Annotated in this window: 209 protein-coding genes, 1 tRNA gene, 1 pseudogene and 1 riboswitch (1 of these 212 running past the window's edge); of the genes and pseudogenes, 116 read left to right on the top strand and 95 right to left on the bottom strand. The window is 67.2% G+C overall.

Features of this window, described 5'->3' with window-relative positions:
* Positions 1–1884, top strand: the 3' portion of a protein-coding gene (locus AC1DGI_RS10455) for a vWA domain-containing protein (RefSeq protein WP_476898745.1). Its footprint begins 120 nt before the window's first position; the window shows 1884 of its 2004 coding nt (coding positions 121–2004); the start codon falls outside the window, past its left edge; its stop codon occupies positions 1882–1884.
* Between the two features lie 37 nt (positions 1885–1921).
* On the opposite strand, the gene AC1DGI_RS10450 is transcribed toward AC1DGI_RS10455, so the two are convergent.
* From AC1DGI_RS10450 to AC1DGI_RS10435, 4 genes are all read right to left on the bottom strand, one after another.
* On the bottom strand, positions 1922–2473 hold the full coding sequence (locus AC1DGI_RS10450) for a dihydrofolate reductase family protein (protein ID WP_476898744.1): 552 nt from the start codon (positions 2471–2473) through the stop codon (positions 1922–1924).
* A 110-nt stretch (positions 2474–2583) separates the two neighbouring features.
* The gene (locus AC1DGI_RS10445) at positions 2584–3051 is read right to left on the bottom strand and encodes a hypothetical protein (protein ID WP_476898743.1); all 468 of its coding nucleotides are present in this window, start codon (positions 3049–3051) and stop codon (positions 2584–2586) included.
* 593 nt (positions 3052–3644) lie between these two features.
* On the bottom strand, positions 3645–4460 hold the full coding sequence (locus AC1DGI_RS10440) for a class I SAM-dependent methyltransferase (RefSeq protein WP_476898742.1): 816 nt from the start codon (positions 4458–4460) through the stop codon (positions 3645–3647).
* An 81-nt stretch (positions 4461–4541) separates the two neighbouring features.
* Positions 4542–5042, bottom strand: a complete 501-nt coding sequence (locus tag AC1DGI_RS10435; RefSeq protein WP_441401421.1) for a MarR family winged helix-turn-helix transcriptional regulator — start codon at positions 5040–5042, stop codon at positions 4542–4544.
* Positions 5043–5269: 227 nt separating this feature from the next.
* Here AC1DGI_RS10435 and AC1DGI_RS10430 point away from each other — a divergent pair, with 227 nt between their 5' ends.
* Positions 5270–7483, top strand: a complete 2214-nt coding sequence (locus AC1DGI_RS10430) for an MMPL family transporter (protein ID WP_476898741.1) — start codon at positions 5270–5272, stop codon at positions 7481–7483.
* Between the two features lie 40 nt (positions 7484–7523).
* On the opposite strand, the gene AC1DGI_RS10425 is transcribed toward AC1DGI_RS10430, so the two are convergent.
* Positions 7524–8456 carry an NAD-dependent epimerase/dehydratase family protein gene (locus AC1DGI_RS10425; RefSeq protein ID WP_476898740.1) on the bottom strand — a complete coding sequence of 311 codons (933 nt, stop codon included), beginning with the start codon at positions 8454–8456 and terminating at the stop codon, positions 7524–7526.
* Positions 8457–8577: 121 nt separating this feature from the next.
* Here AC1DGI_RS10425 and AC1DGI_RS10420 point away from each other — a divergent pair, with 121 nt between their 5' ends.
* The 8 genes from AC1DGI_RS10420 to AC1DGI_RS10385 all read left to right on the top strand — a co-directional run bounded on the left by AC1DGI_RS10420 (position 8578) and on the right by AC1DGI_RS10385 (position 17503).
* The gene (locus tag AC1DGI_RS10420; protein WP_476898739.1) at positions 8578–9318 is read left to right on the top strand and encodes a TetR/AcrR family transcriptional regulator; all 741 of its coding nucleotides are present in this window, start codon (positions 8578–8580) and stop codon (positions 9316–9318) included.
* A gap of 115 nt (positions 9319–9433) precedes the next feature.
* The gene (locus tag AC1DGI_RS10415; RefSeq protein ID WP_476898738.1) at positions 9434–9913 is read left to right on the top strand and encodes a hypothetical protein; all 480 of its coding nucleotides are present in this window, start codon (positions 9434–9436) and stop codon (positions 9911–9913) included.
* Between the two features lie 332 nt (positions 9914–10245).
* Positions 10246–12105: a molecular chaperone DnaK gene (gene dnaK / locus AC1DGI_RS10410; RefSeq protein ID WP_476898737.1), complete on the top strand. Its 1860-nt coding sequence runs from the start codon at positions 10246–10248 to the stop codon at positions 12103–12105.
* 2 nt (positions 12106–12107) lie between these two features.
* Positions 12108–12791 carry a nucleotide exchange factor GrpE gene (locus AC1DGI_RS10405; protein WP_476898736.1) on the top strand — a complete coding sequence of 228 codons (684 nt, stop codon included), beginning with the start codon at positions 12108–12110 and terminating at the stop codon, positions 12789–12791.
* A gap of 178 nt (positions 12792–12969) precedes the next feature.
* Entirely contained in the window at positions 12970–13950 is a 981-nt protein-coding gene (locus tag AC1DGI_RS10400) for a DnaJ C-terminal domain-containing protein (RefSeq protein WP_441400071.1), read from the top strand.
* A 10-nt stretch (positions 13951–13960) separates the two neighbouring features.
* Complete coding sequence (locus tag AC1DGI_RS10395) at positions 13961–14386, top strand: heat shock protein transcriptional repressor HspR (protein ID WP_441400073.1); 426 nt, start codon at positions 13961–13963, stop codon at positions 14384–14386.
* Between the two features lie 156 nt (positions 14387–14542).
* Entirely contained in the window at positions 14543–16810 is a 2268-nt protein-coding gene (gene betT, locus AC1DGI_RS10390) for a choline BCCT transporter BetT (protein ID WP_476898735.1), read from the top strand.
* Positions 16811–17104: 294 nt separating this feature from the next.
* Positions 17105–17503 carry a hypothetical protein gene (locus AC1DGI_RS10385; protein WP_476898734.1) on the top strand — a complete coding sequence of 133 codons (399 nt, stop codon included), beginning with the start codon at positions 17105–17107 and terminating at the stop codon, positions 17501–17503.
* Positions 17504–17558: 55 nt separating this feature from the next.
* Here the strand turns inward: AC1DGI_RS10385 and AC1DGI_RS10380 are convergent, their stop codons facing one another.
* The 4 genes from AC1DGI_RS10380 to AC1DGI_RS10365 form a co-directional block, all read right to left on the bottom strand.
* Positions 17559–19067: an APC family permease gene (locus AC1DGI_RS10380; protein WP_476898733.1), complete on the bottom strand. Its 1509-nt coding sequence runs from the start codon at positions 19065–19067 to the stop codon at positions 17559–17561.
* A 200-nt stretch (positions 19068–19267) separates the two neighbouring features.
* Positions 19268–20677 carry an aldehyde dehydrogenase family protein gene (locus AC1DGI_RS10375; protein WP_476898732.1) on the bottom strand — a complete coding sequence of 470 codons (1410 nt, stop codon included), beginning with the start codon at positions 20675–20677 and terminating at the stop codon, positions 19268–19270.
* Positions 20678–20831: 154 nt separating this feature from the next.
* Positions 20832–21812, bottom strand: coding sequence for an AraC-like ligand-binding domain-containing protein (locus AC1DGI_RS10370; RefSeq protein WP_476898731.1), 981 nt, complete (start codon positions 21810–21812; stop codon positions 20832–20834).
* 112 nt (positions 21813–21924) lie between these two features.
* Positions 21925–22527: a TetR/AcrR family transcriptional regulator gene (locus AC1DGI_RS10365; protein ID WP_476898730.1), complete on the bottom strand. Its 603-nt coding sequence runs from the start codon at positions 22525–22527 to the stop codon at positions 21925–21927.
* Positions 22528–22647: 120 nt separating this feature from the next.
* On the opposite strand from AC1DGI_RS10365, the gene AC1DGI_RS10360 reads away from it, so the two are divergent.
* Together AC1DGI_RS10360 and AC1DGI_RS10355 are read left to right on the top strand one after the other, a co-directional pair.
* Positions 22648–24600 carry a primary-amine oxidase gene (locus AC1DGI_RS10360; protein ID WP_476898729.1) on the top strand — a complete coding sequence of 651 codons (1953 nt, stop codon included), beginning with the start codon at positions 22648–22650 and terminating at the stop codon, positions 24598–24600.
* 9 nt (positions 24601–24609) lie between these two features.
* On the top strand, positions 24610–25077 hold the full coding sequence (locus AC1DGI_RS10355) for a hypothetical protein (RefSeq protein ID WP_476898728.1): 468 nt from the start codon (positions 24610–24612) through the stop codon (positions 25075–25077).
* A 33-nt stretch (positions 25078–25110) separates the two neighbouring features.
* On the opposite strand, the gene AC1DGI_RS10350 is transcribed toward AC1DGI_RS10355, so the two are convergent.
* On the bottom strand, positions 25111–28500 hold the full coding sequence (locus AC1DGI_RS10350; RefSeq protein WP_476898727.1) for a DEAD/DEAH box helicase: 3390 nt from the start codon (positions 28498–28500) through the stop codon (positions 25111–25113).
* A gap of 163 nt (positions 28501–28663) precedes the next feature.
* Between AC1DGI_RS10350 and AC1DGI_RS10345 the strand changes: the two genes are divergently transcribed.
* Entirely contained in the window at positions 28664–29575 is a 912-nt protein-coding gene (locus tag AC1DGI_RS10345) for a DMP19 family protein (protein WP_476898726.1), read from the top strand.
* Here AC1DGI_RS10345 and AC1DGI_RS10340 read toward each other — a convergent pair.
* The gene (locus AC1DGI_RS10340) at positions 29572–30138 is read right to left on the bottom strand and encodes a COG4315 family predicted lipoprotein (RefSeq protein ID WP_476898725.1); all 567 of its coding nucleotides are present in this window, start codon (positions 30136–30138) and stop codon (positions 29572–29574) included. The two genes, AC1DGI_RS10345 and AC1DGI_RS10340, sit on opposite strands and share 4 nt — an antisense overlap.
* Before the next feature lie 152 nt (positions 30139–30290).
* Between AC1DGI_RS10340 and AC1DGI_RS10335 the strand changes: the two genes are divergently transcribed.
* Together AC1DGI_RS10335 and AC1DGI_RS10330 are read left to right on the top strand one after the other, a co-directional pair.
* Positions 30291–30791 (top strand): sigma-70 family RNA polymerase sigma factor, encoded by a 501-nt coding sequence (locus AC1DGI_RS10335; protein WP_476898724.1) that lies wholly within the window; start codon positions 30291–30293, stop codon positions 30789–30791.
* Positions 30788–31447: an anti-sigma factor family protein gene (locus AC1DGI_RS10330; protein WP_476898723.1), complete on the top strand. Its 660-nt coding sequence runs from the start codon at positions 30788–30790 to the stop codon at positions 31445–31447. The genes AC1DGI_RS10335 and AC1DGI_RS10330 overlap by 4 nt, the downstream gene beginning before the upstream one ends.
* Before the next feature lie 41 nt (positions 31448–31488).
* Here AC1DGI_RS10330 and AC1DGI_RS10325 read toward each other — a convergent pair whose 3' ends face one another.
* Both AC1DGI_RS10325 and trmB read right to left on the bottom strand, forming a co-directional pair.
* Complete coding sequence (locus tag AC1DGI_RS10325; protein ID WP_441401440.1) at positions 31489–32307, bottom strand: DUF1206 domain-containing protein; 819 nt, start codon at positions 32305–32307, stop codon at positions 31489–31491.
* Positions 32303–33274, bottom strand: a complete 972-nt coding sequence (trmB, locus tag AC1DGI_RS10320; RefSeq protein ID WP_476898722.1) for a tRNA (guanosine(46)-N7)-methyltransferase TrmB — start codon at positions 33272–33274, stop codon at positions 32303–32305. The genes AC1DGI_RS10325 and trmB overlap by 5 nt, the downstream gene beginning before the upstream one ends.
* Before the next feature lie 74 nt (positions 33275–33348).
* On the opposite strand from trmB, the gene AC1DGI_RS10315 reads away from it, so the two are divergent.
* The gene (locus AC1DGI_RS10315) at positions 33349–34635 is read left to right on the top strand and encodes an MFS transporter (protein ID WP_476898760.1); all 1287 of its coding nucleotides are present in this window, start codon (positions 33349–33351) and stop codon (positions 34633–34635) included.
* Positions 34636–34770: 135 nt separating this feature from the next.
* On the opposite strand, the gene AC1DGI_RS10310 is transcribed toward AC1DGI_RS10315, so the two are convergent.
* Positions 34771–36060 (bottom strand): MFS transporter, encoded by a 1290-nt coding sequence (locus AC1DGI_RS10310; protein WP_476898721.1) that lies wholly within the window; start codon positions 36058–36060, stop codon positions 34771–34773.
* Between the two features lie 22 nt (positions 36061–36082).
* Positions 36083–37342, bottom strand: a complete 1260-nt coding sequence (locus AC1DGI_RS10305) for a M20 metallopeptidase family protein (RefSeq protein WP_476898720.1) — start codon at positions 37340–37342, stop codon at positions 36083–36085.
* 154 nt (positions 37343–37496) lie between these two features.
* Between AC1DGI_RS10305 and AC1DGI_RS10300 the strand changes: the two genes are divergently transcribed.
* The 3 genes from AC1DGI_RS10300 (at position 37497) to AC1DGI_RS10290 (ending at position 42258) form a co-directional block, all read left to right on the top strand.
* Complete coding sequence (locus tag AC1DGI_RS10300) at positions 37497–38528, top strand: Lrp/AsnC family transcriptional regulator (RefSeq protein WP_476898719.1); 1032 nt, start codon at positions 37497–37499, stop codon at positions 38526–38528.
* Between the two features lie 6 nt (positions 38529–38534).
* Positions 38535–40079: an MFS transporter gene (locus tag AC1DGI_RS10295; protein WP_476898718.1), complete on the top strand. Its 1545-nt coding sequence runs from the start codon at positions 38535–38537 to the stop codon at positions 40077–40079.
* A gap of 286 nt (positions 40080–40365) precedes the next feature.
* Complete coding sequence (locus AC1DGI_RS10290) at positions 40366–42258, top strand: DEAD/DEAH box helicase (RefSeq protein WP_476898717.1); 1893 nt, start codon at positions 40366–40368, stop codon at positions 42256–42258.
* Positions 42259–42348: 90 nt separating this feature from the next.
* On the opposite strand, the gene AC1DGI_RS10285 is transcribed toward AC1DGI_RS10290, so the two are convergent.
* The 5 genes and pseudogenes from AC1DGI_RS10285 to AC1DGI_RS10265 all read right to left on the bottom strand — a co-directional run.
* Complete coding sequence (locus tag AC1DGI_RS10285) at positions 42349–42999, bottom strand: MBL fold metallo-hydrolase (protein WP_441403026.1); 651 nt, start codon at positions 42997–42999, stop codon at positions 42349–42351.
* Positions 43000–43019: 20 nt separating this feature from the next.
* Positions 43020–44030, bottom strand: coding sequence for an aldo/keto reductase (locus tag AC1DGI_RS10280; RefSeq protein WP_476898716.1), 1011 nt, complete (start codon positions 44028–44030; stop codon positions 43020–43022).
* Between the two features lie 168 nt (positions 44031–44198).
* A complete protein-coding gene (locus tag AC1DGI_RS10275; RefSeq protein ID WP_476898715.1) occupies positions 44199–44588 on the bottom strand; it encodes a DMT family transporter in 390 nt (129 codons plus the stop codon).
* A gap of 2 nt (positions 44589–44590) precedes the next feature.
* Complete coding sequence (locus AC1DGI_RS10270) at positions 44591–44914, bottom strand: DMT family transporter (RefSeq protein ID WP_441403028.1); 324 nt, start codon at positions 44912–44914, stop codon at positions 44591–44593.
* A 9-nt stretch (positions 44915–44923) separates the two neighbouring features.
* A riboswitch (guanidine-III (ykkC-III) riboswitch) is annotated at positions 44924–44989 on the bottom strand.
* 185 nt (positions 44990–45174) lie between these two features.
* Positions 45175–45765, bottom strand: a pseudogene (locus AC1DGI_RS10265) (HutD/Ves family protein); the annotation flags it as partial.
* A 90-nt stretch (positions 45766–45855) separates the two neighbouring features.
* Here AC1DGI_RS10265 and AC1DGI_RS10260 point away from each other — a divergent pair.
* From AC1DGI_RS10260 to AC1DGI_RS10245, 4 genes are all read left to right on the top strand, one after another.
* Positions 45856–46455 carry a phosphoribosylanthranilate isomerase gene (locus AC1DGI_RS10260; RefSeq protein WP_476898714.1) on the top strand — a complete coding sequence of 200 codons (600 nt, stop codon included), beginning with the start codon at positions 45856–45858 and terminating at the stop codon, positions 46453–46455.
* A 113-nt stretch (positions 46456–46568) separates the two neighbouring features.
* Positions 46569–47114 carry a YceI family protein gene (locus AC1DGI_RS10255; protein ID WP_476898713.1) on the top strand — a complete coding sequence of 182 codons (546 nt, stop codon included), beginning with the start codon at positions 46569–46571 and terminating at the stop codon, positions 47112–47114.
* 155 nt (positions 47115–47269) lie between these two features.
* Positions 47270–47671: a YccF domain-containing protein gene (locus AC1DGI_RS10250; RefSeq protein ID WP_476898712.1), complete on the top strand. Its 402-nt coding sequence runs from the start codon at positions 47270–47272 to the stop codon at positions 47669–47671.
* 43 nt (positions 47672–47714) lie between these two features.
* Positions 47715–48203 (top strand): SRPBCC family protein, encoded by a 489-nt coding sequence (locus tag AC1DGI_RS10245; protein WP_476898711.1) that lies wholly within the window; start codon positions 47715–47717, stop codon positions 48201–48203.
* 77 nt (positions 48204–48280) lie between these two features.
* Here AC1DGI_RS10245 and AC1DGI_RS10240 read toward each other — a convergent pair whose 3' ends face one another.
* A complete protein-coding gene (locus tag AC1DGI_RS10240) occupies positions 48281–49150 on the bottom strand; it encodes a DUF4031 domain-containing protein (RefSeq protein WP_476898710.1) in 870 nt (289 codons plus the stop codon).
* Between the two features lie 104 nt (positions 49151–49254).
* On the opposite strand from AC1DGI_RS10240, the gene AC1DGI_RS10235 reads away from it, so the two are divergent.
* The 5 genes from AC1DGI_RS10235 to AC1DGI_RS10215 all read left to right on the top strand — a co-directional run bounded on the left by AC1DGI_RS10235 (position 49255) and on the right by AC1DGI_RS10215 (position 53646).
* A complete protein-coding gene (locus tag AC1DGI_RS10235) occupies positions 49255–49665 on the top strand; it encodes a TOBE domain-containing protein (protein WP_441403386.1) in 411 nt (136 codons plus the stop codon).
* Entirely contained in the window at positions 49662–50483 is an 822-nt protein-coding gene (modA, locus tag AC1DGI_RS10230) for a molybdate ABC transporter substrate-binding protein (RefSeq protein ID WP_476898709.1), read from the top strand. Before AC1DGI_RS10235 ends, modA begins: the two co-directional genes overlap by 4 nt.
* Positions 50461–51375: an ABC transporter permease gene (locus tag AC1DGI_RS10225; RefSeq protein WP_441399933.1), complete on the top strand. Its 915-nt coding sequence runs from the start codon at positions 50461–50463 to the stop codon at positions 51373–51375. Before modA ends, AC1DGI_RS10225 begins: the two co-directional genes overlap by 23 nt.
* Positions 51372–52421, top strand: coding sequence for a sulfate/molybdate ABC transporter ATP-binding protein (locus AC1DGI_RS10220; protein WP_476898708.1), 1050 nt, complete (start codon positions 51372–51374; stop codon positions 52419–52421). The genes AC1DGI_RS10225 and AC1DGI_RS10220 overlap by 4 nt, the downstream gene beginning before the upstream one ends.
* A gap of 142 nt (positions 52422–52563) precedes the next feature.
* Entirely contained in the window at positions 52564–53646 is a 1083-nt protein-coding gene (locus tag AC1DGI_RS10215) for an SDR family oxidoreductase (protein WP_441399935.1), read from the top strand.
* Positions 53647–53688: 42 nt separating this feature from the next.
* On the opposite strand, the gene AC1DGI_RS10210 is transcribed toward AC1DGI_RS10215, so the two are convergent.
* Entirely contained in the window at positions 53689–54192 is a 504-nt protein-coding gene (locus AC1DGI_RS10210) for a carboxymuconolactone decarboxylase family protein (protein WP_441399941.1), read from the bottom strand.
* Between the two features lie 755 nt (positions 54193–54947).
* Between AC1DGI_RS10210 and clpB the strand changes: the two genes are divergently transcribed.
* Positions 54948–57605, top strand: a complete 2658-nt coding sequence (gene clpB, locus AC1DGI_RS10205) for an ATP-dependent chaperone ClpB (protein ID WP_476898707.1) — start codon at positions 54948–54950, stop codon at positions 57603–57605.
* A gap of 90 nt (positions 57606–57695) precedes the next feature.
* Here clpB and AC1DGI_RS10200 read toward each other — a convergent pair whose 3' ends face one another.
* From AC1DGI_RS10200 to AC1DGI_RS10190, 3 genes are all read right to left on the bottom strand, one after another.
* Positions 57696–59012 (bottom strand): ABC transporter permease, encoded by a 1317-nt coding sequence (locus AC1DGI_RS10200; RefSeq protein ID WP_441399937.1) that lies wholly within the window; start codon positions 59010–59012, stop codon positions 57696–57698.
* A 5-nt stretch (positions 59013–59017) separates the two neighbouring features.
* Positions 59018–59950, bottom strand: coding sequence for an ABC transporter ATP-binding protein (locus AC1DGI_RS10195; RefSeq protein ID WP_476898706.1), 933 nt, complete (start codon positions 59948–59950; stop codon positions 59018–59020).
* Between the two features lie 121 nt (positions 59951–60071).
* Positions 60072–61187: a hypothetical protein gene (locus AC1DGI_RS10190; RefSeq protein WP_476898705.1), complete on the bottom strand. Its 1116-nt coding sequence runs from the start codon at positions 61185–61187 to the stop codon at positions 60072–60074.
* Positions 61188–61491: 304 nt separating this feature from the next.
* Here AC1DGI_RS10190 and AC1DGI_RS10185 point away from each other — a divergent pair, with 304 nt between their 5' ends.
* Together AC1DGI_RS10185 and AC1DGI_RS10180 are read left to right on the top strand one after the other, a co-directional pair.
* Complete coding sequence (locus tag AC1DGI_RS10185; RefSeq protein WP_441399942.1) at positions 61492–61725, top strand: DUF3073 domain-containing protein; 234 nt, start codon at positions 61492–61494, stop codon at positions 61723–61725.
* A 413-nt stretch (positions 61726–62138) separates the two neighbouring features.
* On the top strand, positions 62139–62918 hold the full coding sequence (locus AC1DGI_RS10180; protein ID WP_476898704.1) for a VOC family protein: 780 nt from the start codon (positions 62139–62141) through the stop codon (positions 62916–62918).
* A 133-nt stretch (positions 62919–63051) separates the two neighbouring features.
* On the opposite strand, the gene purM is transcribed toward AC1DGI_RS10180, so the two are convergent.
* The 3 genes from purM to AC1DGI_RS10165 form a co-directional block, all read right to left on the bottom strand.
* A complete protein-coding gene (purM, locus tag AC1DGI_RS10175; protein WP_476898703.1) occupies positions 63052–64212 on the bottom strand; it encodes a phosphoribosylformylglycinamidine cyclo-ligase in 1161 nt (386 codons plus the stop codon).
* The gene (gene purF, locus AC1DGI_RS10170; protein WP_441401857.1) at positions 64209–65924 is read right to left on the bottom strand and encodes an amidophosphoribosyltransferase; all 1716 of its coding nucleotides are present in this window, start codon (positions 65922–65924) and stop codon (positions 64209–64211) included. The genes purM and purF overlap by 4 nt, the downstream gene beginning before the upstream one ends.
* Before the next feature lie 62 nt (positions 65925–65986).
* Positions 65987–66313: a hypothetical protein gene (locus tag AC1DGI_RS10165; protein ID WP_441401856.1), complete on the bottom strand. Its 327-nt coding sequence runs from the start codon at positions 66311–66313 to the stop codon at positions 65987–65989.
* A 181-nt stretch (positions 66314–66494) separates the two neighbouring features.
* Here AC1DGI_RS10165 and AC1DGI_RS10160 point away from each other — a divergent pair, with 181 nt between their 5' ends.
* Positions 66495–67343: a class I SAM-dependent methyltransferase gene (locus tag AC1DGI_RS10160; protein ID WP_476898702.1), complete on the top strand. Its 849-nt coding sequence runs from the start codon at positions 66495–66497 to the stop codon at positions 67341–67343.
* Positions 67344–67429: 86 nt separating this feature from the next.
* Here the strand turns inward: AC1DGI_RS10160 and AC1DGI_RS10155 are convergent, their stop codons facing one another.
* From AC1DGI_RS10155 to AC1DGI_RS10145, 3 genes are all read right to left on the bottom strand, one after another.
* Positions 67430–67864, bottom strand: a complete 435-nt coding sequence (locus AC1DGI_RS10155) for a DUF6855 family protein (protein ID WP_441401854.1) — start codon at positions 67862–67864, stop codon at positions 67430–67432.
* A gap of 78 nt (positions 67865–67942) precedes the next feature.
* Positions 67943–68422 carry a thioredoxin-dependent thiol peroxidase gene (gene bcp, locus AC1DGI_RS10150; protein WP_476898701.1) on the bottom strand — a complete coding sequence of 160 codons (480 nt, stop codon included), beginning with the start codon at positions 68420–68422 and terminating at the stop codon, positions 67943–67945.
* A gap of 112 nt (positions 68423–68534) precedes the next feature.
* Positions 68535–69329 (bottom strand): hydroxypyruvate isomerase family protein, encoded by a 795-nt coding sequence (locus tag AC1DGI_RS10145; protein WP_476898700.1) that lies wholly within the window; start codon positions 69327–69329, stop codon positions 68535–68537.
* A gap of 110 nt (positions 69330–69439) precedes the next feature.
* On the opposite strand from AC1DGI_RS10145, the gene AC1DGI_RS10140 reads away from it, so the two are divergent.
* Positions 69440–70375 carry a serine hydrolase gene (locus AC1DGI_RS10140; RefSeq protein ID WP_476898699.1) on the top strand — a complete coding sequence of 312 codons (936 nt, stop codon included), beginning with the start codon at positions 69440–69442 and terminating at the stop codon, positions 70373–70375.
* On the opposite strand, the gene AC1DGI_RS10135 is transcribed toward AC1DGI_RS10140, so the two are convergent.
* Positions 70372–70932, bottom strand: coding sequence for a DUF488 domain-containing protein (locus AC1DGI_RS10135; RefSeq protein WP_441399798.1), 561 nt, complete (start codon positions 70930–70932; stop codon positions 70372–70374). The genes AC1DGI_RS10140 and AC1DGI_RS10135 overlap by 4 nt on opposite strands.
* An 89-nt stretch (positions 70933–71021) precedes the next feature.
* Between AC1DGI_RS10135 and AC1DGI_RS10130 the strand changes: the two genes are divergently transcribed.
* Positions 71022–71708 carry a uracil-DNA glycosylase gene (locus AC1DGI_RS10130; RefSeq protein ID WP_476898698.1) on the top strand — a complete coding sequence of 229 codons (687 nt, stop codon included), beginning with the start codon at positions 71022–71024 and terminating at the stop codon, positions 71706–71708.
* Here AC1DGI_RS10130 and AC1DGI_RS10125 read toward each other — a convergent pair.
* The 10 genes from AC1DGI_RS10125 to AC1DGI_RS10080 form a co-directional block, all read right to left on the bottom strand.
* Positions 71626–72732: a phosphotransferase gene (locus AC1DGI_RS10125; RefSeq protein ID WP_476898697.1), complete on the bottom strand. Its 1107-nt coding sequence runs from the start codon at positions 72730–72732 to the stop codon at positions 71626–71628. The two genes, AC1DGI_RS10130 and AC1DGI_RS10125, sit on opposite strands and share 83 nt — an antisense overlap.
* Positions 72729–73838, bottom strand: coding sequence for a phosphotransferase (locus AC1DGI_RS10120; protein WP_476898696.1), 1110 nt, complete (start codon positions 73836–73838; stop codon positions 72729–72731). Before AC1DGI_RS10120 ends, AC1DGI_RS10125 begins: the two co-directional genes overlap by 4 nt.
* Complete coding sequence (locus tag AC1DGI_RS10115) at positions 73835–75103, bottom strand: phosphotransferase family protein (protein WP_476898695.1); 1269 nt, start codon at positions 75101–75103, stop codon at positions 73835–73837. The genes AC1DGI_RS10120 and AC1DGI_RS10115 overlap by 4 nt, the downstream gene beginning before the upstream one ends.
* Entirely contained in the window at positions 75100–76884 is a 1785-nt protein-coding gene (locus tag AC1DGI_RS10110; RefSeq protein ID WP_441399803.1) for an ABC transporter ATP-binding protein, read from the bottom strand. The genes AC1DGI_RS10115 and AC1DGI_RS10110 overlap by 4 nt, the downstream gene beginning before the upstream one ends.
* A 140-nt stretch (positions 76885–77024) precedes the next feature.
* A complete protein-coding gene (locus tag AC1DGI_RS10105) occupies positions 77025–78197 on the bottom strand; it encodes a glycosyltransferase family 4 protein (RefSeq protein WP_476898694.1) in 1173 nt (390 codons plus the stop codon).
* A complete protein-coding gene (locus tag AC1DGI_RS10100) occupies positions 78197–79417 on the bottom strand; it encodes a glycosyltransferase (protein WP_476898693.1) in 1221 nt (406 codons plus the stop codon). The genes AC1DGI_RS10105 and AC1DGI_RS10100 overlap by 1 nt, the downstream gene beginning before the upstream one ends.
* Positions 79404–80618, bottom strand: a complete 1215-nt coding sequence (locus AC1DGI_RS10095) for a glycosyltransferase family protein (protein WP_476898692.1) — start codon at positions 80616–80618, stop codon at positions 79404–79406. The genes AC1DGI_RS10100 and AC1DGI_RS10095 overlap by 14 nt, the downstream gene beginning before the upstream one ends.
* A 149-nt stretch (positions 80619–80767) precedes the next feature.
* Entirely contained in the window at positions 80768–82249 is a 1482-nt protein-coding gene (locus tag AC1DGI_RS10090; protein WP_476898691.1) for a sensor histidine kinase, read from the bottom strand.
* Positions 82246–82926 (bottom strand): response regulator transcription factor, encoded by a 681-nt coding sequence (locus tag AC1DGI_RS10085; protein WP_441399808.1) that lies wholly within the window; start codon positions 82924–82926, stop codon positions 82246–82248. Before AC1DGI_RS10085 ends, AC1DGI_RS10090 begins: the two co-directional genes overlap by 4 nt.
* A gap of 197 nt (positions 82927–83123) precedes the next feature.
* The gene (locus AC1DGI_RS10080; RefSeq protein ID WP_476898690.1) at positions 83124–84032 is read right to left on the bottom strand and encodes a serine hydrolase; all 909 of its coding nucleotides are present in this window, start codon (positions 84030–84032) and stop codon (positions 83124–83126) included.
* 175 nt (positions 84033–84207) lie between these two features.
* On the opposite strand from AC1DGI_RS10080, the gene AC1DGI_RS10075 reads away from it, so the two are divergent.
* The gene (locus AC1DGI_RS10075) at positions 84208–85128 is read left to right on the top strand and encodes a 2-hydroxyacid dehydrogenase (RefSeq protein WP_476898689.1); all 921 of its coding nucleotides are present in this window, start codon (positions 84208–84210) and stop codon (positions 85126–85128) included.
* 42 nt (positions 85129–85170) lie between these two features.
* Here AC1DGI_RS10075 and AC1DGI_RS10070 read toward each other — a convergent pair whose 3' ends face one another.
* The 3 genes from AC1DGI_RS10070 to AC1DGI_RS10060 form a co-directional block, all read right to left on the bottom strand.
* Positions 85171–85536 carry a VOC family protein gene (locus tag AC1DGI_RS10070; RefSeq protein WP_476898688.1) on the bottom strand — a complete coding sequence of 122 codons (366 nt, stop codon included), beginning with the start codon at positions 85534–85536 and terminating at the stop codon, positions 85171–85173.
* 123 nt (positions 85537–85659) lie between these two features.
* Positions 85660–86343 carry a haloacid dehalogenase type II gene (locus tag AC1DGI_RS10065; RefSeq protein ID WP_476898687.1) on the bottom strand — a complete coding sequence of 228 codons (684 nt, stop codon included), beginning with the start codon at positions 86341–86343 and terminating at the stop codon, positions 85660–85662.
* A complete protein-coding gene (locus AC1DGI_RS10060; protein ID WP_476898686.1) occupies positions 86340–87284 on the bottom strand; it encodes a LysR family transcriptional regulator in 945 nt (314 codons plus the stop codon). The genes AC1DGI_RS10065 and AC1DGI_RS10060 overlap by 4 nt, the downstream gene beginning before the upstream one ends.
* A 116-nt stretch (positions 87285–87400) precedes the next feature.
* Between AC1DGI_RS10060 and AC1DGI_RS10055 the strand changes: the two genes are divergently transcribed.
* Positions 87401–88558: a PrpF domain-containing protein gene (locus tag AC1DGI_RS10055; RefSeq protein WP_476898685.1), complete on the top strand. Its 1158-nt coding sequence runs from the start codon at positions 87401–87403 to the stop codon at positions 88556–88558.
* Positions 88559–88617: 59 nt separating this feature from the next.
* Positions 88618–90009 (top strand): C4-dicarboxylate transporter DctA, encoded by a 1392-nt coding sequence (gene dctA / locus AC1DGI_RS10050; protein WP_476898684.1) that lies wholly within the window; start codon positions 88618–88620, stop codon positions 90007–90009.
* A gap of 100 nt (positions 90010–90109) precedes the next feature.
* Here the strand turns inward: dctA and AC1DGI_RS10045 are convergent, their stop codons facing one another.
* Complete coding sequence (locus AC1DGI_RS10045; RefSeq protein ID WP_476898683.1) at positions 90110–91009, bottom strand: hypothetical protein; 900 nt, start codon at positions 91007–91009, stop codon at positions 90110–90112.
* Positions 91010–91258: 249 nt separating this feature from the next.
* Here AC1DGI_RS10045 and AC1DGI_RS10040 point away from each other — a divergent pair, with 249 nt between their 5' ends.
* From AC1DGI_RS10040 to AC1DGI_RS10030, 3 genes are all read left to right on the top strand, one after another.
* On the top strand, positions 91259–92263 hold the full coding sequence (locus AC1DGI_RS10040; protein ID WP_476898682.1) for an alcohol dehydrogenase: 1005 nt from the start codon (positions 91259–91261) through the stop codon (positions 92261–92263).
* A gap of 239 nt (positions 92264–92502) precedes the next feature.
* Positions 92503–94239 (top strand): ABC transporter ATP-binding protein, encoded by a 1737-nt coding sequence (locus AC1DGI_RS10035; RefSeq protein WP_476898681.1) that lies wholly within the window; start codon positions 92503–92505, stop codon positions 94237–94239.
* On the top strand, positions 94236–96329 hold the full coding sequence (locus AC1DGI_RS10030; RefSeq protein WP_476898680.1) for an ABC transporter ATP-binding protein: 2094 nt from the start codon (positions 94236–94238) through the stop codon (positions 96327–96329). Before AC1DGI_RS10035 ends, AC1DGI_RS10030 begins: the two co-directional genes overlap by 4 nt.
* A 403-nt stretch (positions 96330–96732) precedes the next feature.
* Here the strand turns inward: AC1DGI_RS10030 and AC1DGI_RS10025 are convergent, their stop codons facing one another.
* Complete coding sequence (locus AC1DGI_RS10025) at positions 96733–97371, bottom strand: GntR family transcriptional regulator (protein WP_476898679.1); 639 nt, start codon at positions 97369–97371, stop codon at positions 96733–96735.
* Positions 97372–97526: 155 nt separating this feature from the next.
* Here AC1DGI_RS10025 and AC1DGI_RS10020 point away from each other — a divergent pair, with 155 nt between their 5' ends.
* Complete coding sequence (locus AC1DGI_RS10020) at positions 97527–98258, top strand: alpha/beta fold hydrolase (RefSeq protein ID WP_441399671.1); 732 nt, start codon at positions 97527–97529, stop codon at positions 98256–98258.
* A gap of 32 nt (positions 98259–98290) precedes the next feature.
* Here AC1DGI_RS10020 and tcuA read toward each other — a convergent pair whose 3' ends face one another.
* From tcuA to AC1DGI_RS10005, 3 genes are all read right to left on the bottom strand, one after another.
* A complete protein-coding gene (tcuA, locus tag AC1DGI_RS10015; RefSeq protein WP_441399670.1) occupies positions 98291–99757 on the bottom strand; it encodes an FAD-dependent tricarballylate dehydrogenase TcuA in 1467 nt (488 codons plus the stop codon).
* A gap of 182 nt (positions 99758–99939) precedes the next feature.
* Positions 99940–100362 carry a universal stress protein gene (locus tag AC1DGI_RS10010; protein ID WP_476898678.1) on the bottom strand — a complete coding sequence of 141 codons (423 nt, stop codon included), beginning with the start codon at positions 100360–100362 and terminating at the stop codon, positions 99940–99942.
* 76 nt (positions 100363–100438) lie between these two features.
* Positions 100439–101098 (bottom strand): GntR family transcriptional regulator, encoded by a 660-nt coding sequence (locus AC1DGI_RS10005; protein WP_476898677.1) that lies wholly within the window; start codon positions 101096–101098, stop codon positions 100439–100441.
* Positions 101099–101411: 313 nt separating this feature from the next.
* On the opposite strand from AC1DGI_RS10005, the gene AC1DGI_RS10000 reads away from it, so the two are divergent.
* The 4 genes from AC1DGI_RS10000 to AC1DGI_RS09985 are packed head-to-tail and all read left to right on the top strand — an operon-like array spanning position 101412 to position 106594.
* Positions 101412–102530 (top strand): PrpF domain-containing protein, encoded by a 1119-nt coding sequence (locus AC1DGI_RS10000; protein ID WP_476898676.1) that lies wholly within the window; start codon positions 101412–101414, stop codon positions 102528–102530.
* A gap of 38 nt (positions 102531–102568) precedes the next feature.
* Positions 102569–103666: an ABC transporter ATP-binding protein gene (locus tag AC1DGI_RS09995; protein WP_476898675.1), complete on the top strand. Its 1098-nt coding sequence runs from the start codon at positions 102569–102571 to the stop codon at positions 103664–103666.
* Positions 103663–105441 carry an ABC transporter permease gene (locus tag AC1DGI_RS09990; protein WP_476898674.1) on the top strand — a complete coding sequence of 593 codons (1779 nt, stop codon included), beginning with the start codon at positions 103663–103665 and terminating at the stop codon, positions 105439–105441. The genes AC1DGI_RS09995 and AC1DGI_RS09990 overlap by 4 nt, the downstream gene beginning before the upstream one ends.
* A 37-nt stretch (positions 105442–105478) precedes the next feature.
* Positions 105479–106594: an ABC transporter substrate-binding protein gene (locus AC1DGI_RS09985; RefSeq protein ID WP_476898673.1), complete on the top strand. Its 1116-nt coding sequence runs from the start codon at positions 105479–105481 to the stop codon at positions 106592–106594.
* A gap of 247 nt (positions 106595–106841) precedes the next feature.
* Here AC1DGI_RS09985 and AC1DGI_RS09980 read toward each other — a convergent pair whose 3' ends face one another.
* Positions 106842–107897, bottom strand: a complete 1056-nt coding sequence (locus tag AC1DGI_RS09980) for an NAD(P)/FAD-dependent oxidoreductase (RefSeq protein WP_476898672.1) — start codon at positions 107895–107897, stop codon at positions 106842–106844.
* A 123-nt stretch (positions 107898–108020) separates the two neighbouring features.
* Here AC1DGI_RS09980 and AC1DGI_RS09975 point away from each other — a divergent pair, with 123 nt between their 5' ends.
* From AC1DGI_RS09975 to AC1DGI_RS09910, 14 genes are all read left to right on the top strand, one after another.
* Positions 108021–108605 (top strand): helix-turn-helix domain-containing protein, encoded by a 585-nt coding sequence (locus tag AC1DGI_RS09975; RefSeq protein ID WP_476898671.1) that lies wholly within the window; start codon positions 108021–108023, stop codon positions 108603–108605.
* A gap of 426 nt (positions 108606–109031) precedes the next feature.
* Positions 109032–109973, top strand: coding sequence for a 3-carboxyethylcatechol 2,3-dioxygenase (locus AC1DGI_RS09970; protein WP_476898670.1), 942 nt, complete (start codon positions 109032–109034; stop codon positions 109971–109973).
* Positions 109970–110830 carry an alpha/beta fold hydrolase gene (locus AC1DGI_RS09965; protein ID WP_476898669.1) on the top strand — a complete coding sequence of 287 codons (861 nt, stop codon included), beginning with the start codon at positions 109970–109972 and terminating at the stop codon, positions 110828–110830. The genes AC1DGI_RS09970 and AC1DGI_RS09965 overlap by 4 nt, the downstream gene beginning before the upstream one ends.
* 5 nt (positions 110831–110835) lie before the next feature.
* Positions 110836–111630 carry a 2-keto-4-pentenoate hydratase gene (locus AC1DGI_RS09960; RefSeq protein WP_476898668.1) on the top strand — a complete coding sequence of 265 codons (795 nt, stop codon included), beginning with the start codon at positions 110836–110838 and terminating at the stop codon, positions 111628–111630.
* The gene (locus AC1DGI_RS09955; protein WP_441399659.1) at positions 111623–112075 is read left to right on the top strand and encodes a nuclear transport factor 2 family protein; all 453 of its coding nucleotides are present in this window, start codon (positions 111623–111625) and stop codon (positions 112073–112075) included. Before AC1DGI_RS09960 ends, AC1DGI_RS09955 begins: the two co-directional genes overlap by 8 nt.
* On the top strand, positions 112072–112824 hold the full coding sequence (locus AC1DGI_RS09950; RefSeq protein WP_441399658.1) for an HpcH/HpaI aldolase family protein: 753 nt from the start codon (positions 112072–112074) through the stop codon (positions 112822–112824). Before AC1DGI_RS09955 ends, AC1DGI_RS09950 begins: the two co-directional genes overlap by 4 nt.
* Positions 112821–114464: a bifunctional 3-(3-hydroxy-phenyl)propionate/3-hydroxycinnamic acid hydroxylase gene (locus AC1DGI_RS09945; protein ID WP_476898667.1), complete on the top strand. Its 1644-nt coding sequence runs from the start codon at positions 112821–112823 to the stop codon at positions 114462–114464. The genes AC1DGI_RS09950 and AC1DGI_RS09945 overlap by 4 nt, the downstream gene beginning before the upstream one ends.
* Positions 114465–114588: 124 nt before the next feature.
* Positions 114589–115584 carry an ABC transporter substrate-binding protein gene (locus tag AC1DGI_RS09940; RefSeq protein WP_476898666.1) on the top strand — a complete coding sequence of 332 codons (996 nt, stop codon included), beginning with the start codon at positions 114589–114591 and terminating at the stop codon, positions 115582–115584.
* Positions 115585–115690: 106 nt separating this feature from the next.
* Positions 115691–116515, top strand: coding sequence for an ABC transporter permease (locus tag AC1DGI_RS09935; RefSeq protein ID WP_441402072.1), 825 nt, complete (start codon positions 115691–115693; stop codon positions 116513–116515).
* Positions 116512–117285 carry an ABC transporter permease gene (locus AC1DGI_RS09930; RefSeq protein WP_441402071.1) on the top strand — a complete coding sequence of 258 codons (774 nt, stop codon included), beginning with the start codon at positions 116512–116514 and terminating at the stop codon, positions 117283–117285. The genes AC1DGI_RS09935 and AC1DGI_RS09930 overlap by 4 nt, the downstream gene beginning before the upstream one ends.
* Positions 117275–118111, top strand: a complete 837-nt coding sequence (locus AC1DGI_RS09925; RefSeq protein ID WP_476898665.1) for an ABC transporter ATP-binding protein — start codon at positions 117275–117277, stop codon at positions 118109–118111. Before AC1DGI_RS09930 ends, AC1DGI_RS09925 begins: the two co-directional genes overlap by 11 nt.
* Complete coding sequence (locus AC1DGI_RS09920; RefSeq protein WP_441402069.1) at positions 118108–118803, top strand: TetR/AcrR family transcriptional regulator; 696 nt, start codon at positions 118108–118110, stop codon at positions 118801–118803. Before AC1DGI_RS09925 ends, AC1DGI_RS09920 begins: the two co-directional genes overlap by 4 nt.
* Positions 118800–119513 (top strand): SDR family oxidoreductase, encoded by a 714-nt coding sequence (locus AC1DGI_RS09915; protein ID WP_441402068.1) that lies wholly within the window; start codon positions 118800–118802, stop codon positions 119511–119513. Before AC1DGI_RS09920 ends, AC1DGI_RS09915 begins: the two co-directional genes overlap by 4 nt.
* A 29-nt stretch (positions 119514–119542) precedes the next feature.
* A complete protein-coding gene (locus AC1DGI_RS09910; RefSeq protein ID WP_476898664.1) occupies positions 119543–120418 on the top strand; it encodes a VOC family protein in 876 nt (291 codons plus the stop codon).
* A 17-nt stretch (positions 120419–120435) separates the two neighbouring features.
* Here AC1DGI_RS09910 and AC1DGI_RS09905 read toward each other — a convergent pair whose 3' ends face one another.
* Positions 120436–121140, bottom strand: a complete 705-nt coding sequence (locus AC1DGI_RS09905) for a GntR family transcriptional regulator (protein ID WP_441402066.1) — start codon at positions 121138–121140, stop codon at positions 120436–120438.
* 130 nt (positions 121141–121270) lie between these two features.
* Between AC1DGI_RS09905 and AC1DGI_RS09900 the strand changes: the two genes are divergently transcribed.
* The 6 genes from AC1DGI_RS09900 (at position 121271) to pntB (ending at position 130567) form a co-directional block, all read left to right on the top strand.
* The gene (locus AC1DGI_RS09900) at positions 121271–122113 is read left to right on the top strand and encodes a fumarylacetoacetate hydrolase family protein (protein ID WP_476898663.1); all 843 of its coding nucleotides are present in this window, start codon (positions 121271–121273) and stop codon (positions 122111–122113) included.
* Between the two features lie 2 nt (positions 122114–122115).
* Entirely contained in the window at positions 122116–123729 is a 1614-nt protein-coding gene (locus AC1DGI_RS09895) for an FAD-dependent monooxygenase (protein ID WP_476898662.1), read from the top strand.
* 19 nt (positions 123730–123748) lie between these two features.
* Positions 123749–125731, top strand: a complete 1983-nt coding sequence (locus AC1DGI_RS09890; RefSeq protein WP_476898661.1) for a flavin-containing monooxygenase — start codon at positions 123749–123751, stop codon at positions 125729–125731.
* 5 nt (positions 125732–125736) lie between these two features.
* Positions 125737–127158 carry a carboxylesterase family protein gene (locus tag AC1DGI_RS09885; RefSeq protein ID WP_476898759.1) on the top strand — a complete coding sequence of 474 codons (1422 nt, stop codon included), beginning with the start codon at positions 125737–125739 and terminating at the stop codon, positions 127156–127158.
* Positions 127159–127535: 377 nt separating this feature from the next.
* Positions 127536–129095, top strand: a complete 1560-nt coding sequence (locus AC1DGI_RS09880) for a Re/Si-specific NAD(P)(+) transhydrogenase subunit alpha (RefSeq protein WP_476898660.1) — start codon at positions 127536–127538, stop codon at positions 129093–129095.
* Positions 129092–130567 (top strand): Re/Si-specific NAD(P)(+) transhydrogenase subunit beta, encoded by a 1476-nt coding sequence (pntB, locus tag AC1DGI_RS09875; RefSeq protein WP_476898659.1) that lies wholly within the window; start codon positions 129092–129094, stop codon positions 130565–130567. The genes AC1DGI_RS09880 and pntB overlap by 4 nt, the downstream gene beginning before the upstream one ends.
* Before the next feature lie 199 nt (positions 130568–130766).
* On the opposite strand, the gene AC1DGI_RS09870 is transcribed toward pntB, so the two are convergent.
* The 7 genes from AC1DGI_RS09870 to AC1DGI_RS09840 form a co-directional block, all read right to left on the bottom strand.
* Positions 130767–131027 carry a hypothetical protein gene (locus AC1DGI_RS09870; RefSeq protein ID WP_441399519.1) on the bottom strand — a complete coding sequence of 87 codons (261 nt, stop codon included), beginning with the start codon at positions 131025–131027 and terminating at the stop codon, positions 130767–130769.
* A gap of 147 nt (positions 131028–131174) precedes the next feature.
* On the bottom strand, positions 131175–131738 hold the full coding sequence (locus AC1DGI_RS09865; RefSeq protein ID WP_476898658.1) for a hypothetical protein: 564 nt from the start codon (positions 131736–131738) through the stop codon (positions 131175–131177).
* 223 nt (positions 131739–131961) lie between these two features.
* Positions 131962–132921, bottom strand: coding sequence for a cytochrome b/b6 domain-containing protein (locus tag AC1DGI_RS09860; protein WP_476898657.1), 960 nt, complete (start codon positions 132919–132921; stop codon positions 131962–131964).
* Positions 132922–133526: 605 nt separating this feature from the next.
* Positions 133527–134510, bottom strand: a complete 984-nt coding sequence (locus AC1DGI_RS09855) for an electron transfer flavoprotein subunit alpha/FixB family protein (protein WP_476898656.1) — start codon at positions 134508–134510, stop codon at positions 133527–133529.
* 11 nt (positions 134511–134521) lie between these two features.
* Positions 134522–135298, bottom strand: coding sequence for an electron transfer flavoprotein subunit beta/FixA family protein (locus tag AC1DGI_RS09850; RefSeq protein WP_441399514.1), 777 nt, complete (start codon positions 135296–135298; stop codon positions 134522–134524).
* A 195-nt stretch (positions 135299–135493) separates the two neighbouring features.
* Positions 135494–136066 (bottom strand): MOSC domain-containing protein, encoded by a 573-nt coding sequence (locus AC1DGI_RS09845; protein WP_476898655.1) that lies wholly within the window; start codon positions 136064–136066, stop codon positions 135494–135496.
* A gap of 75 nt (positions 136067–136141) precedes the next feature.
* Positions 136142–137155, bottom strand: coding sequence for an NAD(P)-dependent alcohol dehydrogenase (locus AC1DGI_RS09840; RefSeq protein ID WP_476898654.1), 1014 nt, complete (start codon positions 137153–137155; stop codon positions 136142–136144).
* A gap of 92 nt (positions 137156–137247) precedes the next feature.
* Here AC1DGI_RS09840 and AC1DGI_RS09835 point away from each other — a divergent pair, with 92 nt between their 5' ends.
* Positions 137248–137916: a TetR/AcrR family transcriptional regulator gene (locus tag AC1DGI_RS09835; protein ID WP_441399509.1), complete on the top strand. Its 669-nt coding sequence runs from the start codon at positions 137248–137250 to the stop codon at positions 137914–137916.
* Between the two features lie 129 nt (positions 137917–138045).
* On the opposite strand, the gene AC1DGI_RS09830 is transcribed toward AC1DGI_RS09835, so the two are convergent.
* Positions 138046–138651, bottom strand: coding sequence for a PadR family transcriptional regulator (locus AC1DGI_RS09830; protein ID WP_441399507.1), 606 nt, complete (start codon positions 138649–138651; stop codon positions 138046–138048).
* A 493-nt stretch (positions 138652–139144) separates the two neighbouring features.
* Here AC1DGI_RS09830 and AC1DGI_RS09825 point away from each other — a divergent pair, with 493 nt between their 5' ends.
* The 4 genes from AC1DGI_RS09825 (at position 139145) to AC1DGI_RS09810 (ending at position 141959) form a co-directional block, all read left to right on the top strand.
* Positions 139145–139420, top strand: a complete 276-nt coding sequence (locus AC1DGI_RS09825) for a hypothetical protein (protein ID WP_476898653.1) — start codon at positions 139145–139147, stop codon at positions 139418–139420.
* Positions 139421–139562: 142 nt separating this feature from the next.
* Entirely contained in the window at positions 139563–139907 is a 345-nt protein-coding gene (locus AC1DGI_RS09820) for a DUF3846 domain-containing protein (RefSeq protein ID WP_441399505.1), read from the top strand.
* A gap of 262 nt (positions 139908–140169) precedes the next feature.
* Complete coding sequence (locus tag AC1DGI_RS09815) at positions 140170–140985, top strand: alpha/beta fold hydrolase (protein ID WP_476898652.1); 816 nt, start codon at positions 140170–140172, stop codon at positions 140983–140985.
* Entirely contained in the window at positions 140982–141959 is a 978-nt protein-coding gene (locus AC1DGI_RS09810; protein WP_476898651.1) for a diguanylate cyclase, read from the top strand. Before AC1DGI_RS09815 ends, AC1DGI_RS09810 begins: the two co-directional genes overlap by 4 nt.
* A gap of 95 nt (positions 141960–142054) precedes the next feature.
* On the opposite strand, the gene AC1DGI_RS09805 is transcribed toward AC1DGI_RS09810, so the two are convergent.
* Both AC1DGI_RS09805 and AC1DGI_RS09800 read right to left on the bottom strand, forming a co-directional pair.
* Entirely contained in the window at positions 142055–142258 is a 204-nt protein-coding gene (locus AC1DGI_RS09805; protein ID WP_476898650.1) for a hypothetical protein, read from the bottom strand.
* Between the two features lie 218 nt (positions 142259–142476).
* Positions 142477–143451 carry a LysR family transcriptional regulator gene (locus tag AC1DGI_RS09800; RefSeq protein WP_476898649.1) on the bottom strand — a complete coding sequence of 325 codons (975 nt, stop codon included), beginning with the start codon at positions 143449–143451 and terminating at the stop codon, positions 142477–142479.
* A gap of 174 nt (positions 143452–143625) precedes the next feature.
* Between AC1DGI_RS09800 and AC1DGI_RS09795 the strand changes: the two genes are divergently transcribed.
* Both AC1DGI_RS09795 and AC1DGI_RS09790 read left to right on the top strand, forming a co-directional pair.
* On the top strand, positions 143626–143814 hold the full coding sequence (locus AC1DGI_RS09795; RefSeq protein WP_441399498.1) for a ferredoxin: 189 nt from the start codon (positions 143626–143628) through the stop codon (positions 143812–143814).
* A gap of 2 nt (positions 143815–143816) precedes the next feature.
* Positions 143817–145004, top strand: a complete 1188-nt coding sequence (locus tag AC1DGI_RS09790) for an NAD(P)/FAD-dependent oxidoreductase (RefSeq protein ID WP_476898648.1) — start codon at positions 143817–143819, stop codon at positions 145002–145004.
* A gap of 27 nt (positions 145005–145031) precedes the next feature.
* Here AC1DGI_RS09790 and AC1DGI_RS09785 read toward each other — a convergent pair whose 3' ends face one another.
* Both AC1DGI_RS09785 and AC1DGI_RS09780 read right to left on the bottom strand, forming a co-directional pair.
* On the bottom strand, positions 145032–145886 hold the full coding sequence (locus tag AC1DGI_RS09785; protein WP_476898647.1) for an aldo/keto reductase: 855 nt from the start codon (positions 145884–145886) through the stop codon (positions 145032–145034).
* A 21-nt stretch (positions 145887–145907) separates the two neighbouring features.
* Positions 145908–146738, bottom strand: coding sequence for an oxidoreductase (locus AC1DGI_RS09780; protein ID WP_476898646.1), 831 nt, complete (start codon positions 146736–146738; stop codon positions 145908–145910).
* A 172-nt stretch (positions 146739–146910) separates the two neighbouring features.
* On the opposite strand from AC1DGI_RS09780, the gene AC1DGI_RS09775 reads away from it, so the two are divergent.
* Positions 146911–147660, top strand: a complete 750-nt coding sequence (locus AC1DGI_RS09775) for an ABC transporter permease (RefSeq protein ID WP_476898645.1) — start codon at positions 146911–146913, stop codon at positions 147658–147660.
* Here the strand turns inward: AC1DGI_RS09775 and AC1DGI_RS09770 are convergent.
* From AC1DGI_RS09770 to AC1DGI_RS09745, 6 genes are all read right to left on the bottom strand, one after another.
* A complete protein-coding gene (locus tag AC1DGI_RS09770) occupies positions 147596–149428 on the bottom strand; it encodes a putative bifunctional diguanylate cyclase/phosphodiesterase (RefSeq protein ID WP_476898644.1) in 1833 nt (610 codons plus the stop codon). The genes AC1DGI_RS09775 and AC1DGI_RS09770 overlap by 65 nt on opposite strands.
* Before the next feature lie 68 nt (positions 149429–149496).
* A complete protein-coding gene (locus AC1DGI_RS09765) occupies positions 149497–150198 on the bottom strand; it encodes a polysaccharide deacetylase family protein (RefSeq protein ID WP_476898643.1) in 702 nt (233 codons plus the stop codon).
* A 393-nt stretch (positions 150199–150591) separates the two neighbouring features.
* Complete coding sequence (locus AC1DGI_RS09760; protein WP_441399487.1) at positions 150592–150783, bottom strand: three-helix bundle dimerization domain-containing protein; 192 nt, start codon at positions 150781–150783, stop codon at positions 150592–150594.
* Positions 150784–150947: 164 nt separating this feature from the next.
* Positions 150948–152702, bottom strand: a complete 1755-nt coding sequence (locus tag AC1DGI_RS09755) for a phospholipase C (protein WP_476898642.1) — start codon at positions 152700–152702, stop codon at positions 150948–150950.
* A 117-nt stretch (positions 152703–152819) separates the two neighbouring features.
* On the bottom strand, positions 152820–153848 hold the full coding sequence (locus AC1DGI_RS09750; protein WP_476898641.1) for a DUF6454 family protein: 1029 nt from the start codon (positions 153846–153848) through the stop codon (positions 152820–152822).
* Between the two features lie 168 nt (positions 153849–154016).
* Complete coding sequence (locus AC1DGI_RS09745) at positions 154017–155537, bottom strand: chitinase (protein WP_476898640.1); 1521 nt, start codon at positions 155535–155537, stop codon at positions 154017–154019.
* 245 nt (positions 155538–155782) lie between these two features.
* On the opposite strand from AC1DGI_RS09745, the gene AC1DGI_RS09740 reads away from it, so the two are divergent.
* From AC1DGI_RS09740 to AC1DGI_RS09695, 10 genes are all read left to right on the top strand, one after another.
* Positions 155783–158104: a glycosyltransferase family 2 protein gene (locus AC1DGI_RS09740; protein ID WP_476898639.1), complete on the top strand. Its 2322-nt coding sequence runs from the start codon at positions 155783–155785 to the stop codon at positions 158102–158104.
* Positions 158101–158541 (top strand): DUF7793 family protein, encoded by a 441-nt coding sequence (locus AC1DGI_RS09735; RefSeq protein ID WP_476898638.1) that lies wholly within the window; start codon positions 158101–158103, stop codon positions 158539–158541. Before AC1DGI_RS09740 ends, AC1DGI_RS09735 begins: the two co-directional genes overlap by 4 nt.
* 64 nt (positions 158542–158605) lie before the next feature.
* Positions 158606–160555 (top strand): ATP-binding protein, encoded by a 1950-nt coding sequence (locus AC1DGI_RS09730; RefSeq protein WP_476898637.1) that lies wholly within the window; start codon positions 158606–158608, stop codon positions 160553–160555.
* Between the two features lie 121 nt (positions 160556–160676).
* Positions 160677–161741 carry a permease gene (locus AC1DGI_RS09725; RefSeq protein ID WP_476898636.1) on the top strand — a complete coding sequence of 355 codons (1065 nt, stop codon included), beginning with the start codon at positions 160677–160679 and terminating at the stop codon, positions 161739–161741.
* Between the two features lie 25 nt (positions 161742–161766).
* The gene (locus tag AC1DGI_RS09720; RefSeq protein ID WP_476898635.1) at positions 161767–162495 is read left to right on the top strand and encodes a TIGR03943 family putative permease subunit; all 729 of its coding nucleotides are present in this window, start codon (positions 161767–161769) and stop codon (positions 162493–162495) included.
* Entirely contained in the window at positions 162485–163840 is a 1356-nt protein-coding gene (locus tag AC1DGI_RS09715; RefSeq protein ID WP_476898634.1) for a hypothetical protein, read from the top strand. The genes AC1DGI_RS09720 and AC1DGI_RS09715 overlap by 11 nt, the downstream gene beginning before the upstream one ends.
* A 120-nt stretch (positions 163841–163960) precedes the next feature.
* Complete coding sequence (locus AC1DGI_RS09710) at positions 163961–164314, top strand: ArsR/SmtB family transcription factor (RefSeq protein ID WP_441401646.1); 354 nt, start codon at positions 163961–163963, stop codon at positions 164312–164314.
* A gap of 46 nt (positions 164315–164360) precedes the next feature.
* Positions 164361–164858, top strand: a complete 498-nt coding sequence (locus AC1DGI_RS09705) for an SRPBCC family protein (protein ID WP_441401648.1) — start codon at positions 164361–164363, stop codon at positions 164856–164858.
* A 206-nt stretch (positions 164859–165064) separates the two neighbouring features.
* Positions 165065–166753 (top strand): long-chain-fatty-acid--CoA ligase, encoded by a 1689-nt coding sequence (locus AC1DGI_RS09700; RefSeq protein ID WP_476898633.1) that lies wholly within the window; start codon positions 165065–165067, stop codon positions 166751–166753.
* A 2-nt stretch (positions 166754–166755) separates the two neighbouring features.
* Positions 166756–167667 (top strand): MBL fold metallo-hydrolase, encoded by a 912-nt coding sequence (locus tag AC1DGI_RS09695; RefSeq protein ID WP_476898632.1) that lies wholly within the window; start codon positions 166756–166758, stop codon positions 167665–167667.
* 81 nt (positions 167668–167748) lie between these two features.
* On the opposite strand, the gene AC1DGI_RS09690 is transcribed toward AC1DGI_RS09695, so the two are convergent.
* Positions 167749–167913 carry a hypothetical protein gene (locus AC1DGI_RS09690; RefSeq protein ID WP_476898631.1) on the bottom strand — a complete coding sequence of 55 codons (165 nt, stop codon included), beginning with the start codon at positions 167911–167913 and terminating at the stop codon, positions 167749–167751.
* 271 nt (positions 167914–168184) lie between these two features.
* On the opposite strand from AC1DGI_RS09690, the gene AC1DGI_RS09685 reads away from it, so the two are divergent.
* Positions 168185–168781 (top strand): DnaJ family domain-containing protein, encoded by a 597-nt coding sequence (locus AC1DGI_RS09685; RefSeq protein ID WP_476898630.1) that lies wholly within the window; start codon positions 168185–168187, stop codon positions 168779–168781.
* Between the two features lie 10 nt (positions 168782–168791).
* Here AC1DGI_RS09685 and arfB read toward each other — a convergent pair whose 3' ends face one another.
* A complete protein-coding gene (gene arfB / locus AC1DGI_RS09680; RefSeq protein WP_476898629.1) occupies positions 168792–169214 on the bottom strand; it encodes an alternative ribosome rescue aminoacyl-tRNA hydrolase ArfB in 423 nt (140 codons plus the stop codon).
* 163 nt (positions 169215–169377) lie between these two features.
* Here arfB and AC1DGI_RS09675 point away from each other — a divergent pair, with 163 nt between their 5' ends.
* Entirely contained in the window at positions 169378–169596 is a 219-nt protein-coding gene (locus AC1DGI_RS09675; RefSeq protein ID WP_476898628.1) for a hypothetical protein, read from the top strand.
* An 89-nt stretch (positions 169597–169685) separates the two neighbouring features.
* Here AC1DGI_RS09675 and AC1DGI_RS09670 read toward each other — a convergent pair whose 3' ends face one another.
* The 3 genes from AC1DGI_RS09670 to AC1DGI_RS09660 are packed head-to-tail and all read right to left on the bottom strand — an operon-like array spanning position 169686 to position 172602.
* A complete protein-coding gene (locus AC1DGI_RS09670) occupies positions 169686–170327 on the bottom strand; it encodes an NADPH-dependent F420 reductase (RefSeq protein WP_476898627.1) in 642 nt (213 codons plus the stop codon).
* A 48-nt stretch (positions 170328–170375) separates the two neighbouring features.
* A complete protein-coding gene (locus AC1DGI_RS09665) occupies positions 170376–170693 on the bottom strand; it encodes a DUF6221 family protein (protein ID WP_441401583.1) in 318 nt (105 codons plus the stop codon).
* A 34-nt stretch (positions 170694–170727) separates the two neighbouring features.
* Positions 170728–172602 (bottom strand): Na+/H+ antiporter, encoded by a 1875-nt coding sequence (locus tag AC1DGI_RS09660; protein WP_441401584.1) that lies wholly within the window; start codon positions 172600–172602, stop codon positions 170728–170730.
* Positions 172603–172816: 214 nt separating this feature from the next.
* On the opposite strand from AC1DGI_RS09660, the gene AC1DGI_RS09655 reads away from it, so the two are divergent.
* On the top strand, positions 172817–173857 hold the full coding sequence (locus tag AC1DGI_RS09655) for an LLM class flavin-dependent oxidoreductase (protein WP_476898626.1): 1041 nt from the start codon (positions 172817–172819) through the stop codon (positions 173855–173857).
* Positions 173858–174052: 195 nt separating this feature from the next.
* On the opposite strand, the gene AC1DGI_RS09650 is transcribed toward AC1DGI_RS09655, so the two are convergent.
* Both AC1DGI_RS09650 and AC1DGI_RS09645 read right to left on the bottom strand, forming a co-directional pair.
* Positions 174053–175507: a S8 family peptidase gene (locus tag AC1DGI_RS09650; RefSeq protein WP_476898625.1), complete on the bottom strand. Its 1455-nt coding sequence runs from the start codon at positions 175505–175507 to the stop codon at positions 174053–174055.
* 178 nt (positions 175508–175685) lie between these two features.
* The gene (locus tag AC1DGI_RS09645) at positions 175686–175937 is read right to left on the bottom strand and encodes a DUF2630 family protein (RefSeq protein WP_441401810.1); all 252 of its coding nucleotides are present in this window, start codon (positions 175935–175937) and stop codon (positions 175686–175688) included.
* A 284-nt stretch (positions 175938–176221) separates the two neighbouring features.
* Between AC1DGI_RS09645 and AC1DGI_RS09640 the strand changes: the two genes are divergently transcribed.
* Positions 176222–176788, top strand: a complete 567-nt coding sequence (locus AC1DGI_RS09640; RefSeq protein WP_441401811.1) for a type 1 glutamine amidotransferase domain-containing protein — start codon at positions 176222–176224, stop codon at positions 176786–176788.
* A 133-nt stretch (positions 176789–176921) separates the two neighbouring features.
* Positions 176922–177335 carry a VOC family protein gene (locus AC1DGI_RS09635; protein ID WP_476898624.1) on the top strand — a complete coding sequence of 138 codons (414 nt, stop codon included), beginning with the start codon at positions 176922–176924 and terminating at the stop codon, positions 177333–177335.
* Positions 177336–177483: 148 nt separating this feature from the next.
* Here the strand turns inward: AC1DGI_RS09635 and AC1DGI_RS09630 are convergent, their stop codons facing one another.
* Complete coding sequence (locus AC1DGI_RS09630; protein WP_476898623.1) at positions 177484–177750, bottom strand: hypothetical protein; 267 nt, start codon at positions 177748–177750, stop codon at positions 177484–177486.
* 280 nt (positions 177751–178030) lie between these two features.
* On the opposite strand from AC1DGI_RS09630, the gene AC1DGI_RS09625 reads away from it, so the two are divergent.
* On the top strand, positions 178031–178828 hold the full coding sequence (locus AC1DGI_RS09625) for an alpha/beta fold hydrolase (RefSeq protein ID WP_476898622.1): 798 nt from the start codon (positions 178031–178033) through the stop codon (positions 178826–178828).
* A complete protein-coding gene (locus tag AC1DGI_RS09620) occupies positions 178825–179532 on the top strand; it encodes an esterase/lipase family protein (RefSeq protein ID WP_441401815.1) in 708 nt (235 codons plus the stop codon). The genes AC1DGI_RS09625 and AC1DGI_RS09620 overlap by 4 nt, the downstream gene beginning before the upstream one ends.
* On the opposite strand, the gene AC1DGI_RS09615 is transcribed toward AC1DGI_RS09620, so the two are convergent.
* A complete protein-coding gene (locus tag AC1DGI_RS09615) occupies positions 179529–180263 on the bottom strand; it encodes a GAF and ANTAR domain-containing protein (protein WP_441401816.1) in 735 nt (244 codons plus the stop codon). The two genes, AC1DGI_RS09620 and AC1DGI_RS09615, sit on opposite strands and share 4 nt — an antisense overlap.
* Before the next feature lie 294 nt (positions 180264–180557).
* On the opposite strand from AC1DGI_RS09615, the gene mgtA reads away from it, so the two are divergent.
* Both mgtA and AC1DGI_RS09605 read left to right on the top strand, forming a co-directional pair.
* The gene (gene mgtA, locus AC1DGI_RS09610) at positions 180558–183305 is read left to right on the top strand and encodes a magnesium-translocating P-type ATPase (RefSeq protein ID WP_476898621.1); all 2748 of its coding nucleotides are present in this window, start codon (positions 180558–180560) and stop codon (positions 183303–183305) included.
* Positions 183306–183405: 100 nt separating this feature from the next.
* Positions 183406–184728 (top strand): phosphoribosyltransferase family protein, encoded by a 1323-nt coding sequence (locus AC1DGI_RS09605; protein WP_476898620.1) that lies wholly within the window; start codon positions 183406–183408, stop codon positions 184726–184728.
* A 106-nt stretch (positions 184729–184834) separates the two neighbouring features.
* Here the strand turns inward: AC1DGI_RS09605 and AC1DGI_RS09600 are convergent, their stop codons facing one another.
* A complete protein-coding gene (locus tag AC1DGI_RS09600) occupies positions 184835–185299 on the bottom strand; it encodes a universal stress protein (RefSeq protein WP_441401456.1) in 465 nt (154 codons plus the stop codon).
* 147 nt (positions 185300–185446) lie between these two features.
* Here AC1DGI_RS09600 and AC1DGI_RS09595 point away from each other — a divergent pair, with 147 nt between their 5' ends.
* Positions 185447–186319 carry an NAD-dependent epimerase/dehydratase family protein gene (locus tag AC1DGI_RS09595; RefSeq protein ID WP_476898619.1) on the top strand — a complete coding sequence of 291 codons (873 nt, stop codon included), beginning with the start codon at positions 185447–185449 and terminating at the stop codon, positions 186317–186319.
* An 83-nt stretch (positions 186320–186402) separates the two neighbouring features.
* On the opposite strand, the gene AC1DGI_RS09590 is transcribed toward AC1DGI_RS09595, so the two are convergent.
* Positions 186403–187140 carry a FadR/GntR family transcriptional regulator gene (locus AC1DGI_RS09590; protein WP_441401452.1) on the bottom strand — a complete coding sequence of 246 codons (738 nt, stop codon included), beginning with the start codon at positions 187138–187140 and terminating at the stop codon, positions 186403–186405.
* 134 nt (positions 187141–187274) lie between these two features.
* Between AC1DGI_RS09590 and AC1DGI_RS09585 the strand changes: the two genes are divergently transcribed.
* The 7 genes from AC1DGI_RS09585 to manD all read left to right on the top strand — a co-directional run bounded on the left by AC1DGI_RS09585 (position 187275) and on the right by manD (position 194655).
* Entirely contained in the window at positions 187275–188570 is a 1296-nt protein-coding gene (locus tag AC1DGI_RS09585) for an ABC transporter substrate-binding protein (RefSeq protein ID WP_441401450.1), read from the top strand.
* 107 nt (positions 188571–188677) lie between these two features.
* Positions 188678–189667: a carbohydrate ABC transporter permease gene (locus AC1DGI_RS09580; RefSeq protein ID WP_476898618.1), complete on the top strand. Its 990-nt coding sequence runs from the start codon at positions 188678–188680 to the stop codon at positions 189665–189667.
* On the top strand, positions 189664–190548 hold the full coding sequence (locus AC1DGI_RS09575) for a carbohydrate ABC transporter permease (protein ID WP_441403250.1): 885 nt from the start codon (positions 189664–189666) through the stop codon (positions 190546–190548). Before AC1DGI_RS09580 ends, AC1DGI_RS09575 begins: the two co-directional genes overlap by 4 nt.
* 7 nt (positions 190549–190555) lie before the next feature.
* A complete protein-coding gene (gene dgoD, locus AC1DGI_RS09570) occupies positions 190556–191704 on the top strand; it encodes a galactonate dehydratase (RefSeq protein WP_354235108.1) in 1149 nt (382 codons plus the stop codon).
* Positions 191705–191709: 5 nt separating this feature from the next.
* Complete coding sequence (locus AC1DGI_RS09565; protein WP_476898617.1) at positions 191710–192384, top strand: bifunctional 4-hydroxy-2-oxoglutarate aldolase/2-dehydro-3-deoxy-phosphogluconate aldolase; 675 nt, start codon at positions 191710–191712, stop codon at positions 192382–192384.
* Complete coding sequence (locus AC1DGI_RS09560; RefSeq protein ID WP_441403054.1) at positions 192381–193367, top strand: sugar kinase; 987 nt, start codon at positions 192381–192383, stop codon at positions 193365–193367. The genes AC1DGI_RS09565 and AC1DGI_RS09560 overlap by 4 nt, the downstream gene beginning before the upstream one ends.
* A gap of 58 nt (positions 193368–193425) precedes the next feature.
* The gene (manD, locus tag AC1DGI_RS09555) at positions 193426–194655 is read left to right on the top strand and encodes a D-mannonate dehydratase ManD (RefSeq protein ID WP_476898616.1); all 1230 of its coding nucleotides are present in this window, start codon (positions 193426–193428) and stop codon (positions 194653–194655) included.
* A gap of 141 nt (positions 194656–194796) precedes the next feature.
* Here manD and AC1DGI_RS09550 read toward each other — a convergent pair whose 3' ends face one another.
* On the bottom strand, positions 194797–195006 hold the full coding sequence (locus tag AC1DGI_RS09550) for a hypothetical protein (protein ID WP_476898615.1): 210 nt from the start codon (positions 195004–195006) through the stop codon (positions 194797–194799).
* A 223-nt stretch (positions 195007–195229) separates the two neighbouring features.
* Between AC1DGI_RS09550 and AC1DGI_RS09545 the strand changes: the two genes are divergently transcribed.
* Entirely contained in the window at positions 195230–196012 is a 783-nt protein-coding gene (locus AC1DGI_RS09545) for a phosphatase PAP2 family protein (RefSeq protein ID WP_441402312.1), read from the top strand.
* 66 nt (positions 196013–196078) lie between these two features.
* On the opposite strand, the gene AC1DGI_RS09540 is transcribed toward AC1DGI_RS09545, so the two are convergent.
* Positions 196079–196366: a MerR family transcriptional regulator gene (locus AC1DGI_RS09540; protein WP_441402307.1), complete on the bottom strand. Its 288-nt coding sequence runs from the start codon at positions 196364–196366 to the stop codon at positions 196079–196081.
* Between the two features lie 235 nt (positions 196367–196601).
* Here AC1DGI_RS09540 and AC1DGI_RS09535 point away from each other — a divergent pair, with 235 nt between their 5' ends.
* The 4 genes from AC1DGI_RS09535 to AC1DGI_RS09520 all read left to right on the top strand — a co-directional run bounded on the left by AC1DGI_RS09535 (position 196602) and on the right by AC1DGI_RS09520 (position 199607).
* A complete protein-coding gene (locus AC1DGI_RS09535; RefSeq protein ID WP_441402313.1) occupies positions 196602–197027 on the top strand; it encodes an Hsp20/alpha crystallin family protein in 426 nt (141 codons plus the stop codon).
* Positions 197028–197146: 119 nt separating this feature from the next.
* Positions 197147–197491, top strand: a complete 345-nt coding sequence (locus AC1DGI_RS09530) for a J domain-containing protein (protein WP_441402308.1) — start codon at positions 197147–197149, stop codon at positions 197489–197491.
* 61 nt (positions 197492–197552) lie between these two features.
* Complete coding sequence (locus AC1DGI_RS09525) at positions 197553–197942, top strand: hypothetical protein (protein WP_441402309.1); 390 nt, start codon at positions 197553–197555, stop codon at positions 197940–197942.
* 78 nt (positions 197943–198020) lie between these two features.
* Entirely contained in the window at positions 198021–199607 is a 1587-nt protein-coding gene (locus AC1DGI_RS09520) for a GH1 family beta-glucosidase (RefSeq protein ID WP_476898614.1), read from the top strand.
* On the opposite strand, the gene AC1DGI_RS09515 is transcribed toward AC1DGI_RS09520, so the two are convergent.
* Positions 199604–200686 carry an App1 family protein gene (locus tag AC1DGI_RS09515; RefSeq protein WP_476898613.1) on the bottom strand — a complete coding sequence of 361 codons (1083 nt, stop codon included), beginning with the start codon at positions 200684–200686 and terminating at the stop codon, positions 199604–199606. The genes AC1DGI_RS09520 and AC1DGI_RS09515 overlap by 4 nt on opposite strands.
* Before the next feature lie 50 nt (positions 200687–200736).
* On the bottom strand, positions 200737–201516 hold the full coding sequence (locus tag AC1DGI_RS09510; protein ID WP_476898612.1) for a DUF72 domain-containing protein: 780 nt from the start codon (positions 201514–201516) through the stop codon (positions 200737–200739).
* Between the two features lie 119 nt (positions 201517–201635).
* On the opposite strand from AC1DGI_RS09510, the gene AC1DGI_RS09505 reads away from it, so the two are divergent.
* From AC1DGI_RS09505 to AC1DGI_RS09490, 4 genes are all read left to right on the top strand, one after another.
* Positions 201636–203399 carry a glycoside hydrolase family 15 protein gene (locus tag AC1DGI_RS09505; RefSeq protein WP_476898611.1) on the top strand — a complete coding sequence of 588 codons (1764 nt, stop codon included), beginning with the start codon at positions 201636–201638 and terminating at the stop codon, positions 203397–203399.
* Between the two features lie 127 nt (positions 203400–203526).
* Positions 203527–203829, top strand: a complete 303-nt coding sequence (locus tag AC1DGI_RS09500; protein ID WP_476898610.1) for a YegP family protein — start codon at positions 203527–203529, stop codon at positions 203827–203829.
* On the top strand, positions 203816–204532 hold the full coding sequence (locus tag AC1DGI_RS09495) for an HAD family hydrolase (protein ID WP_476898609.1): 717 nt from the start codon (positions 203816–203818) through the stop codon (positions 204530–204532). Before AC1DGI_RS09500 ends, AC1DGI_RS09495 begins: the two co-directional genes overlap by 14 nt.
* A 70-nt stretch (positions 204533–204602) precedes the next feature.
* Entirely contained in the window at positions 204603–205778 is a 1176-nt protein-coding gene (locus AC1DGI_RS09490; RefSeq protein WP_476898608.1) for a zinc-dependent alcohol dehydrogenase, read from the top strand.
* 18 nt (positions 205779–205796) lie between these two features.
* Here AC1DGI_RS09490 and AC1DGI_RS09485 read toward each other — a convergent pair whose 3' ends face one another.
* Entirely contained in the window at positions 205797–206726 is a 930-nt protein-coding gene (locus tag AC1DGI_RS09485; RefSeq protein ID WP_476898607.1) for a CHAD domain-containing protein, read from the bottom strand.
* A gap of 169 nt (positions 206727–206895) precedes the next feature.
* Between AC1DGI_RS09485 and AC1DGI_RS09480 the strand changes: the two genes are divergently transcribed.
* A complete protein-coding gene (locus AC1DGI_RS09480; RefSeq protein ID WP_476898606.1) occupies positions 206896–207657 on the top strand; it encodes an SDR family oxidoreductase in 762 nt (253 codons plus the stop codon).
* A gap of 34 nt (positions 207658–207691) precedes the next feature.
* On the opposite strand, the gene AC1DGI_RS09475 is transcribed toward AC1DGI_RS09480, so the two are convergent.
* The 3 genes from AC1DGI_RS09475 to AC1DGI_RS09465 are packed head-to-tail and all read right to left on the bottom strand — an operon-like array spanning position 207692 to position 210806.
* On the bottom strand, positions 207692–208135 hold the full coding sequence (locus tag AC1DGI_RS09475; protein WP_476898605.1) for a sterol carrier family protein: 444 nt from the start codon (positions 208133–208135) through the stop codon (positions 207692–207694).
* 4 nt (positions 208136–208139) lie between these two features.
* Positions 208140–209156 (bottom strand): asparaginase, encoded by a 1017-nt coding sequence (locus AC1DGI_RS09470; RefSeq protein ID WP_441400917.1) that lies wholly within the window; start codon positions 209154–209156, stop codon positions 208140–208142.
* Positions 209157–209192: 36 nt separating this feature from the next.
* A complete protein-coding gene (locus AC1DGI_RS09465) occupies positions 209193–210806 on the bottom strand; it encodes a molybdopterin-dependent oxidoreductase (protein ID WP_476898604.1) in 1614 nt (537 codons plus the stop codon).
* Positions 210807–211033: 227 nt separating this feature from the next.
* Between AC1DGI_RS09465 and purD the strand changes: the two genes are divergently transcribed.
* Positions 211034–212362, top strand: coding sequence for a phosphoribosylamine--glycine ligase (gene purD / locus AC1DGI_RS09460; RefSeq protein WP_441400915.1), 1329 nt, complete (start codon positions 211034–211036; stop codon positions 212360–212362).
* Positions 212363–212364: 2 nt separating this feature from the next.
* On the top strand, positions 212365–213312 hold the full coding sequence (locus AC1DGI_RS09455) for a phosphoribosylaminoimidazolesuccinocarboxamide synthase (protein ID WP_476898603.1): 948 nt from the start codon (positions 212365–212367) through the stop codon (positions 213310–213312).
* 21 nt (positions 213313–213333) lie between these two features.
* On the opposite strand, the gene AC1DGI_RS09450 is transcribed toward AC1DGI_RS09455, so the two are convergent.
* On the bottom strand, positions 213334–214599 hold the full coding sequence (locus tag AC1DGI_RS09450; protein ID WP_441400912.1) for a helix-turn-helix domain-containing protein: 1266 nt from the start codon (positions 214597–214599) through the stop codon (positions 213334–213336).
* A 143-nt stretch (positions 214600–214742) separates the two neighbouring features.
* Between AC1DGI_RS09450 and AC1DGI_RS09445 the strand changes: the two genes are divergently transcribed.
* The gene (locus AC1DGI_RS09445) at positions 214743–214988 is read left to right on the top strand and encodes a hypothetical protein (RefSeq protein ID WP_441400910.1); all 246 of its coding nucleotides are present in this window, start codon (positions 214743–214745) and stop codon (positions 214986–214988) included.
* A gap of 204 nt (positions 214989–215192) precedes the next feature.
* Here AC1DGI_RS09445 and AC1DGI_RS09440 read toward each other — a convergent pair.
* The 5 genes from AC1DGI_RS09440 to AC1DGI_RS09420 form a co-directional block, all read right to left on the bottom strand.
* Positions 215193–215269: transfer RNA gene (locus AC1DGI_RS09440), tRNA-Pro, on the bottom strand.
* Positions 215270–215343: 74 nt separating this feature from the next.
* Entirely contained in the window at positions 215344–217176 is a 1833-nt protein-coding gene (locus AC1DGI_RS09435; RefSeq protein WP_476898602.1) for an ABC transporter ATP-binding protein, read from the bottom strand.
* Entirely contained in the window at positions 217173–218990 is a 1818-nt protein-coding gene (locus tag AC1DGI_RS09430) for an ABC transporter ATP-binding protein (RefSeq protein ID WP_476898601.1), read from the bottom strand. Before AC1DGI_RS09430 ends, AC1DGI_RS09435 begins: the two co-directional genes overlap by 4 nt.
* 350 nt (positions 218991–219340) lie before the next feature.
* On the bottom strand, positions 219341–220288 hold the full coding sequence (locus AC1DGI_RS09425; protein ID WP_476898600.1) for a metallophosphoesterase: 948 nt from the start codon (positions 220286–220288) through the stop codon (positions 219341–219343).
* Between the two features lie 3 nt (positions 220289–220291).
* Complete coding sequence (locus AC1DGI_RS09420) at positions 220292–222655, bottom strand: transglycosylase domain-containing protein (RefSeq protein ID WP_476898599.1); 2364 nt, start codon at positions 222653–222655, stop codon at positions 220292–220294.
* A 37-nt stretch (positions 222656–222692) separates the two neighbouring features.
* Here AC1DGI_RS09420 and AC1DGI_RS09415 point away from each other — a divergent pair, with 37 nt between their 5' ends.
* The 3 genes from AC1DGI_RS09415 to AC1DGI_RS09405 are packed head-to-tail and all read left to right on the top strand — an operon-like array spanning position 222693 to position 224370.
* The gene (locus AC1DGI_RS09415; protein ID WP_175321496.1) at positions 222693–222848 is read left to right on the top strand and encodes a DUF4177 domain-containing protein; all 156 of its coding nucleotides are present in this window, start codon (positions 222693–222695) and stop codon (positions 222846–222848) included.
* Positions 222849–222850: 2 nt separating this feature from the next.
* A complete protein-coding gene (locus AC1DGI_RS09410; protein WP_476898598.1) occupies positions 222851–223441 on the top strand; it encodes a RidA family protein in 591 nt (196 codons plus the stop codon).
* Positions 223442–223458: 17 nt separating this feature from the next.
* Positions 223459–224370 carry an NUDIX hydrolase gene (locus tag AC1DGI_RS09405; protein WP_441399694.1) on the top strand — a complete coding sequence of 304 codons (912 nt, stop codon included), beginning with the start codon at positions 223459–223461 and terminating at the stop codon, positions 224368–224370.
* The last annotated feature ends 617 nt before the right edge of the window (positions 224371–224987 follow it).

Below are 224987 nucleotides of genomic sequence, written 5' to 3'. Positions count from 1 at the left end.
TCGCCCCGCAGTGCCCTGCAGGAATTCCTGCGGCGCGGTGGCCGGAACCGGGAAGGGCTCGACGACCTCGCCGGCCGGGTCCAGCAGCGCCGGCGTGAACTGCTGGACCGCCACCGGTTGGACGGCACCCTGGACGAGGTCCGGAAACTGCTCGACACCGCGGTGCTGGAGGAGCGCAAGCAGCTGGCCCGCGACGCCATGATGGACAACGCCGACCGCGACTTCCGGGAGCTGCAGCTGCAGAACCTGCCGCCGTCCACGGCCGCAGCTGTCAACGAACTCGCGTCCTACGATTGGCAGTCCACCACAGCCCGGGAAGCCTATGACCGGATCAAGGAGTTGCTCGGGCGGGAGGTCCTGGACCAACGGTTCGCCGGCATGAAGCAGGCCCTTGAGGGCGCCACCGACGAGGACCGCGCCGCTGTGAGCGAGATGCTGGGCGACCTCAACGAGCTGCTGGACAAGCACCGGCGCGGCGAGGACACCGACGCGGATTTCCAGGACTTCATGGCCCGGCACGGACAATTCTTTCCGGAGAACCCCCAGTCCGTCGAGGAGTTGATCGACGCCTTGGCCCAGCGCGCGGCAGCGGCCCAGCGCTTGCTGCAGTCCATGTCCCGGGAGCAGCGCGAGGAGCTGATGAGCCTGTCCGCCCAGGCATTCGGCTCGCCGGAACTCATGGCCCAGCTCGACCAACTCGACTCAAGCCTGCGCGCCCTGCGCCCGGGCGAGGACTGGACCGGTTCCGAACGCTTCGAGGGCCAGGAGGGGCTGGGCCTGGGCGACGGCACCGGCGTGCTTCAAGACCTTGCCGAGCTCGACGAGCTCGCCGAACAGCTCTCCCAGTCCTACAACGGATCGCGCCTGGACGATCTGGATCTGGACGCCCTGGCCCGCCAGCTAGGGCAGAATGCCGCCGTGACGGCCCGCGCCCTCGCCGAGATCGAGCGGGCCATGCAGGACGGAGGCCTCCTGCGCCGCGGCGCCGACGGCGATCTCCGCTTGTCACCGCAGGCCATGCGGCGGCTCGGCAGAACGCTGTTGCGGGACACCGCCAAGCAATTGTCCGGCCGCCAGGGGCCACGGGAGACCCGCGTCGCCGGCGCCGCCGGCGAGCAGACCGGCTCCAGCCGCCAGTGGCAGTTCGGGGACGCCGAGCCGTGGGACGTCACCCGCACCATCACCAATGCGATCAGCCGCACGGTCGCCGACGGCGGCGATCCGGGCCGCGGGCTGCGCCTCGCCGTTGACGATATCGAGGTGACGGAAACAGAGGCACGCACCCAGGCCGCCGTCGTCCTCCTGGTCGATGTGTCGTTCTCGATGGCAGCCGAGGGCCGGTGGGTGCCGATGAAACGCACCGCGCTCGCCTTGCACCACCTCGTGTCCACCCGTTTCCGCGGCGACCGGCTGCAGCTGATCACGTTCGGCCGCTACGCGCAGACCATGGACATTGGCGAGCTCACCGCCCTGCCGGCGCGGCAGGAGCAAGGGACCAACCTGCAGCACGGTCTGCTGCTGGCCAACCGCTTCTTCCGCCGGCACCCGACGATGCAGCCAGTCCTGCTCGTAGTGACCGACGGCGAACCCACCGCACACCTGTTGCCCGACGGCGAGTCCTGGTTCTCCTGGCCGCCGGACCCGGAAACCATCCGCGTCACGGTCGCCGAGCTCGACCGGCTGGGGCGGGCCGGCACGCAGGCCACCGTCTTCCGGCTCGGCCATGACCCGGGCCTCGAGCAGTTCGTCCAGCGCGTGGTCCGCCGGGTCGGCGGCCGAGTCGTCGCGCCCGAGACCGGGGACCTGGGTGCCGCCGTGGTGGGGGAGTACCTGCGCGCGCACTTCCGTGGAAGGCGTTACGACGACGCCGACTGGGCCTCCTAGGCGGCGTGACGACGACACAGGGTCAGGGACGCGCTTGTCAGCCGGCGCGGAGCCCGTAGCTCAGGATCATGTTGCCCTTGCTGGTCTGCTGGGATGACTGAAGTTCCAGGCGGGTGAGCGGGTCGCCGTCGGCGAAGAGCCTGCGGCCGGTGCCCGCGACCACGGGATGGACGATCAGCATCAGGCTGTCGAGCAGCCCGGCGAACAACAGTTGGCGGACCAGCGAGATGCTGCTGAAGACGCCGATTTCGCCCCCGTCGCCGTCCTTCAGGCCCGCGACGAAGTCTTCCAGCGGCCCGACGATCAGCTGCGAATTTTGCCAAGCCAGCTCGCCGGTGAGGGTCCGGGACGCCACGAATTTGGGCAGCGGGTTGATGAAGCCGCCGAAATCCGCGTCGGCCTCTGCGTTGGGCCAGTACTCCGCCCACTGCTGGTAGCCGACGCGGCCCAAAAGCCCGGCGTCGATCCGGCCCATCATCTCGCCCATGCCCGCCCCCAGCTCCTCGTCGAAGCTGTCGAACTGCCACCGGAACGGGTCTTCCACCACGCCGTCCACGGAACTGAACAGGCCGGCCGTTACTTTGCGCATGGGTTCTCCTCGTCGCTGGGTCTTTGACTGCACCCTAGCGGCAGATCTTGAGGCAGGGAATACCCCAAACCGCGGCCAAACCGCGATCCGGGGCAGCCGCCAGCAGCGGGTCAGCCGTTGGTGGCAGCGCCTTCCGAGGCCGCATCGTGCCCTCCGCCGCCCGGACCGTCCTGGCCCTGGTCCTGCGTCCCGGTGATGTTGAAGTTCGTATCGAACAGTACGGTGGCGTGCGTGCCATCGGCCTTGGTGATGTGGGCTTCGTAGGTAGCGCCGTCGGCGTCGGTTTCCATCCGTTCGATCGTCGCGTCGGGCTGTGCGGCCTTGACGGCTGCCTGGACCTTCGCGGCGGTGTCGCCGGTGAGGATCTCCTCGGTCTTGCCGTTGGCCTGGTGCTGCCCGCCGGGAGCCCCGGTTCCGCTGCCTTCGGTTCCGTAGCCGTTGCCCGCGGTGGTCGAGCTCGACGATGTGCTGCCGGTGGTGTCGGCGGCCATCGCTGGGAGGGCTGAAGCGCCAATGGCGCCCCCGCCGACGACCGCGGCGAGCATGATGGCCGCTCTGGCCTTGTTGATTCTTGCCATGATGTGTCTCCTTTGCTGGGCCCGAATCCCGGGCCGGCCGAGCTTCGGCCTGTATCCAGCTTCGGCCGCGGAGATTTGGCACGACTTTGGTGCCACTGTGGCGGTGCTGTGAAGGCCCCGGTGCAGTCACAGGTTCGAGCCCGTCAGTCGAACGCTCTCAGCCACACTTGCCCCGCCTCGAATGCGACCAGTGGAACATGGTCCTTGGGAGGTCATCATGGCTCGGATACTGGTCGAAGTAAGAGCGCGCACGGGCCGATGATCACGTTCAGATGCTAGAAAAACGTGCCCGGACCCGTCCGGGACGCCTGCGGCTATGTGGACAAGGCCCGGTCGCTCAGTCCCCGTCGATCCTTTGCGGGCGGGAGTGGGGAGCCCGCCGTCGTCCGCGGAACGCAAACCGCGCCGGCCGTTTGCCACAGATGGCCGCTCTGGCCGTGTCAAACCGGCCATATTTGGCAAATGGTGTGGGCACGCCCGTAACAGGGGTGGCCGCGTCCGGCAGGCGGGCGACAGTACGGCTCCGGGGGCTAGGCGGTCTCGTCCTGTGTGGGCTGCCGCCAACCGCCTCGTCCTGTCCCGGCCGCCACTCCTCAGGCCCGCGCGATCACTTCGCCGTTCGGGATCAGGAACCAGCCGTCGTCCGTGGAACCCCAGCGGTGCCAGCCCGCGGAGATCCGGGCCAGGTCTGCCGCCGTGGCGAAACCGTACTCGAGGGCCTGGTCCGCGAAGGCCGAGTGCAGCACCCGCTCGCCCCAAACCCGGGCCTGCCAGCGCCGTTGCTGCGCGGTCGCGTACAACCAATTGCTGCTGGTCGGCGCGACGTCGGTGAACCCGGCTGCCTGTGCCCACGACACGAGCCGCCGCCCGGCGTCCGGCTCGGCACCGTTCCGACGCGCGATCCGCTGGTAGAGCTCCATCCATTCGTCCAGCTCCGGGACGGCGGGATACCAGCTCATGCCGTGGAAGTCGGCGTCGCGGACGGCCACGATCCCGCCGGCTTTGGCCACCCGGCGCATCTCCCGGAGCGCGGCGACCGGATCAGTGAGGTGCTGCAGCACCTGGTGCGCGTGCACGACGTCGAACGACTCGTCTTCGAAATCAAGGTCATAGATGTTGCCGGCAACAAAGCGGACGTTGGACACTCCGCGCTCGGTGGCCAGGGCGCTCGCGTGGCTGATGACATCGGGTGAGCGGTCCAGGCCGGTGACCTCGCCGGGGGCGACGAGTCCGGCGAAATCGCAGGTGATGCTGCCCGGTCCGCAGCCGACGTCGAGCACCGACACCCCCTCGGTCAGGTACGGGAGCACGAACGCGGCGGAGTTCTCCGCCGTCCGGGATGCGTGCGCGCGGACCACCGACTCGTGGTGGCCGTGGGTGTAGACGTCGTCGGGCTGCTGGGCACTCATAGGGAAACGCTACGCCGTCCGCGTCCGGAAACGCCCCAACTGACCCGCACTTGTTGCCGTTTAGAGGCCTGAAAGCGACAACTAATGGGAGTCAGTTGGGGGAGCGGCCGCTTCTTCCCCGGCCCGGACCGTCGCGTCGATCATTGCAGTCATGAACCGGGTCGCGACTTCCAGTTCCTCCGGCGTGAAGCGTTGCAGCGCCGCACCCATGTGCCGGGCGAGCGGCCGGAACATGGCGCCGCCGTCGCGGTAGGCCTTCGGGGTCATCCGGAGCTGCACCTGCCGGCGGTCCGTGCCCTGGCGTTCCCGGACCACATGGCCGGACTTGTCCAGCCGGTCGATCAGGGCCGTGGTGGCAGGCGAGCTGAGGTGCAGTTCCTTGCGGAGCACACCCGGGGTGACCACCTGGTTCTTCGCGGTGTGCTGCATGATCACGGCCAGGGCGTTGAGGTCCGTGCGGTGCATGTCGTTGCTGCCGCCGGCCGCATCCACGTAGCGGTTGGCCTCGAGGCTGAACTCCTGGAGCAGGTGGACCAACGGCGGAGGTCCTGCGGCGTCCGGGCGTCCTGAAGCTTCTGTCACGGCCGGCCTCCTCTAATGCTTGCTTTCTTCCGTCGCGGGCCGGGACATTCCCCGTCCGCTGCGCCCTCCGGAGTTTACTGCAGGGCGCGCCGGCCGGGATCCGGTCCGCGCAAGTCAGCTAAAGCTGGTTGTCTCCAAGCTGCCTATCTCCACACTTTATCTCCACAATGGAGATAGTCTATGATGGATTCAATCTTACTCTTCCGAGGCCGCACCCGAAGGACGTCATGAAACCCAACCTCAAGCACACCCCCCGTGTTCCGTTCTGGCTGCGCTGGCTGGTTCCGGTTGTGCTCGTAGTCGCCTGGCTGGCCATTGCGGGGGTCGGCGGCCCCACCTTCGGGCGCCTGAGCGAGGTCTCCTCCAACGACCAGGCGTCCTTCCTGCCGGCTAGTGCCGAGGCGACCGCGGCGCAGGACTGGCAGGCCAAGTTCCGCGACACCAAAGAGATCCCGGCCGTCATTGTGGTCGAGGGCGATTCGGCCTTCACGAAGGAACAGCTGGGCCAGGCGGCCGCGCTTAAGGGCAAGCTGGAGGCCCTGAAAGTCGGCAGCACCGTGATTGGTCCGATCCCGTCCAAGGATTCGAAGGCTGTGCAGTTCGTGGTCCCCATCGGTTCCTCCGGCGTGGTCAAGGACGTCATTAAAGAGCTCCGGACGGAGGTGGCCGCATCCGCGCCGGAGGGAATGCGGACCTTTGTTACCGGGCCTGCCGGCCTCGCCGCAGACCTCGTCAGCGCGTTCGCAGGCATCGACGGTATCCTGCTGCTCGTCGCCCTCGGGGCCGTGTTCCTGATCCTGCTGGTCGTCTACCGCTCGCTGCTGCTGCCGATTACCGTCCTCTTCACCTCGGTCTTCGCGCTCTGCGCCGCGATCCTCCTGGTCTTCGGCATGGCTAAGCTGGGCTGGATCCAGCTCAACGGACAAAGCCAGGGAATCCTCTCCATCCTGGTGATCGGCGCCGCCACGGACTACGCGCTGCTCTATGTGGCCCGCTTCCGCGAGGCCCTGACGCACACCACCAACCGCACGGCCGCCGCCCTGACGGCGTGGAAGAAGTCCTGGGAGCCCATCCTGGCTTCCGGCGCAACCGTCATCATCGCCCTGTTGTGCCTGCTGTTCTCCGACCTCAATTCCAACAAGGGACTCGGACCCGTGGCGGCAGCAGGAATTCTGTGTTCGCTCTTCGCCGCCCTGACCCTGCTGCCCGCGATGATGGCACTGCTCGGCCGGGCCGCGTTCTGGCCGTTCCGCCCCAAGCTGCTCCCGGAGACTGAGCGCGAGCCTGAACTCGTCACCGGGCTTGAGGGCCAGAAGGGCCTTTGGCGCGCCACCGGCTCGCTAGTTTCCCGCCGGCCCCGGACCGTCTGGGTCGCCTCCGTGTTGCTGCTCCTGGTTGCCTCGGCCGGCGTCCTGCAGCTCAAGGCCAACGGCGTCCCGCAGACCGACGTCATCCTCACGGCCTCCAACGCCGTCGACGGCCAGGATGCGCTGGCCCGCCACTTCGACGCCGGCTCCGGCAGCCCGGCCGTCATCGTCGCCGATGAGGCGAAGGCGCAGGACGTGCTGGCTAAAACCAAGACGAGTGACGGCGTCGGTGAGGCCTATTTGCTGGCCGAGGGCAGCGTGCCGATCGTCAGCGGCGCGCCCGGGGTCCCCGGCGCCCCGACAGCCCCGGCCGTCCGGGACGGCAAGGTGCTGATCAACGCGACGCTGAACTTCGCCGCCGACTCCAGCGAGGCCGAAAATGCGGTGGTGTCGCTCCGCCAGGAACTCAAGAAGATCGACGACGGCGCCCTGGTGGGCGGCGTGACCGCGACCGCCCTGGACACGAACACCACCGCCCAGCGGGACCTCGTCACCATCATCCCTGTGATCCTCGCGGTCATCCTCGTGATCCTGATGCTGCTGCTGCGCTCCGTGCTGGCCCCGGTCCTGCTGGTCCTCTCCGTGGTCCTTTCCTACGGCGCTGCCATGGGCGTCTCGGCCGTCGTGTTCAACCACATCTTCGGGTTCCCGGGCGCCGATGCCACCGTCCCGCTCTTCGGCTTCGTCTTCCTGGTTGCCCTCGGAGTGGACTACAACATCTTCCTGATGAGCCGGGTCCGGGAGGAATCCATCAAGCACGGCACCCGGCCCGGCATCCTGCGCGGCCTGGGCGTCACGGGCGGGGTGATCACCTCCGCCGGTGTGGTGCTCGCGGCCACCTTCGCGGCGCTGGGAGTCATCCCCATCATGTTCCTGGTGCAGCTGGCGTTCATCGTGGCCTTCGGTGTGCTGCTGGACACCATCCTGGTCCGCTCCCTGCTGGTCCCCGCCCTGGCGTACGACATCGGCCCGCGGATCTGGTGGCCGGGCAAGCTGGGGCGTCCCGAGACCGACGCCGCCGCTGCCCGTCCGGCCGCCGCGGAGCCCGAATCCGCGGAGGCAGGCGTCCGCTGACCGGAACCCCGCTCCCCGGAACCCACGACCGCAGCCGTCGTCACCGTCCCTGGTCCCCCCACCAGGCCACGGTGGCGGCGGCTGCTTCCTTGAGCGGGGTTGGCCGCAGCCCCAGGCCGGCCTGGCTGGCGGCGGAGTCCATCACGAACGGCTTCTCGAACTGGTAGAGCATCTCGGCCACCTCCCGCATACCCGGTGCGAACAAGCCAAAGGCCCGGAGTGCCCACCCCGGTACGGCGCCAACTTTGGGCTTTGCGGCGCCTGCAGCTTCAGCGAACGCCGCTGCCAGCTGCCGCTGCGTAACGGCCGGTACGGAGGGTGTGTGCCATACCTTGTTCCACAGCTCCGGCGCCTGGGCGGCGTGGATCATTGCGGCCGCCAGGTCGGGCACATAGGTGAAGGCGTGCGGCTGGTCGGCGCTGCCGATCACCCACAACTTCTTTCCAGCCAAGACCGGCCGGACCATCCGCTCGCCGCCATGTGAGGTCCTGACGCGTGGCCCAAAGAAGTCGCCCGCGACCATGGTGACGGTGTTGGTTGACGAGACTTCCCTGGCCCGGAGCAGGTCGGTACGGACCCCCCGCTTTCCGCCCTGGGCCGCTCGCGGACCCGCCTCGGTCATCGGGCGTTCCGGCTCGCTGTAGGAGTAGAGGCTTTCGGGAAAGGCGACGACGGCGCCCGCCTCTCCCGCTGCAGCCAGCACCGCCTGTTCTGCCCCGGGAAGCTCCGCCCGCCACGCGTCCGCAGTGTAGGACGAGCCGTGGATGCAGTGGAAGACGGCGGCCGCACCCGAAACGGCGGCCCGGACCAGGGCAGGGTCCTGAACGTCTGCCACGACCCGCTCCACCAGCGGATGCTCCGGGCCGCTGCCCGAGCGCGTCAGGACTCTTACGCGTTTGCCTTGCTCGGCCAACTGTTCTGCCACAGTCCAGCCAACCGGCCCTGCTCCAGTGACAACGTACAGATCGTTCATGACTTCTCCTCCAAGAGTTTTGAGAGCGCTGCTCTCCCAAGTCTGCACACCACGGCCGCCTCCAGTCAAGAGCACTGCTCGCAATTGTTGACACCGCTCTGCATTGTGCGATGCTGGACCCATGACTGACGATGGCCTCGCCGCAGGAACCGCCCCGCGCACGCCCCGGGAGCGGGCCCGTGCGCGGACCCTGGAGGACATTGTGCGCATCGGCCGGGAGCACCTGGCCCTCCATGGGGCCGCCGCACTGTCCCTGCGCGCCGTCGCCCGGGACCTCGGCGTGGTCTCTTCCGCGGTCTACCGGTACGTGGAAAGCCGCGAAGAGTTGCTGACCCTGCTGCTCGTCGACGCCTACAACGAACTGGGCGACGCCGTGGATGCCGCCGTCGCAGTCCGTCCGGAGGGTGATTTCACCGGGAGGTTCAAGGCGCTGGGGACCGCCGTCCGGAGCTGGGCGTTGGTGCAGCCAGCCAGCTACGCGCTGCTTTTCGGCAGCCCGGTGCCCGGCTACAGCGCGCCGGCGGGGCGGACCATTGGCCCCGGAACGCGGGTGGTCGTCGCCTTGATGGCCATCCTGGACGGTGCGTGGCGGGCCGGCGAGCTCTCCGAGGCGGGCCCGGGAGCCTCTGCCGTCGTGGTGACGGCACCGCTAGCGGCGGACCTGGCGAAAATCCGCGGCGAGATGGGGCTGGCCGTGCCCGATGCGGCGCTGGCGACGGGTGCGCTGGTCTGGACGTCGCTGTTTGGCGCCGTCAGTTTCGAAGTCTTTGGCCAGTACGGTGCGGACACCTTCGCGGCGGGCGACGAGCTGTTCGAGCGCCATTTGGCGGTGCTGGCGCGGCTGCTCGGGCTGCGGGCCTAGAGACGGCAACTTTCCGCGCCGCGTGTGCGCCGGACCCCTGTTGCCGCCCTGTGCCGCTCGATAGACTGCGACTGCGCCCAAGCGGGTGCCCAACGCTTGCAGGAGGGATCCAAACATGTCTGAAAACAGTGGGTTTGACCAAACGGCAGCGCAGGAACGCGGCGGTGCGACCGCGGCTTCAGCCGCAGAAAAGCAGACCGGCGAAGAGCAGCCCGCCGAAGTTCCGGGGCTGGAAGCCGACGCCGGCCAGTACGTCGAGGGCGACTACGGCGATGCTGGCGTAGCGGGGGAGAACCCGGCCGGTGCTCCCGAAGGCGGTTACGCCGAGGGGGACTACGGCAACGCCGGCGTGGCCACCGGCTCGACGATTGGCACCGAGGAGGGGGATTACCCCGAAGGCGACTACGGCCGGGCCGGCGCCACGGGTCCCGACGCCGCCGCGGGGGAGGAAGGCGAGTACCCCGAAGGTGACTACGGTGCCGCTGGCGCCGCGGGTGCCGGGCGGACCGGCCGCCGCTCTTCAGGTGCAGCCGAGGACGAGCGCGTGGGGCGGGATGGCACGGTCCGGGATGACGCCGGCCGCGACGGCCTGTAGATCCTCGGCGAAACCCTCGCCGCGAGCGGGATCCGGCCCGTTCTCGCAGAGCGAAACCTCCCGGCAATCGTCCTTGCGTTGCCCGAAAACCCGGGAATTCCGGGCTGTCGCGGCCAAGCAGGGCCCCGCCCGCCGGCCCATTCGGCGAAGTTGAGTCGCGTTGACTCAACTTTGGTTTGACATCGGAATGACGTTCTGTAAAGTTGAGTGCAGAGCGCTCAATAGGTGAGCGCGCCTCGTAATCGACGGGCTCGATCCCCGGGTATGGCCCGGTCGCCGGGCAGTCCGATGGCCGGGGCCAGCAGGTTTCCACGGAAAGAAGGAAGCAACACATGTCACGAGCAGTAGGTATTGACCTCGGAACCACGAACTCCGTCGTCTCCGTTCTCGAAGGTGGCGAGCCCACCGTCATTGCCAACGCCGAGGGTGGCCGCACCACGCCGTCGGTTGTTGCATTTTCCAAGTCAGGCGAGGTCCTGGTCGGCGAGATTGCCAAGCGCCAGGCCGTCAACAACATCGACCGCACCATCGCTTCGGTCAAGCGCCACATGGGCACCGACTGGAGCGTCGCGATCGACGACAAGAAGTACACCGCGCAGGAAATCTCCGCCCGCATCCTGATGAAGCTCAAGAACGACGCCGAATCGTACCTGGGTGAGAAGGTCACCGACGCCGTGATCACCGTCCCCGCGTACTTCAACGACGCCGAGCGCCAGGCCACCAAGGAAGCCGGCGAAATCGCGGGCCTCAAGGTCCTCCGCATCGTCAACGAGCCGACCGCGGCCGCCCTGGCCTACGGTCTGGACAAGGGCAAGGAAGACGAACTCATCCTGGTCTTCGACCTCGGTGGCGGAACGTTCGACGTCTCCCTCCTCGAAGTAGGCAAGGACGAAGACGACTTCTCCACCATCCAGGTCCGCTCCACCGCCGGTGACAACCGACTCGGCGGCGACGACTGGGACCAGCGCGTCGTGGATTACCTGCTGAACCAGCTCAAGGTCAAGGGCATCGACCTGTCCAAGGACAAGATCGCCCTGCAGCGCCTGCGTGAGGCTTCAGAGCAGGCCAAGAAGGAGCTCTCCTCCTCCTCGAGCACCAACGTCTCCCTCCAGTACCTCTCCGTCACCCCCGACGGCCCGGTCCACCTGGACGAGCAGCTGACCCGTGCCAAGTTCCAGGACCTGACCAAGGACCTGCTCGAGCGCACCAAGAAGCCGTTCCACGATGTCATCAAGGAAGCCGGCATCAAGCTGTCCGACATCGACCACATCGTGCTGGTCGGCGGTTCCACCCGCATGCCCGCCGTCTCCGAGCTGGTCAAGGAACTGGCCGGCGGCAAGGAGCCGAACAAGGGCGTCAACCCGGACGAGGTCGTCGCCGTCGGCGCCGCGCTGCAGGCCGGTGTCCTGAAGGGCGAGCGCAAGGACGTGCTGCTGATCGACGTCACCCCGCTGTCCCTGGGCATCGAGACCAAGGGCGGTGTCATGACGCACCTGATCGAGCGCAACACGGCCATCCCCACCAAGCGCAGCGAAACCTTCACCACCGCTGACGACAACCAGCCGTCCGTCGCGATCCAGGTCTTCCAGGGCGAACGCGAGTTCACCCGCGACAACAAGCCGCTGGGCACCTTCGAGCTGACCGGCATCGCGCCGGCTCCGCGCGGCGTCCCGCAGGTCGAGGTCACCTTCGACATCGACGCGAACGGCATTGTTCACGTCTCCGCGAAGGACAAGGGCACCGGCAAGGAGCAGTCGATGACCATTACGGGCGGCTCCAGCCTCTCCAAGGAGGACATCGACCGCATGGTCCGCGACGCCGAGGAGCACGCGGCAGAGGACAAGGCCCGCCGCGAGGCGACCGACACCCGCAACACTGCGGAGCAGCTCGCCTACTCCGTGGACAAGCTGATCGCCGACAACGCCGACAAGCTGCCGGAAGAGGTCAAGACCGAGGTCCAGGCCGACGTCGACGCCCTCAAGGCAGCGCTGGAAGGCACGGACGACGCCGCCGTCAAGACCGCGTTTGAGAAGCTTCAGGCTTCCCAGACCAAGCTCGGCGAGGCTATCTACGCCCAGCCCGGAGCCGCAGACGGCGCCGCCGGCGCCCAGGGTGCTCCGGCCGCCGAGCACGCGGCTTCCGACGAGGACATCGTTGACGCCGAGATCGTTGACGAAGACGAGAAGAAGTAGCCATGCCGCACCACGGTAACGAAGAAGAGCACAGCGCTTCCGGGGACCGCCGCGACGAGCAGCGGCAGGACGGCAACCGGGACGACAGCCAGAAGCCGGTGATCCACGACAACCGAAAGGTTGATCCAAAGACCGGCCAGGCACGCCACCCCGACCAGGAGCGCGCCAGCGCAGGGCAACCGGAGTCCGGGGACGCACTGTCCCAGGCCGAGGACATCCTTAACGGCGTGGACGTTCCGGCGGCCGAATCGGTGGCCCAAGGCGTCAGCGCCGGGGAGGCGGAGGAACTGAAGAACGACCTCCGCCGCCTGCAGGCCGAGTACGTCAACTACCGCAAGCGCGTCGAACGCGACCGCGCCGTGGCAGGGGAGATGGCCGTCATCGGCGTCCTGAACTCCCTGCTGCCGGTGCTGGACGACGTCGACGCCGCCCGGCAACATGGCGACCTCGCCGACGGCCCCTTCGCCGCGATCGCCGTGAAGCTGGAGAACACGCTGAAGACGTACGGTCTGGTGCGCATCGATGAGACCGGAGTGGAGTTCGATCCCACGATCCACGAGGCCCTCATCCAGCAGCCCGGCCAGGACGTCGAAACCGACACCGTCAGCCAGGTCCTCCGCTCCGGCTACCGGGCCGGCGACCGGGTGCTCCGGGCAGCGCAGGTCATCGTGGCGGTACCGGCGTAGCATCACCACCGCGCCTTCGCGGATGAGGGGGCCCCGCCCCTGCGCGTGGCGGCTATGGTCCTGCGGACCACAGCCGCCACGCTCCGGCAGGCCCGAAGCCACTCCCGGGCCCCCTCATCCGCTTCGGCGCTCAGCGGTAGTCTCGCCTTATAGTTTTGTACTTTGAAAGGAAACGCCATTGGCTAGCCAGGATTGGGTGGACAAGGACTTCTATAAGATCCTTGGTGTTGCCAAGGACGCTTCTGATGCTGATATCAAGAAGGCGTACCGGAAGCTGGCGCGGAAGCACCACCCGGATACCAACGCGGGGGACACTGCCTCGGAGAAGAAGTTCAAGGACATCTCCGAGGCCTACTCCGTACTCTCCGACGCCGATGAGCGCCAGCAGTACGACGCCATCCGGGCGATGGGCGGCGGGGCGCGCTTTGCGCCCGGCGGCGCAGGCGGAGCCGGTGGCGGCGCGGGCTTTGAGGATCTCTTCGGCGGCCTCTTCACCGGCGGCGGCGGCCGGCACTCCGGCGGCTACAGCACCTCCGGCGGCATCCCGCCCGAGTTCGCCGACCTCTTTGGCGGCGGCGGCTTTGGCGGCGGACAGTCCTTCCAGCGCGCACCCCAGAAGGGCGCCGACCGCACCGCCTCAACCAGTATTTCGTTCGCCGGATCCATCCGGGGAACCACCATCGGGCTGCGGGAGCCGGACGGCGAAGTCATCGACGTGCGCATCCCGGCCGGCATCAAAGACGGCCAAAAAGTCCGGGTCCGCGGCAAGGGCCAGTACGGTCCGGCCGGCAACGGCGACCTTATGGTCACGGTCGGCGTGAAGCCGCACGATTTCTACACCCGCGACGGCGACAACCTGCGCATCCACGTCCCGGTCACCTTCGCGGAGGCCGCCCTGGGCGCCGACATCGAGGTCCCGACGATCGACGGCGAGAAGGTCAAAGTCCGGGTTCCCGCCGGTACACCCACCGGCCGGACCCTCCGCGTCAAGGGGCGCGGCGTCAAGCACACCAAGGCCACCGGAGACCTGCTGGTAACCATCGACGTCGCCGTGCCGAAGAAGCTGAACAAGGACGCTGAAGAGGCCGTGAAGGCCTTCGCTGCGGCGACCGCCGGCGAGGATGTCCGCGACGGCCTGGCAGCCAAGGCCCGGCTCTAGGAGTCCTGCCGTGGACATCGAGTTCGACCAGCCGATTTTCGTTATCTCCGTCGCCGCGGAACTGGCGGACATGCACCCGCAGACGCTGCGCCAGTATGACCGGCTCGGCATCGTCTCGCCCAGCCGCGCCCCCGGCAAGTCCCGGCGCTACTCGCAACGGGACGTGACGAGGCTCCGCGAGGTGCAGCGGCTCTCCCAGGAGGGCGTCTCGCTGGAGGGCATCAAAAGGATCCTGCAGCTGGAAAACCAGGTTGCCGCGCTGCAGAACCGAGTGGCCGAGCTGACCGAGGAAGTCGGCCGGCGGCGGCGGCCGCTGGACTCCCGCATCTTCGCCGCCGGGGCGGCCGGCGACGTCGTCACGCTGGCCCGCGGCCAGCGGCCCCGGGCCCGGTCGCAGGCCCTCGTGGTGTGGCGCCCCGGCGCGTTGGACAAGTAGGCCGCAGGCCGGATTAGAGGCACTGGACTAGCATGAATGTGCAGGCCGTGCGCCACCGCGTGCCCCCTGTGCACGGCCGCCTTTCCTTCCGGATCGGGGCCGCCGACGTCCCCACACACTGACGCCGGCACCAACGGCCAACCGGAGGAGGACAATATGGCTGAAGAAGGAAGCGCCCGCCGTCCCGGGGACGGGCCCCCGAAAACGGTGATCCAACGGACGCTGCTCGGCGGCACGGATCGACGGAGCAACGTCCCCGACTTCGAGAACCGCCCGCCGATCTCCAGCCAGGAGCTCAGCCGGGGTCCCGCTGAACTGATCGAAGACCTCAGGCCCAAGGTTAACTGGCGCGTCTTCATCATCGCTTCGAGCATCATCATTGCCTTCTCCGTCTGGGCCATGGTGATGCCCTCCGGTGCTGCCGCGACCATGAAGACCGTGGTGGCGTGGATCGCCCAGAACGTCGGCTGGTTCTACGTGCTGACCATTACCGTGGTGATCGTGTTCGTGCTTTGGGTCGCCTTTTCCAAGGAAGGCTCAGTCCGGCTCGGCCCGGACCACTCCCGCCCGCAATACAAGCTCTTCACCTGGGTAGCCATGCTCTTCGCCGCCGGCGTGGGCATCGACATGCTCTTCTTCTCCGTCACCGGGCCCATCAGCCAGTACATCAGCCCGCCGTCGGGTCCGGGCCAGAGCCCGGCGTCGGCGCAGGATGCCGTGGTCTGGACCATGTTCCACTACGGAATCGCCGGCTGGGCCATGTATGCGCTGCTCGGCATGGCCATGGGCTATTTCGCCTACCGCTGGGGTATGCCGCTGTCCATCCGTGCGGCCCTGTATCCGCTGCTGGGCAAACGCGTTCGCGGCGGGATCGGCGACACCATCGATATCCTCACCCTGGTGGGTACGGTCTTTGGCGTGGCCACGTCCATGGGCATCGGCGTGGTGCTGCTGAATGTCGGATTCGCCCTGCTTTTCGGCCTGCAGCAGGGCCTGGGCCTGCAGATCGCACTGGTGATTGTCGCCGTCGTCATGACCATCGCGGCGTGCACCTCCGGAGTCGACAAGGGGATCCGCTGGATCTCCGAATTGAACATCTGGAGCGCGGCCGCCATGCTGCTGTACATCCTGGTCACCGGCCAGACCTCCTTCCTGCTTAACTCCCTCGTGGAGAACATTGGCCGGTTCATCTTCACCCTCCCCGACCGCACCCTGCAGACTTTCGCATACGAAGCAGGCGGCTCGCAGTGGATGGCGAGCTGGACGCTGTTCTTCTGGGCCTTCTGGATGGCCTGGGGCCCGTTCGTGGGCCTGTTCCTGGCGCGCATCTCGCGTGGCCGTACTTTGCGCGAGTTCGTCATCGCCGCGATCACCGCCCCGGTGCTGTGCGACTTCCTGATCGTGAGCATCTTCGGCAACAGCGCCATGCATGAGGTCCTCAGCGGCAATACGGAGTTCGCGCAACTCGCCATCGCCAGCCCCGAACAAGGCTGGTACGCGCTCCTGGAGATGTTCCCCGGCGCCGGCTTCCTGATCGGCCTGGGCACCCTTTCCGGCCTGCTGTTCTACCTCACGAGCGCGAACTCGGGCGCCATGGTGATGTCCAACTTTTCCTCCTCGATCCCGGACCCGTCCCAGGACGGCGCCAAGTGGCTGCGCATTTTCTGGGCGGTGCTGACCGCGCTGCTGACCATTGCCATGCTGGTGGCCGGCGGGGTGACCACCATGGAGTACGCCACCCTCATCTTCGCGCTGCCGGTGACCATCATCGCCTTCCTGGTGATGGCCTCCTTCTCCAAGGCGCTGCGGATGGAGCGGGCCGAACGCGAAGGACACGTCGTGCGCCGGCAGGCGACTGCCGCGCACGGCGGCCTCGTGCCCGAACGCAGCTGGCGGCAGCGGCTGGCGGGAATGCGCTCCTATCCGTCTAAGAAGCAGGTGGCCCAGTTCATGGAGCGGGTGGCCCAGCCGGCCCTGGCCGACGTGCTCAGGGAGTTCACCAAGCAGGGCTACCAGGCGACGCTCGACAGCGTTCCGAACGGAGAGACCGGAATCTCCAGCCACCGGCTGGTGGTCATCATCCCGGAGCACCGGAACTTCGAATATGAGGTTCAGGCCCTGGAAGCTCCGGTGCCCATGTTCGGCGGCCGGATGTCCCGCGAAACGGACGTCTACTACCGGGTGGAGGTGTTCACCCAGACCGGCTCCGAAGGTTACGACCTGATGGGGGTGACCCACCAGCAGATCATCGACGACGTCCTTGACCGCTATGAGGCGCACCTGGGCTTCCTGACCTACTCGAGCCAGCATGACTATGCCTCAGTGCTCACGCCGCCGCCCGCACCCGCCACCGGCTCCATCGCTAGGGTGGAGCCGGCGCAGGACGGGGGCCATGACGGTCCGGGCACCGAGGTGAAGGACTGACCGGTCCGGCCGCCTGGTTCGGCCGACGGCTAGTGCCGCCTGCCGAGTGCTTCGAAACGAGGAACTGAGTACACCGTTCAGCTGCCCACGTAACGGCAAGCCGGAAAGTCGAGTACCTGCCTCGCGGGACCTCGCAGTCGGCCGGACTGTTCAATTGAGGTGGCCAGGCACCCGAGCTGGCAATTCGAACAGTGGCAGATGCCAGGGGGGGCACCGCATGTTGAATCACCGAACCTTCGATCCTTCAGCGCCGGGTGCCTCGGTGCCCGGACCCGCACTGATCGCGGGCGGGCCATGAATTCCGGGCTTAGTTCCTTGGCCCTCCTGGCTGGATCACTGCCAGGCCTGGTCCTGCTGTCCCTGGGCCAGACAGTTGTGGTGGTATGCGTCTGTTTCGACATGATTCGCGCGCTCACGGTGCCGCGGTCCCACCGCCGCTACGTGGCAACCACGGTCTTTACGACCCTGGTTTGGCCTTCCATCGTCATCAGCGGAGTCTCGGCCCTGATTTATGCCGCCAGCGGGACGTGGCTGAACGTCGCGGGCGGAGTCTTCGTGATGGTCATGATGATTTTCCGCTGGCGCCACGGCGGCGATGAGGACAACTGGTGGAAGGGTAAGGGCAAGAAACTGGCCACCTGGTTCCGAAACCAGACCGCCTCCCGGACAGTGACCGCACCCGCCGCAGCCTAGTCGTTGAACAGCTCGGCCGCGCGACGGGCCAACCCGGTGGGACCGAATACCGAGGTCAAGGACTGACGAAGGTGTCGGGGGCGCCGCCAAAGCCGATGCCCCGGTAGATGTCCGGACGCTTCTTCTTCAACCGAAGTCCCCACAACAGCCCGGCAATTCCGGGCACCACCACCAGAGCCGGCAGGATCCAGGAAAGCGGCGAGAAGCCGTCCGAGCCGATCAGGACGTTGAAATTGACGACGATCAGCACGAACACCGTGCCCAGCGTCAGGGCAGCCAGGGCAGGGGCGATGACCCTGGTCCACAGGGAATACCCGGCAGCGTGCCTACGAAAGTAGCCGATGGCCGCCACCGAGATGAGGACCAGGAGCAGCACCAGACCGAAGGCCGCCGTGTTGGTCAGCCACGTGAAGAAAGTCAGGACCGGGTACATCTCGCCCAACTCGGAGCCGATACCGGCAACGGCAAACACAGCCAGCATGGCCAGGGCCAGAAAGGACTGGGTCAGCGAGCCGGCCACCGGGGCATGCCGGGTGTTGACGCGGGCAAAGCCGCGCGGCAGCACACTTTCACGACCCAGCGAAAACACGTACCGGGCCACCGCGTTGTGGAACGCGATCAGGGCGGCCAGCAAGCTCGTGATGAACAGGAGCTGCGCAATGTCGGAGACGACCACCGCGCCGTGGTTGGAGAGGAAGACGAACGCCAGGTCAGGGCCGAACTCCTGGGACATCGCCACAATCTGGCTCGGGCCCGTGCCGACGGTCATGGCCCAGCCGGAGAAGGCGTAGAAGAGTGCGATGATGCCGACGGCAATGTACGTTGCCCGGGCGATGGACCGGGTGGGATCCTTGGCCTCCTCGCTGTAGATCGCGGCGGACTCAAAGCCCATGAACGCCGCCATGCTAAACGCCAGAGCGGCCCCAACGCCGGCCGTGAACAAGTTCGACGGCGCCAGTCCGGCACCGCTGGCGCCTTCCGGACTGACGGCAAACGAGACAATGTCGAACACAATGACCGCCAAGAATTCAAGCCCCACAAGGACGCCGATAATCTTGGCCGACAGGTCGACCTTGTTGATGCCCAGCCAGCCGACAATGGCGAAGCCCACGAGCGCGGTCAGCCACCATGGGACGTTCAGCCCAAGCTTGGCATTGACAAAGGAGGCCGATGCAAAGCCGAAGAGACCGTAGATTCCGATCTGCATTGCGTTGTAGGAAATGAGCGCCACCCATGCTGCGCCCACCCCCGCGGCACGGCTGAGCCCTTGGGCAATGTAGGCGTAAAACGCCCCGGCGTTGCGGATGTGTGAACTCATGGCTGCGTAACCGACGGCAAAGAGCGCCAGGCAGACCCCGAGCACGATGAACGAGAGCGGAATGCCAACGTTTCCGGTGACGGCGAAGTTGCTGGGAATGCCGCCTGCCACCACAGTCAACGGGGCGGACGCGGCAATGATCATGAACACGAGGGCCGGCACGCCGAGCGTGCGCTTGCTCAGGCCCTCGGTGGCATCGCTGCCGGCTATGGTGCCGGTAGACGGAAGGGTTTGTTCGCGTGACATTAAAACCTCCATTGGGAGAATAACGATACGTTGAGTGTGTCAGTTGTCACAGGCCCTGGCTTGTTATTCGCGGCACCGGCATTGACTACCAGCGCACAGGATTCCACAGGGCCTACGCCGGCAAGGTCGTCCTACATGCAGACGGAGCCGCCGCCACGAATGTGGCAACGGCCCCCGTCTTACTCGCTCCGCCGGAGCCCTTAGCCGTTTATGACCTGCGGCACGCCGAGGGCTTTGAGGCCTTCGACGCCGAATTCGAGGCCGTAGCCGGATTGCTTGGCCCCGCCGAACGGGATGCGGGGGTCTACGGCGCCGTGCTTGTTGATCCAGACGGTGCCGGCCTGGATGCGGGCGGCTACTTCGCGGGCGGCATCCGGGTCGGAGGACCAGACTGAGGCGCCGAGTCCGACGTCGACCGCGTTCGCCATGGCAACAGCTTCATCCACGGTGCTGTAGCGGATGATCGGCAGGGCGGGGCCGAACTGCTCTTCGGCGACGAGCGGGTTCTCGTTGGCGATGTCAGCCACGAGAGTGGTGGGGTAGAAGTTGCCGGGTTGCTCGTCGTTCGGGTTGCCCCCAAGCAGCACCCGGGCGCCGGATTCCCTGGCGGTCTCAACGAGTCGCGCGACGATGTCGTACTGCTGCCGGTTCTGCAGCGGGCCCAGAACGTTGGCCTCGTCCAGGCCGTTGCCCATGGGCATAGCGGCGGCGACGGCGGTGAGTTCCGCGCAGACAGCCTCGTACATGGAGTCGTGGACGTAGAGGCGCTTCAGTGCGGCGCAGGTCTGCCCCGTGTTGATGAACGCGCCCCAGAACAGGCCCTCGGCGATGGCCTTGGGATCCGCGTCCGGAAGCACGATCCCGGCGTCGTTGCCGCCAAGCTCCAGGGTGAGACGCTTGACCGTATCGGCGGAGGATTTGATGATGGCCTTGCCGGTGGCCGTGGAGCCGGTGAACATGATCTTGCCGACGGCCGGGTGTTCGGCCAGGCGTGCGCCGACGTCGCGGCCGCCCGAGACCACGGACAGGAGGCCGTCGGGCAGTTCTTCGTTGATGACCGCAGCCAGTGCCAGCACCGACAGCGGCGTGTATTCGGACGGCTTGACCACGACGGCGTTGCCCATGCGCAGCGCGGGGGCGATCTGCCAGACGGTGATCATCATGGGCCAGTTCCACGGACCGATCGCGCCCACGACGCCGATGGGCCGGTAGTGCAGTTCGGCGCGCGTCTCGCCGTCGTCCACCACGGTTTCCGGTTCCAGGGCGGTGGTGGCTGCGACGCGCAGCCAGGCGGCGCAGGCGCCGACCTCGAAGCGGGCGTTCGGCCCGTTGAGGGGCTTGCCCTGTTCCCGGGAGAGCAGGCGGGCGAGTTCCTCGGCGGAGCGTTCGACGGCGTCGGCGGCCCTGAGGAGCGCGGCGGACCGGGCGTCGTGGCCTAGGGCGGCCCACGCCGGCTGCGCGGCCGTGGCGGCGGCGATGGCGTGCTCCAGGTCCTGGACGGTGTGGACAGGAGCCTGCCCGACCGCTTCGCCGGTGGCGGGGTCCGGGATGGTCCGGGTCGCACCGGACGTCGGGGTGATCGAGGTGAGAAGGGCGTCGTAGGTTTCCATGGGTTGTACTCCACATCGAGTAGTTCAGCGGACGCGGCCGGTACGGCCTGAGAGCGTTGCATCAAGCGTGCTCCGACGAGGCGCCGAGGGTCTTGTCTATCCGCGAAGAGGTGTTGTGTGCGGGCGAACGGAAGCCGGCGGCATTGCCCAGGGCTCAGGACCGGGGCATGCCGCGCCGCCAGTCGCTGGGGGATTCGCCGAAGGCGTCCCGGAAGGTACGGCTGAAGTGGGCGGCATCCACGAAGCTCCAGCGTGCGGCCACGGCCCCCACCGGCAGGCCGGCCAGCAGCGGATCCCGCAGCTCGCGGCGTGCCCCTTCCAGCCGCCGGGTCCGGATCCAGCTCGCCACGGTGGTTCCCGATTCATGGAAGACGTTGTGCAGGTGCCTTGTGGAGATGAAGTGGGCCGCCGCGATCGACGCGGGCGAGAGCAACGGATCGGCCAGATTGGCTTCGATGAATTCGCGGACGGAGGCCGCCAGGAGGACCTGCGGCCTCATCCGGTCCGGGGCCATGTCCAGTTCTGAATGCAGCATCGTGGAGACGAGATCGAGGGCGTTCGTGGCGAGGCGGGAGCCGCTGGGGCCGCTCAGCGCATCCAGGTTCTCCGCCAGGCGGGAGATGAACGGGCCGACGATCCCGGCGAGGCTTCCGTCCGCCGCCATCCGCACCGCCGAAAGCTGCGCGATGCAGTCCGCCGGCAGGGACAGCGCATCCCAGGGGAACATCACCACCATGAGCCGGGCGTTCCCCTCAAAGGCGAGCGTGTAGGGGCGGCTGGTGTCGTAGATGGAGAGGTCGCCGGGGCGCAGCAGGGCCTCGCGGTTGTCCTGGACGAGGAGTCCGGTGCCCTGCAGTTGGAGATTGAGCTTGAAGTAGCGCTGGTTGGACTGGGCAATCAGCGCCGGCGTGCGGTGGACTTCATGGCCCGTGGAGGACACTTCGACGATCGCCATGCGGTCCAGCCTGCGGGCGCGCATCCGGCCGCGGAAGTTGTCCGGATCCTTGCTTGAGGCGCTCAGCGGAACGAAGGACTCCGCGATGAGGTGCCTCCAATGCTCGAAGGAGGCTGCCGTGCTGGTGCGGATGTCCTGTCCGGCGGGACTGGACGTTGGGAGGGCTGCAACTGCGGTCATCGAGGATCCTGACGCCGTCGTATTCGGGGACTGTGTCATGGGACACATTCTCTTCAGGGTAGCGCCGCACTCCGCCGATGTCATCTTTTTTCGACGACCGGCGAAAAAAGAATTATCCGCGAGCCTGGCAGCCCAGCAGGGTCAGGAAGCCCTCCAGCTGCTCGTTCAGCCCGAGCTCCACCTGTCCTTCCGGGGCGAGCGCCGCGGCAATCTGCGCGCCGAGGAGGAAGTTGAGCAGCTGCCCGGCCAGGGCGGCGTCGTCGACGGCGGTGGTGACGGCACCGGTCCGCCGCGCCTCCGCAAGATGCCGCCGCATCGCGGCGAGCCATTGCTGCATCGAATCCCGGTGGATCCGGGCTTTGCCGGGATCGTTGATGGCTTTTTGCCAGAACGGAATGACAATCCGGGCCTCGCTGATCCGCTCCTCATCCAGGGGCAGCACCTCGACGCAGAATGCCCTCAGGGCCGCGAGTCCGGCCTGCCCGGCGGTGACCTGCGCGATGCGCTCGTTGGTGCGGTTGAAGACGTGCCCGAACGCGAAGGTCAGCAGGTCATCCTTTGTGGGAAAGTACGGCTTGAGGGCGCCGTTCGCAAAGCCGGCCTCGAGTGCGATCTCCCGCATGGTGGCGCTTTCAATGCCGAGCCGGGCGATGGTCCGCCACGTCGCATCGACGAGTTCCAGCCGCCGCTGATGGTGGTCGACAATCTTTGGCACCGTGCAGCTCCCCAAAATTTCTATGCGTCGGACTCTTGTGGCACAGCTTACATTTCCGTATTCTCTACAACTATAGAAAATAAAGTTCTGACCCGCCAGGATCACCGAACGAAGGCCGCCATGATGCCCGCACAAACTGACTCCCGTACCTCGTACAGCCCGTACAGCCTAGCCACAGATGCCGAAATCACGGCAGTCCAGGGCATCTTGCGAACCGCCGGCCTGCTGGGCGAGACCAAACGCGTCGCCTATTTGGGCCTGGTGGACCCCGCCAGGAATGCTGCGGCGGGGAACGAGGACCGCCGGTTCAGGGTCTTCCTCCACGACGTATCCGGAGGGCGCCCGGCGGACGTGACCGTCTCGGTTTCCGGCGGCGCGGTGGTTTCCGTCGTCGAACTGGACACGGCCGAGACCGGCGAGCTCCCTGTCCTGGAGGAGGAGTTCGACGTCGTCGAACAGCTCCTGGCCTCGGACGAGCGGTGGCTCAAGGCCTTGGCCGGCCGGGGTCTGGACGTCAGCAAGGTACGCGTCGCACCCCTGTCCGCCGGGGTCTTCGAGTACTCGGAGGAGAAGGGCCGCCGGATTCTGCGTGGCCTGGCCTTCGTGCAGGATTTTCCGGAGGACAGCGCCTGGGCGCACCCCGTGGACGGTCTCGTAGCGTACGTGGACGTCGTCGCCAAGACGGTGACCCAGGTGCTGGACACCGGCGCCGTTCCGGTTCCCGCCGAACACGGCAACTACACGGATCCGGAGCTCACAGGCCCGCTGCGCACCACGCAGAAACCCATCAACATCACCCAGCCGGAGGGGCCCAGCTTCACCGTCAGCGGCGGGAACCACATCGAGTGGGAAAAGTGGAGCGTCGACGTCGGGTTCGACGTCCGCGAAGGCGTGGTGCTCCACAACCTCGCGTTCCGGGACGGCGACCGGCTGCGGCCCGTCATCAACCGGGCGTCCATCGCCGAAATGGTGGTCCCGTACGGGGATCCGTCGCCGATCCGGTCCTGGCAGAACTACTTCGACACCGGCGAATACCTCGTGGGCCAGTACGCCAACTCCCTGGAACTTGGCTGCGACTGCCTCGGCGACATCACCTACCTCAGCCCCGTCATCAGCGACGTCTTCGGCAACCCGCGCGAGATCCGCAACGGCATCTGCATGCACGAGGAAGATTGGGGGATCCTGGCCAAGCACAGCGACCTCTGGACGGGCATCAACTACACCCGCCGCAACCGCCGCCTGGTGATCTCCTTCTTTACCACCATCGGCAACTACGACTACGGCTTCTACTGGTACCTCTACCTTGACGGCACCATCGAATTCGAGGCCAAGGCCACCGGCGTCGTCTTCACGAGCGCCTACCCGGAGGGCGGATCAGCCAACATCTCCCAGCTCGCCCCCGGTCTGGGCGCCCCCTACCACCAGCACCTGTTCAGTGCCCGCCTGGACATGGCGATCGACGGCTTCACCAACCGGGTCGAGGAAGAAGATGTGGTCCGGCAGGCGATCGGCGAAGGCAACGAACGCGGCAACGCCTTCTCCCGGAAACGCACGGTGATCGCCCGCGAATCCGAGGGCATCCGTGAGGCCGACGCCCGCAACGGCCGGACCTGGGTCATCTCCAACCCGGAATCACGCAACCGCCTCGGCGAGCCCGTGGCCTACAAGCTGCACGCCGAAGGGCAGCCCACCCTGCTGGCGGACCCGGAGTCCTCCATCGCCCGGCGCGCCGCCTTTGCCACCAAGGACCTCTGGGTCACCCGCTACGCGGCGGACGAGATGTACCCAACGGGCGACTTCGTGAACCAGCACGCCGGTGGAGCCGGGCTGCCGCAGTACGTGGCGCAGGACCGCGACCTGGACGGCCAGGACATCGTTCTCTGGCACACATTCGGCCTGACCCACTTCCCCCGGCCCGAGGACTGGCCCATCATGCCGGTGGACACGGCCGGCTTTAAGCTCCGGCCCGAGGGTTTCTTTGACCGCAGCCCCGTGCTGGATGTGCCCGCGAACGCTCAGCAGTCCGCCGGTTGCCATGGCGATGGCGACGCCGGCGGCCATTGCCACAGCTAGTCCGACGCCGTGAGTGTCGCCCTCAAGTCCGGCCGCGTGTCCGGCGTCGCCGGCAACGTCTTCCATTCCCGGATCTGCGCCGTCATGACGGCGGCGTCGTGCCTCGCGCACCTGTGGCTGGTCGGCGGGAACCAGCATGGGACGTGGCTGAATCTGCTCATGCTCGCCATGGTGGCGGTGTGCCTGCCGTGTGCCGTGCACATCTGGCGCCGGGGACGGGACTGCGATCCGCGCCGGGCCAGCGCCCCACACCGGGTGATGGCCTCGGCGCTGGTGATGACCGGGGTGCACGCCGTCCTGCTCCTCGGCAACCGGCCCGGCGCGGGTGGTCACACCCACCCTGGCGCCGCTGCCGCAGCGGCCGGCGCGGCGCCGTCCGGTTCCGGGGCGCTGCTGGCGGTGATTGCGCTGGAAATAACGACGGCGCTGCTCGCCGCGACGCTCCTGGCCCGGCTCCGGACCCAGCCGCGCGGCTAAATCCGGGCCGGGGACCAGGTCCGGGGCCGCGGGTCAGTCGTTGAACAGCCCGGCCAGGTCCTCCGCAGTCAGTGCCCCGCCCGAAAGCGCGTCGCCGGCCATGACGTCCGCGAACAACTGGGACTTCTTGGCCTTGAGCGCCATGACCTTCTCCTCGATGGTGTCCTTCGCGACCAGACGGTAGACCATCACGTTGCGTGACTGGCCGATCCGGTGCGTGCGGTCCACGGCCTGCGCTTCCGAGGCCGGGTTCCACCACGGGTCCAGCAGGAACACATAGTCCGCCTCTGTCAGGTTCAGGCCGAAGCCGCCGGCCTTGAGGCTGATCAGGAAGACCGGCGCCGCGCCGTCCTTGAATTCGTTGACGACGTCGGTCCGGTTGCGGGTGCTGCCGTCGAGGTAGCAGAACTCGATGTTTTCCGCGATCAGCCGCTCCCGGACCTTGCCGAGGAACCCGGTGAACTGGCTGAAGATCAGTGCGCGGTGGCCTTCCGCGACCAGGTCCTGCAACTGCTCGAACAACACGTCGAGCTTGCTTGAGCGCACCCCTGATAGGGACGGGTCGATCAGCGACGGGTCGAGGCTGAGCTGGCGTAACAGGGTCAGCGACTGGAAAATCGTGAAGCGGTTCTTGTTGACGTCCTCGATCAGGCCCAGGATCTTCTGGCGCTCGCGCTGCAAATGCGTCTGGTAGACCTTCTGGTGCCTCGGGTTCAGCACCACTTCGAGGATCTGTTCCTGCTTGGGCGGCAGGTCGTGAATGACCTGCTCCTTGGTGCGGCGCATCATGAGCGGACGGACCCGGCGCCGAAGCTTGTCCAGCTGCGCCCGGTCCCCGTTCTTCTCGACCGGCTTCTGGTAGTACTCGGCGAATCGTTTAGGGCTGGAGAAGAGCCCCGGGGCCACGATCGAGGTCAGTGCCCAGAACTCCATCAGGTTGTTCTCCAGCGGCGTGCCGGTGATCGCCAGCTTGAAGCCGGCGGGCAGCTTACGGGCGCACTGGTAGGCCTTGGACTGATGGTTCTTCACGAATTGCGCCTCGTCCAGCACCAGGGACGCCCAGGCCTGCGAGGCATAGGCCTCGTAGTCGATCCGGAACAGCGCGTAAGAGGTGATCACGACGTCGGCCCCTGCCATCGCCTCGGCCGGTACCGAACCGCTCTTGGCGAACGTCTCGGTGATCGCCCGGACCTCCAGGCCCGGCGCGAAGCGTGCGGACTCGGCCTGCCAGTTCCCCACCACGCTGGTGGGGGCTACGACCAAAAAAGGGGCCCCTCCGGGGGCGCCGCCGGCCGCGTCCTTGGCGGCGCAGATCAGCGCCAGCGCCTGGACGGTCTTGCCCAGGCCCATGTCATCGGCCAAGACCCCGCCCAGCCCGTGGCGGTAGAGGAAGCTCAGCCAGTTGAAACCTTCGAGCTGGTAGGGGCGCAGCTCGGCGTTGAGCGATGCCGGGAGCGGAAGGCCGTTGCTGCCGCCCTCCAGCAGACCGCCCACCGCTTCCCGCCAGGCAGCGGCCTGCTGGTCCACGATGCCCAGCTGGGCCAGCTCGTCCCAGAGCCCGGCTTGGAACCGGCTGATCTGCAGCGGCGCGTCCTTTCCCTGGTTGTCCTGCAGGATGCGGGCTTCGTCGATCAGGGCACGCAGTTGGTGCAGCTCGGGCAGGTCCAGGGAAAAGTAGGCGCCGCTGGGCAGCAGCATGCGGGTCTGCCCGGCGGCAAGGGCGGAGAACAAGGCCGCGAAGGAAACAGGCTGGCCCTCCAGCGTGATGACGATGCCGAGGTCGAACCAGTCCCGGCTGTCGGTGGCCTTGGTGGAGATCGCGACCACCGGCGCTTCCTCGGCCTCGCGGTAGTCGGCCATGTCGCCGGCTGTGTCCACCGAGACGTCCGGAAGGTCGCGGAGCCGGGGCAGGACCTCCTCGGTAAAGGCCAGGGTGTCCAGGCCGCTGAGCTCCGCGGACGCCGCCAGTCGCGGCGTGCCCCAGCCTCCGGTCGCTGATTCGCCGAGCTTCGGCACAACGTCCCACGGCTGGCCGACGGTCTCCAGGATGCGGGCCTCGGCGGCGTCGTCCCGGTAGCCATGGTCGCCGGGGTGCCGCCACAGGGGTTGGGCCGTGACCAGGGTGCCGGACTTGTAGTGCCACTCCCAGTGCAGCCGGACCCGGTGGTCGGCGCCGTAATTGGCGAGCACGGAGAGGGTCGGCACCGCCAGGGCGGGCAGCTCGACGGAGTCGTCGGAGGCGGTCACCCGGGCGGTCTGCTTGAGCTTGGGATAGAACCCGGTCAGGAACCGGCCCTCGTCCCGCGCCGGAATGTGCAGGGTGGTGCCGGCGGTCACGAAGGTCAGGAGTTCATCGCTCAGGCCGCCTTCCAGCGGCGCCAGGGTGATCACGGCGTCAGCCGGGGCCACGCCCGGGAGCGCGTCCGCGTCCGAGCTCACGAAAATCCCGTGGGCGGGGTGGCCGATCGTTCCGACCGAGGCCGGGTCGACCAGCGCGCCGTCCACGGTGATGCTCGGCGCGAGCGCCAGCCCGCCGTCGCCGGCCGCCTCAGCGCCGAGCCGGGTGAGGTTGAGTCCGACGGCGGCCGGCTCGCCAGCGAGCCGGACCGGTTCGTTGCCCCGCCCGTGGACCAGGGCCAGGCCGATCTTCCCGGCGTCGGCCAGCAGGCTCCACAGGTTCTTGCCGGCGTAGGTGTTCAGCCCCAGCCACGGCGCGGTGCCGGCGTGCTGGCGGTTCGCCAGCGCGGTGTGCGAGGCGAGGAACTCCTGCATCCACTCCACGTGGGCTTCGTTGCATTCGCGCCGGTAGTTCAGGTAGCTCAGGGTGTTCCAGGAAACGTCGCCCCGGATCCATTTGCCCTTGGCGCCCATGATGACGGGCCGGGCCTTCAACTGGCGCACGCTGCGCAGCGGATCCCGGCGCCCGGTGTAGGAGAAGTGCGGGGCCGGCTCCTCGAGCTCGAACTGCAACGCCAGCGGGACGCCGTTGGTGGACTTCGTAATGCCTGGCCGGGCCAGCAGCGGGCTGAGGGCCTGCTCCCAGTCGGGCAGGTCGTGCCCGGCGGCCTGGCGCGACAGCCGGGAGGATTCCGCCGGCGCGAGCAGCTGAACGCGGATTGCCGGGTTATCCTCGGCGGCAAAGAGCAGGGCGGCGACGTGCTTGCAATCCTTCCGGACCGGGCAGCTGCAGACGCCGACGGTGCAGCTCCAGCCGCCGCCCTTGCGGACCAGCTTCGCCGTCGTCGAATACGGCAGCGGCGCGCCGCCGCGGACCTTTCCCAGCATGAGACCGGTGCCGGCGTCGAAGGACATCCCGGAAACCCGGCTGCCCATGGCATAGGCCAGTCCGGCCGCCAGGGAACGGTCGTTAATCGCGGGGGTCTGTATTGCCAGTGCCGCACTCTCGTCCGGATGGGATGGCATGTGGGCACTACTTTCAGCGGTTGGTCATCTGATCCATCTTAGCCAGCCCGGCGGGGCCCGGAAACTTCGCCTGACGTTCACTTTCCGCTCAGACCGTCCGGGGCGGGGCGGCCCTACCGTGGAGGGGAACGGAGCACCGCCCGCCACCACCGTGAGGATTCCCATGAGCAGCAGCCTGACCTCGAGCCCGACCGCCACCGAACACGCCCCGGTCCTGACCCAGAAGAGCCTGCACGGCGGCAACGTGGACGTCGTGGACGCCAATGTGGACGTGGTCAACGCCATGTACGCGGAATTGCTGGACGCGGACGAAATTGCGCCGAACGCGCTGCGCAGCTACTACGTGGACTTCTACCTCACGCAGGCGCTTGGCGGCGGCTTCGCCCAGTACGTTTTCACCCTGCCGGAGCGCGAGGAGATCGACAATTACGTCCGCGAAGGACTGGCCGGGATGGGCGCCACCGCGCACCTGGACCTCTTCAACCGCAGCGTGGCAGCCTTCGATTCGCTCTCGGACGAGGAAGCCGATGCCTACCTCGACGGAGACGCCGAGCTGGGTTTCGACGACGACGCCGACGGTGCCGGGGTTAGCGAGGCCGAGGCGCCGGAGGCGGTCCGGCTGCTGGAGCAACTGGATGACGCGTTTGAGTCACTGCTGGAAACCGAAGACATCGTCGCGCTCAATGCGGCGTGGCTCCGCAGCCAGCCGGATCTGCTGGTCCTGGACGCGGATGAACTCGACCGGCACATCCACGAACGGGTGTCCCGGATCCCCAACCTGGCGGAGCGCCAGGCCGAGGCAGCCGAAGAGGAACTCCGGAGCGCCCCCGAGTTTGAACTGATCATCCGGGAACTGTGCGAGGTGGCCGGCCAGGCCCTGGTGCAGATCACCATGGGCGACCCGAACTACGACCACAACGGCGAGCGGGTCCTGGCGTGGCATTTCACCACGGACCAGGGCGAGTTCCTGATGGTGGAGGATGACGAGGAGGCCTACATGATCCACCCGGAGACACGGGAAATCGTCGCCGCCGTCGAATTCGAGTTCGACGCCGACGCCGACGACGACTTCTAGTAGCCCCCGACGGCGGCAGGCTTGAGCATGTCGCCGGCCGGGTCCACCAGATACCAGACGCCGCCGACGCCTTGGCCGGCGATGTCACCGGGGGCCTTGTCCTTGGCGAAGTGATACACCGGCATGCCGTTGATGGTCAGCTGCTTCTTTCCGTCCGGGGTCGTGATGGTGCCGAGCTTGGCGGTGACGCCCTCCGCCGCGGGTACTGCAGCGCCGGTGAGGACCGCCGGCCACGCAGCGGCGCACGCCCCGGTGCAGGCGCTCGTGCCGGCGTCCTTCTTGTCCTGGCCGAAGACGTAGACGCTCATGCCCCGGGCATCCACGATCGCCTGCCCGGCCGTGGTCGCGGCGGTCTTGAGGTCCGCGGCCTGCGCGGGCGCTGCGGAGCCGCTGGTGTCCGGTGCCGACGCCATCGGCGCGGACGAGGCGGGCGCAACGGAGGCGGAGGATTGCGACGCCGGGGGAGGGGACGCCGTCGTCGTTGTCCCGCTGCCCCCAGCGCAGCCGGAAACGACGACGGCGAGGGCAAAGGCGGACAGTGTGGCGCCGAAGTACTTACTCATTGTTGGCTCCTTGGCTGGATGCCGGCCATCTCGCTGTCCGGCTAGCTGATACGACGCCGCCGGGTGAAGAATGGTTCACAGGCGGACCGTTGAACTTTTGCGTCACCGTGTACGTCCTAGTGGGCAGCAGGACCAGGCCCAGGAGGTGCCGCATGCCACTGGATGAAGACGTGGTCGCCGCGATCTACCGCGACCACGGGACGGCCTTGCGGCGATTCGTCCTGGGTGCCTGTCACGACCCGCAGGTGGCGGACGACGTCGTACAGGAAACGGTGCTGCGAGTGTGGCAGCAGGCGCCGCAGATCACCGGCAGCCTGCGCAGCTACCTGTTCCGGACGGCCCGGAACATCATGATCGATAATTACCGCAAGGCCCAGCGACGCCCGCACGAAGCCGCGGAACGCGAAGTGGCCGACCCTGCCGGGGGCGTCGAACGGATCGATGAACTGCTCAACAGGGTCCTGATGGAGGAGGCCCTGCTGCGCCTCAGCGCCGAGCATCGGGACGTGCTGGTGGCCCTCCACTACCGCCGACTCACCGTCCGGGAGGCTTCGGTGCAGTTGAACATTCCTGCCGGCACGGTGAAGTCCCGGGCCTTTTACGCCGTCCGGGCCCTGCGGACCATCCTCGACGAAATGGGGGTGCAGCGGTGAGCGGAACAGAACTCCACCAGCTGCTCGGCGCATACCTGCTCGGTGGCCTGGAGCCGGAGGAGGCCGCGGCGTTCGACCGGCATCTGTCCGACTGCCGGGTCTGCCGGGCCGAGCTCGACGAACTCGCCAGCCTGCCCGCGCTGCTCGACGCTGTCCCGGTGACCGACGCCGTGGCTCTGACCAAACCCGCGACGCCCGCAGCGCCGGGACCGTTGCCTCGCGGGCTGCTGGCCGCACTGGCGGCGCGACGCCGCCGGGGCCGGCTGCTGTGGTCGGCGGCTGTTGCAGCGGTTGCCGCGGCCTGCCTGGCGCTTGGCGTCCTGGCCGGCCCGCTGCTGGCGCAACACGCCGGGCCGGATGCCAGCTACTCGGTTGCAGCCGCCAACGGACCGCAGTTCACCGTGAACCTCGTGAAGAAGACGTGGGGCACCGAGCTGGCCGTCGACGGAAACAGCATGCCGGTGGACGGCACCCTCTCGCTCTGGGTCAAAGGCCGCGACGGCGTGGAGGACCGGGCGTGCGCGTGGACCGCGACCCCGAGCGGCAAGGTGCGCATCACCGGTGCCACCCCGCTGCAATTGGCCAGCATCGGCAGCATCGAGATGCGCAATAGCCGGCAGCAGACCGTAGCCGTCATCACGGTTCCGCACGCGTAGCGGCGGCTCCCCGGCATCTGGTCTGACTCTGGGGCGGGCCGCTACATCCGGGCGAGTCGGGCCCGGACGGCCATGAAGATGCCGTAGCAGATCAGGCCCGCGCCGACGGCGGCCAGCATGTAGATACCCAGCGGCTGCTCGCGCAACGCCCTAAGCCCGCCATCGAGCCCGGTTGACTCCGCCGGGTCGGCTTTCACGGTGGCAATGACGATCAGCAGCCCGGTCAGCAACAGGGCCACGCCCTTGGCGGCGTACCCGGCAATCCCGGTGGCGGTAACCGCGGTGCGGGCCTGCTCGTTCGACGGCATCCGCAGGTACTTGATGAACGACTTCCTGAAACCCCGGATGGCATAGGCCACCCCGGTGACGGAGACCGCAGCGCCGACCAGGAACAGCAGGAAGGTGCCCCCGGGCGCCTTCATCAGCTGCAGCGTGAGGTCGCTCGTGGAACGGCGCTGGTCCGACTCGGCACCGATGGCAACGGACGCCAGCGTCAGCGCAAACCCGGTGTACACCACGGCCTGCAGGGCGGCCTTGAGCTTCTTGCCGACCTTCTTCTTCGTCGGCAGGTGCTCGAAATCGAAGACGGCATCGCTGGTCTGCCAGATGGCCAGGGCCACGCAGGCAGCAAAGGCGCTCCAGAGCAGGACGGGGGCGGCCGGTTGCGCGGCCAGTTCCGCGACGGCGCCGCTGAAGTCGGCCCGACCTTGCCCGCCCATGGCCAACCGGATGGCGACGAGTCCGATCAGGAAGTGCAGCACGCCGGACACCGCGAACCCGGCGCGGGCCGCGATTTCGAGCGGCTTGGAATTGGTGACGTCCTCGGCGACTTCCGCGACGTCCTTGAGTTGCTTTTTAATGGTCCGTCCTCGCGTCGTGGACCTCGTCCGCCCGGGGCTGTTCCTCGCGGCGCCGGTAGCAGAGATCGAAAATCAGCCGGCCGGCGTCGTGCGCCTTGTTCTCGAAGCTGGTCAAAATCCGCCCCTCAAACCTGGGCGCCCAGCCCCCGACGTGGTCGACACCTTCGTTGGGGCCGGTATGTTCGGTGCTGACCGGCGCGCGGCCCTCCTTCACCGGAGCGCCGCCCACCAGGGACTCCACGCCGGACTCCCAGACCTGCGTCAGCGGGCTGTCGCCGCCGCTGCGCTCGCCCTCATACATGTTCTCAAAGTCGGCCGAGCCGGCGAGGACCTCGCGGACGTGCACCGCGTAGTTGGACCAGTCGGTCGCGATCCGCCAGCGGCCGCCGGGCTTGAGCGCCCGGGCTGCGAGGTCCGCGAAGGTCGGCTGGATGAGCCGCCGCTTGTGATGCCGCGACTTGTGCCAGGGATCCGGGAAAAAGACCCACAGCTCGGTGACCGAACCCTTGGGCAGCATGGTGGCCAGCACCTCCGGGGCGTTGGCCTCCACCACCCGGACGTTGCTCAGGCCGCGGCTGTTGATCTTGATGAGGGTGTTGGCCAGGCCCGGCGTGTAAACCTCCACGGCCAAGAAGTCCGTGTCCGGATTCTGCTCGGCAGCATGGCAGACGGCGTCGCCGAGCCCTGACCCGATCTCCACGACCAACGGAGCCTTCCGGCCGAACTCCGCCTCGGCGTCGAACACGTAATCGGGGTGCACGGAGGTGTTCGCGATGTGCCGCGGGACCTCGACCGCCCACCGCTCCGCATGATCTTCCCACGCGGCCTGGCGCCGGCCCTGCAGACGGGTGCCGCGGCGCACGAAGCTGACCGGCCGCCCGCCGTAGGTGCCGAAGGACGCCTGGCTGCCGGGCGTGACCGCGCGGGGGGACTGCGGCGGGTGGGGGGATTCTGGGGCTTCACTCATCACCTCCAGAATAGTGGAGTTCGCGGGCGGCGCTGGATTGGGGACCGGCGGCGGCCTGCCACAATGGGTCCGTGATGACGCCACAAAACGTGCCGGGACCCGTCGGGACCGCCACCGGACCCACCCCGGACCCTTTCGTGGACGCCGAGATCGACGCCGTGCCGGCGACAGCGCCCACCGTCGCCGGCAGCCGCCGTGCGCTGGTGTACCTCGGAGTGTGCCTGGTGCTGATCGGGCTGAACCTCCGCACCGTCTTCTCCAGCTTCGCCGCGGTGCTGCCGGAGGTGACTGCTGACGTCGGCCTCCCCGGCTGGGCGGTGGTGGCGCTGACCACGGCGCCGGTGACGCTGCTCGGCGTGTTCGCCCCGCTCGCGCCGCGGCTGGCCCGCCGGTTCGGGGCCGAGCGGGTGCTGCTCGGCGCCATGGCGGTCCTGACGGCAGGGCTGCTGCTGCGTCCGGTGGACGCCCCCGGGGTGGGCCACCTGCCTGCGCTGCTGGCCGGCACGGCCGCCTGCGGGGCCGCGATCTCGTTCTGCAATGTCCTGCTTCCGGGCCTGGTGAAGCGCGACTTTCCGCACCGGCTGGGGCTCATGGGCGGCCTGTACACAACGGCAATTTGCGCTTCCGCGGCCCTCGGCGCGGGCTTCACCTATCCGCTGTTCAGCGCGACCGGGCAATGGACGGCGGCGCTGTGGTTCTGGGCGGTGCCCGCCGGCGTGGTGGTACTGCTGTTCCTGCCGCTGGCCGTCCGGCAGCGCCACGGACGCCAGCACGGCATCGCCGACGGCGTCAACGTCTGGCGCTCAGCCGTCGCGTGGCAGGTGACGGGGTTCATGGTGCTCCAGGCGATGATGTCCTTCAGCGTCTTCGCCTGGCTGGCGCCGATACTCCGAGAACGCGGCGTGGATGGCGGTACGGCCGGACTGATTGTCTCCGTCTCGATCGTGCTGCAGATGCTCGGTTCGCTGTTTGCGCCCGCGCTGGCCGCCCGGCTCCGGGACCAGCGCGCCATCAACGTGACGGTGGCGCTGATGACCGGGGGCGGCTTCGCGTTGAGCATCTTCGGGCCCCTGGACCTAATCTGGCTGTGGACCGGCCTGCTGGGACTGGGCCAGGGCAGCCTGACGGCGGTTGCGCTCACCATGATCATGCTGCGCACCCGTGACGGGCATACCGCCGCGCACCTGTCCGGCATGATGCAGGGGGTGGGATACGGGGTCGGTTCGGTCGGTACCCTGCTGGTCGGGCAGTTGCACCAGGGCACCGGATCCTTCGCCGCGGCGGGCCTGCTGTTCCTCACCGTCGGTTCCCTCGCCGCCGTGTTCGGCTACCGGGCGGGCAAGGACCGCTTCATCGGCTAACCCAACTGACTCGCATTTGATGTCGTTTTGAGGGGTCAAAACGACATCAAATGCGAGTCAGTTGGGGGTACGTGCCCCGTTAGGTGGGCGGGTTTGAGTAGGGGCGGGCGGGCTCGGTGGGCCGGCTCAGCGGGTTCAGAAGCTGAGGTCCTTGCCCTTCGTTTCCGGGATGGTGAAGACGAAGACGGCGGAGACGGCCAGGAGCACCACGGCATAGACGTTGAACAGCTGCGGCATCTGCATGCTGGTGCCGAGCCATTGCTGCAGGTACGGCGCGGTCCCGCCGAACAGCGCCACGCAGATGGAATAGGGAACGCCGACGCCGACGGTGCGGATGCTGGTGGGGAACAGCTCGGCGTACACGGCCGGGACGATCGCCGCGCTCGCGGCGATGAAGATCAGCATGACCGACATGCTGACAGCCAGCTGCCAGGCGGAGTCCTTGAGCAGGGCAGTCATCGGGAAGTGCAGGACGCCTGCCCCGATCGCGCCGGACCACAGCACCTTCTTGCGGCCGATGCGGTCTGCGAGCTTGCCCCAGAAGGGCAGCGCGGCGATGAACACGATGTTGCCCACCACCCCTGCCCACAGCGCTTCGCCGCGGTCGATTTTCAGGGCCGTGGTGGCGTAGCTGGGGGCAACGACACCCCAGATGTAGTAAATGACTGTCAGGCCGACTGTCAGGCCGATGACCTGCACGGCCTGCTTGCGATGCCGGACGATCTGCGGCCAGATCGGTGCCCGTTTCTCCGCCGACGCTTCACCTTCAAAGACATCAGACTCATGCAGCCGGGACCGCATGATGAGTCCGTAGAGCCCCATGACCGCGCCGATCAGGAACGGAAGGCGCCAGCCCCAGGCGTTCATTGCTTCGGTGCTCAGGGCCATGTTCAGCACTGCGCCCAGCAGGGTGCCGAACAGGATCCCCACCGTGCCGGAGGTGTAGATCAGGGTAGCCCAGAACCCCCGGTGTTCCTTGGGCGCCATTTCGGACAGGTACGTCTGCGACGACGGCAGCTCGCCGCCGTGCGCGAGGCCCTGGACCAGCCGCGCCACCAGCAGCATGAAGGACGCCCAGGCGCCCACGGCCGCGAAGGTCGGGGCGATGCCGATCATCAGGCTGCCCACGGACGCGAGCCCCACGGCCAGGGTCATGGACGCCTTCCGGCCGATCCGGTCGCCGATCCAGCCGAACAGGAAGCCGCCAAAGGGGCGGGCGACGAAGCCGACGGCGAAGATTGCCAGGGTGGAGAGCACCGCCGAGGCGGGATCCGATTTGCTGAAGAGCTGGCTGGCGATGAACGGCGTGAACGTGGCGTAGATAGCCCAGTCGTACCATTCGACGGCGTTGCCGATGCCGGTGCCGACGAGCGTCTTGCGGGTCGATGTCCGGGTAGCCGTTGGCTGGGACACGGTTGAAGTCATGGTGTTCTCCCTGGGGATCGGGCTAGGAAAGGGTGGAGGAGGCGGTGATGCCGGAGGGAAGCTTCGCCGCCGCCAGCGTGGCCAGCCGGGACATGGCGAGCTCCGCGTAGAGGGCGGCGCCGTCAGCCAGCACGCCGTCGTCGAACGTGGCGTACGGGGAGTGGTTGAACGCGGTTGCCGTGTGGTCGGCGTCCCGGGGGACGGCGCTCAGGCCGATGAACGTGCCCGGGACTTCTTCGAGGACCCTGGAGAAGTCCTCGGAGCCGCTCAGCGGGGTTGCCCAGCGGGCCAGCCGGGAGTCGCCGAACAGGCTCTCGATGACGTTTTCGGCGGTGCGGGTTTCGTCCTCGTCGGTGATGGTCAGCGGGTACTCCTGCTGGTAGTCGACGTCCACGTCCAGACCGTGCGCCGCCGCGATGCCCTTCAGCAGCCGCGGCACGGTGTCCATCATCTTCTGCCGGGATCCCTCGGAGAAGGTCCTGACCGTGGCTTCGATCCGGGCGGTTTCCGGGATGATGTTGCGCTTGGTGCCAGCCTGGAGGACCCCGACGGACAGGACGACCGGATCGAACATGTTGAACTGGCGGGTGACCATGACCTGCAGGGCGGTGACCATTTCGGCGGCCACCGTCACCGGGTCCTTGGCCGAATGCGGGGCCGAGCCGTGGCCGCCGGCGCCGAGCACGGTGACCACCAGTCCGTCGGACGAGCTGAGCATGACGCCGGGCTTGGTGCAGAACGTGCCGTGCGGTTCCAGCGCGGAAAACACGTGCATGCCGTAGGCGGCGTCAACCCGCCGGCCGGCCGCGTCCAGCACGCCTTCGCGGATCATGTGGCTGGCGCCGTCGAAACCTTCCTCGCCCGGCTGGAACATCAGGACGACGTCGCCGGCCAGCCGGTGCCGCTGTTCGGCCAGCAGCGTCGCGGCACCGGCGAGCATGGAGGTGTGCAGGTCGTGGCCGCAGGCGTGCATGGCGCCGTCGACGGTGGACGTGTACTCCACGCCGGTCTTCTCCTGTACCGGCAGGGCATCCATGTCGGCACGCAGCAGAACGGCGGGGCCGGTGTTCGCGCCGGTTCCGGGCGCCTGGCCGCGCAGCACCGCAGTGATCGACGTCGTCTCGGTGCCCAGGGTGATCTCGTAGCCGAGCCCGTCGAGTTCCTTGAGTACCTTCTCCTGCGTGCGGGGCAGCATCAGGCCGATCTCCGGTTCCCGGTGCAGTTCGTGGCGGAACCGGGCAAGGTCCGCCTGCAGTTCGCGGGCGTCTTCTGTGATGGGCACGTGTACTCCTGGGTTTGTGTGTGGCGCGGGCTGGGCCCGGCTAGGACTTCCTGCGTCTATTCTGGAGTGACCTGAACCACAGTCCGGGAAACGCCTCACAAAATGCATCCAAGGGCCCCTGATGCAGGTTTCGTGCAAAACGACGGGAAGAACAATGGAACTCAGCGAGGATGAGCTTGCGCTGATCAACGTGCTGCAGATTGCCCCGCGTCTGAGCTGGGCGGACGCTGCGGAGGTGCTGGGCGTGCACGCCACCACGCTCGCTGCCCGCTGGGAGCGGCTGCGGGCCGCGGGCATTTCCTGGGTCACCGCCCACCTGATCGGCGACCCCCATCAGATGTGCCTGGCGTTCGTCGCGGTGGATTGCGAGATGCACCGGCGCGAGGAAGTGACCGCCCGGCTTGCCGGGATGCCCGAAATCATCACCGTGGAGGAAGCGGCCAGCCACCGGGATCTGATGCTGACCGTCATCACGGCCTCGCTGGATGATTTCAGCGAGCGGGTGATCTCGCGGCTGAAGGAGATCGACGGCCTGCTCAAATACGAAACCGCGTTGTGCACGCGGCTGCACGCAAGCGGCGGTGCCTGGCGGCTCAACGTGCTGAGCCGCGCGCAGCAGGCGGCCGTGCGGGCACTGGCCGGACCCGAGGCCACCGGAGTGGCCCAGGCCGCCGCCAGGCACGAGCTGCCGGCCAGCCACCTGGCGTTGCTGCCGTTCCTGGCCCGCGACGGGCGGGCCACGGCGGCGGACATTGCCCGCGGACTGGGCAGGCATCCGGCCACCGTCCAGCGGCAGCTCAACCGCGTGCTCGCGAGCGGAATCCTGTCTTTCCGCTGCGAGGTTGCCCAGCGGTATTCGGCCTTTCCCGTGACCTGCCAATGGTTCGTTAACGTCCCCGCCGGCCGGCACGAGTCAGCAGCCGCCGAGCTGAAGACGATGCGGAACGTCCGGCTTAGCGCGTCCACCACCGGTCCGACCAATTTCGTCATCATCATGTGGCTGCAGTCCCTGGCGGACGTCATGACCATCGAGCTGGCGCTGCAGCAGAAGGTGCCGGGGATCGTCCTGGTGGAAAGCGTTGTCATGCTGACCACCGTCAAGCGCGTGGGCTGGATGCTGAACCCGGACTCAAGGGCGAGCGGCGCCGTCGTGGTCCCGGCCCAGAGCCTCGAAGCGGCTGGCTGAGTGCCCGTGCCCCACGCAGAGTCGGCCGCTGAGCCAGAGCCCGGCCAGGAACCCGCCCCGGCGGCGGGCGGCATCTTCCACCGCGACTACCTGCTGGTGACCCTGGGCGCCTGTGCGCTGGTGTTCCTCGCTGCGTTCGAATCGCTGGCGGTCACCACCATCATGCCGTTGGTCAGCCGGGAACTGAATGGTGCTGCCCTCTACGCCCTCGCGTTCGCCGGACCGCTCGCAACTGGCGTCATCGGCATGGTGGCGGCGGGCAACCGCTCGGACCGACGCGGCCCGGTGGGGCCCCTCTACGCGTCCGTGGCGGTGTTTGCCCTGGGTCTGCTGATCGCCGGAACGGCGGGGGCGATGCCGACCCTGGTGGCCGGCCGGCTGGTTCAGGGACTGGGGGGCGGGGCGATGACGGTGGCGCTCTACGTTGTGCTCGCCCGGGTCTATCCGCCCGTGCTGCATCCGAAGATCTTCGCCGCTTTTTCCGCCGCCTGGGTGATTCCCTCCTTGGTGGGTCCCTTCGCTGCCGGTCTTGTGGCACAGCTGGCCAGCTGGCATTGGGTGTTCCTCGGCGTCGTGGGACTGGTGTTGCCGGCCCTGCTGATGATCGCGCCGGCACTGCGCGGACTGCGCGGACTGCGCGGCGCTTCGCGCGGCGCTTCGCCCCGGGGCTCGAAGGAACCCCCGAAGGAACCCGGGCCGGGGGAACCGGGGGAGCCGCGGGAGGCGCGGGAAGGGCCCGCGGCCGGGGCCGGCCGGTCGCCGGGCTACGGCCGGCTGGCCTGGGCTGCGCTCGCGGCGCTCGCCGTGCTCGGCCTGAATCTCTCCGACCGGCTTCCGACCGCGGGCGGAATCGCGGCCGTAGCAGCCGTCACTGTCGCCCTCATCGCCGTCCGACCGCTGGTGCCCCGCGGAACCCTGACCGCCCGGCGCGGCCTCCCCAGTGTCATCCTGACCCGCGGCCTGGCTTCGGCCGCATTCTTTGGCGCCGAGGTCTACCTGCCGTATCTCCTGGTGGAACGCTACGTTTTCTCGCCCACCTTCGCCGGCCTGACCCTCACCGGCGGCGCCGTCGCCTGGGCTGCCGGTTCCGCGGTCCAGGGCCGGCTTGGGAACCGCCTGGATCACCGCCGCGCGGTCCGAATCGGAGCGGCCCTGGTGCTTGGCGCTATTGTCCTGGTGCTGGTGACCACGGTCCTCCACTGGCCCGCCGCCGTCGTGATCGCCGCCTGGGTCTTCGCCGGCGGTGGCATGGGGCTGATGTATGCGCGCCTGAGCGTGATGACCCTGGCCCTGTCCAACAAGCACAACGAGGGCTTCAACAGCTCGGCGATGTCCATCTCCGATTCCCTCGGCGGAGCCCTGGCACTCGCCGGCACGGGGCTCGTGTTCGCGGCCTTCACGGCCACGACGACGGCGGGCGCCGGCGTCGCGCCCTTTGCGGGGGTGTTCGCGCTCACCGCCGTGATCGGCGTCGGGAGCGTGGCGGTCGCGTCCCGGGTGTCGCGGTCGGGTGGGCCGGAAACGAGAGGGCGCCCGCAGATGATAGACTGAGGGAACTTGATGTGCAGTGATGCCCACTTTGGATTCGAATGATCAGCTTTTAGTTGATCAGCCGGATCCCTGCAGGACTCCCCGGAGTCCGGACGCAGCCGGTGGGCTTTATTCATGTGAGAGGCACATCCTGCGTCGATGAACGCGTTCTATTTGGTCCCGGCCGCCCGCAAAATGTTGCGGAAAGCCCGGTTGATCACCTGACTTTTCTTCGGCGAACCCCTGGGCCAACCGGCGCCGGGGGCCGATATCCGCACGGATACCGCCTGAAAGACCTTTGAGACACATGACTACTTTTGCTGCCCTCGGCACGCCCAAGGCCCTCGCCGACACCCTCACCGCCCAGGGGATCCTCGAACCATTCCCCATCCAGGTCAAGACCCTGCCGGACACCCTGGCCGGACGCGACGTCCTGGGCCGCGGCCGCACCGGCTCCGGCAAGACCATCGCTTTCGCCATCCCGCTTGTAGCACGACTCGCTGAGCGGGAAGCCAAGCACTTCCGCAAGCCCGGCCGCCCGATGGGCCTGGTCCTGGCACCGACCCGTGAGCTGGCCACCCAGCTGAACGCCACTATCGAACCGATGGCCACGGCCATGGGCCTGAACACGACCGTTATTTACGGCGGCATTTCCCAGGCCCGCCAGGAAAAGGCGCTGCGCGCCGGCGTCGACATCGTCATCGCCTGCCCGGGCCGCCTCGAGGACCTGATCCGCCAGCGCATCCTGACCCTCGAAGGTGTCGAGATCACCGTCCTGGACGAGGCCGACCACATGGCCGACCTCGGCTTCCTCCCCGTGGTCAAGAAGCTCATGGACATGACCCCCAGCCAGGGCCAGCGCATGCTGTTCTCCGCCACACTGGACAACGGCGTGGACAAGATCGTCCAGCGCTACCTGTCCAACCCGCTCACGCACGCCGTGGACGAATCCCAGGCCGCGGTGACCACCATGGAACACCACGTCCTCGTCGTCAACGACCAGACCGTCAAGAAGCAGCTGATCGTTGAGCTTGCCTCCGGCGCCGGCCGCCGGGTGCTCTTCCTGCGCACCAAGCACCACGCCCGCAAGCTGGCCAAGACCTTGACCGACGCCGGCATCCCCGCCGTCGACCTGCACGGCAACCTGTCGCAGAACGCCCGTGACCGCAACCTCGCCGAGTTCGCCTCCGGCGAGGTCCGCGTCCTGGTCGCCACCGACGTCGCCGCCCGCGGCGTCCACGTCGACGACGTCGAACTGGTCATCCACGTGGATCCGCCCACGGAGCACAAGGCTTACCTGCACCGCTCGGGCCGTACCGCCCGCGCCGGTTCCGACGGCACTGTGGTCACGCTGACCTTGCCGGAGCAGCAGTCCGACGTGAAGAAGCTGATGAAGGCCGCCGGCGTCGACGTCAACTTCGAGCGCGTCACCGCCAACTCGCCGCTGGTCGCCGAACTGGTGGGCGAGATGGCCGACAAGATCGATCCGCGCACCCGCGCCGCGCTGCTCGCCGCCAAAGCCAACCAGGGCGGCGGCAGCTCCACCGGTGCCAACGCCGAGCGCAAGCGCGCCCGTCGCCAGGCTGCACCCACCGCGGGTGGCCGTGGCGGCCGTGGCGGACGCGGACGTGTCGGAGCCGAGGCTCCCCGCACCGATCTTCCCCGTGCGGAGCGTCGCGCCGTGGCCTACGAAGGCCAGGCCGCTGCCCGCAACGCCGCCGAGCGCGTCATCGAACGCAACGAGGACCGGCAGGATGCCGAGCGCGCCGAGCGCCGCAGCGTCCGCGCCCGCTCAACCTCGTATGGCACCCACCGCAACGATGTTCCGGCTTCAGGCGGCCGCGCCGCGGCCGGCCGTGGTTCAGACGGACGCGCCTCGGAGGGGCGCAGCGACGCCCGGGGCGCCTCGGCTCCCCGCAGCGGCGCACCCCGCACCGGGGGTGCCCCCCGCACGGGTGGCGCAACCGGAGGCCAGCGTGGCGGCCGCCCGGCAACGGGCCAGCGTGCAGCTGCCGGGGCCAAGTCCGGTGGAACCAAGGGCGGCGCGAATTCGCCGGTCTGGTCATCCAACACCGGCGGAACTTCGGGGGGGTCCTACGCAGGCGGCGGCAACGGCCGATCCGGCGAAGGTCGTACGGCACGCAGTGGCGGACCCCGCCGGGCTTCCGCACCGGCGTCGAACGAACGTCGCAGCCGCTAATCCCCAACCGTTCCACCATCGAGTGCTCCGAAAACGCCCTTTAGAAGGTTCATAAGGGCGTTTACGGAGCGCTCGATGAGGTTTTTGGGCTTACCAGCCGCGGGCGCGCCACTCCGCCAGGTGCGGGCGTTCCGCACCCAGGGTGGTCGGTTTCCCGTGGCCCGGGTGCACCACGGTGTCATCCGGATACACGTCGAACAGCCGCTCGCTCACATCGGTGATCAGCTGGGCAAACCGTTCCGGATCCTTCTGGGTGTTGCCCACGCCGCCGGGAAACAGCGAGTCCCCGGAGAAGATGTGCGCCGGGCCGTCCGGATCTTGGTACACGAGGGCGATCGAACCCGGGGTGTGTCCGCGCAGATGGACAGCCGTCACGTCGAAGCCGTCGAAGTTGCCGACGTCCCCGTGATCCAGCAGGACATCGACCGGCACCGGAAGTTCCGGGGCATCGTCTGTCCCGGCCGCAGTTTTCACGCCGGTGGCCTCCACCAGGCCCGGCAGCGCGCGGACGTGGTCCCAGTGCTGGTGTGTGGTGGCGACCAGGGCCAGCTTCGGCGTCGCGGCGGTATCCGCGGCGGCGTCGGCGAGCAGCCCTTCGATGGCGGACAGATCGTCGGCCGCATCAATCAGGAGCTGCGCGCCGGAAGCCTTTGCCGTCAGCAGGTACACGTTGTTGTCCATCTCGCTGACCGAAATCCGGCGGATGGTGATGTCACGGAGCGAGTGAATGAGTGAGTCCATGGGCTTCAGTCTAGGACGAGCTATTCACGGCCCTGTGAGACCCAGTTCGGGTTAGCGGAGCGGGAACCGACGACGGCGTCCGCCGCGGCGTCGAGCGTCTCAAGTTGCGTCGGGGTCAGGTTAAGCGCCAGGGCGCCCAGGTTTTCATCGATCCGGGCCGCCTTGCGCGTGCCCGGGATGGGAACCACAGTCAGTCCCATCCTGCTGCCCTGGGCGAGCAGCCAGGCGAGAGCCACCTGGGCCGGCGTCGCGGTGTGTCCGGGACTGCTGAGCTCGGTGGCGACCGTCTGGACCGCGGCGACCACGGCTTGGTTGGCGTCCAGCGCGGATTCGGCGAAGCGGGGGATGTTGCGGCGGAAGTCGTTGCTGCCCAGCTTCGAGGCGTCGACAGTGCCGGTGAGGAATCCCCGGCCCAGCGGCGAGTAGGGCACAAACCCCACGCCCAGTTCGGCGGCCGCCGGAACGACGTTACGTTCCACGTCGCGGCTCCAGATGGACCATTCGCTCTGGACTGCGGCGATCGGGTGGATGCTGCTGGCCTCCCGGAGCTCCGCGGCCGTCACTTCGGACAGGCCAAGGTGCCGCACCTTGCCGGCCTGCACCAGCGCCGCCATGGCCTCCACGGTTTCCACAATCGGAACGCGGAGGTCGCGGCGGTGCATGTAGTACAGGTCAATGGTGTCGGTGCCCAGACGCTTCAGGCTCCGGTCAACGGCCTGCCGCACGTAGCCGGCGTCGCCCCGGATGTCCGAATAGCCGGTCGCCGGTGTCCCCACCAGGCCGAACTTGGTGGCCAGCTGCACCTCGCCGCGGCGGTCCTTTAGCAGCCGCGCGATCAGCTCCTCGTTGCTGCCGCCGCCGTAGATGTCCGCCGTGTCGATGAAGCTGACGCCGGCATCCACCGCATGGTGCAGGGTTGCCAGCGCCTCGGCCGGATCCACGTCCCCGTAGACGGGGGTCAGGGCCATGCCGCCAAATCCCAGCGGACTAACGTTCAAGCCGTCGCCGAGCTGGACTGTTGCTGCCGTCATTTTGGGTCTCCTATCGCTGCCGGAATGGTGCCGTCCCTGCCAAGAACTCCGGCTGGCCGGCTGCTATTCCGACTCTTCTTTCAGGGGCGCCGGGGAGGCTCTCCCCACCTTTGGATCTTGAATGGCGGGTACGACGGCGCGTCCCGGAGGACACGCCGTCGTCGTCCCTCAAAGCTGGGGAGACTCCGAGGGGGCGGCCGGCTCCCGGGCACCAAGCTCGGCGTTCGACGGCGGCAACAGCTTCAGCCCCGCCGCGCAGCCCACGATCCCGGCGATCAGCAGCAGCTTCAGCGGGCTGGCCGGTTCGACGCCGGTGCCCATCGCCCAGCCGACCGTCAGGGCAGCTCCGATCCCGACCCAGACGGCGTAGGCGGTCCCGAGTGGGATGCGCTTCACGGCAAGGCCGAGCCCGGCCAGGCTGAGCACCGCGGTGACGGCAAACACGGCGGTGGGCCAGGGCCGCGAAAATCCGTCCGATTGCCCCAAAGCGGTGGCCCAGACGGCCTCCAGCACGGCGGATACCAGCAGGATGGTCCAGGACGTTGCGACTGACTTCATGGTCACGCCACCAACTTCAGGCCGGCCACGCAGGCCGCGATTCCGGTGAGCAACAGGATCCGCGCTGTGGTGGCGCGCTCGACTTTGGCGATCATCGCGTAGCCGGAGGTCAGGACGACGCCGACCCCCACCCACACGGCATAAGCGGTTCCGGTCGGGATGGACCGCATGGCGATGGCGAGGCCGCCCGTGCTCGCCGTGACGGAAATTAGGAAGACGAGGGCCGGGACCAGCCGGCGGAGGCCCCTGGCTTGGGCGGTTCGGTGCAGCGCGGCCGCCCAAACAGCTTCGAGTGCTCCGGAGAGGACGAGGATTAACCAAGACATGACGGATCCTTTGGCCAGTCTTGTCGCGTGCCGGGTACTGAACCGTCGTCCGGAGGCCGCCGGAACGGGCCTTGCTGCCAGCCTAGCAACGCCGTCCGGGCGAGGCGAGCCGAGGCAGACAGCTGCCCGTCGCTTTCGGCCCACGTAACGCATCCACTGCTCCGAACCCGCCCTTTTGAGGGCTCATAACGGCGCTTGTGGAGCAACCGATGACGGGTCGGGGCGGCCGGGTCTCGGCTAGTCTGCGACCGGGTCGATCGCACGACCGCGAGGAAACCGCGGCCCAGGATTTCCGGTGTGCCGGTGCCTGAGCCGACGACGGCGTCGTACCGGCCGAGCGGCTCACCGCCGCCGGCGTCCGTGTCACCGCCGCCGTTACCGGCGCCGCCGCCCGCACTGACCGTGGCCTGGCCCTGCAGCAGGATGCCGAACTGGCCGGCGAACACCGGGTGGGCGCGCTTCTTCGACAGTTCGATAATGGAGGTGTAGCCCTTGAACGCGCCGGTACGCGTCAAAACGTTCAGCTCGCGGATATCCCCGGTGGGGAGGGCCCCGGCGCTGTCCGCATCGCCGGCAAACCGGAACGGCCGGTATTTCTCCAGGGGGTGCTCGGCGCCGTCCACGGTCAGGAGCAGCAGTTCGCCGTCGACCACGGTGAGTACCCGTTCCATCCCCGGGAAGCTGGGGTAGGGGCCGGCCTTGGCGACCTCCGCGATGCTGATGTGCCAGTCCCAGCCCCCGTCCTGCGGCGTGCCGGGCCGGGCGGCGTCCGGGAAGCTGGCCAGGGCGCGGGTGACCCCGCCGGTGTGCCACGGGCGGGGTTTGAGCTCGGCGAACCGGATGATCTCCATCGCTCCAGCCTAGCCGCCGGGCGTCATCTCGCCGCGGCGGGGGCGGTCTTGCTAACGTCAAAGGGACCATCAGCTGCGTAGGGAGCCGGAATGTTCGTCAAAGTGTGCGGCCTCAGCACCGCCGATGCGGTGCAGGCCGCGGTCGACGCCGGCGCCGATGCGGTCGGTTTCGTGCTGACCCGCAGCCCCCGCGAGGTTCCCCCGGCCCGGGCCCGGGAGCTGCTCGTCGGAGTGCCGGCCGGGGTGGCCGCCGTCGGCGTCTTCCGGCACGAAACGGCGGCCGACGCCGTCGCGGTGGCCCGCCAGGCAGGACTGGAGTGGGTGCAGCTGCACGGTGAACGCACGCCCGAGGACGTCCGGGCGGTACACGACGCCGGCCTGCAGATCATCAGGGCCATCACCATGGAGGCAGCGCCGGAGGAGTTCGCGGACTGGGGCGAGGATTTGCTGCTGATCGATGCGGCCGTGCCCGGATCCGGGGAGGCCTGGGATTACGGCTCGGTCCGCGCCCTGGGGTTGGAAGGGCGGCGGTGGCTGCTGGCCGGCGGCCTTGACCCGGTGAACGTGGCTCAAGCCGCCGCGGCGGCCGGCGCGTGGGGAGTGGACGCCTCCTCCGGCGTCGAACAATCCCGTGGCGTCAAGGACCTGTCCAAGATCCGGGTCTTCGTGACGGCGGCCAAGGGAGCCTGAACGGCATACCTGCCTGAGTGCCTATTGCCATGCGGGGTTCCTCGTTAGCATGCTTGTGGGGGACCTCCAATTCTCGGCGGTCCGTCCGCCATCAATGCGAAGGAGAAACGGCAATGACCCTGCCCCAAGGATTGACCCCTGGCGTCTGGACGCTGGACATGTCCCACAGCGAAATCGGCTTCAGCGTCCGCCACGCCGGGATCAGCAAAGTCCGTGGCCGCTTCAACGAAGCCTCGGCGGAGGCGCGCGTCGGAGACTCGCTGGCGGATGCCTCCCTGCATGCCACGGTCAAGACCGCCAGCTTCGACTCCGGCGACACCAACCGCGACGGCCATGTGCGCGGCCCCGACTTCTTCGACGTCGAGAACTACCCCGAGATGACCTTCCGCGCGACGTCGGTCCGGGGCGAGGGCGAGGACTACGTGCTTTCCGGCGACCTCACCATCCGCGGAACCACGAAGCCGGTTGATCTGGAAGTGGAATTTACCGGCGTCGCGGTGGATCCCTATGGCCAGACCCGTGCCGGTTTCAGCGCCGAGGCGGATATCAGCCGCAAGGAATTCGGCTTGACCTGGAACGCGGCCCTCGAAGCGGGCGGTCTGCTGGTCAGCGACAAGGTCAAGATCAGCGTCGAAGCAGCCCTGGTCAAGCAGGCCTGAGCGCAGCCGCCGGGTAGCGGCCGGGTGGCGCTGTCGACCAAATGGCCAGCCGCCACCGGCTGCCCGCGCTGCCCGCGTGGTTCCGGCCCGGCGTCAGGGGACGCTCAGGGCGAACCCCTAGTCCGGAATCGAAGCCTGCGAGAGACAATGGACGAATGAAGACTCTGCTCAACATCATCTGGTTGCTTTTCGGTGGCCTGTGGCTGGCGTTGGGGTACTTTGTGGCCGGCATCGTCTGTTGCGCCCTGATTGTCACGATTCCTTGGGGGCTCGCGTCGTTCCGCATTGCGTCCTACGCGCTGTGGCCGTTTGGCCGCACCGTGGTAGACCGTCCCGGCGGCACGGGTGTGTTCCCGCTGCTCGGCAACGTCATCTGGCTGCTCGTGGCAGGCATTTGGATCGCCATCGGCCACGTAGTCACTGCGTTCGCGATGGCGGTCACCATCATCGGCATTCCGCTGGCCATCGCCAATCTCAAACTTATCCCGGTGTCCCTGATGCCGCTGGGTAAGCAGATCGTGCCCACAGACCGGCCTTTTGCCGGCAGCTACCGCTAGCGGCCGCCCTGACGCCCCACCACTAGGAAACCGAGGCAAAGCAATGCCAGAGTCAGCCACCCCGGAGGCAGGGTCAAACAACGATGAGTTGATGCTGGTGGTGACCCGCGAGTTCCAGGTCCCCATCGCAACCGTCTGGTCTGCGTTGACCGACCCGGACCAGGCCCCGGCATGGTGGGGTCCGCGGGGTTTCCATACCCCGCGGGAGAGCGTCGACGCCGACCTCGAAGTCGGCGGCTTCTACCGCGCCTGCATGGTCCAGGACGCCACCGGGCAGGAATACTGGTGGAGCGGCATCCACACAGACATCGAACGGCCCAACCTGTTTGTCTTCACCCACGCCTGGGACAAGGGCGACGGGACCCGCGGCTTCGAGACCGAGGTGACGTTCCGACTCGAAGAGATTGACGGCGGCACCCGGATGACGTTCACGCAGGGCCCCTTTGACACGCTGGAAAACCGCGACAGCAACGGCACCGGCTGGCGGGAGTCGTTCGACCGCCTGGCGGAACATCTCCGCAAGGCCGCTTAGAGGCTCCAACTACAAAGCCCGGTTGCAGCGCCCGACCACAAAGTCCCGGCTGAAAGCCGCCGCCGGCCGTCACCGGCTCAGGCGAGCTCGCCCTGCAGGTTCCGCCGGGCCGTGTCCTGCCACAGCTCGCGGCCGCGCGGAGTGTGGAAAAGCGGATCCAGCTCCAGCAGCTGGCGGACGACGGCGGCGCGTCCGGCGGCGAAATCGGCGTCGCCGATGTGGGCGAAGTCTTCGCGGACGGCCGCGAGGTAGCGGGCGTAGGCCGAAGGTTCCCCGCCCAGGACGGAGAGGTCCGCATCGCTGAGCAGGGCCGCGGCCCCGTCGCCGGGATCCGGCCGGTGGTCCGCCGTCATCCGCACCAGCCGGGCCACCTCGTCGACCTCGTCCGGTGCCAGGCCGGCCTGCCCGAGCCGCTCCTCGGCCAGCGTTGCCGACTCCTCCTCGTCCTCGCCGGCGGTGCCGCGGTAGACGGCGTCGTGGAACCAGGCCGCGAGGAGGACCGTCCGGGGCGGCCGGGCCGGTGCGCTCAGCCGGTCCAGGGCCTCCAGCACGGCAAGCAGATGGGTCCTGCCGTGGTACTTGCGGTGCTCCTCGCCCCAACGGTCCAGCAGATCCAGGAAGAGGGCGTCGTGGCCTGGTAGGACGGCGTTCCAGCGGGTCAGCAGCGGCCGTTTGAGCGAACCGCTGCGACGCCGGGCCGGGATCCGCAGCCCGCTCGCGATCAGCTTGCGGACCAGGACCCGGCCCTCGACCGGGACGGCGCCGGCAGCCACCAGGGCGGAGAGCCGGGCTTCGGGCACGTCGTAATGGTCGCCGTCGAACGCCCGCTCCGGAATTCCCGCGGCCCGCGCAAAGGCATGCAGCTCCTCGAGCGAACTGTCGGAGATGAGGTGCGAAAAATGCGTTCCGTGGGCGGGCCAAAGCGGCGGATCGAGATAGACGGCCATGCTGGAAGTCTACGAGCCCGCCGCCGTGGCGACGACGGTACAAGAAGTTGAATTTCAGGACTTAAGGCGCGCAATCCGCCGCAGATGCGGGTTACAGTATGCGTATGCCTAGTTTTCGCGTCTCCGAAGCTGCCCGGTTCCTCGGCGTCAGCGACGACACCGTCCGGCGCTGGACGGAGAACGGAAGCCTCACGCCGCTCAAGGACGAGTCCGGCCGGCTCACCGTGGACGGGCTCGAACTCGCCACCCTGGCCAGGGAGCAGGCAAAACTGCCGGATGACCCGGCCCGGACCGGCAGCTCGGCCCGGAACCGCTTCGTCGGACTGGTCACGGCGATCACCGCCGATACCGTAATGGCCCAGGTGGAACTGCAATGCGGACCGTTCCGGGTGGTCTCCCTGATGAGCAGCGAGGCCGTCCGCGAACTCGGCCTGGAGCTCGGCTCCGTGGCCACCGCCGTCGTCAAAGCCACCACGGTGATCATCGAAACTTCCAAGGGGAAGAGCGTCCTATGAGAATCCCACGCACTCGACTCGCGCCGTTCCTTCTTACCGGCGTCGTCCTGGCCGCCGGCCTCACCGGATGCGGCACCGGTACGTCCGCCCCGGCGGGCGGCTCAACCTCCGCCGCTGCCGGCACGACGGAGGGCACTGCGCTCCCGGAAACCATCACGGTCTTCGCGGCGGCTTCCTTGAAGTCCACCTTCACCAGGCTTGCCGCTGAGTTCGAGGCCGGCCATCCGGGAACCAAGGTTGCGCTCAGCTTCGCCGGTTCCTCGGACCTCGTCACCCAACTCACCCAGGGCGCACCGGCCGACGTGTTTGCCTCCGCCGACACCAAGAACATGACCAAGCTCTCCGACGCTTCCCTGGTGGAAGGATCCCCCGCGGACTTCGCCACCAACGTGCTGACGATCGCCGTGCCCCCGGCCAACCCGGCGTCGGTCAGCTCCTTTGCGGACCTCGCCAAGCCCGGCGTGAAGGTCGTCGTCTGCGCGAGCCAGGTCCCGTGCGGGGCAGCCGCGGCGACAATCGAGAAGGAAACCCGCACCACCCTGAAGCCCGTGAGCGAGGAATCGTCCGTGACCGACGTTCTGGGCAAGGTCACGTCCGGGGAGGCCGACGCCGGGCTGGTCTACGTCACGGACGTCAAGGCGGCCGGCGGCAAGGTAAAGGAAGTGCCGTTCCCCGAGGCGGCCAAGGCCGTGAACCGGTATCCCATCGCCGCCGTGCGGACCAGCAAAAACAAGGAGCTGGCGGCGGCGTTCATTGCGGCGGTGACGGGGCCCGGGGGCCAGAAGGTCCTGGCCGATGCCGGCTTCGGCGCCCGCTAGGACACGGGTGAACCACCGAAGGGCCGGCGCCTACAGCGGGATTCCGCGCTGGGTGCTGGCCATCGCCGCGGCCGGGAGCCTGTTTGTCCTGCTTCCGCTCGCGGCCATGGTAGCCCGGGTCGACTGGCCGGACTTCATCCCCTTGGTCACCTCGGAGGCCTCACTCACGGCACTGGGGCTGAGTCTGCGGACGGCGGCGGCGAGCACTGTGCTCTGCGTCCTGCTCGGCGTTCCGCTAGCCCTGGTGCTGGCCCGGGGCGACTTTCCAGGCCAGCGGCTCCTGCGCTCCTTCGTGCTGCTGCCGCTGGTGCTACCCCCGGTGGTGGGCGGCATCGCGCTGCTCTACACCTTCGGCCGGCAAGGCCTGCTGGGCCGCAGCCTCGAAGTCGCCGGCATCCAGATCGCGTTCTCGACGACGGCGGTGGTGCTCGCCCAGACCTTCGTCGCGCTGCCGTTCCTGGTGGTGAGCCTCGAGGGCGCCCTGCGCTCCGCCGGGAGCCGCTACGAGGCCGTGGCCGCAACCCTTGGCGCCCGTCCCACCACGGTCCTGCGCCGCGTCACGGTACCGCTGGTGCTGCCGGGCCTCGCCTCCGGGGCCGTGCTCTCCTTCGCCCGCAGCCTCGGCGAATTCGGTGCCACCCTCACCTTCGCCGGCAGTCTCCAGGGGGTCACCCGCACCCTGCCGCTGGAGATCTACCTGCAGCGCGAGACCGACGCCGACGCCGCCGTCGCTCTGTCGCTGCTGCTCGTCGCGGTGGCGGTCGTCGTCGTCGGACTCAGCTTTCGGGGGCCGGCGCCTGGCGGTGGCCCGGCGGGCAGCCGCCCCGGGGCCGGCAGCCGCGCAGGCAGCGGTGCCCGCAGCGCGGCGCTCACCGGAGGGCAGGGATCATGACGTTCACGCTGGAAGCCGGGGTCGCTGCGCGGGGCGTGGAGGTTTCACTGAGCCTGGGCGCCACCGAGACCCTGGCGGTGCTCGGACCGAACGGCGCGGGGAAATCCACCCTGCTCGCCGTCGTCGCCGGCCTGCTCCGGCCCGATGCGGGTCGGGCGGAAGTAGACGGCCGGATCCTCTTCGAGCTGGGGCAGGGGCGGGGCGTCTGGACCGCCCCGCACCGCCGCGGGACCGCCCTGCTGGCCCAGGAGCCGCTCCTGTTCCCGCACCTGACCGTCCTGGAAAATGTTGCCTTTGGTCCGCGCAGTGCGGGGGTTGCCAAGGCGCAAGCGAGGGCGACGGCTAGGCACTGGCTGGCGGAGGTCGACGCATCAGAGTTGACCGGACGGCGCCCCGGGGAACTCTCCGGCGGCCAGGCCCAGCGGGTGGCGGTGGCCCGGGCGCTGGCGGCGGACCCGGAATTGCTGCTGCTGGACGAGCCGATGGCCGCCCTGGACGTCCACGCGGCGCCGCTGCTCCGGCGGCTGCTCAAGCGGGTCCTGGCTGGCCGCCGCGCGATTATCGTCACCCACGATGTCCTGGACGCCTACATGCTCGCCGACCGAGTGATCGTGATGGAGAGCGGCAGGATCACGGAAGAAGGCCCCACCCGGAAGGTGCTCCAGCGGCCCCGGAGCCGGTTTGCCGCCGGGCTGGCAGGGTTGAATCTTGTGGCCGGCACCGTCACCACGGCCGGGCTGCGGACGGCGGCGGGCCAGGAATTCGCCGGCCGGCACGAGGACCCGCCGATGCCCGGCCAGAACGGCGTGGCAGCGTTCCCGCCGTCGGCCGTCTCTGTCTTCCTTAGCGAGGCGCACGGCAGTCCGCGCAACACATTCCCGGTGACTGTCACCGATCTGGAACCGCACGGCGACCAGATCCGGGTGAGGGCGGGGGAGCTGTCCGCGGATGTCACGCCCGCCGCGTCGGCGGACCTCGGCCTCGCGCCGGGGGTGAAGGTGTATTTCGTGGTCAAAGCGGCCGCCGTGTCGGTCTACCCGGCGTAGGGGTGCGGCGGTGGACTCGGGGACGGTGGTAGCGGCGGCCGCAGGGAGGGTGGCGGCGGTAACGGCGCCGGCCCGGTAAGCGCGGGTCGGGTCCCGGCCCTAGGGTGGAGGGTGAGACCCGCCCGCAACCAGGAGGAATCACGTGCTCGACAGCTCAGCCCTTGCCCATGGACGGACCGCGCTGGTGGTGGGGGCCAGCGGCATCGCCGGCTCCGCACTGGTCGCCCTACTGGCCGAGTCGGGATGGGATGTTTTGGGCCTGTCCCGCGGCGGGGTTGAACGGCCCGGCGCGCGTCCGATCAGCGCCGATCTCAGTTCGCCGGAGAGCCTCGCAGCGGCGCTCGCAGGCGAGAGCCCGACGCATGTGTTTTTCACCGCGTGGTCGCGCCAGGACACGGAACGGGAGAACATCGAGGTCAACGCCGCGTTGCTGCGGAACTTGCTCAACGCGTTACGGGACAGGCCGGTGAAACACGTTGCGCTGATGACCGGGCTGAAACATTACCTTGGCCCGTTCGAGGCCTACGCCGCGGGCGAAATGCCGGACACGCCTTTCCACGAGGAGGAACCCCGGCTGCCGGTTGCCAACTTCTATTACGCCCAAGAGGACGAATTGTGGGCAGCGGCGGAGCGCCAGGGGTTCAGCTGGTCGGTGCACCGCGCCCACACCGTGATCGGCCACGCGGTGGGCAACGCCATGAACATGGGGCTCACCCTCGCGGTGCAGGCGTCGATCTGCAAGGAACTGAACCGGCCCTTCATCTTCCCCGGCTCGGAGACGCAGTGGAACAAACTCACGGACATGACCGACAGCGGACTGCTGGCCGAACACATGCTCTGGGCAGCCACGGCGGACGGCGCAGGCAGCCAGGCGTACAACATCGTCAACGGCGACGTCTTCCGCTGGCGCTGGATGTGGCCGCGTCTCGCCGCTTACTTTGGAGTTGAACCGATCGGTTTCGCGGACGAACCCAGGCCGCTGGAGGAGCAAATGCGGGGCATGGAAGGGGTGTGGCCGAACATGGCCGAACGGCACGGACTCGCCGAGCCGGACCTGGGGCGGGTCTCCTCGTGGTGGCACACCGACGGCGACTTGGGACGGAACATCGAGGTGCTGGCCGACGTGAGCAAGAGCCGGCTCGCGGGCTTCACCGGGTACCGCCGGACGCTGGATTCCTTCATCGGGTTGTTTGACCGGCTGAGGGCGGACCGGCTGATCCCGTGACCGGCGGCGGTCAGTGATTCCGGGCTGCCTCCGCCGGGCAGGCTACCGGGGCTGGGTGCTACGGGTCTTGTTCCGCACCGGGTGCTGGCTGACGATCGAGACGCGGTTGAAGGCGTTCATGGTGATCGCGAGCCAGCTGACCGCGGCGAACTCGGTGTCGGTAAGGTGCTTGCGCGCCTGGCGGCCTTCGTGCTCGCGGGCCGATGCATCCGAAATGTTCGTGATCACCTCAGCCAGGGCCAGGGCTGCCCGTTCCTTCTCGGTGAACAGATCCGTGTCACGCCAGGCCGGCAGCACCGACAGCCGCTGGGCTGATTCGCCGCCCTTTACGGCATCGCCCACGTGCAGATCCAGGCAGAAAGCGCAGCCGTTGATCTGCGAGATGCGCACGTTCAGCAGTTCAATCAGCGTCTGATCCAGCCCCGCCTCGGTCGCGGCTTCCTTGGCTTTCAGGCCCAAACCGTTGAGCGCGCGCCACGCCGCGGGGTGCTCTTTGTCCAGGAAAACGCTGCGGGTGCCGTGCTCTGGGGCCGAAGTCTCATTCATGCGTCCCAGATTACCGAGGTCCGGCGACATCCGCGGACTCGAAATATGACAAATCTGTCAAATATGTGACAGTCTTGTTTTGCAGCGATACTTCGATCCGGCGGCCGGTTCCTTGGGGGACCCGACCGCCGGATCGCGTCTTTATCATGGACATGCCCATTTTTGGCGCGCTCACCCCGGACATGTCCAGTGTTGCCCGGCCGCCCGTCGGGACATGCCCAGTCCAGGGTGCCGGTGTTGGACATGTGGGGACTATGTCCGTTGGTCGCGGGCAGAGGAGCGCAGGTCCATTTCTCTGCGCCGGACACCTCTGGCGCCGCCGCACCAGCTGATGGACATGTCCGAACTTTGTCCGGCGGCTGAGGTCGCGGGAGCGCATGCCCACTTTTCGGCCCGGAACAGACCAAGGTGCATGCGCAGTCCTACGTGCCGGGAATGGGCATATGGGGGCCATGTCCGGTTCCCGGACGCAGGGGAGAGCATGTCCACCGCGGCGCGGGGCCAAGGAGGAGCATCTGCCTTGGGCGGAGCGAAGGGGGAGCATGTCCATTGGGCGGCACGAGGGAGGCGCATGTCCTTGGGCTGGCGGCGCACCCCGCGCCCCGCCACGACACCCACGACCCTGACCCCCCACACCCACCGGCCCTAGACAGCAGTTTCGCCGTGGGCAAACATGGAACTAAAGGGGCCCGCATCCAAAGTTGAGCGGTCTAGACTCAACCCTGACGACAGTTTTACCCCAGAAGGAGCTCTCTTTGGACACCAAGTTCACCACCAAGAGCCAGGAGGCTCTTTCGGCTGCAGCCATGAACGCCTCGACGGCAGGCAATCCGCAGCTGGAGCCGGCCCACCTGCTCAAGGCACTGATGGACCAGCGCGAGGGGGTCGCCGTCGCACTTCTGCGCGCCACCGGCAGCGACCCGGATGCCGTCAGCGTCCAGGCGAGTTCCGCGATCAAGGCGTTGCCGTCCAGCTCGGGCAGCTCGGTGCAGCAGGCCCAGCTTTCGCGCACGGCCATGCAGGCCATCAAGAACGCGCAGAACGAGGCAGAGCGCCTTGGAGACTCCTTTGTCTCCACCGAACATCTGCTGCTGGGCCTCGCGTCCGGAAACGACGAGGTCGGCCGGCTGATGCGCGAGGCGGGCGCCCCGCACGAGGCCCTGCTCGCCGCCCTGCCCGGGGTCCGCGGTGACCGCAAGGTGGACAACGCCGACCCAGAAAACACTTTCCAGTCGCTGGAGAAGTACGGCACCGACCTGACCGCGATTGCCCGCTCCGGCAAGCTGGACCCGGTGATCGGCCGCGACGCCGAGATCCGCCGCATCATCCAGGTCCTGAGCCGTCGCACCAAGAACAACCCCGTGATCATCGGGGAACCTGGCGTCGGCAAGACCGCCGTCGTCGAAGGGCTGGCCCAGCGGATCGTCGCCGGCGACGTGCCAGAGAGCCTCCGCGGCAAGACCCTGATCGCCTTGGACTTGGCCTCGATGGTGGCCGGCGCCAAGTACCGCGGCGAGTTCGAGGAGCGGCTCAAAGCGGTGCTGGAGGAGATCAAGAGTTCCGAGGGCCAGATCGTCACCTTCATCGACGAGCTCCACACCGTGGTGGGCGCCGGTGCGTCCGGGGACAGCTCGATGGACGCCGGTAACATGCTCAAGCCCATGCTGGCCCGCGGCGAGCTCCGGCTGATCGGTGCCACCACGCTGGATGAGTACCGCGAAAACATCGAAAAGGACCCGGCTCTGGAACGCCGGTTCCAGCAGGTCTACGTCGGCGAGCCGAGCGTGGACGACACCATCGGCATCCTGCGTGGACTCAAGGAACGCTACGAGGCGCACCACAAGGTCTCCATCTCCGACTCCGCCCTGGTGGCCGCCGCGACCCTGTCCAACCGGTATATTTCCGGCCGGCAGCTTCCGGACAAGGCGATCGACCTCGTGGACGAGGCCGCGTCCCGGCTGCGGATGGAAATCGACTCCGCCCCGGAGGAAATCGACCAGTTGCGCCGTCAGGTGGACCGGCTGACCATGGAGGAACTGGCCCTGACCGGCGAGACCGACGCCGCTTCGGTGGAACGCCTCGCTGCCCTGCGTGCGGACATGGCGGACAAGAAGGAGGAGCTCGCGGCCCTGAATGCCCGCTGGGAGGCGGAGAAGGCCGGCCTGAACCGGGTCGGTGATCTGAGGGCCAAGCTTGACGAACTCCGCTCCACGGCGGACAAGGCCCAGCGCGAGGGCGACCTCGAGGCGGCCTCCAGGATACTGTACGGCGAAATTCCGGCCCTGGAACGTGAACTCAAGGCCGCGGCCGAAGCCGAGGAATCGGTGCCGGATAAGTCCGGGCAGATGGTCGCCGACCAGGTCACCGCGGACGACATTGCCGAGGTCATCTCGGCGTGGACCGGCATCCCGGCGGGTCGCATGCTGCAGGGCGAAAGCCAGAAGCTGCTGGACATGGAGCACGTCCTGGGCGAGCGGCTGATCGGCCAAACCAAGGCCGTCACCGCTGTGTCCGACGCCGTACGCCGCGCCCGCGCCGGGATCAGCGACCCCAACCGGCCCACCGGCTCCTTCCTGTTTCTGGGTCCCACCGGCGTCGGCAAGACCGAGCTGGCCAAGTCCCTCGCCGACTTCCTCTTCGACGACGAGCGTGCCATGGTCCGGATCGACATGTCCGAGTACTCGGAGAAGCACTCGGTGGCACGGCTCGTCGGTGCCCCTCCCGGCTACGTGGGCTACGAGGAGGGCGGCCAGCTGACCGAGGCGGTCCGCCGTCGTCCGTACTCCGTTCTATTGCTGGACGAGGTGGAGAAAGCCCACCCCGAAGTCTTCGACATTCTCCTGCAGGTGCTCGACGACGGCCGCCTCACCGACGGCCAGGGCCGCACCGTGGACTTCCGGAACGTGATCCTGGTGCTGACCTCCAACCTCGGCAGCCAGTTCCTCGTGGACCCGGGCCTCGATGCCGCCGCCAAGCGGTCCGCAGTCATGGCCACGGTGCATGCCTCGTTCAAGCCCGAATTCCTGAACCGGCTCGACGAGGTGGTGATCTTCGACCCGCTGACCGTCGAGGAACTCGCCGAGATCGTGGAGCTGCAGGTGAAGGAACTGGGCGAACGTCTCAAGGGCCGCCGGCTTAGCCTCGAAGTCACGGAGGGCGCCCGCGCCTGGCTGGCCGTCACCGGCTACGACCCGGCCTACGGCGCCCGGCCGCTGCGCCGCCTGGTGCAGCGGGAAATCGGCGACCGGCTGGCCAAGGCCATCCTGGCCGGCGACATTGCCGACGGCGACACGGTCCTGGTGGACACGGCTCCTGACCTGATGGAGCTCACAATGGGCGGATCGGACGCGTCCGCGCGGCCGGACGGCGGAGCCTCCACCGGCAGCGGCCTCTCGGTCCGCCGCAAGGAGTAGCCGCGAGGCATATCCGACGCAGGCGCTGAAGGGCTGTCCGCCGCATTATGCCGGCTGGCAGCCCTTGGTGCGTCCGTGCTCGCCGGTCAGCTATCGCGCGGCGGCGCCTGCCTTGCTGCGCTTGCGGAAGGTTCCGGCGATGGAGAGTTTGCCGGAGTAGTGGATGGATCCGTAGCGGAACAGGTGCGCCGCGAGCCGCAGGACGAGGAAGCCGGTGATGAACAGTTCCGCGATGATCACCGCGGATTCGACCGGGCTCAGGGTGCCGAAGGCGTTGCGGAGCAGGGCGGTGATCGGGGCGGAGAGGGGGAAGTAGGTGAAAATCTGCACGATGGGCGCGCGGGGGTCGGAGATGATCAGGCTGATGGCATAGAACGGCACGAAGATCAGCCCCATGAGCGGCCCGAAGATCGTGCCGGCTTCCTTGGTGCTGGGCATGACGGCGCCGATGGCAACGAGGACGCCGGTGAAGACGGTGAAGCCGCCCAACAGCAGCAGGGCGCCCACGATCATGGTTCCGGGTTCGAAGCTGATGGTGGACAGGTCCAGGTCCGGGATGGCGAGTTTGTCACGGAAGAAGATGAAACCGGCGACGATCGGTGCGAGGAAGACGAGGATCTGGACGAGGCCGACCATGAACAGTGCGGCGACCTTGCCGAGGATCAGGGTGGTGGGGTTCAGGGTGGTGAGGATCATCTCGGTGACCCGGTTTTCTTTCTCCTCCAGGGTGCTGCTGAGCATCTGGTTGGAGAGCAGAATGATCGAGACGTAGAAGATCACCAGGAACATCAGAGGCGGCACGGCGGAGCCGAACCCGCCGGTAAGTTGACCGTCCTTGTAGGTCTGGGTCTCGGTTTTGACGTCGCCGCTGGCCGCGGCTGTTAGCTGCGGCGAGCCGACCTTGGCCTGGGCCGAGGCAGTGAGGAGTTGCTTGGCGACGGCGTCGTACTTGTTGTTTTCGAAAATTCCCTTGTCGGCGCCGAAGGCCTTGACTGACTGCTTGGCGGGTTCGGCGGGGTACACGAAGTAGGCGTCGCTCAGGCCCTTTTTCACGTCCTGCAGGGCCTGCCCGGGATCCGAGGCCTTCTTCCCGCCCATGGCCTGTGCGATCTCCGGGACGATGAGCCCGGAGTCGTCGGTGTAGGTGAAGGACATGGAGGCTGTCTTTTGGGCGTCGGCGCTGGCTGTGGACGAGGAATTGCTCAGGTACACGAGCGCGAAGACGATCGCGATCACGACCGGGATCGCCAGGGTGGCGATCCAGAAGCCTCGCTTCTTCAGGGTGCGGATGAATTCGAACTCCACGACGGTGCCCAGGTTATGCCGGGCGAACGGTCGTTTCGGGACGGCGACCGGGGTGGCCTGGGCTGCGGGGGCGCGCTGCGGTTCCGGGGTGTGCTGTGTCATCGGGTTCAAACCCCCGCCAGTTCGTGGTGTTCGCCGTAGACCTTGATAAAGACTTCCTCCAGGGAGGTCCTCGCGGTGGTGAAAGACCGCACGGCGACACCGCCGTCGATCAGGTGCCGCAGGACCGTTGCCTCGTCCCCGCCGGGGCGCGGCGAGAGCTCGGCCCTGCCGCCGTCGTCGGTGACTACGTCATACAGCGGGGAGGAGGGCAGCGCTCCGCTGTAGGTGAGCCGGTACAGGGTGCCGCCGAATTGTTCCTGGACTTCGGCGACGGTCCCGTAGGCGCGGGCGGTGCCGTCCTTGAGCAGGATGACCCGGTCACAAAGGCGTTCCACTTCTTCCATCTGGTGCGTGACCATGATGACCGTCGCGCCGGCGAGCTTTTGTTCCTCGATGATGTCCATGAGGAGTCGTCGATTCACCGGGTCGAAGCCCTTGGTGGGTTCGTCCAGGATCAGCAGCTCGGGGTCGTTCATGATGGTCACGCCAAGCTGCACTTTTTGCTGCTGGCCCCCGGAGAGCTTGTCCAGGCGGGTCGTGGCTTTGTCGCCGAGGTCGACGCGCTCCAGGTAGCCCCGCGACCAGGCCTTCGCGTGGCCCTTGCTGAGGCCCTTGAGCCTGCCGAAGTAGACCATCACGTCCAGCACGGATTCTTTTTTGTAGAGCCCGCGTTCCTCGGGCAGGTATCCGAGGCGGGCGCCGTCGCTGGGAGCGAAGGATTTGCCGCCGATGTGCAGGGTTCCGGCGGTGGGCTGGTAGATTCCCAGCAGCGCCCGGAGCGTGGTGGTCTTGCCGCAGCCGTTGCTGCCGAGGAACCCGAAGGTTTCCCCGGCACGGACATCGAAGGAGAGGTCCTTGATGACGGTTTTGTCCCCGAAGTCCATCCGGAAGTCTTGTATGTGCACAAGCGGCTCCGCGGCCGCGTCCCCCAACCTCATGGCACCAGCCTAACCGCAGGCACGTGTTCCGGGTCTCAACGACAAGACGTGTGCGCGGCGGACGTGTTGGGCGAGCATGGGCGCGTCAGCCGGCCTGGCATTTGCCGGGCCGCGGCACGCCCTACAGCTGGGGGAGCAGCGACTCCTTGATGACGTTGCCGCCGTCCGCGACGAAGTAGCAGTCCACTCTCCGGTCGCCGGTGACCCAGCTGGAATTGCTCGGGTAGGCCAGCTTGTAGCTGAACGCGTAGTCCCCGGACTTATCGGTCAGCGCCGCGGCCTTGCAAGCGTCCAGTGCCTTCTGTTTCAGCGGATCGCGGCCCGGGTAGGCGTCGGAGGCGGCGTACGACTCGACGGCCACCAGTTGCGCCGAGTGCCCGGTGTCGCAGGCCACCACGGTGGAAGTGGGGGCATTCGCGTCGAAATCCTTGAAGCAGTCGCCGAGCCGGAAATCCATTGGGCTGACGCCTTCCAGCGGCAGCGGGCCGCGGGCGGGGGCCGAGGGGGAGGCTCCGGTGGCGGGAGCGGGTGAGGTCCCGGCCGACGGTTGCTGCGGGGCTGTCCCGAGCGATGTCAGCCCCCAGATCAGCAGGCCCAGCACCACGACGGCGGCCACTCCCACCTTTGCCAGGCCCAGCCGTTGGGCGCCGGTCCACAGGGTGCGGCCAAACTCCCGGCTGCGCGGTCCCAGCCGTGATGTCCGGAGCCGTGCCGCCTGGGCGGAAACCAGCTTGCCGAACTGGGATGCCCCCGAGGAGCCCTTGCGGTTCGGGGTCTTGGCGGTAGCCCGCGCGTCGGGCATCGCGGGCGAGCCCTGCGTGGCCCGAGGCGTCGCCCGGGTGCGGGATCTTGCGGCAGCGCGGCGGGAGGACGGAGCGCCGGGCTCTGCTTCGGCGGCGCCTGGAACAGCGCCGGGCCCCGCCTCGGCGGCGCCTGCAACGGCGAGTGGCTCCGCTTCGGGAGTGCCGGGAACAGCGAGTGGCTCCGCCTCGGGAGTGCCGGGAGCTGCGAGTGGCTCCGCTTCGGGAGTGCCGGGAACAGCTTCGGGAGTGCCGGGAACAAACGGCAGTGCCGACGTCGGCGGCGCGGACGGCCGGGGCGGGACGCGGATGGAGGCGGGCACACCAGCCGTCGGAGCCGGAACCTGACTCTCGGCGGATCCATCGGCGCGGGGAACGTAAGGCGTGCCGGAATCGCGGCGCCTGGCGTTCTCGTCGCTTACAGGCTCTTCGGTCACTCGGGAATTCACCCCTTCCGTGCAATTTGCCGGGGCCGGATGCCCGGCCCGGGGCCCCGTTTCCGGGCGCCCATCAAGAGACTCTATCGAAGAACCCCGTCGGGCCGCATGCCGAGGGCTGCCGAGCCGGGTGTGCCGGCCGCGTGCAGTGGGACGAGCGACACTGTCCACAGCGGCGGTATCGGCGAGCAGTCCCGGCCGAAAGCATGTAATCTAGGTGTACGACAAATTGACCAATCATTCCGGGGCCTCACCGATAGCCAAGGTGACCACCTCCGGTCCAAGTACAAAAGGGGGTCACGCCATGGGGCGCGGCCGTCAAAAGGCAAAAGCTACCAAGCAGGCTCGGGACATCAAGTACTACTCCCCGAACACTGACTATTCGGCCCTTCAGCGCGAGCTCACGGGCCCGGGAAGTCGTGCCACGAGCCACTTCGCTGATGAACCGGTCGAACCGGATTATTCGGCTTATGTGGATAAGTACGCGGACGATGTGGAAGAAGACGACGACGAGGTTGACACCCGTCGCATAGGTTAGTCGACACTCCTCCGGCGCTCCTTTCCAGGAAGGGAGCCGGTCATCTATTTTCAGGCCCGTCGGGCGCACCCTGTTTAGGGCGTGCCCGGCGGGCTTTTCTGCGTTTCGCCACCGGCGCGCGGCAGTTGCCGGGGTCGCGGGTCTCGGGCTACCTTGGACGAGCCGCATCCCCGCCCCCGGCGGCCCATCCCTGCGCCGAGTCCTTTCGCGCACCTGGTCTTGCCGCCTCACTCCGCCGCGTCGACGGTTCCGTGCCCACTCGACGTGTACCGGCGTCGTTCCGGCAGGGAACCGTCGGATCGGCGGGGCGGGGAGCCGCATTGCCATCGCCGATGCGCCCGGACTAGGTTGATGGTTCCGGCAGCATCCGCGCCGGGCAGTCGTGCAGCCGCAACCTCTTGGAAGGAACCACCGTGCCGATTCGTTCCGGTTTCGCTGAGGGCGAGGTCTGCTGGGCTGACCTGCAGAGCCCGGATGTGGCGGCAGCCAAGGAGTTCTATGCCGCCCTCTTCGGCTGGCGGTACGAGGAGCAGCCCACCCCCGATGGCGGCAGCTTTTCCAAGGCCTTCCTGGGCCAGGAACTCGTCACCGTCATCGCGCCGCAGAATCCGCAACAGCAACAGGCGGGGTCGCCGGGCCAATGGAACGTCTACTTCGCCGTTGACGACGCCGCAAATCTCGCCGCCGAGGTGTCGCACGCCGGAGGAGTGCTGGAGTTCGGGCCCGAAGCCGTCGCGGACACCGGCGTGATGGTCTTCTTCGCCCCGCCCGGCGGAGGGACCACCGGGGCCTGGGAGGCGGGGACCCACTTCGGTGCGGCCCGCACCGAGGAGCCGGGAGCTTTGGCCTGGGTCGAGCTGCTCACGCCCGAACCGCAGGCCGCCGTGGGCTGCTTCCAGCAGCTGTTCGGCCACGAGGTGACCGAATACCCGCAGGACGACGGCGGAACCTACACGACGCTGATGGCGGACGGCACCGAGGTGGCCGGGATCGCCACCGTGCCGCAGGCGGAGCGCAACCTCGAGCCCGGCTGGCAGCTGTATTTCGGCGTCTCCAGCGTGGCTGATGCCGTGGCGGCCGCGCGTGCCGCGGGCGCCGTCGTGCTGGCCGAACCGGAAGACGTCGAAGAGGCTGGCAGTATTGCCACGCTCAGGGACCCGCACGGCGCCGTCTTCAGCCTGCTGGAGGTTTAACCGGATCGAGTGCTCCATAAGTGCCGTTATGAGGCGGCTAAACGGCGCTTATGGAGCACTCGCCGGCAGGGTTCCCTGGCCGGCCCCGCCTTGCGAGGCGAGGGGCCGCCGGTGAGGGGCGCTCCGTGGGGGTTTAGAGGTAGGCGTTGACCATCCGGACGGCGCCGCCGTCGACGCCCTTGGCGCCCTGGACGTAGTCCGGACCGGTCTTCAGGACCGAGTCGGAGTCTTCCCCGACGGTGCCCATGATCCAGGACGGCAGGCCGCGGGCGTTCAGGTGGTTCACCGCGGCGTCGGCCGCCTCGGCGGAGGCGATGGCCACCATGCCTACGCCCACGTTGAGGGTGCGCTCCAGGTCGGCCAGCGGGACGTTTCCGAGTTCGGAGACCAGCTTGAAGATGGCCGGCAGCTCCCAGGTGGCCCGGTCCACGGTGGCCAGCAGGCCCTGCGGCAGGACCCGGGCGAGGTTGGCGGCCAGTCCGCCGCCGGTGACGTGGCTGAAGCCGTGGACGCCCTTGGAGCTGTTGACCGGGAAGGCACGGGCCAGGTCCAGGCAGTCCGCGGCGTAGACCCGGGTGGGCTCCAGGAGCTCCTCGCCCAAGGTGCGCTCAAATTCGGAGACCTCGCGGTCCAGGGCCCAGCCGGCGTGGTTGATGACGCGGCGGACCAGGGAGTAGCCGTTGGAGTGCAAGCCGGAGGAGGCCATGCCGATCACCACGTCGCCGGAGCGGACGCGGTCCGGGCCCAGCAGGGACTCCGCCTCGACCACGCCGGTGGCAGCGCCGGCCACGTCGTACTCATGCTCCCCCAGCAGCCCCGGGTGCTCGGCAGTTTCGCCGCCCACCAGGGCGGTTCCGGCAACGGAGCAGGCCGCGGCGATGCCGCGGACGATGTCCGCGATGCGTTCGGGAACAACCTTGCCGCAGGCGATGTAGTCCGTCATGTAGAGCGGCTCGGCGCCCACGACGACGATGTCGTCCACCACCATGCCGACCAGGTCGAAGCCGATGGTGTCGTGGATGTCCATGGCCTGGGCGATGGCGACCTTGGTGCCGACGCCGTCCGTGGAAGTGGCCAGCAGCGGCCGCTTGTAGGTCAACAGCTTCGAGACGTCGTAGAGGCCGGCGAAACCGCCAACCCCGCCGATCACGGAGGAGTTGTGGGTGGCCTTGACGGCGTCCTTCATGAGTTCGACGGCGCGGTCTCCCGCTTCGACGTCGACGCCGGCGGAGGCGTAGGTGATGCCGGTGTTCCGGGCGTCGTTTGTGTCAGCGGCCGGGGAAGCGGAAGTCATACTGGCTCTTTCTTGTCGGCATCAGGCTTGGCGGCGGGGACGCGGTCGGCGTCGGTGAGCAGTTCTTCGAATTCAGCGTCCGGCCCGGGATCACAGCCGGTGGCGCCGGCCTTCTCGGCCGGGTCAACGCCCGCACCGATGCCGTCAGCCGCGCCGCCGTCGGCCGCCCGTGTTCCGGATGCGACGTTCGCCGTAGCGGAAGCGGCCGCGGGCAGCCCGCCGGGCTGTCCGACAGACTGTCCGACGGAGTCGGGGCGTTCCAGCAGGTTCTTGCCCAGCTTGTCGGCGCCCGGGAGCTCGATTGGGTACTGGCCGGTGAAGCAGGCGGTGCAGAGGCGTTCGCGCGGCTGCCGGGTGGCGCCGATCATCCCGTCTTCGGAGATGTACGCGAGCGAGTCCGCGCCGATGGCCTGGGCGATCTCGTCGATCGTGGCGCCGTTGGCGATCAGCTCCGCACGGGACGCGAAGTCGATGCCGTAGAAGCACGGCCATTTCACCGGCGGGGAGGAGATCTTGATGTGTACCGAGGCGGCGCCGGCTTCCCGGAGCATCCGCACGATGGCGCGCTGGGTGTTGCCGCGGACGATCGAGTCGTCGACCACCACTACGCGCTTGCCGCGGATCACGGAGTCCAGCGCGTTGAGCTTGAGCCGGATGCCGAGCTGGCGCAGCGTCTGGGAGGGCTGGATGAAGGTCCGGCCCACGTAGGCGTTCTTGACGAAGCCGTGTGCGAACGGGATGCCGGATTCCTCGGCGTAGCCGACGGCGGCGGGGGTGCCGGACTCCGGCACCGGGATGACGATGTCCGCTTCCTGGGTGTTCTCGCGGGCCAGCTGGCGTCCCATCTCGACGCGGGATTCGTACACGGAGCGGCCGGCGATGGCGGCGTCCGGGCGGGCGAGGTAGACGTATTCGAAGACGCAGCCGGCCGGCGTCGGCTCGGCGAAGCGCTGGGACCGGACGCCCTGTTCGTCAATGGCGATGAATTCGCCGGGTTCGATCTCGCGGATGAAGCTTGCGCCGACGGTGGCGAGGGCGGACTGCTCGGAGGCGACCACCCAGCCGCGTTCCAGCCGGCCCAGGACCAGTGGGCGGATGCCGTAGGTGTCGCGGGCGGCGTAGAGGGTGCCTTCATCCATGTAGACGAAGCAGAAGCCGCCCTTGATCTTGGGCAGCAGTTCCAGGGAGGTCTGTTCGAGGGACTTGCCCTCCTCGCCCTCGAGAAGGGCGGTGACCAGGGCGGTGTCCGAGGTGTTGCCCTGCTTCATCTCGCCGGTCAGCTGGCCGCCGTTGCGGTCCATGATCATGGCCTTGAGCTCGGCGGTGTTGGTCAGGTTGCCGTTGTGCGCCAGGGCAACGGTGCCCGTGGCGGTGGCGCCGAGGGTGGGCTGGGCGTTGGCCCAATGGCTCGCCCCGGTGGTGGAGTACCGGCAGTGCCCGACGGCCAGGTGCCCGGTCAGGGTGTTCAGCGTGGTCTCGTCAAAGACCTGGGACACCAAGCCCATGTCCTTGTAGACGTTGATCCGCTTGCCGTCGCTGGTTGCTATGCCAGCCGACTCCTGACCGCGGTGCTGTAGCGCGTACAGCCCGTAATAGGTGAGTTTTGCTACCTCTTCGCCGGGAGCCCAGACCCCGAAAACGCCACAAGCGTCCTGAGGGCCTTTTTCGCCAGGGAGAAGATCATGAGAAAGTTTTCCATCGCCGCGTGCCACTGGTCGATTATCTCACGTCGTGCGCCAGGACTTTTCCGGCGGCCGGTTTGTGACCTGCCAGCCTAGGCGCGGTCTTCGCCGTCGGTCTCCGGAACTGAGTCGGGAACGGACTCGACGACGGCGCGCTCGGCGCGGCGGACGCTCAGCCGGTCCAGCACCAGCGCGACGACGGCGCCCAGGATGGCGCCGCCCGCGGCGCAGAAGATCAGGAAAAAGCCGAAGACGGCGTTGGCATCGTAGCGCTCGTCGGCGGGCAGGCCGTAGGCGATGACGGCGGCCACGACGCCGCCCAGCAGGGCGCCGGCGATCAGGAACGGCACGTACTTCGGTGCGCGCCGGACGGTGACGGCGCGGCGTTCGGGCGCAACGGGGGTGTCTTCAGAAGCCATGCCGTTAAGCGTACTGCCCCGGCGGCCGCTGTTTTTCGCACCGATTCCGGACGGCCGCGGCGCGGATCCGTGGTGCGTTCGTGCGATTCTGCCGCGGCGATCGGGAAGCCTAGCGGGAACGCGGCTAGCAGGGCAGACTTAGGGATGGGGGAGGGTGCGGTCCGGATTATAAGGACCCACCATGTCAGTCACAGCGGAAAGTATCCGTGACCAGCAGCGCATCATCTGGGACCAGTTCGCGGCGGGCTGGAAGAAATGGGATGCGGAACTGCTCGGCTGGCACCGCCCTTTCGGCGACGCCATGATTCAGGATGCCCGGCTGCTGCCCGGCTCGTCCGTGCTCGATGTCGCTGCCGGATCCGGCGAGCCGGGTCTCACAGTCGCGGAGCTGGTGCCGGAGGGCGACGTGGTCCTGTCCGACATCTCGGCCGGGATGTTGCATGTGGCGAGGGAGAAGGCCGCGGCCAGGAGCCTGCCCAATGTGAGCTTCAGCGTCTGCCCGGCCTCTGAACTTCCCTTCGATGACGCAACTTTCGACGCGGTGCTGTGCCGCTTCGGTTTCAACTTCTTCCCCGAGATGCGGCTCGCACTGCGGGAAATGGTCCGTACGGCAAAGCCCGGGGCGAGGATCAGCGCGGCCGTCTGGGGCAAGGCCGCGGCGAATCCCTGGGCCAGCCTCGTGCTGGGCACACTCGCGCAGCACACCGAGTTGCGGCAGCCGCCGGCGGGGACGCCGGGGCTGTTCCGCTGTTCCGCGCCGGGCTTCATGGCCCGGATGTTCAGGGATGCCGGTCTGGTGGACGTGGCGGAACGGACGGTCAGCACGGACCTGGTGCACGAGTCCCCGGAGGACTACTGGGAGTTCATGGAGGACATCGCTACCACGGTGGCCATGGGACTGGCGACGGCGGATAAGGAAGCCCGGTCGCTGATCCGCTCGGACGTATTCCAATTGCTGGGCCGCTACGAGCACGAGGGTGCGCTCCGGTTGCGGTCGACGGCGACGCTGGTGGCGGGCACCCGGGCTTAGTCCGATTTTGCGACCGACTTATGTCGGGTGTGCGTGCGCCTACGCCAGGCAGCCGCGGCCAGGCAGCCGCGGCCAGGCAGGCGCGGCTAGGCCGGTACGGCTGGTCCCGAGGCATCGGCAATGATGGCCCGCACGGAGTTATTGCGCTTTTCGTGCGTCAACTCCGCCAGGCCCAAAGCCTCCAGCAACGGCGGCAGGTACATGCCGAACCGGCCGCGGTACCCGTTCCGCAGTCCGTACCACCCGCCCACGGGATTCTCCGGGCTCCGTCCCCATGCCTCGACGGTTCCTTCTGCGGCCTGCTTGTTCTCGTCCGCAGCGCCCAAGGGCACCCAGTCGTCCTTTTCCATCAGCCACAGCTGAAGGTCTTCGAGGGCTCGGAGGTGGTACTTCAGCGTGGTGGAGCCGACTTGGCACACCAGGGCCGGGGGATCGGATTGCTCGTCCCGGTACATCGTGTACTCCGAAGTCCCCGGCGCTGTCTTGAGCGCCCAAGGATCCTGCTTGGTGCCAGTTGCCACTTGGTCCGCCTTTGGGTTAGGCCGCTTTCGGCGCTGCTTGCTCCGAGCCTACCCAGTGTTGCCGGGCCGGCGCGAGGGCTAGAGACCCAGTTGGTCCCTCAACGCGGCGACGTGGCCCTCGGCCTTGACCTTGTACTGCGCCAGCTTCACGTTGCCCTCGGGATCGAGAACCACGGTGGAACGGACGATCCCTTCGGTGATCTCGCCGCGGATCAGGTTCTCGCCCCAGGCACCATAGGCCAGGGCCACCGCGTGGTCCTGGTCGGACAGCAACGGGAAGGTCAGGGAGTAGTCGCCGGTGAAGTGCGCCAGCGCCTCGGGGGCGTCCGGCGAGATGCCCAGGACCTCGTAGCCGGAGCCTTGCAGCGAGGCCAGGCTGTCGCGGAAGTCGCAGGCTTCGGTGGTGCAGCCAGGGGTGGCCGCCTTCGGGTAGAAATACACGATGACGTTCTTGCCGCGGTAATCGGCGAGGGACACCGGCTTGCCTGCAGCGTCGGAAAGCGTGAAGTCGGGGGCCGGGGTTCCGGGCTGGAGCTTGACGGTGAGGTTCTGGCTCATGGGAGGTCCTTCGCGGGAGGCGGTTGGCAATCGGTCTGTGGTGCACAACACCACGGGCGGTTTCGGTATTCCGACGGCGGCGCACGGCCGCGACCAGCCGCCCAGCCGGGTCTCAGAATGCGTGGCCGCGGGCCCAGTCGAATGCTTCCTCGGCAGGGCCGGTGCACTCCAGGCTGATGGGGCCGCCGTAGCCCAGCGCACGGCTGCGGGACAGCCACTGCCGGAGCGGGAGGTTGCCGGTACCGGGGGCGCCGCGGCCGGGCGAGTCCGCAATCTGGACGTGGCCGAACGCACCGGCGTGCTGCTCGATGACCGCGCCGACGTCGTCCCCGTTCACGGACAGGTGGTAGAAATCGGCCAGGAACGCGAGGTTTTCCACGCCGGTCTCGGCCCGCACGCGGGTGATCAGGCCAAGGGCGTCGGCCGCCGTGCGCAACGGGTAGCGCGGCGCGGCGCTGACCGATTCCAGCAGCACGGTGCCGCCGATCCGTGCGACGGCGGCGGCCGCCGCGGCCAGGTTCTGGATGCCCAGCTCGTCCTGCTTCGCGGCTGACTCGCCGTCGATCCGGTTGCCGAAGAGGGCGTTGAAAGAGGTACAGCCTAGGCTGCCGCCCAGGCCCACCACTGCGTCGATGTTGTCGCGGAACTCGGCCGAGCGCCCGGGCCAGGAGACCAGGCCGCGGTCCCCGCCGGGCATGTCCCCGGCCGCGAAGTTCAGCCCGGTGAGCTGCACTCCGGCGTCGGTGATGGCCCGCTGGAAGGCCGTGGCCTCAGCGTCGGACGGGATAGCACGGTCAAAGGGCCACCAGAACTCGACGGCGTCGAACCCCGCCGCCTTGACCGCGGCCGGCCGCTCCAAGATCGGGAGCTCGGTCAGCAGGATGGAGCAGTTCACGGTGTAGCTCATGGTTTTAGTCCTTGCGGAATGCGCCACGCGGGCGGTTGATCTGGATGTTGATGGGGCTGACAGCTTTTTCACAGCCTAGGCATAACTGGCGCGGCTAGCTTGGAGCCATCATGGAAGAACACACGCCGCCTCGCGGGCCACGGCCCAATAAGAACAGGCGCTCCCACAGGGCGCGCCGCCGACTCCTGCTGGGGGCGTGTACCGCAGTCCTCGCCGTCACGTTGGCGGCCACCGTATACACCTCGGCGGAGGCCCGCTCAGCAGCGGGGCGCCCGACGACGTYGGCCGCGGCGGCGCCGCCCGCCCCGACGGCTCCAGCGGCAGCGGCAGCCCCGGCGGCTCCAGCGGCAGCGGCAGGCGTCAGTCCGGCCCTGGACGCCGAGCTGAATGGCATCATCGACGCCAACGGCGAGTACCAGATCGGTGTGTCCCTGATCGATCTGGCAGACGGCACAGAGCACGACTACGGCGTCCAGCAGGCGTTCGAGGCAGCGAGCACCGCGAAGGTCCTGGCCGCCGCGGCCTATTACCACCTGGTCGAATCGGGCGGTGCGTCCCTCAACGAGCCGATGGGGGACTGGACCGCCGGGTTCCAGCTCAAGGAGATGATCCAGGACAGCGACAACGACTCCTGGTCCCTGATCATGGACGCCGTCGGCCACCAGCAGCTCAGCGACTACGCGTCGTCGATCGGGGTCAACTACAGCCCGGAATCCAACACCCTGACTCCCGCCGAGATGGCCCGCGTCATGGCTGGGCTCTACTCGGGGAAGCTGCTCGATAAGGACGACACCGCGGAGTTGTTGTCCTACATGCAGAACACCAACTATGAATCGCTGATACCCGCGGCGGCCCCCGCCGACGTCGAGGTCTTTCACAAATACGGGCTGCTGGACGGGGAATTGCACGACGCCGGAGTCCTCGCCAAGAACGGCAGCGCCTACGCCCTCGTCATCTACACCAAAGGCGACAGCGACGCAGACATCCCTCAGCGGACCGACGTCATCCACCAGCTCACCCGGGCCGTGACCGGCGCCGTCTTCTAGGTGCCCGGCGTGCCCGGGTCGGTGGCATCCGGCTGCTCTGCCGGATACCACACCCGGTCGCCGTCGACCCGGGCGAAGGAGGTCAGGGCGTGGGGTTTGGCGGATTTCTCCGTCATGATGTCCAGCACCTCGACATCCCGGACCAAGAGCGCGTCGCCGATCAGCGAGCGGTGGCAGCGCCACGGGACGGCTTCCGCGCACATGATGGCCGCATCGTTGGTCCGGCCGTGTTCGATCAGCTGGCCGACGGCGTCGGCAAAGTCCGCGGTCTGCATGTAGTCCGCGTAGCCGCGGAACGAAGCATTCCGCCAGGCGACGTTGGGACTGTCTTTGGTGGTGTGCCGCAGGCCGCCGAGGGATTCCATCCGCCGGTAGGTGATCCCGCTGGCACGCACGCTCGCTGCCAGTTCGTCCGCGTTGAACTGCGGATTGTGCCGCGACTTCGGCACGGTCCGCACGTCGATCAGCTTCTTGATCCCGTGGGCCCTGAGCAGGCCGATGAATTCGTCGATGGGGTGAGTGGAGTGCCCCACCGTAAAGATGGTCATGTCCGTCATGTCCCCATGCTAGAGGCCCGGGGGGTGGTGCCCTCGGGCGAGTGGCCCCGGTAGTCTGGTCGGGCTACGAGCCAAGGAAGCGGCACCACATGACTTCATCCTCCATCACGGCCTTCGTCGACCGGCTCGCCGCCGTGCAAACAGGGCCCGGCTGCGCTAACTTCTTTGATCACACCGTGGCCGCGAATGGGCTCCGGCGGCGGAACCTGGCGGTCTACCTGCAGGAAATGCTGGATCGCGCACCGAAGGTGCTGCTGGTCGGCGAGGCCCCCGGGTTCAGGGGCATGAAGATCACCGGCATTCCCTTCACCAGCCGCACCATCCTCGAGCAGGGCAGTGACAGGTTCGGCCTGTTCGGGCCTGGAAAGGGGTACGTGCTGCCGGCGGACCCTGACAGTGTTGCCGCTGAACCGACGGCCACGGTGATGTGGGAGGTCCTTGCTGAGCTGGACTTCCTTCCGCTGCTCTGGAGTGCGTGTCCGTGGCATACCCACAAGCCCGGCCTGCCGCTCTCCAACCGCACGCCCACGGCCTCCGAGGCGGCCTTGGGAAGCCCGTTCTGGCAGGCCCTGGCCGAGGTGTTTGCGATCGAGACCGTGGTGGCGGTGGGGAATGTGGCACACCGCAGCCTGCAGCGGAGCGGCTTCGACGCGCCGAAAATTCGGCACCCGGCACACGGCGGCCGGTCCGGCTTCAAGCGGGGATTGCAGGAACTGCTCGACGCCGGGATGCCTCGTGCAGGAGATCCCCGGCCAAGGCGGCCCACTGGGGCCTGAAGGAGTAGAGGCAGCCGAGCCGCAGGCTGGCCGCGTTGGAGTAGGCGTCGAAGCGGGCCGGCGTGACCCGCAGTTCCTCGGCGGCGGCGATGACCTGGCAGTGCGCGGTCTGGTACCGCTCGGCGGTCAGGCGCCGTTGCCGCAGGCGCAGGCGCAGGTGGACGGCAAGGTTGGCCAGGTCGACGCCGGCTTCGGCGACCCCGGACTCGTCGAAATCCAGCAGCCCCAGGGGAGCCTCGGGCGCCGTGGCGAATATCTGCTTGTCATGGAGGTCCCCGTGGGACCAGACCAGCGGATCAGGCTCGGTGCGCACCAGCTGTTGGGCGATCTGCACCGCGGCCGCGGCCACGGCCTCCCGCTCGGCCCGCGCCGCCGGCAGGTCCTTGGCGTGCAGCAGCCAGAGGTCCACCATCCGTTGCAGATTTTCGAGTTCGACGGCGGCCGTGCGGGGTGCCAGCGCCGCCATGGACGCCCGGTGCGCGGCGGTGCCGGACAGGGACTGTTGGCGGACCCAGCAGCGGGACCATTTTTGCCAGATTTTCTCAAACTCGGCGTCGCTGGCGGCCGGGTCGCTCCCCAGCTCGAACAGGGAGCGGCCGGGGAGGGCGGTCAGGAGGAGGCAGCCGCGGGTGTAGGAAATGACGTCAGGGCTCAGGAAGTCCCCGGCCGCCAGGAATGCGTTCGTCCGGGTGTGCCGGCCCGCGGCTTCGTCGGACTGCCGGGGCCGGAAGATCTTGTAATAGCGGTCGCCGGCCCTGACCACGGCCCGCTTGTGGGCCCGGTGCACCACCACCTCGCCCAGCGGTTCCACCTGCGCCAGGGCGGGCAGGCGCCGGTCGCCGCCGTCGGGCAGCAGCTCCAGCGCTCCGGCCCGGAGATACGCGGCCCGGACGCCCGGCCGCCCGGGCGCCGCGAGCTCCAGGACGTAGTCGCCCGCGGTGGGTTCCGGCCAGGCCCGCCGGACCAGCCAGAGCTCTCCGTCCGCGTCGTGGACGGAGAGCGGGACGGGCGGGTGCCAGCTCATGTCATCAGCTCCTGGGCGCGGCGGACCGGCGGCGGCGTGACTCGTTCGTCGAGCGCGGCGAGGGCCAGGGACAAGCGCCCCGGCAACGGCGAACAGGCCAGACGCAGCCAGGCGGCGTCGGAATAGGCACGGAACCTGTCCGGACTGACCTGCAACCGGGCAGCGGCGGCCATTACCTGCCGGTGGCCCGTGAGGTAGCGGGCCGGCGCAAGGCGCTCCTGGCGCTCCAGGAACTCCAGGTGCACGTCCAAATTGGCCAGATCGAGGGCGGCCTCGGCCCGTGCCGTGTCGTCGAAGTCGAGCAACCCGAGGGCGAATCCGCCGTCGATGGCGATGATCTGCTTGTCGTGCAGGTCGCCGTGGGCCCAAACCAGCGGGTCGGGTGCGGACCCGAGCAGTTCCTCCGTCACGTACTCGGCCCAACCGCACAACGCAGCACGTGGCGAGGACGCTTCCGGCAGGTCCCCGTAGTGACGCAGCCAGCGGTCCACCCACCGCCACATATCGGCTACTTCAACCTCGGGCGAGTGGACCGGCAGCGCGGCCAAGGCGGCCAGCCCGGCGGTGTCGTGGCCGGCACCCACCTGGGAGGTCCAGGCGATCGACCAGTTCTCCCACAGCGGGGCCAGTGCTTCGTCACTGACCGTGATGCCGTCCTTCCCCAAATCACCCAGGGTTCGTCCGTGCAGGGGACTGAAAACGATGACATCCGCCGAGCTCCGCAGGACCCTGGGCGCGCTGAACGGGCCGGCTTCCAGCAGGATCTCCGTTTGTGCGCAGCGTTCGGCGGGCACAGTCGCCTCGCCGGGGCGGAAGATCTTGATGTAGCACCCGTCTGCCCGCACCACGGCGCGCGTGTGCGGCCGGTGGGCGATGATCTCGCCGTGGCGCGCTTCGGCCAGGAGGGCCGGCAGTCCGGGGTCGTCCCCGGGGACCAACTCAAAGTGCCCGGACCGGAGGTGGGCCGCCCTGACGCCGGCCGCGCCGGCCGCCGTGACCTCCAGTTTGTAGTCGCCCGGCGTCCTGTCCGGCCATGCCCGGCGGACTTGCCAGGTACGGCCGGAATCGTCCACGGCTGATTTCGGCAGCGGCGGAAGCCAGCTCATGGGACCAGCTCCGAGGCCCTGTCGAGGTGCCGGGACAGGTCAGCGGCCCAGTCAGGGCACCGGTCCCGGAACGGGTCCACACTCCCGGCGAATAGCCGCAGCGCCGTCCAGGCTTCCGCCGCTTCGGGCAGGAACCGGCCACCCGCAGCCACGTAACCCGCCAGCAGGGGTGCTGAGCGCGACGGCCCCGCGGCGGCCCCACGCCAGCGGCTCATTTCCTCGACGGCGGCGAAGGAGCCCAGATCGGCTTCCGGAACTCCCGCACGGGCACGGTCAAAGTCGATCAGGCGGACCTCGGATCCGCTGACCAGCACCTGGTCAGCGGAGAAGTCTCCATGGACGACGACGGCGGCTCCGCCGTCGGCGCGGTCAGCGTCTGCCAAACTACGGCGGATCCGGGCCGCCAGGCGTGTGGCCCGCTGTTCCAGCGCCGGGACGAGCGCCGTAACCATGGCGCTGGTTACCGCGAGTTGGCGCTCCACGAGGGCTTCGGGCCCGGCGGGGCGGCCGGGGCCGTCGTCGTCCGCCGGGATGCTGTGCAGCCGGGCGAGGGCTTCGCCCGCCCGGCGGGCACTGGCCGGGTCGTTGCTGGCCGCCAGATCCCGGTCGCCCCAGAGCGGGCTGGCGCTGGTGCCGTGGTCCCGGCAATCAGCACCGCCGAGGATGGGCAGCACAGGAACTCCGTGGTGCCGCAGACGCTGCTGGAGGCGGTGCACGCTCTCGCCGGCGGGATGGGCCGCGGTCTTGATCACGATCGGCGCATCCTCGTGCGGCTGCAGCAGGACAATACGCCGCTCGGGCTTGTAGCGCAGCACCGTGGCGCCGGCGAGGAGTCCCGTTCCGGGCCGCGGCAAGGCGCCGAGCTCTTCCAGTCCCGGTACGGAAAGCCAGCGCAGATTATCGCCCAGTGCCCAGTCGTCCTCGATCCCGCCGACGGCGATCAACGCGTCGGTGTGGGGCGGGGGAGCCCGCAGGAGGCGCAGGCCCCCGCCGCGCCGCTCGGACTTCCGGGCACGTCCGTCCAGCTTGACGTTGCCGCGCGTCGTGAGGGCCCAGCCATACTCTGCCGTGCCGTCAAGGGTGCGGCGGAAGGCAACGAGCGCCGACGTGCCCGGCTTGTACCGGACCCGGGTGATGCTGACCGGTTCCGCCAGGACTTCGGAGAGCAGATCGTCGTCGAGGACCACGGCCAGGCAGGGCAGCCGGTCGTCCCGGCCGGCGAGCGAGACGTCGGCCACGCGCAAAGGCATCCGCAAGGCAGTCACGTGGGCACCTCAACGTCCTGGAGCGCCACCCGCTGTCCGTCATCCTCCTCTGCGTGCTCCTCCGATGCCCGGGTGGTGGGCGGATCTCCCAACCACCTGCTGAACCGGCTGTCTGGGTCCTGCAGCAGCTCCAGCGGACGGCCTTCCTCGAGGATGCGCCCGTCTTCGAGCCAGATGACCCGGTCGGCAAGGCGTGCGGCGAACGCATCGTGGGTGATCGTGATGGAGGTCCGTCCGCGGGTCAGGACCTCCAAGGCATCCAGTATCGATTCCCGGGAGGCCGGATCCAACCCTGCGGTTGCCTCGTCCAGGATGACGATCGGCGCCTGCCGGAGGATGGCACGGGCGATCGCTATCCGCTGCCGCTGCCCGCCGGAGAGATCCTTGGCCGCTTCCCCCAAAACCGTGTCGTAGCCATCCGGAAGGGCACGGATAAAGTCGTCCGCCTGGGCCAGCGCGGCGGCGTGCTCGATGTCTTCATCGGAGGCGTCCAGGCGCCCAAACCGGATGTTCTCCCGCACGGTGTTTCCGAAGAGGACGGAGTCCTGGAGCAGGATTGAGACGTGGGCGCGCACCGAGGCGGTCTGAAGCTCTTTCAGGTTCTCGCCGCCCACCCGGACCGTGCCGGTGGTGGGGTCGATCATGCGCAGGATCAGGCTGGCCAGGGTTGATTTTCCGGCACCGGACGGGCCGAGGATGGCCAGGCGCTCGCCGGCCGGAATCGTCAGGTTGATCCCGTGCAGCACGGTGGTCCCCTCGCCATGGCCGGCGGAGACGTCCTCGAAGACGACATCGGGGTGGCTGCTTTCCAGCGGCCGGGCATCAGGAAGCTCGGGCAGATCCGTCTCGGCCTCGAGCAGGTCCGCCACGCGCTCGCCGGACGCCGTGGCCTGCGCGATCCGGCTGGTTTGCTTGGCAAGATCCTTCAGCGGCTTCATTCCGGTCTTCAGGTAGGTGAGGAAGACGACCAGGTCCCCGGGGCTGATCGAGTGGTCCAGCACGCGCCAGCCGCCTCCGGCCAGGACGATTGCCGTGGCGAAGCCGATCAGCACATCGGTGCGCCGTTCAAGGCCGGCGGCCAGCCGGAGTGCGGCGACGCCGGTCCCGAGTGTGGCCGCGTTGCTCTTCCGGAAGCTGGAGCTGATGGTGTCCTCAAGCCCGTAGGCCTGCACTTCACGCATGGCCCCGAGAGTCTGGGCGGCCGTGGTCGCCAAGGCTCCCTCACCTTTGCGGGATTTACCCGCTGCCTTCGTAATCGAGCCCGAACTCCGACGCGACAAGAGGGCGAAAATGCCGGCCGCCAGGAAGACGACCAGCGCCAGCATCGGGTCAAGCCACAGCATGATGACGGTCATGGCCACGAGCGTGACGGCGTTGCCCAGCATCGGCAGACCGGCGGTAACGGCGACGTCCTGCAGGCGCGAGACATCACTGACAAGCCGCTGGACGGTGTCTCCGGAGGACGCCCGCGTGTGGTGCCGCATGGACAGGCCCTGGACATGGCGGAACGTGCGGGCACGGAGGTCGGCCGCGACCCGGGAACCGACGAGAGCGAAGGAGATGGCGGACCAGTAGTTGGCGATGGCACGCAGGACGCTGATGACCACAATCGCGGCGCCGCACAGCAGCAGCGTCTGCGTGTTGGCTTCGAGGGTGGGCCCGGGCCTCTTGATGGTCGCGCCGAGCGAGCGCGTCACGGCGTCGATCACGAGTTTCACCGGCCATGGCTCCAGCAAGCGAAACAGGACGTCGGCGGCCAGGGCAGCGAATCCGATGACCATCCGCAACCGATGTTCGCGCAGATGCGGTCCGACGCACCGCAAGGTGCGGCGGAGCCCGGAGACTGGTTTGTCCCCTTGGCCGCGCCGCCTCCACCGCCACAGTCCCTGCGGGGTTCGTGTCGGTTCGTGCCTGGGCGCGGTCATGGCCAAGCCGCCTGCCGCGGGACCGGCAGTGCCGCCGTGATGCGGGAGAGGACCCCGTTCCAACTGAAGCGCTTTTCGGCCTCTTCGCGGGCCCGGCTGCCGAGACCTTCGCGCAGGGCACGATCATCCGCCACCCGGGTCAGAGCGACGGCGAGGGCCGCGGGCTGCGACGGGGGAACCAGGATGCCCGTGCGTCCGTCCTCCAGGATCGACGGTATCTGCCCCACGGAGCTCGCGATGATCGGCATCCCGGAGGCCATGTACTCATAGACCTTCAGGGGCGAAAAGTAATCGTCCCGTCCCTCTTCTTCCGCGGGGTAGGGCGCCGCGGCGGCGTCGCACTCGTGCAGCAGGGCCGGCACGTCCGCCGGCCGTACGGCCCCGGTGAACTCCGTCTCAACCCCCAGCGAGCCGGCGAGCTGTTCCAGTTCCATCCGGCCCGGGCCGTCGCCGATGATCCGCACCGTCCACCGGAGGCCCGGCTCGGGGGCGGTGGAATTCGCCAGTGCGACGGCCTGCAGCAGGTCCGGCACCCCGTGCCAGGGCTTCAGCGTTCCGACAAAGGCCACGGTGAGGTGGTCGGGGTTCTTACGGCCGGGGCGGCGCGCCGTGATGCGTTCGGTGTTGACGCCGTTCGGCGCCAAGATCGTCCGGGCGCCGGGCACCCGGGCTCGCACCCAGCGGACTACCGGCTCCGAAACGCAGGCCACGACGTCGGCGGTCCCGGCATTGCGCCGGAGGATCGTTTCGGCCTTCCTGATGTCCAGCAGTTCGCGGTACTTCTGTTGTTCCTCGATCAGCGGCGCGTTGACTTCGAGGATCGAGGGGATCTCCAGCACGCGGGCCAGCACCGAAAGCGCCGGGCTGAACAGCGAATAGCGTTCGTACACGAGGCCGCAGCCTTGCCGCAGGACCTGGTCAACCAGGGCGAGCGCGGCGTTCTCGAGTGCCTGTTCGCGGGCGGGCCCGGGGACGCTGTCCGGCTGGACTTCGACGACGTCGAGGTCGTCGAGGTCGTCGGGCCGGTCGGTTCCCAGCCGGGCGCAGTAGACCGTGACGTTGGCGCCTGCCACCCGCCAGGCCCGGACGACTTCCTGGACGTGCACGGAGGAGCCCTTGGTGCCAAAAACCGGCACCCCGGGGTCTGCGCAGATATAGGCCACGTGCATCAGGCGACCCTCAGTTCCGCGAGGGCGAGGGACCGCAACAGTTCGGCCTGCCGTCGGACATCGAAGTCCTGCTCGATCAGCGTCCGGGCGTTGCGGGTCATCGAGACACGGTCGGTGCCGGGAGAGCTCATCTTCTGGATGGCACGGGCCAGGACGTGCGAATTTGCCGGCCGCGCCAGGATCCCGGTCGAACCATTCCGGACCACTTCAGGGATTCCGGTGACTGCCGTGCTGATGCAGGGAACGCCGGCGGCCATCGCTTCCAGGAGGACCGTGGGCATCCCGTCCGCATTGCCGTCCGCCGCGACGACGCAGGGGGCAATAAAGATGTCGGACGATTCGAGCAGCTCATGGACCTGGTCCTGGGTCTGGGCTCCGATCAGCCGGACGTGGTCAGCGAGCCCGAGGCGTTCGATCGTGGCCTCGAGCTCGTCGGCCAGCACCCCGGTTCCGGCGATGCGCAGGTCCAAGCGGAAACCCTCCGCCAGGAGTTCGGCTGCGGCGGGCAGCAGATGCTGGAATCCCTTCTTCTCCACCAGGCGCCCGACGGCGGCGATCCGCACCGTGCCGCCGAGCGGGAACGGATCCCGGTACGGGAAGCGGTCCAGGTCCAGGCCGTTGCGCACCAAATGAAGCCGCGCGGTCGAAGCGGGGAAGCGCTTGCGCAGGTAGCGCAGATTGAAGCGGCTGATCGTCACGGCGTGATGGGCCTGTTCGAGTTTGATCCGGAGGTCCTCGCTGCTGACCGAGTCATGGAAGATGTCGACGGCGTGGGCGGTGAACGAGTACGGGATACCCGTGATGGCCGAAGCCAGCCGGGCGACACTCGTGGCTCCCGAGGCGAAGTGGACGTGCATGTGCCGGATGTTGCGATGTTGCAGGGCAACGGCCAGGTTGATGGCACGCACGGCGTCGTCCGACGCGGCGGCCGCGAGCTCGCCGAAATTCCTGCCCAGCGCGCCGGTCAGCCCGGCCGTGTCGGCCGCCTGAAAGCTCTCCCAGAGCTCGGACGTCTTTAGCGGCCGGCCAATGTAGGTCACCGGCGCCCGGACCCGGGCGAGTTCGGAGTGGAACCGGGGATCGTTGGGCGGCAGCAGCGAGAAGATCTCGATCCGGTCGCCGGCCGCTTCCCGGGCCAGGATCTCCGACACGATGAAAGTCTCGGAGAACCGCGGGTACATCTTGAGGACGTAGGCAGTCCCCGGCTCAGACGGCGACACGGCCGGCGCCTTCTTTAGGACTGAGTGCGGGGTCGCTGGCGTTCGGACGGAACAGCGGCTGGAGCAACTGGGCCGCCAATTGCGGAACCCGGATCAGCCCGTCGAGGATCGCCCGACGGCGATCCACCGTGGTGCCGATCCTCGCCGCGAGCCAGCAGCCGAAGATGTCGGGGGTCAGCGTGCCGATGTCCTGTTGTTCCAAATAGCCGGCGTTTGCCAGCGACGTGGCCCGGATGCGCTGTTCGGCCCGGGCTTGGGTGCGGGGCACGATCAGGGCGGGGACGTTCGTGCTCATGATCTCGCACACCGTGTTGTAGCCGCCCATCGAAACGACGGCGGCCGCGTTGCGGAGATGGTAGATGAGGTCATCCACCGTGGCGACAACCTTGACACCGGGCCCGGCCTGCTGCCGCAAATCGTTGAGCTGCTCAAAGGGCATCTCGGGGCCCGCCACGATCAGGTGTCCCAGGCCCTCCGGCACGTGGGCGGCAACCGCCACTCTGGCCAAGGCGTGGCCGTCTGAGCCGCCGCCGACCGTCGTCAGGCAGTAGGGGCCGGGCATGCAACTGGTTCCGGAGCCGGGGGGCCGTCCCTCGGCAAGGTAACCGGTGTAGCGGATGAGCTTCCGGAGGGAGAAGGGAATTTCGCCGGCCGCCACGGGATCGTGGACGGCAGGGTCGCCGTAGATCCAGATCTCATCGAACAAGGCCTTGACCAGCCGCGGTCCGCCAAAGCGGGCCCACTCGCTGAAAGCGACGTCGGGGGAATCCAGGACTTCCCGGAGCCCCAGCACCACCCGCACAGGGGCGCCCGAACGGGCATGCCGCAAGGCGGATTCCAGTTCGCGGTGCACCCCGGTCGCATGGCGGTCCACAATCACCAGATGCGGGCGGAACCCGGCCAGGACCGCTCTAAGCAGCCGTGCCCGCATGGACACAAGCTCGTGCATGGGCATCGCGAGGTTCCGGGGCAGATAGCCCTCCGGGCTTTTGCCCACGCCGGGAAGCAGTACCCAGTCCCAGCCGTCCGGCGCTTGGAACGCGGGCGCATGCGCGGTTCCGGTGATGAGGATGCCGGTGACGGGACGGCCGGTCAGTCCCGGAAGTTGATTGTTCAGGGCGTGCGCCAGCGCCAGATTCCGGCGCACATGCCCAAGGCCCACCGAATCATGTGAGTAGAGCACTATTCGCATCGGATCCATTGCGGTCCTCCAAACACACGGCCCGCAACTCAGGGGTATTCCCTGCCAGCGGTGGTTGATGTCTAGGACCAGCCTGCACCGCAAGCGTGAGGGAGGGATGAGGGGAAGATGAAGGAGTTCTCATGAAAAGCGGCACCGATGCTATCGGTTCAGAGTTTCACGCCAACGGTCTGGAGCGGGACCCGGATCATGAAGCGTGATCCCTGGCCGTAGGCTGATTCCACGGTAGCCGTGCCGCCGTGGGCTTCGGCGATAGCAGCCACGATGGCAAGGCCGAGGCCCGAGCCTTCCTCCCCGCGCCCCGGGCGGGCCCGGCCGAAACGCTCAAAGATCCGCTGCTGGTCCTTCACCTCGATGCCGGCGCCGGTGTCCCGCACCCACAGCACAAGCGTGTCAAAACCGGCCAGCGGGGTGCCGTCCGGCGCCGTCGGACCTTCGATCCTGCTGCCCAGGGCGATCGTGGAGGAGCTCCCGGTGTACTTGACGGCGTTGGCGGCCAGCTGGACGAGGGCCTGGGTGAGGCGCTGGGGGTCGGCCTCCACCACGTAGTCGGCGCTCTCATCGATCTGCCAGCGGCGGTCCGCGAGGACACGGATTTTTTCCATTACCTGTTGGAGGAATTCGGGGATCCGGATGGGCGCTTTCCTGATGAAGTCGGGGTGGCCGGCGTTGGCGAGGACCAGCAGGTCATCCACGAGTCGCTGCATCCGGTCCAGCTCTTCGAGCAGCACCTCCCTCGTGGCTATCACATCGGCGGGGTCGTCGACCGAGACGAGTTCCAGGTGTCCGCGGAGAATCGTGAGGGGGGTTCGCAGCTCGTGGCCGGCGTCGTCCAGGAACTGTTGCTGCTGCCGGGCGCCCTCATCGAGCCGTTCCAGCATGGTGTTGAAGGTCTTGGTCAGGAGCGTCACGTCGTCCTCGCCGTCGCGCACTTCCACCCGCTGGGTGAGGTCCTCGTGGCTGACCACGCGGGTGGCTTCGCGCAGGCGGCGGAGCGGATCCAGCAGACGCCCGGCCACCAGCCCGCCGATCAGGGCCGCGGCGAGCAGCGTGCCGACCGCTACGAGGGAGTACGTCTGGACGGAGGCGAGATTGTGGTCTCTTTGGTCGGAGGCGTCCCGGCCAAGCAACAGATACGTCCCGGTGCTTTGAGCCGTCGCATCCTTCACCGGCAGGACGACGGTTCTGAGCGGACGGCCGCCGGCGTTGAACTCGTCGAAGACTGCGGCTGCGGGGTTAGGGAGCTGGGTTGCGGCGGGTCGCACGGCTTGGTCCAAGAGAGGCTCATCGGGATTCCCTTCTTTGATCCACTCAATGCGCCCGTCAACGATTGCGGCCATGACTTCGTTGCTGCGGGGTGCGATGTCCTCGGCCGAGTCGCGGAGCTTGTTGCTGTACGAATCGCTGCTGGCATCGTTGTTGGTCTCAACCAGTTTGACCAGTGAATTGCCCTTGTCCAGGATTGCCTGGTCAACCCGGGCGTCGGAGTCCTGGAACTGGACAATGAAGGCGATCAGTCCCGCACTCACCAGCCCGGCGAGCATCATGCCCAGCATGGCGGCCACCACCCGGAAACGCACCGAATGGAACTTCGCGCTCCAGCCGGACGGGTCCAAGTCCGGGGACGTCACGATTCCCCTTCCCTGGCCAGCCGGTATCCGGCACCGCGTGTCGTGACGATGTGGTCCGCGCCGATCTTTTGCCGTAACTGGCGCACGTAGACGTCCACCACGTTGGATGTCCCGTCAAAGTCGTAGCCCCACACATGGCTCAGAAGTTGTTGCCGGCTCAGGACCTGCCCGGGATGGAGCAGGAACATCTCGACCAGCGCGAACTCGCGGGCGGACAGTTCGACCGTCCTGTCCCCGACGCTTACGGTGCGGGTGTGGAGGTTCAGTTCCAGGATGCCGTAGCGGATGATGTGGTCCGCAGGAGGGTCGTTGTTTTCGCCCGGGCGGACGCGGCGCCTGATCCGGGCCACGAGTTCTTCGAAGCGGAACGGCTTGGTCATGTAGTCGTCGGCGCCGCCGTCCAAGCCGGCGACGGTGTCCGCGGCGGAGCTCCGGGCGGTGAGGATGATGACCGGAAGATCCACCCCGTTCTTGCGCAGCGCGGTCAGCACGGTGAAGCCGTCGAGGCGGGGGAGCCCGACGTCGAGGAGCAGGAGGTCGAACTGGCCGCTGGAGGCGTAGTCCACGGCCGTGACACCGTCGGTCACAACGGTCGGAGCGAAGCCGGCGGCCCGCAGGCCCTTTTCGATGAACCGGGAGATGCGTTCTTCGTCTTCGGCGATGAGTATGCGGATCACATCGACCCCTGCATGAGCTGGGAGCAAAGTCAGGAGCCCCAGCAGCCCCGATCGGCCCGAAGGACGGGCATAGCGCGGGCATTGCTAAGTGTCCGTGCGCGAAGTTCCGGCATCCGCGATTGGCGTTGGACCCGGTGTTCTCCATGTTGCCCCTGTAGCGGGGTCCGCGCCACCCCTCGCGCCAAGCTTTCGGAGTGTTACCGCCGGAACAAGGCCCCGGTGACCGCCGTCGTCACCTGGTGGATCACGCCGATCCGGTCCGGGCTGTCCGCGTCCTCCTCACCCCAGGTGTAAATCGCCACCGCGTAGGCGGCATCACCGGAGCGCAGGACCGCGGCGTCGTGGACGTAGCCCTGCACCACCCCGTACTTGTGGTTCACCGTGATGCCCTGCGGCACGGCCGCGGGGATCAGTTCATCGTCGTTGGTGTCCTGCATGTAGCCCAGCAGCTCGTCGGTGTGCTCCGGGCTAAGCAGCTGCCCGGCGTAGAGCTGCTTGAGCAGCAGTGCCATCGCGGCCGGGGTCAGAAGGTTCTCTTCCGGGTCGTAGCTGATGCCGATCGACGCCGCGTACTCGATCAGCCGCGGGTAGCCGATGTCCTGCATCAGCAGCAGCCAGGAATCATCGCTGCTGGTGTTGACCATGGCCTTGAGCTGGAACGCGGCATCGAAACTTCCCAGCTCCGCGTCCAGCGACTTCTCGCCGCTTTCCACCAGATGGTAGTAAGCGGCGGCGGTGATGATCTTGGCCGTGCTGGCAGCCTTGTACTCGGCGACGTCGCCGTACGCCTGCGGCTCCCCGCCGCGCGTGTCCTGGACGACGACGCCGATCCGGTAGTCGGGGTTCTCGGCCAGGATCCGCCGCATTTCGGCGGCGAGGTCGACGACGGCGGGCGGCGCACCGGCGGCGCTGCGGACCGGAAGCGGTTGCAGCTGGCTGTGCAGGGTGGCCCAGAAATCCGTCTTGGGGTCCGGCCCGGTGCGCAGGGCGCCGGCCGTGACCGCCGCGGCCAGCAGCAGCGTGGTGGTTGCCCCCACCGCCAGCAACCGGCGTCGGGCCGTCACGCGGGCGCTCGCCGCCGGAGTCCGGGGGCCGGGGGTGTTCATAGGGACCTTCCAGATTAAGCCGCCAGATCGGGCAGGGCGGGGATCCCTTGAATCTAGGCCCGGGCACGGGGCAAGTCCACGCCCCACGCGGGGCCGCTCCGGTCTGTGCGCAAACTCCCAGCCGCCTGGGAGGCCCGTTGCCGCCGTCGTCCGGCCCGCCGGTTAGGCTGGCAGCATGCCGAGGAAAATATCTGTCAGCCTGCCGGACGCGACCCTGCGGGAGTACCTCACGCCGCACCCGGACGTCACCATGCTCGAGTGGGACCTCTCCGGGGAGCCGCCGCAGCCGTCCATCGACATCGTGGTCCCGCCGTACATGGGCAGCAAGGAGGTCCTGCGCGCGCTGGACGCCGTGGAGACCGGGCTGGTGCAGAGCCAGTCGATCGGCTACGACGGTATCGAGGAGGTCCTGCCAGCAGGGCGGGTGTACGCCAACGCCTCCACCGTCCACGAAACCGCCACCGCCGAGCTGACAGTGGCCCTGATCCTGGCCAGCCAGCGCGAGCTTCCGCGGGTGCTGCAGAACCAGCGGGAGCGCCGCTGGGAGAGCCGTCCCACCGCCAGCCTCGCGGACCAGCGCGTGCTGATCGTCGGCTACGGCGGCGTCGGCAAGGCCATCGAGGACCGGCTGCTGCCGTTCGAAACCACCGTCACGCGGGTGGCGAGCCGGGAGCGCACCGACCAGCGCGGCCACGTGCACGGCATCGACGAGCTGCACAGCCTGCTGCCGGAGCACGACATCGTGGTGGTGGTGGTGCCGCTCAGCGACTCCACCCGGCACCTCGTCGACGACGCGTTCCTCGCGGCCATGCCCGACGGCGCGCTGCTGGTCAATGTGGCCAGGGGACCGGTCGCGGACACCGACGCCTTGGTCCGGCACACTGCTTCCGGGCGGATCCGCGCCGCCCTGGACGTCACCGACCCGGAGCCCCTGCCGCAGGACCACCCGCTGTGGGGAGCCCCCGGCGTCATCATCAGCCCGCACGTCGGCGGGGCCAGCTCGGCGATGCGCCCGCGGATGGGGCGGCTGCTGCAGCGGCAGATCGACCTCATGCTGGCCGGTGAACCGCCGGTCAACGTGGTGCTGGGCGCGTAGGTGCCGGGCCCCGGGACGCAGGGCTTAGCCGGGGCGCGGGGCTTAATTGCCGCGCCCGGCGGTGTCCACCACGCAGAACCGGTTGCCTTCGGGATCGGCCAAGATCACGTAATCTGCGTCCGCCGGCCTCTTGCTCCACTCGATCCGGGTGGCGCCCAGGGCCAGCAGCCGGTGTACTTCGGCGTGTTGGTCCTCTGTATACAGGTCCAGGTGCAGGCGGGGCGGGATTTGGACCGTCGCGGGAAGCTGGTCCAGGGAGATGCACGTGCCGGCACCGCCGGGCGGCTGCAGAATGACGAAGCCGTCTTCCGGTTCGTGCCGCCGCTCATAGCCCAGCGCGGCCTGCCAGAAACTCATCTGGCGTTCGAGGTCGTCCACCCTGATCACGATCGAGCCGATGCTCAGCATTAGGCCAAACTACACCTTGGCTTCGGCCGGCAGTGTTGTTCCGGGTAATGCCAGTGCCTCCCTCGGGTTCCCGCCAGCTGGGCGGCGACCCAGCGTGCCGGCGCCGAAGTGGCGTCGCTCCCGTCAGTTCGTTGAGGCCAAGGCCGCCGGAAGCTCCGTCAGGGCCGTGACGGTGACGTTCGGGGCCTCGAAGTGGTCCGGGTAGCTGCCGCCGGTCCTGTTCAGCCACGCCGTTTGCAGGCCCGCGCGGGCGGCGCCGTGGATATCCCAGGGATGGACTGCCACCAGCATCATCCGTGCCGGGTCCACGCCTGACGCGGTGGCGGCATACTCGTAAGACGCCCGGGCCGGTTTCCAGGCGGGGGCGTCTTCGACCGAAAGCAACGCCTCGAACGATTCCCTGATCCCGGCGTCATCCAGCAGTTTCGCCGCGATCCGGGCCGAGCCGTTACTCAGCGTGACCAGGCGGAAGCCCGCGGCGGCGAGGCCGTGGATCCCGCCGGGGACATCCGGGTGCACGCCGAGTTCGCTCATGCCGCCCATGACGTGTTCCACCGCGGAATCCAGCGGGCGGTCCAGCTCGATGCCGGCGAACAGTTGCCGGAGCACCGTGGCACCGATCTCAGCGAAGCCCCGGCTGTCCCCGCTGGCCGTCAGCGCAAAACCGTCCCGCAGCAGGGAGGCAAACCAGAGCTTGGCCAGTTCCGGTGGGGCTCCCACCTCCGCGAAGCGGGCGCCCATCGGCGACATGTCGGACAGGGTCTCGTTGACGTCGAAGACAATCACGGAAATCGGTGCGGTGGTCATGGGGTCTCCTCTGGTGCCGGTGTATCCGTTATACGCCCTGCAGCCCGCCGCTTTGCCGTAGAGCGGAACACCGCCGCGGCCTGCTGGGCCGCCGGGCTGAGCCGGCGGTTGGCCAGCTGGGCCAGGAGGATCCGTCGTTTCGGTGCGCCGGCGAGGGGGACGGCGACGACGTCGGGCCGCAGCGCGCTGAGGGCCAGTTGCGGCGCCAGGGCGATGCCGATGCCCGCCGCGACCATCCCTTGGGTCTCCTGGTAATCGTTGGCGTCGAAGGCGATGCGGGGTTCGAAGCCGGCCTCGCGGCAGACCCGGCGGAGCACGTCCGCCACGGGGTGCTCGTCGCGGACAATCCATTCCTGCTCTCGCAGCGATTCGATCCGCACCGACTTTTTCCCGGCCAGCGGGTGGTCGCGCTGTACGAGCAGCATGGTGGGGTCGTTCATCAGCGGGACCAGGGACAAGTCCTCGTCCGCGATCTCCTGCCAGGGGTAGTCCCAGAGCAGGGTCAGTTCGACGTCGCGGCGGCGCAGCGCCTCCAGCAGCCCCTCGCGCCGGGCGCTGATCACCGTCACCGCCACATCCGGATGCCGGGCCCGGAACGCCAGCACCACATCCGGCATCAGCGAGGCTCCCACGGTGGGGAAGGTGCCCATCCGCAGCTGGCCCCGGCGAAGCCCGGCGAACTCGTCCATCTCCGCCCGGGCCGCCTCGATGGTCCGGTCGATGCTGTCCGCGTAGCCCACCAGGGCCAGCCCTGCCTCTGTCAGCACCACCCCGCGCGGCTGGCGGTCCACCAGGGACACGCCCACCTCGCGTTCGAGCTTCGCGATCTGCTGCGAGACCGCCGACGTCGTGAAGGACAGCGCCGCCGCGGCGGACGTCAGCGAGCCCGAGCGGTGCACCTCGCGGAGCAGGTGGAGCCGGTGAAGATCAAGCTTTGCCATCCTCTGACTTTAGCAAAAGTGAAGGGGTGTGGAATTTATCGTGATTGTGCTGAAGTCTCGACTGCCGGATCGTAGATGGGGAAGCGCAGGGATGCGCGACGAACCATCTGCACCACATGAAGGAGAACACCGTGGGACTGCGAGGCCACTGGTATCGGGGCGGGACCAGCAAATGCTGGTTGTTTGACGCGGAAGACGTCGCCCCGTTCGCAACCAACCGGGAAGAAATCCGTGAACTGCTCGCCGACGCTTTCGGCGCGGCGGACGCACGGCAGCTCGACGGCGTGGGCGGCGGAACCTCCACCACGTCCAAGGCCGCCGTCGTCTGGGCCACCCCCGGAACCGACGCGGACCTGGAGTACCTGTTCGCCCAAGTGGGGATCGGTGATGGGACGGTGGAGCTGGGCTCCAACTGCGGCAACTGCGCCACCGCTATTGCCCTCTTCGCCGTGCAGACGGGCATCGTTCCCGCCGCAGACGGCCTCACCCGGGTTCGGATGCGCAACCTCAACACCGGCGCCGTGCTCAGCGGCACCGTCCCCACCCCGGGCGGCACCGTGCCGAAGTTCGGGCTGGCCCGGGTTCCGGGCAGTACCGCCGTCGGCGTCCCCGTCAGCCTGTCCTTCCACGGGCCCTGGGGCCGCAGCACCGGGGCCGTCCTGCCCACCAACAACCCGGCCGACAGCATCAACCTCGGCGCCCGGACCGTGGCGGCGACGCTGGTGGACGCCGGCGCCCCCGCGGTCCTGATCCCGGCTGCCGAGGCCGGCGTCGACCTCTCCGACATGACCGGCAACCTGTCCGAGGAGCTCGGCACGCTGGTCGCGGCCCGGGCCGCGGCCGGGCTGATGATGGGGCTGCGGCAACCCGAGGACCCGCCGCAGAACGCGGTGCCGAAGGTCGGCGTCGTCGCGGGCCCCGGCGACTACACCGCCGCGGACGGCGCTCTCGTCCCAGCGGAATCCCACGACCTGCGGGTCCGCATGCTCTCCATGCTGGCGCCGCACCCGGCTATCGGCCTCACCTCCGCGGTGGCCGTTTCCCTGGCCGCCGCCTTGCCGGGATCCGTTCTGGCCGGGCTGCTCCGGCCGGCCGCGAACCTCACCCCCGGCGCCCCCCGCCTGCTGCGCATCGGTACCCCGGCCGGCGTGGTCACCACCGAAGTTGTCGCCGGGGACGACGGCTCCGTCACCGAGGTCGCTCTGCACCGCGCGGCCCGGCACCTCGCGACGGCCGATATCGACGTCGCCAGGACCTCCGGCATCTCCGCCTAGCACCCGTACCTGTTGCCCTGTCATCATAAGAGGGCCGCATTCAGCAAGGAAGTTGTTCAATGAAGATCAAATCCATCCTCGGGCATCTCTACGTCCAGGTCCTCATCGGCGTCGCCCTCGGCGTCCTGGTGGGCTCGCTCTGGCCGGACCTCGGCGCCGGACTCAAGCCCATCGGCGACGGCTTCGTCAAGCTGGTGAAGTTCATGATCGCACCGATCGYCTTCTGCACGATCGTCGGGGGCATCACCTCCCTGACGGACACCAAGCAGGTCCGGCCCACCCTGCTCCGCTCCCTCGGCCTGTTCTACGCGCTGACCGCGGTGGCACTGGCACTGGGCCTCGCCGCGGTGATGATCATCCAACCCGGCGCCGGCATGCACATCGACCCGGCGCACCTGGACTCCTCGGTGGCCGCGAAGTACACCAGCCAGCTGCCCAGCAGCAATCCCGTGGACTTCTTCCTGAACATCATCCCGACGACTTTCGTGGGCGCCTTCGCCGACGGTGAGGTGCTGCCCGTCCTGGTCATCGCGATGCTCTGCGGCTTCGCTTTCAGCAAGCTCGGCGCCCCCGGCCAGGTGGCACTGACCGTGGTGAACAGCTTCAACAAGATGCTCTTCGTTGTCTTCGGCTACATCATGAAGGTCGCCCCGCTGGGTGCCTTCGGCGCCATGGCCTTCACCGTCGGCAAGTACGGCGCGCACTCCATCGGCAACCTGGGCATGCTGATCCTGGCCTTCTACGCCGCCTGCATCGTCTTCGTCGTCGTCGGCCTGGGCCTCCTCGCCCGGATCACCGGCTTCAGCCTCTGGCAGACCCTGCGCTACTTCAAGGACGAGTTCTTCATCGTCCTGGCCACCTCCTCCAGCGAGCCGGTGCTGCCGCGGCTGCTCTCGAAGCTGGAGCGGATCGGCTGCGACCGTAGCGTCGTGGGCCTGGTGGTCCCCACCGGCTACAGCTTCAACCTCTCCGGCACGGCCATCTACCTGACCCTCGCCTCGATGTTCATAGCCCAGGCGTGCGACATCCACCTCAGCTGGGGCCAGATCCTGCTCATGCTCGGCATGATGCTCCTGACCTCCAAGGGCGCCGCCGGCGTGACCGGCAGCGGCTTCGTGGCCCTGGTGGCAACGCTGACCGTCATGCCCACCCTGCCGGTGGCCGGCGTGGCCCTGATCGTCGGTATCGACCGCTTCATGAGCGAGGCCCGCGCCCTGACCAGCACGGTCTGCAACATCGTCTCCTGCGTGGCCGTGGCCAAGTGGCAGAACTCGCTGGACACCGTGACGCTGCACCGTGAGCTCAAGGCCGGGTTCGTTCCCACCGAGGCCGACGGAGATGCGGCCGACGCCGGGCAGGGGACCGGGCACCCGGCGGACGGGAACGTGACGGCCGACGCCGGACACCCGGCGGAGCCGGTCAAGGCACCCCAGCCGGCACTCGTCCACTAGGCCCCCCAACCGCCCAAATTCGGGAAGGATTTAAGACAAAGGGCGGGTCCTCCGGTTTTCACCGGAGGACCCGCCCTTTTCGTGGTTCTGTTCGTGGACTTTACTTGACGGCGACGAATGCCTTGTCGGCCAGCATTCCGGGGCGAACTGCCAGAACGCCTTGGGCCGCGGTGGCGGAGGGAACTTCAATTGCCTTGTTGCCGGTGGCGGTGGCGCCCTTGTAGAGGGTGCTCATCGTATCGATCGGCTCCGGTGCCGTGACGATCTTGCTAAGCCCGTCGATGGTCTTGCCGTCCGGAGTCACATATTCAATGGAGACGAACGCGGGCATCTGGCCGTTGGCGTCGCTGCCGAGATAGGTGGCCGAGTAATTCACGAGGATGTACTCGGAGCCAGCAGCCGGAGCCTTGTTGTAGGAGTTGGCGGCCAGGACGGCATCGGTGGCGTCGAGCTTCACGGAGTTGACGACGACCTTCCAGTCCTTCGCCTCCACAGCGGAGCCGATCGGGTTCGGGTTCTCGCGGGTCCCTGCCTTGGCGCCCCCGTTAGCCGCCGGAGCGGCGTTAGCGGAAGCTGCGCCGGAGGGCTGGACGACCTTCGTCTCTCCGCCGCCGACAGCATTGCTGAGCGAGGTGGCGACGACGGAGGTGAAGACCACGACGCCGACGATCGTGCCCACTACCGAGATGATGAGAGCGGCGATACCCATCCCCTTGGCCTTGTCTTTGAAGAACAAGGAAACAATGGCAAGGATGAAGGCAATCGGAAGCAGAATCCAACCGATAATCAATGCGCCGGGGATGCAAGCAAAAATAAATCCGACGATCGCCGCAATAAGGGCAATCAGTCCGACGACATTCCTCGGTTTCTTTGCCTTTGAAGGCTGCTGTACAGGTGCTGCGGGCGGCGCCCCGTGTCCGGCTTGCGCGGTGGACGGCGGCTGCGGTTCGTGGGGCGCGGTCTGCTGTGAGCCCACCCCAGAGAGCTCTGAATTTGTCATAGCTCAAATATTTCAGAGGGGTATGACAACCAACGTTTCCCGACACAGATGAAGTGATAACGAATTGGCACTCAAATTCCACCCTGCCCACGCCCAGCCTCCGGTCGTAAACTGACGGACGGGCCTCGGTGATTGCGGTGCTGACCGGTTCCCTACGCCGGCCGGCACCGCTGCCGTCGGCCCCCCATGACTGAACGGCCCGGCCGTCCCCACCCGGGCCGCCATCGAGAACTATGGAAAGGCACCCCCATGAAAGCCATCCAGTTTGCAGCACCCGGCGCCTCCTTCGAGACCGTCGAGCGCGATATCCCCGAGGTTCCCCGCGGCCACGTCCTGGTCAAGGTCCACGCCAGCGGCATCTGCCACTCCGACGCCATGGCCGCCGGCGGCTTCGCTTCTTCCTATCCCCGCATCCCCGGCCACGAGGTCGCCGGCACGGTCGAGTCCGTGGGCGAGGGCGTCTCCCAGTGGGAGGCCGGCCAGCGGGTGGGCGTGGGCTGGTTCGGCGGCGCCTGCTTCGAGTGCGACTCCTGCCGCCGCGGTGATTTCATCACCTGTTCGGTGGGCAAGACCACCGGCCTGAGCGCCGACGGCGGCTACGCCGAGTACCTGGTGGCCCCCGCCGATGCCCTTGCCGCTATTCCGGAGGGGCTGAGCTTCGAGGAGGCCGCGCCGCTGATGTGTGCCGGCGTCACCACCTTCAACGGCCTGCGGCACAGCGGAGCCCGCGCGGGCGACGTCGTCGCCGTCCTGGGCCTGGGCGGCCTCGGCCACTTGGGCGTGCAGTTCGCCGCCAAGATGGGCTTCGAGGTCGTGGCGATCGCCCGCGGCTCGGAGAAGGAACCGTTCGCCAAGGAGCTCGGCGCGCACCACTACATCGACAGCACCACGGCCGACGTCGCCGAGGAACTGAAGAAGCTCGGCGGTGCCAAGGTGGTCCTCGCCACCGTCACGGACGCCAAGGCGATGTCCGGCACCGTCGGCGGCCTGGCACCGCGGGGCCGCCTGGTGGTCCTGGGCGTCCCGCACGAATCCCTCGAGGTCAGCGCGGCCAGCCTGGTGATGGGCAGCAGCTCGGTCAACGGCCACGCCTCCGGCACCGCGAAGGACTCCGAGGACACCCTCCGCTTCTCGGCCCTCACCGGCGTCCGGCCGATGATCGAGACCTACCCGCTGGAGAAAGCGGCCGAGGGCTTCGACCACATGATGTCCGGCAAGGCACGCTTCCGCGTGGTCCTGACCACCGCCGCCTAAACGCGACGGGTTAAGCCGCCACAAACTCGCGATGAGTGCGTGCCGCGAGGCAGTACATGGCGCCTGCATCCTCCGGGGCGCGGGCGCCTTTCCGTGGCCAGGGTCGCCGCAGAACCGCCCTGCTGCTTCGCCCTGAGAGGAACCCGGTCCACGCCCAGCATCCGGACGTAAACTGACCTCCGAACCACCGCGCGTGCAGTGTGCGTTAACAAGGTGAGAACCAGGAAAGTGGAGACCGGATGCTCTGGAAACTGCTCGTCGAATACCTGAGGCCGCAGCGCCGGCTGCTGCTCGCCGTCGTCGTCTTCCAGCTGGCGGCGTCTATCGCCTCGCTGTACCTGCCCACCCTGAACGCGGACATCATCGACCAGGGTGTGGCGCGGGGGGACACCGACTACATCATGCGCACCGGCGGGATGATGCTGATGATCACGCTGCTGCAGATCGCCTGCACCATCGCCGCCGTCTACTTCGGCGCGAAGGCCGCCATGGCGCTGGGCCGGGACGTGCGCGGGGCGATCTTCACCCGGGTGGCGGAATTCTCCGAGCAGGAAGTCACCCGGTTCGGCGCGCCCAGCCTGATCACCCGCTCCACCAACGACGTCCAGCAGGTCCAGCAACTGGTGCTGATGTCCGCGACGCTGATGGTCACCGCGCCCATGCTCAGCATCGGCGGTGTCATCATGGCCATCCGGCAGGACGTGCAGTTGTCCTGGCTGATCGCGGTCAGCGTCCCGGTGCTGCTGCTGGCCGTGGGCCTGATCGTCACCCGGATGGTGCCGCTGTTCCGCTTGATGCAGACCCGTATCGACACGGTCAACCGAGTGCTGCGCGAACAACTCACCGGCATCCGAGTGGTCCGCGCGTTCGTCCGCGAGGACATCGAGACCGAGCGCTTCGGCCACGCCAACGCGGACGTCACGGACACCGCGCTGCGCGCCGGGCGGCTGATGGCGCTCGCGTTCCCCACCGTGATGCTGGTCCTGAACGTCTCCTCCGTGGCCGTGATCTGGTTTGGCGCCTACCGGATCGAGGACGGGTCCATGCAGGTGGGCACCATGATCGCGTTCCTGAGCTACCTGATGCAGATCCTGATGTCCGTCATGATGGCCACGTTCATGGCGATCATGATCCCGCGCGCCGCCGTCTCCGCGGATCGGATCGGGCAGGTGCTGGGCACCGAATCCAGCGTCCGGCCTCCCGCGCAACCGGTCAGCCTGTCCGGCGCCGCCCGCGGCGAGCTGGAGATGCTCGACGTCGGCTTCGCCTACCCGGGGGCCGAGGCGCCGGTCCTCTCCGACGTCAGCTTCACCGCCCGCGCGGGGCAGACGACGGCGATCATCGGCTCCACCGGGTCCGGCAAGACCACCCTGGTGAACCTGATGCCCCGGCTCTTCGACGCCACCTCCGGCGCGGTGCTGATCGACGGCGTGGACGTGCGCGAACTGCACCCAGACCTGCTCTGGGGGCACATCGGCCTGGTCCCGCAGAAGCCCTACCTGTTCTCCGGCACGGTCCGCAGCAACCTGCTCTACGGCAAGCCCGACGCCACCGAGGACGAACTCTGGCAGGCGCTCGCCATCGCCCAGGCGGAGGACTTCGTCCGCGAGATGGAGGGCGGCCTGGACGCGGCCATCTCGCAGGGCGGCACCAACGTCTCCGGCGGCCAGCGGCAGCGGATCGCGATCGCCCGGGCGCTGGTGAAACGGCCCGAACTGTACATCTTTGACGACTCGTTCTCCTCGCTGGACACCGCCACGGACGCCCGGCTGCGGCAGGCGCTCAAGCAGCACACCGCCGGCGCCACCTTGGTGATCATCGCCCAGCGGGTCTCCAGCATCGCGGACGCCGATCAGATCCTGGTGCTCGACGACGGCAGGATCGTCGCGCACGGCACGCACGAGGAGCTGCTGGAGACCTCGGAGACGTACAACGAGATTGTGAACTCCCAGCTCGCGGCGGAGGAGGCGGTATGAGCAAGGTCGAATCGCAGACGCCTACGGCGGGCGGGGCTGGCTCCGGCGGAGCATCCGGTGGCGGGGGAGCCTCCAGTCCCGGAGGCCCTGGTGCGGGTGGCGGGGCGGCGCCGGCTTCACCCGGTACCGGCAAGGAAGCCCCGCTGCGGATTCCCCGCCCGGCCGGCGGCCCCGGCCGCGGCGGCCCGTTCGCCGGGATGAACGTCCCGGCGGAGAAGGCGATGAACTTCTGGCCGTCCGCGAAGCGGCTGCTGGGCGAACTTCGCCCCGAGCGGCTCTGGCTGACGCTGGTACTGCTCCTCGCCGTCGTGAGCGTGACGTTCTCCGTGATCGGCCCGCGGCTGCTGGGCGAGGGCACCAACCTGATCTTCGCCGGCGTCGTCTCCAAGCAGCTGCCCGCGGGGGTGAGCAAGGCGCAGCTGATCGCGCAGCTGCGCGCCGCGGGGGAGAACCAAAAGGCTGACATGCTCGGCGCCATGAACCTGACGCCCGGCACCGGAATCGACTTCACAGCCCTGTCCTCGGTGCTGCTGTGGGCGCTGGCGCTGTACGTGCTGGCGTCGGCGTTTATGTGGATGCAGGCATATATCCTCAACGGTGTGGTGCAGCGGACCGTGTACCGGCTCCGCGAGCGGATCGAGGCGAAGATCAACCGTCTGCCGCTGCGCTACTTCGACACCGTGCAGCGCGGCGAGCTGCTCAGCCGCGTCACCAACGACGTGGACAACATCTCCCAAAGCCTGCAGCAGTCCATCAGCCAGGCGGTGACCTCGCTGCTGACCGTGGCCGGGGTGCTGGTGATGATGGTGATCCTCTCGCCCACGCTGGCGATCATCGCGCTGGTGACCATTCCGCTGACCCTGGTGACGACGGCGCTGATCGCCAAGCGCTCGCAGAAGCTGTTCGTGGCGCAGTGGAAGAACACCGGCGAGCTGAACGGGCAGATCGAGGAAACGTACACCGGGCACGCGCTGGTGAAGGTCTTCGGCCGGCAGCGCGAGGTGGAGGAGACGTTCCGGCAGAAGAACGCCGAGCTGTACCAGGCGAGCTTCGGCGCGCAGTTCATTTCCGGGCTGATCATGCCGGCCATGACGTTCATCGGGAACCTGGTCTATGTGGGGATCGCCGTGGTGGGCGGCCTACAGGTGGCGTCCGGGGCGATGCAGCTGGGAGACGTGCAGGCCTTCATCCAGTACTCGCGGCAGTTCACCCAGCCGCTGGCCCAGCTGGGCTCGATGGCGAACCTGCTGCAGTCCGGCGTGGCGTCGGCGGAGCGGGTGTTCGAGCTGCTGGACACCGAGGAGCAGCTGACCGACCCGGATGCGCCGGTCAAGCCCGAATCGACGCGCGGGCGGCTGGTGTTCGAGGACGTGTCCTTCGCGTACTCGCCGGACAAGCCGCTGATCTCCGACCTGTCGCTGGTGGCCGAACCGGGACAGACGGTGGCGATCGTGGGGCCCACCGGGGCGGGCAAGACCACGCTGGTGAACCTGATGATGCGCTTCTACGAGCTCGACGCCGGCCGGATCACCCTGGACGGGGTGGACGTGGCGCTGATGTCCCGGCATGAGCTGCGCTCGCGGATGGGCATGGTGCTGCAGGACACCTGGCTGTTCGGCGGGACCATCAGGGACAACATCGCCTACGGCCGGCCTTCGGCCACCGAGGCGGAGATCCTGGAGGCGGCGAAGGCGACCTACGTGGACCGGTTTGTCCGGTCCCTGCCGCAGGGTTACGACACGGTGCTCGACGACGAGGGCGGCAACGTCTCGGCGGGGGAGAAGCAGCTGCTCACCATCGCCCGCGCGTTCCTGGCCCGGCCGTCCGTGCTGATCCTGGATGAGGCAACATCCTCGGTGGACACCCGCACCGAGGTGCTGGTGCAGAAGGCGATGAGCGCCCTGCGCTCCGACCGGACCTCTTTCGTCATCGCCCACCGGCTGTCCACCATCCGCGACGCCGACCTCATCCTGGTGATGGAGGCCGGCCAGATCGTGGAGCAGGGGAACCATGCGGAGCTGTTGGCCGCGGACGGGGCGTACGCGGCGCTGTACGCGGCGCAGTTCGCGGCGCCTGTGGCGGAGGTTTAGCCGTGGGGGGGGTAACAGACCGGAGGCGATGCAATGGGGACCAGTATCGATCTTGCGTCGTGTCCGGAGAGCAGTCGACGTCTGTAACCCATGACTCCGTCAGGATTGTTGCCGAGGAGACAGGCCAGAGCTTCGATAACCGGTTACGGACTCCTACTAGCCGCCAACACCGTTCCAATCTGGCCTGTCCGCCTGTCCCCCGTGAGCCAAGAGCTGCTCATCCAAGCGGGGCTCCGAGGATAATCGTGCACCTTCGGGCACTGGCCTCACTCGGGCAGAGGCAGGGGGTCGGGCACCCAACGCCGACCCAGATGTAGGCCACGGCGGACTTGAGCGTGGCCGCGTGGAGCTGATAAGGCCGCCCGTTGTTTCGGTCGTCCCTTGGAGCGTGCGCGCGTCGCCTCTACAACCGCTGCGGGTCCTCGGCGTACATCTGCAGTCGGATTTCCAGGGCTTCGGTCATGTGGCGGGCGGCGATGTCGCCGGCCGTCGGCGCGTCGCCGGCCTCGATTGCCGCAACCAGGGCGTCATAGTCTGCCAGGACCGCGTCCCAACGGCCCGGGTGGGTCAGGGTGGTTAGCGTGTAGCGGCGGACCTGCTGGTCCAGGCCGGTCAGGAGCCGCATCAGCGACGGGCTGTGGGCCGCGGACCAGATCAGGCCGTGGAACTCTCGGTTCGCCTCGGCCAGCGCCGGCCCGTCGGCCGGATCCAGCGCGCGCATGCTCTGGTACTTGGCCCGCAGCAGCCGGACGTCCAGGTCCGTCCGGTTCCGCGCCGCCTTGGCCGCCGCGGCTTCCTCGAGCACAATCCGGGATTCGTAAATGTCCACGATTTCCTCGGCCGTGTGCGTCCGGACCGCCAGGATCTTCCCGCGCCGCTCCAGAAGGCCGTCCTGCTCCAGCCGCTGCAGCGCCTCCCGGACCGGCGTGCGCGAGGCGCCGTACCGCTCCGTCAGCTTGACCTCGGTGAGGGTCTCCTCCGGGGACACCGCCGAACTCAGGATGTCCTCCCGCAGGCGGCTGTAGACCGACTTGTCCAACATGGCGCACGCTCCTCACCGGGACCCCGGACCGGCCGCACTGCGGCAACGTCAGAGGGTTCCCCTTGCCTATAGCAGTATACATTTGCATTCAATCGCGGTGCGGCTGACCGGACGGACTGCCGCCCCCGAACGCCCACCCCACATGAGGAGCGCAAATGGCAGCCGACGTCCTACCGGTCCACGGAAGCATGCTCGGCGCCTGGTGCTGGGGCGCGACCATCGCGGAACTGGCCGCCCTGGGCACCAAGGCAGCCGCCTTCGACCTCCCGGGACACGGCGACGACGGCACCCCGAGGGACACGGTGACCGTGGCCGACTACGTAGCCGCCGTCGTCGATCGGCTGGACGCCGCCCCGGAACCCGTGGTCCTCGCCGGGCACAGCATGGCCGGGTACCCGATCGCCGCCGCGGCCCTGCAGCCCCCGGACAAGGTCCGGCACCTTGTCTACTTCAGCGCCCAGGCCCGCAAACCCGGCCAGTCCTGGGCGGACACCCTGGACCCCGCCATCCGCGAGACCTACGAACGGGAAGCCGCGGAGCGCGGGGACGGCAGCTACGTGGTGCCCGCCGAGGTGGTTGCCTCGCGCTGGCTCTCCTCGCTGGTCCCGGGGGATCCCGAAGTCCAGGCGATCCGCTCCCGCCTCACCCCGCAGCCCGCCGGGCCGCTCTTCGAACCGTGGACCTTGCCCGCCGGCGCCCTGGACGGCATCTCCGTGACCTACATCTGGCCGGAAGACGACCGGCAGAACACCGAACGACGGATGCGGATGTCCCTCTCCAACCTGCCGCCCACCACCCGGCTAGTGACCATGAGCGGGGACCATTGCGCCATGCTGACCGACCCCGCTGGTACCGCCGCCGCCCTCCACGCCGTCGTCGCCGGGTAACGAAGCGCACGGAGGCGGGAGCCGAAAAGGACTTAGGCGATGGACCCGGCCCGCCGGCCGAACACCGCCCCGGCCGCGAGCCCGCTGCCGCCCGGGTAGTTGCCGCTGAAGAGCCCGCCGAGGGCCTCGCCGCAGGCCAGCAGGCCCGGGATGGGCGCGCCGCCCTGGTCCAGTACGCGTCCGTAAGTGTCCGTCTTCAGCCCGCCGAACGTAAACGTCACCCCGCAGGTGACGGGGAAGGCGTAGAAGGGGGCCGTCTCCAGCGCCAGCGCCCAATTGCTCTTGGGCGGCTCCACGGCGGCCGCGCGGCCGTCCTTGACGTTCGGGTCGAACGCCCGGCCGGTATCGATGCCGGCGTTGAACTCGGACACCGTGCGTTCCAGCCCCGCCGGGTCGATGCCCGCGCGCTCGGCCAGAGTGGCCAGGTCATCGGCTTCGATCACCGAGACGCCGGGCATCTCGTACTCCTCGGCGCGGAGCATGGGCCGGGTGGTGGCGTCGAAGAACTGGTACGCCACCGCGCCGGGCTGCTGCAGGATGTCCCGGCCGTAGCGGGCATAGGTGTAATTGCGGAAGTCCGCGCCCTCGTCCACGAAACGCTCGCCCGCCTGGTTCACCACGATGCCCAGCGGGTAGCCGCCGCGGGTCAGTTGGTTGGTCAGCTCAAAATTGCTTTCATTCTCGGCGAAGCAGGCATCCCAGGCGACGCTGTGGCAGGTGGACCAGTCGCCGCCCTGCGCCGCCCCCGCCTCGAGGGCGGCGAGGATCATCTCTCCCGTGTTGCCCGGGGTGCCGCGGACCTTCGCGTTTTGCCAGCCCTCGCCCAGGTAGCGGCGCCGCATCTCGGGATTGGCCTCGAAGCCCCCGGAGGCGAGGATGACGGAACCGGCGCGCACCTCACCCTCTACGCCGTCGCCGTCGCGGAACCGCGCGCCCACGACGCGCGAATCCTCTGCGATCAGGCCCGTCACGGCCTGGCCGTAGCGGACGCCGACGCCGGCGCGCTCGGCCGCCGCGGCGTGGTCCTCCATCAGGCCCTTGCCGCCGCCGACGTTGCCGACATGCAGGCCGCCCCAGAACAGGAACGAGCCGTCCGGCCGGCTGTAGGCCTGGCGTTCGTACATCAGCCGGTACTTCAGCCCCTGCCGCTGTAGCCAGCGCAGGGTTCGGTGGCTCTCTTCCACCAGCACCCGGGACAGCTCCGGATCGTTGCGTCCGCCGGAGACCTTCTCCAGGTCCGCAAGGTAGTCCTCCTGCGTGTAGGGCGGGACCTCCGTTTTCGCGTGGCGTTCGTCGGGTTCGACGACGTCGGCCAGGTCTTCCAGCCCGCCGTGTGGGATACGGGTGGCGCCCGCCGTGTAGTAGCTGTTGCCGCCGGCGCGGTCCTTCTTCGCCTTCTCCAGCAGCAGCACCGAGCGGCCGTTCTCGGCCGCGGCCAATGCTGCTGTGAAACCGGCGTTGCCGCCGCCTACCACCAGAACGTCGACGTTCTCAATCATTGTTTTAGCTCCTGTCTATGTATGGATACGAATGTATACAACAGAATGCAACGTGGCAAGAGGATCCCGCAACATGACGCCCGGGCGGCATTAGAGTGTGCCGAAACGCAGCAGGGAGCCCGACCGTATCCGGTCGGGCTCCCTGCCGATCCCGTCGCGCCGCCGCTATGGGCGCGCTGTGGTCAGTTGGTTTTTGCGATGAAGACGTCGCACGGTGCGTTGTGGGCGACCGTGTTGGCCACGCTGCCCAAAACCCTTCCCAGGCCCTGCATCCGGCGGTTTCCCACGACGATGACCTTGGCTTCGAGGCGTTCGGCCTCGCTGATGAGGACCTCGTGGGGCTTCCCGTGCGCGACGGTGTACGTGGTGGAGACGCCCGATGCGCCGAGCAGCAATGCCACCCGCTGCGCCACCTTCGTCGCCTGCTCGGAGTCGGAGACGGTCCAGTCCTCGCCCGCGATTTCCACCACTTCGGTCTTGTCGCTCGCGTACGCGGTGACGACATTGAGGGTTGCGCCCATGGCCGAGGCCAGGTCCGCGGCGGTACGCGCGGCCCGCATGGCTGTTTCTGATCCGTCGACGCCGACGATGACGATGCCTGACACTGGTCGAACTCCTTTTTTTGGTCACTCATGGCGGTGCTCCCGGATGCCCCGCCGGCACCGGGTGACCTGCAGGGGTTTACGGCGCAGGGATCTCCTGTGCGTCGATGTACATTTCGATACGGATGTTCTTGGCAACTTCCAGGTGGGCACTGGCGATCTTGCCGGCCCGCTCTGCGTCGCGGTCGCGGATGGCGGCCACCAGTTCCTCGTGTTCCTTCAGCACCTGGTTCCAGCGGGACGGCGTGGCCAGGGTGGTGCCGGGGTAGCGGATGAAGTGGACCAGGATGCGGTCCAGCAGATCCAGGAGCGCCGCGCTGTGGCTCGCCGCCCAGATGCGCTCGTGGAAAGTGCGGTTCACGGCGGCCAGCTGGGCCGCGGGGGCCTCCTCGAACTTCAGGTCCACCATGCTCTGGTGGGCGCGTTCGATCAGCATCAGGTCCATGTCCGTGTGGCGCAGGGCAGCCGTCTTGGCGGCGGCCTCCTCAAGGAAGGAGCGCACCTCGTAAAGGTCCAGCATCTCCTCGGGCCGGTACTCCCGGACCTGCATGCGGGAGCCGATCCGTTCGACGAGGCCCTCGGTTTCCAGGCGGCGCAGGGCCTCCCGGATGGGAGTGCGAGACACGCTGTACTTCTTGGCGAGCGCGTTCTCCACCAGCTGGGCCTTCGGGGGGAACTCCTGGGCAATGATCGCGTTGCGAATCATCAGGTATGGACTCATGAGCGCCGGATTGCTCATCGCTGGACTCCTCCTTGTGGCAGCAGCTGCTGTGAACATCAGGCGGTCCTGATTGAACTCACCATACAGTCGATGACCATTTTAACACACGGTATACAGCTGGCTTTTTTCGTGAACACATTGCCGATGCCCCGGCGAGGCGCCCGTCACATTCGGGTAACGGGTGTGTGCCAACACACATTTTTGTTGCTCGCTTCCTACAAACGGTATACATTCTATCGAAAGCGAGGACGGTTTCTAAAAACTGTACCGAAACTGCTTCAAAAATCGACCGGTACCAACGACGGTACGCAGGCACCATTGAGGAGACACCATGACCAGCCCCACCGGCACGGTCCAACTGGGGGAATCGGACTCCCCACGAACGTCAGTCATTCAGGTCCCGGCCGCCCTGGTCCGCGGCGGGACCAGCAAATGCTGGATCTTCCGCCAGAGCGACCTGCCGGCGGACACCGCGGACATCGAACGCCTGCTGATCCGTACCTTCGGCTCCCCGGACCTCCGCCAGATCGACGGCGTCGGCGGCGCGTCCTCCACCACCAGCAAGGCGATCATCGTGGACGACCTCGGCTCGGCGGACGGCGTGGTGAACTACCGCTTCGCGCAGGTGGCCATCGACAAGCCCTCCGTGGAGTGGGACAGCAACTGCGGCAACTGCGCCACCGGCCTGGGCCTGTACACGCTGCACGCCCGGCTCGTCCCCCCGGCCGACGGCGTCTCCCGCGTCACGATCGTCAACACGGTCACCGGGCTGAGCCTGGTCTGCGAGGTCCCCACCCCCGGCGGCGAGGTCCCCACCTACGGCTCGCGGCAGATCCCGGGCCAGTACTACCCGGGCGTCCCGGTGGACATCATCTTCGAGAGCAGCAGCTGGACCAGCTTCGAGACGGAGCTGCCCACCGGCAGCCCCGTCGACGAGGTCACCGTGCAGGGACGCACCTTCCACGCAACCCTGATCGACGCCGGGGCCCCTGCCGCGATTTTCGATCCTCGCGACTTCGGTTTCACCGGCCTGGAAAGCGCGGAGGACCTGGAGGAGCTGGTGGCCCTGGCTCCTGCGCTGCGGGCCGCGGCCGCAAAGACCATGGGAATCCCCAGCCACCTGACGTCCATTCCCAAGGTAGGCATCGTTGGTCCGCCGCCCGCCGGTGAAACCGGGGTCTCGGCGCGGATGATCTCCATGGGCGCCCTCCACCCGGCCATCGGCCTCACCAGCGCCGTCGCCATCGCCGCCGCCTCCGGGCGGCCTGGCTCCGTTGTCGCCAACGCCGCGGTGGCCCAGCCGGGCCAGGCCGGCGAAAACACTCTGGCAATCCACCTTCTGAACGGCGCGACCAGGACGGCCCTGGACGCAGCGGTTCCCAGTAAGGTCGCCTTCCAGCGGTCCGCCAGGGTCATCAGCGAAGGAACAGTGCTCGTCCCCGGCGACTGACCGGGCGGCAGGCTTCTAACCATTCACAAGGACGTGTCATGAAAATCAGCATCCAGAATTTGCAGCTTAAGTACGGCGATTTCGTCGCGATTGAGAACCTCAACCTAGACATTGGCGACGGCGAGGCCCTGGTTCTCCTGGGCCAGTCCGGCTGCGGCAAGACCAGCACCATGCGCTGCCTCGCCGGCCTGGAGGAGCCCAGCTCCGGCCGGATCATCATCGACGACGTCGTGGTGTTCGATTCGGAAAAGGGCATCAACCTGCCGCCGAACAAGCGCAACGTCGGCATGGTGTTCCAGTCTTACGCCGTCTGGCCGCACATGACGGTCTTCCAGAACGTCGCGTACTCCCTGAAGCTGCAGCGCCTCTCCAAGGCCGAAACCCAGGACCGGGTGATGGAGGTCCTCACCATGGTGGGCCTGGAGAAGTTCGCCGACCGCGGCGCCAGCCTACTCAGCGGCGGCCAGATGCAGCGCGTGGCCCTGGCCCGCAGCCTGGTGATGCGACCCAGTGTGCTGATGTTGGACGAGCCGCTGTCCAACCTGGATGCCCGGCTCCGTGACCGGCTCCGCGTGGAGCTCCGCGAAATCCAGCTGCGCCTGGGCCTGACCTGCGTCTACGTCACCCACGACCAGCACGAGGCCTTCGCCCTGGCGGACCGGATCGCGCTGCTGCAGGGCGGCAAGATCGTCCAGATCGGCGGCCCGCGCGAGATGTACGAAACCCCCGCCAGCGCCTCGATCGCCCACTTCCTGGGCGTCTCCAACGTGATGGACTGCGAGTCCGTGCCCGCTTCGGACGGATCATCTTCCGCCAAGGTGGCCGGACACGACGTCACCGTCCACTCCTCCCAGCGCGTCGCCCCGGCGTCACAGCAGCTGAAGGTCTGCATGCGCGCCGAAGACCTCCAGATCAGCTCACGGCCGGCGACGGCGGCCAACGCCTGGAAGGGCAAGGTCATGGTGGCCGGCTTCCAGGGCAACGACGTCCGTTACGCCGTCGAGCTCGACGGCGGCCTGGAGCTGGACGCTCTCGGCACCATCAAGCGCGGCGAACAGCACCAGGTGGGCGACTCCGTGTGGGTCAGCATCGATCCCGCCCAGGTCCAGATCCTCCCGGCGGAGGTGCTGGTATGAGCCTGAAGACCCCGCTGGCGAATCCCGCCGTCGCCGCCAGCCCGGTCCGCACCGCATCCCGCGGGACCAAGTCCCTCGGGAACCTGCGCAAGAACACCCCCGCCATGATCATCATCGCGATCCTGGCCGTCCTGGTGCTCCTGCCGCTGGCCCTGGTGCTGCTCGCGGCGTTCTCCGACGCCGTTCCCCGGCCCGGCAACATCTCCCTGGGCGGTCTGACGCTGGACAACCTGATGCTCCTGGCCAGCCCCGAAGCCCTCGGGGCACTGGGCAACTCGCTCATGGTCGGTGCCGGTTCCGCCGTCGTGGCGCTGGTGATCGGCGCGTTCCTGGCCTTCGTCTGTGCCCGTACCGATGCGCCGCTGCGCAAGTTCATCTTCTTCATCGGGATGGCCCCGATGTTCATCCCCGCCCTGGTGGGTGCCCTGGCCTGGTCACTGCTGTCCTCCCCGAGCGCCGGGTATCTGAACATCCTGCTCCGCGACCTCGGCATCGACTTCATCATCAACATCTACAGCCTGCCCGGGCTGGTCTTCGTGCTCGGGATCTTCTACGCCCCGTACGCGTTCCTGCTGATGCACAGCTCGCTGTCCATGATGAACGCGGACCTCGAAGAGGCCGCCACGGTCCACGGCGCCACCCTGAAGACCATGCTCCGCACGGTCACGCTGCCGCTGGCGCTGCCCGCCGTGCTGGGCTCCGCCATCCTGGTCTTCGCCCTGACCATGGAGAACTTCCCGGTGGCCCAGGTGATCGGCAACCCGGCCGGCATCGACACCCTGCCCACCTACATCTACCGCCTGATGAGCGCGACGCCGGCCAAGAGCAATCAGGCCGCCAGCATCGCGATAGTCCTGACGGCCGCCCTGCTGATCATCACCGTGATCCAGCAACGCATCATCAACAAGCGCAAGTTCACCACCGTCACCGGCAAGGGCAACCGGCCCCGCCAGGTCCCGCTGCGGAAGCTGCGCTGGCCGTTCACCATCCTCGCCCTGGCGTACTTCGCCGTCGCCGTCGTCCTTCCGATGCTGGCGCTACTGGCGGCGTCCATGCAGGCCACCCCGTTCGTGGCCTCCATCTCCCAGCTCTTCGAGACCGGGGCGATGAGCTTCGCCAAGCTCGCGGACGTGCTGGGCTCGCACGACTTCCAGCTGGCCCTGCGCAACAGTGTGATGGTGGCCGTCCTGGCCGCGATCGCCGGCACCACGCTGAGTTTCATCGCCTCCTACGTCCGCTACCGGACCAAGTCGCGCCTCGGCCAGCTGATCGAACTGATCGCCATGACACCGCTGGCAGTTCCCGCGATCGTCATGGGCATCGGCCTGCTGTGGACCTGGCTGCTGCTGCCGGTCCCGGTCTACGGCACGCTCGCGATCCTGGCGATCGCCTGCGTGGCGGTCTTCCTGCCGCAGGGCTACCGGGGCATCTCGGCGTCAATGCTGCAAATGGACCAGGACCTGGAGGACAGCGCCGTGATGCTCGGCGCGCGGCGGGCCCAGGCGATCGTCTCCGTCACGCTGCCGCTGATGCGCGTGGGCATCACGTCCTCGTTCCTGCTGTTCCTGATGCTCTCCATGCGTGAACTCAGCGCCTCCATCTTCCTGTTCACCTCCAACACCCGGATCCTCTCGATCCTGGTGTTCGACAACTTCGACAACGGGCAGAGCCAGGCGGCCGCGGCCGTCAGCGTCCTGTACATCGTCGTGATCGCGGTGCTGGCGGTGATCGCCCAGAAGGTGGGCGCCGACCGCAAGCTCGTCAGCTCCAAGTAACGCTTCCCACACCAATCCATTTGAAAGGGTCTAAACAATGAAGTTAGCGTCCAAAATCCCCCTGCTCGGCCTCGGTGTCGTCCTCTCCCTGAGCATGGCCGCCTGCGGCGGCGCCGCCGCGGGCAACAGCGTTGTCACCGGCACGGCAGAGGTGAAGACCGACGACGGGCTGGTGATCAACGGGGAAAACATCGCGGACAAGGCCACCTATGACAAGGCCAAGACCCAGACCCTGAGCCTGTACTCCGGCTACACCGAGTCCTCCGAGAGCGCCCTGGTGGCCGCCTTCACCAAGGACACCGGCATCAAGGTCAACGTGGTGCGCCTGACGCCGAACAAGCTGGCCGAGCGCGTCCAGTCCGAGCAGGGCGCCGGCAAGCTGGGCGCCGACGTTATCCGCACCTCCGACTACCGGATCGCCAAGACCCTGGAGGACGCGAAAGTCTGGAAGGCCTACGACGTGCCGGGCGCCTCGCAGTTCAAGGACGTCTCGGTCGACGGCGGCCAGTTCACCCGCATGTTCAACTCCGTCTACACGCTGGGCTACAACACCCAGCTGGTCAAGGAAGCTGACGCCCCGAAGTCCTGGGCCGACGCCGTCAGCGGCAAATGGCAAGGCAAGCTGGGTATCGTCCAGGGCGGCTCCGGCGGCAGCACCGCCTCCCTGAGCCGGTTCATGGAATCGAAGATGGGGGCCGACTACTTCGCGAAGTACGCCGCGCAGAAGCCCACCATCTATGACTCCCTGGGCGCGGAGGCGACCGCCCTGGCCCGCGGCGAGGTGGCGGTGGGAACCGTGACCATCAGCGGCACGAACATTTCCGCCGTGCAGGACAAGGCCCCGGTGAAGTTCATCGTCCCGGACGAAGGACTCGTGGCCTACGACTACTACCTGGGCATGGCAGGCTCCGCCACGAACGTTGAGGCGGCCAAGGTGTTCATGAACTACAACCTGTCCAAGCAGGGCCAGAAGGTTTTCGCACAGCTGGGCGAATACCCAGCCCGCACCGACGTTGAGCCGCCCACCATCATGGGCATCAAGCTGCCGGCCGCGGACTCCGGAAAGGTCTACCGCATGGCCAACACCGATGCGATCAGCTTCGGCAAAGACGACCTGACCAAGTGGAACAAGGTGTTCGGCTACAGCAAGTAACCCGCAGGCTGCCCGGGTCCTCAGAGGCCCGGGGCAACGAACCGCAGCGGGGCGGCGAATGATGGTCACCGGGATCATCGCCTATTCGCAACGTGCGCCGCCCCGCTGCACCAACCCGGTCCCTGGGCGTCCGGCCCAAGCCCCGTAACTAATCTCCATGAACTCCCAGCGCCGGTGCTGCAGGACACGTGGCTGTTCGGCGGGTGGACCGGCGTCCGGTGGGGGCCGTGATCCATGCTCATCATCCTTACACCGTGGACGCGGGGCCCATACCGGCGGCTGACCGCCCGCTCTCGAGGCCGTGCCGTCGGTCACCGAGAACGATCTTGGCGGCGGCTGCTTCGGAGGCGGCCGAGAATGGCCCGAAGCGCCCTTCGACGGCCCACCGGGTTTCCTCTTCGATGAGATCGGTGTTGATCCCGGCGCCGGCCATGACACCCTCAGCGGCCGCGGTGATCACCTGAGCCATCAGATTGGACACATTGCCCGCCGCATACACGCCGCGGACGGCCGTCGCCCCCATCGCGTCCGTCTCAATGAACCGACCTGCGCCCGACGGGTGCGGTTGGGAACTCAACCCGAGGGATTCCAGGAGCGCGGGCCGAGCCTCCATCCGTGTTCCCACGGCGAGGGCCTGGACGTCGAACGACGAGCCCTCGCGCAGCGTAACCCCCGTGAGGACGCCGTCGGCAGCCTCAACAGAAGCCACGGCGCCGTCAACAACCCTGACGGACCGGGCGGCGAGCTTCTCCCGCTCCTCGTCGGCGGGTTCCACGGCATCGTTGAGGAAAAGAGTGATGTCCGGGGACCACTGCCGAAACAACAAGGCCTGATGAACGGACAGCGGGCCCGTGCCCAGCACGCCAATCCGTTGCCCGCGGATTTCCCAACCATGGCAGTAGGGGCAGTGCACCACGCCTTTTCCCCATTGTTCCCGCAGCCCGTCGACCGGAGGCAGTTCGTCCGTCAGGCCGGTGGTGACCAGGAGGCGCCGGCCGGAGAACCGGCGGCCATCTCCGAGAATCACGTCGAACCCGTCGGGGGTTCGCAGGGCCGAAACGGCTTCGCCGTCGATCACGGTGGCTCCGTAGGAGAGCACTTCGCTGCGTCCTGCGGCCAGGAGATCCCGGGGGTTCACGCCGTCCCTGGAAAGAAACCCGTGCACAGCGGCCGCGGGTGCGTTGCGCGGAGTGCCGGAATCGATGACCAACACCGAGCGCAGCGCCCGGCCCAGTGTCGTGGCCGCGCTGAGCCCGGCCGCGCCGCCGCCTACGATCACAACGTCATACCGTGTGGTGTCCATACTGACCTTGTCCTTCGTCGCGTCCTGAGAGTTCGCCGCCAGCGTCCCTTGGCGGTTAATCCAGCTTGTATCGCATGATCGATTTTTGACAAACAAGATTGCTGTTATGGCAAACTCGGAGACATGACAACTGATCTTGACGATGTCCTTGGGGCGGTCGGACCCCGGCTCCGGGCGCTCCGTACGGATCGGAACCTCACCCTCGGAGATGTGGCTTCCGCCTCCGGAGTATCGGTCAGCACTCTGTCGCGACTGGAATCCGGCCAGCGCAGGCCAAACCTCGAAATCCTGCTGCCGCTCGCGAGGCTGTACGGGGTTCCGCTCGATGACCTGGTCGGCGCGCCGCCCACCGGGGATCCGAGAATCCACCTGCAGCCCATCACGCATGCCGGAATGACGGCTCTTCCGCTCACGCGCCGCCCCGGCGGCCTGCAGGCCTTCAAGATGGTGCTCGACGGCGAGGCGCGCGGGGCGGAGCCCGACCCGCGCGTTCACGAAGGCTACGAATGGCTCTATATCCTCAACGGACGGCTACGTCTGGTGCTGGGCGAGAAGGACTTTGAACTCCGCCCTGGCGAAGCCGCGGAATTCGACACCCGCACCCCGCACTGGTTCGCCAGCGCTGACGGCAAGCCCGTCGAGTTCATCAGTCTCTTTGGACAGCAGGGCGAGCGGATGCACGTGCGGGCGCGGCCCAAGACCTCATAGCCGCAGAGGCCCGACGGGCGTGGCCCCTGACAGGGCGCTGAAGCAAGGCCGCCCCCGAGGTGCCTAGGGCTCGACGAGCCTCAGCATTGTTTCCGGACGGACGCCGCCGAACTTCATCGCCTCGGCTGCCTCCGGCGACTCCATAATTCGCTGGAACTCGTCCACATAAACCGTCGAGGCTCCAGTCCGGGCCTGTCGCCGTCCGTGCCTTCCAAGATCCTGTCGTTACGTGTGCCCCGCCAGAGCGGGTTGAGATCCAGGCCGCTGGTATCTGCGGTGATCTCGATCTGGTCCAGGATGTACCGGGCGGCGAGCTCCTCGGCCACGCAACTGGGACAGAAATCTGGGAAAAAGGGTTGACACATGGAATCTAGAATCTAGACTCTAGGGAAGCGTCCAAAGGAGGCCGCTGCAGAGAGGATTTCGATGTCACTTGCACTTGCCGCGCTGTCACATGCTCCGTCGTTTGGAAACGTTGACCCGGGCGGGACGATTTTTGCGGAGATCAACGAAGCGATTGCCGACGTACGGTCCTTCGTCGAGGACTTCAACCCGGACGTCACCGTTATCTTCGGCCCCGATCACTTCAACGGCGTCTTGTACTCGATGATGCCTCCGTTCGCTATCGGTGCGCAGGCAGTCGGCGTGGGGGACTACGGGACGTCGGAAGGTCCGCTCCCGGTCGAATCGGAAGTGGCACGTGAACTGCACGCGCTGACCATCGCGCAGGGAATCGATATCGCCCGTTCGGAACGGTTGGAGGTCGATCACGGCGTGATGCAGCCGCTGGAGTTCCTCTTCGGTGCGGGATTCACCCGTCCGTTCGTGCCTGTTTTCGTAAACGCGCTTGGCAAACCCCTCACTCCCATGTCTCGTATTCGGATGATGGGTGAAGCCATAGGCCGGGCGGCCCAGCAGCTGGACAAGCGCGTGCTCCTGGTGGCCTCGGGCGGCTTGTCGCATAACCCCCCGATCCCGGTGTATGACGGTTCGCCTGAGCCGATTCAGCAACGCCTCGTTTCCTATGCGCCGTCGAAGGCGGACCGGGCGGCCCGCGAGGGCAAGATCATTGAGGGCATCCAGGCCATTGCCGATGGCCGCGCCTCGAGTGCACCGCTCAACACTGAATGGGACCAGAAGCTGCTCGAGGTCTTCCGTTCGGGATCCCTGACCGACGTCGACAGCTGGGATAACGAGGAGTTCATCGCCGAAGGCGGCAGCGCCGCCCACGAGATGCGGTCCTGGATTGCAGCCTTCAGTGCCCTGTCCACCGTGGGCGACTACAACATGGTGGTCGACCGGTACTGGCCCGTCCGGACCTGGGGCGCAGGGTTCGGCATCACAGCGGCCATCCCCAACGCAGTATGAGCCAGAAGACAATGTGGGAGCAGATCGCGGATCTGCCCCACACCCTTGAATATGTGCAGGTGGGGGAGTGGAACACCCGCGTCCTGTCCGTCGGTGCGGGGGAGCAGACGCTGGTCCTCCTCAACGGCACCAGCGGCCACATCGAAGCGTGGACCCACAACATACGGGTTCTGGCCCAGACATACCGGGTCATCGGATACGACTATCCGGGGCACGGCTATTCAACGCTCGCCGACGCCGACCTGGAAATCCCGGACTACGAGGCACACCTGCTCGAGCTCCTCGACGTACTCGGACTCGATCGGGTGCACCTCATCGGGGAGTCCCTGGGCGGATGGATAGCGATCAAGTTCGCTGCGCACCACCCCGAGAGACTGCGAAGCGTCGTCCTCAGCGCACCCGGCGGGCGAATGATCAGCAACAGTTCGATGGCGCGGGTGAGTCCCGTGAGCCGGAAGGCTGTCGAGGAGCCCACGTACGGAAACGTCTTGGCCCGACTCCAAGTGGTCATTCACGATCCTGACCAGATCACCGATGAGCTCGTCGAGGTCCGTCGGTCCATCTATGGGCGCCCAGGCTTCATCAAGTCAATGGAGCACATCATGGCGCTCCAAGTGCCCGATATCCGTGCGCGAAACCAGGTCACCAAGGAAGATTATGCGGCCATCCCCGTACCGGCATTGCTCGTGTGGACCGACCACGAGCCAACCGGTGGCGTAGCGACGGGCGAGTCTCTGGCCGCAGCAATACCGGACGGTGAATTCGTGCTGATTCGCAACGCCGCCCACTGGCCGCAGTGGGAGGATCCCACCAGCTTCAACGACAAAACACTCGACTTCCTCCGCAGAAAGGCCTGAAGCAGATGTCGGACATCCTCACGGAGATCGCTGGAGATCTCTACAACGCGCGCACACTGCGCACCCCTATCGAGTTCGTCCGCCACCGCCTGCCGGACAACGACAAGGACGCGGCCTACCGCATTTCCGAGCTCGTGACCCAGCGTCGGGAAGCCGCAGAAGGCCGCTATCGCGTCGGCCGCAAGGTGGGCCTGACCAACCCGATCGTGCAGCAGCGCGCCGGGGTGGACGAGCCCGACTACGGAATCATCCTCGACAACATGACGTTTGAGTCGCCGATTGAGAGGCCGGCGTCAGCGTACTTCCACCCGAAGATCGAAGCCGAGATTGCCTTCGTCCTGAAGTCCGACATCCTGGATTCGGACCTGGCCGCAGTCGAAGCCGCCATCGATTACGTCACGACGGCCATGGAGCTGGTGGACAACCGCTACTTCAGCTACAAGATGGGCATCGTCGACACGATCGCAGACAACGCAGCCTGCGAGGGCATTGTCACCGGCCAGGTTCGTGTCCCCTATGGCGAAATCGACCTCAAGCAGGTCGAAATGGTCCTGTACCGGGGAGAGGAAGAACTGACGCGCGGCGTCGGCGCGAACGTCATGGGCGATCCCGTCAACGCGATCCAGTGGCTGGCCGAAACCTCCCTGCGGATCGGCAAGCCCCTCCGGGCGGGCGAGATCCTGCTCTCCGGGTCCATCGGGCTGATCATTGACTGGGATCCCAACGTGACGTACACCGCCCAGTATTCACACGGGCTGGGAAGCGTTGTTGCCTATCTGACGGAGGCCGTCGATGCGTGAGCTCACAGTCGAAACGCGCGTGGCCATCGAGCAGCTCATCTCGGAACTGTTGTGGAGGCTCGACCATGGAAAAGCTGACACCACGTGGGAGCTGTACACGCAAGACGCAGTCTCAACCGGACCACTCGGGAACATGGATGGCCAGGACGCAATCAAAGCCTGGGGCCAACGTCGCGCCAAGATTACGGGCGTCGTTGGACGACACATCATTGGTGGCATTCGGCTGGCGTGGGTGGGTGAAGAGCTCCACGGTTGGACGCAGTACATGACGTTCCGGGATTCGTCGGAGAACCCGTTGATGCCCGCCAGCGTAGGCGAATTCCGCGAGGTCTACCGGCAAGTCGACGGGGACTGGAAGATCGCACGGCGCGAGATCGCGCCCATCTTCGGTGGGCTGAATGCCGCCGCACATGCGAAGCGGCTCGCAGAAAGCACAGCCGAATGAAGTGGGACAGCCGCGGCGGGCAGTCGCCGGCCCTCTTGCACCAGGCGATTCCGTCCCTGTCGGTGACGGAGTGGGCTCTGGCTGCAGGCTACGACGGCGTCGTTGTTGACCTCCAGCATGGCGAGGTCGGATTGGAGGAGGCGTGCACAATGTTGCGCGCTGCGCCCCGGGATTCGGCGTACACCTATGCCAGGGTGGGGGGCCTGGATCCGGCCCCCATCCTGCGGCTGCTCGACAGCGGTGCACGCGGGATCATCGCCCCGACCATCGAGTCCGGGGAACAAGCGCGCATGCTCGTAGAAGCAACCAAGTATCCGGGGGTGGGGAACCGGAGCCTCGGCCCGAGCCGCCCCAACCTGTACCCGGGCCAGCCCTACACCGAGGCGGGAAACCGCGCGGTGTCCACGATCGCCCAGATCGAAACGGTTGCGGGCGTCGAACACGCGGAAAGTATCATCACCACTCCCGGGCTCGACTCGATCTATATCGGACCGGCGGATCTGGCAGTCTCCTACGGACTTCCGGGGAGGGGGGACTGGGAGGACGGTCCAGTGCGCGACGCCATCGTGCACTTGTCCAAGTTGACCAGGGCGCACGGCGTCACGCTTGGCATCTACTCGGGCTCAAGCGCCTACGCAGCTGACCTATTGGACCGGGAGCTCGTCGATTACCTTGGCCTCGGCATCGACCTTATCTTCCTGAGCCGCGCGGCCCAGGACTCCATCAAGACCCTGAGGGGTACAAAATGAGCGACCGCAAGGACGTTATTATCATCGGAGCGGGCCCGGTCGGATTGACGCTCGCCAACCTCCTTGGACAGTTCGGCGTGAGCACAGTGGTCTTGGAAGGCCGTGACGAACTCATCGACTACCCCCGCGCCGTGGGCATCGATGACGAGGCCCTGCGGACCATGCAGACCATCGGACTGGTGGACAAGGTGCTTCCGCACACCGTCCCGGATCAGAAGATCCGAATCGTCAACGGAGACCGCAAAATACTTGCGGAGATCAATCCCACAACCCGCGAGTTTGGCTGGCCCCGCAGAAATGGCTTTATCCAGCCCCTTGTCGATAAAGCACTCCTGGAAGGTCTCGCCCGCTACCCGCACGTCGAAGTGCGCTTCGGCAGCCAAGTGAGCGCCTTTGCCTCAGATTCCGACGGCGTGACGGCTACATTCCTCACTGCGTCGGGCGAAGGACAGGTGACCGGCAGCTACGTCGTCGGCTGCGACGGCGGGCGGTCCTTGACCAGGCAACACCTTGGGCTGGCATTCGAGGGCGAAACGCGGTCGACCCGCGGACTGGTCATCGACGTCGCCAATGACCCCATCGGCACCCCGCATGCGGTCTTTGGCGGCGATCCAAAGCGTGGGTACGCGACACTTAGCCTGCCGCATGGAATCCGCCGCTGGGAATTCACGCTATTCGAAGGTGAATCTGAAGAACTCGCCGAGGACGATGCGTTCGTCTTCTCCCTCCTTGCCGCGCACGTGCCCGATCCCGCTGGCTTGAACATCATCCGCCGTCGGGTTTACGCCCATCACGCCCGTGTGGCCGAGAAGTTCCGCGTAGGACGATTCCTGCTGGCCGGCGATGCTGCCCACGTCATGCCGGTGGTTGCTGGCCAGGGTTGGAACTCCGGCATCCGGGACGCGCTGAACCTGGGGTGGAAACTAGCTGCCGTGGTTCAGGGGAAGGCCAGCGCCAAGCTGCTCGATTCCTATGAAGGTGAGCGGCGTGAACACGTCAAGGCCATGGTGGCGTTGTCGTTGAATATGGCGAACCTCGTCACAGACCACAACAGGCTGCGCACGGCGGTGCGTGACATGGCAGCGGCAGTTGTAGACAAGCTGCCGAAGGCCCGTGCCCGGCTCAACAGCCAGGGCTACAAACCGATGCCCAAATACGACCACGGCATCGTGGTTCCGTCCGAGCTCCCCACGTGGAAGGCGTTGCCTGATCGGGCGGATGCCCCCCGCGCAGTGGGCACGTTGTTCCCGCAGCCCACGGTGCGGAATGAGGAGGGCTGTTCGGTCCTCTTGGACGACGCCACCGGCCAGGGATGGCGGGTCATCGTATGGAACAACGATCCACGGGCCTTCGTCGGCGACGCTGAGGCTGAGACGTTGGCAGGGCTCGGCGGAACCCTTGTGCACGCCGTGCCGGCCACGCAGTTGGCGTGGGCGAAGGCTGCGGCAGCGCCTGGGGTTCGAGTGGTTGGCGACGAAAGCGGACTCTTGAAGGCCTGGTTTGACGAGAGGCCCTTCTCCGCGATCGTTGTGCGACCCGATCATGTGGTGGCCGCCGAGTGCATCGCCCAGGAACTGAACGGCGTTCTAAAGAAAGTATTCAGCGTGGCCGACGTCACATTGGCTTTTCAAAACGCATAATAAGGTTACGAACGCATAATTCATTGACAAGCGCATAATCAATAAATACTGTTGCTGCAACTCGTCTGTACAGGCGGTAGGCGGGAAGGCCCGCGCAGCGTTCACTCAAGGGAGAGCGAATCTTATGAACATCAAGAAAACCCGTGCAGCGGCCGTTGGTGCCGTGGCTCTAGCACTGACACTTAGTGGTTGTGCGTCCGGATCTGTTGACGGAAGCGGCTCCACGGCGGCCGCCAGTGGCTCCGCCGGGCTCACCAAAGTCACCTACGGACTGTTTCCGTCCAGCACCGTCGCGGCACTACAAGTTGCCATCGACAAGGGCTACTTCAAGAAGCAGGGCATCGATCTCAAATTGGTCGTTGGCGCGGGCAGCAGTGCGGCACAGTTGCCCGCGCTCGCAACCGGGGAGCTCGACTTCATGCTGGCCAGCCCGGTCACAGCCCTGACGGCAACCACGCAGGGCCTCGATGTCCGCATCGTTGATGGTGTTACCCAGAACGATCCCAAGACCGTGGAAGACTCGACCGCCGTCGTTGTCGGTGCCTCATCGAGCATCAAGAGCGCCCGCGATCTCGAAGGCAAGAAGGTCTCGGTCAACGCACTGGGCAGCATTGGAGAAATCGGCATCCGTGAAGCCGTGGCCAAGGATGGCGGGGATCCGAAGAAGGTGACGTTCGTCCAGCTGTCATTCCCCGAGGTTGCAGCCCAGATCGAAGCTGGCCAGATTGACGCAGGGATGGCGGGTTCGCCCTTCATGCAGCAGGTAGTGGCCAAGGGCGGCCGGGTGGTCAGCGACTTCATCCATGACACAGGCCTGGGCGCGAATGAACTCGTGACGATCTCCAGTGGCAAACTCGTCGACAGCGACACTGCCTTGGTCAAGCGGTTCACTGCGGCCATGAAAGACGCTTTGCCGTTCCTGACTGAGAACAATGATCTGGTCCGCGCGGCAATGCCTGCTTCGCTCGGCACCGATCCGGCCGCAGCGGCGAAAGTAAAACTCTCCATCTACAACGCGGACGTTTCGAAAGAGACCATCCAGTTGTTCGCGGATTTGCTCGTCAAATACGGCGTCGTGAGCACCAAGCCAGACGTTGACAAGGTGATCTGGAAGCCGTAACCCCGCGGTCGGGGCCGCTCGTCGGCCCCGACCCCATATCGATCGCAACAACTGAGAGCAGAACAAAACCGTGGAAACGCAAACTCCAACCCTGAGCAGCGTGGCTGTGAGCACCGTGCCTACGCGGGAGCACAGAGTGCGTCGTGCTGCCCGGTGGACTGCTGTCGGGCCCTACGTCCTGGGTGTCGCCGGCATCCTCGCCGCACTCATCGTCTGGGAACTCTACTCAGTCTTTGGCCCGATCAGTCAGCACCACCTGCCACCGCCGTCGGTGGTGCTTCCAACCTTCTTTACCAACCTGACCTTCACCCAATTTTGGATGACCATGGGGCAGACGATGTGGGCCTGGTTCCTTGGGCTCGGCATCGCCACACTCGGTGGTGTCGCAGTTGGCCTGCTCATCGGATCCAGCGAGTTCCTGCGGTCTGCGACGCACACTTCTATCGAGTTCCTCCGCCCCATCCCGGCCGTGGGAATGATCCCATTGGCTGCACTGCTGTTCGGACCGAGGATCGGCGCCGAGCTCATGATCGTCGTTTACGGTTGCTTCTGGATCATCATGATCCAGGTCCTGTACGGCATTACCGATATCGACAAAGTGGCAAATGACACAGTTCACACCATGCGGATGACGTGGCTGCAGCGGGTCCGCCACCTCGTATTACCCACGCTTTTGCCGTATCTGATGACCGGTATTCGGATCGCGGCCACAGTCGCCCTTATCCTCGCTATCAGTTCCGAGCTCATCGTCGGCACCCCGGGTATCGGCCGGGCAGTCGCGCAGGCCCAACTCAACGACAACCCGCCAGCCATGATTGCCCTTATCCTTACATCCGGCGTGCTCGGCATACTGGTCAACCTGATATTCCGCTTCATTGAGCGCAAAGTGCTTTTCTGGCACACCTCAGTCCGTTCGGAGGTGGCGGCATGATCGTCCTCAAACGCATAGGTATGTGGTTCGGCCTGCCGGCCATCCTCATCGCCATCTGGTGGGCGACCACAGCCCAGGGAGTGAACTTCTTCGTCCCCAAACCGGACAAGATGGCCAGCACTTTTGCCAAAGTGTGGTTCAGCGAAAAGTTCTTCACGGACGTTCTCCCCAGTATTGGGCGACTGTCCATCAGCCTCCTGATCTCACTGGTGCTCGGGGTGGTCCTCGGAATTGCGATTGGGCTGTCACGCAACTTGCGCTGGCTTCTCGAGCCACTGCTCGAATTCGTCAGGGCGGTACCCTCAACGATCCTCATTCCGGTTCTGCTGCTGCTGATCGGTATCAATGACACGATGAAGGTCGCCGTCATCGTCCTCGGCTGCCTCTGGCCCATCCTGTTGAATACTGTGGAAGGTGTGCGGTCCCTTGATGAAGTCCTGAAGAATACCGCCCGTGTCTACGGCCTTCGTGGGTTCGACCGCATCCGCTACCTCGTTCTGCCAGGCGCCTCACCGCTCATCATGGCCGGCATCCGGCACAGCCTCGCGGTCGGCCTCATCCTCTTGGTTGTCTCGGAGATGTTCGCTTCGACCGACGGCATTGGCTATTCGATTATTAACTTTCAAAACCGCGTCGCGATCCCGGAAATGTGGAGCGGTATCGTTCTCCTGGGAATCATCGGAGTGCTGCTGTCGGTAGCTTTCCAAGCGATCCAGAAGCGCGTTTTGGGATGGTACTACGGTCTAAAGGAGGCCTCGAATGACGGCTAACAAGTCGGAAGTCCGACTCAGTGTCCAGCAGCTGCGCAAGCTCTATGGTGTAGGCAGCCGCAACGAAGTGGAGGCCGTGCGGTCCCTCACCTTCGATCTGCATGCCGGCGAGTTCGCCTGCTTGGTGGGGCCGTCCGGTTCGGGGAAAACGACGCTGCTGAAATGCATCGCCGGACTCCTGGAGCCCACATCCGGCGAGGTGGAGCTCGACGGCCGGCGGGTTGCCGGCCCTGCCGAGGGCATGGCGGTGGTCTTTCAGGAGTACAGCCGCAGCCTGTTTCCTTGGCTTAGCGTTGAAGACAACGTCGAGCTGCCGCTGAAGACCTCCGGCGTGCCCAAGGCTGAACGCAAGGAGCGCGTCAGTGAGGCGCTCGAGGCCGTCAGTCTCTCCCACGCAACCAAGAGCTACCCGTGGCAGCTCTCCGGTGGCATGCAGCAGCGCGTGGCAATTGCCCGTGCTGTCGCCTCCAACCCCAGCGTGCTTCTCATGGATGAGCCCTTCGCAGCAGTCGACGCGCAAACCCGCGGAGAGCTCGAAGACCTCGTCCGCGACGTCTGGAAGCGCCTCAATATGACAATTCTCTTTGTGACCCACGATATCGACGAGTCCGTCTACCTGGCGGAGCGAGTGCTGGTGCTCTCGAGTTCGCCGACCATCATCCAGGCCGACCTGCACATCGATCTACCGGACGTACGCAGCCAAGCTGACACCAGATCGCTGCACCGCTTCGGCGAACTGCGCCATCAGGTCTACGAGGAAGTTCAGTTCGCCAAGATCAACCCGGGTGGCGAGCGGGCGGCAGCCCGCGAGGAGCTGCGCTCATGAGTCCCCGGGCAGGCGCTGACGCCAGCACTAATGGAGCAGTCAAGCCGGAAACGGGCAAACGTCGCCGCGTCCACCATTCCACCCCGGAAAATGAACGCGCCATCCTTGAGGCGGTGCTGCAGCTCGCTGTCACCGAGGGCTATGAGGGTACAACGATGGCTGAGGTCGCCCGGGTAGCCCATCTGCCGATCGGATCCGTCTACTGGCACTTTGAAAACAAAGAAGGCTTGTTCGCCGCGCTGATCGACTACTGCTTCGAAAACTGGAAGACGCGTCACCGGGGACCGGAAAACAGGGTCATTCTCCGCACGAGCATCGCCGGATCCGCGGCTAATTCCGCCGACCCGGCGAACGCGCAGGAAGCATTCTGGATCATTGGACTGCTCTTTGCGCTGGAGAAGCGACTGGCGGGGAACGCTGCACGCCAAAAATACCTGGAAGTGCGCGAGGAGATGTACGAACTCATGGTCGAGGCTGTCACCCCGGGTATCCCCGCCGCAGCCTTACGCGTGAAACCAGACCTCGCCCGAAAAGTCGTCATGCTTGGCCGCGCCCTGACGGACGGTTTTTACATTTCGGCATCCGCGGGGGACAAGATCGACTTTGCCGAGGCGGCGGAGCTGTCTGCGCTGGCCATGGATAAGCTCGTCCAGCACTACGCCAGCCTTGGGGCCGCGGAGGATCAACCATGAGCGGTTCGGACCGGGTAGCCCTGGTGGTTGGAGGCGGCCGCGGCATTGCCGCCGCCGCTGTCCGCGCACTAGCCGGCGATGGGTACCGTATTGCCGCGCTTTCGCCTTCCGGGAGCGCAATGGACCTTGCCCGCAGCCTGGGCGGGGTTGGAACCAAGGGTTCCAACCGGTCCGTGGCGGACCTGGAAGCAGTCACGGACTTGGCGCTGACCACGTACGGACGCATCGACGTCGTGGTTAACAGTTCCGGACATGCTGCCAGAAAGCCTGTGCTGGAGATCAGCGACGACGAGTGGGCAGAGGGCTACGAGATGTACCTTCTCAACGTCATCCGAATGAGCCGGATCGTGACCCCTCACATGGTTGCCGCAGGAGGTGGGGCGATCGTCAACGTCTCCACGAGTTCCCCCTTCGAGCCCAACCCGAACTACCCGGTCTCAGGCACGTTCCGTGCGGCGCTGGGTACTTTCACCAAGTTGTACTCCGACGAGTACGGGCCATCCGGGATCCGGATGAACAACGTTCTTCCGGGCTTCACCAAAGAGGATCCGGGCACTGTACCGGCGGAATGGACCACCCGAATACCTTTGCGCAGGGCTGCCAGCACGAAAGAAGTGGCCCGCGTCATTCGGTTTCTCGCCAGCGAAGAAGCCAGCTACATCACAGGCCAGAACATCCGAGTGGATGGCGGCGCGTCCCGCTCCGTTTAGGGGCCGACGCTGAAAGAAAGGTTTTAGCTATGTCACTTGGTGTGATTACCGAAATGGGATATCTCGCAATGCGGACCCGTGACTACGATGAGTCGCTCGAGTTGGCGACTGACGTCCTCGGTCTGCGCATGACACACAACGACGACGACAGGGCCTATTTGTCCGCTGCGGACCGTCACCACGAGCTCGTCTACGTGAAGAGCGAGGAGGACGGCATTGACCATATTGGCCTTGTCGCCGACAGCCCCGAGGGTTTGGAGATCATCCGGAAGCGCCTCGAGGCCAGAGGGTTTCCGATCCTCACGCGCAGTCCCCTCGAACGGGAGATCGGTGAGGGCTTCGCCGTCCTGGGCCCCGAGGGATACGTCTACCACGTCTATGTCGGCATGAAGACGTTCCGGCACGGCCCGGCAGCCTTTGGCCCGGACCGCTACGGCCACATCAACATCCACCCCCAGAATCCCACAGCCATGAGGGACTTTCTGGTGCAGTTCTTCGGCTTCAAGGTCTCCGACGTCATCGGCAAGGACTTCGCCTACTTCCTGCGCTGCAACCCCGACCACCATGGAATCGCGCTCATCAAAGGACGCGGCACACTGCATCACCACGCGTGGCAGACGCAGTCCGTGGCCGACCTTGGACGACTCGCCGACCGCTTGTTTGCCCGGGACCGTCGTCTGATCTGGGGACCTGTACGTCACGGCGCAGGCCACAACATCGCCGCATACTACGTCGAGCCCAACGGCACTGTAGTAGAGCTATACACAGACCTTGAGCAGATCCACGAGATTGATCGTCCTCCAATTGAGTGGAGCCAGGACGACCGGACGTGGTTCAACCGGTGGGGCGTCTACAACGGCGAAGATTTCCGCTCACATGGGGTCTTCCCGGTCTCCGTGGGCTAGCTGCCGCCGTGCCGTTCCTACCCCTGGGACGGCGCGGCTTCTGCGGCGGCACGGAATTCAGCGTCTTCAATGATGTCGATGGTCCGCATGTAGTGCTCACGCAGTAGTTTGGTGGCCGTCGGCGCATCCCGCACCATGGTCGCCTCGAGGATCGCGCGGTGCTCGGCCTCGATGTCCCGTGATTGCGCGCGCTGATCCGGGGCGGTCCACAGCCGGTATAGGGCGGTGGCTTCACCCAAAGTTGCAGCGAAGTCCTGCAACAGTGGGACAGAGCACGGCTCAAGCAATTTTGCATGGAACGCCTGGTGGGCGAGGAACCATTCGGACGTGATGTGGTTAGGATCTTCAGTCCCTCGGCGTGGGGTCCGTTCCAGCCGATGATGGACAGCGAGGAGGTCGGACTCCCACGTGACGTCGCCTCGCTCGATGGCCAGTGTCAGACCGTATTCTTCCACCCGACAGCGGAGCTCGCCCAGACCACGCAACTCTTCCAGGGTGTATTCCGCGATGAAAAAGCCCCGGTTGGGGCGGAACTGGAGGAGTTTTTCGCCGGCCAATCGCACCATGGCCTCGCGGACCACTGTGGAGCTGGCGTTGTATCGCTTGGTCAGTTCGCCAATCTGCAAGTTGGTACCGGGGGCCCATTGTGCAGCGAAGATATCGGCCCGCAGCATGTCGCGGACCCCCACGCTAATCGTCTCTGCATTCGCTTGTCGTGCCATGGATTAAGACTACACATACGCACTGATCATTCGAAAGTGCGTTATTGACTGCGGAATGCATTCTGCATACAGTTCAAGCAACACCAAGATTCCCCGACGGCGGATGTCGTCGGCCCCAGAAAGGATTTACATGCGCTACGCGAGTTACCTCACCCCGGCAGGACAGCCCACCTGGGGGCTGGAGATCGACGGCCAGCTGTTCGATCTGGGTCCCAGCGGCGTCAATGTTTCTCCTTCGCTTCAGTCGGCGATTGTGGACGACCTGCTTGCCACGGCACCGGAATCCGACGGTGCGCCGGTTCAGCCTGTGGAAGGAACCCAGTTCCTCCCTCTCCTGGCTGCGCCCGGCAAGGTGATCTGCATCGGTGTCAACTACCGCAGCCACCGTGAAGAGACGGGGCGGGCAGATGTTGGAAAGCCGACGGTGTTCGCACGTTTCTCCGACACGCTTGCCGCGCATGGAGCCGACTTGCCGATTCCCAGCGAGAGCGACATGTATGACTACGAGGGCGAGGTCGCATTGGTCGTGGGAGCTCCCGCGGACCACGTCCGCCCGGAGGATGCGCTCAAGGTCGTCGCCGGCTACGCCGCTTTTAATGATTTCAGTGCCCGTGACTGGCAGCGCCACACCGGACAGTGGACTCCCGGGAAGAACTTTCCGCTGAGTGGCGCCTTTGGCCCCTACTTCATGACCGCCGAGGAAGTCGGTGATGTCACCGAACTCGTCGTTGAGACGAGGGTCAATGGAGAAGTCCGGCAGCGCGCGGCGGTTGCGGACCTTATCTTCGACATCCCCGCGATCCTCGAATACGTGACGGCATTCACCCCGCTGTCCCCTGGTGACGTCATTGTGACCGGCACCCCCGGAGGCGTGGGGCTGTTCATGGAGCCGCCGACGTTCCTCGCCCCCGGCGACGTCGTCGAGGTTGAGGTCGGCAAGCTCGGTACTCTGCGCAACGTTCTCGTCGCCTAAAGATGCGCAAAGGTAATGCCATGGATCACTTCGATGTCGCGGTTGTCGGCGCCGGTCCGGTGGGACTGACTGCGGCGCTGCTGCTCGCCGACGGCGGCGCCCGTGTCGCGCTGCTCGACGCCGCCAACGCGCCGATGGACCTGCCACGGGCCATCAGCATCGCCGACGAAACCTTTCGGACCATGGACCGTTTGGGCCTTGCCGATGCGCTGAAGGAGGAGTCATTGCTCGGCACCGGGAGCCGTTACTTCGGACTGAACGACAGGCCACTTGCCTCGTCGAAACCGGCTCCTTCCCGCATCGGACACCCGGCCAAGTCACAGTTCGACCAGCCCGTGCTGGAAGACCTCCTCTGGACAAAAGCAAGCAATGACGAGCGCATCGCATTTCTCACAGGTGCTCAAGTCAACGCGATCGCCCAGGATAAAGACGGGGTCACCGTCGGTTTTCAATCCGACGACGGCAACGGAGCCGTGGCTGCCTCATGGCTTATCGGTGCTGACGGCGGCCGCAGTTTCGTCCGTGAAGCCCTGGGCATTGACCTGGTGGGGTCAACTCAGGAGGAACGCTGGGTAGTCATCGACCTGCTCAATGTGCCTGAGGCCCGCGAGCCCTACGCCGAGTTCCACGGCAACGGGACGCGTCCCTACGTTCTGGTACCCGGGATCAAAGGGCGTCTGCGCCTGGAGTTCATGCTTTTCGACCACGAAAGCGCGGACGAGATGACGGCACCGGCGCAAATTCTTGAGCTGTCCCGACCTTTCCATCCGCGAATCGGGACAGAGGATGTCAGGCGCGCCGTCGTCTACGTCGCCCACCAGCGCATCGCACGTACCTACCGCTCCGGCCGCTCCTTCCTGATCGGTGACGCCGCGCACCTCATGCCGCCCTTCTCAGGGCAGGGGCTGAACGCCGGGCTGCGCGACGCACTCAATCTCAGCTGGAAGCTGTTGGAAGTGCTCCGCGGCGCAGGCACGGACCGCCTCCTGTCCACCTACGAATCCGAACGCCGCACCCATGCAGCGAAAATGGTGAAGGTGTCACGCCGGACCGGGGCCGTTGTTATGGCTGTGGGCGCACTGAAGACCAACGTCCGGGACATCGCCTTCCGCACGGTCAGCCTCATTCCCGCGGTTCACCGGTATCTGGGATCCATGCGTTTCATCTCACCACCCGATTACCGCAACGGCGTGGCCATCAAGGCGGGACGGGATATCGACCGCCGGTTGGCGGCATCGGTCGGTTTCGCACTGAGCCAGCCGTCGGTGACCGGCCCGGACGGCGGGACGATGCCGCTCGATACTCATCTCGGCGACGGCTGGTCCCTCTTGACCCTGGAAGCAGAAAGCGCGTCACCGCAGAGGCCGGATCCATTCTGGGCCTTGCTCGGCGCCCGACGGCTTGTATTGGCAGGCACACCCGTTTCGCCGGCTGAGCAATACAGTTTTCCGCTGCTCCTCGACGCTGGACGGTTGCTCGCAGTCCCACGCCTGACGAAACCTCACACCCTGGTGGTTCGTCCGGATCGCTACGTCGCGGCAGTGTTCACCGACGACAGCGAACAGTCAGTCATCCAAAGTCTGCGCTCGTACGTCGATCCACGCTCGCGGCGATAACAATTTCAAGGAGAACGGAATGCCCAGCATGCAGGAATCGCGGTCCGAAACCGCACGGTTCGATGACCTCTATTGGGAACCTGGCGCGGAGCCCATTGTCGAGGACGACGCCTTTCTGGCGGAGATCATCGCGCAATCGGAACTTCCCGTGCTGCTCGTCGCGATCGCGGCGGCGCTCGGCGATACGTCGTCACTGAGTAGCGACCTACAACCTCCGCTGAGCCCGGTGGACACCCAACCCCATCCGCACGGTGGCATGTCCGCCGATCAGCAGGAAGGCGCAAAGGCAGTGGCGTTGGCCGGGTTGCGCGAGCTCCGGGACAATGGGATCACCGCGGTTGATCTGCTCCCGGATGAGACCGTCACTGATCTCCTGCGTTTCCTCACCGCGGGGCGTGAGCATTGGTACGATTCGCTGAAGCATGAGCTTGACCTCGCAGCGGACAAAGGTGGGGCCCCTCAATGGCATTTCGAGGACGTCGCTGATGGTCGCGAGTTCCCCGTGCTCATCGTCGGGGCAGGGATCGCCGGGATCGCTGCGGCACACAGGTATAAGCAAGCCGGGGTGCCCTTTATCGTCGTCGAAGACGCTCCAATGCTGGGTGGGACGTGGGCTAAGAACTCTTATCCTGGTGTCCGGCTCGACACCCCGACTTTCGGGTATTCGTACTCGTTCGCGCAGCGAGGCGACTGGCCCCACCAGTTCGCGAAGGGAGGGGACGTTCTCGACTACGTCCGCGACGTCGCCGAGCGCGCGGGAATCGTTGAGAATATCGAGTTCTCCACCCGGCTGAACCGGCTGCGCTGGGACGAGGGGGCCCGCAGGTGGGAGGCCACCACCCGGGATGCCGCCGGGAAAGAGCAGACCCGGAGCTTTGCGGCTGTCGTGAGCGCTCTCGGTCAGTTGGACCGCCCCAACATCCCTCATTTCGAGGGCGTCGACCAGTACCGCGGTGTGACCATGCACTCGCAGGAGTGGTCACACGAGGCGGACTATGCGGGAAAGCGCGTAGCCGTTATCGGCACAGGTGCCAGCGCTTACCAGATTGTGCCGGCACTGGCAGACGACGTTGAGAAACTGGTGCTGTTCCAGCGCACCGCACCCTGGATGCTGCCGGCACCGAACTATCACGACCGCGTCACCGACGCCTTCACCTGGCTGCGACGCAAGGTCCCGCACTATGCACAGTGGAACCGCCTATGGGCGACGGTTCAGGGCATCCCCGGCCGCTTGCACACCGTGACGGCAGAGGAAGGCTGGGAGGGAGCACCACTGAGCGTCTCCCGCAAGAACCAAGAGGTCCGCGACGTGCTGACCGGGCTCCTCGCAGCTCAATTCGCGGAACGCCCGGACCTACTGGCTCATGCCGTTCCCAACTACCCTCCGGGCGCAAAGCGGATGCTCCGTGACAACGGGGTGTGGGCCGCCGCCCTCAAATCCCCGCACACGACAGTTGTGACAGCGGGTATCGAGCGATTCACCGAGCGCGGCATAGTCGACGGTCATGGCGTTGAGCATGAAGTCGACATCGTCGTCTTCGCGACCGGCTTCAAGCCGTCGGATTACCTCGATGAGGTGGAGGTCATCGGTCGCGACGGTGTGGAGATTCACGACTTCTGGAAGGGCGACGCGCGCGCATACAACGGCATCACGGTGCCCGGCTTCCCCAACTTCTTCCTCATCTACGGCCCTAACGTCGGAGGTGTCGTCGCCGGGAGCCTGCACTTCATGATTGAACGTGCCGTCGAGTTCTCCCTCAAGTCTGTTTACGAGATCCTGCACAGGGGTGCCGCCGCCATCGACGTGAGGCCCGCGGCCTTGGACCGCTTTGTTGACTGGATCGACGCTGGCAACCGCCGGATGGCGTGGGGGCAGCCGTATGTGCACACGTGGTATCAGAACGCGCACGGCCGTGTTTCGCAAGTCTGGCCCTATACGAACGTGGAGTATTGGCAGATTACCGAGGCGGTCAGCGAGGGCGATCACGAGTTTATTCCGTGAACACCATGCTCGTGATTCCTACCCCGCGGTGGGCCGTGCGCGCCCATCTTCACGCAGGAGTGATCGACGCGCGGGGAGTGCGCTACGGGACTCCGAGGACTGATCCCCGGTTCGGTGAGATCGACGCGATTTCGTCAGGCGAAGTACAGACGCCGCCGATAGCCTTCCCACAGACGCCGGGTGTGCTCGACAACCTGCTGGGGCCCGCCCTCAGTGAGCTTGTGCAGCAGGAAGATGCGTTCACGCTTCGGGTCCAGGCGCCGGCGGGTGCCGACGGACTTCCCGTCGTGTTCTTCATTCCCGGCGGCGGCTTCACGACCGGCTCGGGCGAAAGCCGGTGGTACGAGTCGACAACCTTCGTGCGTGACGCGCGCATCGTCCTCGTCACGGTGAACTACCGGCTCGGCGTGTCGGGGCACTTCGGTCCGATCGGGGACCCGGCAGAGTCGACCAAGCCCGTCCGCGATCTCCAGGCCGCTTTGGAGTGGGTGCGGGAGAACATCAGCGCCTTTGGCGGGGATCCCGGGAGCATAACGATCGCGGGAGATTCTGCGGGGGCGTGGTACGCCTACGCGCTCAGTACCGACCCCCGCATGCGCGGTTTGGCCGCGCGGACGCTGCTGATCAGCATGCCTCGGTTGGCGCCGCTGCCCGTGGACACCTGGCTTCGGCATCGGGCGGCGATCATCGACGCCGTGGGCTCAGAGACGGCTCTGCTGAGCGCGCCGGTCGGGGCGCTACTTGCAGCGCAGGGAAGCGCCCGGGCCGGCCTCCAGGCTTTTCCCTACATGCCCGCTGAATCACAGGAAACGCCGAGCGACCTGGCACGTTACGCTTCCTCCGCCCAGAGAATCCATACCGACGCTGTCCTTCTCATTACGACAGCCGAGGAGTCTGCCGGCTTCCTTCGTAGCCAGCCGCGCGCGGATTACTCGAAGGCAGACGTGGACCGGTTTATCGATCGGACCTTTACCGATCCCGCAGCAGCGGCGGCCCGTCTCGAAAGCTGTGGCGATGATCCTGACGCCTACTTACGAATAGTGCGCGCGGCCACGTTGGCGCACTTTCGCATACCCGCACTTGAGATCGCAGCCCACGCACCCGTCCCCGCGCAAGTCGTCCGGCTGGATCACCGCAGCAAGCTCGAGGCAGCCTACGCGCCACACTGCTTCGTTTTGCCGTTCATCTTCGGCGACACCGCCCAATGGCACGATGCCCCAATGCTCGAAGGCGCTTCGATGTCAGAATCGGCGCGGGTAACCGTCGCCATGCGAAAGCTGGTCACTGACTTCGTGTACAGGGGAGTGGCGAAGCCCGACCGATTCGACTGTCTTGCTCCACAAACACTCAGCCTTGACGCTGAAGGTATTCGCCTAGAGCCAGCGCTCGAAGCCGGGTTGAGCGTGCGCGACGCTGACAGCAAATAGGCCCATCGGTGGGAGCGGGGTCCTGAAATCGTAAAGCTTTCCCGATCAACCATAACGGACAGCCGACAAGGCAGGGCGGTGAAAGCCGCAACGAGATTGAGGATCCCTAAATATGCATGCAGAGACAGATTGTCTCGTCGTTACCATTCACGCTCGAAGAGAATTGGATGCCGCCTTGGACAGGGCTGTCGATCTCTTGAAGCCCGCAGCCATCCTCAGGCAGGCCGGTATCTCGGTCACGCGGCTGGCCCCTGGCCGCTACGAGGTGTGTCTCACGGGCGACGTCCCGCCGGGCGTAACGATGGAAAGCTGGGGCACATTCCGCAGACAGACAGACATACGATCAGGCCACGCACGCTACTAGGAGGACGAGCAAAATGACACGAATTGGGATCGTGGCCGAATTAGGCCACGAAACAAGGGTGGCAGCGACGCCCACGACTGTGAAGCAATTGTTGGGGTTGGGCTACGAGGTTGTGGTTGAGAAGGGTGCGGGGGAGTCTGCGTCGTTTCGTGATGAGGCGTATGCCGAGGCGGGTGCCGTTATTGTTGGGGCCGATGATGCGTGGGGCAGTGAGGTGGTGCTGCGGGTTAACCCGCCCACGGAGGAGGAGATTGGACGTCTGGCTGACGGGGCGACGCTGATCGGGTCGTTGAGCCCGGGGCTGCGTCCGGAGCTGGTGGAGGCGCTGGCTGCGCGTCCGATCACCGCCCTTGCCCTGGATGCGGTGCCGCGCATTTCGCGGGCGCAGTCGATGGATGTGCTCAGCTCGATGGCGAACATTGCCGGCTACCGGGCCGTGATTGAGGCTGCGCATGAATTCGGCAGGTTTTTCACGGGCCAGGTGACTGCCGCGGGCAAGGTCCCGCCGGCGAAGGTCCTGGTCGCCGGTGCCGGCGTGGCGGGTCTGGCGGCGATCGGGGCGGCGAGCAGCCTCGGCGCGATCGTGCGTGCCACGGACCCGCGGCCCGAGGTGGCCGACCAGGTGAAGTCCATCGGCGGGACCTACCTCAAGGTTGAGGTCGCCGAGCAGATGCAGTCCTCGGACGGCTACGCGAAGGCCACGTCCGAGGCATACAACGCTCGGGCGGCAGAAATGTACACGGAGCAGGCACGGGACGTGGACATCATCATCACCACCGCCCTGATCCCGGGGCGTCCGGCGCCGAAGCTGCTCACGGCCGAGGACGTGGCAGGTATGAGGGCCGGCAGCGTGATCGTTGACATGGCCGCAGGGCAGGGCGGGAACGTGGAAGGCTCGGTCGCCGGGGAACGCGTGGTGACCGATAACGGTGTGGTGATCCTGGGTTACACGGACCTTCCGGCCCGGTTGCCGGCCCAGGCGTCCCAGCTGTACGGGACGAATATGCTGAACCTGCTCAAGCTCCTGACCAAGGACAAGGACGGGGTCCTGCGGATCGACTTTGATGACGTGGTGCAGCGCTCGGTGACGGTGGTCCGGGACGGAGAGAAGACCTGGCCGCCACCCCCGGTCCAGGTCTCCGCTGCACCGGTAGGGAAGACGGAAACCGGGACGGCGGTCGAAAGCACTGCGCCAAAGAAGAAGCAAGGCCTCAGCGCCGCAGTTAAGGCCGGGATCTTTGCCACGGGCATCGCAGTCTTGTTCTGGATCAACGCGGTGGCCCCGGCGCCGCTGCCGCAGCACTTCACGGTGCTCATGCTCTCGATCGTGGTCGGTTTCTACGTCATCGGCAAAGTCCACCACGCCCTCCACACCCCGCTGATGTCTGTCACCAACGCCATCTCCGGGATCATCGTCGTCGGTGCGCTGCTGCAGGTCACTTCCGAGAACCCCGTGATGCAGGTCCTGGCCGCGGTCTCGGTGCTGCTGGCCAGCATTAACATCTTCGGCGGGTTCGCTGTGACCCGGCGGATGCTCGCGATGTTCTCCCGCGGTGAGAAGACACGTTCATGAGCGAGGTACCCGAAGCAGCAGCCCGAATCGTATCGAGGAGCTTTACCGTGTCTGAAATCGTCTCCGGTCCGTTGACCGCAGAATCCATCGCGGGGGCGGCCTACATCGTCGCGGCCCTGCTGTTCATCCTCAGCCTTGCCGGTTTGAGCAGGCATGAGAAAGCCCGGTCCGGGGTCATCTACGGCATCACCGGCATGGTCATCGCCCTCGCCGCGACCATCTGGCTGACCCTGCAGGGCGCCTGGGGCACCGGCCACGGCCTGACCGGGCTGGCCCTGCTCGCAGGTGCGGTCCTGGTCGGCGGAGCCATCGGGCTCTGGCGTGCCCGCGTCGTGGAAATGACCGGCATGCCGGAGCTGATTGCGCTGCTGCACAGCTTCGTTGGCCTCGCCGCGGTGCTGGTGGGCTGGAACGGGCACCTCGAGGTCCCGGCCCTGTCCGCTGACCTGATGGCCGTCCACCACGCCGAGGTCTTCATCGGCGTGTTCATCGGTGCGGTGACCTTCACCGGCTCGATCGTGGCATTCCTGAAACTCTCGGCCCGGATGAAGTCCTCACCCCTGACGCTGCCGGGCAAGAACGCGATCAACCTCGGCGCCCTTGCGGCATTCATTGCCCTGACCGTCTGGTACGTCAACGATTCGCAGCTGTGGCTGCTCATCATTGTCACTGTCCTCGCCCTCGGGCTGGGCTGGCATCTGGTGGCCTCCATCGGAGGCGGCGACATGCCCGTGGTCGTGTCCATGCTCAACAGCTACTCCGGCTGGGCCGCCGCCGCCGCGGGGTTCCTGCTGAACAACGATCTATTGATCATCACCGGCGCACTGGTGGGCTCCTCGGGTGCCTACCTGTCCTACATCATGTGCAAGGCCATGAACCGGTCCTTCATCTCCGTGATCGCCGGAGGGTTCGGCGTCGCAGCACCCTCCGGGGCGGACACCGAGTACGGCGAGCACCGCGAAATCACGGCCCAGGCCACCGCGGAAATGCTGTCCAACGCGACCAGCGTTGTCATCACCCCCGGCTACGGCATGGCCGTGGCCCAGGCCCAGTATCCCGTCGCTGAACTGGCGCACCAGCTCCGCGAACGCGGCGTGAATGTCCGGTTCGGCATACACCCCGTCGCCGGCAGGTTGCCCGGTCACATGAACGTGCTGCTCGCCGAAGCCAAAGTCCCCTACGACATTGTCCTGGAAATGGACGAAATCAATGAGGACCTCGGTGGCACCTCCGTGGTCCTGGTCATCGGGGCCAACGACACCGTGAACCCCTCAGCCGCAGAGGACCCGTCCAGCCCCATCGCCGGCATGCCCGTCCTCCGGGTCTGGGAAGCGGACAACGTCGTGGTGTTCAAGCGCTCCATGGCCGCAGGCTACGCCGGAGTGCGAAACCCTTTGTTCTTCCGGGAGAACTCCCAAATGCTTTTCGGCGACGCCAAACAACGCGTCGAAGACATCCTCCGCGCCTTTTAACGACTAAATGCCCTGGAGAGGGGCGGAGCCTGAAGCACCGATGAACGGCACTGAATCAATGCCGCTCATCGGTGCTTTTTGGCTTTCTCGGCCGACCCATCGGGGCCTTACTGGCCGGTTAAAACTTTCTGGTGGAAGGCCGCATAGTCCTCATAGGCGAGCAGGTCATAGAGCCTGTCTCTGGTTTGCACGGGAGTGCCTAGGGCTCGACGAGCATCAGCATTGTTTCCGGACGGACGCCGTCGAACTTCATCGCCTCGGCTGCCTCTGGCGACTCCATAATTCGCTGGAACGTGTCCATGTCGGGGACTTGGACAATCAAGCCCACCCGGTTGCTCTTTGCCGGGTCGGAGAAGGGTCGAACCGTGATGCCCAGAGGCCCGAAGACTTCTTCCCGTTTGGGTGAACTGAGCCAGTGTTCGACGTCGTTGACTTCATGGAAGATCAATAGTGTTGGCATCGCTTGCCTCTGCTTTCCGGGACTGTGCCAGGAGCCGGGCTGGTCAAGGGGCCGCGTCGGGACATCCTGATCACGCTGAACGTACCACGGCCCCGAATGCAGCGGTAGCGGCGAAACTAACAGTCCGGCCCCTCGGAGCGAGCTTGCTCAGGACACGGCGAAGAGGGCCAGCGCAAGGCCTGCGGCGACAAGGGCCTCACGGCCGCCGTTCAGGAAAGACACCGCCTTTTGGCCCGATTTGGCGCGGAGCGTGAAGGTGGCCAGCAGCCATCCGACCGTGGCGAAGGCCATCGCCACGGCGGCCAAAAGGTCAACCAGCAGCACACCGAGTTCATGGCCGGGTACGCCCGTCGCCGAGCCCGCGTTGCGGGCGGCTTCGAACACGACCCAGCCCCCAATGACGGCAAGGACGGCGTGATACGCGGAAATACCGGGACCACCGACGACGGCGGGCGTCGGCGTCGTCAGTTGGAACACCGTGCGCCCTGCAAACCAGAGGAACACCGCTCCGAGGACCATCGTCAACGGCAACTGCCAGGCGGGTGCCCAGCCCAGTTCCGCCGCCATGACCGTCCCGGTTATCAGGACAGCTCCGGCAGCACCCGCGCTGCCGGCGACTGTTTTGGTCCGGATTACCGATACAAGGCTAAGGACGGCAACGGCGGCGAAAATCAGCACAAGCGCGGTCACTACAAAGGTGCTGCGGAACATCAGGAAATACCTCTCGGAAAGCAACGTTCCCACCAACGGTAGGCCGGGATATCGCCGCGGATGTGGCGTTCGCGTCGGCCCGTGTCCGGGCCGAGTCGTCACCGCACCGGACACGAGGGTACACAACCAATGTGAGTGCTTCCCGGGGACGCCCTGTGCGCCCGCTGTAAAGCGCTCCCGCGAGTATTGATAAGCCCGCCTCCGGGCTCCCGGATGATGTGGCCTAGCGGCTGCTCACCGGGCCGAACAGCTTGGCGATGGGCGCGAGCACGAGCGGGCGGGCCGCGTACCACCCGGCCACTGTGACGGCGATGGCGGCCGCGAAGAGCCAGAACCCCACCCAGTTGACCACGTCGGTGCCGCCGAACATGTGGTTCAAGTTGCGCAACGCACCGGTCGCGAACACCAGGAACACGTGGACCAGGATGAACAGCACGAAGAACAGCATGGTGGGGAAGTGAACGGCGCGCGCAGCTTCCACCGGGTAGGCCTTGTTCAGCGCCTTGGCGTTCTTCGGCCAGAACTCGCTCATGCGCGCACCCGTGACGGCCGCGAGCGGGGCCGCGATGAACACCACGAGGAAGTACATGAGTTGCTGCAGGCTGTTGTAGTTCACCCAGCCGGTCTCCACGGGCCAGTCGAGGGTCATGTACTGCAGGAGCGCGGAGAGCGCGTTGGGGAACACTTCCCAGCTGGTCGGGACGATCCGCACCCAGCGGCCGGAGGCAAACAGCAGCACCGCAAAGATGAGGCCGTTGGCCAGCCACAAGATGTCGAGCGACTGGTGCAGCCACAGGTTGATGCTGATCTTCTTGCCGCCGCGCTTCGGCGTCCAGAACGCCGGCGGCTTCTGCTGGGTGCGCACCTGGTAGCCGGAGCGGATGATGAGCACCATCAGGAAGATGTTGAAGAAGTGCGCCCACTGCGCCCACCACGGGAATCCGGCCTCGGCCGTCGCGGGCAGGCTGTATTCGCCGGGGTAGCGCTTGAGGAACTCCGGCACGCCCGGCAGCGTCGTCACACCGCGCGCGGCGAGCACCAGAATCCCGGCGGCGGCCACGGCGCCGACCGCGAGGAGCGCGACCAGCTTGACCCACTGGCCCAGCGTTCGCGAACCGTAGAGCTTCGCCTCGGCTGCGGCCTTCGCCGGTTTGTCTGCAGGGACCGCCTTTGGGACAGGCACCGCCGGAGCCACGACGGCGGCAGGCGCCGCGGGAGCCGCACTCACCAGGGCCGGTGCTTCAGGCGCGGCGACAGCGGGAGCCGCAGGTTCGGCAGTCACCGTAGCCGGTGCCGCAGCGACAGCCATCGCAGCAACTGCAGGCGCGAATCCTTCGGGCGGCCACGGTTCACCACCGGGGACACGGGGGAGACCGCGACGAAGCGCGGTGGTTCCCGCCGTCGTCGTCGTGGGTGCTGTTTCCGAAGTCGCTGCGGACGGCGTCGCCGCCGGCACTGTCTTCTCATCAGCTTCTGCGGTCGGCGCGGGCGCGACGGCGGCAGCGGGAGATGTAGCTGAGACCGAAACCTCGCCCGCCGGAGGCCAAGGCTCGCCGCCCGGAACACGCGGCAGGCCACGGCGAAGCTGCCGCGACACCCCGGCGTCGGACTTAACGACAGGGACCGGAGCGGACGCCGCCGTCGTAGCCGGCACCGTTTCCTGAAGGGCAGCCTCTGCCGCCTCAACCGGAACAATACGCGCGGGTGCCTGACCAGCCGGAGGCCAGGGGTCACCGCCTTCGACGCGCGGCAGGCCCCGGCGGATGGGCCCAGACTGAGTTGCCATCGCTACTTCTTCCGGGCCTCAAGGGCGCTGATCAGCTGCGGTACAACCTTGAAGAGGTCGCCCACCACGCCAAAGTCGGCGATCTCGAAGATCGGCGCATCCCCGTCCTTGTTGATGGCGACGATTGTCTTCGCGGTCTGCATGCCCGCCCGGTGCTGAATCGCGCCGGAAATGCCCAGCGCGATATAGAGCTGCGACGACACGGAAACCCCGGTCTGACCCACCTGGGCCGTCTGCGGGATGTAGCCGGCATCCACCGCGGCACGCGAGGCGCCGACGGCGGCACCGAGGGTGTCGGCGAGCTGTCCGACGAGGGCGAACTGTTCCTCGGAGCCGAGACCGCGGCCACCCGCGACGACCTTCGCGGCACCGCGCAGCTCCGGCCTGGTGGTGGCGATTACCGCCTCATCGAAGGAGTCGATCCGCGCGGCAGGCTTCCCGGAGGGCGGCACTGCCAGGGTTTCCGATGTCCCCGGCTGGGCAGCGGCCCGCGCTTCGATGGAGCCCTGGCGGACCGTGATGACCGGCGCCCCGAACGTGGCCGTTGACGTTACGTCGTAGGCGCCGCCGTAGACGGAATGGTGTGCGACGACGCCCTCGTCATCGCGGGACACCCCGACGGCGTCGGCGGAAACCGCGGCCCGCGAACGGGCGGCGTAGCGGCCGGCGAGGTCCCGCCCGTTCAGCGAATGCGAGATCAGGATGGCGTCCGGCTGCACCTGATCCACGGCCGCGGCAAGTGCGTCAACGCTCGGCACGCCGAGCGCGGCGGGATCCGGGGTCTCGGCGACCAGGACGCGCGCGGCACCGAGGGCCGCGGCCTCCGCTGCGGCGGCGCTTCCGGTGCCGGGTGCGGCAAGTACCAAGGCGACCGGGGTGCCGACCGCTGCGGCAGCGCCGAGGAGTCCGGCCGCCGCCTTCTCGAGTTCACCGGAAGCCAGGCTTTCCACGACGACGAGGATGGCGTCCGGAGGGAAATCAGTCATGTCGTTCTTCCTTACGCCAGTCGGTTTTCGATCAGGAACTCGGCGAGCTTCTCGCCGGCATCACCCTCGTCAATGATCTTGACGCCCGCCGCGCGCGGTGGCTTCTCGGCAACGGCCAGCATGATCGAACGTGCCGCGTCCGGGCTGTCCGCGGTGACCCCGAGGTCCGCGAGGGTCAGCACCTCCAGCGGCTTCTTCTTAGCGGCCATGATTCCCTTGAAGTTGGGGAAGCGCGGCCCGGGAAGCGCCTCGGTAATAGAAATCACCGCGGGCAGGGTCGCCGAAACCTGCTGCACTCCGGAGTCAAGGGGCCGGGTGCCGGACACCGCGCCGTCGATGATCTCCACGGCGCTGAGGCCGGTGGCCAGGGGCACGTCAAGCAGTTCGGCCAGCATCGCGGGCATCATGCCGCCGGACCCGTCGGTGGAGACGTTGCCGGTGATCACGAGGTCAAACCCCATGCGGCGGATCGCGGCTGCGAGGGTATCGGCGGTCAGTCCAAGATCCGCACCCCGGAGCGCCTCGTCGCAGATGTGGGTGGCGCTTCCCGCGCCCATCGCGAGCCCCTTGCGGATGGTCGCGGTCGCGCCCTCGGGAGCGAGGGAGAGGACTGCGACGTCGGTGCCCTCGTTCTTGTCGGCGTACTTCAGGGCCAGTTCCAAGGCCCGCTCGCCGATCTCATCGATGACTGTCTCGCTGGCTTCCCGGTCGGCGAGGCCTGTTTCGAGGTTCAGTTTGCGGTCCCCGTAGGTGTCGGGGACTTCCTTGACTAGGACGATAATCTTCATCGATGGCTCTTCCTGTGGCGGGCGCGTCTCAGTCGAGGAGACATGCCGAATCTCCATAGAGTCTACGAAAGTGCGGCGCCGCTTGGGGGACAGGGCCCGTGTCGTGCACTGGGCGCCCTTTCTGACACACGTTCGACGGCGCCTGACCGGCCGAGACTGCCGTTGAACAGGTTGGCCGGCGGCCGCACCGTTCGGCTAGGGCAGCAGCGACGGGCGCAGCAGGACCGCGTCGGCCGCCCGATCCGGGTCGAGCGGCACGGGGCTGATCAGGACTGCCGGACCGCGGTGCAGGACGCCGTCGGAAAGCACGCGGCAGCGCACGCCGCCGCGCCCGCGCATGGCCTTATGGGCGCCCGGGGCGAGCATCTCATTCATCCAGGCACAGGGATGGGCGGGCCGCCCGGCTTTGAGGTGGACCAGACCGCCGCCGGATTCCAGCGCGAAGTCGTGCCCCAGTAGGGGCGCCAGCTGGGCTCCCCGGATCACGACGTTGCGCCGCGTCAGGAGCGGGTCAAGCGGTGCCGTCCCCAGCTCGGCGGCGATGGCTTCCAGGGCCTCCGCCGCGAAGACGGTGACGGCGGCGTCCATGTGCGCGGCCTTGCCGAAGAACCGGTCGCCGACGATGCCCTTGCCGGCAACCAGCTCCGCCTGCTCGGCATCAGTGGTGGGAACGTCGGCCGCACCCTCGCGGGCCCGGCCGAAGTAGGCGTGGGCCGGCGACACGAGAAGGTGCAGGATCTCGACGTCGTACCTGTAACTAGCCGTCATGCTTCAACGCTAGCCTGCGCCGAGACCCGAATACATCGGCCGTGCATCGGAACCCGTGCGGCCCGCTTGGGGCCGTCAGATGGTGAGTGCTACCTTGCCGCGCACCTGACCGCTCTCCAGGAAGCGGATTGCGTCTTCCGCCTCAGCCAGCGTGAAGGACCGGTGCAAGGCCGGGACCACTGTGCCCGCCTCGAGGAACGGGGCAAGGTCTTGCAAATCGGCGGCCCGGACGAGGCCGAGGAACATGGTCAGCCGCTGGCTGATGAACGGTGACAGCGCCATGGCACCCAGCTGGCGGTGCAGACCCCCGGTCAGCTTCCCGCCCTCCTCACCGCCGGTGATGACGGCAGTTCCTGCAGGGGTCAGGGCGCGGCGCAGGCGTGAGATCCGCGGGTTTCCCGCAATGTCAAGGATGAGGTCGAAAGGCCCAGCGGCGGCGAAATCCTCGCGCGTGTAGTCGATGACGTTGTCCGCGCCGAGGGCGCGGACAAAATCGACCTTTTCCGTTCTGCAAACCCCGGTGACCTGCGCGCCATAGCCTTTGGCCAGCTGGACCGCGTAGCTGCCGACGCCGCCGGCGGCACCGGTGACCAGTACCTTCTGTCCCTCCCGGATCTTCCCCGCGCGTAGTCCCTGAAGAGCGGTCACTGCGGACACCGGCACCACTGCGGCCTGCTCGAAGGAGAGGGCCGGGGGTTTAGGCGCCAGTTTGGCCTCGGATGCAAGGGCGTATTCGGCGTAGGAACCGCGGCCGCTGCCGTACACCGCGTCACCAACGGCGAACCGCGTGACTTCGGGACCGACGGCCTCCACGGTCCCTGCGAGATCCAGGCCCAGTACCGCGCCCCTTGGTTTCCGCAAACCGAAGGCAACGCGGCCCAGGTACGGCAGGCCGGTCATGATGTGCCAGACACCGCGGTCGACGCCGGCCGCCCGGACACGGACGAGCACATCGTCGCCTTTGACTTCGGGACGCGGCACCTGCTCCAGGCGCAGTACCTCCGGCCCCCCATAGCTTTCCCGAACAACTGCGCGCATGTGGTCCATGGTCCTGGTGCCGGCTACTTCAGGGCTTTCCTGGGTTGTCATATCGTTCTCCTTCCGGAAGTGCAGGGTTTTAGTACGGTGTACGAATACGGTATCGTACGATGTACGAAACTGGAAGAGCTGGGAGGAGGGTCATGAACGACGCAGGCGCGCTCGGAAGGGAGCGATCGAGGCTGACCCGCGAGAAGGTTCTGCAAACGGCCTTGGCATTGGCGGACCGGGACGGCATCGCGGCCCTGTCGATACGGTCCCTCGCCGTGAGCATGGGCACGAAGCCGATGTCCCTCTACTACTACGTGGCCAACAAGGACGAGATCCTTGACGGCCTCGTGGACCTCGTCTTCGCCGAGATCGATACCCCGCAGGCTGGAGGGGCCTGGCAGGAACAAATGCGCCGCCGCGCCCACTCGGTGCGCAAGGTGCTGCGCCGTCATCCCTGGGCGATCGGACTGCTGGAATCCCGGAAGGCTCCAGGCCCGGCGACCCTGAAACACCATGAGGCGACTCTCGCGACGCTGCGCGCCGCGGGGTTTACGGTCGAACAAACCGCCCGGGCCTATTCGCTCCTGGACAGCTACATCTACGGGTTCGCCCTCCAAGAGGCCGCGCTGCCTATAGCAGGCAATGGACCCATGGCGGAGGTGGCGGCTCCCATCATGGAACGGTTCGCCACCGGGGAATACCCGCACATGGTCGAGATCGCCACGCAAGTGGTCATGCAGCCCGGCTACGACTACGGGAACGAATTCGCCTACGGGCTTGAACTGATTCTCAACGCCTTGCAGCCGGTGCCGGCGGACTAGCTGCGAATGCTGCACATCGGCCGGGCGATGGTTTCCGGACGCATCGCCGGGCGCAACGTGGCGCAGGCTCCGAGCCTGCAGGACCTTGCGGTCGCGGAAGAGGTCGCCGTTGGCTGACGGCGACCCCCGTTAGTCAGCGAGGATGTGGTAGAGCGCGCGGCGGGTTTCATCGATCTTTTCCATCGCGGCCGTGCGTTGTTCCTCCGTTGCCGAGAAGCGGAACTGGTGGATGACGCCCATCAGTTTGCCCACGCTCTGATGAAACGCCGGGCCGGATCCCTGGGGGTCCGTGTTCCAGGCGTTTTCCAGCTCTTCGGCGTGCTCGGTCACGTAGGCCTTGCCCGCGTCGGTGAGCGTGAACTCCGTGCGGCGGCCGTCGCCGACAGGCGCGATGAGTTCCTCATCTACGAGCTGCTGGAGCGTGGGGTACACGGAGCCCGGGCTCGGCCGCCAGGCACCGGATGTCCTTTCGGCGATGGTCTTGATCAGGCCGTAGCCGTTGGACGGTGCTTCGGCCAGGAGGGACAGAATCGCCGAGCGGACGTCGCCCCTGTTGGCCCGGCGTGGGCCGCCCGGGCCAAATCCTGGACCGAAGCCCGGGCCGAAACCGGGCCCAAATCCGCGGCCTCCGCCGAAGCCGCCGTGTCCGTGGGGTCCGCGGCGACCCCGGCCGCGGCCGAACCGTCCCAGGGCGGGTCCGCCCTCTGTGAATTTATCGTCGTGAATGCCTTTCATAACGGCATCGTCCTTCCGGATTGATTGCGTTGCTCTGATGATCACCGATCCTTCGGCGATACTTAACGATGTATCGGTGAGTATCGGCGGTCAAGGGTCTTGTGAACCCGCCTGCGCGACGCCGGTGCGCGGGCGTACGGTCGGTTCCTGGCGTGGACGGTCCGCCGCACGGCGTGGTCCTGTCGCTGTGCAGTCAAAAGTAATAGTCAATTTTCCGAACCGCGGCCGAATTTACAACCACCCTTCCGAGTTCTGTGCACCGGAAGTTCTACAAGACGCGCCTTTTGTCGACTTGGCGTGAGGCTTCGAGGGCAAAGTCTGGTGCCGGGATCAACAAATTAATTTGTTTCCCGCAAATCCAGAGGTAACTTATGCCGGCTCTCTTCGTTACATTATTGGTGGCGGCGTGAAACGCTTCCGATTCGGGTCTACCCGCGAACCGAGCCCGGACGCAACGGCTGTGACACGGCCCATGAGCCGCCAAGGAGCGGAGATGAGGCCCGACGCGCCGCGGACGCCGCTGCGGCATCGCGCACTTCTCACGCTTTTATGGTTGTCTTTTTCGGAAACTGGCATAAAAAATATAAGTGTGTATGGTATTGGGTACACGCAAGCACAGAAAGGTGTGATTCTGTTGTCCGGTAAGTCGCCTAAGAGCGGTAGTGCCAAAAAAACGGGAAAGACGATTCTCGAAAAGCGGGCCGAAAAAAAGGCTAGAAGCGAATCCAGCGATAGCCTGTTCGCAAAGCCGCGCAAAAACCAGCGCTAAACAAGCCGCGGGCGGCCAGATGCGAGACTCCTAGCCCCGTCGGCCGCCCGCACCCCTTCTGCAGCACCATTCCTGACGCACCACTCCTGACGTGCACCCCTGGAACCGCGAGCCCTTCGTTTCAGTCACAAGGATAAGAACCATGAACACCAGCTACAACGCTTTGATCGTTCCGGCCCGACTCACTCAACGCGTGCGCATCGAATGCGTGGACACCGCGGTGCTCAGCCTGCAGGAACTGGTGGCCGGGAACATCGAGTCCATCTCCGGCAGGAACTGGCATGCCTATCTGAACGACGAGGGATACCGCCTGCCGCAGAATGACCGGGCCGAGGTCCTTCTCCGCGAGGCAGGCGTCGCTCTGGATGACACCGTCAACGGCACGGCGGTGTTCCTTGGCCATGGGCCCCGGGGGGAAGAAGCCCACGCTCCCGTCCACCTCATCCGGCTGGCCGAACAGCTTTTCGATCTGCCGCTGGCAGCCTAAGACCAAGGGCGGACCTGGCCGTTAAATCCACCGTGTGACCTGCGGCAATGCCTCACCGGCCACAGGGTTTCGCCGGGCTAATATGGAGCCAACCAGTCGAATGTCGTGCTGCCACGGCCTTGTCCCGAGCGCAGCGTGAACAGGAATCACCAGCGCAAAGCGCTGTCGCACCGGACCGGCGGCCAAGCGCGCAGGCGCGGGACCGCCGTCGGGCTCGATCGGCAGGTTTCGAACGGCTGAGTTAAAGGGATTGGGTTGGCAGATGAGCACTGGGGCAGCAGCGCGGAACAACGTTCACGTGTACGGGCCGGAAGACGGCCCGGTCCTGGTGTTCGCGCACGGCTTCGGCACCGACCAGAGCATGTGGGTAAGGATCCTGCCCTGGTTCACGGACCGTTACCGCGTGGTCCTGCTGGACCACGTCGGCTCCGGCGGGTCAGACCAGTCAGCCTATGATTCGGCCGCCTACTCCAGCCTGGACACCTACGTCGATGACCTGATGGACGTCTGCGCCGAACTCGGCCTGGAAGGCGCCACCCTCATCGGCCACAGCGTCGGAGCCATGATGGCCGTCAGCGCCGCCGTCCGGGATGACGGCCGCCGCTTCGGCCGCCTGATCCTGCTGACCGCGTCCCCCAGCTACCTGGACCACCCCGAGGACGGCTACGTGGGCGGGTTCAGCCGGGAGGACCTCGACGACGTCTTCGAATCCCTGGACGCCAACTACGTCGTCTGGGCCGAGTCGATGGCCCCGGTCTACATGAATACGCCGCACGCGCCCGAACTCGAGCATGAAATCCAAGGTAGCTTCGGCCGGATCAGCCCCCGCGTTGCCCGCGACTTCGCCCGGGTCGCCTTCCTGTCCGACGTGCGGCACCTGCTCGCCGACGTCACCCTCCCCGTGCTGGTCCTGCAAAGCACCGACGACGTCGTCACGCCGGACCATGTGGGCACCTACCTGCACGAGGAGCTCCCGGCTGGCACGCTGGTCCGGCTCGCGGCCACCGGCCACTTCCCGCAAAGTAGCGCGCCGGAGGAAACCGCCACCGTCATCCTCGAATTCCTTAAGCAGCCGTGAGCCAGGCGGCCACCGAAGCCCTCGACTACGGGCAACTCTTCCACCGGGCGCCGGCAGGCTACATTGTGGCCGGCACCGATGGCACCATCCTGGCCGCGAACGCCACGATTTGCGCCTGGACCGGGGCCGACGCCGGGGCCCTCGACGGCGCGCGCGTGCTGGACCTCATGCCGGCCGGCGATCGGCTGATGTTCCGCACCCACGCCGGGCCGAAGCTGGAACGCGACGGCCACCTCGCCGAACTCTCGCTCGAATTGCTGGGGCCGGACGGCCAGCGGCAGCCGGTGCTGCTCTCGATTACCCGCACCCTGGACGGCCCGGAGCCGCGGGACCTGATGATCTTCTTCGCCGCCCCCGAGCGGCGTCGTTACGAGCGCGAACTGGCCGGCGCCTACCGGAAGCTCGAGGACGCCGAGGCGGAGCGCACGGTGCTGCTGCAGGAAGCGCGCCACCGGGCACTGCATGATCCGTTGACCGGACTGCCAAACCGGCGGCAGCTGCAAGCGAGCCTGCTGGCCGCGCTCGCCCGCGCCGCTGGACAGCGGCACCGGGTGGGCCTGCTGTTCTGCGACGTCAACAACTTCAAGCAGGTGAACGACACCCTGGGCCACGCGGCCGGGGACGAAGTCCTGGAGCACGTAGCGCGGATGCTGGCCGCGGCGGTGCGCGGCGACGACCTGGTGGCGCGGTACAGCGGGGACGAATTCGTGGTCCTGATCCCATGGCTGGCGCACTCGGAGGAGCTGGAGGCGGTGGCCGGCCGGGTCCGGGACTGCCTTGCCGGTGCTGTCACCGTCGCTGAGGCCGAACTGCGGCTGGGCATGTCCGTGGGCCTGGCGGAGACGGCCGTGCCGGCCGATGCCGAGGCGGACGACTATCCGGAATTGGCCAAGGCCCTGCTGTTTGCCGCCGACCAGGACATGTACCGGGTGAAGTCCGAAATGCACGGCGCCCCGTTGGCCGGCCTGTGCTGACCCGCTTCCGCTGACCCTCCGCTGATCTTCCGGAAACGCGACGACGACGGCGGGAAGCTCCCGCCGTCGTCGTGGTGTTGCTGGTGACCGTGCTGCTAAGCGGAGGCCGAATCCAGGTTGGCCGCGCCCTGGTTCAGGCTGAGCGTAAAGGTGTTGGCGCCGGTGGCGTGGACCGCGATGTTGGACTTCGCGGTGTTGTGCCGGACCGAAAGGTCGTGGACCAGGGCGTCAAGCTCGTGGTGCATCGTGGAGTGGTCCCAGAGCTTGTGGGTGACAGTGTGGGCAGATTCAAACGTCATTGTTTAGTGTTCCTTCGTCATTCCGGGGTGTCCGGCAGGGGGCGTCGATGCCCTTCCTGCCTTTTTATGATGCACAGCGTCGCGGGGGGTGCTCAAGCCAGATGGCGAATATTGCGGGTGAGACTCATCACAGCCGCCCCCGGCGGCACCCGGACTCAGACGTCGATGGTGACGACGGCACGCCCCCGGTGAGCGTCCACACGGGCTCCGGCCATGGCTCAGGCCGGCGGCCGGAAGGGGTCCTGGATCGGGCCGTACCGGGCGCGCAAGGGCACCGCGGCTTCGATCAGAATGTCACGCAGCCAGTCCTTGAACGGGTCCTCGGCGAGCCATGGGTTCCAGACCATGTCGATCCCGAGGGTCTGGATCGGGAACGGGAACTCCTCCATCCGCAGGTCGAAGCGGCCCTCGAAGGCCAGTCCCACCTGATACCGGTGCACCGCAACGCCGCCGGCCTGGGCGATCAGGTGCGGGATGAACAGGTAGTCGGACACCCGCTGCCGGATCGTGTACGGCACCTTGCGTTCGTCCAGGATCTCGTAGGGCCGCATGCGTTCCGGGGACGCGTCCAGGACCACGTGGGGCACGGTCTCCAGTAGCTCCAGCGCAGTGGCCTCGCGTGGCGAGTCCCAGGAGGTGACCACCGCCCAGCGGTCGTCGTAGAGGCGCTCACGCGGGTACGGGGCGGCAAAGGTTTCGGGAAGCAGCAGGACGTCCGCCGCGTCCTCCGCGAACACGCCGACAGTCGCCGACGACGTGGTGCGCAGCCGCAGGATCGTGTTGGGCGCTCGCTCCGCCAGCAGCCGGGTGATGTTGCTGCCAATGACAAAGGCGGTGCTGTTGGTCATCGCCACCGTGATCAAGCGGCCGTCGCTGGCCGGGTCAAAAGGGGCGGCATTGACCAGCCTGGCCGCCTGCGTGAGCGTCTGACGCAACGCGGGCATCAGTTCGGCCGCCCGCGGCGTCAGGACCATTCCGCGGCCCTGCCGGACCAAAAGTTCGTCGCCGAGCAGACGCCGCATCCGCGTCAGCGCGTGGCTCATGGCCGGCTGCGACAGGCCGATCTTGCCGGCAGCGTGGGTTACGGACTGCTCTTCCAACAGCGCCAGCAGCGGCACCAGCAGGTTCAGGTCCACTGAGGCCAGTCGGGCCAGCTCGCCGTCGGTCTCGGAACTCCCCGGCGTCGTTGCCATTGCACCCCTCATCTGTCGCTCGCCGACCAGTCGGCGCTGGGCCCATTCTATTGGTTCATTCACACTGTGCATGCCAAGGATAAGAAGTATTCATTTGTCGACAGTCCCGGCGACTGGGACACTCGAAACACCGCCGGTTGTGACCGGCACCACTGTTTTTCAAAGGAGAAAGCCATGAAGATCGTCCTCGACCGACCGCGCTGCGAAGGCCACGGCCTGTGCGAGGAAGTCGCCCCGCAGTTGATGCACCTGGACGGCGAGGGCGAACTGGTGCTGGACATCGAGACGGTGGACGTGGCCCTCCTTGACCCGGCGAAGGCCGCGGTCCGCGTCTGCCCCGTTGCCGCGCTTCGGCTGGCCTGACCATGGGACTGAAACGCATCGTCGTCGTCGGGAATGGCATCGCCGGACTTACCGCGAGCGACTCGCTGCGGGCAGCCGGCTTCGATGGCGAACTGACCGTGGTGGGCGATGAGCACCACGCGCCGTACAGCCGGCCCGCCCTGTCGAAGGCCGCGCTGCTGGACTCCGGTGACATGACCTCCCATCAGCTACCCGCCGCCACCCACGAGGCCCACGAGATCCTGGGCGTGGCTGCGGCGCGGCTCGATGCCGAGAAGAAGGTGTTGCACCTCGACGACGGCACCGGCCTTCCGTTCGACGGCCTGGTCATCGCCACCGGCTCCCGGGCCCGCCGCCTCAGCATGGCCGAACACCCGGGGAACCACGACGGCGAGCTCACCCTCCGCACCCTCGAGGATGCGCTGGCGCTGCGCCGCCGGCTCGCGAATCAGCCGTCCGTCGTCGTTATCGGCGGGGGAGCTCTGGGGATGGAGATCGCCTCCGGCTGCCTTTCCGTGGGCTGCGGCGTGACCCTCGTGTCGCAGGCCCGCCCCCTGACCAAACAGCTGGGGCCCTACCTGTCCGGTGTCTTCCTGGCCGCTGCTGTCGGCCACGGACTCAAGCTCGCGCCGTCCCCCGCGGTCGAACTGCGCAGCCCCGGCCGGGGTGTGGCCGCCGCGCCGACGGTGGTGGCACTCGCCGATGGGTCCCGCATCGAAGCCGAACTGGTGATCAGCGCTGTCGGGGATATCCCCAACACCGAGTGGCTGGCCTCCAGCGGACTCCTGACCGGCGGCCGGCTCGAAGTGGACTCCCGCGGGCGGGTCCGGCCGGACATCATCGCCGCCGGAGACGTGGCAGTGTTCCCGACGGCCCGGGGCATCCAGCGGGTTCCGCTGTGGACCAGCGCCATCGAGCAGAGCAAGACCGCGGCGCTGGCACTGCTGGGCGGTGACGGCGCCCCGGCGCTCGACTTCAAGCCTTACTTCTGGACCGAGCAGTTCGGTCTCGGCCTCAAGGCGAGCGGGTTCCTGCCCCTGGCCGGCGCCCCCGATTACCTCGACGGCGATCCGCAGGACGGGCCCTCCCTCATGCGCTGGTCCCATGCCGACGGGAGCGGCACGGCCGTCGCCATCAACAAGCGGATCCCCATTCCCAAGCTGCGGCGCCTGAGCGAAGCCGCCCCCGAGGTCGCATCGCCCGCCGCGTAAGGCCGCCACTGACGGGCGGCGGCCGGGTCAGGCCCGGTGTCCGCCCAGCCGGCTCACCATGGCGGGGTCGCGGTGGTCGAAGAAGACGCTGGCGCCCGTGTCCAGGGTGGCGATCTGGTTCATCTGCTCGTCGGTGAGGGTGAAGTCGAAGACGGCCAGGTTCTCTGCCATCCGCTCGGGACGTACGGATTTGGGGATGACGACCACTTCGCGCTGGATGAGCCAGCGGAGCACCACCTGCGCCACCGACTTGCCGTGGGCTTCGGCGATGGCACTGAGGACCGGATCGGTGAACAGGTTGTTCCTGCCTTCGGCGAGCGGGCCCCAGGATTCGATCTGCACGCCCCGTTCGCGCATCAGTGCCTGGTCGGCGGCGCGCTGGAAGAAGGGGTGGGTCTCGATCTGGTTCACGGCCGGCACGATCTCGTTGTGGTCGATGAGGTCGACCAGCCGGTCCGGGTAGAAGTTGGACACGCCGATGGCGCGGGCCAGGCCTTCCTTGTTGATGTCCTGCATGGCCCGCCACTCGCTGTAGTAGTCGCCGAGCGGCTGGTGGATCAGGTACAGGTCGAGGTAGTCCATCCCGAGCCGGCGGAGCGAGTCGGCAAAGGCACGCTTGGTGTCGTCCTGGACGCTGCCGGCCGGGGCGTGCTGGATCCACAGCTTGGTGGTGACGAAGAGTTCCCCGCGGGGGAGGCCGCTGGACTTGATCGCGGCACCCACCGCCTCCTCGTTGCCATACGCGGCCGCCGTGTCCAGGTGGCGGTATCCCGCGGCGAGGGCCGCTTCCGCGGCGGCTTGGGTTTCCTCGGCGGGGATCTGGTAGACGCCGAAGCCAAGGATCGGCATCTGGACGCCGTTGTTCAAGGTCACGTGGTGCATGGGGTTCCTTCCGACGAAGCTTTAGTTTCCGATTGCCGTGCTGAGGCTGAGGTCGCGCCACCGGTCCAGGTCCGCGCGTTCGGCCTGGGCGACGGCGCCGAAGGCATTGAAGGCGTCCTCACCGAGAACCAGCAGGGCCGGCGGGTCCGCGCTTTCGGCGACCGCCAGGATGGCCTCCGCGGCTTTGGCCGGATCGCCCTGCTGCGTGCCGTGGACGGTGTCGTTCTCCTTGCGGCGTTTCCCGGCCGTCTCCGCATAGTCCCCGATCGCCGTCGCCGATTGGGTTAGCGAGCGGCCGGCGAAGTCGGTCCGGAACGCGCCGGGCTCAATGACCGTGACGTGGATGCCGAGCGGCTGGAGTTCGTTTCGGAGCGATCCGGAAATGCCTTCCAGGGCAGCCTTGGTGGCGGAGTAGTAGCCGGAACCCGCCGCCTTGATGCGCGCTCCGATGGAGGAGATGTTCAGGATGGACCCCGCCTTCCTGGCACGCATGTCCGGGAGGACGGCCTTGATCATGTCGACGGCGCCGAAAACGTTGGTGTCGAACAACCGTCGGATGTCGGCGTCGTCAGCTTCCTCCACCGCGGCGCGGTAGCCGTAGCCGGCGTTGTTCACCAGAACATCGACGCCGCCAAAGCGTGTCCGGGCCTGCTGCACTGCCGAGCTGATCTGTTCCCGGTCGGTGACGTCGAGGGGGAGGGCCAGCGCGGTATCGGGGAAGGCGGCCGCGATGTCCTGCAGCGTGCTGACGTTTCGTGCGGTGATAACGGCGTTGTGGCCGTGTGCCAGTACTGCCTGGGCAAGCGCCCGGCCGAGTCCGGTGGAGCATCCTGTGATCAGCCATGTTGCCATGAGGGCTTCCTTTCGCGTGATGCCCGTGGGTGGGCTTGGTACCCATCCAACACGAGAAGAGCCCCGGCCGGGAGGGCCTGCGGTAGAGGTATTCGCAGAACCAGGAGCACGGCGCCGCGTGAGCCGGGTGGCGGCGCCTTACCCCTCTCCCGCCGTCCACTAGGCTGGCAGCATGACCAGCCCCGGTGACCTTGCCGCCACCCTGATAGGCGTCGGGCTGCTGCTGGCGCTGACCCTCGGAGTGCTGGCACTCTACCGGGTGCCCCGGCGCTTCGCCCCCGCCTGGGCCATCCTTCGGGGGACTGTGCAGCTGGCCGCCATCAGCCTGATCCTCAGCGGCATCATCACCAACCCGCTCTGGGTGGCCGTCGCCTTGCTGGTGATGTTCACCGTCGCCGCGGCCACAGCCGGCCGGCGCCTTGGCAAGGACTGGCAGAGCTATGGACAAGTCAGCGCGGCGATGGCGACGGGCGTCCTAGTGACGCTGACGATCGTCTTTGCCACCGGGGCCGTGGAACTGACCCCCCGCTACGCCCTGGCGCTCGGCGGAATCGTCATCGGCAACGCGATGAGCATTGCCACGCTCGCCGGCCGGCACTTCAACGAAACGGTCGACGCCCGGTGGGATGAGGTGGAGGGGTGGCTGGCGCTGGGAGCAACGCCCCGGCAATCCACCACCGAACTGGCGCGCTCTGCCGTTCGTTCAGCGCTGATCCCGTCCACGGACCAGACCAGGACGACGGGATTGGTCACCCTGCCGGGCGCCTTCGTGGGTGCGATTTTTGGTGGAATCTCGCCGATCGCCGCCGGCCTGTTCCAGATTGTGGTGCTGGCGTCCATCATGGCGGCCGGTTCAATTACCGCAGTCGTTGTGGTCGGCTTCCTGGCGCCGGTGCGCACCCGCCCCGTTCCGCTGGGTTAGCTTCGACGTCGGCCGTATACAGGGGCGCGGTTTCGGCGGCAGTCCGTGCCTTGTCCAACTCCTCCGCGGGTAAAGGACGCGAGATCAGGTAGCCCTGCGCCGTGTCGCAGCCCAGTTCGCGCAGCACGGCCAGCTGGGCTTCCCGTTCAACTCCCTCGGCGGTCGTCTTCAGGCCGAGGGCCTTGGCCGGGGTGATGACCCCGGCGACGAGAATGGCGGAGGTCGGGTCAGTGTCAATGGCGTCGATAAAGGACTTGTCGAGCTTCAGCCCGGTGAGTGGCAGGTCGCGCAGCATCGCCAGGGACGAATACGCGGTGCCGTAGTCGTCCAGGGCCACCCCTATTCCCGAGCCAATCAGGGCCCGGAGCTGCTCCGTGGCGGCGTGGAGGTCCACGATCGCGGCGGTCTCGGTGATCTCGATGTTCAACAACGACGCCGGTACGCCATGCCTCCGCAGGGCTGCCTGGAGATCCTCAATCAGGCTTCCTGCCGCCAGTTGTAGCGACGAAATGTTAACCGAAACGGCCCGCGGGATACCCGCGTCCGCCCATAGCCGGGCTTGGGCGCAGGCTTCGTCCATGACCCATCGTCCGATCGCATGGATATCGCCGGTGTGTTCGGCCACCCGGATAAACTCGTCTGGCGAAACCGTCCCGAGTTCAGCGTCGTGCCACCGCAGAAGGGCCTCCACCCCGGGGCAGGCGCCGGTGGCGATGTCCATCAGGGGTTGGTAGTGCAGGCTGAAGCCATCGCTGGAAAGGGCATAGGGGAGTCGACGGCGGATGAGGGCCTGGCGGGCGAACCGGGTAACCGGCCGGAAGGGATCAATGCGGCCCAAACGGTCCTTTCCCTCAAGCTTGGCCTGCAGCATGGCGGCGTCGGCCTGGCGGATCAGGTGCTCCAACCGTTCAGCCGGGTCCGCTGAATCGACGTCGGATGACATGGCCAGGCCGAGGGTGGCCGTCAGCCGGAACTCATGCCCTTCGTGGATGAACGGGTCTTCGAGCGACCGCAGGACCCGGTAGGCAATCGACCGGGCCATGGGTTCGTCGACCTCGACCAGCAGCAGGGCAAATTCGTCACCGCCCAGCCTGGCCACCAGATCAGACCCCCGGGTACAGGCCTCGAGGCGGGCCGCAAACGAGCCCAGCGCCGCGTCCCCGGCCCGGTGCCCAAAGGTGTCGTTGGCGATTTTGAAATCATCCAGATCCACGTACAGCAGGCCCGCCGGGAGTGAGCCCGGGCCGCCCATCAGCGACGGACCGCGCTCCTCGAGCTGTCTTCTGTTCGCCAGCCCGGTCAGCGGGTCGTGCAGTGCGGCGTGGCGGAACACATCGGACAGGCCCTCGAAGACCTCGGACACGGGAACGATGCGCGGGCCGTTGGCTGCGAGCACCAGCAGATCCTGGTACCGGTTCGCCTCGGGCCGGTTCAGCACCGCGGCCGACGCGGCGTGAAGATCCAGGGACGGGTGCAAAACGGATCCGTGCAACGGCAACAAGGCGGCCGCGTACCCCCGGGCGTTGAGGGCCCTGCCGTAGCCCAGCCGTCCCGTCATCTCGTGATCAAGCTGGTCCCGGGTCAGCAGGGACAACGATCCGTCCACGTCAATAGCAATGCCCCGCAGCGTGCGGTCTTCACGAAAGAGCGCCTCAATTTCACGGGCAGGGGTCTTTCCGGGCACAACGAGGGCGCCTTGACCTAGGTCGCCGAGGGTGGGCGCCGAGGCGCGCGGAGGCCGGCGGGATTTACCGGAATCAGTGGTCACCGCTTCTGGATACCCGAGAAATGTAAACAGATCATGAATTCGGGGCCATTGTTGCGGACTGCCGCGGGTCAGGCGCTGGGCAGTGCGACAAATTTCTGGCCGCTGTCCCTCAGCGCGCCCAGCGAACGCACAAGGCCCGGCGTGGTGCCGCCGGACGGGTGGTTGCCGTGGATGATGACGATGTCTCCTGACCGTGCCCGGGAGACCTCGTTGACGACCGTGGCTGCCGGAAAGGTGGCGCCGCCGTCGCCGTTGATGCTAAACCCGGTTGGAACCAGCCCCAATGCGCGGACAATCTCGGCCGAGACCTCGTCCAGGTGGGCGGTGCCGGGCCTGAAGTAGTGGGCGCGCTGGCCGGTCAACTCGGTTAGGCGGGCGTCGTTGGTCATGATTTCGTCGAACACCTCACCCGGGTTTCTGGTGCCCGGGATGCCGTATGCGCTCTTGCCGCTGACGGAAAGCGCGGCATGCGAAGTGCCGTGGTTGCCGAGTTCGAAGAGCGGGTCGCCAGCCAACTCCTTGGCCAAGGACTGGTTGGCTGCGATCCATCTCGAATTCAGGAACAAAGTGGCCGGGACGTGTTGCTGCCGCAGCAGCGTCAGCAACGCCAGATCGGCGGAATTTCCGCTGGAGCCGCCGCAAAAATCAATGGTCAAGGCCACGCCCGCCGCCCCTGGTGGCAGCCGGGTCAGCACGCCGGGGGCCTCGGTGCCCCAGTAATTGGCTTTGCGGCCGGCGTAGGTACTCGTGATTTTGTCCCGGGTCGGCACCGGCTGTGGCTGTACGGGCTGTGGCTGTGCGGCGTGACCCACCGGTAGCGCTGCGGCAGGTTCCGGGGCAGGCGGGGCATCCGCTGGCGATGCCGTCATCCGCTGGTCGGCGGAACAGCCGGACAGTGCCGCGACGGCCGCAACCATAAGGAACGACCGCCGGTCGGGTGTCCACACCACAGCTAAGTTCCGATCTTTCCGATTGCCGATGACCCGGCCCGGCGGCCGTGAGCCCACCGTCTATACGTTGACAATGATACGAGTTCGCGGGCAGGCAGGTGCGCCCTCTGCGGGCCGTTTGAGGAAGTTTTTCCCAGCATTCGCCGACGCGCTAAGCGCAGTTCACGGCGTGTTGACTCCCGCTGTATCAATCGGTGCTGATGACCGGGCTGCCTAGCCGGACAGGCGCGCCTTGGCGGCATGCTCAACGAGAATCGGTACGAAGTCCCGGATCCGGCCTTCGTTCAGTGACTCGTGTTCTTCCCGCACAGCAGCTTCGATGCTCGAGCGCGGGGCCTCCGGAAATCGTTCCGCCAGCCGGTCGACCACTGTCCCGATCGCCTTCAACTCCTCGTCCCTGTTCACTAGTCCAGTGTCGCGTCGGTCGCCCGCGCCGGTCAAGGTCTCGCGCTAGTCCCGCCGACCGGCATGCCGTCCGGCTACACGGAAACGCCACCCGGCGGCTGGCCGGGTGGCGTTTCTTGGAGTGCTGCCGTACTGACGGTGACAGCCCGCCGTTCGGTCGGCGCTTAGTTCCCGGAGTTGCTGCCGCCTCGGTGGTCGGATCTGTCGTTATTGTCGCTGCCGTCCTGGTTATCCCCGGCGTTGGTGATGGAGGCGACGGCGCCGGTTTGTTCGTTGAGCAGGACCTTGTCGGTGCGTTGCTTGTTGAAGTTGAACATGGCGGTCAGCGGGCCCGCTGAGGCGTCGGCGGAGGCGTCGCCGATCTGGCCGGTGTGCCAGTTGTCCTCGATGAAGCGCAGGACCGAGGCCTGGTCCGTCTCGGTGTGGTCCACGAAGTTCTTCTTCGCGTAGGGGGAGATGACCACCAGCGGCTGGCGCGGGCCGGGGCCACAGCGGTCGGCGTAGCCGCCGGCCATCGGCACTCCGCTGGCGGCGGCGCTCTGGCACCAGGCGGCGTCGTCGGCGCTGTTGGAGGAGTTCTTCACCTTCGCGGCGGCGTGGTCGTACCAGCCGTCCGAGTCGTCGTAGGCGAGGACGACGGCGGTGTTTTCCCAGTTCTTGGACTTCTGGATCTGGTTGACCGTGGCGGTGATGAACTTCTGCTCATCGATCGGGTCGGAGTAGGCGGCGTGCCCGTCCTGGGACATGCCCGCCTTCAGGAAGGAGACGGACGGCATGTTGTCCGAGTTGACCACCTTGTTGAAGTCGGTCAGGTCGTATTGGTGGTTCGCCTGGCCGTTGTGGCCGATCTCCGCGTCCGAGGCCGGGGCGAGGTGGTGCGGGTTGGCCGTGGACTTGTAGTACTGGAACGGCTGGTGGTGCGGGGAGTAGTCCACCACGGAGGCGCCGGCGGCGTTGGTGTGGCTGGACAGGCACGACGCCGGGGCGGTGCCGGTCGCGGCGGTGGTGGGAGCAAACCCGCCCTGGAACCAGCCCCACGAGGTGCCCTTGGCGTTGAGCAGGTCGCCGATGTTCTTGCCGTTCATGCCGGCCAGGTTGTTGGTCTTGGCGTGGCTGCTGTTCGAGCAGTCGTCGTAGACCGGGTCCGGGTCGTTGATGACCGTGCCGACGCCGGTGGCGTCCGGCTGGCGGACGGTGTAGCTGCCGGCCGAGGGGGTGGCCACGGGCTGGCCGGCGGCGGTGAACTCGGTGGCGCCGTGGGTCTGGCCGGAGACCAGGTTCAGTGCACCCGGGGTGGAGGGGCCAAAGACGGTGCTGTAGTGGTTGTCGCTCATGGCGTAGTTCTGGGCGTAGTTCCAGATGCCGGTGACCGTGTTGCCGTCGTAGTAATCCATGGTCAGCCCGTTGCGGCCGTACTGGTTGGCGCCGCAGGCGTCCCGGCTGGTGAATTCGACGAACTTGTTCATCAGGCCGCCGTTGTAAGCCTCCTGCTCGGCGCCGTAGTTGTGGTCCTGGTCGCAGGTGACCGCCTGCTGCGGCGTGAGCCGGGAGGGCTGGACCGAGTTGGGGTTGTTCGGTGCCAGCAGGCCGGCGGAGGCCAGCGTGTCGATCTTCTTGGGCGTGTTCTTCGCCGCCGTGAACGTCGCGGCTTTGGTGCCCGACCCCTGCTGGGTTTCGCCGGGAATGTTCGCGGCCTTCGGGTAGGTGGCGAAGTAGTGGTCGAAGGAGACGTTCTCCTGGAAGATGACGACGACGTGCTGGATCGGCGTCGCCGTGCCGTGGTGGTCATCGCCGCCGGCTGAGGCGGGGGAGGCGCCGAAGCCGAACAGGCCTGCGGTCAGCGCCGAGGCGCCAAGGGCTACCGCCCCCGTGGCGGCGGCGACGCGCTGCCGGGTGAGGCGTTGAGCTGGATGAGACATGGGGTATCCAATCGTTCCGATGCGGGGTGGCGCTGATGCCAGCCGGAGGTGTTCGGTGTGTGGTCGCCAGGGAGGGCCGGAGGCCGCCGTTTCGCGGTCGGTCCTCGTCGGACAGCCCTACTTGGCCGGGGCTACGGTGGCTTCGTAGGTGAGGATTTCGGTGCCGTTGCCTTCGTCGCCGTTGTCGGGCGCCACCTTCATGGTGAGGTGGTCGCCGTCGGCGGTCATTTTGAAGGGGTTGCGGGTGGCCACATGCCCGGCGGTGGACCACTGCTGGAACGGAACGTCGCGGGTCACGGTGTGGGACTTTAGGTCCATCATGGCCATGCCGCCGAGTTCATAGGTGGCACCGGTTCCGCCGGCGGCAGGGGTTTGCGGGAGGTTGGTGATGCCGCCGCAGAGCATCTTGGACTTGGGCACGTATTGGCAGTCCTGGTAATCGATGAAGAAGTTCGGGTTCGCCCAGGTGGAGAGCTGCTTGCCCTGAAGATCCCATTCCGCAAAGCGGCGCGAACCCCAGGTGTTGCCGACCAGGTGGCCGGTCTGCTTGTCCAGCACGATGCCGCCGAAGTGGTCCGGAACTTCGAACTGCTTGTGCACGTTGAGGGTGTTCGCGTCGACGCGGTAGATGATGGCGCTACTGTTTGGCCGGTACTGGGCCACTGGAACCCAGACGTTGGTGCCGTCGAAGTCGATGCCGCCCGGGTGGTACATGTCGCCCTCGCCCAGGATGATGTCCTTTTGGAGCTTGCCGGCCTTGTCCATGACAAACAGGTGGCCGATGCCCTTGCCCGGCGTCCGGTCAAAGCCGTTCTGCGGGGAAGGGAACTTGGTGGTCGGTTCAAGGATCTGGACGGCCGAGAGGAAGATGTGGTCTTGGCTGTAAGCGATCCCTTCCGTGTGGAAGGTCGGAAAGTTCAGCTTCAGCTTCGACGTCTGCTGCCAGGTCGTGTTCCGGTCAAGGCGGTTGAACGCGTCCGCCAGGGTGGTGTCCGGGTCGCTGTGGCTAGCGGAACCGGCGTGTGAGTCCTGGTGTTGGACATTGCTGTTGGCGGCCTGCGCGGCGGCAGTTCCGCCGATCACGGACGCGGCCAGGGCGAGAGTTGTGACGGCCGTAAGGATGCCTCGGGTGCGAGTAGCGCTCATGGGGGGAGCCTCTTAAAGGGGTTGGATCTCTGCGGGACTCCCCTAAATTACTCTTTGGTCATTAACCCCTCATGGAGGGCTGATGAACAGTAGGCTGATAGACAGCAGACTGACGAACAGCTGAGGGCGGCAGCTTCCTAGGCTGCCGCCCGGGGCAGCTCCGAGCGCCTACTTGGCCGCCGGCGTCTGCAGTTGCGCCGCCGTGAGTTTCATCCACGGCGAGTCCGGAGCACCGTCGAGGGAGGCCTGCGGGCTGTTGGACTGCGTCCACCATTTGGCTTCGAAGGCATAGCCGTCGAACAGGATCCGGGAGCCGCGCAGGTAGGCCGCGGTCGGCGACCAGTCCGGATAGGTGCCGGCGGCGATGGTGGCTTGCGGGCTGGGTCGGTCACCGGGCAGCACGGGGCCGATGAGCTTCCACGGGACGGTTGCGCCCTGGTCCACGGGGTTGTCCGGGCTCGCGCCCTGCGTCCACCACTTGGCCTCGTAGACGTTGCCATGCCACACTGCGCGGTCGCCGGCGACAAAACGTGCTGTTTCCTTCCACACCGGATAGGGGCTCGTGGCCGGATCATCCGTTGCGGTCGGAGCGGGGGAGGCGGCTGTGGAGGCGGCCGGGGCGGGAGCCTGGGCGGCCCTGGTGGGTATGACGTCGGCGCCCAGGACAGTGGAGAACAAGGCGTCGCCCTGCTGGATGCCGCTGCAGCTGTCCGAGACCTTCGCGACGTCCGGGTAGTTGCTTCCACAGGTCCGGTCCCGGTTGAGGGACCACATGGAGACCCGGCCGACGCCCTTGGACTTGGCGTACCCGTTCAGGGAGGCGGCGTCGTCGAGCGTGAAGATTTCCCCGGCAATGTCGTTCTGCCCGATCATCGGGGTGATGCCGAGTTTGCGCCAAGCGGTGTCGGACCCGAGGTCCGCACCGTTCTCGCGATAGATCGACTGCAGTTGCGTGTGCGCCGCATCGGCCGCCGAGGCGGAAGCCTGGAACATGGTTTGGGTGGCCGGCTTACTGCCGCCAAAGTCCATGGTCATGATGTTGACCCCGGCAAGTTCGACGCCGGAGCGCAGCGTCCGCAGGACCAGGTCCCGCCCCGCCTGCGTCAGTCCAGCCGGATCCGCCGGCAGGGTCAGCCACACGTCGAGGTTCTTGCCGCTGTTCTTGCGATCCTGCTGGAGAGCGGCCACCGCGCCGGCGCGCCGGTCAATGGAGGCGGTGTCCGCGAGGGCGGTCCCCTCGATGTCGAGGTCGATCGAGCGGAGGTCGTAGCGCTCAACGACTTCGCGGTAGGCGCTGGTGAGCTTGGATTGGTCCGTGCAGCCCACGGCCAGTTCGCTGTTGGTCAGGCCGCCGAAGGAGACGGATACGGTGCCGCCGATCTGGCGCAACCTGGCGATCCGCCGATCCAGGTCCAACGCCGATTCGGCCTCGGCAAGGCCATACACTGTGCCCCAGGAGGGCGTGCAGGCGTTCTTGAGGTCGGAAACAATAAAGGACAGGACCGCTCCTTTAGCCTCCGCACTGTTCGGGGATTCAAAGGCGAAGCGGGGCGTGGCGGTCACGTCGACGTAGCCGGAAAAGACCGACGGAATTGACGACGCCGCATTAGCGTCCTGAAATGAGCGCAGCCCCAGATACGACCCGCCGGTCAGACCGAGCAGGACAATTACCAGAATTCCGAGCCGCAATTTAGAGAGGCGGCGCCCGGGAAAGCGGTTCGACACAGATATACCCCAATACTTGTCAGAGAACTTGCTCCAACCCCTCCACGCGGATTCGCGGCCAAATAAATTACCTGCCGAATACGCGAGAGCGCCGGAGGACAACTTTTTGGGGTCGTGCGCTTATTATAAGGGCAGACCGCGTTCCGGCTGTACCGGAGGGCGGTCCGCGGTGTGTCCGCTGGGGGTACACATGATGTGGATGGGGAAATATGTCTGACCTCTTGGTCGTTCCGCGGCCTGAAGACACTGCTGCCGACGACCCGGCGACAAAGAGCCGCAGACGCCAGTGGGGTGCGGAGCGCCGCTCGGAACCATTGGCCATTGTGCACCCGGAACCCTCGCGCCGGAAAATCATTCTCGGCCGGGTCGGCATTGTGGTGACGGTGCTGGCCTGGGTCGCCTACGTGGTGACTACAGTGATCAGGACCTTGGTCAACGATCCCACCGCGGGGTTCAGGTTCAGGGCCGAGGCGGTGTCCTACGTCGTCGTCGTCACGTTCCTGACTTTTTCGGCCCTGATGTACCTGCTGGCCAGGCAGGGCGCCCTCAACCGGTTCCGCGATCATCGCAGGGTCCCCCGCGGCGAGCTGGACCGCCATTTCACCGACTACCCGCACGCGATCACAGTGTTGGTCCCCTCCTACGCCGAGGAACCGCAGGTGGTCCGGGCCACGCTCTGGTCAGCAGCGCTGCAGGAATTCCCGGACCTGTCCGTCGTGCTCCTGGTCGACGATCCGCCTTTCCCGGGCGACCCGGAGGACCAGCGCCGGTTGCAGGCAACACGGGATCTAGCCGCAAGCATTACGGCCACCCTCCAGGAGCCAGCCAACCGGCTGAACGCCGCAAGCGACGCCTTCAACCGGCGGGTCGGCGAAGGTAGCGCCGGCGGCGAGCTGTCCGCGCTGATCGAGGAATACGAGTACGCTGCCGGCTGGCTTGAAGCCATGGCCGAGGCCGAGCGGGTCGAAGACCACGTGGACGAATTCTTCGTGGACCTGGTGCTCATGGGACTGGCCCGCGAGCTGCGACTGGTTCTGACCGCCCTGTACGCGGCGAAGGCCCAGGCGGCCGAACCGGAGCAGCCCCGCATGCGGGAGCTGTACGCCCGCCTGACTTGGATCTTCAATGCCCAGGTCTCCACCTTTGAACGCAAGAAGTATGTGAGCCTCTCGCACGAAGCGAACAAGGCCATGAACCTGAATGCTTACCTCAGCCTGATGGGGCACCGCTGGCGGCGCGAGCAGACCGCCGACGGGACGGTGCTCCGCCCCGCCGTCGAGCCGTCCGCGGATGACCTGGTCGTTGAGGACAGCACCTATGTCCTGACCCTCGACGCCGACTCGCTGCTGTTGCGGGATTACTGCCTCCGGCTGGTCCACTTCCTGGAGTCCCCCGGCAACGAGCGGGTCGCGGTCACCCAGACGCCGTATTCGTCCTTCCGCGGCGCACCCACACGGATCGAACGTGTCGCCGGGGCCACCACGGACCTGCAGCACATCCAGCACCAGGGCATGACCCGGTACGGGTCGACCTTCTGGGTGGGCGCCAACGCCGTGATCCGCAGAGTTGCGCTCGATGACATCGTGGAAGTCTCCTCCGAGGGCGGCTTTGAGGTGCGGACCTACATCCAGGACCGGACCGTCATCGAAGACACCGAATCAAGCGTCGACCTGGGCCGCGAAGGCTGGGACCTGGTCAACTATCCCGAACGGCTGAGCTACAGTGCGACGCCGCCCGACTTCGGTTCCCTGGTGGTGCAGCGCCGGCGGTGGGCCAACGGCGGGCTGCTGATCCTGCCCAAGCTGTGGGAAACCATCCGGAAACGCCGCGGCAGCGAGAAGGCCATGCGCAAGCGCGAAATCATGCTGCGTGTGAACTACATGGCTTCCATTACCTGGGCCAGCTTCGGGTTGCTTTTCCTCCTGGCCTATCCCTATGACAGCAGGCTCCTCAGCCCGCTGGTGTTCGCCGCCGCGCTCCCGTACTTCCTGGCCATGGGCAGCGACCTGCGGGATTCCGGCCACCGCTTCAGCGATATCTTCCGGATTTACGGGTTCAACCTGGTGCTGATGCCCGTGAACCTGGCCGGCGTCGTAAAATCGCTGCAGCAGGCGCTCACCGGTGACAAGATTCCGTTCGCCCGCACCCCGAAAGTCAAGGACCGGACGGCAGCACCGGCGATTTACGTCCTCGCACCGTACGCGATCGTGGTGTTCTCCCTGTTCACGGTCTGGCGCGACGTGATGCAGCAGAACTGGAGCAACGCGGTCTTCGCGGCCTTCAACGCGGTGATGGCGGCGTACGCAATCCGCGCGTATATCGGACTAAGGAACTCGGCCGTCGATATCTTCCTGGGCTTGCTGAATTGGCTCTACGTCAAACCCAAGGAAGCTGCGCCGGAGGGACCGCTGGTCATTCCGAAGTCACCGGAAGAGGTCGACTGGGAGTCGATCCTGTACCACGGCGACCGGCGTCTCAACCGTGACCTCCGCGGTGATACCGACAGGCGCAAGAGGGCCGGTGTCCGGTGACCGGGGGAGGCGCGTCGGGACCGGTCCTCGCTGCGAACGGGAAGAACTCCCTGAGTATCCGCGGCGGCATCATCGAGTCAGTCTGGACCCCCGGTTCGTCTGTTGACGTCGGGGAGGCCCGGGACGCCATGCGGGCCGCCGAGCTGATCGGCCAAGGTACGCCCAGGCCGATGCTTTCCGTGATGACCGACGTGGTGATCAGCGCCGCGGCCCGCTACGAATTCGCAAAGTCGGTCCATGTCAGCGCCATCGCCGTGCTGGGGTCCAGCGCCGTGGACCGTGTCGTGGCGGCGGCCACCGGCCGGGATACCAGGTTCCCGCACGAATTCTTCACGTCCCGGACGGACGCGCTCGCCTGGCTGAACGGCTTCCTCAGCAGGCCTGCGGAACGTGAACGGGGTGAGCTGGGAGCGTCCGCTCTCAACGCCCTAGGCTGACCCGGACCGGACTGCTACTGTCCCGATAGAAGGCAGTGCACAGCTTCGGAGCGGGGGCATCAGCATGACGGTGGCCGAAATCCAGGTGGACCAACGCGTGATCGGAATCGACTCGCGGCGCTTCGCCTCGGTGGAAAAGGCATTGGTGGAGCTGATCACCAACAGCGACGACAGCTACGCCCGACTGCAGCGATCCGGCGCCCAAGGTGGCGGCCGGATCCGGGTGCGGTACGAGCGGCACCACACCGGCGCCGTGCTGATGGTCAGTGACCAGGCGGAGGGCATGTCCTTCCAGCAGGCCGGCCGAATCCTCAGCTACGGCGGCGCGCACAGCCCGCTCGCCCGGGGCGAAGGCGACGGGCGCGGCTACTTCGGCCGCGGCCTCAAGCAGGCCATCTTCGGCCTGGGGCACGGCTGGCTCGAGACCATCCAGGACGGCCGTTTCACCCGAATCGACGTCTTCCGCGGCGAAAACGGCGGCTATCTCTACGACGACGGCGGAGAGGACCGCCGCGCGTACCCGGCCGACTACGCCCGCCTCGGCGTCGATGAAACACCGGCGGCCAGCGGCACCCGGGTGACGGTCGTCGTCGACAATCACCGCGTCCGGATCACCCAGTACAGCACCCTGCTGCAGTCTCTATCCGATAATTTCTACCTTCGTGTGGTGCTGGGCCGGCGGAGCGTCGAACTGGAGCGCGGCGAGCCCGGATCGGGCGAACTCCGCAGCGATCCGGTCCGGTTCCTCGAACCGCCGGCGCAGCTGTTGCTCGGCCCTGACCTGCCGGGGACCGTCAGCTTTGAGGGCCAGACGTATCCGTTCAGCCTCACGCTGAAACGCGCAGTCGACACCGAGCTGACCCTCAGGGGCGACGAACGCACCAACGGACTCCTTGTCCTCTCCGGGAACGCGGCACTGGATTGCCAGCTGTTCGAGTTCGAAAACCAGGTCGGCACGGAATACCTCTTCGGCGCCGTCCGCTGCGATGCCCTGACCGGGATGCTGGGCCGCGGGCGGGCGATCATCAGCGATGAGCGCGAGGGCCTGAACCCCCGGGACCCCTTCGTGGCGGCGTTTTCCCAGGCCGTCAGCCAAGTCATCGCCGGTTCGGTACAGCACGAGAAGGAGAAACTCACCCATCTGGAACGCGCCACCACCTCCGGCCGCACCGCCGAAATGATCGAGCAGCTGCTGAAACACATGAGCGAGGCGGCCGTCGTCGACCTAGGGCTGGAGACGGCGCCGGTGGCCCGGAACCGGGATGGCACTCCAGCCGCGGTCGAACAACCCGCGGCCCTCCGGTTCACCACTCCCTTCTATTACCGGCCACCCGGCCATCCATTCCACATTGCGCTGCTGCTGGATCCGGCGCAATTGCCCGACGGCGGGATGCTCACCTTTGAGGTGGAGCAGTCCGGCGGGTTGCGGATCGACCCGGAACCGGTCCCGACCGCCGTCGCCGCGCTGGGGCGCACGCGTCGGCTTGAGTGGACCGTGCTCGGCGAACGCGACGGCGACCGCGCCGAGCTAACCGTCCGGGAGGGCGACTACTGGGCGTTGTGCGAAATCGTCATCGCCGAGCAGGCATCGCACCACAGCGCCGAGCAGCCGCCGCACCATGCGCTCACCGCCGACGCGGCAGCTCTGCAGCAGCCGCCGCACCGGGAGGGTGGCCGCCCCAGCCGGGACCACGGCGTCGATCTGTTCACCGGCTATGACTTCCGCAGCCTGCACAACGGCGCCGACCGTGCCGTTTACAGCGCTGAGGAACGCAGAGTCATCATCAATACAGCGGCCCCGACCGTCCAGCTCTACATCGACGGCCGCGGGCGCTTCCGTGATTCAGCGCGGCTGCTGCTGGCCGAACTCTTCCTGGACGTGATCGCGGACGAACTCGCCCGGCGCCGCACGGAACAACACGGCCACGCGGGGGACCTCGAAGCCTTCAAGAGTGCCAAGCGGGACATCATCCGCCGCTACGGCAGCGACGTGCACCGCACCTTTCTGGCGTAGGGGGGCGGCCGGGCCGTAACAAGGGCATTATGGGCCCTAGTCCGCCTAGAGCTCAGCCTGTACAGTCTCCCGTGTCGGCCCTCCGGGCCGGGGTGCCCTGCCCGTCGCAGAAGGAGTGCTCATGCCGCTGCCAGGCACGGAAAAACGCGGGCTGCCGGCACCCGACATAGCCGCCACCGGCCCGGTCCGTGCCCCGCGGGGCAGGTCCGCGGCCGGGCTATTGGTCGGCATAGCGGTCCTGACACTGCTGTTTGTGGTGCGGCTTCTGGTTCCCTCGTCCGTGGACGGGTCCGGGTTGGCCAATGCGCTACGGGATTTTGCCACCTTGTCGATCAGCGTCGTCATCGAATCCCTGCCCTTCGTCTTCCTCGGGATCGTGCTCTCTATCGGCGTGCAGATCTGGCTCCCCGAGGGGCTCTTGCTGCGCAGGCTCCCGAGAACCCCTTTTCTGCGGCGGATAGTGCTGTCTCTGCTGGGCATGCTGCTTCCGGTATGTGAATGTGGCAACGTCCCGCTGGCCCGCGGGCTGATGGTCAATGGTCTGACGGTGGCCGAGTCCATGACGTTTCTGTTCGCCGCGCCGATCTTGAACCCCATCACCATCATCACGACGCAGCAGGCCTTCGGCTGGGACAACAACATCCTGGTGGCCCGCATTCTCGGCGGCTTCCTCATCGCGAACCTGGTGGGCTGGATCTACAGCCGGCATCCACGCCCGCAGGAGCTGCTGACGTCCCGGTTCCAGGCAGCCTGCGCCCTGGACGACCACCACGGCGGCCTGCAGGGCAGGCCGGCGCGAAGTGTGCGGATGTTCGTCCAGGAAACGGGAGCCATGATGCCAGCGCTCTTCATCGGCGCGGCCCTGGCCGGAATCATCCAGGTCGCCGTTTCCCGGGAGGTGCTCGTGACGCTCGGGAGTAACCCGGTCTGGTCCGTGGTGGCCCTGATGCTCCTGGCCTTCGTCGTGGCCATCTGTTCCAACGTTGACGCCTTCTTCATTCTGTCCTTCGGAGCAACGTTCATGCCGGGGGCTATCGTGGCGTTCCTCGTGTTCGGGCCGATGATCGACGTGAAGATGCTCGCCCTGCTACGCACCACGTTCACCTCCAAGACCCTCGTTCAGCTGAGTGCGCTGGTGGCGTTGTCCGCCGCCGTACTCGGATTGGCGGTCAATTATGTTCACTAGAAGGCTGATTCGGCGCTGGCAGGGTGTGGCCTTAAGCCTCATCGGCGTCGTGGCCACGCTGTGGCTCGGCCTGACTGGCCAACTGGCCCTATACATCCATCCGCGGTACTTCGTGTTCACCATGGTCATGGCCGTGATTGCCGCCGTGCTGGCGCTCGCGGCCTTTGCCCTGGCGCCCGGCGCGGCGGACGAACACCTGCACGAACAGGCTGAAACCGGAATCACCCGGTGGGGATGGCTTTGGCCCACCGGAAGCATCTTGACCATCACCGCGGCGGTAGTGGGCTTGCTGGTGCTGCCGCCGTCGACGCTCACCACGTCGACGGTCGCCCAGCGGGGTCTCAACGGCTCCGCCTCGGCGCTCGTCTCAAACGATGCCGGCAAGCTCGCCGGCGGAGACTACTCGTCGTTCACCGTCAGGGACTGGGCCTCCTTGCTCCGTTCCGGAGCGGGCGTTGATTTCTTCGCCGGCAAGACTGCCACGGTTACCGGCTTCGTCACCCCTGACAAGGGCGATCCGGCGAATGTGTTCTTTGTGACGCGCTTCGTGGTGAGCTGCTGCGCCGTTGACGCCCAACCTATCGGCGTGCCCGTCTACCGTCCCGGCTGGCAGAACGAGTACAAGACGGACAGTTGGGTGACCCTCACCAGCGGTTTCCGCCCGAACCCCAATGTCACCAGCCGCGAATCGGTCGTGCTCATCCCCGACACGATCACTCCTGTCGCACAGCCGGCGCAGCCCTATGTCTACTAAACCCACCACCACACCGAAGGCCAGGCCGGCTGCGAAGTCGCGGACCGGGTCGTCCACCAAGGCGGCGACCAAGCCATCCACCAAACCCGGGGCCAAGGCGTCCGCCAAGCCGGGAGCCAAGGAGACGGCTAAACAGAAAGCCGCGGCGCGCCGGGCGGGGCGTGGCTTTGTTCGCTCGCTCTACGGCACCATCGCATTTCTTGGCATGCTCGCGGGCGCCCTTACTGCCGGAAACCTGGCGGAGCTGCAGCATCCGAACTCCGTTTCCGCATTGGACCATGCCGCCGGCACCGCCTCTTTTGATATCTACACGTTGGAACGGAATGCCGGCTTCGACAGTGCGGGGAAGAAGATCCCCGACGCCATCCGGGGGGCCAACCTCTCCGGTGGCGGGAAGACCACGGTGCTTGCCACCGCCCCGCGGATCCAGGAATTTGCCGCGCTTCCCACCGCCTTGGCCCTTGCGACGCTCAACGGCGACAACACCAACGCACTGGAGATCGTTCCACTCGACGGCGGGGCTCCGCGGATCGTGCCGCTGCCCAAAACCGGAAAAGTGGAGAATCTGCGGGCAGCCGCGTCGGGCCACCTCATTGGCTACACGTTCACCAGTTCCTCGTCCACGGATCAGCCCGGTAAGAAACTCTTCGTCTACGACGTCGAAGACACTTCCGCCTCGCCGAAGCAGGTCGACGGGATCAACGGTCCGGTCAGCGCGGCCGACTGGAAATTTGTCCCGGGCTCAACCACGCTCGTTGCGCAGACCGACGGGCTGTCGATGTTCGCCCTGGATCCCCTGAGCCCGGGCAGAGTCACCCCGTTGGGCACGCACGGCGGATTGCTCGGCTTTGTCCCCGGCACGGGCGACCTCGTCGTCGCAGACCGGGCACTACGGCAGGGCATCGACCCGGAGCGCTACTCGACCATCAACCTCGCCACCGGAACCGTCACCCAACTGAGCATCGCCGAAGGTGCCGGCCTGAAAAGCAACCAGGACGGGGCGACGGCTACCGCGGGGCCGCCCCTCCTACTGAACAACGGCGGGCTGTACGCGCAGGTGACGAGCACCTTTGACGCAGGAAATGAGCGCTCCGCGGTCAATGTCACCGACCGGAACGGCCCCAACGTGCTCTACCGGCCGGACGCCGGCAGATCCCGGATAGCCAACGTCTGCCTTTCGCCAACGGGCGCGTACCTTGCCATTGAAACCGCTGCGCCCGGCTACGTCGGGGATCGGTACCCGAACCGCCCGGCACCGACCCCCATGGAGACCGCCGTCGTTGACGTCAAGACCGGAGCCTTGCTGCTCACTGTCCCCGGCTTCCTGCCGAACTGGTGCGGGTAGCCGCGCCCCCAACGGTCTCCGCCAACCTCCGACCGAGGACCGCGCACCTGCCTCAGGTGCGGCCCCGGACTTTGTCAGACCCATTGACACCCCGGCAACACCGGACTAGCCTACAACCAAATGGTTGTAGATCAATTGGGTGACGAGGCCCTGGATCGCCTGTTCCAGGCATTCGCCGATACGACCCGCCGCGACATCGTACGGCGGGTGACGGCGGGGGAGTACTCCGTCTCCGGTCTCGCCGCGCTCTACGCCATGAGTTTCGCAGCCGTCCAGAAACACGTGGCGGTACTGGAACGCGCGTCCCTGGTGACCAAGGAAAAGCGTGGAAGGGAGCAGATTGTGCGGGCCAACCACGAGGGACTGCAGAAGGCCCGCCGGCTGCTCGACGAGTACGAGGTCATGTGGCGGCAGCGGAGCGAACGGATCGCGGACTTGCTCGCAGAAACAGGGCCACCAACAAATGTCGAATAGCAGGCAAGGCAGAAACCACCGAAGCTGAAAGATAGGAAGGCTCGACATGACAGTCATCAGTTCAGTCAAGAATCTTGAGGCGCTGAGCCTCAGCGTCGTCGCCGAATTCGACGCCGGCGTCGAACGCGTCTGGCAGATCTGGGAAGACCCGCGGCTGCTCGAGCGCTGGTGGGGTCCGCCGAGCTGGCCGGCCACCTTCGAGAAGCACGACTTCGTCCCCGGCGGCGAGGCCACGTACTTCATGACCGGCCCGGACGGGGAGAAGGCCCGCGGCTGGTGGAAATTTGTCGCCATCGAGGCCCCGCACCGCCTGGAGTTCGACGATGGGTTTTCGGACGCCGACGGCGTCCCGGTGGCGGACAAGGGCACCATCCACGGCGTGGTGACACTTGAACCGATCGGCGACCGCACCCGGATGACCGTGCACTCCACCTTCGAGGCGGAGGAGCAAATGGAGGAGATCGTGGCCATGGGCATGGAAGAGGGCATGAACCAGGCCCTGGGCCAGGTGGACGCGATCCTCGCCGAGCACGCGAACGCCTGACCATGCACAGGCGGCACCAGCGTCAAGGGCGCCATGCTCGCGTCCGACGGCGGCTGGTCCGCACCCTAGGGGCACCCAACTGACTCGCAGTTGTTGGCGTTCTCAGCGCTGAAAACGACAACAACTGCGAGCTACTTGGGCCGGGGACGGGCCGGGGCGGCGGGTGGGGATTCGCCCCGGCAGGGAGTTCGCGAAATGATGTGGGCATGGAGCACACTGACCAGCAGCCCTGGGTGAAGAACTACCAGCCCGGCGTCCCGGCCGAGATCGAACTGCCCACCGAGTCGCTCGTCGCGATGCTTGAGCGGTCCGTGGCCGAGGCCGGGACGGCCCCCGCCCTGGAATTCTTCGGCCGCCGCACCAGCTACACCCAGCTCGGCGAGCAGGTGGACCGCGCCGCCGAGGGACTGCGCCGGCTGGGCGTCCGGGCCGGCGACCGGGTGGCCCTGATCCTGCCCAACTGCCCGCAGCACGTGGTGGCCTTCTACGCGGTGCTGCGCCTGGGCGCCGTCGTGGTCGAGCACAACCCGCTCTACACCTCCCGCGAACTCCGCCACCAGTTCGAGGACCACCAGGCCCGCGTCGTGATCGCCTGGGACAAGGCCGCGGCCGCCGTCAGCGAGTTCCCGTCCGACGTCGAAATTGACCACGTGGTGGCCGTCAACCTGCTCGAGGCGTTCCCCGCCGCCAAGCGGGCCGCCCTGGCCCTGCCGGTCAAAAAGCTGCGCGCAACGCGGGCCTCGCTGACCGCCCCAGCGCCCGGGACCACACCGTGGAAGGAGCTTCTCAGCCACGGACGGATCGACCCCGGCCACCCGCGCCCCTCCGTGCAAGACCTCGCCGCGATCCAGTACACCTCGGGCACCACCGGCCGGCCCAAGGGCGCGATGCTCACGCACTTCAACCTGTACTCCAACGCCCTGCAGGGCGAAGCCTGGATGGCCGGCGCGGAGTACCGCAAGGAAGTCTTCTACGCGATCCTGCCGATGTTCCACGCCTTCGGCATGACGCTCTACCTGACCTACGGCATCAAGAAGCAGGGGCTGCTGGTCCTCTTCCCCAAGTTCGACCCGGACCTGGTGCTGGCCGCGATGAAGAAATCGCCCGCCACCGTCTACTGCGCGGTCCCGCCGATCTACGAGCGCACCGCCATGGCCGCTAAGGAGAAGGGCATTTCGCTGCGGTCCTGCAAGTACTGCATCTCCGGGGCCATGAACCTGCCCGACCATGTGGTGGAGCTCTGGGAATCGGTCTCCGGCGGCCTGCTCGTGGAGGGCTACGGCATGACCGAATCCTCCCCGGTGGCGCTCGGCAACCCCTTCCACCCCACCCGCCGCACCGGCACCATCGGGGTGCCGTTCCCCTCAACACTGATGCGGGTCGTGGATCTGGACGACCCCACTGCTGACGTGCCGCGGGGACAGCCGGGCGAGCTACTGCTCAAGGGCCCGCAGGTCTTCCAGGGCTACTGGAACAACCCCGAGGAAACCGCGAAAACCCTTACCGAGGACGGGTGGCTGCGCACCGGCGACGTCGTCACCGTGGACGGGGACGGCTTCACCACGGTGGTGGACCGCGCCAAGGAGCTGATCATCACCGGCGGGTTCAACGTGTCGCCCACCGAGGTGGAGTCCGTGTTGCGCCTGCACCCGGAGGTCCGGGACGCGGCGGTGGTGGGCAAGCCGCTGGAGCGCGGCGGCGAAATGGTGGTGGCCGCTGTCGAGCTTGAACCAGGCGTCGAGCTGGACGAGGACGCGCTGCGCGCCTACTGCCGGGAGCACCTCGCCAGTTACAAGATCCCGCGCCGGATTGTGCCGGTGGCGGATCTGCCGCGCTCCATGCTGGGCAAGATCCTCCGCAAGCAGGTCCGCGACGAGGTCCTGCCGGAGTTGTAGGGATGAACACGACCGCAGCGATCGATTTCCGGCCCGGAACGCGCCGGCCCGGTAACCTCAGCGTGTCCTGGATCCACGGCTCGGAGTCGGCGAAGCACAACACGGACCCGGACATCCAGGTCCACGCTTACGACGAACACACCCTCGTGCTGCGCCAGAACATGGCGGTCAACTACGAGGCGCCATTCATGTTCCTGCTGTTCGGCAACACCCGGGCGGTGCTGATCGACACCGGCGCCACGGCGTCCGCGGAGTTCTTCCCGCTGCGGCGCGTGGTGGACGGGCTGATTGACGCGTGGTTGGCCGAGCATCCCCGGGACGGTTATGGGCTGCTGGTCCTGCACACGCATCCGCACCGCGACCATGTTGCAGGGGATGCCCAGTTTGCAKGCCGGCCGGACACTCTGCTGGTGGACGCCGGGCGGCGCAGCGCGTGGGAGTTTCTCGGCTTCAGCGACGGCGACGACGGCGGTGCTGCCGCCGGCGTCGCCGACGAGGTGAAGGCGGCCCCGGTGGACCTGGGCGGACGGGTCTTGGAGTGCTGGCCGAGCCCGGGCCATCACAGGGACGCTGTCACGTTCTATGACGCCTACACCGGAATCCTGCTCACCGGAGACACTGTTTACCCCGGCCGCCTCTACATCCACGACTGGCCGGCGTTTGTCCGCACTGTCGATCGGATTGTCGGGTTCTGCGCCACGCACCCCGTCACCCATGTCCTGGGCTGCCACATCGAGATGTCCGGGGATCCCGGCGCCGACTACCCGATCTACACCACCTACCAGCCTGACGAACCGCCGCTGCAGATGACAGTGGACCACGTTCGGGAGCTCCGCCGCGCCGTCGACGTCGTGGCCGGACGCCCCGGACGGCATGTATTCCCCGGCTTCATCCTCTGCGTCGACGAGGACTGAGAGCCTGCGAGATGGCAGGCCGCGGCAGTTTCTTGGCCAAACACCGCCGCGAACTGTCCTCTCGACGGGATGGCGAGGGCCCTAGTGAACCGCGACGCTCTCCGCTTCGGCCGGTCCGACGAAGTTGCACGCCCCCGGATGGCGCACGGGCAGGGTGCAGGTGCGTCCGCTGGGCAGGTGGACGTTGCCGCAGCGACCGGCCATGGCCACGTCCTCCCGCACATGCGTGACGTGCGTGCTGCTCATATCCAGAGATGAATCTCCAGTGTTGGCGGGTTGGGGGCTTCCGGACGGACTGAAATCTTGACTGTTCACGCTTGTGGCTCCTCAGGATTTGCGGATGCTGGCACTAACGCTGTGTTTATCGAAGGTCTCCAGACTCGCACGGGCGGGTTAACGACGCGTTACGCGAGTGTTAGCTTCCGGTCTCGATGCGCCCGCACCTGTTGCCGCTGTCCGGATGCTGCGCATACTGGAAGACAGATTCGAGGCTCCGGCAGCGGAAGGGTGGTAGCTGATGAGCAGCGGGGGAGGCTCGGCGTTCCGGCGCCGGGTGGAACGGGCGTCCGAGCTGCGCTCCATCCGGGCCAGCGGCAGCACGGTCCAGGAGAACGACCAGCTCAGCGCCGCGGAGGAGGAACTCCGGCAAAGGCGCGCCCGGGTGGACGACGCCGCCAAGGCCGAATACCTCGTCCGCGATGCCATGGCCCAAGGAAAGTTCGACAACCTGAAGTACGCCGGCAAGCCCATCCCCGGGCTCGGCGAGGTCTATGACCCGGACTGGTGGGTGAAAGGACTGCTGCAGCGCGAGAACATTACCGGCCTCGGCCCGACGGCGATCTTGCTCCGCACCGAAGACGCCGATCTCGATGGCCGTCTTGATGCCCAGTTCTCGGAGCAGCAAGTGCGGTACGTCCTGGCGGACTTCAATGCCCGCGTGATCGACGCCCGACGGCAACTCCAAGGCGGACCGCCGGTCATCACCAAGACCCGCGACGTCGACGCCGAGGTGGCCCGCTGGCGCGAACGCCGGGGCGCCGAGTCGGCCGGTGCGGTCCCGCCCGCACCGGAGTCAAAGCCACCCTGGTGGCGGCGGCTTTGGGCGCGGGCCTAGACGAGCCTCGTTACTCGGCAGCCGGCCGCCTGCGCTGCCGTTTGGTCGCCGCCCGCTGTTCCTTAGCGACGCGGTGCCGGCGGCTTGAGCCCCGGGTGGGTTTGGTCGCCCGGCGGCGGGCCGGCTCGGGGGCAAGAGACTCGGCCACGAGCTCGGCGAGCTTGGCCAGGGCGACCTCTCGGTTGCGCAGCTGGGAGCGCTGCTCGGACGAGGTCACGGTGAGCACCCCGGCAATCAGGCGCCGGCCGAGGCGCGTGAGGAGTATCAGCCGCTGGCCCTCCGACAAGGCTGCCGAGCCTTCGACGTTCCACGAGAGCTCGACGCGGCTGTCCGTGGTGTTGACGTGTTGACCGCCGGGCCCGGATGACCGCGAGAACCGCCAGCCCAGTTCGGACGAGGGGATCGTGAGCGCAGGCGACACCTCGAGATCCATGAACCAAGCGTCGCACGATATTGGGGCCGACGGCATTGGGCCTTTGCAGCCGCAACATCCTGTGGTCCCTCGGCCGCAACCGGCGTAGCCTGCGCTTAGGCATACATGTGGGGCAGGAGCGCACACGGCGCACCTTGGCGTCGGCGCGAAGCGGGTGGTGTCCATGAGGAAGCTCGGAACCGAAAGCGGTCCGGATCCGCGGCCGGTGGAGTCGGCCGCTGCGGGGCGGCCGCCAGCTCTCCGTGCACAGTTGCGCCTGGCCGCCGGCTTGGCCTTCGCCGGGTTCGCGGGGATCGTCCTGATCCTGGTGTGGTCCGTGTGGCTGCTGGTCAGCGCCTGGTCAGCCAAAGGTGCGCCGGCCCGGGCCGGAGCGCCCGGGTAGGGACTGCGCCGCACTCGAGGTGGCAGTCCGCGGCAGTGTCCGACGCGAACACTGCCGTGAACGGCCCACTCGGCGCGTCGATCAGGTGCTCAGATGGTGCGGGGCGCCTTGGCCAGGTTCTCCTGCAATTCGGCGGCACTCTGGCGTGCAATGTAGGCGGGGCGGTCACGTTCCGCGCGCCAACTCTCGGACAGCGGGCCGGCGTTGACCGTATCGAAGCCAAACTCGTCGTAGAGCTTCGTGACCAGCTCTGCCGCCTCCGGGAAATCGCTTGCCGTGGCCAGTGCGCGGCGGTTTTCCGTGCCGGTGGGGGCGCCATCGGTGGTGATGTCGTGATACATGATGTGGTTGAAGCCCTTGGCAACTTTGGATTTTGGCAGGTGCTCCTGCAGCAGCCCCGAGGTGGTGGTCTCGCCGTTGTCCAGCGCCGGGATCCGCCCGTCGCGCTCCCAGTAGTAGTTGTTCGTGTCAATCACGATCTTGCCCGCCAGCGGCTCGGCCGGAATGTCTTTGATGTTTTTCAGCGGGACGGTGACGACGGCGAAATCGCCGGCCGCTGCGGCCTCGGCCGCGGTGGCCGCGCGCGCGTGCGGCCCCAATTCCGCGACCAGTTCCGCCAACGTTTCCGGCCCCCGCGAGTTGCTGATCACGACGTCGTAGCCGACTTGGACCGCCTTCCGGGCCACTTGGCTGCCAATACGTCCTGCACCGATGATTCCGATTGTTGTCATACCGGGCCCAACAGCGTTCCGGCCGAGGATATTTCAGGGCCGGCTCGGTCAGGGACGCAGCCAGCCCTGCTCGAAGTCCGGGTGGTCGAAATAGGGCAACGCCAAGGCCTGCAGCGAGCGCTCCATCCAGTCCAGCGACCGCGGCGCCCAGTGCGACTCCCCGAGGGAGTCGCTGACCATGGCAGTCAGTGCGGACTGCCGGGCCGCTTCGACGACGCCGATCAGCCTCCGCTTGGCCTCGCATTCGAGCAGCAGGCGCTGTTCGTACCATTCGCCCGACTTGGAGACGGTCCTGTCGCTGAGCAGGGTCCGGGCGGCGGCCTCGTCCTCGGAAATGCGCTCGGACAGGAACTCAACAATGTCCACAAACCGAGGGTACGCGCGGCAGCGGCCCTTGGCATCACCCCAGCAGGTCGTCCTCGTAGCACCAGCGCCAATCCTCGCCGGGCTCGACGCTCCGCATCACCGGGTGGCCGGTCGCCTCGAAGTGCCTGGAGGCGTGTGTCCCGGGCGAGGAATCGCAGCAGCCCACATTCCCGCACGCCAGGCACATCCTGAGGTGGACCGGCGTCGTGCCTTCCCGGCGGCAGTCCCCACAGAAGGGTTCGCGCGGGACCTCCGGGTCCGGCGCGGATTCGAGGTGGCCACACACCCCGCCCGGCGTCGCGATCCCTTCCCCACCGCCCTCGCCGGTGGCGTCCAGCTCCTCCAGCGAGATGTCCAGCATGGACTCTTCAACGTCCAGCCGGTCCAAGACCTCGCTCAGGACCTCGTGGGCATATACGCCGCCGCGGCGCAGCTCCAGCACTTTGGCCCGTTCCGCGTCCAGCATGGCCAGTCGGAGCTGGGCGTAGCGCTGGCTGGGGGTCGCGGCCTCCGCCGTCGGCCGGCCGAGCCGCTCCCAGGCGGCCAGTCCGCGCTCCTGGGTGCGCCGCTTGAGCATCGCCACGACCTCCGGCGGGTCGTTGTCGGTGCGCAGTTCCTGCAGCCGCTGCACCCCGGCGGCGGTCGCCAGCTGCATCAGGGACGCCTGGTTCAGGGCGTCCTCGCGCTGGTCCGGGCCCTGCAACCGGAGCCAACGGACCAGCGACGGCAAGGTGAAACCCTGCAGCGTCAGTGTCCCGCCGACCACCACCAAAGCGGCCAGGATCAACACCGGTCGGTGTTCCAGGCCCACCGGCAGCACCAGCACCGCCGCGAGGGTCACCACGCCCCGCATTCCGGCCCAGGACACGATGGCGGCGAACTGCCACGGCGGCGCCGGATCGTTCCGCTGCACGGCCGGGATCAGCCGGGGCAGGTACGTCGCAGGGAACACCCACACCGGCCGCAGCAGCAGCACGGCCAGCAGGATCACCGCGCAGCCGGCCCAGATCCGGCCGGCGCCAAGCGAATCATCCTGGACGCCGTTGATGATGGTGCGGACCTGCAGCCCGATCAACAGGAACACGGAGTTCTCCAGCAGGAACTGCACGGTGTTCCAGTTGCTGCGCTGGCTCAGCCGGGCGGCGCCGTTGGGCATGGACGGCGCCTTGGTGCCCATCACCAGCCCGGCGACGACGACGGCGAGGACACCCGAGGCGTGGATCGCCTCGGCCGGGAGGTAGGCGACGAACGGTGCCACCAGCGACGTCGAGGTGTTGATCGCGACGTTCCGGATCCGCTTCCGGAGCGCGGTCAGCACGTACGCGGCGGCCAGGCCCACCACCAGGCCGCCGCCGGCCGCGAGCAGGAACCCGCCGGCGATCCCGGCCGCGGACACGGAACCGGCCAACGCGGCGATGGCGGCGCGGAGGCAGACCAGGGCGGTGGCGTCGTTGACCAGGGACTCACCCTCCAGGATGGTGACGATCCGGCGGGGCATGCCCACTTTCCGGGCAATGGCGGTCGCAGCAACAGCGTCCGGCGGGGCCACGACGGCGCCCAGGGCGATCGCGGCGGCGAGCGGGATTTCCGGGAACAGCCACCAGACGACGAAGCCAACCGCGAGCGTTCCGAAGATGACGTAGCCCACCGAGAGCAGCGAGATCGCACGTCGGTTGGAGCGGAAGTCGAAGAGCGAGGTCCGCAGGGCGGCGGCGTAGAGCAGCGGCGGCAGCAGCCCTACCAGGACCAGTTCCGGGTTCAAATCCACGGGCGGGACAAAGGGTAGGAACGATCCCGCGACGCCGATTAGGACGAGCAGCAGTGGGACGGAAATGTTGAGTTTCCGGCCCACGGCGCTGCCGGCACAGACGACGGCCACGAGAACCAGCAATCCGAGTGCGAGTTCCATGACGCCATTCTCTCAGGCCTGTCCCGCGGGCGGGGCTTGCGGCACGCGCTCTCTATCCCGCCACCGTTTCGACGGTTCCCTGCCCGCTCGACGGTTCCAAGCGGCGAGCGGGTACGGAACCGTCGAATGGGGCGCCACGGGCCGACAGGTCCACGGACTTGGGACCACCGATCCGCAGCGGAATGAAACTCGATACTTGAATGTTCAATGAAGCATGGACTTTGGCATTTTTACCTTTGGCGAACTTACCCGCAACATCAGCACCGGCAGTGCGCTCTCCCCGCAGCAGCGGTTGAAGGAGATCGTCGAGCTAGCGAAACTGGCCGATCAGGCGGGCCTGAGCTTCCTCGGGCTGGGGGAGCACCACCGACGGGACTTTGCCCTCTCGGCCCCGGAAATCGTCCTGGCCGCGATCGCCCGGGAGACCAAGAACCTACGCCTAGGCACGGCCGTCACGGTGCTCTCCACGCAGGACCCGGTGCGCCTCTTCGAGCAGTTTGCCACGCTGGACCTGATCTCCGACGGGCGCGCCGAAATCATCGTGGGGCGGGGTGCCTTCGTCGAGTCCTACCCGCTCTTCGGCCACAAGCTGGAGGACTACGATGCCCTCTTCGATGAGAAGCTGCGGATGCTGCTGGAACTGCGCGACCACGCCGTCGTGGACTGGCAGGGCCGCCTGACCCAGAGCCTGGCCGGGCTGGACATCGTCCCCCGGCCGGTGCAGGACAAACTGCCCATCTGGATAGGCGTCGGCGGGACGCCGGCGAGCTTCGCCCGGGCGGGGCGGTTGGGCCTGCCGTTGTTCGTCGCACTGCTGTCCGGGCCCGCACGGTTCCAGCGCCTCGTGGAGCTCTACCGCCAGAGCGCCGCCGACGCCGGCCACGACGCCGCCGGACTGCCGGTGGGGGTCGGCGGCCACTTCTACGCGGCGCCCACCTCGCAACAGGCCCGCGACACCTTCTACCCGCACTACCGCGGATACTTCGAGCAGAACATGCCGCGCCCGCTTGATCACTTCCCGCGCTCCACCTTCGACGAATGGACTGAGCCGGGCGGCGGCCTCTTGGTGGGAAGCCCCCAGCAGATCACCGAGAAGCTGCTGGAGATCCACGCAACTCTCGGCAACAGTCGGTACATGGCCCAGATCGGGCTCGGCGGCCTGTCGTTTGCCGAGACCGTGCGCTCCATCGAACTGCTGGCCACCGAAATCATGCCCGCCGTGAACCGCGAAATAGGCGCTCCCCGGCCTGCCTGACCGGCGGACTTCTGCAGGCCGCGCGCGGTCACGGCCACTCACGCGCCGCTGGCCACGTCCAGGTCTGCGGGCACCGTACTCCGGGCGACGCCGGGACGACGACGGCGGAAGCCCCCGCCGTCGTCGTCCTGCTTCCGGCACGTATGCTCCGCTCTGCGCCAGGGTGCGTCTACTTTCGCGGCGCCGCGGGCTGCCCTAGAACCTCGTGATCTCGGTCAGGAACCCGTAGTACTTGGCGCCCACAGGGCGGATCGGATCGCCGGTGAAGCCGAAGTCGGGGTGCCGCTGATTGTAGGACTCGGCGAGATCGAGGAACTGCTCGCTGATGTCGGTGCCCGAACCGTGGCAGGCCCCATCGCTGATGCACGAGGCCACGGCCCCGGCCACCGCGGGACTGGCGAAGCTGGTGCCATGGTTGATCCCGTAGCGTCCGCCGGGAGCCGTGGACAAAACGCAGACGCCCGGTGCCGCGACGGTATGCCGCTGGTCCGCAGCATTGACGGCGTAGTTCGAGAAGAACGCGGGCTGGTCGTCCCGCTGGCCCAGGACGCTCCAGTCGTCACGACCGCAAATGCTGGGAGCCAGGCCGCCCGGGCGGCCGTCAAAGTCAGCCATGGCGGTGGCGGTAATGACCTCGTGGTACGCCGCGGGCACGGTCCCTGCGAGGTCCGATGCAGCGTTGCCGGCGGCGACCGCGTACGCGACGCCGGCCCGCACCGAGCGGCAGATCGCGTAGTGCATCGGGTCTGTGCCCTTGCCGCAATTCGCCGTGTTGGAGCCGGGGCCGGCGATGCTGATGTTGGCAACGTCAATGGCGTCGCTCCTGTCCCCGCCTCGGCGGGTCGAGGTCACCCAGTCAATGGCGCAGATCAGGCTCGCCTCGCTGATGGTCCCTGCGTCGGAGACCACCCGCACCGACCAGAGCCGGGTGCCCGGCGCCGTGCCGACGATGCCGGAGCCGTTGTTGCGGGCTCCGATAACGCCCGCCACTGCGGTTCCGTGGCCCAGGACATCAACGGGGGTCACCTTGACGGGGGCCCCGGACGTGCAATCGATGCCGCCCCGGACGTTGAGCTCCGGGTGGGTGGCGTCTATGCCGCTGTCGATGACCGCCACATTAACGCCGGAGTCGCTGTCGCTGGCACGTTGATTCGCGCCGGCCCTGGCCTCCGCTATGTCGCCACCGATCCGCAGCCACCAGAACGGCGCGATCTCGGTGTTAGGTGCCGTGGGTTCCGCGGGCTTGTCGAAGTGCCGGCCGAGCGTGACGAAGTCGACGCTTGGGTCCGCGGCCACGTCGCGGGCCTGTGCTGCCGTCATGGTGCCGGAATAGCCGCTCACCGCGTCGCGGTAGACCTTGGACGCCGTGAAGCCGAACTTTCCCTGCTGCGCGGCGGCGAGGGCTCCCGCGTCACCGGCGCCGTCCTTGAGCACCACGATGTAGCTTTGTTCAGGGTCCGCGGCCGCCGGCCCTGCGGCCGCTATCCCACCGGCCATGGCCAGCACGATGGCGGCCAAGGAGGCTAAGAAGTGCCGGGGCCGCGTGCTGTCAGGCGGGGGAGCGGCGGTACCGGGCCGCGGCCGGCGCCAGACTCCGGCCACGAACATATTCTGCATTTGCGGGAAATGTTTGCGGACAGTGATGAACATCGTGGCCTCCAGTAAGCGTTGTCGCTTTCGAGTGCCCCCCGTCCATATGGTAGGCCCGTGACGCGGAAAAATCAGGAGGCGATCGGAGTCCTTCGCTGACGCGGACCGCGGGAGGTCACGCAAAAACGTGCCCCCGATCCATCAGCGCCGGTGTCCCCCGCGCTCCCGGCGCCCGCGCTTAGCCGTTGTAGCCCTCCACCTGCGTGACCGGACGTGCCTCCGCGTCGTCGGGATTTTCGCCATATTGCTTCTTGGCCCGCCGCTGCCGCAGCAGGTCCCAGCACTGGTCGAGGTCCTGTTCAAGTTGACGGAGCCGGAGCCGGTCCGGGACATGGTCGTGGTCGGGACTTGCGGATTCCGCCTGTTCGCGGAGCTCTTTTTCCTCGTCTACCAGGGAGGTGATGCGCTGGAGGATGTCCTGTTCGTCCATGGTGCCCTACTTCCTGCGGTCCTGAAGCTGCGTATACCCGCCAGCGTAACCACGGCTCTTGGCCGTGGCCAGAGGGCACCCGGTGGGCGGACGGCCGCCAAGGTGCGGATCTCCGACACAGCAGCATCGTGAAGCCAGAGAGGGAGGGCTGGTTCGCGCAGATGATCAGCTTGCTTATTATTTTCGTGTTCCCTAGAGTTGGTCCGGTAAGGCACCAATCTCTCCGCGGGGGAAATGCGTGGCCGAACGGCTTGTTGACCCTCGCGCTGGCTGGAGGAGGACACATGTCGGAACACAATATTGCGGGCAAGAAAGTCGCTTTTCTGCTCACGGACGGCGTTGAACAGGTTGAACTGACCAGCCCGTGGAACGCAGTCAAGGAGGCCGGCGGCGAACCCACTTTGGTGGCGCTCAAAAGCGGAAAACTGCAGGGCTATGACGGCACCGACAAGGGTCAGACGTTCGACGTCGATCTGACGGTGGACCAGGCTAATGCCTCGGACTTTCACGCCCTCGTCATTCCCGGCGGCGTCGTTAACGCTGACCACCTCCGGGTCGACAAGGGCGCGCAAGCCTTCGCCCGGGGCTTCTTTGAACAGCACAAGCCGGTGGCCTCGATCTGCCACGGCCCGTGGTTGCTGATCGACGCCGGTGTGGCCAGCGGACGCCATCTCACCTCGTATCACACGCTCCAGACGGACCTTAAGAACGCGGGTGCCAACTGGACGGACGCGGAAGTCGTGGTCGACCAGGGCCTCGTGACGAGCCGCAATCCGGACGACCTGCCTGCATTCAACGACAAGTTGCTGGAAGAAATCGCCGAAGGCGAGCACGCCGGCCAGACCGCGTAGCCGGCCTGCGGGCGGCCGCCGGCAGGGTTCGACGGATCTATGAAGTGCGCCTGAATTCGGGCAGGATATGCCGTGTAAGTGCGGCGACGCGGGCACCCCCGTTCCGCCCTCCAGCTACCGAGGAGTCCCGGAAATGACCACGCTCAACCCCTACCTGAGCTTTCGCGACAACGCGAAAGACGCCATGACCTTTTACCAATCCGTGTTCGGCGGACAGCTGAACATGAGCACCTTCGGCGAGTTCCATGCCAGCGAGGACCCGGCGGAGCAGGACAAGATCATGCACGGCATGCTGACCGGCGAAACTGGTCTGGTGCTGATGGGGGCGGATACGCCCAACAGCATGGATTACACCCCGGGCAACAACTACTCCGTGTCCCTCAGCGGCAACGAGGAGGCCGAGCTCCGCGGCTACTGGGACAGGTTGTCCGACGGCGGAACCGTCACAGTCCCGCTGGAGAAGGCCCCGTGGGGGGACACGTTCGGGATGTGCAAAGACAAATTCGGGGTGGACTGGCTCGTCAACATCGCGCCCGCCGCAAGCTAGCCAACGTCCCCGTCTGGCCGGGCCGCCCGCGGGAGGCCCGGCCTTGCGACCGGTGCCCGGTGCCGCAGCCCGGACCGACCGGCAGCCCGGCCGACCGGCAGCCCGGCCGACCGGCAGCCTGGGCCGACCGGCAGCCCTGGGCGCGGTCTCAGTCCGGGCTGGTGTCGGTGGTCAGGCCGCGGTCGTCCGCCGCCTGTTCGTCCTGCTCCTCGGCCGGTCCCGGCACCTTCTGTGAGTCTCCGCTTCCTGCCGCGGCGCCTCCTGCCGCGGCATTTTCAGATCTGGCGCCTTCTGAAGCGTCGGACGGCGTCGCCGCGCCGTCGTCGGCCCCGCCGCCGTCGCGGGGGAGAGGCTTCCCGTCCGCTTCCACCCCGTCGCTCACGATGTCTTCCGGTTCGATCGGCTTGTTGCCCATGCGCTCCTCCGATGTTGGCCTGCCGTGATTTCCCCTTGAGGGTCCCTCCCAAGCTACAACTGCCCCCGCGCGTGCGTACAGGGCGGCGGCCCAGGCTTGCCCGCCGATTCGACGGTTCCATGCCCGCAAGCTGTATCTGCACGTGGGCCAGGCGGCGGGCCGTCGAAATGGCGGCTGCGTGCGGCTCGGCGCACCCAAACCCGCGCACCCGGCTACCGGACGATTGTCAGTATGCTTACTACAAGCCGAACAGCGGCGACGAGCAGAAACGAGATTTCCCATGAGCAGCCCCGTGCGCTTCGAGGTCGAGGCCGCAGGCCACCTTGGCCACGTCTTCGCCTCCCGGCGGACGCCCGGCACAGCGGCTGCACCCGCCGTCGTCCTGGTCCACGGGATCGGTGCATCGCATCGCTACCTGGAGCGGCTCCACGGTTTGCTGGCCAAGTCGGTGGACACCTATTCGATCGATCTGCCCGGCTTCGGCGCTACCCCCAGGCCGGAGCACACGCTCAGCGTGGCGGAGCACGCCACCTACATCCTCGGTGCCCTCGAGCAACTGGGAGTGCTGGAATTCGTCGTCGTCGGCCACTCGATGGGGACCCAGTTCGCGGTCGAAGCCGCGCGCCAACAGCCCAAACGGATTCCGCACGTGGTCCTGATGGGCCCGGTGGTCAACGACCAGCGGCGCACCGTGGCGCAGCAGGCGCTGGCGCTGGCCCGGGACTGCCTTTTTTTCGAGAGTCCTTCCTCGAACGCCCTGGTCTTCACCGACTATCTCCGCTGCGGGCCAAGCTGGTATCTCAAGAACCTGCGGCTCATGATGAACTACCACCTGGACGAAAGAATCGGCGGAGTCGCGGCCGACGTCCTGGTCCTGCGGGGCGAGCACGATCCGGTGGCCCCAACGGACTGGTGCCACCGGCTCGCCTCCCGGGCAGCCACCGCCCGGTTCGTGGAAATCGAGGGGACCGGACACGTGGTCCAGCACAACCGCGCCGTCGAGGTGGCAGGCTCCATCCTCGCCTTCGCCCAGGGCCTTCCCGCCGGACGCGAGACGCCGCGGGAGTTCACCGCGTGAGCACAGTGTTCCAGATCGCCGGCTGGTGGGTCCGAGACTACGCCTACGCCGTCGGGCGGCAACTTCGCAGCGCGGTGTCCCGAGTCAGCCCGGATGAGTTCCTCGGCGGCGCCGGCCGGCCCGTCGTCGTAATCCCCGGCATCTTCGAAGACTGGCGCTTCATGCTGCCGCTGATCCGGAAGCTGCAGGGCGCGGGGCATCCGGTGCACGTGGTTACCGTACTGCAACGGAACCGGCTCGAGGTCCCGAAGGCTGCGGGCCTGATTGCCGAGTACCTCCGGGACCGGGACCTCACCGACACCCTCGTTGTCGCCCACAGCAAGGGAGGGCTGATCGGCAAGTTCGCGATGACTTCACTCGATCCGGAGCTGCGCATCTCCCGGATGGTGGCCGTCGCCTCGCCTTTCTCCGGCTCCCGGTACGCGGGCTTCATGCTCCTCCCGAGCCTGCGGGCCTTGTCGCCGCGCAACGCCGTCACCCTCCAACTGTCCCGCGAGCAGCGTGTCAACGAGCGCATTACCTCCATCTACGGGCTCTTCGATCCGCACATCCCCGAAGGCAGCGTGCTGCCCGGAGCCCGGAACGTGCAGCTGGACACCGGCGGCCACTTCCGGATCCTCGCCCACGAGGTCACCCTCCGCACCGTTCTGGCAGAAGCGGCCGCGCCGACCCCCGCAGCAGCGGACACCGGTTACCGCAGCTAGCCCTCGAAGTGGGTCCGCATCGGACCCTGGCCCAATGCGTCCACGATGCCCACGGCAACGGTGTGGAGCTTGACGTTGCGCGTGCTGGACGCCGCCCTGAGCAGATCGAAGGCTTCGGCCTGGCTGCAACGGTTCTGCGCCATGATGATGCCGACCGCGACGTCGATGCTGGTGCGCGTCTCCAGGGTCGCCTTGAGGTGGTCCGCTGTCTCGCTGAAGTGCGCGAATTGCACTGCCAACCGGAGCGCCATCGAGGTTTGGCTCACGAAGATGCTCGCCAGCTCCCGGGCCCGCTCGTCAAAGCGGTTCGGCCGGTGCGAGTACAGATTCAGCGCTGCCCGGGTGTCGCCGTCGAGCAGGAACGGCACGGCAAGGATGGACCGCATGCCGTGCTCCCGGATTATGGCGGCACACTGGGGCCAGCGCCCGTCCGTGTCCAGATCGGCGATATGGACGGTGACTTGCTCCCGGGACGCCGCCACGCAGGGGCCGTCGCTGAAGCCGTACTGGATCTCATCCATGGCCTGAGCGGTTGCGCTGCTGCTGGCCACGGTGGCGGCTTTCCGCTGCCGGACCAGCGTGATCCCGCACAGGATTTCGTCTCCGGGCTCGGACAGGCTGCGGGCCGAAACCCGGGCCAGTTCGCCGAGGAATTCCTCCACGTCGGCGCTGTTGAGCACCAGCTCATGTAAGCGCTCGTTGATCGATTTTGCGGTTGACTCGTTTACCACTTGCCTTGATGCCGTTTCACTCGGGTCGAAGCGATCCGGTGGCGCGGCGGGCCGCAGCAGCGAAATATTGCGGCGGTAGCGGCAGCAAAGCCGGATCGAAGAACTGTCCAACGGCCTTCTGCTAAACCGTACCGGTACAAAGTATATACAAAACTTCGGTGGCGCTTTGTCCGGAGTTGGCCAAGAGTTCAAAGGGATTCCGGAGCCCGTCGCACGCCGCCGCGTCACCGAATGACGCAGAACGCGTCCCGACGTAGTCTTAGCGTTAACTTGAGGTCTCTGGACGGATTCTGCATGCCACAGCTCGACGTGAGGGAGTCGATCTCCCCGCCACTGACCATCGCCGACGCCGCCCGGACCGAGGCGGCCACGGTGCTCGCCCAGCTGGGCTCGGCGCCGGGCGGCCTGGCCGCAGCCGACGCGGCGGAGCGGCTCGCCGTGATCGGGCCGAACGCGGTCCGCACGCACGAGGCCAGCGGCTGGGCAGTGCTCGGGCGGCAGTTCCGCAGCCCCATCCTGATCCTCCTGCTCATCACCGCCGCGCTCTCGCTCTCACTAGGAGACGCCACCAACTCGATCGTGATCGGCGTGATCCTGCTGGTCAGTGTGGGCCTGGGCTTCAGCAACGAGTTCCGCGCCGAACGCGCGGCCGAGGCGTTGCATTCACGTGTCACGCACACCGCCGTCGTGCTCCGCGACGGCGCCGCCTGCGAGGTGGACGTGACCGCCTTGGTGCCCGGCGACGTCGTGCAACTGGGGCTTGGTGCGATCATCCCGGCCGATCTTCGCCTGCTGACCGCCAAGGACCTGCTCTGCGACGAGAGCATCCTGACCGGCGAGTCGCTGCCGGTCGGCAAGGATCCTGCCCCGGTGGCGGACGGCGCCGCGCTCGGTGACCTCACGTCCTGCCTGTTCATGGGCACCGTGATCCAGTCCGGCAACTGCACCGGGGCGGTGGTGGCCACGGGCGGCCGGGCCGAATTCGGCCGGATCGCACTCGGCCTGGGCGAACGCCAGCCGCAGACGGAATTCCAACTTGGCCTCAAGCGCTTCTCCTTCCTCCTGCTGCAGGTGGCCGTCGGGCTGACCTCGCTCATCTTTATCGCGAACCTGCTTCTGCACCGCCCCGTGCTCGAGTCGCTGCTGTTCTCCCTGGCCATTGCCGTGGGCATCACCCCGCAGTTGCTGCCCGCCGTCGTCAGCACGAGCCTGGCGACGGGGACCAGGCAGCTGGCCAAACGCAAGGTGCTGGTCAAGCGGCTGGTTTGCATCGAGGATCTCGGCGACATGGACATCCTCGTCACCGACAAGACCGGGACCCTGACAGAGGGCCGGATCGGCTTCACCGCCGCCCTGCCGGTGACCGGCGCCCTATCCCCGGGAGAGCTACTCACCCTCGGGCTGCTCGCCACCGAGGCCGACTACACCGAAGCGAAACGGTCAGTCCTGGGGCAAAACCCCCTGGACGCCGCGCTCTGGGAGTCACCGGAGGCCGCTGCCTTCGAACCCTCGCGCTACCAGCGACTCGACGTGATCGACTTCGACCATCAGCGCCGGCGGACCAGCGTGCTGGTCCGCGACGCCGGCGGCCCCGCCCGGATCATCACCAAGGGCTCGCCGGAGGACGTCCTGGCACTGTGCGGCGCCACGCCGGCCAAGGTGCAGGCCCTGCTGGATGAGCAATTCGACGCCGGTTCCCGCGTGGTGGCCGTCGCCACCCGGGCCGCCGCCGGAATAGAAGACATCTCGCCGGCCGACGAGAAGGACCTGACCCTGGCCGGCTTCCTCGTCTTCCTCGACCGGCCCAAGGCCAACGCGAAGGAGTCCCTGGACCGGCTCAACGCGCTGGGCATCACGGTCAAAATCGCCACTGGCGACAACGCCAAGGTGGCCGAGAAGGTCTGCCAGCAGCTGGGCGTGCTGTCCGGCGGAACCATCACCGGCGTCGAGGCCGAGACCATGTCCGACCCGGTGCTCGCCGCCGCGGCCCGCGAGGCCAGCATCTTTGCCCGCGTTTCGCCGGAGCAGAAGGCCCGGATTATCCGACTGCTGCGCCAGAGCGGCGGAGCGGTTGGGTTCATGGGCGACGGCGTCAACGACGCGCTCGCGCTGCACCAGGCGGATATCGGCATCTCCGTGGACAGCGCCACCGACGTCGCCAAGGACGCCGCCGACGTCGTCCTGCTGGACAAGGACCTCGGCGTGCTGGCCGATGGCGTGATGGAAGGCCGGCGGATCTTCGCCAACACCATCAAGTACGTGCTGATGGGCACCTCCAGCAACTTCGGCAACATGTTCAGCGCAGCCACAGCATCCGTGGTGCTGAGTTTCCTGCCGATGCTGCCGGGACAGATCCTGCTCAACAACCTGCTCTACGACAGCGGCCAGCTGGCCATTCCGGGGGACCGGGTGGACAAGGAACAACTGCTGGCACCGGCGCACTGGAACATTGCCTTCATCCGGCGCTTCATGTTCCTCTTCGGGCCCATCAGCTCGGTCTTCGACTTCGCGACGTTCGCCCTTATGCTGTTCGTCTTCGACGCCGTTCCGGGGGAGTTCCGGGCCGGCTGGTTCATCGAGTCAATCGCGACCCAGACGCTGATCATCTTCGCGATCCGGACCCGCCGGGTACCGTTCCTGCGCAGCCGCCCCTCCGTCGGGCTGCTGTTCGCCTCGCTGGGCGTGGTGGCCCTGGGCATCTACCTTCCGTTGTCCCCGCTGGCCGGCGTCCTCGGCTTTGACCCGCTGCCGGTTCCCTTCTTCCTGGCGCTGCTGGGCATGACAGTGGTCTACCTGGTGCTGGTGGAACTGGCCAAGCAGTGGTTCTTCTCCCGTTCCGCGCAGCAGCCCGCCGCACCGGTACTGCCCAGGGTCCGGCGGCGGGGAGCAGACCACCATGTGGCCCGCCGTGCCGCCCGCTTCAGCACCACGGAGCCCAGGACCCGGCATTCCCGCAGGGGTCCGCTGGCACCCAGGCGGGGCAGGCCCGGCCGGCCCAAGGCAAACCGGGTACAAGGGCCCTCACATCCTCGGAACTCCTGACGGATAGTGGGAGGAAGCGGCCACCTGGTCCGATCCCCGGCCCTGCGGAGCGCATTGCCGGGTGAGCCCGGGGCCGGCGCCCGATTGGAAAGCCAAGACAATGAGCGTTTTTGAAGACAGGATCGACGCCGGGCGGCAACTGGGGAGGCGGCTTTCAGACCTTCGCGGCAGGGACATCGTGGTTCTCGGCATCCCGCGCGGGGGAGTTCCGGTGGCGTTCGAGGTCGCCGCGGCCCTGGATGCCCCTTTGGACGTGATCGTGGTGCGGAAACTCGGTCTCCCGTACCAGCCCGAGCTCGCCATGGGGGCCATCGGCGAGGACGGCGCCAGGGTATTGGAGGCGCATGTGCTGGCACAGGCCAGAGTCAGCGACCAGGAACTGGCGGCGGTCGAGGATCACGAACGCGCCGTGCTTGAGAACCGGGTGGCCCGGTTCCGGCAGGGCCGTCCCCGCCAGGACCTGACCGGGCGCATTGCGGTGATCGTCGACGACGGCATCGCCACCGGGTCCACCGCCAGGGTGGCCTGCCGGATCGCCCGGAAACTGGGCGCCGCCCGGGTGATCCTTGCGGTTCCGGTGGCCCCGGCCGACACCCTGGCGAGCCTGAGCGAACCCGACGATGTGGTCTGCCTGGCCACGCCCCGGGAGTTTTCCGCCGTCGGCTATCACTACCGGGACTTCTCGCCGACCGAGGACGACGAGGTGATCCAGCTTCTCGACGACGCCGCCCGCCGCCTGAAGGATGCACCGCCGGCGGCCGGGTCGGCGGCGGCCGGAGACCCCGTCGAATTCGACGAGGAGGTGGAAATCCCGTCCCGGAGCGTGCGGCTCCACGGCCAGCTGCACCTGACCGCGCCGGCCCGCGGTGTGGTTGTCTTCGCCCACGGGAGCGGCAGCAGCCGGCACAGTCCGCGGAACCGGCTCGTGGCCGGCCTGCTTCAGCGGGCCGGGCTGGGCACCCTGCTGCTTGACCTGCTCACGCCGGCGGAGGAACGCGACCGTGCCAACGTCTTCGACATCGAGTTACTGGCGCGGCGGCTCTCCTCAGCGGCCGACTGGCTGGGTACCAGGGAGGACACCGCGGCCAGCCGCATCGGGTATTTCGGGGCGAGCACGGGGGCCGGGGCCGCCCTGTGGTCCGCGTCCGAGCCGTCCGCCCGGACCGCCGCCGTCGTCTCCCGCGGCGGCCGTCCCGACCTGGCCGGTCCGCGGCTGTCCGCGGTCCGTGCGCCGACGCTGCTGATTGTGGGCAGCCTCGACCAAGAGGTGCTGGAGCTCAACCGCAAGGCCAAGGCCATGATGCGGTGCCCCAACCAGCTTGCCGTGGTCCAGGGCGCCACCCACCTGTTCGAGGAACCCGGGACCCTGGCCGCGGCAGCCATCCTGGCCCGCGACTGGTTCAAGGATTACCTGCTGCCGTGACCGGCCGGACGCATTAGGAGCCATCCCGCCCGTCCAACTGACCGGCAGTTGCTGTCGTTTTGACGGCTCAGAGTGACAACAACTGCGAGCTGGATGGGACCCGTCCTTATCCGGCGGGCTGTCCTTCGGTCGCGTCCTGGCCGACCACCAGCACAGGGCAATAGGCATGCGCCGCGCACGCGCCGCTGACGGAGCCCATGACCTGGGCGAGAAAGCCGCCCCGGCCACGCCGTCCGACAACCAGCAGCTGGGCGTCCCGGCTCTCGTCGATCAGGACTTTGGCGGGCTGGCCGAATTTGACCTGTCGGGTCAGCCGCTCCGGGCGGGAGTCCCCGAAGGCCCGTTCCAGCGATTCCTCCACGAGGCGCTTGGCTGTCTCGTCAAGTTCGCCGGCCGAGGGGGTGCGCTCCTCGGGCAGGTGGGATGCGAGGAAGAAATCCGAACTGCCCAGGCAGGTGACGACCTCCAGCGGGGCGTTCAGGCTGGTGGCCAGGCGTCCGGCTAGCCGGAGCGCCGTCGTTGAAAACTCGGAGCCGTCCACGCCCACGACGATCCGCTGATCTCCGCTCATGGCATCCACCTTTCCCCGTGGTCCCGGCAGCGGCTAGGGCCAAAGGTCACCGCGCGGCACGGGCCCCTTTGCCCGGACGGGGTGCGCCGCGGGTGCCGTCCGTTCTAGGGTGGGAACGGCAGCCGCCCAACCACCGAGGAGAACCCGATGAGAATTGCAGTGACCGGAGGAAGTGGAAAGCTCGGCAGGAACGTAGTCCGTCGGCTCGTCGACGACGGCCACCACGTCACCACCCTTGACCAAACGGGCGACCGGAGGCCGGGGTTCACCAGGGTCGACCTGCGCGACTACGGGCAAGTGGTGGACGTCATTCTTGGCCTGGACGACCGGCACGAGGGCTTCGACGCCATCGTGCACCTCGCGGCCATCCCCGCCCCGGGCCTCGCCCCCGACGCGGCGACGTTCGAGAACAACATGCAGGCCACCTACAACGTGTTCCAGGCGGCGCGCCGGGCCGGAATCAAAAGGATTGTCTACGCCTCCAGTGAGACGGTGCTGGGACTGCCGTTCGACGTCGACCCTCCTTACCTTCCAGTCGACGAGGAGTACCCGGCTCGGCCGGAAAGCACCTACTCGCTGGTCAAGCACCTCGAAGAGCAGATGGCGATCCAGCTGACCCGCTGGGACCCGGAACTGAGCATCACCGGCCTGCGGTTCTCCAATGTGATGGACCCGGAGGATTACGAGGAATTCCCGTCGTTTGACGCGGATGCCCGGCTGCGCAAATGGAATCTCTGGGGCTACATTGACGGCCGCGACGGCGCGCAGGCAGTGGCGCGGGCGCTGGCGCACGGCAAGCCCGGCTTCGAGGCCTTCATCGTCGCCAACGAGGACACCGTGATGAGCCGCTCCAGCAGCGAGCTGGCCGCCGAGGTGTTCCCGGACGTCAAGGTGGTCAAGGACCTTGGCGAGCACGAGACCCTGCTCTCGATCGACAAGGCCAAGCGGCTGCTGGGTTACGCACCGGAGCACAGTTGGCGCAACTACCACTCGCTGCGCCTCACCCCCACCGAGGACTGAGGCACCAGACCAGCGCGGCGTCATTCCGCTCCCATCAGGGGCTGACATGCACCGCAGCTGCGCCCACGCGTTGTGGCTGGGGGCTAGTGGGCGGAACGGTCCTGATGGCTGGACCAGATGTCGCCGATTTCTTCGGTGGACTGTTCCACGATCCGGCGCATGGCGGCGTGGGCGGCGTCCATCTCGCCGCGCTGGATGGCGCTGGCCACCTCCACGTGCAGCTGGAGTGCCTCGTGCTGCGGCAGATGGGGCATCAGGCCGTGCTCGGTGCGGCCGGTGAGGACTTCCGCGACGAGGTTGTGCAACTGTGAAAACATCGGGTTGCCGGAGGCGTGCAGCACGGCGGCGTGGAACTCGATGTCCAGCCGCAGGAACTCATCCTGGTCGCCGCGCTGCCCGGCCGCCCACAGCCGCGCGGCTTGAGAGACGAGGTCGCTGGCGGCATCCAGGGAGGCCCGTTCGGCCGCCAGCCGGGCGGCCTGCGGCTCGATCGCGCCGCGGAGTTCGTTCAGGGCGCGCAGCTGGTCCACCCGCCGGGATGAGGCCAGCCGCCAGCGGATTACCTGCGGGTCATAAAGATTCCAGGATTCCTCCGGCTGCACCACGGTGCCCAGCCGGCGCCGGGATTCGAGCATGCCCATTGAGGAGAGCACCCGGGTGGCCTCCCGCACCACGGAGCGCGACACGCTGTGCTGGGCCTCGAGTTCGTCCAGCCGGAGGATCGAGTGCGGTGCCAGTTTACCCTCGGCGATCGCGAGCCCCAGGGTCTGGACGAGCGCGGAGTGCAGGTCAGCTGAAGACTCCGCCTTTGGGGTTTGCATAAATAAATCATACGGATGGGCGCAAGGGGGTTGTATAAGTCTGCTTTATTTCTCTAAGATCGCTCCAGAGCAGATGTAACGATGCATCCGCGGCGGCCGGAAGATGATCCGGCCCTGAAGACAAGGGAGTCGTAATGAAGCGGCGTTCAATTGTGAAGTATGCGGCCGTGGCCGCCGCGCTGTCGCTCGGCGTCACCGCCTGTGGCGGCGGCAGCGGAAGCAGCGATGCCAAGACCTCCGGCACGGTCCGGGTCACGCTGGCCAACCACGTGTGGACCGACGGCATCAAAGCCGCCATTCCGGAATTCGAAAAGGCCACCGGCCTGAAGGTCGAGCTGACCCAGCTCGGCGAGGACCAGCTGTCCGACCAGTACAACGTCAAGCTCAACGCCGGCAGCGACGAAATCGACGTCATGATGTACCGCCCGCTCCAGGAAGGCAAGGCGTTCGCCAAGAACGGCTACCTCGCGGACCTGACCAGCAAGGTTTCCGCGGACGCGAACTGGGACTGGAAGGACTACCAGGACGGTCCGGTCAAGGCCAGCACCGTTGACGGCAAGGTCGTCGGCGTCCCCATCATCACCGAACGTGAAGTGCTGTATTACCGCAAGGACCTGCTGGCAGCCGCCGGACTCCAGGTTCCCAAGACCATGGACGAGCTCCAGGCCGCCGCCCAGAAGATCTCGGCCGCCAACCCGGACACTGCAGGCTTCGTGGCCCGCACCAACAAGTCGGCAGCCGTGACGCAGTTCTCCAGCTTCCTCTACAGCTTCGGCGGTGACTTCGTTGACGCCAACGGCAAGTCCGCCATCGGCAGCGATGCGGCGAAGAAGGCATACTCCTTCTACGGCGGCCTGATCAAGAACTCCGGCCCCAAGAACGTCAGCACGGACATGAGCTGGCCCGAGGCAATGGCGATCTTCACCCAGGGCAAGGCCGCTTTCTACACCGAGGCCGACTCGCTCTACAAGAACGCCACCGATCCGGCCAAGTCCAAGGTCGCGGACAAGGTCGGCTTTGCCGCGCTGCCCGCCGGACCGGCCGGTTCCAAGCCGTACAACATCCCGTCGTGGGGCCTGGCCATCAACAAGAACTCCAGCAATCAGGACAACGCCTGGAAGTTCATCCAGTGGGCCACCAGCAAGGATCGCACCCTGGCCGCCCAGAAGGCCGGCGTCCCCGGCGCCCGCGCCTCGGTCTGGGCTGACCCGGCCGGCACCTCCACCTACCCGAAGGACCTCGCCGACGCGATCGCCGTGAGCGCCAAAAACGGCGTGGGCCACGACCGTCCCGAGGTTGTCACCGTGGGCAAGGCCCGCGAGATCGTCGGCGCGCCGATCGTTGCCACCATCACCGGTGCCGACGCCTCGGCCGAAGCCGCCTCGGCGAGCGACGCGTTCCAGAAGTTCCTGGACAGCGAAAAGAAATAGCGCCTCGGCGCAGCGTGGGGCGCAGCGCCGCGCGGCGGGACGGCKGCCCRRCCGCCGTCCCGCCGCGGCCACGCTCTTACCTTCACCCCCAACTCTTTAGGTGAACCATGTCTGTACTGAACAACTCTCGCGGAGAGACCACGCGGGACGCTTCCCGCGGGCCCTCCCGCGGGCCCTCCCGCGGCGCAGCCGGCACCCCCGGGCCGCGGAATACCTTCTCCGCCTGGGCGAACCGGCACCGCAAGTGGCTCTTCGCCGCTCCGGCCATGATCTTCGTCGGCGTCCTGATCGTCTTCCCGCTGGCGTGGACGCTGTACCTGAGCTTGACCGACTCGCAGGGCTCGGTCCGCGCCGCGTCCGAGTTCGTCGGCCTGGAGAACTACGCGACGGTGCTGGCCGACGGCGACCGGTTCTGGCCCGCCGTCGGCCGCACGCTGACCTTTACCGGCGTCGCGCTGTTCTGCGAAGTTGTTCTGGGCATGGGCATCGCGCTGCTGCTGTGGCGCCCCTTCCGCGGCGAAAAATGGGTGCGGGTCGCCATCCTGCTGCCGCTCGTCGCCACGCCGGTGGCGGTCGGCATGATGTGGCGGCTGATCTTTGACCCCAACATCGGCTTCGCCAACCAGCTCCTCGGCATGATCGGCATCCCGCCGCAGCCCTGGCTCTCCGGCCAGGACACCGCCCTGGGCACCACGATCTTCATGGACATCTGGCAGTGGACCCCCATGGTGGTGCTGATCCTGCTGGCCGGCCTGACCTCGCTCTCCGAGGAGCCGGACGAAGCCGCCCGGATGGACGGCGCCAACGCCTTCCAGCGCTTCTTCTTCATCACCCTGCCGCTCATGATGCCCACCGTGATCGTCGCCATCCTGCTGCGCGGCATCGACGCGCTGAAGACCTTCGACATCCTCTACGCCACCAAGGGCAAAGGCGGCGGCTCCTTCCACGAGGTGGAGACGCTCAACGTCTACGCCTACGGCCTGAGCTTCGACTACAACCAGTACGGACTCTCCTCCGCGGTGCTGATCCTGTTCTTCATGATTATCATCATCACCATGTGGCTGCTGACCATGCGCAAGAAAGCGGTAAGCAAATGACCGTACTGAACCAGACCACCGAATCCCGCGTCGCCGCCGTCCCGGCCCAGCCGCGGCGCCGCAAGCCGCTCGCCACCCGCGTCTACAAGGTGTTCCGGGTCGTGGCCCTGATCGCCGTAGTGCTGTTCCTGGTCGCCCCGCTGATCTGGATGCTGCTGGCATCCTTCAAGACCAACGTGGACATCTATGACACGGGCAAGTCGTTCGTCTTCACCCCCACCGGCGAGAACTACGCCAACGTGCTGCAGCGCAACAACTACTTCATCTTCATCTTCAACAGCTTCTGGGTGGCGTTCGTCTCCACCGCCCTGTCGTTGGTCCTTGGCGTGCCGGCAGCCTACGCCATGAGCCGATTCACCATGCACCGCTCGGCCCTGGTGGTCCTGATGGCCCGCGTCATCCCGGGTGTTTCGCTGCTGGTGCCCTGGTACTACGTCTTCTCCAACCTGAAGATGGTGGGCGGCTTCGAGGTACTGATCCTCAGCCACATGTTCGTGGCCCTCCCGCTGATCGTCTACATCATGATGAGCTATTTCGATTCGATGCCGCTGGAACTGGAGGAATCGGCCCAGGTGGACGGGCTCACGCCGATCGGCGCGTTCCGCCGCATCACGCTGCCGCTGTCCGTTGCCGGCATCGCCACCGCCGGGATTCTGTCGTTCATCTTCTCGTGGAACAACTTCATGTTCGCCCTGGTGCTCTCCGGCTCCAAGACCAAGACCCTGCCGGTCGCGATCTTCGACTTCGTCTCCTACGCCAGCATCGACTGGGGCGGACTCATGGCGGCGGCCACGGTGGTCACCATCCCGATCATGATCATTGCGCTCTTTACGCAGAAGTACATCGTCTCCGGCCTCACCGCCGGGGCGACCAAGGGCTAGGCAGCACATGACACGCATCAGCAGGATTGAAACCTTCCTCGTCGCCCCGCGCTGGCTCTTCGTCCGGATCGAGACTGACAGCGGGATCGTCGGCTGGGGCGAGGCCAGCTGCGAGGGCCGCAGCGAAACCGTCCGCACCGCCGTCGACCAGCTCTCCGAGCTGCTGATCGGCAACGACGCGCTGCGGATCGAGGACCACTGGCAGGTCATGACCAAGGGCTCCTTCTACCGCGGCGGGCCCATCCTGGCCAGTGCCGTCTCCGGCCTGGACCAGGCACTGTGGGACATCGCCGGCAAGCACTTTAACACTCCCGTTCACCAGCTCCTGGGCGGCCACGTCCGCGACCGGATCCGGATGTACGGCTGGGTGGGCGGCGACGAGCCCAACGAGGTGGCGGACCAGATCAGCGCGCAGCTGGAAGTCGGACTCACCGCGGTGAAGATGAACGCCAGCGGCCGGATGAGCCCGATCGCCTCGGTGGCCGAGCTCGACGGCGTCGTCCGCCGGGTCGCTGCCGCTCGCGAGGTCCTCGGGGACCACCGCGACGTCGCCGTCGACTTCCATGGACGCTTCAGCCTGGCCAACGCCCGGCGCGTGGCGCCCTTGCTGGAACCGTACCGGCCGTTCTTCCTCGAGGAACCCGTGGTCCCGGAAAACACCCACCTGCTGCGGGAGTTCACCTCCTCGACCACGACGCCGGTCTCCACCGGCGAGCGGCTCTACAGCCGGCAGGAGTTCCTGCCGGCGCTGCAGGCCGGCATCGCCGTGGCACAGCCGGACCTCTCGCACGCCGGCGGCATCACCGAGGTCCGCAAGATCGCCTCGCTGGCCGAAATCTACGAGGTGCAGCTGGCTCCGCACTGCCCGCTCGGCCCGCTGGCCCTGGCTGCCTGCCTTCAGGTGGGCTTCGCAACGCCCAACTTCCTGATCCAGGAACAGAGCATCGGCATCCACTACAACCAAGGCGCCGAAGTCCTGGACTACGTGCTGGACAAGACGCCGCTGAAATTCGTCGACGGCCACATCGAGCGGCTCACCGGGCCCGGGCTCGGCATCGAAATCGACGAGGCCGTGGTCCGCGCCGCGGACAAGCGCGGCCACGCATGGCGCGGACCCGTCTGGCGCCACTCCGACGGCGCCTTCGCAGAATGGTGAACGACATGACAGCCGAGCTGACCCCCGAACTCCTGCTGGCCGGCATCCGCCGCACCCGTCTCGTTGGGATCGTGCGCGGCACCGACGGCGGGGCCGCCGCCAAGGCCGCCCTCGCGGCCATGGAAGAGGGCTTCCGCTACGTCGAAATCGCCCTGACCACCCCGGACGCGCTGGCCGCGATCCGCACGGTCCGCGCCGCGGCTCCCGCCGGCTGCTTTGTCGGGGCGGGCACCGTCCTGACCGCCGCGGATGTGGCAGACGTGGCCGAGGCCGGCGCCCAGTTCACGGTGACGCCGTCGCTGGCAGGCTCCATCCAGGAATCCGCCCGCTTGGGAATCCCGGTCCTGGCCGGGGCCCTGACCCCCAGCGAGGCCTACGAGGCGATGAACCGCGGCGCCACCGCAGTGAAACTGTTCCCCGCATCTATTGGCGGCCCCGGCTACCTCAAGGCGCTCCGCGACCCGTTCCCCGGCATCCCCTTCATCGCCGTGGGCGGGGTCGGACTGAATGAGGCAGCCGGCTACTGGGATGCCGGCGCGATCGCCGTCGGCCTCGGCGGCCCGCTGTTCGGCGACGCCGGGTCGGGCGGCGACCTCACCCCGATGCGCGACCGCGCCCGTGCTTTCGTTGGCCTGGCCGCCGGGTTCGGCCGGCGGCCGGGCACGGAGCCCCGGCCGTGACCATCGATTTGCTCACGCTCGGCGAAGCGATGGTCTCGCTGCGGTCGGCGGGTCCGCTGTCCGCCGGCGGCAGCCTCGCCATGCACGTGGCCGGGGCCGAGTCCAACGTCGCCGTCGGCGTCGCCCGGCTGGGCCACAGCGTCGCCTGGGCCGGGGTGGTGGGCGCGGATCCGCACGGCGAATTCATCCTGCGCCAGCTGCGGAGCGAGGGCATCGCGGTGCAGCACCGGGTGGACGCCGGGCGCGCCACCGGAGTGATGTTCCTGGAACGCCGGACGGCGGACATCAGCCGCGCCTACTACTACCGGGCCGGGTCCGCCGGTTCCACGATCAGCCGCGAGGACGTCGACCGGGCCTTCGCCGCCGGCCCCCGGGCCCTGCACCTGACCGGCATCACCGCGGCCCTCAGCCCCGAAGCCCGGCGGACCGTCGAATACGCAGCCGCCCGCGGCGGCGCCGAGGGCCTGTTGGTGTCCCTCGATGTCAACTACCGGAGCAAGCTGTGGTCCCGCGACGAGGCCCGCGCCGTCCTTACCCCGCTCGCCCGGCACGCCGTCGTCTTGATCGCTTCCGACGACGAACTCGAACTGGTCGCCGCTGGCCCCGGTGCGGCTGCCGGGGCCGGCGAGGGGGCCGGCACTGACGCCGCGGAACTTGCCATGGCCGCCGAGCTCCTGGACCGCGGTGTCCGGGAGGTCGTGGTCAAGCGCGGCGCCGCAGGAGCCGGCGTTCACACCACCGCCGGGCGCTGGGAAGCCCCCGCCGTGCCGGTGACCAGTATCGACACCGTCGGAGCCGGAGACGCGTTCACCGCCGGCTACCTGTCCGCACTGCTCGACGGCGGCGACGTCGCCGCCCGCCTCCAGCGCGGCACCCTCGCGGGCGCGTTCGCCGTCAGCACCGCCGGGGACTGCGAGGGCCTGCCCAGCGCCGCGGAACTGGCGCTGCTGGCTGCAGCCCCGGACGGAAGCACCCAGCGCTAAGCCACCCCAACCCCGATTCCGGACTCGTTCCGGCCGACACAGAAAGCAGGACCAGACTGTGAAAATTATTGCTGCGGAAGTGTTTGTGACCAGCCCCTCCCGGAACTTTGTGACGTTGCGGATCACCACGGAGGATGGTGTGACCGGGATTGGTGATGCGACGTTGAACGGGCGTGAGCTGGCCGTCGCGGCGTACCTGCGGGAGCATGTTGCGCAGTTGCTGATCGGGAAGGATCCGCACCGGATCGAGGATACCTGGCAGTTCCTGTACCGGAGCGCGTATTGGCGCCGCGGGCCGGTGACGATGGCCGCGATCGCGGCGGTGGACATGGCGTTGTGGGATATCAAGGGCAAGCTGGCGGGCATGCCGGTGTACCAGCTGTTGGGCGGGGCGTCCCGGAACGGGTTGCGCGCGTACGGGCACGCCTCGGGTTCGGACCTGGAGTCGTTGTTCGATTCGGTCCGGGAGCACCTGGAGCTGGGGTACAAGTCGATCCGGATTCAGAGCGCGGTGCCGGGGATCAAGGCCGTGTACGGGGTCGCGGCGCAGGCGCAGGCCTCGGGGGAGCGGTATGACTATGAGCCGGCCGGCCGGGGAGCGTTCCCGCAGGAAGAGGACTGGGACACCCGGGCGTATCTGCGGCACCTGCCCACGGTGTTCGAGGCGGTGCGGAACGAGTTCGGCCCGGAAATCCCTTTGCTGCATGACGGGCACCACCGGATGACCCCGATCCAGGCCGCGAAGCTGGGCAAGGCGCTGGAGCCCTATGACCTGTTCTGGTTGGAGGACTGCACTCCGGCGGAGAACCAGGAGGCGCTGCGCCTGGTCCGGTCCCACACGACGACGCCGCTGGCGATCGGCGAAGTTTTCAACACCGTGTACGACTTCCAGGCCCTGATCAAGGAACAGCTGATCGACTATGTCCGGGCCGCGTCCACGCACTTCGGCGGGATCTCGCCGTTGAAGAAGGTGATGGACTACGCCGCGCAGTACCAGGTCAAGTCCGGGTTCCACGGGCCCACGGACATTTCCCCGGTCGGGTTCGCCGCGCAGCTGCACGTGGGCCTGGCGATCCACAACTACGGGATCCAGGAATACATGCAGCACTCGGACGCGACCAACGAGGTCTTCGAGCAGTCCATGACGTTCGTGGACGGCTACCTGCACCCGGGCGAGACCCCCGGCATCGGCGTCGAATTCAACGCCGAAGCCGCCGCGGCCTACCCGTACCAGCAGGCCTACCTGCCCTACAACCGCCTCCTCGACGGAACGGTCCACGACTGGTGAACGGCCACGGCTGCTGAACTGCAGCGGCTGCTGAACGGCAACGGAAACCAAAAAGGTCCCGGGCGGCGAGTCGATGCTCAGCCGCCCGGGACCTGGTCTGTTATGGCCCGGCGCGTTTCCGCCCGGGCCCGCCGGCGCAGCTTAGTGGACGATTTCCCGCGTCATCCCGAAGGGCACCTGGTCCGAGAGGGCGGCGGTGTAGTGGCCGGGCCGGTGACGGGTCAGCAGGATGCCGTGGGTGCCCGTGAGCATCGCGAGACGCTGCAGTCCCTGGACCGCTTCGTTGAGCCGGTCATCCAGCAAGCGGCGGCTGTCGACGCGGATCTCAATGCATTCGCTTGCAGTCGTCATCGAGCTGTCCTTCTGGAGGTGGTGGCGGGGCGGCCCCGGTTGCCTCGAGGATAACGTCTGATTTAAACGTGAGTCAACTCACCACGCCCGGCGGCCCGTGCCGATTATTTTCCGACCACTGGGTGTCGGTTCGGCGCCAGCGGCCGTGGAGCGCCCGGCGCCGAAACCGCGATAATCTTCACGGAACAAATATTCACCCACTGTGCAGAGGCGGACGCGGTCCATGGCTCATGACCAAACAGGAAAATCGTCGGGCTGGTGGCGTGTCTTCCACGAGAAGTTCGTGGTCGAGGAGCGCTTCATGAGTGTAGAGGCGCGGCGGAATCTCTACCGGATTGGCGTCGGACTGATGGTTCTCGGCGCCGTGTTGTTCACGTTCATCCTGGTCAGCGTCCTGCAGCACGACGGCATCAGCACGGTCGACGAGCCGGTCCGCTCCGGGCTCGTCGCGCTGCGGGGAGAGCCCGCCACGACCATCATGATCATCCTGGCCATCATCTTCGGCCCGATTGGGCTGCCGATCATCATCCTCGTGGTGACCGTGGCCTGGGGGCTGCTTGCCAAGCATGCCTGGCGGCCGCTGGTGCTCGCCGGCGCCATGCTGACCGGGGTCATCCTGGCGCAGCTCATCGGCCGCACCGTGGGCCGGCAGCGCCCGCCCGTGGACCTCATGCTGTTCGGAGCGGACACCACGTTCTCGTTCCCCTCCGGGCATGTCCTGGGCGCGTGCGATTTCCTCCTGATTACGGCCTTCCTGGTCTTCTCGCGCCGGAAGAACCCGACGGCCGCCGTCTTGGGTTTCGTGCTGGCCGGCGTTGGGATCTTTTTCGCCGCCATGAGCCGGCTCTACCTCGGCTACCACTGGACCACCGACGCCCTCGCCTCGCTGTCCCTCTCCTTCGTGATCCTGGGCGCGGTGATCTTGCTGGACACCTGGCGAACCGCCCGGATCCGGGGAGAACAAGTGACCGGCACACTCTCCAAGCGCGAATCCGGCGGGGAGTAAGCGGCAGGCCGCTCGGACCCCGGGGCCGCGCCGACGGGCGGCAGGCCGGCGGCGGAACGCGCGGAGCTAGCGCGGCCCGCGCCGCCTAAGCTCCGCGCGGAGCCTGGCGTTGACGGCCTCCAGTTCCAGCACCTTGGCCACGCCGGCGAGATTCAGGCCGTCCTCGAGGAGTTCGCTGATCCGCCGCAAAACCGCCAGATCGGCATTGCTGTACTGCCGTGTTCCCCCGGCGGTCCGATCCGGCGTGAGTAGGCCCTTCCGTTCGTAGAGCCTGATGTTCTGCTGCCCGGTCCCGACCAGTTGGGCCACGACAGAAATAGCGTAAAGACCCAGTTCTTGCCGACCCTCAGTCACCGTGCTCCTTCACCGTCCCTTGCCGTCCCTGGCCGTCACGTGCCGTTCCGGCGCGTTCCGTCACGTCGGGTGCTGTGCATCCGTGCCGTTCCGGCGCGTTCCGGGCGCACCCGTTCGTGCCTTGCATCAGTCTGGCACTGGTGCTATAAAAAATCTATATCCGCCACCACAGATAACGGTGGGCCGGATAGGCAAGGAAATGACTCAGGACTCATGTTTGAAGGAGTGGGAAATGATGTTGATGCGTACGGATCCGTTCCGTGAACTGGACCGGCTGACCCAGCAAGTCTTCGGAACCCCGGCAAGGCCCGCGACCATGCCGATGGACGCCTGGCAGGAAGACGGCGAATTCGTCGTCGCCTTCGACCTTCCCGGCGTCAGTGTTGACTCGGTGGATCTGGATATCGAGCGCAATGTCCTGACGGTCAAGGCTGAAAGGCGTGATCCGACCCAGCCCAATGTCGAACTGATCGCCTCGGAACGGCCGCGCGGGGTCTTCAGCCGCCAGCTCATTCTGGGCGACACGCTGGACACCGAGAAGGTCAAGGCGAGCTATTCCGACGGCGTGCTCACGCTCCGCATCCCGGTGCTGGAGAAGGCCAAGCCGCGCAAGATTGAAATTGAACACACGCAGGACAAGCTACAGGAGATCGGCAAGTAACCTGGCGGCAGGTGCCGTCCTGCCGCCAGCTGCGGGCGGGGACCCGGCCGACCCTGGGCCGGGGCCGGATCCCCGCCCTCTGGCCGAATCCAGCCTGGTCCAGTCAATGGGGTGAAGCGATGAACCGTGACCCGCGCGGTCTCTACGCGGCGCTGCACGTCACGCCGGATGCGACGCTGGCGGAGATCCAGCACTCCTTTCGTGCGCTGATGCGGCAGCGGCATCCTGACGTCGATGCCTCCGCGGCTGCCGCTTTCGACGGCGGGGATGAGGTGCGGCGCATCCTCGAGGCATTCGCAGTCCTGCGGAGTCCGCAAGCCCGGGCGGCGTACGACCCTGCGGCCCTGGCAGTCCGGCCGGGCAGTGCAGGGGCCGAAGGTCGGGAAATCCCGGTGCGCGTCCACCCAGTCCGGCAGCCGGCATTGCGGGTGACGCCGGTGCGGTGGGAGCGGGGACCCGAGTGATGCGGCCGCCGACGTCGGTCTTTACGCACGCTGACAACAGCAGAGGAGAGGGAGCATAGCCATGAGCGCATGGCGGCGTTACGATTCACACCTGATGCCTGCCTTCCACGAACGGTTCGAGCAACGGTGGGGCACGGGCACAGCGCCGTTCCTGGACCCGGAAGCCCACGAACTGCCCCTTCCGCGGGCCCAATGGATCAACCCGGATACCGGGGCTGCGTTGGCGGTTGTGCCGATCTGGGGTGCTGGGGAGACCCAGGAGCGCTCCTTCGGGGTGTTTTATTTGCCGCCGGCCGGGGATATCTGGGTGCTGAGGCCCGGCTTCACCGGCTACCTGGAGCCCGCGGCCGACGAGGCGGAGCAGCTGCTGAGCCTGCGGAACGACGCCTTCAGAAAGGCCGTGGCCCACGCCAAGGAGTTCCTGTTCGGGCCGGAGGCCGCCACGTATTGACCGTGCCGGTTGTGGCGCAGTCAACCGCCGGGGCCTAAAATCAACCAACGACCAGCAACTGCATAGGGGACTTGCCGCATGAACGCTTCGGCCCACGATCTGGCTGCCATTCTGCCGCCCGGTTTCACCATGGGCGTGGCCACGGCCGCCTTTCAGATCGAGGGGGCATTGGACGAGGACGGGCGCGGGCCCTCGGGCTGGGACGTCTTTGCTGCCCAGCCCGGCATGATCGTCAACGACCACAGCCCCGCGATTGCCACGGATCACTACCATCGGATGCCCGAAGACGTGGCGCTGATGAAGGAACTGGGCGTCGATTCGTACCGGTTCTCGCTGTCCTGGCCGCGCATCCAGCCCGGCGGAAGCGGGCCGGTAAACCCCAAGGGGCTGGACTTCTATGACCGGCTGATCGACCTGCTGCTGGCCAACGGGATCACCCCAATGGCCACCCTCTACCACTGGGACACGCCGCTGGAGCTGGACGAGGCCGGCGGCTGGATGAACCGTGACACCGCCTACCGGCTGGGGGAATTCGCCGCTATCGCCGCCGCAGCCTACGGGGACCGGGTTGCGCGCTGGGTGACCATCAACGAACCGGCGACGGTGAGCGCCAACGGCTACATGCTGGGCCTGCACTCGCCGGGAGAAGCCCACATGCTCAGGGCGCTGCCGAGCGTCCACCACCAGTTGCTGGGCCACGGGCTGGCGATGCAGGCGCTGCGGGCCGCGAAGGTACCCGGCGAGATCGGCCTGACCAACGTCTATTCACCGATGGTCCCTGCCTCCATCAACCCGTTGGACAAGGTCAGCGCCGGGCTCATGGACATGGCTCAGAACCGCCTGTACGCGGACCCCGTCCTGCTGGGCAAGTACCCGGACGCCATCCGGGCCGCCACCTTCTTCTCCTCGTTCAGCCCGTCCAGCGAAGACCTGGAGCTGATCTCGCAGCCCCTGGACTTCTACGGATTGAACTACTACATGCCGACGCGGGTGGGCGCCGGGCCCGGTGACGGCACGATGCCCGAGGGGATGGCCGAGGCCATGGGCAACGACTTGAACGGCGGCGCCGGCACCCCGTTCCACATCCAGAGCTTCCCCGACACCGAGATCACCGCCTACGGTTGGCCGATCAAGCCGGATTACATGGCGGTGGCGCTGGCGGAAATGGCCGAACGCTACCCGGAACTGCCGCCGGTCTACATCACCGAGGGCGGTGCCAGCTTCGAGGACCTGGAGATCCACGACGCCGACGGCCGGCTGATCGTCCCGGACGAGCGCCGCGTCCGGTACCTCGCCGAACACCTCCAAGCCGCCATCGAGGCAACTTCGCCCGGCGGTGCGGCCGAATCGATTGATTTGCGCGGCTACTATGTGTGGTCGCTGCTGGACAACTTTGAGTGGTCCGCCGGCTACAAGCAGCAGTTCGGCCTGCTGCACGTTGACCGGGACACGATGGTGCGTACGCCGAAGGCGTCCTTCCACTGGCTCCGCGAACTCCTGGCGGCCCGGAACAGGACGGAGTCCGGGGCCGAAACGGCAACCACCGCCGGCGTCGCCGAAACGGAGACCGCGGCCGAAACCGGAACCACCCCGGGATCCGCTGCCGAAACGGGTAGCACGGCCGGGTCCGGGAGCCCCGCCGCCGGAGCCCCTGCCGCCGGCTAGAGGAGTTCCAGCTCCTGCAGACGCTTGGCCAGGCCGGCGCCGTCGGGCGAGTAGACCCACGGGACGGTAGAGCCGGTGTGGTCGCCGCTCTCGGAATGGCCGCCGGCCAGCACGGACTCCCCGGCGGAGAGCTGGCGGATGCCGATCGCGGCCACCCGGTCGCCGTGTTCTTGGGCGAACTGGGAATAGATGGCCTCATCGTGCTGGCCGTTGTCGCCGAACAGGAGCCAGCGCATGTTCGGGAACTCCTTGGCCAGCAACTCCAGATTCATGCGCTTATGGTCTTGCCCGCTGCGGAACCACCGGTCATTGGTGAGTCCCCAGTCCGTGAGCAGCAGGGTGCCTGACGGGTACATGTTGCGTGTGATGAAGCGCGCCAGGGTCGGGGCGGCGTTCCACGGTCCGGTGGACAGGTAGATCACCGGCGCTTCGGGGTGTTCCGCCAGCAGCCGGTCCATCAGGACGGCCATGCCCGGCGTGGCCATCCGGGCGCGTTCGTTAAGCACAAAGGTGTTCCACAGGGCCAGGAACGGCCGAGGGAGGGCGGTGACCATGATCGTGTCGTCAATGTCCGAGACGATGCCCAGAGTGGTGTCCGGGGCGATGACATAGATCATCGTGTGGGCCGGCTCGGTGCCTTCGGCCCGCAGCACCGCGCTGTGCCAGCCGGGCGAAAGGGCGACCGCGACGACAGTGTCCACGATGCCGCCCCGGTCGGCGTGCACCCGGGCGGTGACGCCGCCGATCTCGATGTCCACCTCGGCGAACTGGATCGGCACCGACGTGAAGGCGCGCCAGCCGCGGACGTTCTGGTTGCCGTTCTGCGCTGCCTGCTCCGCCCGGCTGCCGGGTACCGGCCTGCTGGTGAGCACCACGCGGCCCAGCACCCGCACCCACTCGGTGGAGCCGTAGCCCTGGTAGGCGATGGTCTGCGGGCTGAACTTCCAGCTTCTGGCGGCCTTGAGGCGGAAGCGGTTGACCGTGTCCGAGACCAGGTGGGCCAGCCGGAAGGCCTGGCTGCCCGAGACCTTCGGGGGCTGCGGTCGTTCCCGGGCTGGTTCCTGCGACGCAAATTCCATGGTTCCACTCTCCCACAGCGCGGTGGCGGGCCGGCGATTGCGTCAGCCGGTCAGGCGTCTCCCAGGAGTTCGCGCAGCGTGGTGGCGTTGCGCACCGCGTTGCCGTCGCCGTCGTTGTTGAAATAGGCGAAAACGTCCCTGCCTGCGCCCTGCCACTCGCAGATCCGGTCCGCCCACCAGCCCAGCTCCTGATCGGAATAGGACCCGGCGTAAAGGTGCTCCCGGTCCGGTCCATGCAGCCGGACGTAGACGAAGGGTGCGGTAGCCCGCAGGATGCAGGGCAGGTGGGCGCCGCTCATGACGCAGTACGCAGCGCCGTGCCGTTCCAACAGCTCGTACACCGCCGGGTGGTCCCAGCTGGCGTGGCGGAACTCCACGCTCACGCGGATCCAGTCCGGCAGCGCGGCCAGGAAGTAGTCCAGCCGGGCGTCGTCGCGGGCAAAATCCGGCGGCAGTTGCACCAGTAGCACGGCGCGTTTGTTCCCCAGTTCGTGCCAGCCGCGGCCGATCCGCTCCGTCCAGAGCTCCGGCCCGTACAGCTTCTTCCCGTGGCTCAGCCCCCGCGGGGCCTTGACGGACATGGCGAAGCCCTCCGGAAGGCGACGCTGCCAACTGGCGAACGAGCTCTCCCGCGGCCAGCGGTAGAAGCTCGCGTTGAGCTCCACCGTGGTGAAACGGGACGCGTAGTGGGCCAGCCGGTCCCGGGCCGGCAGCCCGTGCGGGTAGAGCACGTTCTCCCAGTGGTCATAGCTCCAGCCGCTGGTTCCGATCTGCGGCACTCCGCGGTGTGATGCTCCGTTGTGGGGTGCCCCCGAGTCCTGTTCCGGCATGTTGGGATCGTAGCCCCGCCAGAGCGGCCGCGCCCAGCCTGCGGTCGGCGGGAGCCGCGGCCCGCGGCTCGGGGACGGGATCTTCGTCCCGCGGCAGGTCGTGTGGCACTGTAGGACCCATGGCTCGCATCGAGGATTACGCGATAGTCGGCGACTTGCACACCGCCGCCTTGATCAACACCGAAGGTTCCATCGACTGGCTCTGCCTGCCGCGCTTCGACTCACCGGCCTGCTTCGGTGCCCTGCTGGGCGGACCGTCAGCCGGTCGCTGGCTGCTCGCGCCGGCCGCCGGCGGCGAATGCACCCGCCGGCGGTATCGGGAGGACACCCTCATTCTTGAAACTGAGTGGGAAACCCCGGACGGCGCGGTCACCGTTATCGATTTCATGTCTCCCCGCGACGGCGCGGCGGACATCGTGCGGATCGTGGTGGGGGTCCGTGGAACGGTCCGGATGCGCGGCGAACTGGCCCTGCGGTTCGACTACGGACACATCGTCCCCTGGGTCCGCCGCGACAAGCACGGGATCCACGCCGTGGCCGGCCCCGACGCCGCGTACCTGGTCACCGACGTCCCGCTGCGCGGCGAGCATATGGAAACCGCGAGCGACTTCACCGTGACGGCCGGGGAGCGTATACCGTTTGTGCTGACCTGGGCTCCCAGCCACCTTGGCCGCCCGCGCGCGGTGGACCCGGAAGGCGTCCTCGCAGCCACCGAATCGTTCTGGCGGCAGTGGTCTGCCAAATGTTCGGCCGCGGGCCCGTACCGCGACGCCGTGCTGCGCTCGCTGATCACCCTCAAGGCCCTGACGTACGCCCCGACCGGCGGCATCGTCGCCGCAGTGACCACCTCGCTGCCCGAGGAACTCGGCGGCGAACGCAACTGGGACTACCGCTATTGCTGGCTTCGGGACGCGACCCTGACCCTGCAGGCCCTGCTCGCCTCGGGCTACTCGGAGGAGGCCGCGGCCTGGCGGCACTGGCTGCTCCGCGCGGTGGCCGGGGACCCGGCGGACCTGCAGATCATGTACGGGCTGCACGGTGAGCGCCGGTTGCCCGAAATGACGCTGGACTGGCTGCCCGGCTATGAGGGGTCGGCGCCGGTGCGGATTGGCAACGGCGCGGCCGGGCAACTGCAGCTGGACGTCTGGGGCGAGGTGCTGGACGGCCTGGCCCTGACCCGGACCTCGCTGCTGCGGCAAAAGGATGACTCCTGGGATGTCCAGGTGGCGCTAATGGAACATCTGGAGACCGCCTGGGACCGCCCGGACAATGGCCTCTGGGAGATGCGCGGCCCCCGCCGCCATTTCACCCATTCCAAGGTAATGGCCTGGGTGGCCGCGGACCGGATGGTCAAGGGCGTCCGGGACTTCGATCTCCCGGGCCCGGCAGACCGCTGGGAAGCCCTCCGCGACAAGATCCACGCAGACGTCATGGCCAACGGGTTCGACGTCGAACGCAACACGTTCGTGCAGTCCTACGGCCGGCCCGAACTCGACGCCAGCCTGCTGCTCATCCCGCGGGTGGGCTTCCTGGCCGCGGACGACCCGCGGGTCGTCGGTACTGTCGACGCAGTGCAACGGGAACTCACGCGGGACGGCTTCCTGTTGCGTTACCGGCAGGAACAAAGCGACGACGGCGTCCCCGGCGGAGAGGGCGTCTTCCTCGCCTGCTCTTTCTGGCTCGTGGACGCGCTGATCGACGTCGGTCGGCGCCATGAAGCCAGGGAACTGTTCGAACGGCTGTTGGCGTTGCGTAACGACGTCGGACTCCTCAGCGAGGAGTGGGGTGTCGCCGAGGCGCGGCAACTAGGGAACACGCCGCAGGCGTTCAGCCACTTCGCCCTCGTTCACAGTGCGCTCAAACTGGAGGCGGACGGCCACTGACGCCCCGCTTTGGCGGCGGTTAACGGCGTCACAGGCCACGTCCGCGGGCCGGACAGGACTTTTCTCCAGAGCGTAGATAAGTATACTTACTAATACCCCGCGTGGGGCAGGATTAGAGGAGTATGCGATGGCTGGTTATTTCGAGCTCGTGGACGCGCCCGACGGCGGCTACCGGATTCGGATGATGGACAGTGACGGTGGACTGATGGCTGTCTCGGTCACCTTCCCGACAAAGCGGGCGGCCGTGGCCGGCATTGCCCAGACCCGGGAGATCGCCGGAACCGGCCTGATCCGTGACCGCAGCGGCGACAGCCAGTCCGCGGTCCTGTCCTCCTTGGCCAAGCGGCGGAGCGGCGGCGGTGCAGGTCGCGGCTCCTCGCTCACCGGAGGGACGCTTGCGGCCGTGAAGAGGACCCGTGCCCACCACTGAGGCCCCCTCGGCCGGGCAGCACAAGGCCGCAGTTCTCTTCGACGTCGACGGGACGCTGGTCGATTCGGCGTACCTGCATACCCTCGCGTGGTGGCAGGCGTTCCGACAGGCAGGCTATGACGTGCCGATGGCGAGCATTCACCGCTCGGTCGGCATGGGCGGGGACAAGATCCTCAACCACCTGTTGCCGGCAGACCGGGACACGGATGCCGACGACACCATCATGACCTCCCATGCGGCCGTCTTCTCCACCTTTTGGCCGTCCCTCCGACGGCTCGACGGCGCCCGGGAACTGCTGGCGCAGTGCTTCGACAGCGGACTCGCCGTCGCGCTGGCCTCCTCGGCCCGGGATCGGGACCTTGAGATCCTCCGCGGCGCGATCGGCGCGGATGCCTATATTCACGCCGCCACAAGTTCCGCCGACGCGAAGGAAAGCAAGCCCGCCCCGGACATCCTCGTCGCAGCACTCAAAGCCGTGGGCGTTCCGGCCGGCAATGCCGTGTACGTGGGCGACGCCGTCTGGGACGTCTACGCAGCCGGCGCTCTGGACATCCCGGCGATCGGCCTCACCTGCGGCGGCACCAGCGAGGCCGAACTCCGCGAAGCCGGCGCCGTGGAGGTCTACGAAAGTCCGCGCGCGCTGCTCAACAACCTCGCTGGCAGCGCCATCGGCAAACTCGCCGCGCGCGTCCGCGGTAACTGACCGTCCGGGCCGGCGGCCGCCTCAAATTTCCCAGACCCGCTGACTCTTCCGTCCACCGAAAGGCACTTCCGTGAAAGCACTTACTTGGCAAGGCAAACGTTCCGTGAGCGTGGAAGAAGTACCCGATCCGGTCATCCAGGCCCCCACCGACGCGATCATACGGATCACCTCCACGGCCATCTGCGGTTCCGACCTGCACCTCTACGAGGTTCTCGGCCCGTACATGCACAAGGGCGACATCATCGGGCACGAACCGATGGGGGTCGTCGTGGAAGTAGGCAGCGCTGTCACTAACCTGGCCAAAGGGGACCGCGTGGTCATCCCGTTCAACATCTCCTGCGGCCACTGCTTCATGTGCAGCCAGGGACTGCAGTCCCAGTGTGAAACTACCCAGGTCAAGGAAAAGGGTTCCGGGGCCGCACTCTTTGGTTTCTCCGAGCTGTACGGATCCGTGCCCGGCGGCCAGGCCGAGTACCTGCGGGTGCCGCACGCCGACTACGGGCCAATCAAAGTGGGTTCGGAGCTCCCGGACGAGCGGTACCTCTTCCTGTCGGATATCCTTCCGACCGCCTGGCAGGGCGTGAAGTACGCGGACGTGCCCGAGGGCGGGACGCTTGCGGTGCTGGGCCTTGGCCCGGTGGGACAGTTCGCCTCGCGGATCGGGAAGCACCTCGGCCTGCGCGTGATCGGCGTGGACCCGGTGCCGGAGCGCCGGGCAATGGCGGAGCGGCACGGCGTCGAAACCCTGGACTACTCCAAGGGCGTCGCCGACGAACTTCGGTCAATGACGCAGGGCAGGGGTGCCGATTCGGTGGTGGACGCGGTCGGGATGGAAGCCCACGACTCGCCGGTGGCGTCGTTCGCCCAGCACGCGGCCGGGTTGTTGCCGGACAAACTGGCGCAGAAAGCCTTCGAGACCGTGGGGGTGGACCGGCTGTCCGCGCTCTACACCGCCTTGGACGGGGTCCGGCGCGGCGGCACTGTCTCGCTGAGCGGGGTCTACGGCGGTTCGGCCTCCCCGATGCCGCTCATGCACATGTTCGACAAGCAAATCCAGCTGCGGATGGGCCAGTGCAACGTCCGGCGCTGGACGGAGGACCTGTTGCCTTTGGTGGAGTCCGACGCCGACCCGCTGGGGGTCATGGATCTCGTGACGCATCAGGCCAGCCTGGATGAGGCTCCGGCGATGTACGAGAAGTTCCAGAAAAAGCAGGACGGCTGCATCAAGGTGGTGCTCAAGCCCTGACGGCACTCGGCAGCGGCGTCAGCGAGTCGGGTGTTCCTTGTGCCAGAGCTTCAGGAACGACCGCTCGGCGTCGGCCGCCAGGCTCTCCTCCCTGGCGTGGAGCCGCCCGTACGTGAAGCCGTTCTCCCCGCTGCGTAGCGCACGGCCGCCCAGTTCGGCCAGCTGCGCCCGCGCCATCACACTGTCCTGATGCTGGCCTAGCAGCTGCTGGATCTTGGCCGCCGACTTCGCCGTCTTCTTGGCGCGGCGGCGCTGCTTCTTGGCCGACGTGTGGCCACCCCCGGAATGCCGCGGCAGCGAGGCGGCGACCTCCGCTGAGTACCGCAGCCGCTTCGCTGCCTTCCGGATTTCATGGAGGCCTGCGTCCCTGTCGGCCCCGCTATCGTCTGCCTGCGGGGGAAGTGCGTCGACGGCGCGCCGGAGCCGGCGCTCGTCCTTTGCCACCAGCTTGCGAATCCCCGTTCCGGAAGACCGGGCAGCTTTGGCCGAGAGCGGCGCCGCGCCGACCAGCTCTTCCAGGGCGGTCAGCAATTGCGCGTAGCGCTCGCCGCCGAGCGCCTCGCAGGCAGCATCGAGTCCGGCTGCAGTCAGGGCGTCGAGCTCCTCGTCGATCCGCCGGGCGGCCGGGCCGCGCGGTCCGGAAAGCCAGCGAAGCGACTCGGGCTCCCGGGCGAGCAGTAAGGTCAGCCGGTCGTGCACCACGCCCGGGTCGCGGCCGGCCCCGAGCAGCCCGGAGAGCCAGCGCAGTTCGGTGCGCACCGGTTCCACGGCGCCGTCCTCGAAGAGCGGCCGGCCCGAAGCCAGCAATGAGCGGAGGCGCCTCGCCGCGACCCGCATGTGGTGGACTTCCTCGGGCTGCTTCGCCCGGACTCCGGCCGCGTGCGTGCGCAGCTCAGCGAGCTGTTGCCCAAGGTAGGCCAGCAGGACGTCGCCGGCGGTGGTTGCCACCCTTCACTATGTCTCCGGCACTTCGACGGCGCAAGGGGTGCCGCGAGAGTTCAATTTGGGGCAATGATTGCGTTGGGCACTGCCGCGACGTGTCGGACCGGCATAGGCTGGCCGGGAGCGCACTCCAGCCCGTCACACACACTAGAGCCCGTCATATCAGGAGACCCACATGTCGCATCAGCACCACCTCGGCCCGGTCGCCGTCGTCACCGGAGCGGGTTCCGGGATCGGGAGGGCAGTGGCCCGGCTCATGCTGACGGAAGGCTACCGCGTGGTGCTGGTCGGCCGGCGGGAGGCGCCGCTGCTGGAAACCGGGGCGGGCCACGCGCAAGCGCTCGCGGTGCCCTGCGACGTTTCCCAGCGAGACGACGTCGAGCGGCTTTTCGCCGTGGTGCTGGAGCACTGGGGCCGGGTGGACGTGCTGTTCAACAATGCCGGGGTCGTCGGCCCTGTCGGTTCGGTGGACGAGATCAGTGTCGCGGACTGGGAGGCCACGGTGGCCGTGAACCTGACCGGCTCCCTGCTATGCGCCGCCGCCGCCGTGCGGGCGATGAAGGCGCAGTCCCCGCAGGGCGGCCGGATCATCAACAATGGTTCCATCGCGGCGCACTCACCCCGGCCGCGCACCGTCGCCTACACGGTCACCAAGCACGGCATCACCGGGCTGACCAAGAGCATCGAGCTCGACGGCCGCGCCTTCGGCATCAGCTGCGGGCAGATCGATATCGGCAACACGGCGACGGCGCTGATGAGCGAGCTTGGCGTGGGGGACGGTGCGCTGCAGGCTGACGGCAGCCGACGGGTGGAACCGACGTTTCCGGTCGAGGACGCGGCCCGCGCCGTGCTGCTGATGGCCGGCATGCCCGCGGCCGCGAGTGTCGGGTCGCTCGTGATCACCGCTGCCGGGATGCCGTTCATCGGCCGCGGCTGAACAGCCTGCCGCCCGGATGACAGCGGCGGCCTTGCTAGAGCGGCAGCAGCCTGGACAGGTCGGCGCGCAACCCCGAGGCAGCTACCCGTCCGGCGCCGACCGCGTCCGCCCAGCTGAGCCGGCCGGTGACCATCGCGAGCCAGGTGGCGGCGTCGCACTCGATCACGTTGGGCGGTGTGCCGCGGGTGTGCCGCGGGCCCTCGACGCACTGCGTGACCCCGAACGGCGGGACGCGGACCTCCACCGAATTGCCGGGCGCCCGTGCGGTGACCTCCTCGAGGGAGTAGCGCACCGCCGTCGCGAGCGTATTGCGGGACACGGGGGCTGCAGCGTCCGAGTCCGGCATGTCGGAGTGAGCCAAGTCCGAGGCCGGCGCGTCGGCCCTCGCGGCGTCGGATGACGGGGCGTTGGCGTCGCGCCAGGCGGCCAGCGCCGCGCGGCCCTCATCCAGCGGGATCCGGCGTCGTGAAACGGCCACGGCCCTAGTCCAGCAGCGCCGAGACGGCGTGGCCGAGGCGGATTTTGCCGACCGGGCGGCCGCCGCCCAGCACCGGGTCGACCACCTTTTCCAGCACGCTGGAGACCTCCGGGATCTCCACGGCCCCCGCGGCGGCGAGCAGGGTCAGGCCCACCAGCGTGGTGGCGCGGATGTTGCCGTCGAGGACCTTGATGGCCACCGAGACGCCCTGCGGGGTGGCCATCACCAGCACCCCCTCGGCGCCGACCTTGGCGATGATGCCAAGTTCGTCCATCACGATCGTGTTGGCCTGCCCGCGGCCTTGCACGGCCCACGGGTAGTCCAGCATGGAGGTCGCAATCGTGGCGGCCCGGGCGTTGGAGTTGTTGTCGCCGGGAGCCTTGGCCAGCCGGGAGAAGGCTCGGGCCAGGCCGGTGAGTGACACGGCGGCCACGGGGGCGCCGCAGCCGTCGATGCCGAGATGGGCGATCCGTTCGCCGCAGTACTCCTCGATCACGGAGCGGATGCGCTGCTGCAGGGGATGGTTTGGTTCGAGGTAGCTGTGCGTGTCCCAGCCGTTTTCCGTGCAGGCCCAGAGAAACGCCGCGTGCTTTCCCGAGCAGTTGAAGGCAAGCCGGGATTTTCCGCGTTCGGTCTGGATCAGCCAGGTCCGGGCCGTCTCGTCCTCGGGCCACGCCGCGGGGCACTGCAGCTGGTCCTCCTTGACGCCGGCGGCCTTGAGCATGCCCTCCACCACGTCCATGTGGTCGAGGGAACCTACGTGGCTGCCGCACGCGATCGCCACCTGTGCGCCGCGCAGCGGAACGCCGGACTGCATGGAGGCCAGGGCCTGCAACGGCTTGAGCGTGGAGCGCGCGTAGATGGGGGTGGTGATGTCGCCGAGTTCGGTGACGACATTGCCGTCCGCGGACAGCACGACGGCCGAGCCGATGTGCCGGGACTCGACAAAGCCGCTCCGTTCAACGACTGCCAGCTCGACGGCGGACTCAACGGTGAACGTGGCATGCGGGTTCAAAGGCATGCTGCAATTCTAGGGTGCGAAGCCGGCTCAGCCCGGTTACTCCACGGTGACCATGACCGACTGCCAGCCGGAGGCGCCGTCGGGAACCGGGTCGGCGCGCTTGTCCGTCTGGACTTCGCCGGTGCCGTCGGTGGCGCGGGCCTTGATGTAGTGCGGGCCCGGGGTGGCTTGCCAGTCGAAGGACCACTGCCGCCAGGTCACCACCGAGGCCTCGGCGGAGAGCACCGCCTCGGTCCACGGGCCGTTGTCGATCTGGACCTCCACCTTGGTGATGCCGCGGGTTTGCGCCCAGGCGGTGCCGCCGATCGCGACCCGTCCGGCAGCGACCTTGGCGAAGGACTTGGGGACCTCCACCCGGGCCATGGTCTTGATCGGTCCGCGTTCGGACCAGCCGCGCTGGGTCCAGTAGGCCTTGTGGTCCGCGAACCGGGTCACTTCCAGGTCCACCACCCATTTGGTCGCCGAGACGAAGCCGTACAGCCCGGGAACCACCATCCGCACCGGGTAGCCGTGCTCGAGAGGAAGCGCCTCGCCGTTCATGCCGATCGCCAGCATCGCGTCGCGGCCGTCCTGCAGGACCTCCAGCGGCGTGGAGGCGCTGAAACCGTCGACGGAAGTTGAGAGCACCATGTCGGCGCCCTGCTTGGGCCGGGCCATCTTGAGCACGTCACGGATGGGCATGCCCAGCCATTTGGCGTTGCCGGCGAGGTTGCCGCCGACGGGGTTGGAGACGCAGGTCAGCGAGACGTGGGATTCGATCAGTTTCGCATCCAGCAGGTCCTGGAAGCTTAGCCGCACCTCTTGTTCGACCAGGCCGTGGATCCGCAGTTCCCAGTCCTGGGCGGCGATTTCCGGCACGCTGAGGGCGGTATCGATCCGGTAGAAGTCCTTGTTGGGCGTCAGCCAGGGGGTAACGCCCGCGGCCTTGGATTGGACGCCGGCGGGCACCGGGGCGGCAGCCTTCGCGGGTGCCGGCAGTTTCAGGGCCTCCCGGGCTTGGGCCACGTTGCTGCGGGCGGCGCTCAGGAGCCGTCCGCCGGTGGCGGCTGCGGCGGCAGCCACGGCGGTGATGCCGGTCGCGGCGAAGAAGGCGCGGCGTGAGGTTGCCGGGCGGTCCGGCTCCTTGGCGCCACGGTCCGCCGCAACGTCCGGCCATTCCCGCATCCGCCACAGCCTGGTGGTCAGGAGCCGGAGCACGACCAGGCCGGCGGCGGTGCCGATCAGCGAGGGGATGGCGTCGAGCGGTTTCACGCCGGCCCGCGTCACCACGCTGGCCACGATCACCGCCCCCATCAGCACGACGCCGGCCACACCCAGGGCCCATTTTCGGTACGCCACGATGCCTAGCACGCAAGCGAGGAGCAGGATCGTGACAGCCATCCCGACGAACAGCGCGGCCTTGTCATTGGTGCCGAACGTTTCAACGGCAAAGTTCTTCATCCACAGCGGCGTGAAGTCGATGAACGTCGAGCCCAACGCAATCAGCGGCGTCGCCCGCGCAGTGAAGAACGCGCCGATCAGTTCCGCGGCGGACAGGACGACGGCTGCCGAAACCACCCCGGCAAGGGCGGCGAGGGCCGTGGAACCAGACCGCCACGCGGACCGTTTCTTGGACTGCGGGGAGGTACCGGGCTTCCGGGTGCTGGGCATCGTCATACAGGGTGTTCGGAGCGGCGGGGCGTTGGGATTGTCCGGCGAGGTGGACATGCGCTCCCCTGGGTGGCACGGACGGGCATGTGGGCGCTATGTCCAGTGGCCGCGGCCAGGACTGGGCATGTCCCGCGAGGATGGCGTGGAACGGACGGCCAGGACTGGGCATGTCCCGCGGGGGTCACAGCTTAGGAGCCTGCCGGGTCCACAAAGTACCCTTGAGAACTGTGAAGGTACTTGTCATCGGTCCCGGCGGCCGCGAACACGCCATTGTCCGTTCCCTGCTCGCCGACCCGAATGTTTCCGAGGTCCACGCGGCCCCGGGCAACGCCGGTATCGCCAAGCTGGTCCCCACGTACCCCGTCGACGCGAGCGACCCCAACGCGGTCGCCGCCCTGGCGACCAGGCTCGGCGTCGACCTCGTCGTGGTGGGGCCCGAGGCCCCGCTCGCCGCCGGAGTCTCCGACGCGGTCCGCGAGGCCGGGATCCCCGTGTTCGGCCCCAGCAAGGCCGCCGCGCAACTGGAAGCCTCCAAAGCCTTCGCCAAGGAAGTCATGGCCGAGGCCGGGGTGCCCACCGCGATGGCCCGCGTGGCGTCCAACGCCGAGGAAGCCGCCGACGCGCTTGATACCTTCGGTGCCCCCTACGTCGTGAAGGATGACGGGCTCGCCGCCGGCAAGGGCGTCGTCGTCACCCGCAACCGGGACGAGGCCCTGGCGCACGCCCAGAGCTGCTTCGACGCCGGCGGCACCGTGGTGATCGAGGAGTTCCTCGACGGCCCGGAGGTCTCCCTGTTCGTCCTGTGCGACGGCAGCAGCACCGTGGCGCTTTCCCCGGCCCAGGATTTCAAGCGCATCTTCGACAACGACGAGGGTCCCAATACCGGCGGCATGGGCGCCTACACCCCCTTGGATTGGGTCCCCGACGGCCTGGTCCAGGAGGTCATCGACCGGGTCGCGCAGCCCACCGTCAACCAGATGGCCCACCGTGGCACCCCGTTCGTCGGCGTGCTGTTCGTCGGCCTCGCCCTGACTTCCCGCGGCACCCGGGTTATCGAGTTCAACGTCCGCTTCGGCGACCCGGAAACCCAGGCCGTCCTGGCCCGGCTCAAGACACCCCTCGGCGGCCTGCTGATGGCCGCCGCCAAGGGCGGTCTGGACAAGGTGCAGCCGCTGCGCTGGTCCAAGGAATCGGCCGTCGCCGTCGTCGTCGCCGCCGAAAACTACCCCGGCACGCCGCGGACCGGGGACCGGATCCGCGGCCTGAAGAAGGTCGAGGCGATCGAGGGCGTGCACGTGATCCACGCCGGCTCCAAACTGGACGACGACGGCAAGGTCGTCTCCGCAGGCGGCCGCGTCCTTGCCGTGGTGGCGCTCGGCACCGACCTCGTGGAGGCCCGGGAACGGGCGTATGACGGCGTCGAACTGGTCCAACTCGACGGCGGCCAGTTCCGCACCGACATCGGCGGCAAGGCCGCCCGCGGCGAAATCAAGGTGACGGCGCCCGGCAAATCAACGGCAGCCGCGCACACCGCCGGTGCGAAAGCGAAGGCCTGAGCATGAACGCAGGCGAACCCGCACTGCCCGCCGGCGGCCTGGACACCGAAACCCTGGACCTCCCGGGCTGGACGCACGTCTACTCCGGGAAGGTCCGCGACCTCTACATCCCTGCCGACGCCGCGATCACGGAACGCGTCGGCCGTGAGTGCGTCCTGGTGGTGGCCAGCGACCGGATCAGCGCCTACGATCATGTCCTCGCGAGCGAGATCCCGGACAAGGGCCGCATCCTCACCCAGCTGAGCCTGTGGTGGTTCGAGCAGCTCGGCGTGGAGCACCATGTCCTCGCGTCCACGGTCGACGGCGGGGTTCCCGCCGCGGTCGAGGGCCGCGCCATGATCTGCAAAAAACTTGAAATGTTCCCGGTGGAATGCATCGCCCGCGGGTACCTGACCGGCTCCGGGCTGGCTGAATATCGGGCCTCGGGCACCGTGTGCAGCATCCCGCTGCCGCCGGGTCTGGTGGACGGATCCCGGCTCGAACAGGCCATCTTCACCCCCTCCGCGAAGGCGGAAGTCGGGGAGCATGACGAGAACATCACCTACGACGCCGTCGTCGGGCTGGTCGGCGAGAACGTTGCCGGACGGCTCCGCGAACTGACCCTGGAGATCTACACCAGGGCCGAGGAGATTGCCCGCGGCCGCGGGATCATCCTGGCCGACACCAAGGTGGAGTTTGGCCTGGACCCCGCAACCGGCGTCATCACCCTCGGCGACGAGGTCCTGACGCCGGACTCCTCACGTTTCTGGGACGCGGCCACCTACCAGCCCGGCCGGGCGCAGCCGTCCTACGACAAGCAGTATGTCCGCGACTGGCTGACCTCCGACGAATCAGGCTGGGACAAGTCCTCCGACACGCCGCCCCCGGCGCTCCCGGCCGACGTCGTCGTCCGCACCCGCAGCCGCTACGTGGAAGCTTACGAGTTGCTCACCGGGCGCACCTTCGCCTAACGGGCCTGGGGCCCGGCGCGGCTAGCTGCTGGCGGCGGCGGCTTCGGCGCGGCGCTGGGCCAGGCGGATTTCCAGCACGGCGTCCATCGCCTGCTGGACCCGGTCCGAGGCGCCGGCGGAGCTGAACTCCTTCTGGGCTTCGTCCAGGTACACGAGGGCTTCCTCGGCCTCGCCGGCGGCCTTCAGCGCCTTGCCGAGCAGCAGCGCCACCTCGCCGGCGACGTGCTTGGCCAGCGCATCCCGCTCGGCGTGGATCTCGCGCAGCTTCTGCACGGCCCCGACAATGTCGCCGGTCAGGTAGAGCCAGCGGGCACGGATAAAAGCGACTTCCAGGTGGTCCGTCTTGTTGCCGCCCACGATCGAGAGGGCGAGTTCGGCGCGCTCGATCGAGGACAGGGTTTCCGGCTCAACGATGCCGGAGGACAGGCGGACCGCCGCGGAGGCCTTGTTGAACCTCGCCCAGAGGTCGATGTCGTTCGCCGGCGAAAGCAGCTTGGAGGCTTTCTCGTGGTACTTGATGCCCTCGGCATAGTCATGGCGCATGAACGCCACGTTCCCGATCACCCAGGCCACTTCGCCAGCGAGTTGGGACATGGACTGTTCATCCATCTGGGCGTTCATGTCCTGGCAGTATTGCCACGCCTCGTCCAGCCGGCCGCTTTCCGCCAGGGCGCCGATCAGTGCACGCAGCGCGCCGATGATGAGCGTGGACCCCTTGGGCAGCTGGTCGCAAAGCCGCACGGCCTCCTGCGCGTGTTCGACGGCGACCGCCAACTGGCCCTGGCCGTGGCAGACGGCAGCCAGCATCTGCCGCGCACGAACCCCCAGGCCGACCGACTCAGCGGCCATCGGGTGGTCGAGGAGCCGCTGGACCAGGTCCTGGCATTCCTTGAGCTGGCCCTGCTTCATCAGGCATTCGGCCTGCATGTAGGTCATGTTCCACCAAGCGCTGGTGTTCTTGCCTTCGATCGCGATCTGGGCGGCCATGGCCGCGTGGCTGGCGGCCAGCGGATAGTCGCGAAGGTCCCAGGCCTGCCGGGCGTAAAGCCCCGCCAGGACGTATTCGGCGTCGCTGACCGATACGGGCTGGCTCCAGGCCTCCAGGGCCTTGGGTGCGAGCTCGAGGCGGCGCGCCAGTTCCTCGATGACTTCCGCGGTCGGTTCACGGCGGCCGGTTTCGAGCAACGAGATGTAACTGGGGGAGTATTTGTCCCTGCCCAGTTCGGCCTGGGTGAGGCCGCGCTCCAGCCGTTCCGCTCGGAGTTTTTCCCCGAATCCGTTCCCCACGGGTTCCTCCTAATTCCGGACAGTCTTTGTGCTAAATGCTTGACAGTCTCTGTGCAAGTAATTTTACAATGTATGTCAACAAGGGCTCGTGCTGGCTTTGTAACTATCCGACTCGTATTTCCGACTCGTATTGAGGAACCCACATGTTCAAGAAGATTGCCGCCTCCGTCGCCTTGGCTGGGGCGCTGGCGTTCTCCGCAACGGCTCCCGCAGTGCTGTCAGTAAGTGCCATCGGTAACTGGCCGGACCCCATGGGCAACAGCACCCAGGCAATCGGCAACTGGCCGGATCCGATGAGCTCGACCCAGGGCAGCCTTTCGGCGATCGGCAACTGGCCGGACCCGATGACCTATTCAACCAACATCGGCAACTGGCCGGACCCGATGTAGACAACGCTCCGAAAACAGCCCCGGGACATCCGCAAAAGATATCCCGGGGCTGTTTTGTGCCGGTCAACCCTCGTCGATTGCTCCGTAACGGCCCTTCTGACGCCTCAAAAGGGCCGTTACGGAGCAGTCGACGGGGATTCGGCGGGGGTGAGGGGCCGCCGGACGCAAAAGAGGGCCTTCCAACTGGAAGGCCCTCTTTTTGACTGGTCGGGATGACAGGATTTGAACCTGCGACCTCGTCGTCCCGAACGACGCGCGCTACCAAGCTGCGCCACATCCCGATCCGTTACTTCAAAAGCAACTTCACAAGAGTATCCGATTCCGGCCCCGGATGCGAATTGGGACGAGATCGGAATCAGACCAGCGAGTCCTTCCACGCCCCGTGCAGCTGGGCGAAGCGGCCTCCGCCGCCGATGAGTTCCGCCGGGGTGCCGTCCTCCACCACCCGGCCGTCATGGACCACCAGCACGCGGTCCGCGGTCTCCACGGTGGAGAGCCGGTGCGCGATGATCAGCGCCGTGCGGTCCGCCTCCCCGGCAGCGGTTCCGCGCAGCAGGCTCGCCAGCCCGGCCTGGACCATGCGCTCGGAGGGGATATCCAGCGAGGACGTGGCCTCGTCGAGGATCAGGACGGCGGGCCGGGCCAGGAACGCCCGGGCGAAGCTGATCAGCTGGCGCTGCCCGGCCGAGACGCGGCCGCCGCGCTTGTTGACGTCGGTGTCGTAGCCGTCCGGCAGGGCGGTGATGAACCCGTCGGCGCCCACAGCCTTCGCGGCGTCCTCGATCTCCTGCCGGGAGGCCCCGGGTCGGCCTAGGGCAATGTTGTCCGCGACCGAGCCGCTGAACAGGAAGGCTTCTTGGGTGACCATGACGATGTTCCGGCGCAGGTCCGCCGTCGTCAGCTGCCGCAGGTCCACGCCGTCGAGCGTCAGCGAGCCGGCCGAGACGTCGTAGAAACGGGCGATCAGCTTGGCCAGCGTGGACTTCCCGGCGCCGGTCTGCCCCACCAGGGCGACTGTCTGTCCGGCGGGAATCTGCAGGTCCATGGCCGGGATGACCACCGGGCCGTCGCCGTAGCGGAACTCGACGTTCCGGAAATCGATGCGGCCCTTCGCCTCGGACAACGGCACAGGATCGACGGGCGGCCGGACGGTGGGCACTTCCTCCAGCAGCCCGGAGACCTTCTCCAGCGCCGCCTGCGCGCTCTGGAAGGAGTTGTAGAACATCGCCATCTGGTCCACCGGCTGGAAGAAGCGCTTGGCGGAGAGGATCAGCGCCAGCAGCACCCCCACCGCGAGTTCGCCGCTGAGCACCCGGAAGCCGCCGGAGAGCAGGACGACGGCGACGCAGACGTTCCCGATCAGCACCAGGCCGGGCTGGAAGATGCCGTTGAGGTTGATGGAGCGGACCGTGACCTTGCGGTAGTCCTCGGAGAGCTCCGCGTAACGCTCGGCGTTCTGGCGCTCCTTGCGGAAGGCCTTGACGGCGCGGATGCCGGTCATGGTCTCGATGAAGTGCACGATCAGCCGGGCCGAGACCACGCGGGATTCGCGGAACGCGATCTGGGAGTGCTTCTGGTACCAGCGGGCCAGGAAGTACATCGGCACGCCCGCGGCGAGCACCAGCAGTCCGCTGCGCCAGTCGAGGACGAACACGGTGATGGCGGTGAAGAACATGAAGATGATCCCGGACGCGAGGGAGCTGACTCCGGAGTCGAGGAGGTCACGCAGGGCTTCGAGGTCCGAGGTCTGCCGGGCGATGATGCGTCCCGAGGTGTATTTTTCGTGGAACTCCAGGCTCAGCCGCTGGGTCTGCCGGAAGACCCGTACGCGCAGGTCCAGCAGCATCGCCTGGCTCAGGCGCGCCGTCGAGGTCACGTACACGGCGGTGAGCCACGCCGTCGCGACCGCCGCGGCGAGGTACGCGACGCCGGCGAGCACGAGCGGGACGCTGTCACCGGCGCGCAGGGCCGGCAGGGCGTGGTCGATCCCGAAGGCGATCAGCGCCGGGCCGGCGACGCGGGCGGCCTGGGAGAGCACGACGGCGGCGATGGTCAGCCAGAAGCGCAGGCGGACCGGACGGATCAGCGAACCGAGCAGCGCCAGGGAGCGGCGCCGGACCGCCTTGCTGTCGGACTTGGACAGGTGTGCGTTGTCCTCGTTGGCGGTGCCGAAGGTAGCTGTACTCATCGGGAGATCTCCTCGGCCTCGAGTGCGGACAGCTCGGAGTCCAGGTCCCGGGGCTCCGGATCCAGGCTGGCGATGACGTAGCGGTAGTGGCTGTTCTCCGCGAGCAGTTCGGTGTGGGTGCCGACGGCGGCGATCCGTCCGTCCTCCAGCAAGGCCACCCGGTCGGCCAGGGCCACGGTGGAGGGCCGGTGGGCGACGATCAGGGTGGTGGTGTCCGCGAGCACCTCGCGCAGCCTGGCCTCGACGAGTTCCTCGGTGTTGACGTCCAGCGCGGAGAGCGGATCGTCAAGGACCAGTACCTTGGGCTGGGCGGCCACGGCACGGGCCAGGGCGATGCGCTGCCGCTGGCCGCCGGACAGGCTCAGGCCCTCCTCGCCGATCAAGGTGTCCAGGCCCTGCGGCAGAGAGTAGGCGAAGTGGGCCTGGGCGGTGTCCAGCGCCTCGGCCAGGATTTGCTCCCGGCGCTCCGCCGTTTCGTTCCCCTGGACGCCGAGCAGCACGTTGTCCCGGACAGAGCGGGAAAACAGTGTGGTGTCCTCGAAGGCGACGGCCACAATGGTCCGCAGTTCCTCCACGCTGAAGTCGCGCAGGTCCACGCCGTCGATCGTGACCGAGCCCCCGGTGACGTCGAACAGGCGCGGCACGAGCTGCAGCAGGGCGCTTTTCCCGCTGCCGGTGATGCCCACCAGGGCCATGGTCTCGCCGGGGCGGATGTCCAGGCAGATGTCCTTGAGGATCGGCTTGTCCGGGGCGTCCTCGAAGGCGAAGGCGGCATTGCGGAATTCGAGGGTGCCCTTGAGCGGCGTGGGGCGGACCGGCTCCGGCGGGTCCGTGATGGTGTTGACCGAGTCCATCACTTCGAAGTGCCGGTCCACCGCGGTCTTGGCGGTGAGCGCCATGGCGAGGAGCATCCCGCAGGCCTCCACGGGGGCGGCGATGACGGCGGCGGTGGCGAAGAACGCCACGAGGGAGCCGATGCTCAGCTGGCCGCCGGCCGTCAGCATGACGCCGACGACGAGCCCGGCACCGAGGGCGAGCTCGGGCAGCAGCGTGACAACCAGGCTGAAGCCGGCCAGGTGCTTGGCCTTCGCGATCTCGGTCAGACGCAGCTCCTGGGCCTGTTCGTTGAAGTTTTCCAGCGCTTCTTGGCTGCGTCCGAACGCTTTCAGCACGCGGATGCCGTGCACGGACTCCTCGACGGTGGTGGCGAGGTCCCCGGCCTGGTCCTGGCTGCGGCGGGCCACCTTGCCGAACCGGGTGCGGAACCGGAAGCCGTAGAGCATGATCGGCACGGCGGCGGCCAGGAAGATCAGCGCCAGCTGCCAGCTCATCGAGAACATCACGACGACGCCGATCACCACCGTCAGCGTGGTGACCACGAGCATAATCGCCCCGAACGCCATCCAGCGGCGGAGGAAGTTCAGGTCCGTCATGGCGCGCGACAGGAGCTGGCCGGAACCCCAGCGGTCATGGAAGGAAACCGTCAGGTCCTGCAGTTGGCCGTAGAGCGAGACGCGCATCCGGGTTTCCACCGTGGTGGCGGGGTTGATGACGAACTGCCGGCGCAGCGCCACCAGCCCGGCCTCGGCGACGCCCAGCACCAGAATGATCAAGGAGGCGACCCAGACGGCCTGGCTGCTCCCGCCGGGGTTCAGCCAGTTGTTGACGAGCACGCGCAGCACCTGGGGGACGGCCAGGGCGACGACGCTGGCCGTCAAGGCACACAGCAGGCCCATGACCAGCCGCGGCATTATCGGCCTGACGTGCGGATAGAGACGACTGATGGAGGAGAAGAACGGGGTCTGCTTGGCCATGCCTGCTTCTTAACTGCAACTGCGAAACGGATTACGCACCTGGATGTAGTTTCCTGTAGCAACTACCCTAGGCCATCGGGTGACCCGGTTCACAGCCTCCCGGCCTGATCCGGAAGTCCGCGCGCCAATCGGGGTTTCCTGGCGGGGTCTGCGCGGGACATGCCCAGTCTTGGGGTCGCGCACCGCGGGACATGCCCAGTCGTCGCGTCAGGCACCGCGGGACATGCCCAGTTTTCGCGGTGAGGAGCGGGCATAACCCCACGATGTCCATCCGCTGAGCCCGGGGGAGAGCATGTCCCGCGCCGCGCAGCCCGGGAGCATGGGTGCGCTGACGGACGGGGCGGCCGGGCTCAGGGGCGGGCGGTGAGCGTCAGCAGCACGGCTTCGGGCTTGCAGGCGATGCGGACCGGGGCGAAGCGGGAGGTGCCAATTCCCCCGGAGACGTTGACCGGCGTCGTCCGTCCTTTGCTTTCCCAGTCATGCAGCCCCTTGGCGCGCCAGGTGGGGAGGTCGCAGTTGGCCACGAGTGCCCCGTAGCCCGGGATGCAGATCTGCCCGCCGTGGGTGTGCCCGGCCAGCAGCAAGTCCGCGGCGTCGTCGGTGAAATGGTCCAGCACCCGCTGGTAGGGGGCATGGGCGACGGCGATCCGCAGGTGCGGCTTGGCGTCCTGGCCCCTGGTGCCGCGGGGCCAGCCTGCGTACCGTTCAAGGCGCAGGTGCGGATCGTCCACGCCGGAAAAGTCCACGCGCAGGCCCTTGATGACCAGTGACTGGCAGCGGTTGGTCAGGTCCACCCAGCCCTCCATGCCGAAACCGGCCCGGAGCCGCGGCCAGTCCAGTGCCACGGGGCTCTTCGGCCGTTTAGAGGGTCCGAAGAAATACGATGCCGGGTTCTTGAATCGTGGGGCGTAGTAGTCGTTCGAGCCGGGAACGAACACGCCGGGGTACTCCAGCAGCGGACGCAGGGCTTCCAGGACGGGACCCACGGCGTCAGGGTGGCTGAGGTTGTCTCCGGTGTTGACCACCAGGTCCGGTCTTAGTTCGGCGAGGGACGCGAGCCAAGCGGCCTTCCGGCGCTGGCCCGGCACGAAGTGGATGTCGCTCAGGTGCAGCACGCGCAGTGGTCCGAAGCCGGGTGGCAGGATCGGAAGGGTTTCTTCCCGCAGGACGAACTGGTTCTTCTCCCAAAGACCGTAGCCCGCTGCCGCGGCGCCAGCGGCTACTCCGGCGGCCGCGGTCACGGCAAAGCCGCGCCCGATGCTCCGGGCGCGGCTTGCCAGCGTTCTGGTGGCGGGCATCCGTTACCCGCCGGTGCCTGTGGACGGCGTCGTCGGGGGGTTGCCGGGAACGGCAGCCGGCGGGGCACTGTCGCTGGGGGCCGGCGTCGCCTGCGTCGTTGCCGGCGCCGCCGGAGCTGTTGCCTGCGTGGACACCCTCGGCACCGGAGCTGTGTAGCCCCCTGAGACCATATTCGAAGGCGGGGCCGGGAACGGGTTGGTGCCGTAGGCCGGGGCAATCTGCGCCATGAAGTTGGACCACTGCGGACCGGCGATCATGTAACCGTCAATGCCCTTGTAGAACTGGCCGTTAATGGTGATGTTCTGGCCCGGGCGGCTCTGGTTGCCCAGCGGGTCACCGAACCACGACGCGGTGGCGAGGCCGGTGGTGTGGCCCACCACCCACGTGGACTCGTTGTTGTTCGAGGTACCGGTCTTCGCCGCGATCGGGAAGTTGGTCCGGGTGGAGATCCTCGGCTTGATTAGCGCGCCGGATCCCCTGTTCAGGACTTCCTGGAGTGCGTAGTTCACGCCGCGGGCGACCTCGGGCTTGATGGCGTCCCGGCAGCTGGTGGCCTGTGCCGGGAGTTGGGCGCCGGTTGCATCCGTCACGGAGGTGATGGCGATCGGTTCGCAGTACTTGCCGTCGTTGGCGAAGGTCGCGAAGGCACTGGCCATGGACAGCGGCGAAGTCTGGGTGGAACCCAGCAGGTTGCCGGTGGAGAACATGTTGATCTTCGGGTTCGGATCCTTGACGTTACCGTTCGCGTCCAACACAATCTTCCCGTCCTGGTCCGTCGTGGGCAGGCCGGAGTGCAGCCCGACGGCGTCAACAGTCTTCTGGATGCCGCAGAAGTCCAGTTGGGCAGCGGACGCGAAGGTGATGGTGTTGATGGAGTTGTAGAGGCCCTCGAGTACGGTCAGGGGGCGGTACCAGGTTTCTTCGGCGTTCTGCAGGTCGTCTGCCGCACCGAGGCCCTTCTCCGCGGTGTTGTACGCGCCGGTGGTCACGCCGCAGGAGTTCCGCCAGGGGAAGTTCAGCGGGTACTTCCGCACGGCGCCGTTGAGCACCGTGTTCATCGACTTGCCCTCATTGAGCCATTCCGCGAAGGTGAACGGCTTCATCGTCGATCCCGGCTGGGCGCCGCCAAGGCCGCCGAGGTCGTTGCCCTTCGCGTCGAGCTTATCGACGCTGAAGTTGATCTGGGTATTGAACTTGCCCTCAGCGGGCAACCAGACGGTGTTTTGGGCCATGTTGGTGATCTGGCCGGTGCCGGGCTGGACCGAGACCAGGGCAGCGCCCCACTTGTCCGGGTTCGCCCCGGCCGAGGCATCCACCTGGGCTTGGGCGACGGCTTGGGCCTTGGGGTCCAGAGTGGTCTTGATGGTCAGGCCGCCGCGGACGATCTTCCGCGTACGGGTGGCCTCATCCGCACCGTACGCCGGGTTGTTCTGCAACAGGTGCAGGACGTAGTCGCAGAAATAGGGCGCCATCGCAGCGTTCTGGCAGCCCTGTTTGGCCTGGGTCACCTTGGTTTCCACCGGAGTCGCTACGGCCGCGTCGTAGTCCGGCTGCTTGATCTTGCCTTGGCTCAGCATGGCCTTGAGTACCAGGTCGCGGCGCACCTTGGCGTTATCCGGGTGGACGATCGGGTCGTAGAAGGACGGGCTGTTGACCAGTCCGGCCAGCAGCGCGGCCTGCGGCAGGGAGAGGTCCTTGGCGCTGGTGCTGAAGAAGAACTTCGACGCCGCCTCGATGCCGTAGGCGTCCCGGTTGAAGAACACGATATTGAGGTAGCCCTCAAGGATTTGTTCTTTGGTGAACTTCTTCTCCAAGGCGATCGCGAGCTTCATCTCGCGGAGTTTGTCCCCCACGCCCTTGTTGACGCCGTTGAGGAGGATCTGGTCGCTTTTACCCTCGGACTCCAGAGAGGAGTTGATGACGTTGTTGACGTACTGCTGCGTGATGGTCGACGCACCCTGCTTGTTGCCGCGGGCGGTGCTGACGAGGGCGCGAAGGATGCCGGTGGTGTCCACGCCGCCGTGCTCGTAGAAGCGGCTGTCCTCGATGGAGATCACCGCGTCCTTGATGTAGGGCGACATCTGGTCCAGCGACACGCGGGTGCGGTTCTCCGAGAAGACGCTGGCGATCACGCTGCCGTCGGCGGCAAGGATCGTGGTCGCCTGGCTCGGCGGATCAACCTGCAGCTCGGCCGGCAGGGTCTCAAAGAATTTGATCGACCCGCTGGCCGTGTTGCCCGAGAGGGCGGCGGCGGGGACCAGCAGTCCCGCCACGAGCACACCACAAATCGCGCTCACGCCAAGGAAGAGAATGATCTTTCCGAGGGTGGTGGCCGTGTCGAATAAAGGGTTCTTGCCAGTCGCCATGTTTTCCACTTTACCGGCAAGGACTAGGCTTTACTTCATGACCAAATGGGAGTACGCCACGATTCCGCTCATTATCCACGCSACGAAGCAGATTCTGGATCAGTGGGGCGACGACGGCTGGGAGCTTGTTCAGGTTGTTCCGGGCCCCGACGGAAACGGCCTCGTTGCCTACCTGAAGCGGGAGAAGAACTAGCCATGAGTACCCCCGAAACGGCTGCCCCGGCCGCGGTAGATAGCCCCGCGGACAGTGCCGGAACCGGCGCCGGTGCCGGCGGGAATGCCGCCGCCCCCGGCGCGTCGTCCGCCGTCGAACAGCGCCTCGCCGAGCTTGGCCTCACGCTTCCCGCGGTGGCCGCCCCGGTGGCCGCATACGTCCCCGCCGTCATCTCCGGCAACCACGTCTACACCTCCGGCCAGTTGCCCTTCATCGACGGCAAGCTCGAGGCCACCGGCAAGGTCTCGTCCGGGACCGAGGGCGCCTCGGACGAGCCGACGGTGTCCCCGGACGCAGCCAAACGCTACGCCGAGGTCTGCGCCGTCAACGCGCTGGCCGCCGTGAAAAGCGTGATCGGCGATCTGGACCGCATCACGCGGATCGTCAAGGTGGTCGGCTTCGTCTCCTCCGATCCCTCGTTCACCGGCCAGCCCGGTGTCATCAACGGCGCCTCCGAGCTCCTGGGCAAGGTCCTAGGCGACGCAGGCCAGCACGCAAGATCCGCCGTCGGCGTTTCAGTGCTGCCGCTCGACTCGCCCGTCGAGGTCGAACTAATAGCAGAATTCACCTAGAGGGCCGGTCACTTCCCTTGCCACACTTAGCACGACGCCTGTTTGTGCTCCCCCCGGATCTGGAGGGAGCAGCCCACAGCTGGCTTGAAGACGGCGAGCGGACCCCGCGGGCCCCACGCCACGCCTCTTCCGTGGTCCTGCTGCGGGATTCGCCCACCGGCCTGGAGACCTGGCTGGGCTACCGGCCCGGCACTTCGCCCCTGGGCGTCCTCGCCTTCCCTGGCGGGTCACTGGAGGCCTCCGACGACGCCGCCATCGGCTGGCTGGGCCCCACTCCGCAGCAGTGGGCGGAGAAGCTGGGTTCCACCGACGTCGGGCTGGTGCGCCGGCATGTGGTGGGCGCGATCCGGGAGCTATTCGAGGAGACCGGGATTCTGCTCGCCGGCCCGGACCTGTCCAGCACCGTGGAAGGAACCTCGACCGCCGAGATTATGCGTGTCAGGGAAGCCGTGGCCGATCAGGAGAAGGCATTCGCAGACGTGCTGGCCAAGCGCGGACTTTCCCTGCGGACCGACCTGCTCAAACCGCTGGTGAACTGGCTCAGTCCGGACTTCTCGCACCGACGTTTCAATACCAGGTACTTTGCCGCGACCGTGCCGATGAACCAGCAGCCCTCGATGTTGGCCAGCAAGGGCGTGTGGGCGCGCTGGGTCTGCGTCCGCAAGGTGGTCGCCGAGCGTGACACCACGGCCCTCGGCGACGAGGTGGGGCAGCCGAACACGGTGGGCCTGACGCTGGGCCAACTCCTGGTTCCGGGCTCAGAGATCATGCTGGAGAAGATGGCCGCCGCGAACGGCTGCATCGCCTACCTCAGCCACAAACGCACCGCGCACCCCTACCAGCCGACCCTGGTGGAGGTCGACGGCAAGCTCATGTTGCAGGTCGAGGCCGCCAAGGCCGCGGCCGGCGAACCCCCGCGGGTCCGGTAGACCCGGGCTGCTCGCCGGCACTGGACATGCCCTTCTGGGCCTGCCACCGTTGGACATGCCCTCCGCTCGCTTGGGCTGGCGTGGGAACATGCGCCGGGGCTGGTTCTTGGCTTTGTTTGACCACTGGACATGCCCTTCTGGGCTTGCCACCGCTGGACATGCCCCCGCGCGCTTGGGCAGGCCTGGGGACATGCCCTGCGCTAGCCGGGGCCAATGGGCATGCTGGCATTATGCCCATTCCTCGCCGCGGGGACTGGGCATGTCCGGGGCGGCGGGGCGCCAAGAATGGGCATGCTCCGGGGGAGCGGGATCCCGGCCGCAGGAGCCTGCCGAGCCTCATGCCCCGAGCGTGTGAAACCACGGCACCTGCCCTGCGCCACCGGCCCCACCGAACGCAACTCACCCCAGCCCTAACCGCTGAAGGCCTAAACCGCTGAACGCGTTAACCGCCGAAGGCCGGTCCGTTTCTGAACTGCTCCCCGAAAGTTGGACTGAGAAATCGGTCCTTCTATCGGGGAGCAGTTTTATGCAGGACAGTAGTTCGTTATCTGAGGAACAGCGCGAGGCCGCGGTAGCGTTGTTCGAGATGGGTTGGGGCGCGAAGGCAGCGGCGACGA

It is taken from the genome of Arthrobacter sp. 05N428_2 (genome assembly GCF_056397065.1).
The sequence above is the reverse complement of the archived record's forward strand: the minus strand, read 5'-3'. Positions and strand labels throughout refer to the sequence as shown.

Coding starts and splice junctions, on each gene's coding strand:
- AC1DGI_RS10450 (WP_476898744.1), bottom strand. CDS start 2,473: ATGCGCAAAGTAACGGCCGGCCTGTTCAGTTCCGTGGACGGCGTGGTG.
- AC1DGI_RS10445 (WP_476898743.1), bottom strand. CDS start 3,051: ATGGCAAGAATCAACAAGGCCAGAGCGGCCATCATGCTCGCCGCGGTC.
- AC1DGI_RS10440 (WP_476898742.1), bottom strand. CDS start 4,460: ATGAGTGCCCAGCAGCCCGACGACGTCTACACCCACGGCCACCACGAG.
- AC1DGI_RS10430 (WP_476898741.1), top strand. CDS start 5,270: ATGAAACCCAACCTCAAGCACACCCCCCGTGTTCCGTTCTGGCTGCGC.
- AC1DGI_RS10425 (WP_476898740.1), bottom strand. CDS start 8,456: ATGAACGATCTGTACGTTGTCACTGGAGCAGGGCCGGTTGGCTGGACT.
- AC1DGI_RS10420 (WP_476898739.1), top strand. CDS start 8,578: ATGACTGACGATGGCCTCGCCGCAGGAACCGCCCCGCGCACGCCCCGG.
- AC1DGI_RS10415 (WP_476898738.1), top strand. CDS start 9,434: ATGTCTGAAAACAGTGGGTTTGACCAAACGGCAGCGCAGGAACGCGGC.
- dnaK (WP_476898737.1), top strand. CDS start 10,246: ATGTCACGAGCAGTAGGTATTGACCTCGGAACCACGAACTCCGTCGTC.
- AC1DGI_RS10405 (WP_476898736.1), top strand. CDS start 12,108: ATGCCGCACCACGGTAACGAAGAAGAGCACAGCGCTTCCGGGGACCGC.
- betT (WP_476898735.1), top strand. CDS start 14,543: ATGGCTGAAGAAGGAAGCGCCCGCCGTCCCGGGGACGGGCCCCCGAAA.
- AC1DGI_RS10385 (WP_476898734.1), top strand. CDS start 17,105: ATGAATTCCGGGCTTAGTTCCTTGGCCCTCCTGGCTGGATCACTGCCA.
- AC1DGI_RS10380 (WP_476898733.1), bottom strand. CDS start 19,067: ATGTCACGCGAACAAACCCTTCCGTCTACCGGCACCATAGCCGGCAGC.
- AC1DGI_RS10375 (WP_476898732.1), bottom strand. CDS start 20,677: ATGGAAACCTACGACGCCCTTCTCACCTCGATCACCCCGACGTCCGGT.
- AC1DGI_RS10370 (WP_476898731.1), bottom strand. CDS start 21,812: ATGACCGCAGTTGCAGCCCTCCCAACGTCCAGTCCCGCCGGACAGGAC.
- AC1DGI_RS10360 (WP_476898729.1), top strand. CDS start 22,648: ATGATGCCCGCACAAACTGACTCCCGTACCTCGTACAGCCCGTACAGC.
- AC1DGI_RS10350 (WP_476898727.1), bottom strand. CDS start 28,500: ATGCCATCCCATCCGGACGAGAGTGCGGCACTGGCAATACAGACCCCC.
- AC1DGI_RS10345 (WP_476898726.1), top strand. CDS start 28,664: ATGAGCAGCAGCCTGACCTCGAGCCCGACCGCCACCGAACACGCCCCG.
- AC1DGI_RS10340 (WP_476898725.1), bottom strand. CDS start 30,138: ATGAGTAAGTACTTCGGCGCCACACTGTCCGCCTTTGCCCTCGCCGTC.
- AC1DGI_RS10335 (WP_476898724.1), top strand. CDS start 30,291: ATGCCACTGGATGAAGACGTGGTCGCCGCGATCTACCGCGACCACGGG.
- trmB (WP_476898722.1), bottom strand. CDS start 33,274: ATGAGTGAAGCCCCAGAATCCCCCCACCCGCCGCAGTCCCCCCGCGCG.
- AC1DGI_RS10315 (WP_476898760.1), top strand. CDS start 33,349: ATGACGCCACAAAACGTGCCGGGACCCGTCGGGACCGCCACCGGACCC.
- AC1DGI_RS10310 (WP_476898721.1), bottom strand. CDS start 36,060: ATGACTTCAACCGTGTCCCAGCCAACGGCTACCCGGACATCGACCCGC.
- AC1DGI_RS10300 (WP_476898719.1), top strand. CDS start 37,497: ATGGAACTCAGCGAGGATGAGCTTGCGCTGATCAACGTGCTGCAGATT.
- AC1DGI_RS10290 (WP_476898717.1), top strand. CDS start 40,366: ATGACTACTTTTGCTGCCCTCGGCACGCCCAAGGCCCTCGCCGACACC.
- AC1DGI_RS10285 (WP_441403026.1), bottom strand. CDS start 42,999: ATGGACTCACTCATTCACTCGCTCCGTGACATCACCATCCGCCGGATT.
- AC1DGI_RS10280 (WP_476898716.1), bottom strand. CDS start 44,030: ATGACGGCAGCAACAGTCCAGCTCGGCGACGGCTTGAACGTTAGTCCG.
- AC1DGI_RS10275 (WP_476898715.1), bottom strand. CDS start 44,588: ATGAAGTCAGTCGCAACGTCCTGGACCATCCTGCTGGTATCCGCCGTG.
- AC1DGI_RS10270 (WP_441403028.1), bottom strand. CDS start 44,914: ATGTCTTGGTTAATCCTCGTCCTCTCCGGAGCACTCGAAGCTGTTTGG.
- AC1DGI_RS10260 (WP_476898714.1), top strand. CDS start 45,856: ATGTTCGTCAAAGTGTGCGGCCTCAGCACCGCCGATGCGGTGCAGGCC.
- AC1DGI_RS10255 (WP_476898713.1), top strand. CDS start 46,569: ATGACCCTGCCCCAAGGATTGACCCCTGGCGTCTGGACGCTGGACATG.
- AC1DGI_RS10250 (WP_476898712.1), top strand. CDS start 47,270: ATGAAGACTCTGCTCAACATCATCTGGTTGCTTTTCGGTGGCCTGTGG.
- AC1DGI_RS10245 (WP_476898711.1), top strand. CDS start 47,715: ATGCCAGAGTCAGCCACCCCGGAGGCAGGGTCAAACAACGATGAGTTG.
- AC1DGI_RS10240 (WP_476898710.1), bottom strand. CDS start 49,150: ATGGCCGTCTATCTCGATCCGCCGCTTTGGCCCGCCCACGGAACGCAT.
- AC1DGI_RS10235 (WP_441403386.1), top strand. CDS start 49,255: ATGCCTAGTTTTCGCGTCTCCGAAGCTGCCCGGTTCCTCGGCGTCAGC.
- modA (WP_476898709.1), top strand. CDS start 49,662: ATGAGAATCCCACGCACTCGACTCGCGCCGTTCCTTCTTACCGGCGTC.
- AC1DGI_RS10225 (WP_441399933.1), top strand. CDS start 50,461: ATGCCGGCTTCGGCGCCCGCTAGGACACGGGTGAACCACCGAAGGGCC.
- AC1DGI_RS10220 (WP_476898708.1), top strand. CDS start 51,372: ATGACGTTCACGCTGGAAGCCGGGGTCGCTGCGCGGGGCGTGGAGGTT.
- AC1DGI_RS10210 (WP_441399941.1), bottom strand. CDS start 54,192: ATGAATGAGACTTCGGCCCCAGAGCACGGCACCCGCAGCGTTTTCCTG.
- AC1DGI_RS10200 (WP_441399937.1), bottom strand. CDS start 59,012: ATGACACAGCACACCCCGGAACCGCAGCGCGCCCCCGCAGCCCAGGCC.
- AC1DGI_RS10195 (WP_476898706.1), bottom strand. CDS start 59,950: ATGAGGTTGGGGGACGCGGCCGCGGAGCCGCTTGTGCACATACAAGAC.
- AC1DGI_RS10185 (WP_441399942.1), top strand. CDS start 61,492: ATGGGGCGCGGCCGTCAAAAGGCAAAAGCTACCAAGCAGGCTCGGGAC.
- purM (WP_476898703.1), bottom strand. CDS start 64,212: ATGACTTCCGCTTCCCCGGCCGCTGACACAAACGACGCCCGGAACACC.
- AC1DGI_RS10165 (WP_441401856.1), bottom strand. CDS start 66,313: ATGGCTTCTGAAGACACCCCCGTTGCGCCCGAACGCCGCGCCGTCACC.
- AC1DGI_RS10160 (WP_476898702.1), top strand. CDS start 66,495: ATGTCAGTCACAGCGGAAAGTATCCGTGACCAGCAGCGCATCATCTGG.
- bcp (WP_476898701.1), bottom strand. CDS start 68,422: ATGAGCCAGAACCTCACCGTCAAGCTCCAGCCCGGAACCCCGGCCCCC.
- AC1DGI_RS10145 (WP_476898700.1), bottom strand. CDS start 69,329: ATGAGCTACACCGTGAACTGCTCCATCCTGCTGACCGAGCTCCCGATC.
- AC1DGI_RS10135 (WP_441399798.1), bottom strand. CDS start 70,932: ATGACGGACATGACCATCTTTACGGTGGGGCACTCCACTCACCCCATC.
- AC1DGI_RS10130 (WP_476898698.1), top strand. CDS start 71,022: ATGACTTCATCCTCCATCACGGCCTTCGTCGACCGGCTCGCCGCCGTG.
- AC1DGI_RS10125 (WP_476898697.1), bottom strand. CDS start 72,732: ATGAGCTGGCACCCGCCCGTCCCGCTCTCCGTCCACGACGCGGACGGA.
- AC1DGI_RS10120 (WP_476898696.1), bottom strand. CDS start 73,838: ATGAGCTGGCTTCCGCCGCTGCCGAAATCAGCCGTGGACGATTCCGGC.
- AC1DGI_RS10110 (WP_441399803.1), bottom strand. CDS start 76,884: ATGGTCATCGGATTCGCTGCCCTGGCCGCCGACGTCCTGTTTCGCTTG.
- AC1DGI_RS10105 (WP_476898694.1), bottom strand. CDS start 78,197: ATGCACGTGGCCTATATCTGCGCAGACCCCGGGGTGCCGGTTTTTGGC.
- AC1DGI_RS10095 (WP_476898692.1), bottom strand. CDS start 80,618: ATGGATCCGATGCGAATAGTGCTCTACTCACATGATTCGGTGGGCCTT.
- AC1DGI_RS10080 (WP_476898690.1), bottom strand. CDS start 84,032: ATGAACACCCCCGGCCCCCGGACTCCGGCGGCGAGCGCCCGCGTGACG.
- AC1DGI_RS10075 (WP_476898689.1), top strand. CDS start 84,208: ATGCCGAGGAAAATATCTGTCAGCCTGCCGGACGCGACCCTGCGGGAG.
- AC1DGI_RS10070 (WP_476898688.1), bottom strand. CDS start 85,536: ATGCTGAGCATCGGCTCGATCGTGATCAGGGTGGACGACCTCGAACGC.
- AC1DGI_RS10065 (WP_476898687.1), bottom strand. CDS start 86,343: ATGACCACCGCACCGATTTCCGTGATTGTCTTCGACGTCAACGAGACC.
- AC1DGI_RS10060 (WP_476898686.1), bottom strand. CDS start 87,284: ATGGCAAAGCTTGATCTTCACCGGCTCCACCTGCTCCGCGAGGTGCAC.
- AC1DGI_RS10055 (WP_476898685.1), top strand. CDS start 87,401: ATGAAGGAGAACACCGTGGGACTGCGAGGCCACTGGTATCGGGGCGGG.
- AC1DGI_RS10045 (WP_476898683.1), bottom strand. CDS start 91,009: ATGACAAATTCAGAGCTCTCTGGGGTGGGCTCACAGCAGACCGCGCCC.
- AC1DGI_RS10040 (WP_476898682.1), top strand. CDS start 91,259: ATGAAAGCCATCCAGTTTGCAGCACCCGGCGCCTCCTTCGAGACCGTC.
- AC1DGI_RS10035 (WP_476898681.1), top strand. CDS start 92,503: ATGCTCTGGAAACTGCTCGTCGAATACCTGAGGCCGCAGCGCCGGCTG.
- AC1DGI_RS10030 (WP_476898680.1), top strand. CDS start 94,236: ATGAGCAAGGTCGAATCGCAGACGCCTACGGCGGGCGGGGCTGGCTCC.
- AC1DGI_RS10025 (WP_476898679.1), bottom strand. CDS start 97,371: ATGTTGGACAAGTCGGTCTACAGCCGCCTGCGGGAGGACATCCTGAGT.
- AC1DGI_RS10020 (WP_441399671.1), top strand. CDS start 97,527: ATGGCAGCCGACGTCCTACCGGTCCACGGAAGCATGCTCGGCGCCTGG.
- tcuA (WP_441399670.1), bottom strand. CDS start 99,757: ATGATTGAGAACGTCGACGTTCTGGTGGTAGGCGGCGGCAACGCCGGT.
- AC1DGI_RS10005 (WP_476898677.1), bottom strand. CDS start 101,098: ATGAGCAATCCGGCGCTCATGAGTCCATACCTGATGATTCGCAACGCG.
- AC1DGI_RS10000 (WP_476898676.1), top strand. CDS start 101,412: ATGACCAGCCCCACCGGCACGGTCCAACTGGGGGAATCGGACTCCCCA.
- AC1DGI_RS09995 (WP_476898675.1), top strand. CDS start 102,569: ATGAAAATCAGCATCCAGAATTTGCAGCTTAAGTACGGCGATTTCGTC.
- AC1DGI_RS09990 (WP_476898674.1), top strand. CDS start 103,663: ATGAGCCTGAAGACCCCGCTGGCGAATCCCGCCGTCGCCGCCAGCCCG.
- AC1DGI_RS09985 (WP_476898673.1), top strand. CDS start 105,479: ATGAAGTTAGCGTCCAAAATCCCCCTGCTCGGCCTCGGTGTCGTCCTC.
- AC1DGI_RS09980 (WP_476898672.1), bottom strand. CDS start 107,897: ATGGACACCACACGGTATGACGTTGTGATCGTAGGCGGCGGCGCGGCC.
- AC1DGI_RS09975 (WP_476898671.1), top strand. CDS start 108,021: ATGACAACTGATCTTGACGATGTCCTTGGGGCGGTCGGACCCCGGCTC.
- AC1DGI_RS09970 (WP_476898670.1), top strand. CDS start 109,032: ATGTCACTTGCACTTGCCGCGCTGTCACATGCTCCGTCGTTTGGAAAC.
- AC1DGI_RS09965 (WP_476898669.1), top strand. CDS start 109,970: ATGAGCCAGAAGACAATGTGGGAGCAGATCGCGGATCTGCCCCACACC.
- AC1DGI_RS09960 (WP_476898668.1), top strand. CDS start 110,836: ATGTCGGACATCCTCACGGAGATCGCTGGAGATCTCTACAACGCGCGC.
- AC1DGI_RS09955 (WP_441399659.1), top strand. CDS start 111,623: ATGCGTGAGCTCACAGTCGAAACGCGCGTGGCCATCGAGCAGCTCATC.
- AC1DGI_RS09950 (WP_441399658.1), top strand. CDS start 112,072: ATGAAGTGGGACAGCCGCGGCGGGCAGTCGCCGGCCCTCTTGCACCAG.
- AC1DGI_RS09945 (WP_476898667.1), top strand. CDS start 112,821: ATGAGCGACCGCAAGGACGTTATTATCATCGGAGCGGGCCCGGTCGGA.
- AC1DGI_RS09940 (WP_476898666.1), top strand. CDS start 114,589: ATGAACATCAAGAAAACCCGTGCAGCGGCCGTTGGTGCCGTGGCTCTA.
- AC1DGI_RS09930 (WP_441402071.1), top strand. CDS start 116,512: ATGATCGTCCTCAAACGCATAGGTATGTGGTTCGGCCTGCCGGCCATC.
- AC1DGI_RS09925 (WP_476898665.1), top strand. CDS start 117,275: ATGACGGCTAACAAGTCGGAAGTCCGACTCAGTGTCCAGCAGCTGCGC.
- AC1DGI_RS09920 (WP_441402069.1), top strand. CDS start 118,108: ATGAGTCCCCGGGCAGGCGCTGACGCCAGCACTAATGGAGCAGTCAAG.
- AC1DGI_RS09915 (WP_441402068.1), top strand. CDS start 118,800: ATGAGCGGTTCGGACCGGGTAGCCCTGGTGGTTGGAGGCGGCCGCGGC.
- AC1DGI_RS09910 (WP_476898664.1), top strand. CDS start 119,543: ATGTCACTTGGTGTGATTACCGAAATGGGATATCTCGCAATGCGGACC.
- AC1DGI_RS09905 (WP_441402066.1), bottom strand. CDS start 121,140: ATGGCACGACAAGCGAATGCAGAGACGATTAGCGTGGGGGTCCGCGAC.
- AC1DGI_RS09900 (WP_476898663.1), top strand. CDS start 121,271: ATGCGCTACGCGAGTTACCTCACCCCGGCAGGACAGCCCACCTGGGGG.
- AC1DGI_RS09895 (WP_476898662.1), top strand. CDS start 122,116: ATGCGCAAAGGTAATGCCATGGATCACTTCGATGTCGCGGTTGTCGGC.
- AC1DGI_RS09890 (WP_476898661.1), top strand. CDS start 123,749: ATGCCCAGCATGCAGGAATCGCGGTCCGAAACCGCACGGTTCGATGAC.
- AC1DGI_RS09885 (WP_476898759.1), top strand. CDS start 125,737: ATGCTCGTGATTCCTACCCCGCGGTGGGCCGTGCGCGCCCATCTTCAC.
- AC1DGI_RS09880 (WP_476898660.1), top strand. CDS start 127,536: ATGACACGAATTGGGATCGTGGCCGAATTAGGCCACGAAACAAGGGTG.
- pntB (WP_476898659.1), top strand. CDS start 129,092: ATGAGCGAGGTACCCGAAGCAGCAGCCCGAATCGTATCGAGGAGCTTT.
- AC1DGI_RS09870 (WP_441399519.1), bottom strand. CDS start 131,027: ATGCCAACACTATTGATCTTCCATGAAGTCAACGACGTCGAACACTGG.
- AC1DGI_RS09865 (WP_476898658.1), bottom strand. CDS start 131,738: ATGTTCCGCAGCACCTTTGTAGTGACCGCGCTTGTGCTGATTTTCGCC.
- AC1DGI_RS09855 (WP_476898656.1), bottom strand. CDS start 134,510: ATGACTGATTTCCCTCCGGACGCCATCCTCGTCGTCGTGGAAAGCCTG.
- AC1DGI_RS09850 (WP_441399514.1), bottom strand. CDS start 135,298: ATGAAGATTATCGTCCTAGTCAAGGAAGTCCCCGACACCTACGGGGAC.
- AC1DGI_RS09845 (WP_476898655.1), bottom strand. CDS start 136,066: ATGACGGCTAGTTACAGGTACGACGTCGAGATCCTGCACCTTCTCGTG.
- AC1DGI_RS09840 (WP_476898654.1), bottom strand. CDS start 137,155: ATGACAACCCAGGAAAGCCCTGAAGTAGCCGGCACCAGGACCATGGAC.
- AC1DGI_RS09835 (WP_441399509.1), top strand. CDS start 137,248: ATGAACGACGCAGGCGCGCTCGGAAGGGAGCGATCGAGGCTGACCCGC.
- AC1DGI_RS09830 (WP_441399507.1), bottom strand. CDS start 138,651: ATGAAAGGCATTCACGACGATAAATTCACAGAGGGCGGACCCGCCCTG.
- AC1DGI_RS09825 (WP_476898653.1), top strand. CDS start 139,145: ATGAGGCCCGACGCGCCGCGGACGCCGCTGCGGCATCGCGCACTTCTC.
- AC1DGI_RS09820 (WP_441399505.1), top strand. CDS start 139,563: ATGAACACCAGCTACAACGCTTTGATCGTTCCGGCCCGACTCACTCAA.
- AC1DGI_RS09815 (WP_476898652.1), top strand. CDS start 140,170: ATGAGCACTGGGGCAGCAGCGCGGAACAACGTTCACGTGTACGGGCCG.
- AC1DGI_RS09805 (WP_476898650.1), bottom strand. CDS start 142,258: ATGACGTTTGAATCTGCCCACACTGTCACCCACAAGCTCTGGGACCAC.
- AC1DGI_RS09800 (WP_476898649.1), bottom strand. CDS start 143,451: ATGGCAACGACGCCGGGGAGTTCCGAGACCGACGGCGAGCTGGCCCGA.
- AC1DGI_RS09795 (WP_441399498.1), top strand. CDS start 143,626: ATGAAGATCGTCCTCGACCGACCGCGCTGCGAAGGCCACGGCCTGTGC.
- AC1DGI_RS09790 (WP_476898648.1), top strand. CDS start 143,817: ATGGGACTGAAACGCATCGTCGTCGTCGGGAATGGCATCGCCGGACTT.
- AC1DGI_RS09785 (WP_476898647.1), bottom strand. CDS start 145,886: ATGCACCACGTGACCTTGAACAACGGCGTCCAGATGCCGATCCTTGGC.
- AC1DGI_RS09780 (WP_476898646.1), bottom strand. CDS start 146,738: ATGGCAACATGGCTGATCACAGGATGCTCCACCGGACTCGGCCGGGCG.
- AC1DGI_RS09775 (WP_476898645.1), top strand. CDS start 146,911: ATGACCAGCCCCGGTGACCTTGCCGCCACCCTGATAGGCGTCGGGCTG.
- AC1DGI_RS09755 (WP_476898642.1), bottom strand. CDS start 152,702: ATGTCTCATCCAGCTCAACGCCTCACCCGGCAGCGCGTCGCCGCCGCC.
- AC1DGI_RS09750 (WP_476898641.1), bottom strand. CDS start 153,848: ATGAGCGCTACTCGCACCCGAGGCATCCTTACGGCCGTCACAACTCTC.
- AC1DGI_RS09740 (WP_476898639.1), top strand. CDS start 155,783: ATGTCTGACCTCTTGGTCGTTCCGCGGCCTGAAGACACTGCTGCCGAC.
- AC1DGI_RS09730 (WP_476898637.1), top strand. CDS start 158,606: ATGACGGTGGCCGAAATCCAGGTGGACCAACGCGTGATCGGAATCGAC.
- AC1DGI_RS09725 (WP_476898636.1), top strand. CDS start 160,677: ATGCCGCTGCCAGGCACGGAAAAACGCGGGCTGCCGGCACCCGACATA.
- AC1DGI_RS09715 (WP_476898634.1), top strand. CDS start 162,485: ATGTCTACTAAACCCACCACCACACCGAAGGCCAGGCCGGCTGCGAAG.
- AC1DGI_RS09710 (WP_441401646.1), top strand. CDS start 163,961: ATGGTTGTAGATCAATTGGGTGACGAGGCCCTGGATCGCCTGTTCCAG.
- AC1DGI_RS09705 (WP_441401648.1), top strand. CDS start 164,361: ATGACAGTCATCAGTTCAGTCAAGAATCTTGAGGCGCTGAGCCTCAGC.
- AC1DGI_RS09700 (WP_476898633.1), top strand. CDS start 165,065: ATGGAGCACACTGACCAGCAGCCCTGGGTGAAGAACTACCAGCCCGGC.
- AC1DGI_RS09690 (WP_476898631.1), bottom strand. CDS start 167,913: ATGAGCAGCACGCACGTCACGCATGTGCGGGAGGACGTGGCCATGGCC.
- AC1DGI_RS09685 (WP_476898630.1), top strand. CDS start 168,185: ATGAGCAGCGGGGGAGGCTCGGCGTTCCGGCGCCGGGTGGAACGGGCG.
- arfB (WP_476898629.1), bottom strand. CDS start 169,214: ATGGATCTCGAGGTGTCGCCTGCGCTCACGATCCCCTCGTCCGAACTG.
- AC1DGI_RS09675 (WP_476898628.1), top strand. CDS start 169,378: ATGAGGAAGCTCGGAACCGAAAGCGGTCCGGATCCGCGGCCGGTGGAG.
- AC1DGI_RS09670 (WP_476898627.1), bottom strand. CDS start 170,327: ATGACAACAATCGGAATCATCGGTGCAGGACGTATTGGCAGCCAAGTG.
- AC1DGI_RS09660 (WP_441401584.1), bottom strand. CDS start 172,602: ATGGAACTCGCACTCGGATTGCTGGTTCTCGTGGCCGTCGTCTGTGCC.
- AC1DGI_RS09655 (WP_476898626.1), top strand. CDS start 172,817: ATGGACTTTGGCATTTTTACCTTTGGCGAACTTACCCGCAACATCAGC.
- AC1DGI_RS09650 (WP_476898625.1), bottom strand. CDS start 175,507: ATGTTCATCACTGTCCGCAAACATTTCCCGCAAATGCAGAATATGTTC.
- AC1DGI_RS09645 (WP_441401810.1), bottom strand. CDS start 175,937: ATGGACGAACAGGACATCCTCCAGCGCATCACCTCCCTGGTAGACGAG.
- AC1DGI_RS09640 (WP_441401811.1), top strand. CDS start 176,222: ATGTCGGAACACAATATTGCGGGCAAGAAAGTCGCTTTTCTGCTCACG.
- AC1DGI_RS09635 (WP_476898624.1), top strand. CDS start 176,922: ATGACCACGCTCAACCCCTACCTGAGCTTTCGCGACAACGCGAAAGAC.
- AC1DGI_RS09630 (WP_476898623.1), bottom strand. CDS start 177,750: ATGGGCAACAAGCCGATCGAACCGGAAGACATCGTGAGCGACGGGGTG.
- AC1DGI_RS09625 (WP_476898622.1), top strand. CDS start 178,031: ATGAGCAGCCCCGTGCGCTTCGAGGTCGAGGCCGCAGGCCACCTTGGC.
- mgtA (WP_476898621.1), top strand. CDS start 180,558: ATGCCACAGCTCGACGTGAGGGAGTCGATCTCCCCGCCACTGACCATC.
- AC1DGI_RS09605 (WP_476898620.1), top strand. CDS start 183,406: ATGAGCGTTTTTGAAGACAGGATCGACGCCGGGCGGCAACTGGGGAGG.
- AC1DGI_RS09600 (WP_441401456.1), bottom strand. CDS start 185,299: ATGAGCGGAGATCAGCGGATCGTCGTGGGCGTGGACGGCTCCGAGTTT.
- AC1DGI_RS09595 (WP_476898619.1), top strand. CDS start 185,447: ATGAGAATTGCAGTGACCGGAGGAAGTGGAAAGCTCGGCAGGAACGTA.
- AC1DGI_RS09590 (WP_441401452.1), bottom strand. CDS start 187,140: ATGCAAACCCCAAAGGCGGAGTCTTCAGCTGACCTGCACTCCGCGCTC.
- AC1DGI_RS09585 (WP_441401450.1), top strand. CDS start 187,275: ATGAAGCGGCGTTCAATTGTGAAGTATGCGGCCGTGGCCGCCGCGCTG.
- AC1DGI_RS09580 (WP_476898618.1), top strand. CDS start 188,678: ATGTCTGTACTGAACAACTCTCGCGGAGAGACCACGCGGGACGCTTCC.
- AC1DGI_RS09575 (WP_441403250.1), top strand. CDS start 189,664: ATGACCGTACTGAACCAGACCACCGAATCCCGCGTCGCCGCCGTCCCG.
- dgoD (WP_354235108.1), top strand. CDS start 190,556: ATGACACGCATCAGCAGGATTGAAACCTTCCTCGTCGCCCCGCGCTGG.
- AC1DGI_RS09565 (WP_476898617.1), top strand. CDS start 191,710: ATGACAGCCGAGCTGACCCCCGAACTCCTGCTGGCCGGCATCCGCCGC.
- AC1DGI_RS09550 (WP_476898615.1), bottom strand. CDS start 195,006: ATGACGACTGCAAGCGAATGCATTGAGATCCGCGTCGACAGCCGCCGC.
- AC1DGI_RS09545 (WP_441402312.1), top strand. CDS start 195,230: ATGGCTCATGACCAAACAGGAAAATCGTCGGGCTGGTGGCGTGTCTTC.
- AC1DGI_RS09535 (WP_441402313.1), top strand. CDS start 196,602: ATGTTGATGCGTACGGATCCGTTCCGTGAACTGGACCGGCTGACCCAG.
- AC1DGI_RS09530 (WP_441402308.1), top strand. CDS start 197,147: ATGAACCGTGACCCGCGCGGTCTCTACGCGGCGCTGCACGTCACGCCG.
- AC1DGI_RS09525 (WP_441402309.1), top strand. CDS start 197,553: ATGAGCGCATGGCGGCGTTACGATTCACACCTGATGCCTGCCTTCCAC.
- AC1DGI_RS09520 (WP_476898614.1), top strand. CDS start 198,021: ATGAACGCTTCGGCCCACGATCTGGCTGCCATTCTGCCGCCCGGTTTC.
- AC1DGI_RS09515 (WP_476898613.1), bottom strand. CDS start 200,686: ATGGAATTTGCGTCGCAGGAACCAGCCCGGGAACGACCGCAGCCCCCG.
- AC1DGI_RS09510 (WP_476898612.1), bottom strand. CDS start 201,516: ATGCCGGAACAGGACTCGGGGGCACCCCACAACGGAGCATCACACCGC.
- AC1DGI_RS09505 (WP_476898611.1), top strand. CDS start 201,636: ATGGCTCGCATCGAGGATTACGCGATAGTCGGCGACTTGCACACCGCC.
- AC1DGI_RS09500 (WP_476898610.1), top strand. CDS start 203,527: ATGGCTGGTTATTTCGAGCTCGTGGACGCGCCCGACGGCGGCTACCGG.
- AC1DGI_RS09480 (WP_476898606.1), top strand. CDS start 206,896: ATGTCGCATCAGCACCACCTCGGCCCGGTCGCCGTCGTCACCGGAGCG.
- AC1DGI_RS09470 (WP_441400917.1), bottom strand. CDS start 209,156: ATGCCTTTGAACCCGCATGCCACGTTCACCGTTGAGTCCGCCGTCGAG.
- AC1DGI_RS09465 (WP_476898604.1), bottom strand. CDS start 210,806: ATGCCCAGCACCCGGAAGCCCGGTACCTCCCCGCAGTCCAAGAAACGG.
- AC1DGI_RS09455 (WP_476898603.1), top strand. CDS start 212,365: ATGAACGCAGGCGAACCCGCACTGCCCGCCGGCGGCCTGGACACCGAA.
- AC1DGI_RS09445 (WP_441400910.1), top strand. CDS start 214,743: ATGTTCAAGAAGATTGCCGCCTCCGTCGCCTTGGCTGGGGCGCTGGCG.
- AC1DGI_RS09435 (WP_476898602.1), bottom strand. CDS start 217,176: ATGAGTACAGCTACCTTCGGCACCGCCAACGAGGACAACGCACACCTG.
- AC1DGI_RS09430 (WP_476898601.1), bottom strand. CDS start 218,990: ATGGCCAAGCAGACCCCGTTCTTCTCCTCCATCAGTCGTCTCTATCCG.
- AC1DGI_RS09425 (WP_476898600.1), bottom strand. CDS start 220,288: ATGCCCGCCACCAGAACGCTGGCAAGCCGCGCCCGGAGCATCGGGCGC.
- AC1DGI_RS09420 (WP_476898599.1), bottom strand. CDS start 222,655: ATGGCGACTGGCAAGAACCCTTTATTCGACACGGCCACCACCCTCGGA.
- AC1DGI_RS09410 (WP_476898598.1), top strand. CDS start 222,851: ATGAGTACCCCCGAAACGGCTGCCCCGGCCGCGGTAGATAGCCCCGCG.